135 protein-coding genes, 2 tRNA genes, 1 other RNA gene and 4 pseudogenes (1 of these 142 only partly in view) are annotated in these 172,199 nt (G+C 61.4%); 60 read left to right on the top strand and 82 right to left on the bottom strand.

Annotated features, from left to right (window positions below; genetic code table 11):
* Positions 1 to 249: 249 nt before the first annotated feature.
* From msrQ to mrcB, 9 genes are all read right to left on the bottom strand, one after another.
* The gene (msrQ, locus tag AC58X1_RS23190; protein WP_101322122.1) at positions 250 to 861 is read right to left on the bottom strand and encodes a protein-methionine-sulfoxide reductase heme-binding subunit MsrQ; all 612 of its coding nucleotides are present in this window, start codon (positions 859 to 861) and stop codon (positions 250 to 252) included.
* Positions 861 to 1,874 (bottom strand): protein-methionine-sulfoxide reductase catalytic subunit MsrP, encoded by a 1,014-nt coding sequence (gene msrP / locus AC58X1_RS23185; RefSeq protein WP_101322123.1) that lies wholly within the window; start codon positions 1,872 to 1,874, stop codon positions 861 to 863. The genes msrQ and msrP overlap by 1 nt, the downstream gene beginning before the upstream one ends.
* Before the next feature lie 77 nt (positions 1,875 to 1,951).
* Positions 1,952 to 2,803 carry a CDP-diacylglycerol--serine O-phosphatidyltransferase gene (pssA, locus tag AC58X1_RS23180; RefSeq protein ID WP_101322124.1) on the bottom strand — a complete coding sequence of 284 codons (852 nt, stop codon included), beginning with the start codon at positions 2,801 to 2,803 and terminating at the stop codon, positions 1,952 to 1,954.
* Between the two features lie 144 nt (positions 2,804 to 2,947).
* Positions 2,948 to 3,964 (bottom strand): ketol-acid reductoisomerase, encoded by a 1,017-nt coding sequence (gene ilvC / locus AC58X1_RS23175; RefSeq protein ID WP_101322125.1) that lies wholly within the window; start codon positions 3,962 to 3,964, stop codon positions 2,948 to 2,950.
* Between the two features lie 53 nt (positions 3,965 to 4,017).
* Positions 4,018 to 4,509, bottom strand: coding sequence for an acetolactate synthase small subunit (gene ilvN, locus AC58X1_RS23170; RefSeq protein ID WP_101322126.1), 492 nt, complete (start codon positions 4,507 to 4,509; stop codon positions 4,018 to 4,020).
* A gap of 1 nt (position 4,510) precedes the next feature.
* Positions 4,511 to 6,235 (bottom strand): acetolactate synthase 3 large subunit, encoded by a 1,725-nt coding sequence (locus AC58X1_RS23165; protein WP_101323108.1) that lies wholly within the window; start codon positions 6,233 to 6,235, stop codon positions 4,511 to 4,513.
* A 407-nt stretch (positions 6,236 to 6,642) separates the two neighbouring features.
* Positions 6,643 to 6,975 (bottom strand): YqcC family protein, encoded by a 333-nt coding sequence (locus tag AC58X1_RS23160; RefSeq protein ID WP_497429526.1) that lies wholly within the window; start codon positions 6,973 to 6,975, stop codon positions 6,643 to 6,645.
* Complete coding sequence (locus tag AC58X1_RS23155) at positions 6,975 to 7,730, bottom strand: tetratricopeptide repeat protein (protein ID WP_497429525.1); 756 nt, start codon at positions 7,728 to 7,730, stop codon at positions 6,975 to 6,977. Before AC58X1_RS23155 ends, AC58X1_RS23160 begins: the two co-directional genes overlap by 1 nt.
* Before the next feature lie 60 nt (positions 7,731 to 7,790).
* Positions 7,791 to 10,112 carry a penicillin-binding protein 1B gene (gene mrcB / locus AC58X1_RS23150; protein ID WP_181108634.1) on the bottom strand — a complete coding sequence of 774 codons (2,322 nt, stop codon included), beginning with the start codon at positions 10,110 to 10,112 and terminating at the stop codon, positions 7,791 to 7,793.
* Positions 10,113 to 10,220: 108 nt separating this feature from the next.
* Here mrcB and AC58X1_RS23145 point away from each other — a divergent pair, with 108 nt between their 5' ends.
* Positions 10,221 to 11,783 (top strand): bifunctional aminoglycoside phosphotransferase/ATP-binding protein, encoded by a 1,563-nt coding sequence (locus tag AC58X1_RS23145; RefSeq protein ID WP_497429524.1) that lies wholly within the window; start codon positions 10,221 to 10,223, stop codon positions 11,781 to 11,783.
* A gap of 154 nt (positions 11,784 to 11,937) precedes the next feature.
* On the top strand, positions 11,938 to 12,216 hold the full coding sequence (locus AC58X1_RS23140) for a TfoX/Sxy family protein (RefSeq protein WP_101322131.1): 279 nt from the start codon (positions 11,938 to 11,940) through the stop codon (positions 12,214 to 12,216).
* Positions 12,217 to 12,421: 205 nt separating this feature from the next.
* Here AC58X1_RS23140 and AC58X1_RS23135 read toward each other — a convergent pair whose 3' ends face one another.
* Genes AC58X1_RS23135 through AC58X1_RS23120 form a run of 4 tightly spaced genes read right to left on the bottom strand, consistent with a single transcriptional unit; the run spans position 12,422 to position 16,009 of the window.
* Positions 12,422 to 13,315 carry a ChaN family lipoprotein gene (locus tag AC58X1_RS23135; RefSeq protein ID WP_101322132.1) on the bottom strand — a complete coding sequence of 298 codons (894 nt, stop codon included), beginning with the start codon at positions 13,313 to 13,315 and terminating at the stop codon, positions 12,422 to 12,424.
* Positions 13,316 to 13,326: 11 nt separating this feature from the next.
* Entirely contained in the window at positions 13,327 to 14,094 is a 768-nt protein-coding gene (locus AC58X1_RS23130) for a heme ABC transporter ATP-binding protein (RefSeq protein ID WP_497429523.1), read from the bottom strand.
* The gene (locus AC58X1_RS23125; RefSeq protein ID WP_181108667.1) at positions 14,094 to 15,077 is read right to left on the bottom strand and encodes a FecCD family ABC transporter permease; all 984 of its coding nucleotides are present in this window, start codon (positions 15,075 to 15,077) and stop codon (positions 14,094 to 14,096) included. Before AC58X1_RS23125 ends, AC58X1_RS23130 begins: the two co-directional genes overlap by 1 nt.
* A 50-nt stretch (positions 15,078 to 15,127) precedes the next feature.
* A complete protein-coding gene (locus tag AC58X1_RS23120; protein ID WP_150571331.1) occupies positions 15,128 to 16,009 on the bottom strand; it encodes a heme/hemin ABC transporter substrate-binding protein in 882 nt (293 codons plus the stop codon).
* Positions 16,010 to 16,170: 161 nt separating this feature from the next.
* On the opposite strand from AC58X1_RS23120, the gene AC58X1_RS23115 reads away from it, so the two are divergent.
* On the top strand, positions 16,171 to 16,488 hold the full coding sequence (locus AC58X1_RS23115) for a Rieske (2Fe-2S) protein (protein WP_150571330.1): 318 nt from the start codon (positions 16,171 to 16,173) through the stop codon (positions 16,486 to 16,488).
* Here AC58X1_RS23115 and sfsA read toward each other — a convergent pair.
* Entirely contained in the window at positions 16,478 to 17,191 is a 714-nt protein-coding gene (sfsA, locus tag AC58X1_RS23110; protein WP_150571329.1) for a DNA/RNA nuclease SfsA, read from the bottom strand. The genes AC58X1_RS23115 and sfsA overlap by 11 nt on opposite strands.
* Entirely contained in the window at positions 17,191 to 18,363 is a 1,173-nt protein-coding gene (locus tag AC58X1_RS23105; RefSeq protein ID WP_150571328.1) for a pyridoxal phosphate-dependent aminotransferase, read from the bottom strand. The genes sfsA and AC58X1_RS23105 overlap by 1 nt, the downstream gene beginning before the upstream one ends.
* Before the next feature lie 214 nt (positions 18,364 to 18,577).
* On the opposite strand from AC58X1_RS23105, the gene dksA reads away from it, so the two are divergent.
* The 13 genes from dksA to AC58X1_RS23040 all read left to right on the top strand — a co-directional run bounded on the left by dksA (position 18,578) and on the right by AC58X1_RS23040 (position 37,177).
* Entirely contained in the window at positions 18,578 to 19,024 is a 447-nt protein-coding gene (gene dksA / locus AC58X1_RS23100; protein ID WP_101322139.1) for an RNA polymerase-binding protein DksA, read from the top strand.
* Positions 19,025 to 19,088: 64 nt separating this feature from the next.
* Positions 19,089 to 19,976 carry a tRNA glutamyl-Q(34) synthetase GluQRS gene (gene gluQRS / locus AC58X1_RS23095; RefSeq protein ID WP_150571327.1) on the top strand — a complete coding sequence of 296 codons (888 nt, stop codon included), beginning with the start codon at positions 19,089 to 19,091 and terminating at the stop codon, positions 19,974 to 19,976.
* 171 nt (positions 19,977 to 20,147) lie between these two features.
* Positions 20,148 to 20,324: a hypothetical protein gene (locus AC58X1_RS23090; RefSeq protein WP_003250005.1), complete on the top strand. Its 177-nt coding sequence runs from the start codon at positions 20,148 to 20,150 to the stop codon at positions 20,322 to 20,324.
* The gene (locus AC58X1_RS23085) at positions 20,308 to 23,283 is read left to right on the top strand and encodes a sensor histidine kinase (protein ID WP_497429522.1); all 2,976 of its coding nucleotides are present in this window, start codon (positions 20,308 to 20,310) and stop codon (positions 23,281 to 23,283) included. The genes AC58X1_RS23090 and AC58X1_RS23085 overlap by 17 nt, the downstream gene beginning before the upstream one ends.
* 4 nt (positions 23,284 to 23,287) lie before the next feature.
* A complete protein-coding gene (locus tag AC58X1_RS23080; RefSeq protein WP_101322142.1) occupies positions 23,288 to 24,739 on the top strand; it encodes a sigma-54-dependent transcriptional regulator in 1,452 nt (483 codons plus the stop codon).
* 752 nt (positions 24,740 to 25,491) lie between these two features.
* Positions 25,492 to 26,880: a polynucleotide adenylyltransferase PcnB gene (locus AC58X1_RS23075; RefSeq protein WP_497429521.1), complete on the top strand. Its 1,389-nt coding sequence runs from the start codon at positions 25,492 to 25,494 to the stop codon at positions 26,878 to 26,880.
* A 2-nt stretch (positions 26,881 to 26,882) separates the two neighbouring features.
* Positions 26,883 to 27,362, top strand: a complete 480-nt coding sequence (folK, locus tag AC58X1_RS23070; RefSeq protein WP_188036676.1) for a 2-amino-4-hydroxy-6-hydroxymethyldihydropteridine diphosphokinase — start codon at positions 26,883 to 26,885, stop codon at positions 27,360 to 27,362.
* Between the two features lie 244 nt (positions 27,363 to 27,606).
* On the top strand, positions 27,607 to 28,407 hold the full coding sequence (gene panB, locus AC58X1_RS23065) for a 3-methyl-2-oxobutanoate hydroxymethyltransferase (RefSeq protein ID WP_497429520.1): 801 nt from the start codon (positions 27,607 to 27,609) through the stop codon (positions 28,405 to 28,407).
* Positions 28,404 to 29,267, top strand: coding sequence for a pantoate--beta-alanine ligase (panC, locus tag AC58X1_RS23060; protein WP_497429519.1), 864 nt, complete (start codon positions 28,404 to 28,406; stop codon positions 29,265 to 29,267). Before panB ends, panC begins: the two co-directional genes overlap by 4 nt.
* Positions 29,268 to 29,418: 151 nt before the next feature.
* Complete coding sequence (pgi, locus tag AC58X1_RS23055) at positions 29,419 to 31,083, top strand: glucose-6-phosphate isomerase (RefSeq protein ID WP_150571325.1); 1,665 nt, start codon at positions 29,419 to 29,421, stop codon at positions 31,081 to 31,083.
* Positions 31,084 to 31,314: 231 nt separating this feature from the next.
* Positions 31,315 to 33,249 (top strand): acetate--CoA ligase, encoded by a 1,935-nt coding sequence (gene acs, locus AC58X1_RS23050; RefSeq protein ID WP_497429518.1) that lies wholly within the window; start codon positions 31,315 to 31,317, stop codon positions 33,247 to 33,249.
* Positions 33,250 to 33,292: 43 nt separating this feature from the next.
* Complete coding sequence (locus AC58X1_RS23045) at positions 33,293 to 34,162, top strand: oxygenase MpaB family protein (RefSeq protein ID WP_497429532.1); 870 nt, start codon at positions 33,293 to 33,295, stop codon at positions 34,160 to 34,162.
* A gap of 78 nt (positions 34,163 to 34,240) precedes the next feature.
* The gene (locus tag AC58X1_RS23040) at positions 34,241 to 37,177 is read left to right on the top strand and encodes a DUF748 domain-containing protein (RefSeq protein ID WP_497429517.1); all 2,937 of its coding nucleotides are present in this window, start codon (positions 34,241 to 34,243) and stop codon (positions 37,175 to 37,177) included.
* A 95-nt stretch (positions 37,178 to 37,272) separates the two neighbouring features.
* On the opposite strand, the gene AC58X1_RS23035 is transcribed toward AC58X1_RS23040, so the two are convergent.
* The 16 genes from AC58X1_RS23035 to rlmE all read right to left on the bottom strand — a co-directional run bounded on the left by AC58X1_RS23035 (position 37,273) and on the right by rlmE (position 53,460).
* Positions 37,273 to 37,623 (bottom strand): BON domain-containing protein, encoded by a 351-nt coding sequence (locus tag AC58X1_RS23035; RefSeq protein ID WP_101322150.1) that lies wholly within the window; start codon positions 37,621 to 37,623, stop codon positions 37,273 to 37,275.
* Positions 37,624 to 38,107: 484 nt separating this feature from the next.
* On the bottom strand, positions 38,108 to 40,213 hold the full coding sequence (gene pnp, locus AC58X1_RS23030) for a polyribonucleotide nucleotidyltransferase (protein ID WP_101322151.1): 2,106 nt from the start codon (positions 40,211 to 40,213) through the stop codon (positions 38,108 to 38,110).
* A gap of 247 nt (positions 40,214 to 40,460) precedes the next feature.
* Entirely contained in the window at positions 40,461 to 40,730 is a 270-nt protein-coding gene (rpsO, locus tag AC58X1_RS23025) for a 30S ribosomal protein S15 (protein WP_101322152.1), read from the bottom strand.
* 147 nt (positions 40,731 to 40,877) lie between these two features.
* Positions 40,878 to 41,795: a tRNA pseudouridine(55) synthase TruB gene (gene truB, locus AC58X1_RS23020; RefSeq protein ID WP_101322153.1), complete on the bottom strand. Its 918-nt coding sequence runs from the start codon at positions 41,793 to 41,795 to the stop codon at positions 40,878 to 40,880.
* Between the two features lie 3 nt (positions 41,796 to 41,798).
* On the bottom strand, positions 41,799 to 42,200 hold the full coding sequence (gene rbfA, locus AC58X1_RS23015) for a 30S ribosome-binding factor RbfA (RefSeq protein WP_101322154.1): 402 nt from the start codon (positions 42,198 to 42,200) through the stop codon (positions 41,799 to 41,801).
* Positions 42,201 to 42,317: 117 nt separating this feature from the next.
* Positions 42,318 to 44,843, bottom strand: a complete 2,526-nt coding sequence (gene infB, locus AC58X1_RS23010) for a translation initiation factor IF-2 (protein ID WP_101322155.1) — start codon at positions 44,841 to 44,843, stop codon at positions 42,318 to 42,320.
* Between the two features lie 27 nt (positions 44,844 to 44,870).
* Positions 44,871 to 46,352 (bottom strand): transcription termination factor NusA, encoded by a 1,482-nt coding sequence (nusA, locus tag AC58X1_RS23005; protein WP_101322156.1) that lies wholly within the window; start codon positions 46,350 to 46,352, stop codon positions 44,871 to 44,873.
* 59 nt (positions 46,353 to 46,411) lie between these two features.
* Complete coding sequence (gene rimP, locus AC58X1_RS23000) at positions 46,412 to 46,870, bottom strand: ribosome maturation factor RimP (RefSeq protein ID WP_150571338.1); 459 nt, start codon at positions 46,868 to 46,870, stop codon at positions 46,412 to 46,414.
* 130 nt (positions 46,871 to 47,000) lie between these two features.
* Positions 47,001 to 47,077 (bottom strand) — tRNA-Met (locus AC58X1_RS22995).
* A gap of 98 nt (positions 47,078 to 47,175) precedes the next feature.
* Positions 47,176 to 47,261, bottom strand: a tRNA-Leu gene (locus AC58X1_RS22990).
* Positions 47,262 to 47,282: 21 nt separating this feature from the next.
* A complete protein-coding gene (gene secG, locus AC58X1_RS22985) occupies positions 47,283 to 47,675 on the bottom strand; it encodes a preprotein translocase subunit SecG (RefSeq protein WP_101322157.1) in 393 nt (130 codons plus the stop codon).
* 4 nt (positions 47,676 to 47,679) lie between these two features.
* The gene (tpiA, locus tag AC58X1_RS22980; RefSeq protein ID WP_101322158.1) at positions 47,680 to 48,435 is read right to left on the bottom strand and encodes a triose-phosphate isomerase; all 756 of its coding nucleotides are present in this window, start codon (positions 48,433 to 48,435) and stop codon (positions 47,680 to 47,682) included.
* A 66-nt stretch (positions 48,436 to 48,501) separates the two neighbouring features.
* A complete protein-coding gene (gene glmM, locus AC58X1_RS22975; protein WP_101322159.1) occupies positions 48,502 to 49,842 on the bottom strand; it encodes a phosphoglucosamine mutase in 1,341 nt (446 codons plus the stop codon).
* A 16-nt stretch (positions 49,843 to 49,858) separates the two neighbouring features.
* Entirely contained in the window at positions 49,859 to 50,710 is an 852-nt protein-coding gene (folP, locus tag AC58X1_RS22970) for a dihydropteroate synthase (protein WP_497429516.1), read from the bottom strand.
* An 8-nt stretch (positions 50,711 to 50,718) separates the two neighbouring features.
* Complete coding sequence (ftsH, locus tag AC58X1_RS22965; protein WP_150572261.1) at positions 50,719 to 52,629, bottom strand: ATP-dependent zinc metalloprotease FtsH; 1,911 nt, start codon at positions 52,627 to 52,629, stop codon at positions 50,719 to 50,721.
* A gap of 204 nt (positions 52,630 to 52,833) precedes the next feature.
* Positions 52,834 to 53,460 carry a 23S rRNA (uridine(2552)-2'-O)-methyltransferase RlmE gene (gene rlmE / locus AC58X1_RS22960; RefSeq protein WP_101322162.1) on the bottom strand — a complete coding sequence of 209 codons (627 nt, stop codon included), beginning with the start codon at positions 53,458 to 53,460 and terminating at the stop codon, positions 52,834 to 52,836.
* 102 nt (positions 53,461 to 53,562) lie between these two features.
* Between rlmE and yhbY the strand changes: the two genes are divergently transcribed.
* Positions 53,563 to 53,871 (top strand): ribosome assembly RNA-binding protein YhbY, encoded by a 309-nt coding sequence (yhbY, locus tag AC58X1_RS22955; protein ID WP_101322163.1) that lies wholly within the window; start codon positions 53,563 to 53,565, stop codon positions 53,869 to 53,871.
* 12 nt (positions 53,872 to 53,883) lie between these two features.
* Here yhbY and AC58X1_RS22950 read toward each other — a convergent pair whose 3' ends face one another.
* From AC58X1_RS22950 to grpE, 8 genes are all read right to left on the bottom strand, one after another.
* On the bottom strand, positions 53,884 to 54,333 hold the full coding sequence (locus AC58X1_RS22950; protein WP_101322164.1) for an MFS transporter: 450 nt from the start codon (positions 54,331 to 54,333) through the stop codon (positions 53,884 to 53,886).
* Complete coding sequence (gene greA, locus AC58X1_RS22945) at positions 54,311 to 54,793, bottom strand: transcription elongation factor GreA (RefSeq protein ID WP_178080796.1); 483 nt, start codon at positions 54,791 to 54,793, stop codon at positions 54,311 to 54,313. Before greA ends, AC58X1_RS22950 begins: the two co-directional genes overlap by 23 nt.
* Positions 54,790 to 58,011: a carbamoyl-phosphate synthase large subunit gene (carB, locus tag AC58X1_RS22940; protein ID WP_188036681.1), complete on the bottom strand. Its 3,222-nt coding sequence runs from the start codon at positions 58,009 to 58,011 to the stop codon at positions 54,790 to 54,792. The genes greA and carB overlap by 4 nt, the downstream gene beginning before the upstream one ends.
* Before the next feature lie 109 nt (positions 58,012 to 58,120).
* On the bottom strand, positions 58,121 to 59,257 hold the full coding sequence (carA, locus tag AC58X1_RS22935) for a glutamine-hydrolyzing carbamoyl-phosphate synthase small subunit (protein ID WP_101322166.1): 1,137 nt from the start codon (positions 59,255 to 59,257) through the stop codon (positions 58,121 to 58,123).
* A gap of 299 nt (positions 59,258 to 59,556) precedes the next feature.
* Positions 59,557 to 60,363: a 4-hydroxy-tetrahydrodipicolinate reductase gene (gene dapB / locus AC58X1_RS22930; protein WP_150571317.1), complete on the bottom strand. Its 807-nt coding sequence runs from the start codon at positions 60,361 to 60,363 to the stop codon at positions 59,557 to 59,559.
* Between the two features lie 13 nt (positions 60,364 to 60,376).
* Entirely contained in the window at positions 60,377 to 61,501 is a 1,125-nt protein-coding gene (gene dnaJ / locus AC58X1_RS22925; protein ID WP_101322168.1) for a molecular chaperone DnaJ, read from the bottom strand.
* 213 nt (positions 61,502 to 61,714) lie between these two features.
* Positions 61,715 to 63,643, bottom strand: coding sequence for a molecular chaperone DnaK (gene dnaK, locus AC58X1_RS22920; RefSeq protein ID WP_101322169.1), 1,929 nt, complete (start codon positions 63,641 to 63,643; stop codon positions 61,715 to 61,717).
* 100 nt (positions 63,644 to 63,743) lie between these two features.
* The gene (grpE, locus tag AC58X1_RS22915; protein ID WP_103438610.1) at positions 63,744 to 64,298 is read right to left on the bottom strand and encodes a nucleotide exchange factor GrpE; all 555 of its coding nucleotides are present in this window, start codon (positions 64,296 to 64,298) and stop codon (positions 63,744 to 63,746) included.
* A 193-nt stretch (positions 64,299 to 64,491) separates the two neighbouring features.
* Here grpE and recN point away from each other — a divergent pair, with 193 nt between their 5' ends.
* Entirely contained in the window at positions 64,492 to 66,162 is a 1,671-nt protein-coding gene (gene recN / locus AC58X1_RS22910) for a DNA repair protein RecN (protein WP_220632555.1), read from the top strand.
* Between the two features lie 175 nt (positions 66,163 to 66,337).
* Here recN and fur read toward each other — a convergent pair whose 3' ends face one another.
* Positions 66,338 to 66,742 (bottom strand): ferric iron uptake transcriptional regulator, encoded by a 405-nt coding sequence (gene fur / locus AC58X1_RS22905; RefSeq protein WP_101322172.1) that lies wholly within the window; start codon positions 66,740 to 66,742, stop codon positions 66,338 to 66,340.
* A gap of 97 nt (positions 66,743 to 66,839) precedes the next feature.
* Between fur and AC58X1_RS22900 the strand changes: the two genes are divergently transcribed.
* Positions 66,840 to 67,370, top strand: a complete 531-nt coding sequence (locus AC58X1_RS22900; protein WP_101322173.1) for an outer membrane protein assembly factor BamE — start codon at positions 66,840 to 66,842, stop codon at positions 67,368 to 67,370.
* Positions 67,371 to 67,439: 69 nt separating this feature from the next.
* Here the strand turns inward: AC58X1_RS22900 and AC58X1_RS22895 are convergent, their stop codons facing one another.
* Positions 67,440 to 67,874 (bottom strand): type II toxin-antitoxin system RatA family toxin, encoded by a 435-nt coding sequence (locus AC58X1_RS22895; RefSeq protein ID WP_101323113.1) that lies wholly within the window; start codon positions 67,872 to 67,874, stop codon positions 67,440 to 67,442.
* Positions 67,875 to 68,037: 163 nt separating this feature from the next.
* Here AC58X1_RS22895 and smpB point away from each other — a divergent pair, with 163 nt between their 5' ends.
* Positions 68,038 to 68,520, top strand: a complete 483-nt coding sequence (smpB, locus tag AC58X1_RS22890; RefSeq protein ID WP_101322174.1) for an SsrA-binding protein SmpB — start codon at positions 68,038 to 68,040, stop codon at positions 68,518 to 68,520.
* A gap of 160 nt (positions 68,521 to 68,680) precedes the next feature.
* Here smpB and AC58X1_RS22885 read toward each other — a convergent pair whose 3' ends face one another.
* Positions 68,681 to 69,448, bottom strand: coding sequence for an FCD domain-containing protein (locus AC58X1_RS22885; RefSeq protein WP_188036683.1), 768 nt, complete (start codon positions 69,446 to 69,448; stop codon positions 68,681 to 68,683).
* A gap of 456 nt (positions 69,449 to 69,904) precedes the next feature.
* Between AC58X1_RS22885 and AC58X1_RS22880 the strand changes: the two genes are divergently transcribed.
* The 9 genes and pseudogenes from AC58X1_RS22880 to AC58X1_RS22840 all read left to right on the top strand — a co-directional run.
* Positions 69,905 to 71,575 (top strand): lactate permease LctP family transporter, encoded by a 1,671-nt coding sequence (locus tag AC58X1_RS22880; RefSeq protein ID WP_150571223.1) that lies wholly within the window; start codon positions 69,905 to 69,907, stop codon positions 71,573 to 71,575.
* Between the two features lie 69 nt (positions 71,576 to 71,644).
* Positions 71,645 to 72,790 carry an FMN-dependent L-lactate dehydrogenase LldD gene (gene lldD / locus AC58X1_RS22875; RefSeq protein WP_101322177.1) on the top strand — a complete coding sequence of 382 codons (1,146 nt, stop codon included), beginning with the start codon at positions 71,645 to 71,647 and terminating at the stop codon, positions 72,788 to 72,790.
* A 75-nt stretch (positions 72,791 to 72,865) separates the two neighbouring features.
* On the top strand, positions 72,866 to 75,676 hold the full coding sequence (locus tag AC58X1_RS22870) for an FAD-binding and (Fe-S)-binding domain-containing protein (RefSeq protein WP_497429515.1): 2,811 nt from the start codon (positions 72,866 to 72,868) through the stop codon (positions 75,674 to 75,676).
* A 352-nt stretch (positions 75,677 to 76,028) separates the two neighbouring features.
* The gene (locus AC58X1_RS22865) at positions 76,029 to 76,301 is read left to right on the top strand and encodes a hypothetical protein (protein WP_312388469.1); all 273 of its coding nucleotides are present in this window, start codon (positions 76,029 to 76,031) and stop codon (positions 76,299 to 76,301) included.
* The gene (locus AC58X1_RS22860; RefSeq protein ID WP_497429514.1) at positions 76,298 to 76,558 is read left to right on the top strand and encodes a DUF3077 domain-containing protein; all 261 of its coding nucleotides are present in this window, start codon (positions 76,298 to 76,300) and stop codon (positions 76,556 to 76,558) included. Before AC58X1_RS22865 ends, AC58X1_RS22860 begins: the two co-directional genes overlap by 4 nt.
* Positions 76,559 to 76,663: 105 nt before the next feature.
* The gene (locus tag AC58X1_RS22855) at positions 76,664 to 76,957 is read left to right on the top strand and encodes a PA2433 domain-containing protein (protein WP_101322181.1); all 294 of its coding nucleotides are present in this window, start codon (positions 76,664 to 76,666) and stop codon (positions 76,955 to 76,957) included.
* A gap of 107 nt (positions 76,958 to 77,064) precedes the next feature.
* Positions 77,065 to 77,456: a transfer-messenger RNA gene (gene ssrA, locus AC58X1_RS22850) on the top strand.
* Between the two features lie 204 nt (positions 77,457 to 77,660).
* Positions 77,661 to 79,355: a GmrSD restriction endonuclease domain-containing protein gene (locus AC58X1_RS22845; protein ID WP_497429513.1), complete on the top strand. Its 1,695-nt coding sequence runs from the start codon at positions 77,661 to 77,663 to the stop codon at positions 79,353 to 79,355.
* Between the two features lie 175 nt (positions 79,356 to 79,530).
* Positions 79,531 to 79,697 (top strand): annotated as a pseudogene (locus AC58X1_RS22840) (transposase domain-containing protein); the annotation flags it as partial.
* Positions 79,698 to 79,875: 178 nt separating this feature from the next.
* On the opposite strand, the gene AC58X1_RS22835 reads toward AC58X1_RS22840, so the two are convergent.
* The 10 genes from AC58X1_RS22835 to zorA1 form a co-directional block, all read right to left on the bottom strand.
* Positions 79,876 to 80,709: an ATP F0F1 synthase synthase gene (locus AC58X1_RS22835; protein WP_497429512.1), complete on the bottom strand. Its 834-nt coding sequence runs from the start codon at positions 80,707 to 80,709 to the stop codon at positions 79,876 to 79,878.
* A 1-nt stretch (position 80,710) separates the two neighbouring features.
* Positions 80,711 to 81,265, bottom strand: a complete 555-nt coding sequence (locus tag AC58X1_RS22830) for a KwaA family protein (protein ID WP_497429511.1) — start codon at positions 81,263 to 81,265, stop codon at positions 80,711 to 80,713.
* A 639-nt stretch (positions 81,266 to 81,904) separates the two neighbouring features.
* Complete coding sequence (locus AC58X1_RS22825; RefSeq protein WP_497429510.1) at positions 81,905 to 82,816, bottom strand: restriction endonuclease; 912 nt, start codon at positions 82,814 to 82,816, stop codon at positions 81,905 to 81,907.
* A gap of 28 nt (positions 82,817 to 82,844) precedes the next feature.
* A complete protein-coding gene (locus tag AC58X1_RS22820; protein ID WP_497429509.1) occupies positions 82,845 to 86,045 on the bottom strand; it encodes a type I restriction endonuclease subunit R in 3,201 nt (1,066 codons plus the stop codon).
* Positions 86,045 to 87,316 (bottom strand): restriction endonuclease subunit S, encoded by a 1,272-nt coding sequence (locus AC58X1_RS22815; protein WP_497429508.1) that lies wholly within the window; start codon positions 87,314 to 87,316, stop codon positions 86,045 to 86,047. The genes AC58X1_RS22820 and AC58X1_RS22815 overlap by 1 nt, the downstream gene beginning before the upstream one ends.
* Positions 87,313 to 89,289, bottom strand: a complete 1,977-nt coding sequence (locus tag AC58X1_RS22810; RefSeq protein ID WP_497429507.1) for a type I restriction-modification system subunit M — start codon at positions 89,287 to 89,289, stop codon at positions 87,313 to 87,315. Before AC58X1_RS22810 ends, AC58X1_RS22815 begins: the two co-directional genes overlap by 4 nt.
* 254 nt (positions 89,290 to 89,543) lie before the next feature.
* Positions 89,544 to 92,792, bottom strand: a complete 3,249-nt coding sequence (zorD, locus tag AC58X1_RS22805; RefSeq protein WP_497429506.1) for a type I Zorya anti-phage system protein ZorD — start codon at positions 92,790 to 92,792, stop codon at positions 89,544 to 89,546.
* Entirely contained in the window at positions 92,792 to 94,417 is a 1,626-nt protein-coding gene (gene zorC, locus AC58X1_RS22800; RefSeq protein ID WP_497429505.1) for a type I Zorya anti-phage system protein ZorC, read from the bottom strand. The genes zorD and zorC overlap by 1 nt, the downstream gene beginning before the upstream one ends.
* The gene (zorB1, locus tag AC58X1_RS22795) at positions 94,414 to 95,157 is read right to left on the bottom strand and encodes a type I Zorya anti-phage system protein ZorB1 (protein WP_110639689.1); all 744 of its coding nucleotides are present in this window, start codon (positions 95,155 to 95,157) and stop codon (positions 94,414 to 94,416) included. The genes zorC and zorB1 overlap by 4 nt, the downstream gene beginning before the upstream one ends.
* 13 nt (positions 95,158 to 95,170) lie before the next feature.
* Positions 95,171 to 97,363 (bottom strand): type I Zorya anti-phage system protein ZorA1, encoded by a 2,193-nt coding sequence (gene zorA1 / locus AC58X1_RS22790; RefSeq protein ID WP_497429504.1) that lies wholly within the window; start codon positions 97,361 to 97,363, stop codon positions 95,171 to 95,173.
* Positions 97,364 to 98,527: 1,164 nt separating this feature from the next.
* Here zorA1 and AC58X1_RS22785 point away from each other — a divergent pair.
* The 3 genes from AC58X1_RS22785 to AC58X1_RS22775 all read left to right on the top strand — a co-directional run bounded on the left by AC58X1_RS22785 (position 98,528) and on the right by AC58X1_RS22775 (position 102,686).
* A complete protein-coding gene (locus AC58X1_RS22785) occupies positions 98,528 to 100,852 on the top strand; it encodes an AAA family ATPase (protein WP_497429503.1) in 2,325 nt (774 codons plus the stop codon).
* A complete protein-coding gene (locus tag AC58X1_RS22780) occupies positions 100,845 to 101,639 on the top strand; it encodes an HNH endonuclease (protein WP_497429502.1) in 795 nt (264 codons plus the stop codon). Before AC58X1_RS22785 ends, AC58X1_RS22780 begins: the two co-directional genes overlap by 8 nt.
* A 234-nt stretch (positions 101,640 to 101,873) precedes the next feature.
* Positions 101,874 to 102,686 (top strand): HNH endonuclease, encoded by an 813-nt coding sequence (locus AC58X1_RS22775; RefSeq protein ID WP_497429501.1) that lies wholly within the window; start codon positions 101,874 to 101,876, stop codon positions 102,684 to 102,686.
* A gap of 83 nt (positions 102,687 to 102,769) precedes the next feature.
* Here AC58X1_RS22775 and AC58X1_RS22770 read toward each other — a convergent pair.
* Positions 102,770 to 103,475 (bottom strand): annotated as a pseudogene (locus AC58X1_RS22770) (cupin domain-containing protein); the annotation flags it as partial.
* Positions 103,476 to 103,728: 253 nt separating this feature from the next.
* Here AC58X1_RS22770 and AC58X1_RS22765 point away from each other — a divergent pair.
* Positions 103,729 to 105,360, top strand: coding sequence for a methyl-accepting chemotaxis protein (locus AC58X1_RS22765; RefSeq protein ID WP_497429500.1), 1,632 nt, complete (start codon positions 103,729 to 103,731; stop codon positions 105,358 to 105,360).
* Positions 105,361 to 105,609: 249 nt separating this feature from the next.
* Here the strand turns inward: AC58X1_RS22765 and AC58X1_RS22760 are convergent, their stop codons facing one another.
* Entirely contained in the window at positions 105,610 to 106,551 is a 942-nt protein-coding gene (locus AC58X1_RS22760; protein WP_497429499.1) for an AraC-like ligand-binding domain-containing protein, read from the bottom strand.
* 684 nt (positions 106,552 to 107,235) lie between these two features.
* Here AC58X1_RS22760 and oxdA point away from each other — a divergent pair.
* The 10 genes and pseudogenes from oxdA to AC58X1_RS22710 all read left to right on the top strand — a co-directional run bounded on the left by oxdA (position 107,236) and on the right by AC58X1_RS22710 (position 117,125).
* Positions 107,236 to 108,294 carry an aliphatic aldoxime dehydratase gene (gene oxdA / locus AC58X1_RS22755; protein WP_497429498.1) on the top strand — a complete coding sequence of 353 codons (1,059 nt, stop codon included), beginning with the start codon at positions 107,236 to 107,238 and terminating at the stop codon, positions 108,292 to 108,294.
* A gap of 92 nt (positions 108,295 to 108,386) precedes the next feature.
* Complete coding sequence (locus tag AC58X1_RS22750; RefSeq protein WP_497429497.1) at positions 108,387 to 109,253, top strand: transporter; 867 nt, start codon at positions 108,387 to 108,389, stop codon at positions 109,251 to 109,253.
* A 36-nt stretch (positions 109,254 to 109,289) separates the two neighbouring features.
* The gene (locus tag AC58X1_RS22745; protein ID WP_150571254.1) at positions 109,290 to 109,814 is read left to right on the top strand and encodes a group I truncated hemoglobin; all 525 of its coding nucleotides are present in this window, start codon (positions 109,290 to 109,292) and stop codon (positions 109,812 to 109,814) included.
* A gap of 188 nt (positions 109,815 to 110,002) precedes the next feature.
* Positions 110,003 to 111,517 carry an amidase gene (locus tag AC58X1_RS22740; protein WP_220632591.1) on the top strand — a complete coding sequence of 505 codons (1,515 nt, stop codon included), beginning with the start codon at positions 110,003 to 110,005 and terminating at the stop codon, positions 111,515 to 111,517.
* A gap of 72 nt (positions 111,518 to 111,589) precedes the next feature.
* Complete coding sequence (gene nthA, locus AC58X1_RS22735; RefSeq protein ID WP_181088917.1) at positions 111,590 to 112,171, top strand: nitrile hydratase subunit alpha; 582 nt, start codon at positions 111,590 to 111,592, stop codon at positions 112,169 to 112,171.
* Positions 112,172 to 112,210: 39 nt separating this feature from the next.
* Positions 112,211 to 112,873 carry a nitrile hydratase subunit beta gene (gene nthB / locus AC58X1_RS22730; RefSeq protein ID WP_101322202.1) on the top strand — a complete coding sequence of 221 codons (663 nt, stop codon included), beginning with the start codon at positions 112,211 to 112,213 and terminating at the stop codon, positions 112,871 to 112,873.
* On the top strand, positions 112,870 to 114,126 hold the full coding sequence (locus tag AC58X1_RS22725) for a GTP-binding protein (protein WP_497429496.1): 1,257 nt from the start codon (positions 112,870 to 112,872) through the stop codon (positions 114,124 to 114,126). Before nthB ends, AC58X1_RS22725 begins: the two co-directional genes overlap by 4 nt.
* 13 nt (positions 114,127 to 114,139) lie before the next feature.
* Positions 114,140 to 115,138: pseudogene (locus AC58X1_RS22720) on the top strand (PAS domain-containing protein); the annotation flags it as partial.
* A pseudogene (locus AC58X1_RS22715) lies at positions 115,133 to 115,423 on the top strand (methyl-accepting chemotaxis protein); the annotation flags it as partial. The pseudogenes AC58X1_RS22720 and AC58X1_RS22715, both read left to right, overlap by 6 nt.
* Before the next feature lie 61 nt (positions 115,424 to 115,484).
* Positions 115,485 to 117,125 carry an AMP-binding protein gene (locus AC58X1_RS22710; protein ID WP_497429495.1) on the top strand — a complete coding sequence of 547 codons (1,641 nt, stop codon included), beginning with the start codon at positions 115,485 to 115,487 and terminating at the stop codon, positions 117,123 to 117,125.
* A 155-nt stretch (positions 117,126 to 117,280) separates the two neighbouring features.
* Here the strand turns inward: AC58X1_RS22710 and dctA are convergent, their stop codons facing one another.
* Both dctA and AC58X1_RS22700 read right to left on the bottom strand, forming a co-directional pair.
* Positions 117,281 to 118,588, bottom strand: a complete 1,308-nt coding sequence (dctA, locus tag AC58X1_RS22705; RefSeq protein ID WP_497429494.1) for a C4-dicarboxylate transporter DctA — start codon at positions 118,586 to 118,588, stop codon at positions 117,281 to 117,283.
* Positions 118,589 to 118,690: 102 nt separating this feature from the next.
* Positions 118,691 to 119,860, bottom strand: coding sequence for a mandelate racemase/muconate lactonizing enzyme family protein (locus tag AC58X1_RS22700; RefSeq protein WP_101322207.1), 1,170 nt, complete (start codon positions 119,858 to 119,860; stop codon positions 118,691 to 118,693).
* Between the two features lie 100 nt (positions 119,861 to 119,960).
* Between AC58X1_RS22700 and AC58X1_RS22695 the strand changes: the two genes are divergently transcribed.
* Together AC58X1_RS22695 and cysC are read left to right on the top strand one after the other, a co-directional pair.
* A complete protein-coding gene (locus AC58X1_RS22695; protein WP_101322208.1) occupies positions 119,961 to 120,848 on the top strand; it encodes a LysR family transcriptional regulator in 888 nt (295 codons plus the stop codon).
* 105 nt (positions 120,849 to 120,953) lie between these two features.
* On the top strand, positions 120,954 to 121,532 hold the full coding sequence (cysC, locus tag AC58X1_RS22690) for an adenylyl-sulfate kinase (protein ID WP_497429493.1): 579 nt from the start codon (positions 120,954 to 120,956) through the stop codon (positions 121,530 to 121,532).
* 42 nt (positions 121,533 to 121,574) lie between these two features.
* Here the strand turns inward: cysC and AC58X1_RS22685 are convergent, their stop codons facing one another.
* From AC58X1_RS22685 to AC58X1_RS22630, 12 genes are all read right to left on the bottom strand, one after another.
* Positions 121,575 to 123,071 carry a TolC family protein gene (locus AC58X1_RS22685; RefSeq protein WP_497429492.1) on the bottom strand — a complete coding sequence of 499 codons (1,497 nt, stop codon included), beginning with the start codon at positions 123,069 to 123,071 and terminating at the stop codon, positions 121,575 to 121,577.
* 52 nt (positions 123,072 to 123,123) lie between these two features.
* Complete coding sequence (locus AC58X1_RS22680) at positions 123,124 to 131,028, bottom strand: Ig-like domain-containing protein (protein WP_497429491.1); 7,905 nt, start codon at positions 131,026 to 131,028, stop codon at positions 123,124 to 123,126.
* A gap of 127 nt (positions 131,029 to 131,155) precedes the next feature.
* Entirely contained in the window at positions 131,156 to 131,740 is a 585-nt protein-coding gene (locus tag AC58X1_RS22675; RefSeq protein ID WP_101322212.1) for a phage tail protein, read from the bottom strand.
* 60 nt (positions 131,741 to 131,800) lie between these two features.
* Positions 131,801 to 132,289: a GNAT family N-acetyltransferase gene (locus AC58X1_RS22670; protein WP_150573883.1), complete on the bottom strand. Its 489-nt coding sequence runs from the start codon at positions 132,287 to 132,289 to the stop codon at positions 131,801 to 131,803.
* Positions 132,290 to 132,462: 173 nt separating this feature from the next.
* Positions 132,463 to 133,446: a sulfotransferase family protein gene (locus AC58X1_RS22665; protein WP_312389328.1), complete on the bottom strand. Its 984-nt coding sequence runs from the start codon at positions 133,444 to 133,446 to the stop codon at positions 132,463 to 132,465.
* A complete protein-coding gene (locus tag AC58X1_RS22660) occupies positions 133,434 to 134,234 on the bottom strand; it encodes an aspartyl/asparaginyl beta-hydroxylase domain-containing protein (protein WP_497429490.1) in 801 nt (266 codons plus the stop codon). Before AC58X1_RS22660 ends, AC58X1_RS22665 begins: the two co-directional genes overlap by 13 nt.
* Before the next feature lie 27 nt (positions 134,235 to 134,261).
* On the bottom strand, positions 134,262 to 136,358 hold the full coding sequence (locus AC58X1_RS22655; RefSeq protein WP_497429489.1) for a site-2 protease family protein: 2,097 nt from the start codon (positions 136,356 to 136,358) through the stop codon (positions 134,262 to 134,264).
* Positions 136,355 to 137,668: an efflux RND transporter periplasmic adaptor subunit gene (locus tag AC58X1_RS22650; protein ID WP_497429488.1), complete on the bottom strand. Its 1,314-nt coding sequence runs from the start codon at positions 137,666 to 137,668 to the stop codon at positions 136,355 to 136,357. The genes AC58X1_RS22655 and AC58X1_RS22650 overlap by 4 nt, the downstream gene beginning before the upstream one ends.
* Complete coding sequence (locus AC58X1_RS22645; protein WP_150571271.1) at positions 137,665 to 138,447, bottom strand: efflux RND transporter periplasmic adaptor subunit; 783 nt, start codon at positions 138,445 to 138,447, stop codon at positions 137,665 to 137,667. Before AC58X1_RS22645 ends, AC58X1_RS22650 begins: the two co-directional genes overlap by 4 nt.
* Before the next feature lie 353 nt (positions 138,448 to 138,800).
* Positions 138,801 to 140,198 (bottom strand): GABA permease, encoded by a 1,398-nt coding sequence (gene gabP / locus AC58X1_RS22640; RefSeq protein ID WP_101322219.1) that lies wholly within the window; start codon positions 140,196 to 140,198, stop codon positions 138,801 to 138,803.
* A 494-nt stretch (positions 140,199 to 140,692) separates the two neighbouring features.
* Positions 140,693 to 142,060 (bottom strand): glucarate dehydratase, encoded by a 1,368-nt coding sequence (gene gudD / locus AC58X1_RS22635; protein WP_497429531.1) that lies wholly within the window; start codon positions 142,058 to 142,060, stop codon positions 140,693 to 140,695.
* Positions 142,061 to 142,084: 24 nt separating this feature from the next.
* Complete coding sequence (locus AC58X1_RS22630; RefSeq protein WP_101322220.1) at positions 142,085 to 143,434, bottom strand: MFS transporter; 1,350 nt, start codon at positions 143,432 to 143,434, stop codon at positions 142,085 to 142,087.
* Positions 143,435 to 143,760: 326 nt separating this feature from the next.
* Between AC58X1_RS22630 and AC58X1_RS22625 the strand changes: the two genes are divergently transcribed.
* Positions 143,761 to 144,474: a FadR/GntR family transcriptional regulator gene (locus tag AC58X1_RS22625; protein ID WP_497429487.1), complete on the top strand. Its 714-nt coding sequence runs from the start codon at positions 143,761 to 143,763 to the stop codon at positions 144,472 to 144,474.
* 122 nt (positions 144,475 to 144,596) lie between these two features.
* On the opposite strand, the gene AC58X1_RS22620 is transcribed toward AC58X1_RS22625, so the two are convergent.
* The 4 genes from AC58X1_RS22620 to AC58X1_RS22605 all read right to left on the bottom strand — a co-directional run bounded on the left by AC58X1_RS22620 (position 144,597) and on the right by AC58X1_RS22605 (position 147,770).
* Positions 144,597 to 145,607 (bottom strand): zinc-dependent alcohol dehydrogenase family protein, encoded by a 1,011-nt coding sequence (locus AC58X1_RS22620; protein WP_150571272.1) that lies wholly within the window; start codon positions 145,605 to 145,607, stop codon positions 144,597 to 144,599.
* A 40-nt stretch (positions 145,608 to 145,647) separates the two neighbouring features.
* Entirely contained in the window at positions 145,648 to 146,238 is a 591-nt protein-coding gene (locus tag AC58X1_RS22615; protein WP_150571273.1) for an HAD family hydrolase, read from the bottom strand.
* Complete coding sequence (gene tesB, locus AC58X1_RS22610) at positions 146,235 to 147,104, bottom strand: acyl-CoA thioesterase II (protein ID WP_101322224.1); 870 nt, start codon at positions 147,102 to 147,104, stop codon at positions 146,235 to 146,237. The genes AC58X1_RS22615 and tesB overlap by 4 nt, the downstream gene beginning before the upstream one ends.
* A 96-nt stretch (positions 147,105 to 147,200) precedes the next feature.
* Positions 147,201 to 147,770 (bottom strand): GNAT family N-acetyltransferase, encoded by a 570-nt coding sequence (locus AC58X1_RS22605; RefSeq protein WP_497429486.1) that lies wholly within the window; start codon positions 147,768 to 147,770, stop codon positions 147,201 to 147,203.
* Positions 147,771 to 147,896: 126 nt separating this feature from the next.
* Between AC58X1_RS22605 and AC58X1_RS22600 the strand changes: the two genes are divergently transcribed.
* Together AC58X1_RS22600 and AC58X1_RS22595 are read left to right on the top strand one after the other, a co-directional pair.
* Positions 147,897 to 148,811 carry a histone deacetylase family protein gene (locus tag AC58X1_RS22600; RefSeq protein ID WP_150571274.1) on the top strand — a complete coding sequence of 305 codons (915 nt, stop codon included), beginning with the start codon at positions 147,897 to 147,899 and terminating at the stop codon, positions 148,809 to 148,811.
* A 152-nt stretch (positions 148,812 to 148,963) separates the two neighbouring features.
* Positions 148,964 to 150,202, top strand: coding sequence for a TIGR03862 family flavoprotein (locus AC58X1_RS22595; RefSeq protein ID WP_497429485.1), 1,239 nt, complete (start codon positions 148,964 to 148,966; stop codon positions 150,200 to 150,202).
* Positions 150,203 to 150,248: 46 nt separating this feature from the next.
* Here AC58X1_RS22595 and rhlE1 read toward each other — a convergent pair whose 3' ends face one another.
* The 3 genes from rhlE1 to AC58X1_RS22580 all read right to left on the bottom strand — a co-directional run bounded on the left by rhlE1 (position 150,249) and on the right by AC58X1_RS22580 (position 153,074).
* Complete coding sequence (gene rhlE1 / locus AC58X1_RS22590; RefSeq protein WP_103435085.1) at positions 150,249 to 151,580, bottom strand: RNA helicase RhlE1; 1,332 nt, start codon at positions 151,578 to 151,580, stop codon at positions 150,249 to 150,251.
* Between the two features lie 210 nt (positions 151,581 to 151,790).
* Positions 151,791 to 152,270 carry a LabA-like NYN domain-containing protein gene (locus AC58X1_RS22585; RefSeq protein WP_101322228.1) on the bottom strand — a complete coding sequence of 160 codons (480 nt, stop codon included), beginning with the start codon at positions 152,268 to 152,270 and terminating at the stop codon, positions 151,791 to 151,793.
* A 54-nt stretch (positions 152,271 to 152,324) separates the two neighbouring features.
* The gene (locus AC58X1_RS22580; RefSeq protein ID WP_497429484.1) at positions 152,325 to 153,074 is read right to left on the bottom strand and encodes a DUF2076 domain-containing protein; all 750 of its coding nucleotides are present in this window, start codon (positions 153,072 to 153,074) and stop codon (positions 152,325 to 152,327) included.
* Positions 153,075 to 153,227: 153 nt separating this feature from the next.
* On the opposite strand from AC58X1_RS22580, the gene AC58X1_RS22575 reads away from it, so the two are divergent.
* The 3 genes from AC58X1_RS22575 (at position 153,228) to AC58X1_RS22565 (ending at position 155,668) form a co-directional block, all read left to right on the top strand.
* The gene (locus tag AC58X1_RS22575; RefSeq protein WP_101322230.1) at positions 153,228 to 153,884 is read left to right on the top strand and encodes a YciC family protein; all 657 of its coding nucleotides are present in this window, start codon (positions 153,228 to 153,230) and stop codon (positions 153,882 to 153,884) included.
* A gap of 65 nt (positions 153,885 to 153,949) precedes the next feature.
* Positions 153,950 to 155,047 carry an endonuclease/exonuclease/phosphatase family protein gene (locus tag AC58X1_RS22570; protein WP_497429483.1) on the top strand — a complete coding sequence of 366 codons (1,098 nt, stop codon included), beginning with the start codon at positions 153,950 to 153,952 and terminating at the stop codon, positions 155,045 to 155,047.
* A 108-nt stretch (positions 155,048 to 155,155) separates the two neighbouring features.
* Positions 155,156 to 155,668, top strand: coding sequence for a hypothetical protein (locus tag AC58X1_RS22565; RefSeq protein WP_497429482.1), 513 nt, complete (start codon positions 155,156 to 155,158; stop codon positions 155,666 to 155,668).
* 10 nt (positions 155,669 to 155,678) lie between these two features.
* On the opposite strand, the gene hrpB is transcribed toward AC58X1_RS22565, so the two are convergent.
* Positions 155,679 to 158,207: an ATP-dependent helicase HrpB gene (gene hrpB, locus AC58X1_RS22560; protein ID WP_497429481.1), complete on the bottom strand. Its 2,529-nt coding sequence runs from the start codon at positions 158,205 to 158,207 to the stop codon at positions 155,679 to 155,681.
* A gap of 116 nt (positions 158,208 to 158,323) precedes the next feature.
* Between hrpB and pmcY the strand changes: the two genes are divergently transcribed.
* Both pmcY and AC58X1_RS22550 read left to right on the top strand, forming a co-directional pair.
* Positions 158,324 to 158,743, top strand: a complete 420-nt coding sequence (gene pmcY, locus AC58X1_RS22555) for a periplasmic Zn2+ metallochaperone PmcY (protein ID WP_101322234.1) — start codon at positions 158,324 to 158,326, stop codon at positions 158,741 to 158,743.
* Positions 158,744 to 158,765: 22 nt separating this feature from the next.
* Positions 158,766 to 159,635 carry a cation diffusion facilitator family transporter gene (locus AC58X1_RS22550; RefSeq protein WP_101322235.1) on the top strand — a complete coding sequence of 290 codons (870 nt, stop codon included), beginning with the start codon at positions 158,766 to 158,768 and terminating at the stop codon, positions 159,633 to 159,635.
* A 167-nt stretch (positions 159,636 to 159,802) separates the two neighbouring features.
* Here the strand turns inward: AC58X1_RS22550 and AC58X1_RS22545 are convergent, their stop codons facing one another.
* The gene (locus AC58X1_RS22545) at positions 159,803 to 160,627 is read right to left on the bottom strand and encodes a DUF6515 family protein (protein WP_497429480.1); all 825 of its coding nucleotides are present in this window, start codon (positions 160,625 to 160,627) and stop codon (positions 159,803 to 159,805) included.
* 390 nt (positions 160,628 to 161,017) lie between these two features.
* On the opposite strand from AC58X1_RS22545, the gene AC58X1_RS22540 reads away from it, so the two are divergent.
* Together AC58X1_RS22540 and AC58X1_RS22535 are read left to right on the top strand one after the other, a co-directional pair.
* Positions 161,018 to 161,494, top strand: a complete 477-nt coding sequence (locus AC58X1_RS22540; RefSeq protein WP_101322237.1) for an Lrp/AsnC family transcriptional regulator — start codon at positions 161,018 to 161,020, stop codon at positions 161,492 to 161,494.
* 55 nt (positions 161,495 to 161,549) lie between these two features.
* Positions 161,550 to 161,753, top strand: coding sequence for a DUF2788 domain-containing protein (locus AC58X1_RS22535; protein WP_101322238.1), 204 nt, complete (start codon positions 161,550 to 161,552; stop codon positions 161,751 to 161,753).
* Positions 161,754 to 161,771: 18 nt separating this feature from the next.
* Here the strand turns inward: AC58X1_RS22535 and AC58X1_RS22530 are convergent, their stop codons facing one another.
* The 4 genes from AC58X1_RS22530 to AC58X1_RS22515 all read right to left on the bottom strand — a co-directional run bounded on the left by AC58X1_RS22530 (position 161,772) and on the right by AC58X1_RS22515 (position 167,703).
* Complete coding sequence (locus AC58X1_RS22530; RefSeq protein ID WP_101322239.1) at positions 161,772 to 162,404, bottom strand: pseudouridine synthase; 633 nt, start codon at positions 162,402 to 162,404, stop codon at positions 161,772 to 161,774.
* A gap of 6 nt (positions 162,405 to 162,410) precedes the next feature.
* Positions 162,411 to 163,898 (bottom strand): AMP nucleosidase, encoded by a 1,488-nt coding sequence (amn, locus tag AC58X1_RS22525; RefSeq protein WP_178080798.1) that lies wholly within the window; start codon positions 163,896 to 163,898, stop codon positions 162,411 to 162,413.
* Positions 163,899 to 163,956: 58 nt separating this feature from the next.
* Positions 163,957 to 165,609, bottom strand: coding sequence for an acyl-CoA dehydrogenase family protein (locus tag AC58X1_RS22520; RefSeq protein ID WP_497429479.1), 1,653 nt, complete (start codon positions 165,607 to 165,609; stop codon positions 163,957 to 163,959).
* Between the two features lie 114 nt (positions 165,610 to 165,723).
* Positions 165,724 to 167,703: a sensor histidine kinase gene (locus AC58X1_RS22515; protein WP_312391784.1), complete on the bottom strand. Its 1,980-nt coding sequence runs from the start codon at positions 167,701 to 167,703 to the stop codon at positions 165,724 to 165,726.
* Positions 167,704 to 167,967: 264 nt separating this feature from the next.
* Between AC58X1_RS22515 and AC58X1_RS22510 the strand changes: the two genes are divergently transcribed.
* The 4 genes from AC58X1_RS22510 to AC58X1_RS22495 all read left to right on the top strand — a co-directional run bounded on the left by AC58X1_RS22510 (position 167,968) and on the right by AC58X1_RS22495 (position 171,429).
* Positions 167,968 to 168,765 (top strand): hydroxymethylpyrimidine/phosphomethylpyrimidine kinase, encoded by a 798-nt coding sequence (locus tag AC58X1_RS22510; RefSeq protein WP_497429478.1) that lies wholly within the window; start codon positions 167,968 to 167,970, stop codon positions 168,763 to 168,765.
* 21 nt (positions 168,766 to 168,786) lie between these two features.
* Positions 168,787 to 169,410: a thiamine phosphate synthase gene (gene thiE, locus AC58X1_RS22505; RefSeq protein ID WP_150570967.1), complete on the top strand. Its 624-nt coding sequence runs from the start codon at positions 168,787 to 168,789 to the stop codon at positions 169,408 to 169,410.
* Between the two features lie 15 nt (positions 169,411 to 169,425).
* Positions 169,426 to 170,709 (top strand): glutamate-1-semialdehyde 2,1-aminomutase, encoded by a 1,284-nt coding sequence (hemL, locus tag AC58X1_RS22500; protein WP_101322245.1) that lies wholly within the window; start codon positions 169,426 to 169,428, stop codon positions 170,707 to 170,709.
* 162 nt (positions 170,710 to 170,871) lie between these two features.
* Positions 170,872 to 171,429, top strand: a complete 558-nt coding sequence (locus tag AC58X1_RS22495) for a tetratricopeptide repeat protein (RefSeq protein WP_101322246.1) — start codon at positions 170,872 to 170,874, stop codon at positions 171,427 to 171,429.
* Positions 171,430 to 171,432: 3 nt separating this feature from the next.
* Here the strand turns inward: AC58X1_RS22495 and AC58X1_RS22490 are convergent, their stop codons facing one another.
* On the bottom strand, positions 171,433 to 171,759 hold the full coding sequence (locus tag AC58X1_RS22490) for a DUF1820 family protein (protein ID WP_101322247.1): 327 nt from the start codon (positions 171,757 to 171,759) through the stop codon (positions 171,433 to 171,435).
* Positions 171,760 to 171,967: 208 nt separating this feature from the next.
* Here AC58X1_RS22490 and AC58X1_RS22485 point away from each other — a divergent pair, with 208 nt between their 5' ends.
* A protein-coding gene (locus AC58X1_RS22485) for a PhoH family protein (protein ID WP_101322248.1) crosses the window boundary here: on the top strand, positions 171,968 to 172,199 show its 5' portion. It continues 761 nt past the right edge of the window; only the first 232 of its 993 coding nucleotides appear in the window; its start codon is at positions 171,968 to 171,970; its stop codon lies off the right edge, out of view.

Below are 172,199 nucleotides of genomic sequence, written 5' to 3'. Positions count from 1 at the left end.
CTTGACTCGCTTGCGATCTCTCGTAGCGGGAGGCGAATTCTACAGCGTTACAACCTGCTGTCAACTGCCTTTTTCACCGCTGGCGATCTTTCGATCGAAGCCCTTGCAGCATCTCTGAAACTTCTAACTCATTGAATCTCAAGGAGTTTTCCGCTCCAACTACGCTGGAAGTGGGGCGCATTATAAGCGCTTACAGAACCCCGTCAACCGTTAATTTCAGCTTTGTGCAATATCACTGGAATAAGTCTCTCACACCGCCCTGCCCCGCCTGCCGATCAACCGCGGAACGCGCCGCGCCACCAGCGGAACCCGCAGCAGCAACAGCAATGCGCCGATCGAGGCGTAGATCGCCCACTCCTTAAGATCCGAACGCACGATCCACAGGAAATGCAGCAAACCCAGCCCAAGAATCACGTACACCAGCTTGTGCAGCTTCTTCCAACGCGCACCCAGGCGCCGCTGACTGTAACGATTGGAAGTCAGCGCCAAGGCCAGCAAGCCGAGGAAGGCCAGCGCACCGACAATGATGTACGGCCGCTTGCGCAACTCAACGCCGAACTGCCCCCAGTCCAGGCCGAGGATGAACACCATGTAGGTGATCATGTGCAGCACTATATAAGCAAAGCTCCACAGCCCCAGTTGCCGGCGGATCACGATCCACCCCGACCAGCCCGTAAGCCGCTGCAGTGGCGTCATGCTCAAGGTGATCAACAGGAAGATCAGCGCCCCCAGGCCCAACCGGTCCATGATGATCTTGCCCAGGTCCGGGCCAAGCTGGTTGGTCGCCGCCTCATACAGCCACCAGCTGGGGAACAGGCAGCCCAGCACAAAGATGCCCAGGCGCAACCAGGGATAGCGCATCAGTAGTTCTTCCGCAGATCAAGGTCGCTGTACAACGACGCGACTTCATCGCCATAGCCGTTGAACATCAAGGTGTCGCGCACGTTCGGGCTGAACAGGCCACTCGGCAGCCGCCGCTCACGGGCCTGAGTCCAGCGTGGATGATCGACCGTCGGGTTGACGTTGGCATAGAAGCCATACTCGGTCGGCGCCAGGCGCTCCCAGGTGGTTTGCGGCTGCTCCGCCACCAGGCTGATGCGCACGATCGACTTGATGCTTTTGAAGCCGTACTTCCACGGCACGATCAGCCGCAGTGGCGCACCATTCTGGTTAGGCAGTTCACGTCCATACATGCCCACCGCAAGAATCGCCAATGGGTTCATCGCCTCGTCCAGGCGCAGGCCTTCCACGTAGGGCCAGTCGATCAAGGCAAACGATGAGCGCTGGCCGGGCATTACCTTTGGGTCCTGCAGGGTTTCGAAACGCAGGTAGCGCGCCTTCGAAGTCGGCTCGACCTGCTTGAGCACCTGCGCCAGGCTAAAGCCCAACCACGGGATCACCATCGACCAGGCCTCGACGCAGCGCAGCCGATAGATGCGCTCTTCCAGCTGATAGGGTTTGACGAAGTCTTCCAGCGCATAGCGCCCTGGCTTGGCCACCTCGCCATCCACCACCAGGCTCCACGGCTCGGTTTTCAGGCTGCCGGCATTCGCGGCTGGATCACCCTTGTCGGTGCCGAATTCATAGAAGTTGTTGTAGTGGGTGGCGTCCTTGAACGGCGTGATCGCCTCGTTCTCGACCGTCACCGCGCCCCACCGGGTAGCGCCGAGCTTGTCCTTGAACCAGCCCGGCGCGGCGCCAGGCTCAACATCGGCATAGCGCGAAGGCTCGGCGCCAAGCGCAACGCCAGGCAATGCGGCCACGGCGGCACCCGCCAGGGAAGCACCCAGCATGGTACGGCGAGAAAGGTAGATACCTTCAGGGGTGATCTCCGACGCTTTGCAGTCGGATGGACGAGCGATCTTGATGAGCATAACGGCTCCACAGTACGGGCAACTGATGTACCCGTAAGACTATGGAGCCGGAAGGTTATTCCGTCATTAAATCAACTTCAGTTTTTTTGCCGACGTACCCGCAGCAGATACTGCACCGGGCCCGACACGGCATAACCGAGGAAGATCAACAGCAGAATGCGCGGCGGGTCGCTGAATACCACGGCAAACACCAGCACCACTGCAAGGATCGCCACGAACGGCACCCGCCCACGCAGGTCGAGTTCCTTGAAGCTGTTGTACTTGACGTTGCTGACCATCAGCATGCCCGCAGCCGCCACCAGCAGCGCCACCAGGAACGACAGCTTCGAGCCCTGAATGCCGAAATCGCTGAAGGCCCATACGGTACCCGCCACCACGCCTGCCGCAGCCGGGCTGGCCAGGCCGATGAAGTAACGTTTGTCAGCAGTGCCGACCTGGGTGTTGAAGCGTGCCAGACGCAGGGCAGCACCAGCGACATAGATGAAAGCAACCATCCAGCCGACCTTGCCCATGTCACCCAGTGCCCAGCCGAATGCCAGCAGCGCCGGCGCCACGCCGAAGGCGACCATGTCCGACAGCGAGTCGTATTCAGCGCCGAATGCGCTCTGGGTGTTGGTCATGCGTGCTACCCGGCCATCCAGGCCGTCGAGCACCATGGCCACGAAAATGGCAATAGCGGCAAAGGCGAAGTACTTGCTCGCCTCGCGCGGGTCACCTGCGCTCATGGCGCTCTGCGCGCTGATCGAGCTGATGATCGAGTAGAAGCCGGCGAACAGGTTGGCCGTGGTGAATAGGTTGGGCAGCAGGTAGATACCGCGATGACGGACCTTGCGCCCTTCGGCGTCATGCCCTTCTTCAACGTGCTCATCTACAGGTAGCAGGCTTTCGGCGTCGGAGGGCGTGTTCGGCTCTTCGGGACGTTCGCTCATGAAAATTACCTTGATTGGAAAATGTTCGATACAGGCTTGCGAAGCACAAACTGACGGCAAGCCACTGGTCGCTTTATACCAGAAGCGCGCCGCTTAAACGAAAAAACGCGGCCTAAGCCGCGTTTTTCATCTCATCGCAAAGACTCAGTTCTTGGTCTTGTCGACGATTTTGTTGGCCGAGATCCAAGGCATCATGGAACGCAGCTGCTCACCGATCACTTCAATACCGTGGGCGGCGTTGTTACGACGCTTGGCGGTCATCGATGGGTAGTTGGTAGCACCTTCGGAGATGAACATCTTGGCGTACTCGCCGTCCTGGATGCGCTTCAGAGCGTTGCGCATGGCCTGACGCGATTCGGCGTTGATGACCTCAGGGCCAGTCACGTACTCACCGTATTCGGCGTTGTTGGAGATCGAGTAGTTCATGTTGGCGATACCGCCTTCGTACATGAGGTCAACGATCAGTTTCAGTTCGTGCAGGCACTCGAAGTAGGCCATTTCTGGCGCGTAGCCAGCTTCAACCAGGGTTTCGAAACCGGCTTTGACCAGCTCGACGGTACCGCCACACAGAACAGCCTGCTCGCCGAACAGGTCGGTTTCAGTCTCGTCCTTGAAGGTGGTTTCGATGATGCCGGTACGGCCGCCGCCGACGCCTGCAGCGTACGACAGTGCAACGTTCTTGGCGTTGCCCGAGGCGTCCTGGTAGATAGCGATCAGGTCAGGGATGCCGCCGCCTTTGACGAACTCGGAACGCACGGTGTGGCCTGGGGCCTTCGGCGCGATCATGATCACGTCGAGGTCAGCACGTGGCACGACCTGGTTGTAGTGGATCGCGAAGCCGTGGGAGAAGGCCAGGGTGGCGCCTTTCTTGATGTTCGGCTCGATTTCGGTCTTGTACAGAGTGCCCTGGAATTCGTCCGGGGTCAGGATCATGACCAGGTCGGCAGCAGCGACAGCTGAAGCCACGTCAGCCACTTTCAGGCCGTGAGCTTCTGCCTTGGCAACGGTAGCCGAGCCTTTACGCAGACCGACAGTTACGTCTACACCGGAGTCTTTCAGGTTGCATGCCTGAGCGTGGCCTTGCGAACCGTAGCCGATGATGGCGACTTTCTTACCCTGGATGATGGAAAGGTCGCAGTCTTTGTCGTAGAAAACTTTCATGAAATACCCCTGTTAGATCTCGGCCCCTGCGGAGCCATCGCTATTTGTTTAAGTTAGACGCTGAGCACTTTGTCGCCACGGGCAATGCCGGTAACGCCGCTGCGCACGGTTTCGAGAATCGATGCAGTGCCGATCGCCTGGATGAAGCTGTCCAGCTTGTCGCTGGTGCCGCTCAGTTGCACGGTATACACACTGGCGGTGACGTCGACGATCTGCCCACGGAAAATATCCGTGGTGCGTTTGATCTCGGCGCGCTGGGCGCCGGTTGCCTTGACCTTGACCAGCATCAATTCGCGCTCGATGTGCGCGCTCTCCGACAGGTCGACCAGCTTCACCACTTCTACCAGCTTGTTCAGGTTCTTGGTGATCTGCTCGATCACCTCGTCATGACCAACGGTAGTCAGGGTCAGGCGCGAGAGGGTTGGGTCCTCGGTCGGCGCCACGGTCAGGCTTTCAATGTTGTAGTTGCGTTGGGAAAACAGGCCGACCACGCGAGACAAGGCACCGGGTTCGTTTTCCAGCAGCAGGGAAATGATGTGCCGCATATCAGGTACGCTCCGTCTTGCTCAGCCACATGTCGCGCATCGAGCCGTCTTTGATCTGCATCGGGTAGACGTGCTCGGTGCGGTCAATCGCGATATCGATGAACACCAGCCGGTCTTTCATGGCGAACGCTTCTTCCAGCTTGGGCTTGAGGTCCTTGAGGCTGGTGATGCGGATACCGACGTGGCCATAGGCTTCGACCAGTTTGACGAAGTCCGGCAGCGATTCGACATACGAATGCGAGTGACGGCCGTTGTAGGCCATGTCCTGCCACTGGCGAACCATGCCCAGCACACCGTTGTTCATGTTGACGATCTTCACCGGCAGGCCGTACTGCATGCAGGTAGACAGCTCCTGGATGTTCATCTGGATGCTGCCTTCGCCGGTCACACAGGCCACGTCCTGATCGGGGAAGTTGAGCTTGATGCCCATCGCCGCCGGGAAGCCGAAGCCCATGGTGCCCAGGCCACCGGAGTTGATCCAGCGGTTCGGCTTGTTGAAGCGGTAATACTGCGAAGCGAACATCTGGTGCTGGCCGACATCGGAGGTGATGTAAGCATCGCCATTGGTCACTTCACACAGGGTTTCGATCACGGTCTGCGGCTTGATCACGCTGCCGTCGCCCTTGTCGTAAGGGAACAGGCCGCGGTCGCCACGCCATTCGTCGATCTGCTTCCACCAGGCATCCAGCGCGGCCTTTTCAGGCTGCTGACCGATTTCCTTGAAGATCGCCAGCATCTCGCTGAGCACGCTGTCGACTGGACCTACGATCGGCACGTCAGCCTTGATCGTTTTCGAGATGGACGCCGGGTCGATGTCGATGTGGATGATCTTGGCATTCGGGCAGAACTTGGCCGGGCCGTTGATCACACGGTCATCGAAACGCGCGCCGACAGCCAGGATCACGTCGGCATGGTGCATCGCCTGGTTGGCGGTGAAGCTGCCATGCATACCGAGCATGCCGAGGAACTGGCGGTCGGTACCGGGGAAGCCACCCAAGCCCATCAGGGTGTTGGTAACCGGCAGGTTCAGCGACTTGGCGATCTCGGTCAGGGTCTCGGAGCCACCACCGAGGATCACACCACCCCCGGAGTAGACGATCGGACGCTTGGCGGCGAGGATCATCTCGGCTGCCTTGCGGATCTGCCCCGAGTGACCACGTACGGCCGGGCTATAGGAACGCAGCTTGACCTTCTTCGGATAGACGTACTCGAACTTCTCGGCCGGGTTGGTCATATCTTTTGGAATGTCGACCACGACCGGGCCAGGACGACCGGATTGCGCCAGGTAGAAGGCCTTTTTCATGACTTCGGGGATTTCCGAGGCATGCTTGATCATGAAGCTGTGCTTCACGATCGGCCGGGAAATACCGATCATGTCGGTTTCCTGGAAGGCGTCGGTGCCGACCATGGTGCTAGGCACCTGGCCCGACAGGATCACCATCGGAATCGAGTCCATGTACGCGGTGGCAATACCGGTGATGGCATTGGTTGCACCCGGGCCGGAAGTCACCAGCACTACGCCAGCCTTGCCGGTGGCACGGGCATAGCCGTCAGCCATGTGGGTTGCAGCCTGCTCGTGACGAACCAGGATGTGCTCGACTTCCGGCTCTTTGAACAGCGCGTCGTATACATGAAGGAGAGCACCGCCAGGGTACCCGTAGATGTGCTTAACGCCTTCGTCACGCAAGAAGCGGACGACCATCTCAGCGCCAGATAAAAGCTCCACGTTGTTCACCTCTAAAACGCCAGAATACCGTCCCTGATGGACGGGTCTTAATAGGTTTACTGCCAAGCAGAGCACGAGCGAACGTCAGCACTGACTGAGCAAGTATTGGGAGCGCCCCAGAGTGTTGCGGGGTTTTCCCACCCAGCGCGAGGTAACGCGTTGCGGGGTGTTACAAGTCGGCGCGGGTATGCGCCTCATGATCTGCTTAGCGGGTCTGCTTCTGGCAGTCCCTCTAAAGCGGAACCTGATTCTTGTGATTCGCCGAGGTTATGTCAAGAAAAATTATTGCCAATTTTTCCTCGAGATGAATTTGTTCCACCACGAATACAGTTCACAGCAGCAGAAAACCAAACAAAAACAAAAAAAAGAGCCGCAATCTGCGGCTCTAGTCTGAAAAAGAGCAGAAATCAGGCGGATGTGCCGATCAATTGGTCAAATTCAGCCAATAGTCGGCGCAGCTCGCGACTTTGATCCGGGCGATCACTGAAAACCGTTTCAGCCATGACCAGAATGCCCGAGGCGTTCGGCAGCGGCTGGGCGTGTTCGAGGATGAACGCCATGCGTGGCAGGAAAATCCACTGCAGCCACTGCTCAAAGCTCATCACATCGACCGCAAACGGCGTGACACTGGCCAGTGCTTCGGCACTGGGTGCCTGCTCGCTCCACCAGCCCTGACTGCGCAACTCGTGCTCGATCAGCAGCAAATGGTCGGCGATGTCGAGAATGCGTTGCTCGACCATTACAGATTGACCCGGGCTTTCTGCCGAGCCAGAGCGGCACCGGCGCTGTCACCCTGCTTCTCACGGGCCTGGGCAATGGTGTTCCACAGCTCCGCTTGTAAGCTTGGGCGACCATTGGCGTAGGTCAGCGCGCGGCGTGCGAGTTGCTCGGCCTGGGCCGAATCACCCTGGGCCAGGCGCACCTGGGCCAGGCGGAACAGCACCTGCGGCTCGCGCGGGGCAATGCGCTGGGCGCGCTCAAGGCTCGACGAAGCGCCATTGAGGTCGCCACCGCCTTGTTGCTGCTGGGCCGTGGTCAACAGCGCCAGCACCGGGCCATCGAGCTGTTCGTCAGCCGACAGGCCGCCAGCTGGCGCGCTGCGCGGGATACCGGTAGGCGCACTGGTCGCCGTCGGGGTGCTGTTCATCGAGGCGATGTCGAACGGCTCGTCGGCAATCGGGTTGGGGTTGGTGGTAATCGGCGCGGTATCGATCGGCGCGCTGCTGATCGGCGCCGCGTTGCCAGCCGGGAAGGTCTGGATCGACGAAGCACCGGCGCCTTGCGGGATCATCACGGTCACGCCGGAGTCCTCAGGCAGCGACTGCGCCTGGCTGGTGCCATTGGCGGTAACCGGCGTGCGCTGGTTGGCGGTGACCCGCTCGCTGTTGGATACCCGGGTGCTCGAGTCGACCACCGGAATGTTGCCGCGTGGAACGCTGGCGCAGCCATGGAGCATGGCCAGCGCGGTCAAGGCAGGAAGCCACCACTTGTTCACTTGTTACCCTCTCTAAATGCGGCTACGGGCCAGTGGGTCATCCCCGCCGGCCCGCAGTGCTCAATTCATCCAACCCTTGACCCAATCCATGACCGAGTCGGCCGGTTGCTGTTCACCACCGCAGGCAGCGCCAGCGGCCGGTTCGCTGCCGCGAATATACGGCATCTGCACTGCTCCCGGACAGCTGCTGTCCGAGCCCTGCCCGCTGTATGGGTCGATCCAGGCCTGGACGATGTTGTCCGGCTGCGGCATGTCCAGTGGCAACGGGTCGGCCTTGCGCATGAAGCTGGTCCAGACCTGCAACGCACCGGTGGCGCCGGTGAACGGTGTCTTGCCGTTGTCGTCGCGGCCGAGCCAGACCACCGCCAGCAGATCCTGGCTGAAACCGGAGAACCAGCTGTCGCGCGAATCGTTACTGGTGCCGGTCTTGCCGGCCAGCGTCAGCGAGCTTGGCAGGACACTGTAGACCGAACGCCCGGTACCTTCACGCATGACCCGCTGCATGGCGTTCTGGACCAGATAAATGGCACCTGGGTCGAAGCTCTGCTGGATCTGGAACGGGTAGCGCTTGAGCGGCTCGCCTTCGGCGGTGAGCACACTGCGAATGCCGCGCATCGGCGTGTTGAAGCCACCGTTGGCGATGGTTTGGTACATGGTCGCGACCTGCATCGGCGACATCCCGCCAGCGCCGAGCAACATCGACGGGAACGCCGGCCAGTCGACATTGACGCCGAGCCGACCGATGGTCTTGAGCACGTTCGGCACGCCGACTTCCAGGCCTAGCTTGGCGGTCGACAGGTTGTACGAGTTGGCCAGGCCTTGATACAGGTAGATAGTGCCATGCGCACGGCGGTCGTAGTTCTGTGGACGCCAGACCTGGCCATCCGCCCCCTTGACCGAGAACGGCTCGTCTTGCAGCCAACTGGTCAGGGTGTACTTGCTCGGTTTTTCCAGTGCACTGAGGTAAACCGCCGGCTTCACCAGCGAGCCGATCGGGCGCACTGCATCGATGGCGCGGTTGAAGCCGGCAAAGCCGGACTGGCGGCTGCCGATCAGGGCCTGGACTTCGCCGGTTTCCGGATTGGTCACGACCATCGCCGACTCGACCGCATCCGAGCCCTTGCGCCCGGCCAGACGCTTGAACGTCTCGCTCATGGCAGTCTCGGCCTTCATCTGCAGGATCGGGTCGAAGCTGGTGAAGATGCGCAGGCCTTCTTCGGTCAAGTCTTCGTCACGGTAGTCCTGGCGCAGCTGACGCTTGACCAGATCAAGGAAGGCCGGGAACGAGCTATCGGCGAGGCTGCCGCGCTTGGTCACGCCCAGTGGCATTTTCTTCGCCGCGTCGACTACTTCCTGGCTGGCCACACCCTGCTCGGCCAACAGGTCGAGGACCAGGTTACGGCGCACCAGCGCACGCTCAGGCGAGCGCCGCGGGTTGTAGTAGGACGGCCCCTTGACCATGCCCACCAGCAAGGCGATCTGGTGCAGCTTGAGCTCTTGCAGCGGCTGGCTGAAGAAGAACTGGCTGGCCAGACCGAAGCCATGCACGGCACGTTGGCCATCCTGACCGACAAAGACCTCGTTGAGGTAAGCCTCGAGAATCTCGCGCTTGTCGTAATGCATTTCGAGCAATACGGCCATCATCGCTTCGGTCAGCTTGCGCGTCAGGCTGCGCTCGCTGGTCAGGTAGAAGTTTTTCACCAGCTGTTGAGTCAGGGTACTACCGCCCTGGCGCATGGCGCCGGACGAAGTGTTGACCCAGATCGCCCGGGCGATGCCCTTGGGTGACACACCAAAGTGGCTGTAGAAGTCGCGGTCTTCGGTGGCAACCAGGGTTTCCAGCAGGTACGGAGGCACCTGATCGATCTTGATCAGGATGCGATCTTCGAGGTTTTTCGGGTAGATGCCGCCGATCATCAGCGGCTCGAGCCGGACCACATCTAGCTTGCTGCCATTGGCGCCAGTCATGCCGGCCACATAATCGCCCGAGAAGCGCACACGCACGAACTGCGCAGGTTCCAGGCCTTCATAGAATTGGAAGCCGCGGGTGTTGAGGTCGACATTGTTGCCGTTGACCGACGCCGCGCCTGGGCCATTGGCCGCGGTTTCACGGCGGTAGCCAAGGGCGTCGAGTTCGGTGAGGAAGTCGTCCTTGCTCAGCTTCTGGCCGACGAACAGCTCCAGCGGCCGGGCATACACTTTGGCCGGGATGGTCCAGCGCTTGCCGGAGAACTTCTCCTGGACGATGGCATCGAGGTAGATAGCAAAGCCGGCGAGCAGCACCAGGCCGACCAGGCTCAGTTTGAGAGCCCAGCCCAGCCAGACGCGCGAGCGACCAGGCGAGCGTTTTTGCGCAGTACGGGAATTTCGGGATCGAGTCATGGCGGCGGATTATACGCACTTTAGTCAAGGCAGGCCCGGCGGTATGCAGGGACGGCACCATTGACCATAATGGCGCATTCGAATTCCCTTATCCCGGAAGGATTGCCCGTGAGCCAAGCCCTCATCAGTGCCCTGCAGAACCCCGCCCTTTACCCGCACCCGGTCAGCGGCTTCCAGCTTATCGAGACGCACATCTCCTGGGTCCTGCTCACCGGTGAGTACGCCTACAAGATCAAGAAACCGATGAACTTCGGTTTTCTCGACTTCACCGGCCTCGACCAGCGTGAACACTTTTGTAACGAAGAACTGCGCCTGAACCAGCGCCTGACCGACGACCTGTACCTGGACGTGCTGCCGATCACCGGCAGCGCCGAGGCGCCGCAACTGGGCGGCGAAGGTGCACCGATCGAGTTCGCCCTGCGCATGCGCCAGTTCCCCCAGAGCAACATGCTCAGCACGCTGCAGGCCAACGGTGAACTGACCGCCAGCCACATCGACCAGATGGCGCGGCAGATTGCCGAGTTCCACCAGCAGACGCCAAAGGTCGCCGCCGAGCAGCCATTCGGCACCCCGGACAGCGTGATGGCACCGGTCGAACAGAACTTCGAGCAGATTCGCCCGTTCCTCAGCGACAAGGCCGACCTGCAGCAGCTAGACAACCTGCAAGCCTGGGCCCGCAGCAGCTTCGACCGCCTGCATGGCCTGTTCGAGGCGCGCAAGCGTGACGGCTTCATCCGCGAATGCCACGGTGACATCCACCTGGGCAATGCCACGGTGATCGACGGCAAGGTGGTGATCTTCGACTGCATCGAGTTCAACGAGCCATTCCGCATGACCGATGTCTGGGCTGACACCGGCTTCCTTGCCATGGACCTCGAAGACCGTGGCCTGAAGTGTCTGGCGCGGCGCTTCGTCAGCCAGTACCTGGAACTGACCGGCGACTACCAGGGCCTGGAGCTGCTCAACTTCTACAAGGCCTACCGCGCCCTGGTGCGGGCCAAGGTCGCCCTGTTCAGCATGCCGGCCGACGCAGATGGCGTGCAGCGCGCCACCACCCTGCGCACCTACCGCAACTACGCCAACCTGGCGGAAAGCTACAGCGCCATCCCTTCACGCTTGCTGGCGATCACCCATGGCGTTTCGGCAGTAGGCAAAAGCCACGTGTCGATGCGCCTGGTCGAAGCACTGGGGGCGATCCGCGTGCGCTCCGATGTCGAGCGCAAGCGCCTGTTCGGTGAACAACTGGCTCAGGCTGCCGGCCAACTGCAAGGCGGCATTTACGCCGAAGATGCCAGCGCCGCTACCTATAAGCGTCTGCATCAACTGGCCGACGTGATTCTGCGCGCGGGCTTCCCGGTGGTGCTCGACGCCACCTACCTCAAGCGCGAACAGCGCCAGGCCGCCGCCAGCGTCGCCAACCAGACCGGGGTGCCATTGCTGATCCTCGATTGCCACGCGCCGGATGCGGTCATAGAAAGCTGGCTGGCACAGCGTCAGGCTGAGCAGCTTGACCCTTCCGACGCCACCCTTGAAGTGGTCAAGGCTCAGCAGGCCAGCCGCGACCCGCTGGACGAGCAGGAGCTGCGCGACAGCACCCGCGTCGACACCCAGCAGGGCGCCGCCATGGATGCCGTGATCGAGCAGATTCGTCAGCGCCTGCCCGGCCTGTAACATCTCCAAAGCGCGGGGCAGCAATTGCCCTGTGCTGCCCTGCCCGCCGCGCACGGCGGGCTTTGCGGGCGAATTCGCCAACCCCCGCTACACTCCTGTCTGACCTGCTCACGATTTTCGATATGCCCCCGTTCAGCCATCGCAAGGAGGCTCGATGAACGATGAGTTGCAGCACCTGAAAAACCTCGGCAAGACCTCTGCGCAGTGGTTGCATGCGGTCGGCATCCACAGTGCATCCGACTTGCGCAGGCTCGGCGCGGTCGGCGCTTATCAAGCAGTGAAGAGTAGAGGCTTTCGCGCGTCCAAGGTCCTGCTGTATGCAATCGAGGGGGCGTTGCTCGACATGCATTGGAATGATTTGCCGGCCGAACGCAAGGAAGCACTGAATCAACAGCTGGACGCAAAATGCACGCTGCAGAAAAATCTTAAATAAATTGCAGCGAAGGGATTGATGTAGAAATGAGAATCGTTATGATTATCACAACTGGTCGCGAGACTGGTTGGGTAATTTGAAAGACCTTGGTTCGGACTCTCAGATTATCTCCTCATCAGGCTAATCACGGTTATTGACCCGGCTTTTTGCCGGGTCTTTTTTTGCCTGCGATTTGGGCTCAAGCGCCGCCGCTGGCCGCGGATGATCAGTGCTGGCTGCGCAACTGGGCGCAGTAGTCCTGCTCTGGCAGCGCCGCCGTAAACCAGACATAGTCGGCCATGCCCGGCTGCACTTCGCTGCCGACTTCGGCCAGCAACAAGACTTTGCTCGCGCCCTTGGCGCCGAGATCAGCCAAATGCAGCGGCACGCCGAGGTCGTTGCGCACGTGGGCACTGCCGGCGAACAGTAACGCCGGTTGCGCTGCCGCCAGCAACCGCTCGGCGATACGCCGGTCGCGTTGCTGCTGCACCGCGAGCATTGCCGGCAACTGGCTTTCAGGCAGCAGCCCGCAGTGCCCCTCACGCACTTGCTTGAGCAGTTCGGCTTTGACAGCAGGCGCACTCGAGCGCTGGCCACTCAGCGCAGCAGGCTGCCGATAGGCCTGGCGCATTTCGCTGGTGGACAGATTGGCCGCCAGCAGCGGCGTCGACTGCTGCAACGCCTGGCGCACGATCGGGCCGTACAGCGCCCAGTCCCAGCCGTCCTGCCAGGCCAGGGCTTTGGCCAGGTCGGCCGGCAGTTGCGCGGCGCCAGCCACCGCGTCGACCCGCGCCTGCTGCTCGGGCTGGAGCATTTCCAACAGCAGGCTGCCTTGCGCTCGGCGCGCCTGCAGCGCCTTTAGCAGCCATAGCTGCAGCGCGTGGTGATCAGGGTTGTCGTGCTTCTCTCCAACCAGCACCCGCGGCGCCTGCGCCAACTCATCCAGCAGTTGCTCAGGGCTGAGCAGGCGGCCACTGGCGAGTTCGCGAATCTGCCCCAATTGCGCACTGGTGCGGCCCTCGCTGGCTTGCCAGACGGGCAGCGGCGGCAGGCTGGCCTGTCGCGCCTGACAGCCGCCAAATACAACCAGCAAACCAAGCAACAACAGGCGACAGATCATGGGCAAGCTCCTTAGCGCATGATGATCAGCGGGTGGCCGCGTTCAGGATGATCCTGCACCAGCACATCGATGCCGAACACCGCCTTCAGCGCCTCTGGCGTCAGGACCTCGCGCGGGCTGGCCAGGGCGTGGCAACGGCCGTGCTCGAGCAGCATCAGCTGGTCACAGTAGCGCGCGGCCAGGTTCAGGTCATGCAGGATTACCAGTACCGCCGCGCCGCGGTCGGCAAAGCTGCGCACGGCCTGCAAGGTGGTGTGCTGGTGCAGCGGGTCGAGCATCGAGGTGGGTTCATCGAGCAGCAGCGTCGCGCCCGCCTCGCCTGGCCATAATTGCGCCAGCACCCGCGCCAGGTGCACACGCTGGCGCTCACCGCCCGACAACGCCAGGTAACTGCGCGCAAGCAGATGCTGGGCATCTGCGGCGTGCAGCGCGGCTTCGATGATCTCGCGGTCACGCTGCTGGCCGCTGGCATGGGGCAAGCGGCCAAGACCGACCACTTCTTCAACGCGAAAGGCAAAGCCAAGGCTGGACACCTGCGGCAGCACCGCCAATTGCCGTGCCCGCGCCTGCCCGGCCAATTCGGCCAGGCCCCGCCCGCCAAGACGCACCTGGCCCTGACTGGGGATCAGTTCACCGCACAGCGCGCCGAGCAGGCTGCTCTTGCCAGCGCCATTGGGGCCCAGCACACCAAGGATCTGCCCAGGCTTCAGGCTCAGGCTTATATCGTGCAGCACTTCGGTGCTACCACGCTGCAAGTGCAGGCCTTTGGCTTCGAGCATCAGTGGCGCCCCTTGAGCAGCAACAGCAAGAAGAACGGCGCCCCAATGAACGCAGTAACGATGCCGATCGGCAGCTCGGCGGGCGCCAGCGCCAGCCGGGCGACCAGGTCAGCGAACAGTAGCAGCGAGCCGCCGGCAAGCAATGAGGCTGGCAGCAGCACCCGGTGATCCGGCCCGGCCAGCAGCCGCACCAAGTGCGGCACCACCAGCCCGATAAAGCCGATCAGGCCGGCGGCGGCCACTGCTGCGCCTACGCCCAAGGCGGTGCAGAACACCAGCTCGCGCTTCAGCGACTCGACCTCGACGCCCAGATGCCGAGCCTCCGACTCGCCCAACAGCAAGGCATTGAGTGCCTGCGCCCGCCTGGGCAGCCACAGCGCCACGGCGAGGGTCACCACCAGCAACGGCCACAGCCGGGCATAGCTGGCGCCGTTGAGGCTGCCCAGGTTCCAGAAGGTCAAGGTGCGCAGGGTGGCGTCATCGGCCAGGTAGGTGAACAAGCCCACTGCCGAGCCGGCCAGGGCAGTCAGCGCGATACCGGCCAGCAGCATCGTGGCGACATTGGTTTGACCGTCACGCCGGCCCAGCCGGTAGACCAGCGCGGTGACTCCAAGGCCACCGGCAAAGGCACATACCGACAGCAGATACGGCGCAAACCACTCCGGGATACCGCCCAGCCAACTGCCGCCGACAATCGCAATAGCGGCGCCGAGCGCAGCACCGCTAGCCACGCCGACCAGCCCTGGGTCCGCCAGCGGGTTGCGAAACAGGCCTTGCATGGCCACTCCGGACAACGCCAGCACGGCGCCCACCGCCAGCCCGAGCAAGGTCCGCGGCAGGCGGATCTGCCCCAGGATCAGCTCGGCCTGCTCCAGCCCATCAGCGGCAATCGGCACGCCGAGCAGGCGCAAGCCGGCGCGCAGGGTATCCAGCAATGGCAGGCTGACCGGCCCCAGCGCCAGCGACAGCCATACTGCGAGCAGGCAGAGCAGGCTCAGGCCGATGAACAAGGTGCGCGGCTGAACCCTCTGTTTCATGGGGCGAAGCTGGCCTTGGCCTGTGGATAGAACTCACCCGCCAGCTGCTGCAGAGTCGCCGGCAGACGCGGGCCGAGGCCGCCCACCAACAGGGTTGGGTCCAGCGACACCAGGCGCTTCTCGCGCACCGCGCGCGAGCTGGCTAGGCCTGGATTTTCCTTGAGCAGCGCTTGCACCGCCTGCTCACCACTCAAGCTGCGGTCGGCAATCACCACCACGTCGGGGTCGAGCGCTGCCAGTGCTTCGACCGAGAAGTTCTTGTAGCCCTGATGCTCGGCCAGGTTACGCCCGCCGGCCTGGCCCAGCAGCCAGTCCCCTGCCGTACCCGCGCCGGCGATCAATGGCTTGGCACCGGCATGGCCGACCAGCAGCAACACACCGGGCGCTTTCTGCGCAGCCTGCGCCTGTTTGACCTTGGTCTGTACGGCGTCCAGCTCATGATGGAACTGTCCAGCGAGCAGCCCGGCGCGGCCGTCTTCGCCAAGCAGACGGCCCAGTTTCTCAAGGTTGGCATCCAGTGCCGCCAGCTCAGGCTTGCTCGAGAACACCTCCACCCGCACCCCGGCCTGGCGAATCTGCGCCAGCACCGGCGGCGGGCCCATTTCGTCGGTGCCGACCAGCAGATCAGGACGCAGGCTGAGGATGCCCTCGGCCGACAATTGGCGCTGATAGCCGATGCTCGGCAGCGCAGTCAGTGCCTCGGGATGCTGACTGGTGGTATCGACGCCGACCAGCCGCTGCTCACCACCCAGCGCGCTGATCCACTCACTCAAGGCACCGCCGGCACTGACCCAGCGCTGCGGTAGTTCGGCAGCCGCCGTCTGAGTGGACATAACAAGTGCAGCGCACAGGGCAAGCAGAGCAGCAGGACGGCGCATAAGCGGATTCCTTTACAGAAGACAGGCCGTGCGCCTTGTGGCACACGACAGAACTGCGCACCATAGTCGGCCAACGCAACAGCGCACAGTTTGATAATTATTCTCATTGAGCGTCAAGCGCTGCCTTGTGCCAACCTTTTACCGCAGGACGATTTCCCGCGATGCAGCTTCTATGTGCTTCCGAGCAACTTGCTGAAGGCCACAGCCGTGCATTCAACGTAGCAGGGCAGGCGCTGTTTGCCGTGCGTCGCCACGGCCAGGTGTTTGTCTATCGCAACCGCTGCCCGCACAAGGGCATCCCGTTGAACTGGGCAGACGACACGTTTCTGGATGCCAGTGCCAGCCTGATCCACTGCGCCCAGCATGGGGCGCTGTTTCTGATCGAGAGTGGCGAGTGCGTGGCCGGCCCGTGCGAGGGCGAGCAGCTGCACGCCCTGGCCTGCCATGAAGACAGCCAGGGCATCTGGCTCAGCGCGTGAGCAACACCGGCAGCGGGCGGTCGATGCGAATCTGCTGGGCATCCAGGCAGGTGCCGTAGGCGATCACCTCGACGCCTTCGGCAACAGCTGAGCGCAACGCCGTGGCGTAGGCGGCATCGATTTCTTCGGCAGGCCGCACCGCTTCGATCCCGCTGAGATTGACGCAATACAGCTGCACCGCACGAATCCCCTGGCGGGCCAGTGCCGCCAGCTCGCGCAGATGCTTGGCACCGCGCTGGGTGACGGCATCGGGAAACGCCGCCACTGCGCTGTCCGGGTAGCCGAGGGTGACACTCTTGACCTCGACATAGGCAGGCCCACTGGCAAACTCCAGACGAAAATCAATCCGGCTGCGCTCGCTGCCATAGGCCACCTCGCGCTTGAGTGCGGTAAACCCGGCCAGCTCGCTGATCACCCCGGCGTGCAAAGCCTCTTCAACCAGTGCGTTGGCCCGCCCGGTATTGATGCAGGCCAGCCGGCCCTGTGGCGTCTCGCTGATTTCCCAGGTGCCGGGCAGCTTGCGCTTGGGGTCGTTGGAGCGACTGAACCAGACCTGCCCGCCTTCGCGCATGCAGTTGAGCATCGAACCGGTATTGGGGCAGTGAATGGTCAGCAGCTCGCCGTTGGCCAGTTCGATATCGGCCAGAAAGCGCTTGTAGCGGCGCAGCAGGCGGCCCTGTTCCAGTTGAGGAAACTGCGCCATCAGCCTTGCCAACTACGCAGGCCGCGGGCCAGCCGCTCAACCGCCTGTTCCAGCCGCGGCAAGCTCTGGGTATAGGCGAAGCGCACGTGGTGCCCAGCCTGATGGCGGCCGAAGTCCAGGCCTGGAGTAAACGCCAGATGCTCGGTTTCGAGGAAGTGCCGGCAGAAGGCGAAGGCGTCGCCACCGAACTTGCTGATGTCGGCATATAGATAGAAGGCGCCTTGCGGCTCGACGGCGATGCCGAAGCCAAGGTTGCGCAACGCCGGCAGCAAATAGTCGCGGCGCTTGGCAAATTCGCCACGGCGCTGTTCGAGAATGGCCAGGGTGTCATCCTCGAAACAGGCCAGCGCGGCGTGCTGGGCCATGCTTGGGGCGCTGATGTAGAGGTTTTGCGCAAGCTTCTCCAGATCGGCCACCGCCTGCGGCGGCGCGACCAGCCAGCCCAGGCGCCAGCCGGTCATGCCGAAATATTTGGAAAAACTGTTCAGCACAAAGGCGTCATCGGCCACTTCGAGCACACTCGGCGCATCCATACCGTAGGTCAGGCCGTGATAGATCTCGTCCACCACCAGATGGCCATCACGGGCGCGTATCGCTTGCGCCAGGCCGGCCAGTTCATCGCGGTCGAGCACGGTACCGGTGGGGTTGGCCGGCGAGGCCACCAGCGCACCGACGCTGTCCTGGTTCCAGTGCTGCGCGACCAACTCGGCGGTCAGCTGATAATTGACCTCTGGCCCGACCGGCACCAACTGCGCGGCGCCCTCGACCAGCCGCAGGAAATGCCGATTGCACGGGTAGCCCGGGTCTGCCAGCAGCCAGTGTTTGCCGGGGTCGACCAGCAAGCTGCTGGCCAACAGCAGCGCGCCCGAGCCGCCTGGCGTGATCAGGATGCGCTGCGGGTCGATGTCCAGTCCGTAGCGCTTGCCATAAAAGGCAGAGATCGCTTCGCGCAGTGCGGGTAGCCCGCGCGCGGCGGTGTAACGGGTATGCCCCGCCGCCAGCGCAGCCTGGCCGGCAGCCACGATCGGCGCGGCGGTGGTGAAATCCGGCTCGCCGATTTCCAGATGGATCACGTCATGGCCGGCGGCCTGCAGCTCGTTGGCGCGGGCCAACAGGGCCATGACATGGAAAGGTTCGATGGCGCGGCTGCGCGCGCTGTAGGACTGAGCCATTGTGGGCCTTCTATGAAATGCATCTAGACTGGTGAATCAAGCGTCAACATGCCACTGAACGCGTAGCGCGGGCCGCTGTCAACAGTGAGATCGGCCGGGGTAGCGCACCCCCGATCTATCTGGTAAGTTCGGCGGCTCGCAGTCGCAGGGCCGGCGGTCGCCGGAGATGGAGCATCCTGCGCATTGGATCAGATGAGTGAGAGGCGGTCTATTCATGTCCACCCTAGAAAAGCAAAAAGCCAGTCAGAACCTTTATGGGGTTGAGCCCTATCAGGAGAGCAAGGGTGAAGAGTACATGGGTGAACCCATGCGCAAGCACTTCACCAAGATCCTGAGTGCTTGGAAGCAAGAGTTGATGATCGGCGTCGACAAGACCGTTGACCATATGAAAGAAGAGGCGGCCAACTTTGCCGACCCAGCGGACCGTGCCTCGCAAGAGGAAGAGTTCGCCCTTGAACTGCGCGCCCGCGATCGCGAGCGCAAGCTGATCAAGAAGATCGACAAGACCCTGCAATTGATTGTCGACGAGGAATACGGCTGGTGCGAAGCCTGTGGCATCGAGATCGGCCTGCGCCGTCTGGAAGCTCGCCCTACCGCTGACCTGTGCTTCGATTGCAAGGAAGTGGCAGAGAAGAAAGAAAAGCAGGTCGGCAAAGCCTGATCGTGCTTTTCATCGAACGGGGCGCTCAGGCGCCCCGTTTTTCATTGTGAAGATGACGTAAACCATGACTGCCTCCCCCTACGTCGGGCGCTTCGCCCCTACCCCCAGTGGTTTCCTGCACTTCGGCTCGCTGGTGGCCGCCCTGGCCTCGTGGCTGGACGCCCGCGCCGTCAATGGCCGCTGGCTGCTGCGCATGGAAGACACCGACCCGCCGCGCGAGATGCCCGGCGCCCGCGATGCGATCCTGCGCACCCTCGAAGGCTACGGCCTGCACTGGGACGGCCAGGTGGTGTACCAGAGCCAGCGCCATGCTGCCTATGCCGACGTGGTCGAGCACCTGTTCCGTCAGGGGCTGGCTTACGCCTGCACCTGCTCGCGCAAACAACTTGAGGGCAGCAACGGCATCTACCCTGGCACTTGCCGCAACGCCGGTCACGCCCGCGAGGGCGCGGCGATCCGCTTGCGCGTGCCGGAGCTGAGCTATCGCTTCGATGATCGTGTGCAAGGGCCGTTCGCCCAGCACCTGGGCCGCGAAGTCGGCGACTTCATCATTCAACGCCGCGATGGTTTGTATGCCTACCAGCTGGCGGTGGTGCTGGACGATGCCTGGCAAGGCGTTACCGATATCGTGCGCGGCGCCGACTTACTCGACAACACCCCGCGTCAGCTGTACCTGCAAGAACTGCTGGGTTTTTCCCAGCCGCGCTACCTGCACATCCCGTTGCTGATCCAGCCCGACGGGCACAAGTTGGGTAAATCGTACCGCTCGCCACCGCTGGCACCTGAGCAGGCCACCCCCCTCCTGCTGCGCGCGCTGCGTGCACTGGGCCAAGCGACCGAGCCTGCGCTTGAGCAGGCCAGCCCGGCTGAGGTGCTGGAGATCGCGCGCCAGCGTTGGCGCCCTGAGGCCATCGCCCGCCAGCTGACCCTGGCCGAGGCTGATCTGCGCTAGTTGCCGGTCCCGCGCCGTGGGCTCGCTGCAGCCCTTGGCGCGCGGTAAAAATCGAGCAAATTCAATTTCTTGCCCACAGCCGTAGAATCCCGCTAGCATCGGCCCGGCCATTGGCGCCGATTTGCGCCAATAATAAGTGCAAATCCGCAGCGCCCACTCATCGAGGCCCGCATGTACATCTATCGCTTGGTCCTGCTGCTGGTGGTCGGGATCTACCTGTTCTCGCCGGCCATCATGGACTGGTGGATCGAGCCCACCGGCGCCTGGTACCGCCCGTACCTGCTGTGGCTGATCCTGATCGTCGTCACCTTCATCCTGCAGAGCCAACGAGATGCCGATGAGCTTTAGCCTGACCCAGATGATCCTGATCAGCGCCGGGTACCTGCTGGTACTGTTCGGCGTGGCCTGGATCAGCGAGCGCGGGCTGATCCCGCGTTCGGTCATCCGTCACCCGCTGACCTATACCTTGTCGCTCGGCGTCTACGCCAGCGCCTGGGCCTTCTACGGCTCGGTCGGCCTGGCCTATCAGTATGGCTATGGCTTTCTTGCCTGTTACCTGGGCGTGTCGGGGGCGTTTCTGCTGGCGCCGGTGCTGCTCTATCCGATCCTGAAGATCACCCGCACCTACCAGTTGTCATCCCTGGCCGACCTGCTCGCGTTTCGCTTTCGCAGCACCTGGGCCGGCGCGCTGACCACCATCTTCATGTTGATTGGCGTGCTGCCGCTGCTGGCCCTGCAGATCCAGGCGGTGGCCGACTCGATCAATATCCTCACCGGCGAGCCGGTCAAGGCCCGGGTCGCGTTCGCCTTTTGTGCGCTGATCACCCTGTTCACCATCTTCTTCGGCTCGCGCCATATCGCCACACGCGAGAAACACGAAGGGCTGGTGTTCGCCATCGCCTTCGAGTCGGTGATCAAGCTGATCGCCCTCGGCGGGGTCGGCCTGTATGCGCTGTATGGTGTGTTCGGCGGCCCACACGGCCTGGAAGTGTGGCTGCTGCAAAACCAGACCGCCCTCGCCGCGCTGCACACGCCACTGCAGGAGGGCCCATGGCGCACGTTGCTGCTGGTGTTCTTCGCCTCGGCGATCGTCATGCCGCACATGTACCACATGGCCTTTACCGAAAACCTCAGCCCGCGCGCACTGGTCAGCGCCAGCTGGGGCCTGCCGTTGTTCCTGCTGCTGATGAGCCTGGCCGTGCCGCTGATCCTGTGGGCAGGGCTGCGCCTGGGCGCGAGCACCAACCCCGAGTATTTCACCCTTGGCCTGGGCATTGCCGCCAATAATGAGGCACTGGCACTGCTGGCTTACGTCGGCGGTTTGTCGGCTTCCAGCGGGCTGATCATCGTCACCACCCTGGCGCTGTCGGGCATGGCCCTCAACCACCTGGTGCTACCGCTGTATCAGCCACCAGCCGAAGGCAATATCTATCGCTGGCTGAAGTGGACCCGGCGCGCGCTGATCGTCGCCATCATCACCGCCGGCTTCGTCTTCTACCTGACCCAGAACAACCACCAGAGTCTGGCCAACCTCGGCATCGTTGCCTTTGTCGCCACCTTGCAGTTCCTCCCCGGCGTGCTTTCGGTGCTGTACTGGCCGACCGCCAACCGCCGTGGCTTCATCGCCGGCCTGCTGGCGGGCATGCTGGTGTGGATGGTGACCATGCTGTTGCCGCTGCTGGGCAACCTGCAGGGCTTCTATATCCCGCTGCTGGACATGATCTATGTGCTCGACGACACCAGCTGGCACATGGCGGCGATTGCGTCGCTGGCCGCCAACGTCTTGCTGTTCACGCTGATCTCGCTGTTCACCAACGCCAGCAGTGAAGAAGTCAGCGCCGCTGAAGCCTGTGCGGTCGACAACGTGCGCCGGCCACAGCGGCGTGAACTGTACGCCGCTTCGCCGCAGGAGTTCGCCACCCAGCTGGCCAAACCGCTGGGCGCCAAGGCTGCGCAAAAAGAAGTCGAGCAAGCCCTGCGCGACTTGTACCTGCCGTTCGACGAACGCCGCCCTTACGCCCTGCGCCGTCTGCGCGATCGCATCGAGGCCAACCTGTCCGGCCTGATGGGCCCAAGCGTTGCGCAGGACATGGTCGAAACCTTCTTGCCGTACAAATCCGGCAACGAAAATTACGTAACCGAAGATATCCACTTCATCGAAAGCCGTCTTGAGGATTACCACTCGCGCCTGACCGGCCTGGCCGCCGAGCTCGATGCGCTGCGCCGTTACCACCGCCAGACCTTGCAGGAGCTGCCCATGGGCGTCTGCTCGCTGGCCAAGGATCAAGAGATCCTGATGTGGAACAAGGCCATGGAAGAGCTGACCGGGATTGCCGCCAAGCACGTGGTCGGCTCGCGCCTGGTCACCATCGCCGAGCCCTGGCGCGGGCTGCTGCAGGGCTTTATCGACCTGCCCGACGAGCACCTGCACAAGCAGCGCCTGGGCCTCGACGGCCAGACCCGCTGGCTCAACCTGCACAAAGCCGCCATCGACGAGCCTTTGGCACCGGGCAACAGCGGCCTGGTGCTGCTGGTCGAGGACCTCACCGATACCCAGGCGCTGGAAGACAAACTGGTGCATTCCGAGCGCCTGGCCAGCATTGGCCGCCTTGCCGCCGGGGTCGCCCACGAGATCGGCAACCCGATCACCGGCATCGCCTGCCTGGCGCAGAACCTGCGCGAAGAGCGTGAGGACGATGGCGAGATCACCGAGCTGTCCAGCCAGATCATCGAGCAGACCAAACGCGTCTCGCGCATCGTCCAGTCATTGATGAGCTTCGCCCATGCCGGCGGCAGCCACCAGAACAACGAAGAGCCGGTGTGCCTGGCCGAGGTCGCCCAGGATGCGATCGGCCTGCTGGCCCTCAACCGGCGCAATTTCGAGGTGCAGTTCTTCAACCTGTGCGACCCGGATCACTGGGCCGAGGGTGACCCACAGCGCCTCGCCCAGGTGCTCATCAACCTGCTGTCCAACGCCCGTGATGCCTCGCCCGCCGGCAGTGCCGTGCGCGTGCGCAGTGAAGTCAGCGAGCACACCGTCGACCTGGTGGTCGAGGACGAGGGCAGCGGCATTCCGAAAAACATCATGGACCGCCTGTTCGAACCGTTCTTCACCACCAAGGACCCTGGCGAGGGAACCGGACTGGGGCTTGCACTGGTCTATTCCATCGTGGAAGAGCATTATGGGCAAATCACCATCGACAGCCCCGCCGATATCGAACGGCAGCGTGGCACCCGGATCCGCGTGACCCTGCCCCGGCATGTCGTAGCGACGTCCCCTGAAATTCGCGACCGTCGAGAGAATTGAATCAATGCCGCATATTCTGATCGTCGAAGACGAAACCATCATCCGCTCGGCCTTGCGTCGTCTGCTTGAACGCAACCAGTACCAGGTCAGCGAAGCGGGCTCGGTGCAGGAAGCCCAGGAACGCTTCAGCATTGCCACATTTGACCTGATCGTCAGCGACCTGCGCCTGCCTGGCGCCCCCGGTACCGAGCTGATCAAGCTAGGCCAGGGCATCCCGGTGCTGATCATGACCAGCTACGCCAGCCTGCGCTCGGCGGTCGACTCGATGAAAATGGGCGCGGTCGATTACATCGCCAAGCCGTTCGACCACGACGAGATGCTGCAGGCAGTTGCGCGCATTCTGCGTGATCGCCAGAACGCCCCGGCGGCCGCCACCAGCAGCCTCGAGCCGCGCAGCAACGGCAAACCGGCTGTTGCCGACAAGGGCAGCCACAATGCTGCCAACGGCGAGATCGGCATCATTGGCACCTGCGCGCCGATGCAGGACCTCTACAGCAAGATCCGCAAAGTGGCACCGACCGACTCCAATGTGTTGATCCAGGGTGAGTCGGGTACCGGCAAAGAGCTGGTCGCACGCGCACTGCACAATCTGTCGCGACGGGCCAAGGCGCCGATGATTTCGGTCAACTGCGCAGCCATCCCTGAAACCTTGATCGAGTCGGAACTGTTCGGCCACGAAAAAGGCGCGTTCACCGGCGCCAGCGCCGGCCGTGCCGGTTTGGTCGAAGCGGCTGACGGCGGCACGCTGTTCCTCGATGAAATCGGCGAGCTGCCACTCGAAGCCCAGGCGCGCCTGTTGCGCGTGCTGCAGGAAGGCGAGATCCGCCGGGTTGGCGCGGTGCAATCGCAAAAGGTCGACGTGCGCCTGATCGCTGCGACCCACCGTGACCTGAAAAATCTGGCCAAGGTCGGCCAATTCCGCGAAGACCTTTATTACCGCCTGCACGTGATCGCCCTCAAGCTGCCGGCCTTGCGCGAGCGCGGCAGTGACGTCAACGAAATCGCCAGCGCCTTCCTCGCCCGCCAGAGCGCACGCATCGGTCGCGATGACCTGCACTTCTCCAGCGAGGCCGAGCAGGCGATTCGTCATTACAGCTGGCCGGGTAACGTGCGCGAGTTGGAAAACGCGGTCGAGCGCTCGGTGATCCTCAGCGAGAGCCCGGAAATTTCCGCCGAGCTGCTGGGCATCGACATCGAGCTGAGTGACCTGGACGACGATGACCTGCTTGACGGCATGTCCGCCCTGGGCAGCGTCAGTGCCGGTAACGCCAGCCACGAGCCGACCGAGGATCTGTCGCTGGAAGACTACTTCCAGCACTTCGTGCTTGAGCATCAGGACCACATGACCGAGACCGAACTGGCGCGCAAGCTTGGCGTCAGCCGTAAATGCCTGTGGGAGCGGCGCCAGCGCCTGGGCATCCCACGGCGCAAGAGCAACGCCACCAGCGACAACTGATCGGCGCCCAATAACGGGGCAAGCCGTCTACCACGGGGTTACCGTGGCAGAGGGCTTGCCCCGTTTGCGTTTGTGCAGGTAACACGCCAGCGCGCCTGCAAAAATCTGTTACCCATCCCCGCCTGCCGTAACAGCCACCGAGGCGTACGGTAACGAAATTTCTACATCTGCTCCGCTCTCGACCTGAGCAAAACCCGGAAAACCCCCGTATTTGCTGGGTTTTCAAAAGTTGGCACGGCACCTGCTATATCTTTGGTACAAGAACAATAACAAGCATTGCAACTCAGAATAAGAACAAGACGAAACGGCTCACGCACAATAAAAACAAGACGGCGGAGGCGCAGCTAACTGATTCTTTTGGAGAGGAGTTGTGTTTGGGGCTTGCCCCACGACCAGGCAGAGAACAACAAAAACTGCACTAAAGCAGCGCCTACACTGGTTGGATCGACAGATCAGCATCACCTCAGCGGCCAAAGCAATCCGTTTGCTCTTTACCCCCGGTTTGGGGGTCGTCCACAAGTTTCGCGCTTTGTGGGCAGGGCACTCAACAAAAACAAGAAGCCCAGCAGAAAAACAATAAGAGCACGCAACGACTTCTTGGGGAGCTTAGGCTCCCCTTGTCGTTTCCGCCTCCCGCGCAAGCACCCGTGGCATACCGCCTACACCATCCCCGAAGTAAATGCTAGAATCCCCGCCCATCATGCGGCCATTCTCTATCCCTTGGCCGAACATTCCTTCAAACAGTGCATCCCATGCTGAAGAAGTTGTTCCAGTCGTTCCGTCCTCCCGTTAGTGGTCAACACCACAGGCGCACCACGCCTGAAGTGATCAACAAGAGCCAGCACTCGCTGCAGCGCAGCCAGTTCAGCCGCCATGCGGTGGGCATTGTCGATCGCCTGCAGGCTGCCGGATACCAGGCTTACCTGGTTGGCGGCTGTGTGCGTGACATGCTCCTGGGCATCACGCCCAAAGACTTCGATGTCGCCACCAGCGCCACGCCTGAACAGGTCCGTGCCGAGTTTCGCAATGCGCGAATCATTGGCCGCCGCTTCAAGCTGGTTCACGTGCATTTCGGCCGTGAAATCATCGAAGTGGCCACTTTCCGTGCCCACCACAGCGATGAAGGCGAGGGCGACAGCCACCGTTCGTCGCATAATGCCAGCGGTCGTATTTTGCGCGACAACGTCTACGGCACCCTCGAAGACGACGCCCAGCGCCGCGACTTCACGGTCAATGCGCTGTACTATGACCCGGTCAGCGAGCGCATCCTCGACTACGCCAACGGCATGCCCGATGTGCGTAACCGCCTGCTGCGCCTGATTGGCGACCCGGTCCATCGTTACCAGGAAGACCCGGTGCGCATGCTGCGCGCGGTGCGCTTTGCGGCCAAGCTCAACTTCGGCATCGAAAAGCACACGGTGCAGCCGATCCGCGAGCTGGCACCGATGCTGCGCGATATCCCGCCAGCACGGCTGTTCGAGGAATGCCTCAAGCTGTTCCTCTCCGGCCACGGCGCCATCGCCTTCGAAATGCTGGTCGACCTGCATCTATTTGAACCGTTGTTCCCAGGCAGCAGCCACGCCCTGGAAGAGCGCCCAAGCTACACCCACACGCTGATCAGCAACGCCTTGATGAACACCGACCTGCGCGTCAAGCAGGGCAAACCGGTAACGCCGGCGTTCCTCTTCGCGGCCATGCTCTGGCCGGCCCTACCGGGCCGTGCACTGTACCTGCAGAGCCAAGGCGTACCGCCGATCCCGGCAATGAACCAGGCCGCCCACGACCTGATCGCCGAACAGTGCCAGCGCATTGCAATCCCCAAGCGCTTCACCCTGCCGATCCGCGAGATCTGGGACATGCAGGAGCGCCTGCCACGGCGCAGCGGCAAACGCGCCGACATGCTCCTGGACAACCCGCGCTTCCGCGCTGGCTACGACTTCCTGCTGCTGCGCGAGAGCGCCGGCGAGGAAACCGAAGAGCTGGGCCAGTGGTGGACCGACTACCAGGACGCCAACGACAGCGAACGCCGGGCCATGATCGCCGAGCTGGGCAGCCGTGATGACGGCAGCGGCGCCGCGCCACGCAAACGCAAGCGCAGCGGTACCAAGCGCAAGCGCAGTGCTGACGAAGCGTTCGACTAAGCATGAGCGTGCGCGTGTACATCGGCCTGGGCAGCAACCTGGCCGAACCTGCCGAGCAACTGCGCAGCGCCCTCGATGCCTTGGACAAGGCCGAGGGCACGCGCCTGGCAGCGGTTTCCGGCTTCTACGCCAGCGACTCGCTGCTGCCCGGCCAGCCGCGCTACACCAATGCCGTAGCCGCGCTCGACACCACGCTCGAGCCGCTGCAGCTGCTCGATGCGCTGCAGGCGATCGAGAACGATCAAGGGCGCGTGCGTCAGGAACGCTGGGGCCCACGCACCCTCGACCTGGATGTGCTGCTGTTTGGCCAACAGGTGCTCGACAGCCCGCGCCTGACCGTGCCGCACTACCACATGCACGCGCGCCCGTTCGTGCTCTACCCGCTGGCTGAGCTGGTGCCTGCCGACTTCGTCCTCGCCGATGGTCGCAGCCTTGCGCAAATGCTCGCCGCCTGCCCGTTCAGCGGCCTCGAACGCCTGTAATTCGGGCGATCTTGACGGCGGTAACGCCAGTAACACCCTTGCCGTAACAATGCGGTAACAGGGTGATTGACTTCCCTCCCCTCGCTCACGACTATAGGCATCCCGTGGCCTCGACGCGCCACACTTAACCTATTTGGGCCCGGGCGGGTCTGAACATCACGAACGATGATGTGCCGCTCCGCATCGCACCTGCGCAAGGTTGTACCCAGGTCGATTGCACAGCGCCTGAACGAGGACTTTCTACATGCCTGAAGTAACCCTGACCACCCTGCATGGCCTCAAGGCCAAGGGTGAGAAAATCGCCATGCTGACCTGCTATGACGCCACCTTCGCCAAGGCTGCCAGCCAGGCCGGGGTCGACGTGTTGCTGGTGGGTGACTCGCTGGGAATGGTCCTGCAAGGGCATGACAGCACGCTGCCGGTGACCACTGCAGAAATGGCCTACCACACGACCTGCGTCAAACGCGGCAACGACGGCGCACTGATCCTCGCCGATCTGCCGTTCATGGCCCACGCCACGCCTGAGCAGGCCTTCGCCAACTGCGCCAGCCTGATGCAGGCCGGCGCGCACATGATCAAGCTCGAAGGCGCGGCCTGGCTGAGCGAGACCATTCGCCTGCTGGCCGAACGTGGCGTGCCGGTGTGCGCCCACATGGGCCTGACCCCGCAGACGGTCAACGTGCTCGGCGGTTACAAGGTGCAGGGTCGGCAGGAAGCCCAGGCGCGGCAGATGCGCGCCGACGCGATTGCTCTGGAGCAAGCCGGTGCGGCCATGCTACTGCTCGAATGCGTGCCCAGCGAGCTGGCTGCGGAGATCACCCAGGCCGTGGCCATTCCGGTGATCGGCATCGGTGCCGGTAACGCCACCGACGGCCAGGTGCTGGTGCTGCACGACATGCTCGGCCTGTCGCTGACCGGGCGCATGCCCAAGTTCGTCAAGAACTTCATGCTCGGCCAGGCCGATATCCAAGGCGCCCTGAGTGCTTACGTGGCGGCGGTCAAAGACGTCAGCTTCCCGGCTGCAGAACACGGGTTCAGCGCATGAATACCGTCAAGAGCGTCCGTGAACTGCGCGCAGCCGTGGCCCGCGCCCGCAGCGAAGGCAAGCGCATCGCCTTTGTCCCGACCATGGGCAACCTGCACAGCGGCCACGTCGCCCTGGTGACCAAAGCCACCCAGCGCGCCGACTTCGTCGTGGCGAGCATCTTCGTCAACCCGCTGCAGTTTGGCGCCGGCGAGGACCTCGACAGCTACCCGCGCACCCTTGCCGCTGACCAGGAGCGCCTGCTCGAGGCAGGCTGTCATTTGCTGTTCGCGCCGACCGTGGATGAAATGTACCCCGACGGCACCACAGTGCAGACCCGGGTCAGCGTGCCGCAACTGTCCGAAGGCCTGTGTGGCGCCAGCCGCCCGGGGCATTTCGAAGGCGTGGCCACGGTCGTCAGCAAGCTGTTCAATATGGTCCAGCCCGACCTGGCCGTGTTCGGCGAAAAGGACTACCAGCAACTGGCGGTGATCCGCACCATGGTGCGCGACCTGAACATGCCGATCCATATCATCGGCGAGCCAACCGTACGCGCCGATGATGGCCTGGCGCTGTCCTCGCGCAACGGCTACCTGACGCCCGAGCAACGCGCTGCAGCGCCGGCGCTGTACCGCGAGCTGAGCGTGATGGCCGACGCCATCCGCCATGGCCAGCGCGACTTTGCCGAGCTGATCGTGGCCGGTCAGGCCCAACTGCTGGCGGCAGGCTTTCGCCCGGACTATCTGGAAGTGCGCCACGCACTGACCCTGCGCCCGGCCATGGCCGATGACCGCGACGTGGTGGTAATTGCCGCAGCGTACCTGGGCACCACACGCCTGATCGACAACTTGTACCTGCATCTGGACGAGCCCACCGCCTGATTGCAACCCGGGGCCGCCACGCGGCCCCAAATTATCCCCGCCTGACCCCATTCCCCCCGCGCCAGCCATGCCTATAATGATCAACTGCCTGCAACTGCCAGCGGCTGCCAGTTGTCCAAGGCCAGATCATGCATCAAGGAAACCCTTCGCAATGGCGTATTACCGTACCCCCCATGATGTGACGACGCTGCCAGCCTGGCAGGCGCTGCAACAACACCGCGACGCCATGCAGGATTTCAGCATGCGCGACGCCTTCGCGGCCAATCCGCAACGCTTCGATCAGTTCTCCCTGAGCAGCTGCGGGCTGTTTCTCGATTACTCGAAAAACCTGATCAACGATGAGACCCGCAAGCTGCTGGTCAACCTGGCCACCGACGTCGACCTGGCAGCAGCCATCAAGTCGATGTTCAGCGGCGAGATCATCAACGCCTCCGAAGGCCGCCCGGTACTGCACACCGCCCTGCGCCGCCCGGTTGGCGACAAACTCAGCGTCAACGGCGTCAACGTGATGCCCGAAGTGCACAAGGTACTCAACCAGATCACCGAGCTGGTCGGCCGCATTCATGACGGGCTGTGGCGCGGCTACAGCGAAAAACCGATCACCGACGTGGTCAACATCGGCATCGGCGGCTCGTTCCTCGGCCCTGAGTTGGTTTCCGAAGCCTTGCTGCCGTACGCCCAGCGCGGCGTGCGCTGCCACTACCTGGCCAATATCGACGGCAGCGAATTCCACGAGCTGTCGGCCAAGCTTGCGGCCGAGACGACCCTGTTCATCGTATCGTCGAAGTCGTTCAACACCCTCGAAACCCTGAAGAACGCCATGGCCGCCCGCACCTGGTACCTGGCCCAGGGTGGCTCCGAAGCCGAGCTGTACCGTCACTTCATCGCGGTCTCGAGCAACAAGGCCGCAGCCGTCGCGTTCGGTATCCGCGAAGAAAACATCTTCCCGATGTGGGACTGGGTTGGCGGGCGTTACTCACTGTGGTCGGCGATTGGTTTGCCAATTGCGCTGGCCATCGGCACGGCCAACTTCAAGGAGCTGCTGTCGGGCGCCTACACCATGGACCAGCACTTCCAGACCGCGCCGTTCGAGCAGAACATGCCGGTGCTGCTGGCCCTGCTTGGCGTCTGGTACGGCAACTTCTGGGATGCGCGCAGCCACGCGATCCTGCCGTACGACCATTACCTGCGCAACATCACCAAGCACCTGCAGCAGTTGGACATGGAGTCCAACGGCAAGAGCGTGCTGCAGGATGGCAGCCCGGCGCCAACCGCGACCGGCCCGGTGATCTGGGGCGGCGTTGGCTGCAACGGCCAGCATGCCTATCACCAGTTGCTGCACCAGGGCACCCAACTGATCCCGGCCGACTTTATCGTGCCGGTGGTGAGCTTCAACCCGGTGGCCGACCATCACCAGTGGCTGTACGCCAACTGCCTGTCGCAGAGCCAGGCACTGATGCTCGGCAAGACCCGCGAAGAAGCCGAGGCCGAGCTGCGTGGCAAGGGCCTGAACGAAGCCGACGTGGCCAAGCTGGCGCCGCACAAGGTTATCCCTGGCAACCGCCCGAGCAACACCCTGGTGGTCGAGCGGATCAGCCCGCGTCGCCTCGGCGCGCTGGTGGCGATGTATGAGCACAAGGTGTTCGTGCAGAGCGTGATCTGGGGCATCAATGCCTTTGACCAATGGGGCGTCGAGCTGGGCAAAGAGCTCGGCAAAGGCGTGTACCAACGCCTGGTCGGCGCTCAGGAAGAAGCCGCTGAAGACGGCTCCACCCAAGGCCTGATCAATTACTTCCGCGGTCGTCACCGCGGCTGATCAAGCCCTGCTGCAAGCCCCGGCGCGGGGCCAGCTTGCCCTCTGCAGTAGCGTTCGATTGAGCGGTACTGCAGGGGGCAAGCTGGCCCCGCGCTTTGCATTGCGCCGGCAACCCCGGAGGAACACCCGCGCCGACTACACTGTCCATCGAATAGCCGTTGCACTTCATCCTGCCTTGCGCGACGCGGTGAGGTGCAGTCCCTTGCCACGACAAGAGCAGGACCACCCGCCATGTTCGATCTCAGCAAGTACCCCACCGCCCTCGCCGTCAGCCAGGCCGCCGAGCTCAGCGCCGACGACTATCAACGCCTCTATCGACAGTCGATCGATGACCCGGACAGCTTCTGGGCCGAGCAAGCCAAGCGGCTGGACTGGATCAAGCCCTGGAGCAGCGTGCAACAGGCCGACCTTGCCAGCGGCGATGCCAAATGGTTCGCCGGCGGCAAGCTCAACGTCAGCTACAACTGCATCGACCGCCACCTGGCCAAACGGGGTGAGCAGACCGCGCTGCTCTGGGAAGGCGACGACCCCAAGGATTCGCAGGCCATTAGCTACCGCGAGCTGCACCGCCAGGTCTGCCGCCTGGCCAACGCACTGAAGGCGCGCGGGGTGAGCAAGGGCGATCGGGTGTGCATCTACATGCCGATGATCCCTGAGGCGGCTTACGCCATGCTTGCCTGCAGCCGCATCGGCGCGATCCACTCGGTGGTATTTGGTGGCTTCTCGCCCGACGCCCTGCGCGACCGCATCCTGGATGCCGACTGCCGCACGGTGATTACCGCTGATGAAGGCGTGCGGGGCGGCAAACGTGTACCGCTCAAGCAGAACGTCGACAAGGCCCTGGCCAGCTGCCCGGCCGTCAACAGCGTATTCGTGGTGCGCCGCACCGGTGGTGAAGTGGCCTGGGACAACCAGCGCGACCTCTGGTACCACACCGCCACCGAGCTTGCCGGTGACGACTCCCCACCCGAGCCGATGGATGCCGAAGACCCGCTGTTCATCCTGTATACCTCCGGCAGCACCGGCAAACCCAAAGGCGTGCTGCACACCACCGGCGGCTATCTGCTGCAGGCCGCGATGACCTTCAAGGTGGTATTCGATTACCGCGACGGCGAAGTGTTCTGGTGCACCGCCGATGTCGGCTGGGTCACCGGCCACAGCTATATCGTCTATGGCCCGCTGGCCAACGGGGCGATCTCGCTGATGTTCGAAGGCGTGCCCAACTACCCCGACAGCTCGCGTTTCTGGCAGGTCATCGACAAGCATCAGGTGAATATCTTCTACACCGCTCCTACCGCCCTGCGCGCCCTGATGCGCGAAGGCCCAGGCCCCCTACAGGACACCTCGCGGGAAAGCCTGCGCCTGCTCGGCAGTGTCGGCGAGCCGATCAACCCGGAAGCCTGGGAGTGGTACTTTCATCAGGTTGGCAAAGAACGCTGCCCGATCGTCGACACCTGGTGGCAGACCGAAACCGGCGGCATCATGCTCAGCCCGCTGCCGGGCAATGGGCAGATCAAACCGGGTTGCGCCACCCAGCCGATGTTTGGCGTGCAACCGGTACTACTCGATGACAAAGGCGCAGTGATCGACGGGCCAGGTTCGGGCCTGCTGGCAATCAAAGCCAGCTGGCCGGCGCAGATCCGCAGCGTCTACGGCGACCAGCAACGCATGGTCGACACCTACTTCAAGCCCTTCGCCGGCTACTATTTCACCGGCGACGGCGCCCGCCGCGACGCCGATGGCGACTACTGGATCACCGGGCGAGTCGATGATGTGATCAACGTCTCCGGCCACCGGATCGGTACGGCAGAAGTGGAAAGCGCGCTGGTGCTGCACGACGGCATCGCCGAGGCGGCCGTGGTCGGCTATCCGCACGACCTCAAGGGCCAGGGTATCTATGCCTTCGTCACGCCGATGAATGGCGTGAGCGCAGACGACGCCCTCAAGGCTGAACTGCTGGCGTTGGTCAGCAAGGAGATCGGCAGCTTCGCCAAACCGGAGATGATCCAGTGGGCACCGGCCCTGCCCAAGACCCGCTCGGGCAAGATCATGCGGCGTATACTGCGCAAGATCGCCTGCAACGAGCTGGACTCGCTGGGTGACACCTCGACCCTGGCCGATGCCAGCGTCGTGCAGGGCTTGATCGATACTCGCCTCAACCAATAGCTAGAGGTAGCCCATGGCGGGCTGCCGCGCATTGCAGGTCGCCATGGAAGCCTTACGCCGTCGTATCGAAACCCAGGTCATGAGCCTGACTGGCCTGGCCCTCGGCCAGCTTGACCTGGAGTCACCCAAAGGTGACCCCGGCCTGTTTGGCCCCGACAGCGTCAGCTGGCAGGTGCACGGCGATTTCCCGAGCATGCTGGTCGGCGGTATCAGTGCCTTGATGCTGCAACTGCTGCACCCGCTGGCCCTGGCCGGGGTGTGGGATCACTCCAACTTTCGCGAAGACCTGCTCGGGCGCCTGCGCCGCACCAGCCAATTCATCTCCGGCACCACCTTTGGCTCGACCCGCGACGCCAACTGGTTGATCGACAAGGTACGCACCATCCACCTCAAAGTCGTCGGCACCGCCGCCGATGGCCGGCCTTATGCCGCCAGTGACCCGGACCTGCTGACCTGGGTGCACGTTGCCGAGGTCAGCAGCTTCATGGCCGCCCACCTGCGTTACCGCAACCCGCATCTGGCGCAGGCTGATCAGGACGCGTACTACAACGAAATCGCCCTGATCGCCGAGCGCCTCGGCGCGCGCGACGTGCCACGCTCCTGTGCGCAAATCGAGGCCTACCTGCAACGCATGCGTCCGCAGTTGCGCTGCGATGCGCGCAGTCTGGAGGTGATCGATATCCTGCTCAAGGCACCGGCGCCAAGCCGCCTGGCAGCCCCCGTGGGCAAGCTGATGCTGCGGGCGGGCATCGAACTGTTACCAGGCTGGGGCCGGGATATGCTTGAGCTGCAACAAGGGCCACTGAGCCGGCGCTTGATCCGGGTAGGTATCGAGCGCACCGCGCCAGTCCTGCGCTGGGCCATGCGCGACAGCTCGGCGCACCGCGCGCGGCGGCGAATGGGCATCGAATAAGGTCATTCGGCTGATTCTGCGGAACCGATTTAACGTGCCATACTCCAAGCACTCCCGCTCGGACAGACGATGCTGCACATGCCCAAAGGATTGACTCGCGCCCTCGGCGCCATGCTGGCCCTCGTGGCCTTGTACAGCCTGCTCGGCTTCTTCATCCTTCCAGGCATTGGCCTACGCATTGCCAATCAACAGCTGGCCCAATACGCGACGGTGCCGGCGCAGCTGCAACGTATCGAATTCAACCCGTTCAGCCTCGAGCTGACCCTGTGGGGTTTGCAGGTCGGCGAGCCGGGCAAAGAGCAACTGGGTTTTGAGCGTTTGTACGCCAACCTGTCGCTGGACAGCCTGTGGAGCGGCGCCCTGCACCTGGATGCAGTGGAGCTGGACAAACCGCGCAACGAAATCCTCTTCGGCAAAAACGGCAGCCTCAACCTGACTCAGCTGTTCAAACTGCCGCCCAGCGAAGCCAAGCCAGACGAGCCAGCCAGCGACCCGTTCCCGCTGCGTATCGGCAGCATCAAGCTCACGGAAGGCTACCTGCACTTCCAGGACCTGCGCCCGAGCGAGCCGATCGAGTTTCTCTACGACTCGATGAATTTCGAGCTAAAGAACCTCAGCACCCTCCCCGACGACAGCGCCGACATGACCTTGGTCGCCATCGGCCCCGCCGGTGGGCGGATCGACTGGAAAGGCACACTCGGCCTGGCGCCGATCAGCTCGCAAGGCACCCTGAAAATCACCGACGGCAACATGAAGGCGTTCTGGCCTTACGTGCGTGACGCGGTGCCGCTGGTGCTGGAAGAAGGCGTGATCAGCCTCGATACCCACTACACGCTCAACCTGTCGAAACAGACCGAGCTGCTGCTCGACAACACTCAGGTACGCATCGCGCCGTTCGCCATCAAGGCACCGGACGGCAGGCAACTGGCGCGGCTGGCCAATCTCGAAGTCAGCGAAACCTCGATCGATCTGGCCAAGCAACTGGTCACCGTAGGCAAGATCCGCAGCAGCAAGCTGGAGACCTGGGCCGCCTTGGAACAGGACGGCCAGCTCGACTGGCAGACGCTGTTCGCCAGCCAGCCAGCCAAAGCCACCCCCAAGGAGAAAGCCGAACCTGCCGCGGCCGAGCCGACAGCGCAGGAAAAAGCAGCCGCCGCGCCGAGTAAGCCGTGGCAAGTATTGCTCAAGGACGTTCAAGCGCGCGATTACATGATTCACCTGGCAGACCGCAGCCAGAAAGAACCGGTCACCCTGGATGTCGGCCCGCTCAACCTCGACATGCAGGGCTATGACAGCCTCAACAAGTCGCCGTTTACCCTCAAACTGGATACCACCGTCGGCAAGCAAGGCAAATTGCAAGCCTCCGGCCAGGTCAACCTGGCGCCGGTCACCGCCAAGCTCGATGTCAGCACCCGCGACATCGACCTGCGCATCGCCCAGGCCTACATCAGCCCGTTCATTCAGCTTGAACTGCGCAGCGGCATGCTCGCCAGCGAGCTCAAGGTCGATCTGCAAAATACGGCGCCGCTGGCCTTTACCGTCACCGGTACCGCCACCGTCAACCAGTTGCATACCCTCGACACGATCAAGGACCGCGACTTCGTCAAATGGCAGCAGCTCGACCTCAATGGGTTGTCATACGTGCACGGCGATGCGCTGACCATCGACCAAGTCAAGCTGCTGCAGCCATATGCGCGTTTCATCATCAACGAAGACCGCACCACCAACGTTGATGACCTGCTGATTCCGCAGCCAGCCGGCGCTACCAAAAGCACCGCAGAAAAACCGGTGACTCCCAGCAACAGCAAGCCACTGGGCATTCGTATCGGCAAGATCGACATCAACGACGGCTCGGCCAACTTTGCCGACCTGACCCTGACGCCAAACTTCGCCACAGCCGTGCAGCAGCTCAATGGCCAGGTCGGCACCATCGACAACCGCCAGCCAGCGCCGGCCAAGGTCGATATCAAGGGCAAGGTCGACCGCTATGCACCGGTCACCATCAAGGGCGCGCTCAACCCGTTCAACCCGATGGCCAGCCTGGACATCGCCACCAGCTTCAAACGCGTCGAGCTGACCACACTGACGCCCTACTCCGGCAAGTTTGCCGGCTTTCGCATTCGCAAGGGCCGGCTCAACCTGGACGTGCACTACCTGATCACCAATGGCCAGCTCAAGGCAGAAAACAAGCTGGTGATCGAGCAACTGCAACTGGGTGAGAAGGTCGACAGCCCCGACGCCGTCGACCTGCCGATCCGCCTGGCGGTGGCGCTGCTCAAGGACACCGACGGCACCATCTCGATCGAGCTGCCGGTGACCGGCGACCTCAACAACCCGCAGTTCAGCGTCATGCCGATCGTTTGGCAAACCCTGCGCAATCTGGTCCTGCGTGCCGCCCAGGCGCCGTTCAAGTTCATTGGCGGGCTGGTCTCCGGCGGCAGCTCGCAGGACCTGGGTACGGTCGCGTTCAGCGCCGGCTCCAGCGACCTCAGCGGCGATGCCCAAGCGGCCCTGGACAAACTGGCGACCGCGCTCAACGAACGCCCTGAATTGCGCCTGGAGATCGAAGGCACCAGCGCCCAGACCAGCGATGGCCCGTTGATCGCCGAGCAGCGCCTGGAGCGTGAGTATCAGTCGATCTGGTACAAGATCCTGCAGCGCCGCGGCGACAAGGTGCCGGCCAATGCGTCGATGCTGGTGGTGGATGCTGACGACAAGCCGGCGATGCTCGAAGGTATCTACCGCACCCGCCTGAAACAACAGCCGCCTGCTGAATGGCAGCAGCTGGGGCGTGAAGAGCGTAGCGCCAAGCTGCGTGAGGCGGTGATCAAGTCCTGGGCCGAGAGCGCTGCGCTGCTGCGCCAGCTGGGCCAAGCGCGGGCCGGTAATATCAAGGATTACCTGGTCGACAAAGGCAAGTTGGCGGATGACCGGGTGTACTTCATCGATACCACGCTGGGCCAGGCCGAATCGGATGGGCGCGTGATCACGCCGATGCACCTGGATGCTGAATAAGCGTCTGCATTGAGCGCAACAACGAAAAAGCCCCGGCATGTGCCGGGGCTTTTCGTTATGCGTTGGCTAGATCCATCTGGCCTGCGCAGCAATCCTTATTCGGCTTTCAGACCAGCAGCCGAGACGTCTTTAACGCCTTTGATAGCCTTGGTGATTGCTACTGCACGCTCTTTTTGCGAATCGGTGACTTTCACATCGGACGACAGCGAAACTACGCCTTGATTGGTTTCGACTTTGATATCGCCGCCTGGGATGCCTTTCTCGGTCAGCAGATCAGCTTTGACCTTGGTGGTGATCCAGGTATCGGAGCCATCTTGCTTGGCGCTGTCGACAGTGTTGGCAGCCAGCATAACTGGAGCCTGAACGGCTTGCTGAGCGAAAGCAGCGTTAGCCATGGTCAGAGTCAGAGCGGTAGCAGTAGCGGCAGCAATAGCGAACTTCTTCATACGGGTCACTCCTGTTGTCGAAAGGTCTGCGCCGAGTCAGTTGGCGTCAGATGAATAGACTATTGCAGGGGCTGTGCCAACTTTTCAAAGGCCATAAAACCAATATAAATCAGTAACTTATCAATTTTCAGAAATCCACTCTCTCGTGCATTTTGCAAGCCGGAGCAAAATCCTGCATGCAAGATGCATGTACCCCAGAGTTTTCGCTATCTCGAAATGGGCGCGGAAGATGTAGGAGCGGCCTTGTGTCGCGAAAGGGCTGCGCAGCGCCCCCGGCAATTCTGCGGCGTTGCCTAAATTGTAGGGCCGCTACGCAGCCCTTTCGCGACACAAGGCCGCTCCTACACGGGGCAGTGTTTGACAAATAAAAAGGGCCGCTGTGTGACCCATCGCGACCCAAGATCGCAATAGGCCGCACAGCGGCCCCTATGCGCTGAACATCAGCGCAACCCCGAAGGGTTTATTTCATACCACTACAGCTGGCTTAAACGCCGGAAGCCTTGGCTGCCGCAACGTCTTTGATCGACAGCTTGATACGGCCGCGGTTGTCCACGTCCAGTACCAGTACTTCAACCTCTTCGCCTTCTTTCAGCACGTCGGTGACCTTCTCTACGCGCTCATTGCTGAGCATCGAGATGTGCACCAGGCCGTCTTTGCCAGGCAGGATGTTGACGAATGCGCCGAAGTCGACGATGCGTTCAACCTTGCCGACGTAGATCTTGCCGATCTCGGCCTCGGCAGTGATACCCAGGACGCGCTGGCGAGCTGCTTCAGCGGCTTCTTTGGTTTCGCCGAAGATCTTGATCGAGCCGTCGTCTTCGATATCGATCGAAGCCTTGGTCTCTTCACAGATACCACGGATGGTCGCGCCGCCTTTACCGATAACGTCACGGATCTTGTCGGTGTCGATCTTCATGGCGATCATGGTCGGCGCGTTGGCCGACAGCTCGGTACGCGAAGTACCAATGATCTGGTTCATCTGGCCGAGGATGTTCAGGCGCGCTTCCAGGGCCTGGCCCAGGGCGATTTCCATGATCTCTTCGGTGATGCCGTTGATCTTGATGTCCATCTGCAGCGCGGTAACACCTTTGGCGGTACCGGCTACCTTGAAGTCCATGTCGCCGAGATGGTCTTCGTCACCGAGGATGTCGGTGAGGATGGCGAACTTGTCGCCTTCCTTGACCAGGCCCATGGCGATACCGGCAACTGGCGCCTTCATCGGCACACCAGCGTCCATCAGGGCCAGGGAAGCACCGCAGACCGACGCCATCGAGCTCGAACCGTTCGACTCGGTGATTTCCGATACCACACGGATGGTGTACGGGAACACGTCAGCAGCAGGCAGCATGGCCTGAACCGAACGACGCGCCAGACGGCCGTGACCGATTTCGCGACGGCCAGCACCACCCATACGACCACACTCACCTACCGAGAACGGTGGGAAGTTGTAGTGCAGCATGAACGGGTCTTTCTTCTCGCCTTCGAGGGTGTCGAGCAGCTGAGCATCACGCGCAGTACCCAGGGTCGCAACGACCAGGGCCTGGGTTTCGCCACGGGTGAACAGTGCCGAACCGTGGGTCTTCGGCAGAACGCCGACTTCGATGTTCAGCGGGCGTACAGTCTTGGTGTCGCGACCGTCGATACGTGGCTTGCCGTTGACGATGTTTTCGCGCACGGTGCGGTATTCGATTTCGCCAAAGATTTCTTTGACCACGGAAGCCGAAGGCTGGCCTTCTTCACCGGAGAACTTGGCGATCGCCTGATCACGCAGCTCGCCCAGACGCGCATAGCGGTCGGCCTTGACGGTGATGGTGTAGCCCTGCGAGATGCCTTCGCCGAATTCAGCGCGGATGGCGTTGAACAGCTCGGTGTTGGCAACGGCTGGTTTCCAGTCCCAGGTCGGCTTGGCAGCTTCGGCAGCCAGCTCTTTGACAGCCTGGATGACCGACTGGAATTCGTCGTGGGCGAACAGTACGGCGCCCAGCATCTGGTCTTCGGTCAGCTCTTTGGCTTCCGATTCAACCATCAGCACAGCGCTGTCGGTACCGGCTACGACCATGTCCAGGCTCGAGGCAGCCAGTTGCTCGTAGGTTGGGTTCAGCAGGTAGCCGGTGCTTTCATGGAAGGCAACACGGGCGGCGCCGATCGGGCCTTCGAACGGGATGCCGGAGATTGCCAGGGCAGCCGAAGTACCGATCATCGCAGCGATGTCCGGATCGGTTTTCTTGCTGGTCGACACGACGGTGCAGACAACCTGCACTTCGTTCATGAAGCCTTCTGGGAACAGCGGACGGATCGGACGGTCGATCAGGCGCGAGGTCAGCGTCTCTTTCTCGGAAGGACGGCCTTCACGCTTGAAGAAACCACCAGGGATCTTGCCAGCGGCGTAGGTTTTTTCCTGGTAGTGCACGGACAGCGGGAAGAAGCCTTTGCTTGGGTCTGCGTGCTTGGCACCGACCACGGTCACCAGCACGGTGACATCGTTATCGACGGTGACCAGGACTGCGCCGGTGGCCTGACGGGCAATGCGGCCCGTTTCGAGGGTAACGGTCGATTGACCGAACTGGAATTTCTTGATTACCGGGTTCACGGTTTCCTACCTTTTCAATGGCTCTGGGGGAACTGGTTTCTTGCGAATTCTTGGGCAGAACGGGGAATCGGCCCCATTGACCGTCCAGATACAACTCGAGGCTGGGAGCCTGGTTGCCGGGCGGATAAACCGCTCGGCAACACCAGGCTGCCAACCTCGAAGATACGCATGACGAGCCCGTCGGCAACGCTGAAGCAGCGCTGCCAAAGCTTGCGACCCGCCACGCCCACCACTAGCCAGGCCGCTATTAGCGACGCAGGCCCAGACGACCGATCAGGGTGCTGTAACGGGTGGTGTCTTTGCCCTTCAGGTAGTCCAGCAGCTTACGACGCTGGTTAACCATACGGATCAGGCCACGACGCGAGTGGTGGTCTTTACCGTTGATCTTGAAGTGACCTTGCAGTTTGTTGATGTTGGCAGTCAGCAGTGCAACCTGCACTTCTGGGCTACCGGTGTCGCCGACGGCTTGCTGGTAGTCGGTAACGATTTGTGCTTTTTCTTCAACGCTGAGGGCCATTTGGCATCTCCAGTTAAACGGATCCCGCAAGCGGGGTCCAATAGGCCAGGGACGAACCCTGTATTAATAAAAGAGCTGTGACCGTGCCTACTGACAGCCACCCTCGTGTCTTGCGCTGTCGGCTCATGCCGGCAACGCAAGTATCGGTCATTCCGACCGAATCAAGCGACGTGGCGCAACGCGCCCGTCTTCGCTCACTTCACCGATACCGATGAAGCGACCATTGTGATCCTGCACCCGGACCATGCCGAATTGCGGCGCATCCGGTGCACGTACTGCCTGGCCATGCAGCCAGTAGAACGAGCTGTGCTCTGACAACTGCACCACAGGCCAGTCGAGCAGACCGCTGTCGGACGGCATCAGGAAGCGATCGAGCGCTTCGTTGCCACCGTCGGCGTGGGCTTGCTCGAGCTCTTCGAGCGTCACTGTCTGTGCCAGCTCGAAGGGCCCAGCCTGGGTCCGACGCAGCTCGGCAACATAAGCGCCACAGCCCAACACTTCACCGATATCCTCCACCAGGGTGCGGATATAGGTGCCTTTGGTGCAATTTACCGTCAGACGCGCACGGGTGCCTTCGCACTCGAGCAACTCCAAGCGGTTAATAGTAACAGAACGCGCCTCGCGCTCCACTACCTCTCCCGCACGGGCCAGTTTGTACAAGGGCTGGCCATCACGCTTGAGGGCCGAGTACATCGGCGGTATCTGGCTGATCGGGCCGCGAAATTGAGGCAGGGCTGCCTCGATGTCGGCGCGACCAACGGTCACCTCACGGGTCTGCAGGACCTCACCTTCGGCGTCTGCCGTGGTGGTGGTCTGCCCCATCTGCATGACGGTTTCGTAGCCCTTGTCGGAATCGAGCAGGTACTGCGAAAACTTGGTCGCTTCGCCAAAGCACAGCGGCAGCACGCCACTGGCCAGTGGGTCGAGGCTGCCGGTGTGACCGGCCTTCTCGGCATTGAGCAACCAGCGGACCTTTTGCAACGCTGCGTTGGAGGTAAACCCCAACGGTTTGTCGAGCAGGATGATGCCGCTGACGTCGCGGCGGATTCGTTTGACCTGGGCCACCGATTACTCCTTGGTGTCCGGCTCGACGGGATCCTGGTGCTGGCGGTCTTCTGCCACGGCACGCTCGATCAGTGCCGACAGGTGAACCCCGCGGCTGACGCTCTCATCGTAATGGAAGTGCAGTTGCGGCACGCTGCGCAGCTGCATCGAGCGGCCCAGGTGCAGACGCAGGAAGCTCGCAGCGTTGTTCAACGCTTTGACCGACTGCTTGACCGCATCAGGTTCCTCTTCCTGGCCCATGACGGTGATGAACACCTTGGCATGGCCCACGTCGCGGCTGACGTCGACGGCGGTGATGGTCACCAGGCCGACGCGTGGATCTTTCACTTCACGGCGGATCAGCTCGGCAAGCTCGCGCTGCATCTGATCGCCAATGCGTTGGGTACGGCTGTATTCTTTTGCCATTCGTTGCTACCTGTAACTTAAAGCGGCAAACGCCCGGCCAGGCGTGAAGCCTGACCGGGCGCTACCTGCAGAGGCGTTGCCAACCGCCCTGGGGCGGGGCATCTGCCAGCTCGACCCTTACAGGGTACGAGCCACCTGGACTTTCTCGAAGACTTCGATCTTGTCGCCGACCTTGACGTCGTTGTAGCTCTTGACGCCAATACCGCACTCCATGCCGGCACGAACTTCGGCAGCGTCGTCCTTGAAGCGACGCAGCGATTCCAGCTCGCCTTCGAAGATCACAACGTCTTCGCGCAGAACGCGGATCGGACGGTTGCGGTACACGGTACCTTCGATGACCATACAGCCAGCGACGGCGCCGAACTTCGGCGAACGGAACACATCACGTACTTCTGCAACGCCCAGGATGTTCTCGCGAACATCACTGCCGAGCATGCCGGTCAGGGCTTTCTTGACGTCTTCGATGATGTCGTAGATCACGTTGTAGTAACGCATATCCAGACCTTCCTGCTCGACGATCTTGCGCGCGCCGGCATCGGCCCGCACGTTGAAGCCGAACAGCACCGCGTTGGACGCCAGGGCCAGGTTGGCATCGCTCTCGGTGATACCACCGACACCGCCACCAATCACACGGACCTGCACCTCGTCGTTGCCCAGACCGCCGAGCGAACCCTGCAGTGCTTCCAGGGAGCCACGAACATCGGTCTTGAGGACGATGTTGAGGGTCTTCTTCTCTTCCTGACCCATGGTCTCGAAGATGTTTTCCAGCTTGCCGGCGTGAGCACGGGCCAGCTTGACCTCGCGGTATTTGCCTTGACGGAACAGGGCAACTTCGCGGGCTTTCTTCTCGTCGCCAACTACCGACAGCTCGTCACCAGCTTCCGGAGTGCCATCGAGGCCGAGGATCTCGACCGGGATCGATGGGCCGGCTTCTTTGACTGGCTTGCCGTTCTCGTCAAGCATGGCACGCACGCGGCCATAGTTGGAGCCGACCAGGACCATGTCGCCCTGACGCAGCGTACCGTCCTGAACCAGGATGGTAGCGACCGGGCCGCGGCCCTTGTCCAGACGCGATTCAACAACCACACCACGACCAGGCGCGGTTGGGGTAGCCGACAGCTCGAGGATCTCGGCCTGCAACAGAACGGCTTCAAGCAGCTCGTCGACGCCGGTACCCATCTTCGCCGAAACCTTGACGAATGGAGTATCGCCACCCCAGTCCTCGGAGGTCACGCCTTCTACCGACAGTTCGTTACGAATGCGGTCGAGGTCAGCGCCTGGCTTGTCGATCTTGTTCACTGCAACAACCAGTGGCACGCCAGCGGCTTTCGCATGCTGAACAGCTTCACGGGTCTGCGGCATCACGCCGTCGTCCGCCGCCACCACCAGGATGACGATGTCGGTCGCCTTGGCACCACGGGCACGCATCTGAGTAAACGCGGCGTGACCAGGGGTGTCGAGGAAGGTGACCATGCCACGGTCGGTTTCGACGTGGTAGGCACCGATGTGCTGGGTGATACCACCGGCTTCGCCAGCAGCAACCTTGGCACGACGGATGTAGTCGAGCAGCGAGGTTTTACCGTGGTCGACGTGGCCCATTACGGTCACGACCGGAGCACGCGAGGTGACTTCACCTTCGAACTTCAGCGATTCGGCCAGGGAATCTTCCAGCGCGGTGTCGCTGACCAGCGTGACCTTGTGGCCCAGCTCTTCAGCTACCAGCTGTGCAGTTTCCTGGTCGAGGACCTGGTTGATGGTGACCGGAGTACCCATCTTGAACATGAACTTGACCACTTCAGCGCCTTTGACGGACATCTGGTTGGCCAGCTCGGAGACGGTGATGGTCTCGCCGATGCTCACGGCACGGATAACCGGGCCGGTAGGGCTCTGGAAGCCATGCTGATTGCGCTTCTTCAGTTTGCCCTTGCCACGGCCACCGCGACGGAAGCCATCGCTTTCTTCTTCGGTGGTACGCGGAGCAGCACGCGGAGTCGGGGTCTTTTCTTTCTCTTTGACCTTGACCTTGACCGACACGCGCGGCGCTTCGCCACGGCCGCGACGGTCTTCGTTGCGAGCACGGTCTTCGGTGCGGCGCACTTCTTCTTTCTTGCGCTCGGCGGCGCGAACCGCTGCTTCCTCGGTCAGAGGCTCTTGCGGCGCAGCTGCCGGGGCCGGTGCAGCGGCTGCAGGAGCAGCGGCGGCAACAGGCTCAGGCTTGCTCGCAACAGCACCCTGCGGGGCGTCACGCTCGGCGATACGCTGACGCGAATCGATGTTGGCTTTTTCGCGTGCGGCGTTTTCAGCCACGCGACGCTCTTCCAGCTCACGCGCCTGCTCAGCCTGGATTTCTTCCGGGCTGCGCTGAACGAAAACTTTCTTCTTGCGTACTTCTACGCTGATGCTCTTGCTACCGGCTACACGCAGGGTGCTAGTGGTTTTGCGCTGCAAGGTAATCTTGCGCGGCTCTTCCGCTTTAGCCTTGTGGCTGCTCTTCAGATGAGTCAGCAAAGCCTGCTTCTCATTGTCGGTCACTACCTGACCGGCGTCGGTGTGCGGCAAACCCGCCTCACGCATCTGCTGCAGCAGGCGCTCAACCGGTGCAGCGACCTCTTGGGCCAATTCTTTCACCGTGACTTGCGTCATGCACTTCTCTCCTCAGGCCGCGCCTAATTACTCGAACCAGTGGGCTCGGGCGGCCATGATCAACTTGCCGGCACGCTCTTGGTCGATGCCGTCGATGTCGAGCAGGTCGTCAATCGACTGCTCGGCCAGGTCTTCGCGGGTAACCACGCCGCGCACCGCCAGTTCAACCGCCAGGTCATTGTCCATACCCTCAAGAGAGAGCAGGTCTTCGGCCGGATGGGCGTCTGCCAGTTTTTCCTCGGTAGCGATGGCTTTGGTCAACAGGCGGTCCTTGGCACGAGCGCGAAGCTCGTTGACGATATCCTCGTCAAAGCCATCGATGTTGAGCATTTCTTCCAACGGTACGTAGGCAATTTCTTCCAGGCTGGTGAAGCCTTCGTCGACCAGCACCTGGGCCAGTTCTTCATCGACTTCCAGCTCGTCGACAAAGTTGCGCAGGATGTCGCCAGTCTCGGCTTGCTGCTTGGCCTGGATGTCCTTCTCGGTCATCACGTTCAGGGTCCAGCCGGTAAGCTGGCTTGCCAGACGAACGTTCTGACCACCACGACCGATGGCCTGGGCCAGGTTGTCCTCGCCAACAGCGATGTCCATGGCGTGGGCATCTTCATCGACGATGATCGCCGCGACTTCAGCCGGCGACATGGCGTTGATGACGAACTGCGCTGGGTTCTCGTCCCAAAGGACGATATCCACACGCTCACCGCCCAACTCGCCGGACACCGCCTGCACACGCGAACCGCGCATGCCGATACAGGCACCTTGCGGGTCGATGCGCTTGTCCTTGGAGCGAACGGCGATCTTGGCGCGCGAACCCGGGTCACGGGAAGCGGCCATGACCTCGATGAGGCCTTCGGCAATTTCCGGCACTTCGATAGTGAACAGTTCGATCAGCATCTGTGGCGCAGTGCGCGACAGGATCAGCTGCGGACCGCGGTTCTCGGTGCGGATTTCCTTCAACAGTGCGCGCAAGCGCACACCGACACGGAAGGTCTCGCGTGGAATGATGTCTTCACGAGCCAGCAATGCTTCGGCATTGTTGCCCAGGTCGACGATAACGTTGTCGCGGGTGACCTTCTTGACGGTGCCGGAGATGATCTCGCCCACGCGTTCGCGGTAAGCGTCGACCACCTGGGCGCGCTCGGCCTCGCGGACTTTCTGCACGATGACCTGCTTGGCGGTCTGAGCGGCGATACGACCGAACTCGATCGAGTCGATCTTCTCCTCGATCACGTCACCAACCTTGGCTTCAGGGTGGGTCTCGTGAATCTTGTCCAGCCAGGTTTCGATCGCCGGATCATCAAGATCCTGCTCATCGACCACGGTCCAGCGACGGAAGGTCTCGTAGTTACCGGTGTGGCGATTGATTTCCACACGCAGGTCGACTTCGTCTTCAAAACGTTTTTTGGTTGCAGTGGCCAGAGCCACTTCCAGCGCTTCGAAGATCACGCCCGGTGGGACGCCCTTCTCGTTGGATACCGATTCAACAACCAGCAGTACTTCTTTGCTCATCGTACGCCTCGCCTTGCGCAAGCCATTGGGTCCGGTCTAGTCACCGGGCCCGGCACGTCTCAGTCAAAACTGGGAATAATATTGGCCTTTTCGATCGAGTCGATCGGTAGCAGGAACTCTTGATCATCGACCTGGACGATCACATCCTGTTCCTCCACGCCGCGGAGAAGGCCCTGGAAGTTGCGACGACCCTCGAAGGGTGAACGCAGCTTGATCTTCACTTGTTCGCCGGCATGCGAGGCATACTGTTCAAGCGTGAACAGTGGGCGTTCCATGCCAGGAGAGGACACCTCGAGGGTATATTCGGAAGTGATTGGGTCTTCGACATCGAGAACGCCGCTGACCTGACGACTGACAATTGCGCAGTCATCCACCAGCACGCCGCCTTCCTTGTCGATATAGACACGCAAGACCGAATGCTTGCCCTGGGCGATGAATTCCACCCCCCAGCATTGATAGCCCAGACCCTCGACAACCGGGGCCAACAAGGCCTGCAACTGTTCTAGCTTGCTCGACACCTGAACCCCCTCGTGCATGCTGTGCAAATAAAAAATGGGCGAAGCGCCCATCCCTGAAAGCGCCGTTGGACAACGACGCCAAAACTGTTCGGCTAGCAAAAAGCCCCTGAAAAGGGGCTCCGCTCAAAACTGGTTGCGGGGGCTGGATTTGAACCAACGACCTTCGGGTTATGAGCCCGACGAGCTACCAAGCTGCTCCACCCCGCGACAAAGCTGGGGCGAAAGTATAAGACTGAACCCCTGGCGGGGTCAATTAGACTTCCACCGACAAGAAAGCCCGCTAAAGCGGGCTCTCTTGCTTCAATTGGTACCGAGAAGGGGACTCGAACCCCTACACCCTATGGGCACAACCACCTCAAGGTTGCGTGTCTACCAATTCCACCACCTCGGCAATACTACAATTTGAAACCCGTTACTTCTGCTCTTCGGTTGGAGGAACTACATCACCCGCTGGGGCAGTGTTGCTCTTCTGTTCCTGGAGCACCGGTACATCATCATTAACTGCCGGCTTAGGCTGCTGAACTTCCAACACTGCTGGATTTGGCAAACCTGCTTGAGTCAGCTCGTGAGCCTTCTCCTTTGCGAAGTATCCTAACCCAAGTGCAGTTAAAAAGAAAGTGGCAGCGAGTACAGCAGTGAATTTACTTAGGAAGGTTGCCGAGCCCTGGCTTCCGAACACAGTGTTTGAGGCCCCTGCGCCGAAAGATGCTCCTGCTTCTGCACCCTTACCTTGTTGCAACAAGACCAACGCTACCAACGACAGCGCAGCCAACAGATGAAAAACAACTACGACGGTTTCAATCATTTGATCAGTGTCCTGCGGCGCGACAAATTGCACCGAATTCGTCTGCGTTCAGGGAAGCTCCACCAATGAGCCCCCCATCGATGTCCGGCATGCCGAACAGTTCGGCCGCATTGGCCGCTTTCACGCTACCGCCGTAGAGAAGTCGCATATTATCAGCAACTTCCGCGTCCAGCACCTGCAATTGAGCGCGGATGGCAGCGTGCACATCCTGAGCTTGTTGCGGCGTGGCCGTCAAACCTGTGCCAATCGCCCAAACAGGCTCATAAGCAATTACCGCATTGGCCAAAGCCTTAACACCGCACGCGTCGATGATACTGCTTAGTTGACGCCCAACAACTTCAAGCGTCTTGCCCGCTTCACGTTCTTCGAGGGTTTCCCCTACACAGAGCACTGGCGTTAAACCACCAGCCTGTGCCGCTGCAAACTTGCGATTGAGCACTTCATCTGTTTCGCCAATGATCTGACGACGCTCCGAGTGACCAATCAACACCAACTTGCAACCGACTTCAGCCCACTGACTCGGTGCAACTTCGCCGGTCAGCGCGCCTTGCTCAGGCTGTATAGCAGAATTCTGTGCACCTACGGTAATCCCTTTACCCTGCAGGCCGTTAATCACCTCAGTGACAAACAGCGCGGGTGGAAATACCGCAACTTCGACACCGGCTGGCAGGGACAAATTGCCCAGGCCTTCGGTCAGCTCAGCGACGCTAGCGCGGGTACCATGCATCTTCCAGTTACCAGCTACCATGGGGCGACGCATGCTTTACCTCGTCGGTCAAAGTGGGCGCAGATCTTACCCAACCAGATCTGCGCTGGCAAGAGCCTTTCAAGCACAAACTTCAGCAACCACCTTGGCCAAGGCTTCGGCATGGCCGCGGACCTGACTTTCGTCGTCACCTTCGACCATCACCCGCACCAGCGGCTCGGTGCCGGACTTGCGCAGTAACACACGGCCACGACCGGCCATCGCCTCGGTCGCCTTGGCACTGGCTTCGATCACTGCCGGGTGCTCCAGTGGGTCGGCCTGGCCAGCGGCAAAGCGCACGTTGATCAACACCTGTGGGCACTTGCGCAGGGCCTGACGGGTTTGCGCCAGGTTCTCGCCGCGGCGCTTGAGCGCCATCAGTACCTGCAGCGCTGCAATGATCGCGTCGCCAGTGCTGGTGTGGTTGCAGCACACCACGTGACCGGAGTTTTCCCCGCCGATCAGCCAGTCGCGCTCGGTCAGCTCGGCCATCACGTAACGGTCACCGACCTTGGCCCGCACGAACGGGATGTCCAGGTCCTTGAGGGCCAGCTCCAGGCCGAGGTTGCTCATCAGGGTACCGACCACCCCGCCCTGCAGCTTGTTACGCTCCTGCAGGTCTCTGGCGATGATGAACAGCAACTCGTCGCCATCGACGATGGCCCCGGTGTGGTCGACCATCAGCACGCGGTCGCCGTCACCATCGAAGGCAATGCCCAGATCGGCATGACCGACCAGCACCGCCGCCTGCAGCGACTCAATGTGCGTCGAGCCGCAGTTGAGGTTGATGTTGAGCCCGTTCGGCTCGGCATGCAGCACGGTGACATCCGCCCCCAGCTCACGGAACACGCTTGGCGCGACTTTGTAGGTGGCACCGTGCGCGCAGTCGATGACCAGCTTGAGGCCTTCGAAACTGGTGCTGCTGGGCACGCTGCTCTTACAGAATTCGATGTAGCGACCGGCAGCGTCGTTGATGCGCGAAACCTTGCCCAGCTTGCTCGACTCGACTACCTGCATCGGCTGATCGAGCAGCTCTTCGATCATCAGCTCAACTTCGTCAGGCAGCTTGGTGCCCTGGCCGGAGAAGAACTTGATGCCGTTGTCGTCGTGCGGATTGTGCGAAGCACTGATGACGATCCCCGCCTCGGCGTGGAAGGTGCGGGTCAGGTAGGCGATGGCCGGAGTCGGCATCGGCCCGAGCAGCATCACATCGGCGCCGGCCGCAGACAACCCGGCCTCCAGCGCAGACTCGAACATGTAACCGGAAATCCGCGTGTCCTTGCCCACCAGCACGCGGCAGGCGCCCTGCTTGCGGAAGGCCATGCCGGCCGCCCAGCCAAGCTTGAGCATGAAGTCAGGAGTAATCGGAGCGACGCCAACGCGACCGCGGATACCATCGGTACCAAAGTATTTTTTGCTCATAGGAACTCCAATGTTCTTATTCGGCGTTTTGCACGGCAGCGATCATGCGCACCACGTCGACGGTCTCAGCCACATCATGCACACGCAGGATGCTTGCACCCTTGGTCATGGCCAGCGCGGCCAGGGCCAGGCTGCCATACAAGCGCTCACCGACCGGGCGATTCAAGGCCAGGCCGATCATGCTCTTGCGCGAGACACCGACCAGTAACGGCCGCCCCAGGCGATAGAGCGCTTCCATGTGCTTGAACAGGCTGAGGTTGTGATCCAGCGTCTTGGCGAAACCGAAACCGGGGTCGAGCACGATGCGCTCGGCACTGATTCCAGCCGCGGCACAGGCGGCCATACGCTGCTCAAGGTAACGCGTCACGTCGACGGTCACGTCGTCGTAATGCGGGTTGTTCTGCATGTTGTCTGGGTCGCCGCGCATGTGCATCAGACACACCGGCAGGCCGGTCGCGGCGGCGGCATCGAGGGCCCCGTCACGCTCCAGCGCGCGCACATCGTTGATCAGCCCGGCACCAAGCCTGGCTGACTCACGCATCACTGCGGGCGTTGAGGTATCGACCGAGATCACCACATCGAGGCGGCTGCTGATTGCCTCGACCATGGGCGCAACGCGCTCGAGCTCTTCGGTAACCGATACCGCACGGGCACCCGGACGAGTCGACTCGCCACCGATGTCGATCAGGCTTGCGCCGGCGGCGACCATGGCCTCTGCATGACGCAGGGCCTCGTCGCGCTGACTGAAGCGACCGCCATCGGAGAACGAATCAGGGGTGACATTGAGGATACCCATGACATGGGTATGCGAAAAATCAAGAACCCGGTTGCCGCAAGGCAACCGGGTCGGGTACAGCTGTGAGGTCATGATAAACCTTAGATTTGAGCCGCTGGACCGCCGATCGGCGACTCCGGACGATCATCCTGGGAGGCCGACGTACCCGATGGACCGGTATCGTTGTTATCCCAATCACGAGGTTCACGCGGAGTACGGCCATTCATGATGTCGTCGATCTGATCGGCATCGATGGTTTCGTACTTCATCAAGGCCTCGGCCATGGCGTCGAGCTTGTCGCGATTGTCGGTGAGGATCTGCTTGGCCGTGGCGTAGCAGTGGTCGATGATGCTGCGCACTTCAGAGTCGATCAGCTTGGCGGTTTCGCCGGAAACGCTGGTCTGCTGCGCACCAGCGCTGCGCCCAAGGAACACCTCGCCGTCTTCTTCGGCGTACATCAGCGGGCCGAGCTTTTCCGACAGGCCCCACTTGGTAACCATGTTACGAGCGATCTGGCTGGCGCGCATGATGTCGTTGGAAGCACCGGTGGTGACGCCATCGAAGCCCAGGGTCATCTCCTCGGCGATACGGCCGCCGTACAGCGAGCAGATCTGGCTGATCAGGGCACGCTTGGACAGGCTGTAACGGTCTTCCTCAGGGAGGAACATGGTCACACCCAGGGCACGGCCACGCGGAATGATCGAGACCTTGTAGACCGGGTCATGCTCAGGCACGACGCGACCAACGATGGCGTGACCGGCTTCGTGGAAGGCCGTGTTGCGCTTCTCTTTCTCGGACATGACCATGGTTTTGCGCTCGGCGCCCATCATGATCTTGTCTTTGGCCAGCTCGAATTCTTTCATCTCGATGACGCGCTTGCTCGAACGTGCGGCAAACAGCGCGGCTTCGTTGACCAGGTTGGCCAGGTCGGCACCGGAGAAGCCTGGAGTACCACGGGCGATCACACCGGCATTGACGTTGTCGCCAATCGGCGCTTTGCGCATGTGCACCTTGAGGATCTGCTCACGGCCACGGATGTCCGGCAGACCCACCACAACCTGACGGTCGAAACGACCAGGACGCAGCAGCGCCGGGTCAAGCACGTCAGGGCGGTTGGTTGCAGCAATGACGATGATGCCGTCGTTGCCTTCAAAGCCGTCCATCTCGACCAGCAACTGGTTGAGGGTCTGCTCACGCTCGTCGTGACCACCACCCATGCCGGCGCCACGGTGGCGACCGACGGCATCGATTTCGTCGATGAAGATGATGCACGGCGCGTGTTTTTTAGCTTGCTCGAACATGTCGCGAACGCGGCTTGCACCGACACCCACGAACATTTCGACAAAGTCGGAACCGGAAATGGTGAAGAACGGCACCTTGGCTTCGCCGGCAATGGCCTTGGCCAGCAGGGTTTTACCGGTACCTGGTGGGCCTACCATCAGCACGCCACGCGGGATACGGCCGCCCAGGCGCTGGAACTTGCCCGGATCGCGCAGGAACTCGACCAGCTCGCCGACTTCTTCCTTGGCCTCGTCGCAACCGGCGACGTCAGCCAAGGTGGTTTTGACCTGATCTTCCGACAGCAGCCGCGCCTTGCTCTTGCCAAAGCTCATCGGCCCGCCCTTGCCACCGGCACCGCCCTGCATCTGGCGCATGAAGAACATGAACACCGCGATGATCACCAGGATCGGGAAGCTGGCAACCAGCAGTTGAGTCCAGATGCTTTGCTGCTCAGGCTGCTTGCCTTCAACAACCACGTTGTTGTTGACCAGGTCACCGATCAGGCCGTTGTCGGCGATGGCCGGACGCACGGTCTTGAAGGTGTCGCCGTCAGAGCGTTTGCCGGTAATGATGGCGCCGTCGACGGTGACGCGCTCGACCTTACCGTCCTTGACCTGCTGAATGAAGTCAGAATAGTTGAGGGTTTGCGGCTCGTTCGGGCTGGAGAAGTTGTTCATCACCGTCACAAGGACAGCAGCGATGATCAACCACAGGATCAGATTCTTTGCCATGTCGTTCAATTAGCTACCCTCTGAGGCCGGCGCAACGACGCAGCCGTGCCTCGCATGATATTCATCGCCCTAACTTACTACATTACCTGCGCAACCGCAGGCACCGTCTGTAACCCTTTGTGAAACCAGACTACACGAAGTTCGGACGATCCTGACGCAGCGGCTGATTGGATTTACCTATCGGCAGCTGCTCAAGCCGCTATCTCACGCCCCTTTGAAGCCTTTAGCCACCATGTATTGCTCACGGGAGCGATCTCGGGACGAGCTCGGCTTGCGCATCTGTACCTTGTCGAATTTGCGACGCACGTCTTTGAGGAACACATCAAAACCTTCACCCTGGAAGATCTTGATCACGAAATCTCCGCCTGGGCGCAACACCCGAGTGCTCAGATCAAGCGCCAATTCGCAGAGGAACATGGCTTTGGGCATGTCTACCTCAGGCGTACCACTCATGTTGGGGGCCATATCGGAAATCACAAGGTCCACATGCGAATCACCTACCGCGGCAAGAATGCTCTGCAGTACCGAATCCTCGGTAAAATCGCCGTGAATGAAGGTGACATCCGGGATCGAATCCATCTCGAGAATGTCGGACGCGATCAGGCGGCCCTTGCCACCAATCAGACGACTGGTCACCTGCGACCAGCCACCTGGCGCTGCGCCGAGGTCGATCACGCTCATGCCAGGACGGATCAAACGGTCCTTTTCCTGGATCTCCAGCAGTTTGTAGCTCGCACGCGAGCGGTAGCCGTCCTTCTGCGCCTGTTTGACGAAAGGATCGTTGAAATGCTCTGTCAGCCAGTTCTGGCTGCTTTTGGAACGCTGTACCAAGGGGCACCTCGATGAATAGCTTCGTGATTGACTGGGCGCAGCCACGGGCGCTCGGGTAAAATGGCTTCCAATTTTACAGAATCAGACGAAAAGGGTCAGATTATGCCGCTCAACAACGAGCAGAAGAAGCAGTACAAGTCTATTGGTCACGACCTCAAGCCGGTCCTGATTGTCGCCGGCAACGGTCTTAATGAAGGCGTGATCGCCGAACTGGATCGTGCTCTGGCTGACCATGAGCTGATTAAAGTCGAAATTCGCTCGGAAGATCGCGAAGAACGCAAAGCCGCGATCGCCGGGCTGTGCAAGGCTGGCCGTGCTGAACTGGTGCAGACCATCGGCAAAAAAGCGCTGATCTACCGCAAGAACCCACAGCCAAACAAGCAACTCTCGAACATCCACCGCAACAAGTGACGGTGGCTCCGCTCAGCGGCGCGCCTGGCGCGCCCTGACCGGGACGGGCTGGGCTACCAGCACGATGCCGGAAAAGCCCAATACCAAAAAGCAGAACATCTGCCAGCGCTCACCTACGGATATACCGTAGCGTAGCGTGTAATAGCTGACGCAGGCAGCAAAGCCGAGCAACAACATCTGCCCGCGAAACTGCCGCCACCAGGCCGGCAGGCCATCGACCCTCGCCAGCACCGCCAGCTGCACCATCAAACCCAACCAGGCCACGCCGACCAACCAACGGTCGATCTGCGTTGCGACGTCCTGCACCAGCAACGGCGCAAGCCCGGTGACCTTGAGTGCGGGCACCAGCCCTACATGGAATACCCACAGGCCGCCGACCCAGAAAACCTGGGACAGCTGCCAGAGAATCCCCTCGAGGGAAGGCGCCCGCAGGCGCCGATCAGATGTGTTTGACTTCGACAATCTCGTACTCGACCGTGCCGCTAGGCGTCTTGATCACGACAGTATCGCCTTCTTCCTTGGCGATGATGGCGCGAGCGATAGGTGCACCGACCGAGAGCTTGCCGAGTTTCACGTTGGCTTCATCTTCACCAACGATCTGATACGTCACGCGCTCGTCGGTTTCGGTGTTGGCCAGCTCGACGGTGGTGCCGAAAATGACCTTGCCCGTATGCGGGATGGTCGTCACGTCGATCACCACGGCGTTTTGCAGGCGGCCTTCGATGTCGCGGATACGCGCCTCGACCATGCCCTGCTCCTCACGGGCGGCATGGTACTCGGCGTTTTCCTTGAGGTCGCCCAGCTCGCGCGCTTCACCAATCGCTTGGCTCAGGCGCGGACGCTCGGTCTTGCTCAGAAACAGATGCTCTTCTTCCAGGGCGCGAGCGCCCTGGACGGTCATCGGGTATTTGGTAATGCTCATGCTTTGAGTCCTGCATGCAGATCCTGCAAGCGCCGCACGGTCTTTTCAGGGCCGAACTTCAGCGCTTCACAGATGGCTTCACCGGCCGCAATGGTAGTGGTGCAGTAAATCTTGTGCTGCAGCGCATTGCGACGAATCGAGTAGGAATCGGCGATCGACTGGCGGCCTTCGGTGGTGTTGATGATCAGCGACACTTCGTCGTTCTTGATCATGTCGACCACGTGCGGGCGACCTTCGGTCACTTTGTTCACGCGACGTACTTTCAGGCCGGCGGCTTCGATGAGCTTGGCGGTGCCGACGGTGGCAACCAGCTCAAAGCCGAGGTTGATCAGGTCGCGGGCAACGCCAGCCACTTGTGGCTTGTCGTCGTCACGTACGCTGATGAACGCAGTGCCGCCGGTTGGCAGTACTTCGCTGGCACCCATCTGGGCCTTGGCGAAGGCTTCACCGAAGCTGTCGCCGACACCCATGACTTCACCGGTGGATTTCATCTCAGGGCCGAGGATCGGGTCAACCCCTGGGAACTTGGCGAACGGGAACACGGCTTCCTTGACGCTGTAGAAGTTAGGAATGATTTCCTTGGTGAAGCCGATTTCCTTGAGGGTCTTGCCGGCCATGACGCGGGCGGCAATCATCGCCAGCGAGGTGCCGATGCACTTGGACACGAACGGTACGGTACGCGAGGCGCGCGGGTTGACTTCGATCACGTAGATCTTGTCGCCCTGCAGGGCCAGCTGCACGTTCATCAGGCCAACCACGCCCAGTTCCAGTGCCATCTTCTTGACCTGCTCGCGCACTTCGTCCTGCACATGAGCCGGCAGCGAGTACGGTGGCAGCGAGCACGCCGAGTCACCGGAGTGAACGCCGGCCTGTTCGATGTGCTGCATGATCGCGCCGATGACCACGTCGGTGCCGTCGCAGACCGCATCCACGTCCATCTCGATGGCGCAGTTGAGGAAGTGGTCGAGCAGCACCGGGCTGTCGTTGGACACTTGCACCGCTTCACGCAGGTAGCGCTTGAGCTCGTCCAGTTCGTAGACGATTTCCATGGCGCGGCCGCCGAGCACGTACGAAGGACGTACCACCAGCGGGTAACCGATCACGCCGGCAGCGCGGATCGCTTCTTCTTCGCTGCGCACGGTGGCATTAGGCGGCTGCAGCAGGTTCAGGCGCTGCACCATCTGCTGGAAGCGCTCACGGTCTTCGGCGCGGTCGATGGCGTCAGGGCTGGTACCGATGATCGGCACGCCGGCTTCTTCCAGGGCGCGAGCCAGTTTCAGCGGAGTCTGGCCACCGTAGTGGACGATCACGCCTTTTGGCTTCTCGACGCGGCACACTTCCAGCACGTCTTCCAGCGTCAGCGGCTCGAAGTACAGGCGGTCGGAGGTGTCGTAGTCGGTGGAGACGGTTTCCGGGTTGCAGTTGACCATGATGGTCTCGTACCCGTCTTCACGCAGCGCCAGGGCTGCGTGTACGCAGCAGTAGTCGAACTCGATGCCTTGGCCGATACGGTTCGGGCCGCCACCGAGGATCATGATCTTGTCGCGGGTCGACGGGTTGGCCTCGCACTCTTCCTCGTAGGTCGAGTACAGGTAGGCGGTGTCGGTGGCGAACTCGGCGGCGCAGGTGTCAACGCGCTTGTACACCGGGAACACTTCCAGCTTGTGGCGGTGGCGACGCAGGGTCTTGTCGGTAACACCCAGCAGTACAGCCAGGCGCTGGTCGGAGAAGCCCTTGCGCTTGAGGCGCAGCATCAGGTCTTTGTCGATGGCCGACAGGGCCAGGGTCTTGACCTTCTCTTCGTCCTTGATCAGGTCTTCCATCTGCACCAGGAACCAGTGGTCGATACCGGTCAGGGCGAAGATTTCGTCGCAGGTCATGCCCGAGCGCATGGCGTCGGCGACGTACCAGATACGCTCGGCGCCTGGCACGGTCAGCTCGCGCTTGAGGATGCTGGCGGCTTCAGGGCTGCTCAGGTCGACTTTCGGGTCGAGGCCGCACGCGCCGACTTCCAGGCCGCGCAGGGCTTTCTGCAGGGATTCCTGGAAGGTCCGGCCGATGGCCATGACTTCACCGACCGACTTCATCTGCGTGGTCAGGCGGGCGTCGGCTTTCGGGAATTTCTCGAAGGCAAAGCGCGGCAGCTTGGTCACGACGTAGTCGATCGACGGCTCGAACGACGCTGGGGTACGGCCGCCAGTGATGTCGTTGGTCAGCTCGTCGAGGGTGTAACCGACAGCCAGCTTGGCGGCGATCTTGGCGATCGGGAAGCCGGTGGCTTTCGAGGCCAGCGCCGAGGAACGGGAAACCCGTGGGTTCATCTCGATCACGACCATACGGCCGGTGTCCGGGCAGATACCGAACTGAACGTTGGAACCGCCGGTTTCAACACCAATTTCACGCAGCACCGCCAGCGAGGCGTTGCGCATGATCTGGTATTCCTTGTCGGTCAAGGTCTGTGCTGGCGCCACGGTGATCGAGTCACCGGTGTGCACGCCCATCGGATCGAAGTTTTCGATCGAGCAAACAATGATGCAGTTGTCCTTTTTGTCGCGGACAACTTCCATCTCGTACTCTTTCCAGCCGATCAGCGATTCGTCGATCAGCAGCTCTTTGGTCGGCGACAGGTCGAGGCCGCGAGCGCAGATTTCTTCGAACTCTTCACGGTTGTAGGCGATGCCGCCGCCAGTGCCGCCCATGGTGAACGACGGGCGAATGATGCACGGGAAGCCGAGCTTCTCGAGCACTGCGTTGGCTTCGTCCATGCTGTGGGCGATACCCGAACGCGGGCACTCAAGGCCGATGGCCTTCATGGCCTTGTCGAAGCGCGAGCGGTCTTCAGCCTTGTCGATGGTGTCGGCGTTGGCACCGATCATCTCTACGCCGAACTTTTCCAGAACGCCTTCGCGCTCCAGATCCAGGGCGCAGTTCAGAGCGGTCTGGCCGCCCATGGTTGGCAGCAGCGCGTCCGGACGCTCGGTCTCGATGATCTTGGCAACGGTCTGCCACTTGATCGGCTCGATGTAGGTGGCGTCGGCCATGGCCGGGTCGGTCATGATGGTGGCTGGGTTGGAGTTCACCAGGATGACGCGATAGCCTTCCTCGCGCAGCGCTTTACACGCCTGGGCGCCGGAGTAGTCGAATTCGCAGGCCTGGCCGATAACGATCGGGCCAGCGCCGAGAATCAGGATGCTTTTAATGTCTGTACGTTTTGGCATTGGGTGCTCACTCAAATCCGCGGGTCAGTCGGCAAGCCGGCTTGAACATGCTCAGGTCAGGCGCTGCCGGACGCAGCCAAGGCTGGTCCGGGGCCTGGATGGCGAATGCTCAGCGGCGCTTGGCCATGGCATCGATGAAACGATCGAACAGCGGCGCGACGTCAGTCGGGCCTGGGCTTGCCTCAGGGTGACCCTGGAAGCTGAAGGCGCTCTTGTCGGTGCGCTCGATGCCCTGCAGGGTACCGTCGAACAGCGACTTGTGGATCGCCCGCACGTTGCCTGGCAGGGTCGCTTCGTCAACAGCAAAACCGTGGTTCTGGCTGGTGATCATGACAACGCCGGTGTCGAGGTCTTGCACTGGGTGGTTGGCACCGTGGTGGCCGTGACCCATTTTCACCGTCTTGGCGCCGGAGGCCAGGGCCAGCAGCTGGTGGCCGAGGCAGATGCCGAACACCGGAATCTCGGTCTCGAGCACTTCCTTGATCGCCTGGATGGCGTAGTCGCATGGCTCAGGATCGCCTGGGCCGTTGGACAGGAACACGCCGTCCGGATTGAGCGCGAGGACTTCGCTGGCCGGCGTTTGCGCAGGCACCACGGTCACCCGGCAGCCACGCGCAACCAGCATGCGCAGGATGTTCAGCTTGACGCCGTAGTCGAAGGCGACCACGTGGTAAGGCAGGTCGGCAGCGGCGATTTCGGCATGGTCGTTGGTTTTCAGGTCCCACACGCTGGAGCGCCACTCGTAACGCGCCTTGGTGGAAACTTCTTTGGCCAGGTCCATGCCCTTCAGGCCCGGGAAGCCGCGGGCAGCTGCGATGGCGGCTTCTTCGCTGATGTTGTCACCGGCCAGGATGCAGCCGTTCTGAGCGCCCTTCTCACGCAGGATGCGGGTCAGGCGACGGGTGTCGATGCCAGCGATGGCAACCACGTTGTGCTCTTTCAGATACTCGGACAGCGACTGGGTCTTGCGCCAGTTGCTGGCAACCAGCGGCAGGTCACGGATGACCAGGCCAGCCGACCAGACGCGGTCGGATTCTGCGTCGCCCGGGTTGGTGCCGGTGTTACCGATGTGCGGGTAAGTCAGGGTAACGATTTGCTGGGCGTAGGAAGGGTCTGTAAGGATTTCCTGGTAGCCGGTCATAGCGGTGTTGAACACCACCTCTCCAACAGTCTGGCCGTCGGCACCGATGGCTTCACCGCGAAAAATGCTGCCATCAGCAAGGGCGAGTATGGCTGGCTTAGTCAAGAAGACCTCCCGTAAATAAAGCCTGAAAGGGCGATCGCAGGTTGCAAAAAAGCGGAGTGACGTATGGACACGTCACCCCGCTTCATGTGCTGAATATCTCTGCGCGCTTTTAGTGAACACACTAAAGCTGTAGCTTACAGAAATTGATGATTTTGGTCTACCGCGCATGTGTCGAAAATGCACACCAATGCGACAGGCACTTTAATTCCGAGTTGGATCCTTCGCGAGTAAACCCGCTGCCACAGGGATCGCTGTGGCAGCGGGTTTACCCGCGAAGCAGACGCCGCCGACCTTACTGATCAGTGCAGTTCGAGCACATCCTGCATGTCGTACAAACCTGGCTCACGCCCGTCCAGCCACAACGCTGCACGCACCGCGCCCTTGGCGAAGGTCATGCGGCTCGAGGCCTTGTGGGTGATCTCGACGCGCTCGCCATCAGCGGCAAACAGCACCGTGTGATCACCCACGATGTCACCCGCCCGCACAGTAGCAAAACCAATGGTCTTGCGATCACGCGCGCCGGTCTGGCCTTCACGGCCATACACCGCCACTTCCTGCAGATCACGACCCAGCGCCTGAGCAACCACTTCACCCATGCGCAGCGCGGTACCCGACGGTGCATCGACCTTGTGCCGGTGATGCGCTTCGCTGATCTCGATGTCGACCTCGTCACCCATCACCCGGGCAGCGATGTCGAGCAGCTTCAGGCACAGGTTGACGCCAACACTGAAGTTGGCGGCAAACACGATCGGGATGTCTTTACCGGCTTCGGCCAGCAGCAGTTTCTCTTCTGCCGAGAACCCGGTAGTGCCAATGACCATGGCCTTGCCCGCCTTGCGGCAGAACGCCAGGTTTTTCAGGGTCACCGACGGGTGTGTGAAGTCGATCAGCACGTCGAACTCATCAGCGACCTTGGCCAGGTCACCCGAAATGGTCACGCCGATCCGGCCCAGGGCCGCCAATTCGCCTGCGTCAGCGCCGACCAGCGAGCTGTCGGGCTTGTCGATGGCGGCCGTGAGGCCGGCGCTTGGCGCCTGTTGCTGCACAGCCTCGACGAGGATCTTGCCCATCCGCCCTGCTGCACCCATTACCGCAATACGTCGCATAGCCTGTTCCTTGTCAGAGATCGCCGAAGAAGCGCTTCACACCCTCGAACCAACCGTTGGCCTTGGGCGAATGGGAGCTGTCACCTTCGAGCGAGTCACGCAGCTCTTCGAGCAGCTCACGCTGACGACGGCTGAGGTTGACCGGGGTTTCCACCGCGACCCGGCACAGCAGGTCACCAGCACCACCGCCACGCACCGGAGCGACGCCCTTGCCACGCAAGCGGAACTGCTTGCCGGTCTGGGTGCCTTCAGGGATCCTCAGTTTGACCCGACCATCCAGAGTCGGCACTTCCAGCTCGCCACCCAGGGCGGCATCGGTGTAGCTGATCGGTACTTCGCAGTACAGATGCTTGCCGTCACGCTGGAAGATCGCGTGCTCACGCACGTTGATCACCACATACAGGTCGCCAGTCGGGCCGCCATGGGCACCCGCCTCGCCTTCGCCGGACAGGCGAATGCGGTCGCCGGTATCGACCCCAGCCGGGACCTTGACCGACAGCGTCTTGTACTCTTCGACACGGCCTTCGCCGTGGCACGAACCGCACGGGTCGGTGATGATCTTGCCCTGGCCATGGCAGCGCGGGCAGGTCTGCTGCACCGAGAAGAAGCCCTGCTGCATGCGCACCTGGCCGATACCGCCGCAGGTCGGGCAGGTCGACGGGGTCGAGCCCTTCTTCGCGCCACTGCCGTCGCACGGCTCGCAGTTGACCAGCGTCGGTACACGGATGTTGACCGTTGTGCCGCGCACGGCTTCTTCCAGGTTCAGCTCGAGGGTGTAGCGCAGGTCGCTGCCGCGTGCGGCGCCACCACGACCACCACCCCGGCTGCCGCCGAAGAAGTCGCTGAACACATCACCAAAGATGTCAGAGAAGTTGGCGCCACCGAAGCCTGCACCGCCGCCGCCCATGCTTGGGTCGACACCAGCGTGACCGTATTGGTCGAACGCTGCGCGCTTGCTCGCATCAGACAGCACTTCGTAGGCCTCGTTGGCCTCCTTGAACATGTCTTCGGATTCTTTGTCGCCCGGGTTACGGTCCGGGTGGTACTTCATCGCCAGTCGGCGGTAGGCCTTTTTGAGGTCACCTTCACTGGCGCCGCGCTCGACCCCCAGGACCTCATAATAATCACGCTTGGACATAGGTCATTTGCACTCTTGTGGGCGTTCGGCAAAGCTCTGCGCGTTCCGCGCCGTGCCGCCAGCACCTGCCGCTACACATGACTCATGCGCCCTGACAGATGCTGTAAAAATTCTCGTATTCCAGACACACCAACGCGGGAGCAAGCCCCCGCGCGGCGACATCCTACCAGCTCAACACCAAGCGGCGCTGAGCTGGCCGACAACTAGCAGGGATTACTGCTTGTTGTTGTCTTTCACTTCTTCGAACTCGGCGTCAACCACGTCATCGTGCTTGGCTTCCGGCTCGGCTTGCTGCTGGGCGCCGCCCTGAGGCTGTTCAGCCGACTGCTCGGCGTACATCTTCTGAGCAACTGGTGCGGAGACCTTGGACAGCTCTTCGACCTTGGCGTCGATGGCAGCTTTGTCGTCGCCTTTGACAGCGGCTTCCAGAGCAACCACGGCAGCTTCGATCGCGGTTTTTTCTTCCGCGGTCACTTTGTCACCGGCATCGGCGACCATTTTGCGAGTCGAGTGGACCAGCGCGTCACCCTGGTTACGGGCAGCGGCCAGCTCTTCGAACTTGCGGTCTTCCTCGGCGTTGGCCTCGGCGTCACGCACCATGCGCTCGATCTCTTCGTCGGACAGACCGGAGTTGGCCTTGATCACGATCGACTGAGTCTTGCCGGTAGCCTTGTCTTTCGCGCCGACGTGCAGGATGCCGTTGGCGTCGATGTCGAAGGTCACTTCGATCTGTGGCACGCCACGTGGTGCTGGTGGAATGTCGGCCAGGTCGAATTTACCCAGCGACTTGTTCTGACCAGCCTGCTTACGCTCACCTTGCAGCACGTGAATGGTCACGGCGTTCTGGTTGTCGTCGGCAGTCGAGAACACCTGCGACTTTTTGGTCGGGATGGTGGTGTTCTTCTCGATCAGCGCAGTCATCACGCCGCCCATGGTTTCGATACCCAGGGTCAGCGGGCTGACGTCCAGCAGCAGTACGTCTTTGACGTCGCCGGCCAGTACCGCGCCCTGGATAGCAGCGCCCATGGCAACGGCTTCGTCCGGGTTGACGTCTTTACGTGCTTCTTTACCGAAGAAATCGGTAACCAGCTTCTGTACCAGCGGCATACGGGTCTGGCCGCCGACCAGGATCACGTCGTTGATCGCGCCAACGTCGATACCGGCGTCTTTCAGAGCGATGCGGCAAGGCTCGATGGTGCGCTGCACCAGGTCTTCAACCAGCGATTCCAGCTTGGCGCGGGAGATCTTCACGTTCAAGTGCTTAGGACCGGTCGCATCTGCAGTGATGTACGGCAGGTTGACGTCGGTCTGCTGGCTCGAGGACAGCTCGATCTTGGCTTTTTCAGCGGCTTCTTTCAGGCGCTGCATCGCCAGCGGGTCACCTTTGAGGTTCATGCCGCTTTCTTTCTTGAACTCGTCGACGAGGTAGTCGATCAAGCGAATGTCGAAGTCTTCACCACCGAGGAAGGTGTCACCGTTGGTGGCCAGTACTTCGAACTGGTGCTCGCCGTCGACTTCGGCAATTTCGATAACCGAAACGTCGAAGGTACCGCCGCCCAGGTCATAAACGATCACGGTGTGATCGCCCTTGGCCTTGTCCATACCGTAAGCCAGCGCAGCTGCGGTTGGTTCGTTGATGATACGTTTTACGTCCAGACCTGCGATGCGGCCGGCGTCTTTGGTGGCCTGACGCTGGCTGTCGTTGAAGTAGGCCGGTACGGTGATGACCGCTTCGGTAACTGGCTCGCCCAGGTAGTCTTCGGCGGTTTTCTTCATCTTTTTCAAGATTTCAGCCGAGATTTGTGGCGGTGCCATTTTCTGGCCGTTTACTTCAACCCAGGCGTCGTTGTTGTCAGCCTTGACGATCTTGTACGGGACCATCTGAATGTCTTTCTGCACGACTTCTTCGTCGAAGCGGCGACCGATCAGACGCTTTACCGCGTACAGGGTGTTGTGCGGGTTGGTGACTGCCTGGCGCTTGGCCGACTGACCGACGAGGATTTCGCCGTCGTTGGCGTAAGCGATGATCGAAGGGGTAGTACGCGCGCCTTCGGCGTTCTCGATAACCTTGACGTTACCGTTTTCCAGGATGGAGACGCACGAGTTGGTGGTCCCCAGGTCGATACCGATGATTTTGCCCATGTTAACTCTCCCGAAACTGAATTAGCTGGCAGCGGCTACATTGGCCAACTGCGGTAATACTTGAATGCTTGACACTAAGATGGGGTCACCCAAACAGATTTCAAGCCTGTTCGTTGATCGAAGGTTGCGCTGCCGCAGGCGCCTTGCTGACCACCACCATGGCGGGGCGCAGCAGACGGCCGTTGAGCATGTAGCCCTTCTGGAACACCTTGAGCACGCTGTTCGGCTCGACATCGGCGCTCTCTTGCATGGCCATCGCCTGGTGATGTTCGGCGTTGAACGGTTCACCGTGCGGGTCAATGGCTTCGAGGTTGTAGCGCTTAAGGGTGTCGCTGAACATCTTCAGGGTGAGCTCGATACCATCGCGCATTGGCTTGATGGTTTCGTCGTCGGCGCTGGACAGTTCCAGGCCGCGCTCGAGGCTGTCGATTACCGGCAGCAGGTCGCTGGCAAACTTCTCCAGGGCGAACTTGTGCGCTTTCTCGACATCCTGTTCGGCACGACGACGCACGTTCTGCAGGTCGGCAACGGCGCGCAGGGATTGATCCTTGGCCGCGGCCAGCTGCTCCTCGAGCACCTGAACACGGGTACCGAGATCCTCAGAACCTGCTTCTTCGGTGTTTGGGGTGTTTTCGTCCAGCTGTTCGTCAGCCATTGGGTATCTCCTCCGCAATTTCTGTTGTGCGAGCCTTGCTCGCTCCGTTGACGGCTATATGGGGTCGGAAAAATCAGCTTCAAGGGCTGAGGCGGTTTTCCATGAGCGCGAAAGCAATCTACCAATGGATATTGTCAGGCAGGCAAAAAGCACTGTATAAATATCCAGACCTGACCTTTCGGGAGCCGCCCTCATGCTGGTGCACCTGTCCATCCACAACTACGCCATCGTCGAACACCTGGACCTCGAGCTGTCTCGCGGCATGAGTGTGATTACCGGTGAAACCGGCGCGGGCAAATCGATCATGCTCGACGCCCTCGGCCTGGCCCTGGGCGATCGCGCCGACAGCGGCGTGGTCCGCCCCGGCGCCGACAAGGCCGACATCCTCGCCACCTTCGACCTGGTCGACATTCCCGAGGCCAGCGTCTGGCTCAAGGAGCGCGACCTCGATGGCGAAGGCCTGTGCATCCTGCGCCGGGTGATCACCGCCGAAGGCCGCAGCCGTGGCTATATAAATGGCACGCCCTGCCCGCTCGGCGACCTCAAGGCCCTCGGCGAACTGTTGATCGACATCCACAGCCAGCATGAGCACCAGTCGCTACTGAAAACCGACACTCACCGCCGCCTGGTCGACGAATACGCCGGTGCCAGCGACCTCTCCCGTCAGGTGCAACTGGCAGCACAGCGCTGGCGGCAGACCCGCCAGGAGCTGGAGCGGCTGTCCAACTCCGGCGACGAACAACGCGCCCGGCAACAGCTGCTGAGCTATCAGCTGGAAGAACTGGACAACCTCGCCCTCGGCGAAAACGAGCTGGAGCAACTGGAGCAGGAGCACAAGAGCCTGACCAACGCCGAAGCCCTGTTCGGCATCTGCCGCCAGGTCATCGATCAATGCAGCGAGAGCGACTCGGGCAATGTGCTCAATGCCCTGACCGCCAGCCTCAACCGCCTCAGCGCGGTGACCGGCGGGCCGAAGGCGCTGGACGAAGCGGCGACCATGATTGCCAGTGCGCAGATCCAGGTCGAAGAAGCGGTCGGCGAGCTCAATCGCTTCCTCGACAACTTCGACGCCGACCCGATGCGCCTGCAAGCGCTGGAAGAGCGCCTCGATACTATTTATACGCTGGCGCGCAAACACCGCGTGCACCCGACCGAACTGCCGCACCTGCAACAGCGTTTGATGGAAGAGCTTGAAGGCCTCAACGCCAGTGACGAGTCACTTGAGCGCCTGGGTGAAGAGCTGGCCGCCTATGCCCAGCACTATCAAACCAAGGCCCAGGAACTCAGCGCCCTGCGCAAACAGGCGGCTGCGCAACTGGCCACAGCAGTCGAGCAGGAAGTGCAGCGCCTCGGTATGCCGGGTGGGCGTTTCTGTATCGAGCTGAACCCGTTTGAAAGTGCCGAGCCTTCGCCGCATGGCCTGGAGCAGATCGAACTGCTGGTCAGTGCCAACCCAGGGCAGCCGCTTAAAGGTTTGGCCAAGGTAGCCTCCGGTGGTGAGCTGTCGCGGATCAGCCTGGCGATTCAGGTGATCACTGCGCAGACCTCGCGGATTCCGACTTTGGTGTTCGACGAAGTGGACGTCGGTATCGGCGGGCCCACTGCGGAAATTGTCGGCCAGTTGCTGCGCCGACTTGGCGAACGCGGGCAAGTGCTGACCGTGACCCACCTGCCGCAGGTGGCGGCGCAAGGGCATCATCATTTGTTTGTGCACAAGGTGCGTGACAGCGAAACCACGCACACGGCGGTGGCCAGTCTCGGCAAGCGTGAGCGGGTTGAGGAAGTGGCGCGGATGTTGGGCGGGATCGACCTGACCAAAGAATCGCTGGCGCATGCGCGCAAGATGGTCGTTACCAGCAAATAAGTGATTGGGGCCGCTGCGCGACCCTTTCGCGACACAAGGCCGCTCCTACAGATGACCGCGTGCTTTCTGTAGGAGCGGCCTTGTGTCGCGAAAGGGCCGCAAAGCGGCCCCAAAAACACAACTGGCGGGCACGACCTCGAAAGATCGCCCCGCCAGCCGTCAACGATCTAAATCGTTACCGCTTCTTACGCACATAAAGAACCAGATTATGGTCCACGAGCTCAAAGCCATGCTCGGCCACGATCTCTTTCTGGCGCTTTTCGATTTCCGAATCGAAGAACTCGATGACTTCGCTGGTCTCCACGTTGACCATATGGTCGTGGTGGCCGCCATCAGCCAGCTCAAACACCGCGTGGCCGCCGTCGAAGTTATGACGAACCACCAGGCCCGCTGCTTCGAACTGGGTCAAAACCCGGTAAACAGTGGCCAGACCGACGTCCTCGCCAGCCTCCATCAGCGCCTTGTAGACATCCTCGGCACTCATGTGTCGCTGCTCGGTAGAATCGAGCATCTGAAGGATCTTAACTCGAGGCAGTGTCACCTTGAGACCAGCTTTACGTAGTTCGCTATTTTCAACCATGGTCAGCTTTCTCGCCGATGCTGCTTCGCAGCTTCTCTTAATACGGGTATGATCGGGGTTTACGTTGTCCAGCCAAGATAGTGGAAGTCGCCCACCGATGCAAAAGTCCAAGCTCTTGCTAACCAGCCTCACCCTAGTGGGACTGCTCGCACTCGCCGGTTGCTCGTTTCCCGGGGTTTACAAAATCGACATCCAGCAGGGCAATGTCGTCACGCAGGACATGATAGACCAATTACGCCCGGGAATGACCCGTCGGCAAGTAAGGTTTATCATGGGCAACCCGCTGATTCAGGATACTTTCAACACCAACCGTTGGGATTATCTCTACAGCTTGCAGCCTGGTGGCGGTAAACGTCAGCAAGAGCGCATGAGCATCTTCTTCAATGAAGGTGATCAGCTGGTCAGTCTGTCCGGTGACTTCATGCCTGGCGTCAGCCGAGATCAAGAGATCCTCGGTGGCAGCGGTGATACTACCGTCAGCCCGGACGCTCAGCCTGGCCAACCCACCCAGCCAGAAGAAAAACCAGCTCGTCGCGGCTCGACCGAAGAATCGATCCAACGCGAAATCGACACCATCGAAGCCACACCGGTGCCGACCCCAGCTCCGCTGGATACCAATCCGCAGTAAGCAGATTGGCTCCAAGAAAAAGCCCGAACCTAGGTTCGGGCTTTTTTGTGCCTGCGCTTTGCCAAATCGTCAGCCGTTGAGCTGCTTGGCTCGCTGGCAGAAGGCATCAACCAGAGTATTCGCGGCCTGGTTGAACAGCGGCCCGAGGGTGGCGCGCACGATCGGCCCGGCATAATCAAACGACAGGTCGAGGCTGATCTTGCATGCCTTGTCACCCAGCGGCTTGAACACCCACACGCCGTGCAACTGGCTGAACGGGCCTTCTTCAAGGTTCATCTCGATCGACTGCCCCGGCACCAGCACATTGCGCGTAACAAAGTGCTGGCTAAGCCCGCCTTTGGCCACTTCCAGCTTGGCGCGCATGCTCGTCTCGCTGCTCTCGAGCACAGTCGAGGCCGAGCACCACGGCAGAAATTCTGGGTAGCTGGCGACGTCGTTGACAAGGTCATACAGCGCCTGGGCAGGGTACGGCAGCAGGGCAGAGCGTTGAATATGGGTAGTCATCCAGGCATCGATTCCAAGGCTGGGCGGCAGCACTTCGCAGCTCACCGAAAACAGGTTCTGTGGGTTACACAGTGTGTCCATTGTCCGGGATTCATCCGGCAGGCTCAAGCGCACCGAAAACCCCGTAGCCGACAACGCCATGACTGCCTATAATGCGGCCCCTATGGCTAAGCAAAAGAAACATCCGACCGGGACCATCGCGCAGAACAAGAAAGCGCGTCACGATTACTTCATCGAACACAAGTTCGAGGCCGGGCTGGTCCTGTCCGGTTGGGAAGTAAAAAGCCTGCGGGCCGGTAAGGCACACCTGACTGACAGCTACGTGCTGCTCAAGGACGGTGAAGCCTGGCTGTTCGGTTGCCACATTGCGCCGCTGACTGCCGCCAGCACCCACGTCATCGCTGACCCGATCCGCACCCGTAAACTGCTGCTGAACAAGCGCGAGCTTGAGCGCGTGCACGCTGCCGTGGCGCAGAAGGGCTACACCTGTGTGGCCTTGTCGCTGTACTGGAGCAAGCACCTGATCAAGTGCGAAATCGCCTTGGGCAAGGGCAAGAAGGAATTCGACAAGCGCGACACCGAGCGCGAACGCGATTCCAACCGCGAGATGCAGCGGGCTGTGCGCAACAAAGGCAAGGAAGACTGATTCCTCGTTGATTTGTGGTGCCTGCTTTTGGGGCTGCTTTGCAGCCCTTCGCGGGCAAGCCCGCTCCCACAGGGCACTAAGCTGCACTCAGATACCTGTGGGAGCGGGCTTGCCCGCGAAGGGCCGCAAAGCGGCCCCAGCAATTCCAAGCCGACCCCCATCACCGCCCACTCCGCCGCTCCGCCCGCGCCACCCGATGCGCCTCCTCCTGCGCCTCTTCGAGCACCTCCTGCACATACAGGATATGCCGGCTCGACACCTCCCGCGCCTCCTCAGCCCTACCCTCAACAATCGCCTGATACAGCTCGCGGTGCTGCCCAATCAACATATCCCGCGTCTCGCTACGCTGCTGATACATCCCGCCAATGTTGGTCACCACATTGCGCTTGAGCAAATCAAACAAGCCACGAATGGTGTGCAGCAACACCGCGTTATGGCTCGCCTCGGCAATCGCCAGATGGAACCGCGCATCCGCCGCGCCCTCCTCCGCCCGGCTCACCTCGGCCTTGCGTGAATAACAATCCTGCAGCTCATCGAACGCCGCCTTGAGCCGCTCACGGTCAGGTTCGGTCGCCCGCTGCGCCGCATAAAACGCACACGACGCCTCCAGCGTATGGCGAAACTCGAGCAAGTCCCGCTGCGCCTCCGGGCTGTGTTCAAGCAGCTGCAGCAGCGGGTCACTGAAGGTTGCCCCCAGCGACGCCGCCACATAATTGCCGCCACCCTGGCGACTCACCAGCAGCCCCTTGGCCACCAGCTTCTGGATCGCCTCGCGCAGCGATGGCCGCGACACGCCGAACTGCTCGGCCAGGGCGCGCTCGGCCGGCAGGCGCTGACCCGAGGTCAAGGTACCTTCAAGGATCATCCCTTCCAGGCGCTCGACAATGTCGTCGGACAGGCGCCGTTGGCGAACCTGATCAAAAACCATCACTTACTCTCCACAAACCCTCGCACACACAGCGAGGCCTACTATTTTGGCCTATCCAGGCTGCGCTCACACGTATCAGTTGCGTAATAAAAGCTGGGTATTCGTATGCCGCGCTGGCTTTGGTGCAAGCGAGCATCGCTGGGGGCGCTACGCACCCCTTTCGCGACACAAGGCCGCTCCTACAGTTGACCGCGCTGTCTTGGCGTTGCGCGGTCGGCGTAGGAGCGGCCTTGTGTCGCGAAAGGGCTGCAAAGCAGCCCTAGCACCCTCAAGACAAACGCAACGCCCAAAACACCCCAACCCCAAGCCGTTCATCGACATTCCACCAAAGTACAAGCCGAGACAAATTGACACAGGCCCAGCTGCGCTTTTAACCTAGCATCCGCACATTGTAAATTGGTCTTACCAATTACCCAGTGCCAGTGCTGACCAACAACAATTAGGGGCCAACCCATCATGCAAACCTGGCAACAAATCTATAGCCCATTGGGCAGTCTTGGCCTGTCCGCGCTGGCGGCAGTGATCCCGATCGTATTCTTCTTCCTCGCCCTGGCCGTATTCCGCCTCAAAGGCCATGTGGCCGGCAGCATCACCCTCGGCCTGTCGATCTTGGTCGCCATCTTTGCCTTCAACATGCCGGTCGACATGGCCCTGGCAGCTGCCGGTTATGGCTTCCTCTACGGCCTGTGGCCAATCGCCTGGATCATCGTTGCCGCGGTGTTCCTGTACAAACTGACGGTCAAGAGCGGCCAGTTCGAAGTGATCCGCAGCTCGGTGCTGTCGATCACCGACGACCAACGCCTGCAAGTGCTGCTGATCGGCTTCTGCTTCGGCGCCTTCCTTGAAGGTGCCGCCGGCTTCGGCGCACCCGTGGCAATCACTGCTGCCCTGCTGGTCGGCCTGGGCTTCAACCCCCTCTACGCCGCTGGCCTGTGCCTGATCGCCAACACCGCGCCAGTCGCCTTCGGCGCGCTCGGCATCCCGATCATCGTCGCCGGCCAGGTGACCGGCATCGACGCCTTCCACATCGGCGCCATGACCGGCCGCCAGCTGCCGCTGCTGTCGCTGTTCGTGCCGTTCTGGCTGGTGTTCATGATGGACGGCCTGCGCGGCGTCAAGGAAACCTGGCCTGCCGCCCTGGTCGCCGGCCTGAGCTTCGCCGTGACCCAGTACTTCACCTCCAACTACATTGGCCCAGAACTGCCCGACATCACCTCGGCGCTGGCCAGCCTGATCTCGCTGACCCTGTTCCTCAAAGTCTGGCAGCCAAAACGCTCGATGGCCGTGGCCCAGGGCAGCGTCGGCGCCGCCGTGGTGCAGTCCAGCGGCAGCCAGCCAACCCCGTACAGCTTCGGTGAAATCTTCAAGGCCTGGTCGCCGTTCCTGATCCTCACTGTGCTGGTAACGATCTGGACCCTCAAGCCATTCAAGGCCGCGTTCGCCCCCGGCGGCGCGATGTACAACTTCGTCTTCAACTTCGCCATCCCGCACCTCGACCAGCTGGTAATCAAGACCGCGCCGATCGTTGCAGCCCCAACCGCCATGCCAGCGGTGTTCAAGCTCGACCCAATCTCCGCCACCGGCACCGCGATCTTCCTCTCGGCACTGATCTCGATGTGGGTCCTGAAGATCAACTTCAAAACTGGTATTACCACTTTCAAAGAAGTGCTGTGGGAGCTGCGCTGGCCAATCCTGTCGATCGGCATGGTGCTGGCGTTCGCCTTCGTCACCAACTACTCCGGCATGTCCTCGACCATGGCCCTGGTATTGGCCGGCACTGGCGCGGCGTTCCCGTTCTTCTCGCCGTTCCTCGGTTGGCTGGGCGTGTTCCTGACCGGCTCGGACACCTCGTCCAATGCCCTGTTCAGCTCGCTGCAAGCCACCACCGCGCACCAGATCGGCGTCAGCGACACCCTGCTGGTAGCGGCCAACACCAGCGGCGGCGTGACCGGCAAGATGATCTCGCCACAATCGATCGCCGTGGCCTGCGCCGCGACCGGCCTGGTTGGCAAGGAATCGGACCTGTTCCGCTTCACCGTCAAGCACAGCCTGTTCTTCGCCACCATCGTCGGCGTGATCACCCTGGTGCAAGCCTACTGGCTCACCGGCATGCTGGTTCACCACTAAAGTGACAGGGGCCGGGCGCACTCGACTGCGCCCGGCAGCCACCCCTCACCACCTTTGCAGCGAGCATCCATGATCATTTCTGCCTCCACCGATTACCGCGTCGCGGCCCAGCGCAAGCTGCCACCGTTCCTGTTCCACTACGCCGACGGTGGCGCCTACGCCGAATACACCCTGCGCCGCAACGTCGACGACCTGGCCAGCATTGCCCTGCGCCAACGCGTGCTCAACAACATGTCCGAACTCAACCTGCAGACGCAGCTGTTCGGCGAAACCCTGAGCATGCCGGTCGCCCTCGCCCCGGTCGGCCTGACCGGCATGTACGCCCGCCGCGGCGAAGTTCAGGCCGCCCGCGCCGCCGCCGCGCACGGCATCCCCTTCACCATGTCGACCGTCTCGGTATGCCCGATCGAAGAAGTCGCCCCGGCGATCGACCGGCCGATGTGGTTCCAGCTGTATGTATTGAAAGACCGCGGCTTCATGCGCAACGCCCTCGAGCGCGCCAAGGCCGCCGGCGTTAAAACCCTGATCTTCACCGTCGACATGCCCGTCCCCGGCGCGCGCTACCGCGATGCCCACTCCGGCATGAGCGGCGCCAACGGCCCGATGCGCCGCGTGCTGCAAGCCATGACCCACCCACAGTGGGCCTGGGACGTCGGCGTGATGGGCCGCCCGCACGACCTGGGCAACATCTCCACCTACCGCGGCAACCCCACCGGCCTGGCCGACTATATAGGCTGGCTGGGCAACAACTTCGACCCGTCGATCTCGTGGAAGGACCTCGAGTGGATCCGCGAATTCTGGGACGGCCCGATGATCATCAAAGGCATCCTCGACCCGGACGACGCCCGTGATGCGGTCAAGTTCGGCGCCGACGGCATCGTCGTCTCCAACCACGGCGGCCGCCAGCTCGACGGCGTACTCTCCAGCGCGCGCGCCCTGCCGGCGATTGCCGATGCGGTCAAAGGCGACATCAAGATCCTCGCCGACTCCGGCATCCGCAGCGGCCTCGACGTGGTGCGCATGATCGCCCTCGGCGCCGACAGCGTGCTGATCGGCCGCGCCTTCCTCTGGGCGCTGGCCACCCACGGCGAAGCCGGGGTGAAAAACCTGCTGGCCCTGTTCGAAAAAGAAATGCGCGTAGCCATGGTGCTGACCGGCGCCAAGTCGATCAGCGAAATCAGCCGCGACTCGCTGGTCCGCGAACTGGGCGCCTGACGCGCCCTACCCCACACAGCCTGATTGCCCGGGGCACGTTGCGCCACAGATGCGACGGCCCCGCGAGGAGATTGCATGAGCCTGCCTGCCGCGTTCCTCAGAGATGCCGAGCGCCTGATCCCCGCCAACCGCCGCTTCAGCGACCCGACCTCGACCCTGGCCTTTGGCACCGACGCCAGCTTTTACCGGCTGATCCCCCAGCTGGTAGTGCGCGTCGAATCAGAAGACGAAGTGGTCGGCCTGCTGCAACTGGCCCAGCGCGAACGCGTGCCGGTGACCTTCCGCGCCGCCGGCACCAGCCTGTCTGGCCAGGCCCTCAGCGACTCGGTGTTGATCGTGCTCGGCGACAGCTGGAACGGCAAGGAAATCCGCCGCCAGGGCGAGCAGATCCGCCTGCAACCCGGCGTCATCGGCGCCCAGGCCAACGCCTGGCTGGCCCCGTTCGGGCGCAAGATCGGCCCCGACCCGGCCTCGATCAACGCCTGCAAGATCGGCGGCATCGTCGCCAACAACGCCAGCGGCATGTGCTGCGGCACCGCGCAAAACACCTACCACACCCTCGCCGGCCTGCGCCTGGTGCTGGCCGACGGCACCCGCCTCGACAGTGAAGACCCCGCCAGCGTCGCCGCCTTCGAGCAAAGCCACGCTACATTGCTAGCCGAGCTGGCCCGACTCGGCAAGGAGACCCGCGCCGACTCTGAACTGGCTGCGCGAATTCGCCACAAGTACCGCCTGAAAAACACCACCGGCCTGTCGCTCAATGCCCTGATCGACTACGACCAGCCGCTCGACATTCTCCAACACCTGCTGGTCGGCTCCGAAGGCACCCTCGGCTTTATCAGCGCCGTGACCTACGACACCGTGCTTGACCACCCGCACAAAGCCTCGGCGCTGATCGTCTTCCCCACCGTAGAAAGCTGCTGCAAGGCCGTGACCGTGCTCAAGAGCCAGCCGGTGTCCGCCGTCGAACTGCTCGACCGCCGCAGCCTGCGCTCCGTGCAGAGCAAACCCGGCATGCCGGTGTGGGTCCGCGCCCTGTCCGACAACGCCTGCGCCCTGCTGATCGAGTCCCGCGCCGCCAGCCAGACGCTGCTGCACGAGCAACTCGGGCTGATCATGGCGTCGATTGCCGAGTTCCCGCTGGAGCAGAAGGTCGACTTCAGCGAAGACCCGACCGTGTACAACCTGCTGTGGAAAATCCGCAAAGACACCTTCCCCGCCGTCGGCGCCGTGCGTCAGACCGGGACTACAGTGATCATCGAAGACGTCACCTTCCCGGTTGAAGTCCTGGCCGAAGGCGTCAACCGCCTGATCCAGCTGTTCGACAAACACGGCTACGCCGAGGCGATCATTTTCGGCCACGCTCTGGAAGGCAACCTGCACTTCGTCTTCACCCAAGGCTTCAACAACGCCGCCGAAGTCGCCCGCTACCAGGCCTTCATGGACGACGTCGCGCAACTGGTCGCCGTCGAATTCGGCGGCTCGCTCAAGGCCGAGCACGGCACCGGCCGCAACATGGCGCCCTTCGTAGAGCTGGAATGGGGCAAAGACGCCTACCAACTGATGTGGCAACTCAAGCGCCTGCTCGACCCCAACGGCATCCTCAACCCCGACGTGGTGCTCAGCGAAGATCCGGACATCCACCTGAAAAACCTCAAACCGCTGCCCGCCGCCGATGAAATCGTCGACAAGTGCATCGAGTGCGGTTTCTGCGAACCGGTGTGCCCGTCCAAAGGCCTGACCCTCAGCCCCCGCCAGCGCATCGTCATGTGGCGCGACATCCAGGCGAAAAAGCGCGCCGGCGAAGACGTGCGCGAGCTGCTGCGCGACTTCCAGTACCAGGGCATCGACACCTGCGCCGCCACCGGCCTGTGCGCCCAGCGCTGCCCGGTCGGCATCAACACCGGCGAGCTGGTGAAAAAGCTGCGTGGCCAAGCCGCCGACCACGGCAAAACCGCCGACTGGCTGGCCGAACACTTCCAGGCCACCCTGCGCGGCGCCCGCTTCACCCTCGCCGCCGCCAACGGCGCCCGCAAACTGCTCGGCGCACCCCGCCTCGCACGTCTCAGCGCCTCATTAAGTAAAGCCAGCAACGGCCGCCTGCCGCAGTGGACCAGCGCCATGCCGCAGCCGCTGCGCGCCATCGACTTCGGCCCGGCCAGCAACGACGCCCGCCCCCGCGTGGTGTACCTCGCTGCCTGCGTGTCGCGGGTGATGGGCCCGGCCTACGCCGACCGCGAACAAAGCTCGCTGCTGGACAAAACCCAACGCCTGCTGGAAAAAGCCGGTTACCAGGTGGTATTCCCGGAAAACGCCGACAGCCTCTGCTGCGGCCAGCCATTTGCGTCAAAAGGTTACGCCGAGCAGGCCGAACACAAACGCCAGGAGCTGATCAACGCCCTGCTGTTGGCCAGCCGCGGCGGCATCGATCCGGTGTACTGCGACACCAGCCCGTGCACCTTGCGCCTGGTGCAGGACCTGGGCGAAACCCGCCTCGACCTGTACGACCCGGTGCGCTTCATTCGCACCTTCCTGGTCGACCGGCTGGAGTTCACCCCGCAGGAAGAGCCGGTGGCCGTGCACGTCACCTGCAGCACCCAGCACCTCGGTGAAAGCCAGGCGCTGATTGACCTGGCGCGGCGTTGCAGCAAGCAGGTGGTGATCCCCGAGGGGATTCATTGCTGTGGGTTTGCCGGCGACAAGGGCTTTACCACGCCGGAGCTGAACAACCATGCGCTGCGCAGTTTGAAGGATGCGGTGCAGTACTGCAGCGAGGGGATTTCGACCAGCCGTACGTGTGAAATCGGGCTGTCGAGCAATAGCGGGATCGACTATCACGGGTTGGTTTATCTGGTGGATCGGGTGACTCGGGCGCGGGTGATCTGAATTTGGGTTTGGCGGTGTCCGGTTGCGGGTTTCCGTAGGACATTTCCGAACCTGAAACCAAATGCTTCTGGATTGGGGTCTTGGGAATTATCCTACGGGCGCTGACGCCGTTTCGCTGTTGTTGATCTTGGCCATCAGGGCTAATTTCCTCGGGTCGCCATTTTCAGGCGACAAGGGTGTGAGAGCCCGGGATGGTCGGTAGCACTGCAATGGCAGCCGCAATGCGGGCAGGCTTCGGTCTGGCCGGATTTTACCGATCTTTGCCGGTCTCTCACCCCGCATTCGGCTGCCACCCAATTCTGTGAGAGGAATCTACTTGGCAGCTCCTGATGACCTAGATCGGTAAGGTGCCATGAAAAAATTAGTTCCAGATCCGCCCCGCTTCAAAATGCTCAACAACCCCTTCTTCTCGCTTCACAACGACCTGCCCACGCCCGACGCGCTCGCTCATTCCAGCGAACTGCTACGCGGTGTAATCGAGACCATCGACGAGCACTGCCGCCATCACGCCGGCGAGCCCGGCCTGAACATGCTCAACAACGCCGCCCACGCCGCCGAAACCGCCCGCGCCCTGGTCGAACACGTCATGCGCCGCGCCACCGTTGAAGAAGGAGCGCCGCAATGACCCACGACCTCGACAGCTGGACCACCGTCGGCACCGAAACCTGCCACGACCTCTACCGCATCAAGCCCGGCGTGCACGTCGAGCGCGCCTTCCAGGAACTGTCCGCGCTACTGAGCATGGTCCGCCACCTCACCCAGCACGCCGACAAAAACGACGACCCCGTCGCCCTCGAAGCCGCCCGCTACCTGAGCGCTCTAGCCCGCGCCCTCGGCACCGACATCGAAAGTGGCAAAGCCCTACGCGACGCGATCCAATAACGACAGCCATGTCAGCAGGCCAGCATTTGCATTGAACCCTCGCGGAAACCGCGCAGTCCATCTTTACAGGCCCGCCTTCCAGAGGCCTTCCAGAAGGAGACACCCATGAAAGGTACTGCGCTTTCCGCTCTCTTCGCGGCTGCCACACTGCTGGCCTCGCCAGCGTTTGCTGCCGACGACCTCTGCGCGATCAACCTGCAGAAAATCGACGACAGCATGGCCACCGCCGGCGCCACCTCCGAAGGCCTCGACAAAACCCTGACCGAGCACGTCGACAAAGCCAAGGCCGCCCAGGCCAGCGGCGACACCAAAGAATGCATCACCATCACCAGCAAAGTGCTCCAGCGCCTTGAAAAAACCGACAAAGGCAGCGGCACCGCTGGCGGCAGCGGGACCTAAGCAGCAGGCAGCAAACGGACGACGGCACCCGCAGTCGACGTCGTCCGCATAAAGGCGTATACTCCGCCTTGCGTGCTGAAAAGCACGCTCAGCTCTAGAGCTGAGTTGGGGCCGATTAGGATTCGACGCCGGTCGCGAAACTCTAGGTGCATGCCGAGTTGGTAACAGAACTCGTAAATCCACTGTTGCAACTTTCTATAGTTGCCAATGACGAAAACTACGAGGGTTACGCTCTCGCTGCGTAAGCAGCTGAGCCCGCTCTCCTGGTAGCTTCGGCTCCAGCAATCACTAGGGGATGCCTGTAAACCCGAAGTGATTGTCATACAGAACAGGATCGTCGTGTAGCACGTTGGGGGCAAAGCGACTAAAACTTACCCAACTCGTCCAAAGCACCCTGCCACTCGGGCGGCTGCGGATTAACTTAGTTGAGATGGCTACGCATGTAGTACCGACAGCGGAGTACTGGCGGACGGGGGTTCAAATCCCCCCGGCTCCACCAAAATTCCAACGAAAGAAGACGCCCTAGGGCGTCTTTTTTTGTGGGTGGGGTTTGGCGAAACCAACACATCGAGCGCTTTCGATTGCAGCAGATGCCGTTGAGCTCCTGCCTTATCTCCATGCGAAATTTTGTACTCATGCATGCAAAAAATCTCGACTCAAGCGATGATGAGGCAAAACGCCACCAACTATAAGGATATACCCCTTGGAAGCCTCGTCCACCACTCGCAGCATGTTGGCCAACAACCGCATCGTGGTGCCCGCATACCAACGCGCTTACGCCTGGGACACGCCAGCCGACGGTTCGAGCCGCGCCAGTCAGACGCAGGTTTTCCTTTCTGACCTAGAAGCCTATCGCAACAGTAATTCCCGCAGCCCTTATTACTTCGGCCATTTCTTGTTTGAGCAGACGCACGGAGAGTACAGGGTCATTGACGGCCAGCAGCGCCTGACCACGATCACGCTGTTTCTGGCGGCCTTGTTCGCTTGCCTGCAAGCAAAGCGCGCACTGACCGAAGATGAGCAGGACAGCTATAAAGACATGATCAAACGGGAAAGTCAGATCCGCTTCAAGACGGTTGCTTACGACAACCAGACCTTCGTTGACTATGTGATCAATCAGACGAGAACGGCCGCCCCTGCTTCGCTGACCACATCCGCCCAACGACTCATCAATGCATTCGACTTCTTCAAAAAGAAGCTGAGCGCTCAGTCTGAAGCCTATTTGACCGACATGCTGCGGATTGTTTCCCATGCCTCGTGCAGTACGCACCCGGTGCGAGACGAGGCTGAAGCCATCCAGATGTTCATCTTCCAGAACAACCGCGGCAAGCGCCCGTCCAACCTGGAGGTGGTGAAGGCGCAATTCATGTATGCCATTCATCTTCATGGCGAAGACCAGCAAGCGAAAGACAGCCTGATCGAAGAAATTCAGAATCGCTTCGAGACCATCTACAAATCGATCTCGAAGATTGAATACCGGATCAATGAAGACGACGTGCTGCAGTACACCCTGCGCGTTCATTTTAATTCGCTGTGGGAAACCGGTGCGCTGGACCGGATTGACAAGATGCTTACCGCAGAGGCGCCTCTTGAGTTCGTGAAGGACTTCACCAATTCATTGGCTATCAGCTTCGAGCATTTATCAGTTTTCTTCGGCGATGACGAGAGAAAGAGTTTTGCGATCCACTCACTGGTGACTTTGGGCGGGATCGCGACCGTATTGCCATTTATTCTCAAAGCTTATCGGTTTGGCCTGGCTTTATTAGAAATAAACCATCTTTGTATAGCCTTTGAGAGTCTGATGATTCGACATCGCTTGATTGGCACCCGCGCGGAGATCAATTCCCGCATCAACAATGCTTACGAGGCATTTACTAGCGACGCGCCGTCGATAGCTCCGATTCTTGGACTCATCGACTACCTCAAAACTACAAAAGAATGGTGGTGGGCCTATTGGAACAACGAAAAGTTGGCAGCGGCGCTAGAGATTTCGATCAGTCACCCAACCGCCAAGCACCTGTTATGGAAATACGAGGTGCACCTAGAAGGACTGGGTCAACGCGGCTACAAGCCGCAGCGCTACAGCGAGATAAAGCTTCCTGAGCTGGAACATATTGCTCCTTGCACCGAGCCATCAGTCCGCCCACATGGTTACGGTACCTACGACGAAACCTTCAAAAGCGAATATCTCAACTGCCTAGGCAATTACCTGCTGGTGTCGAAATCACACAATTGTGCAATGGGAAACTTCCCGTTCTCACATAAACTGGCAACCTATCAGCACAATGCTCAACAGCGGGAAATAGAGAAATTTGCCAGCATGGGCAGTATCTGGGATCAAGACGCTATTCAAGTCCGTCACGATAAAATCGTCGCCGCGCTGATGACAGTACTTTAATTTGATTGTGCTCCAGCCATGGTCAAAAACTACAGCGTTCTTACGCCTAGAAGCGCCATGACGCCTTACAAGTTCGAAAAATGACAAATGCCGCCTACCGATTTTCCTTGTACGCCATCCATAAGCCCCACCTGCCCTACAGTGGGTTAACGGTTTACGTTCATGGAGCGCTTACGCTACTGCCAGTGCGCAGATCTACAGTTTGGTCGAGACCACCAAGCTCAACGGCCAAGAACCCTCTACGTGGCTGCGCCACGTACTGAACGGTTGCCGCATGCGCAGTCTGTGGCGGACTACGAAACACTGCTGCCGTGGAACTGTTCGCCAGAGATGCCACAGTAAGCCGCTGTCCAAGTGTTTGGTAGGTGGATTTATGGATCGCATTCAGTGATGACGCAAGGTCCGCATGGATCATAGTTGGACAACCCAGCTATTGCGTTGTCCGTAAAATATGATTACCCAGAAGACCGCTTTTCCGCCCTATTGACAGATAGAATTAGATATCTATTGCGTCCTTGAGCTATCCGATCGACTGAACAGAGTTGGCAAGCCGCTTTTCCTGGCCGAACTGCGTCGTATAGAATCGTTGCTCAATTCCATAAATCAAAAGTTTTAGAGAGTCGTCATCGGAAATTTCGAAACTGCTAGAAATCTTGTCATATTTAACTTTATCACCGCAATAACCATCAATGTAGGCCAACATGCCAACTTTGTCCTGAGGCGGTAGCGCAGCAAGCGTCGCCATGGCTAGGGCAATCCTTTTTCTATTCGGCTTGGAAACGCTGTCTGCGCTGAAATTATTTGCTAGAGCGATAAATTTATTCTCTAGAAATTTTTCCACCTCTGCTTGTGTTGCCTCGCGATACAGCTCATCAATTTCTGGAAAAATACTAGATATAGTGGCAAGATTTCGGAAAACTAAGGTATCAGATTTCTTTACATAAATTGCATCAGGAATGTCGTTCACGACGAGCCTATTTTCACCGTCCTCAACGACAGCCACATCTCCAAAAGTAATCATTTTTCGCCTTAAAAACAGCGAAGGTGTGACTTTTTGAAAAAAGAAATCATCGCCTTGCACGCTGCAAATATAGGCAATATCTGAAAAACGATTTTTCTCAAGGTCATTATAATCTTTTGAGTCAAAAGGTTTTATCAGGAATGGCAAGCAGTATTTTTGCTCCGAGAATTTTTCTATTTTAAACCAAGAATCCTCATCTAGATTATGATCAGGCATATACAGTACGCACGCAGCGAGCTTGGGAACCACTCCATTAAATAGTTTCTTATCTGAAAGCAATTTAAAAACCGGATTAGCCCTCAGCTTTTTAACTTTAACCAAAACGCAGTCCATCTTACCTCTCCCTTTCAATGAACGTATAGTCGTTGATCCTGCGCGCCGACTGAATCACCACATCCACCGGCAACTTATATCTTTTCCCGCTAATAAGGAATATCGAAGCACCACCTCGGGTAGTGACATTATAAAACTCAAAGCCATACAGCAAAAAAAGCGGATTAAAGTACAGCGCCTGAGACCTAAATGTAAAAACAAACAGCATCCCATACACCACAATCAGCGTATCCCAGTTACCCACACTTAACGCAACAAAAAAGTAACCTAAATAACTTGGCAAAAAACTGTTGTTCGCATGAGAAATCTCTACAATGTCACCAGAGCAAAAGCTATCTTTACCCAATTTAGAGCTTAACTTAATACTCAGCCATGTCAGCATAACAGGCACAGCAATATAAATCAGATAGGAGACGAATGGACTTATATCTTTCATCCACGTCAGGCTTGGAAATAGACAATAGAGCGTATACGACTTCTGTACTAAAAAAACAATCAACAGCAATGACGTAGCGCTGATAGTCAGAAGAAGGCGAAATAGAAAATTTAGGTTCATCGTGACCATTCCATGGCTTATCCGGAAGACTATACACATCCAGCGCAAAAAAGTGATAGCTAAATGCCATAACCTATGTTTTTTTTCTGAGACCATCCACTCTACAAGCTATAACGTAAGGGATCCACCATCCCCACAGTCCAAGCGCCTGTGGATCAGGATACGTTAGGCGGTGTACGAATCCCGAGAAACCCAATCGGCGCCAGTCGGAAGCTGAAATTCTGTAGAGTTTTCGGCCATCTACAGAAAGGAATTCTGTTATAGCAAAGCGTACGAACTCTTGGATGAGGCCTAGAATGGTCGCCGATCTCTTTACTGAAACCCATGGTCGGAGGCGGCCCCGCCTGAGCGACTGCCTGATGTTCGATGGCGTGCTCTGGGTACACTGCTCGGGCGCCGCGTGGCGAGATACTGCGGAACGCTTCCGCCCATAGTCTAAGTTGTATCAACGGTTGGGGGTTTGCGAAACCATGGCGCATTCGATGGCCTGAAAGATCATTCCGACGCCAGCAGGTATTACTATCGACTGACAGCGTCATTGATCTTGAAGCGCAGGGGTGCCATCAAGTGCTTTAAGTATGTTAGCGGGGTCTAAATCAGCATTAGCTGCCGGAATTTTTGTAATTATAACGTTACAATTCACTCCTCAGCGAAATAATCGCTATCCAACTGCTTTACCTCATACACCTGCTTAATGCTCACACCCAGGTTGTTCTCCACCATCAAGCGCGAAAGCTCAACACCGTCGATCAGGACAACTTTGATATCCAGCCCCAGCGCTGCCATGCGGGCACCATCGGAGAACTCCGAGGTGGTGATAAACACCCCCTTACGAGCCCGCTGGCGTGTCAAAGCCCCAATAAACTTGTCGATTTCCGGTCGGTGCACAGTGTTAGTCCAGCGCTTAGCCTGCAGATAAATCACGTCGAGGCCGAGCTTGTCTTCCTTGATGATCCCGTCGATACCATCATCATTGGTCGCCTGGGTTGCTTTGCCGGCCTCCTTGCGCGAGCCGCCGTAGCCCATGGCGATCATAAGATCGACCACCAACTGCTCAAAAAAGCTGGGTGTAGCCGCCCGAACTTGCACTAACAGCTCATCTGCCAGTGACTGCACCAATGCTTGGTGCGCCTCTGCCAACTGCTCGTCAGGCGTAGTTTCGGCAACAGCAGCATCTAGCAAGGCGGGCACTTCAAGCTCTTGCGGTTTGGCGGTATGGAAGTCAGCGAACTCAGGGAACTGCTTCAACCAACTAACCGTGATGCGCTCCGGGCCATCGGCCAAAGTAGTGAGGCCGCGCGGCGTAATCTGCACCATCCCCTTGGTTGGAATACACAACAGCCCCGCCTTATTCAGATAGGTACGTGCCCAGCCCACGCGGTTGTTGATAACTGTCTGGTGGCCAGAGGGCAGCCGCTCCTTGCGCTCCTCCTCGGTCAGTTGAAACCGCTCGGCCACCTGCTCGCGCACCTCATTGAGAGGCATCGGCATACCATTTTGCACAGTGGCCAGCACAGGCCGCATCACGCTTTGAAAATCAGGAATTGCCATCGTTGCATCCTATCCTTACACGCGGTGTTCAAGCACCGTGCAAGCCGCTCTGATCAAATCCAGCCGCTGTCTTCAGCATCTTCAAAATCACCAGCGCAAACGCCCGACTCTTCGTCTCGTTATCCAGTACCTCCAGCGAGAGTTTCTCGTGTTCGGTCATGGCGTCCAGCACGGTGTCCAACACGCGTTTGGGGAACAGGCCGTGCATCACTTGATCCACCGAGTGGTTGTTCACCTGGGCCATCACATCTTCCTGGCGGCTGATGCGCTGGGCGATGCCGGTAAGGAACTGCAGTTGGTCGTCATCACTCACCTCGGCTCCGAAGATAACGTTCAGCGCCTCGATGATTTCCGATAAACGCTTCTTCTCCGGATCATGGGGCTTGCCGCTGCCCACATCACTACTAGGTTTGAGGGTGTATTCGCCGGTTTCCTCGTTCAGGCGCAGCTGATGCTCGGCGCGCTTGCTCAGACGGTAGTGGCTCAGTTGCAGCTCGCCTACATCCACGTCGTCTTGTTGTAGGCGATCCACGCGCAACAGCGGGTGCAGGTGTTTGGCGTACACGCAGAGCTGCTCCAGTTCACGGTCCTCGTAGGGCACAATCTGCGAGAGGAACTCGTACAGGCGCACAAAGCTCTGCAGTTTTTTACGGAACAGGTCGAGTTGATCGATTTGCTCGCCGGCCTCTTTCAGCGCGTGCTCGGCTTTTTTCAGGCCGCTACTGTCGCCGTTAGCCTCGGCCGTGCGTTTGAAGTCCAGCGCCTGCTGGCGTGACTCCACCGAGAAGGCGTAGCGCTTGGCAAAGCGCTCCTTGGCCGGTGTGCAGTAGTAGCTGAGCCTGCTGGCCGCCGCCTTGGGGTCGAAGAAGGCCATGGCGAACGCCTCGACCTCCTGCCAGTGATAGATTCCCTCGGCATCCAACTTCTTCTGCAGGTCATAGATGATCTGCGGATCAGTCACATCGGTCAGCTCGGCCTTGGTGTAGTACGGCAAGAAAGCGTCGAGAATGTCCTGCGGCTCGTTGAAGAAGTCGAGGATGAAGGTTTGCTTGCTGTCGCCGAAGGTGCGGTTCAGCCGCGACAAAGTTTGCACGCAGTCTACGCCTTGCAGCTTCTTGTCCACGTACATGGCGCACAGCTTGGGCTGATCGAAGCCGGTCTGGTACTTGTTGGCCGCGATCATCACGTTGAAGTCCTGAGTGTCGAACGCCTGTGCCAGGTCGCGGCCATTCAGGCCGGCGTTAAGCAGGCTGCTGCTTTCCGTCACCTCTTCGGGGATCAGCTCATCCGCTAACACGCTGCCGGAGAACGCCACCAGCGGGTGCACATCGCTGTACCCCATCTGCTGTACATAAGTCCTCACCGCCAGTTGGTAACGCACCGCTTCCTGACGGCTGCTGGTGACGACCATGGCTTTGGCCTGGCCACCCAGCAGACCACGGATATTGGCGCGGAAGTGCTCGACGATCACCTCGACCTTCTGGCTGATGTTGTACGGGTGCAAACGCACCCAACGCGCCAGCTTGATGCGCGCCTTCTTGCTGTCCACCTCGTCATCTTCACCATCCGGGTGGGCGATCTTCCAAGCGGTGCTGTAGGTGGTGTAGTTACGCAGCACGTCGAGGATAAAACCTTCCTCGATGGCCTGACGCATGGAGTACAGGTGAAACGCCTCCGGCTTGTTGCTGGCACTGGCCGGCAGCGTTGGGTCGGCCGGGCGACCGAACAGCTCCAGGGTCTTGGCCTTGGGCGTAGCGGTGAAGGCGTAGTAGCTGATGCGCTCGTTCGGTTGGCGCGCCTGCAGGGCGGCGTCGAGCAGCTCTCCGGCGCTGATTTCTTCGGCATCCAGTGCGTCACTGCCGAGAATCTGTTTCAGCTTGCTGGCCGATGAGCCGGTTTGCGAGGAATGCGCCTCGTCGGCGATCACCGCATAGCGCCCGCTAGCTAGCTTGGGGTACTTGTCCAGGGCATCGAATAGCGCCGGGAAAGTCTGAATGGTGACGATGATAATGCGCGTCTGCTCCGCCAGCGCCTCGGCCAGTTGTTCCGACTTGCTCTGGTTACCGACATCACGGCTGATCGGCTTGACCACGCCCTGCGCGTGCTCGAACTGGTAGATGGTGTTCTGCAGTTGACTATCCAGCACGGTGCGGTCGGTGACCACAATCACCGAGTTAAACAACCGCTGGCCGGCATCGTCGTACAACGAGGCCAGTTGATGCGCAGTCCAGGCGATGGAGTTGGACTTGCCCGAGCCGGCGCTATGCTGGATCAGGTAACGCTTACCCGGCCCTTCGGCGCGGGTGGTGTTGATCAGCGTATTGACCACTTCCCACTGGTGGTAACGCGGGAAGATCATCGTCTCCTTGGTAACCGGCGTGCCGTCGAAGCCTTCGCTGGTTTTCTTCTCCAAGTGCAAAAAGCGCCCCAGCACCTTGAGCCAGGAATCCGGCTGCAATAGTCGTTGCCACAGGTAGCCAGTGGCGTATTGGCTGTCGTCTTCAGGCATTGGGTTGCCCGCGCCGCCTTCCTCAGTGCCGAGGTTGAACGGCAGGAAGAAGGTGTCTTTACCTGCCAGCTTGGTGGTCATCGCCACTTCGTTTTGGCCCACGGCAAAATGCACCAGCGCGCCCCGTTTGAAGGTCAATAGCGGCTCGGGCTTGCGCGTCAGCGGGTCTTTTACCGGTCGGTCATAGCGATACTGGCGCTTGGCGTTTTCCACCGACTGCTTGAACTCGCTTTTCAGCTCCAGCGTGGCGGTGGGGATGCCGTTAACGAACAACACCAGATCCAGCCGTGGGTTATAGCTCTGCCCGCTACTACCGGCCTCACGCGCATGCGGCGAGTAAGACACCTCCGGCACCACGCGCAGGCGGTTGCACTGGTAGCGCTTGAGGGTATCCGGGTTCATTCCGTGGTCGGGCTGGAAGCTACACAGCTCGACTTTTACCGCCGGCAGCTTAAAGCCGTGGCGCAGAACATCCAGGGTGCCGCTCTGCTCCAGCTCGCGTACCAGCTTCTGTACTAGCACATCGTCTGGGTTATTCGGGTTGGCCTTGGCGAACTTGTCCCAACGCTCCGGCCAGGCGTCCTTGAAGTAGCCCAGCACATCCTCGGTATACAACGCCGTGCGCCGGTCATAGCCACTGGCGGTGCCGACCAACCAGCCTTGGGCGGCCACGGCATCGATAATGTCCTGCTGGAATTGCGCTTCCTTGCTGTCCGCCATTACACGGCCTCTTGTGCTAATTCGGGGGTGGATGCACTGGCCGGTGGCTGCCAGCCGCGTACATCGATTTTGCCGGTGACAACAGCGGAGATTAGGGCGGAGCGGCGTTCCGAGAAAAAATTACTTGCCTGCTCACAACACAACATCAACTCATTAATTCTTGTTAGCTGGTTTTCCAGATAGGTAACAATTTCCAATTGCTCTGCTTTTCCAGGGAGAAAAACTTCAATCTGTTCAAATTTCTCAGGCTCTATCCGCCACTGGCTAGGACGAATGCCGTTAGAAATTGAAAGATAAACCTTCGGCATATGACTAGCGCGAAGCAGGTAGTGTAAGAATTTTGGTACTTCCTCATGAGAGGGGCTGTAGACAACATAGTCCGGACTGGTTATCCCCTGGTGTTCGGATACACCAAGCGAGCCCTGCCAGGCCTTCATTTTATTTAAAACCAAATCACCGGCCATGACCAATTGGTACAGCGACAAATCATCAGGGGTTTTATTGTTATTGTCATCGCGCGAGCTTTTCTTAACAACGCCATAATCGCGATAAACAGACAGGACCTCCATATCCGTGTACCCCTGCCGCTTGCTCTGCGTAAAAAGCCGCTTCACTTTTCGGCTACGCCAATGCTCCGGCACCTCGCCCAACCACTCCACTCCGGAGTCTTTCGTCGGCACCGCGGGATCGAGGCCTTTGGTGACGGCGTGGGAGATCACGGCATGGCGCTTTTCCTTTAGCAGCTCGATAAGACGTTGCTGCTCTTCGATCAGCGCGTCGATGCGGGCGGTTTCGTGGTCGAGGAAGCGGGCGATTTGGGTTTGTTCAAAATTAGATGGAATTGCTGCGGGATGATTTAATAAATCTCCTTGCGTCATACTCGGTAGAGCAGTGCTCGTCGAGTAAAACTCAAAGGGTATTGTAAGAGCGTAGTAGTAAAGAAATTTCGCAGAAGTCCCCTTGGCGACCTCCGTGTAGAACATCGTATCCACGGTCCAAAATCGACCATTTATATAGAGAGGCTTATCAATAGTACCTTTCCGACCCAGCAGGACGGACTCACCATCATGCAGATACTGACTGGCTTTGGAGAACATGCCCCCAGAGCCAATGACCGGATACTCACCGTCAGAGCTTTCAACGTCCTTGTAGTCTTTGCCATTACGTATCCAAGCCAGATTTTTCAGTGAGCCTCTGATCCAGTGCCCCGGCATCTCTCCCAACCATTCGACGTCAGAATCCTTGTATTCCGGGTATTTCTGAAACGTCATGCCGACAGCCTCTCGATCATCTGCTTGATGCGGTCGGTGCAGGCTTTCAGGTCGCTATCGATCTCGGCCAGCGGACGCGGTGGCTGGAACACATAAAAGTGGCGGTTAAAGGGAATCTCGAAGCCGACAATGCCGACCTCGCCGTCCAGCGCATCGGTTTTGCTTTCGTCGATCCAGGCATCCGGCACATGGGGGATGACTTCGCGTTGGAAGTAGTCGTACACCGATTCGCCCAATGGCACGTTCTCATTGTCACGCAGGCCCGCATCGGCTTCCGGCTGGCCCTTGGTCATGCAGATATCAGCCTCGGGGTCGCGCTCGCTTAAGGCGCTCATCAGAGCTTTGAGTTCCGGCGCGCTAAGGCTGACGCTGTGCGCGGTGAGGGCTTTTTTCAGCAGCTTGCCGAACTGCTCGCGGTTGCGGTGCAACACGCTGGCATCCATCGCTTGCAGAGAGGCCAGCATCTGCTGCTGGGCAGAGCTGTCGAGTTTCTGCAGGGCTTTTTCATCCAGCACTTTCGCGATGCGTTCGGCGCTGGTCTGGAAGTTCAGGCGCAGCGGGCGCTCGACGGTGATGCGGCGGTAGCCGAAGGCGTCGATGGGGAAGATCTTGCTCTGCGCGCTTTGCTCGAAGCTACCATATAGGCGCACCAACTCGCTGATTTGATCTTCGGTGATGAACTGGCGCTTGCTGCCCAGCGACTTGCGCATTTTGGCGTAGTGCTGGCTGCCGTCGATCAACTGCACCTTGCCCTGGCGCGCAGCGGCTTTGTGGTTACTGAGTATCCACACATAGGTGGCGATGCCGGTGTTGTAGAACATGTCGGTGGGCAACGCGACGATGGCTTCGACCAAATCGTTCTGCAGCAGGTAGCGGCGTATCTCCGACTCACCCGAACCCGCGCCGCCGGTAAACAGCGGCGAGCCGTTGAGGATGATGCCGATGCGCGAGCCACCGTCGCGCGGGTCACGCATCTTGCTTACCAGGTGCAGGAGGAACAGCAGCGAACCGTCGGACACGCGCGGCAGGCCCGGGCCGAAGCGGCCGTCGAAGCCTTTATGGTTGTGCTCGTCGGTGATCTGCTTTTGCACCTTCTTCCATTCCACGCCGAACGGCGGGTTGCTGAGCATAAAGTCGAAGCGTTTGTCGGCCAACTGGTCGTTGGACAGGGTGTTGCCGAGCTTGATGCTGGCCACGTCCTGGCCCTTGATCAGCATGTCAGCCTTGCAGATAGCGTAGGACTCGGGATTGAGCTCCTGGCCATGCAGCGACACGCTGACCTTCTCGCTGATGGACTGGATGTACTCATCCCCCTCCGACAGAAAGCCGCCGGTGCCGGCGGTTGGGTCATAAATGGTGACGATGCTGTTGGGCGCGAGCTTGTGGTCCTGATCGGTGATCACCAGCGAGGTGGTGAGGTGCACGATATCGCGCGGGGTGAAGTGCTCCCCAGCGGTTTCATTTGAGCTTTCCGCGAATTTGCGAATCAGCTCTTCAAAGATGATGCCCATGCCGAAGTTGCTGATGAACTCGGGGCTCAGATCAGTGGCGGCAAAGCGCTGCGTAACCTGATAAAGCAGGTTGGCGGTTTCCAGTTGCTGAACAAAGTCTTCAAAGTGGAAGTGCTCGAAGATCTCGCGGGCATCCTTACTGAACGCCTGTACGTAGCTCATCAGGTCGGCGGCGGTCTGGGTGTCGGACAGCGTGCCGAGGGTCAACGAGGAAGAGTTGAAGAACTGCTGGCCAGCGGCGCGCAGCATGTACATTTCACGTACGGTGTCCGGGCGGCCTTCCTGGGCGTAGGACTCGCGAATCACGGCATCTTTGGTCGGCGCTAGCACACACTCCATCCGCCGCAGTAGGGTGAATGGCAGGATTATGCGCCCGTACTGGGACTGCTTGAAATCACCACGCAGTAAGTCGGCAATCGACCAGAGGAAGGCGGCCGTCTGGGAATGATTTTCCGTGTTCACTCAATAATTCCTTGGAATACACAGGCAAAAGGGTGAGTTTAACCTTTCGAGCCGACTGAATCTCACAGCCCGAGGGCTAATGGGCGCCCTGGATGCCGCGCACATTAAATCCTCAGAACGTCCAATGCCAACACTTGACGTGCGAACAGGTAAACAATCCACTCAGTTACCACTGACGCAGCCGCCCTAGATCGCAGGTTCTTGCGGATTGGCACGTTTCGGAGATGAGCGCGCCTGTACCCAAAGTTGATATATCAATGCGTGTTCAGCACGGCCTCAAAATCAGAAGCCTGCAGCTCCGAGGTCCCACTCAACATATCTCGCGCCAACGCTCGCCGCTTACTCAGCAGCTCATCCAGTGTCGCCTCAAACGTCGGCATCGCCGCATCTCGAACCGTCGGATAGTACACATACACATCCTTCTGCTGCCCAATCCGATAGGCGCGATCGGTCGCCTGATCTTCCTTGGCCGGGTTCCAGCAGCGCGTGAAGTGAATGACGTGGTTGGCAGCCTGCACATTCACCCCGAATCCAACGGCGATGGTGGACAGGATGATGACGGCGAAACCTGGCAGCTCCTGGAATTGATCGATCAGCCTCTGCCGGCTTTTGGCGCTCTGACTGCTGGTACTGGTATCGCCATTGATGACCGTCGCCCGAAAGCCGAAATGCTGCTGAATCGCGTGCTGTAGTTCCCGCTGAATATCTCGCAACTCGGTAAAGACGATGACCTTGTCGCCGTTGCCGGCCCGTTTGATCGACTCGAGCGTCTGCATCAGCCACTGAAGCTTCGGCGAGTTGTCGCGCAACCGCGTGTCTGGCTGAACGCTGTAAGGATGGGCACAAATCAGCTTGAGCTTGTGCAGTAACCCCAGCATGCCAGAGGTCTTCTGATCGAGCTGCTCTTCGATCTGCCGCTTCTGGCTGTATGCGGATACTTCGGACAGATACAGGTTACGCTGCAGCGTATGCATGCCAAGTGAACGGCATGCTGCGTCTTCGATTTTGGCCGGCAGGTCCTTGGCGATGTCCTGTTTGGTCCGCCGCAACGTCTGCGGTTCGATAAGCCCACGCAGGCGCTCCAGCGCATCCGTATCACGCTCCAGTGCGGCTTCGATGGGGCGCTGATAGTCGCGACCGAACTGGTTCAGGCCGCCCAGGAATCCTGGCTGAATGAAGTCGAACAGGCACCAGAGATCGATCAGGGTGTTCTCGACCGGCGTACCGGTACACGCCACTCGGAACCGTGCGGGAATGGCTTTGATCGCCTGAGTCACCAGTGCCGCCGGGTTCTTCAGCTTCTGAGCTTCGTCACACACGACGATGGACCATTGCTGGCGCGCCAGGGAAAACTCCTGATCGCGCAATGTCTCGTATGTCGTCAGGACGATTCGGGCATCACGCATCCAACCTGGGCGCAGCAGGTTCTTGATGCCTTTGGCTTTCAAGTCTGCAGGGATTTCATCTTTCTTAAACTTCACCGCACTCAAGGCTGAGCCATACAGCTTCAATACGGGCAGGGCGTCAGCAAAGAAGAATCGGTGAAGCTCTCGCTCCCAGTTATCGAGCAACGAAACCGGAGCGACGATCAGTGTTGGCTGATCTTTTGGATACTGCTCTAAGTACCAGACCAGGAAGGTGAGCAGTTGGATCGTTTTCCCAAGCCCCATGTCATCAGCGAGCAAGCAACCCGATACGTCCGTGGGGGACAAGCGGAACAAATGCTGCAACCACGCCACACCTTGAAGCTGATGCTCACGCAGGACGACTTCAGGCTTGAGCAAGCTAGGCAACTCTGGCGTTGCGTCCGAAGCGGCGCGCAAGGCTGCTTGACGCACCTGAACGTAGGTCGGCTCATCAATGTTGTGGCCGATTTGCAGCACGGCGCGGGCTACTTTCTCCCGTTGCTCAACCTGGCTAGTCTCGTCAGGCGCAATCTTCTTCGACCAAGCATCAAACAGTTGTTCGGCAGCGGCAATCGGGAGTGGTATTTCGGACTCTGGCAAGCAGACCGTTTCATCACCGGCTGCGCGAGCTTCGTCCAACCGTTGCTCAAATGCTTCAAATTGAGCTCGGTCGGAAGGATCCCAACGCCCAAGGATTTCTGCGTCGATACCCAGCGCAGCCACATCCTTCGGCAACCAGTTCTCGGTCGCCTCTTTGACCAGGAAAGGCGAAGTAATTCTTTCCGCTTCCCCAATGCCCGTCACACGGTCGCCGTAGAGGGAAAGATCCAGGACCGAGTCAAACTCGATACCGGCCGCCTCGTTTTGCCACCGTTGAAGCAAGTCATTGATGCCTGCCAACTGGCGCAAATCAAAATCGCTGAGCTCCAGCTCATAGCCCTGCCAAAAGCCTGCAGGCATGCCGGCGGCCAACTTCAGCTGCAGTTCATGCACAAGCGGTGCAAATTCATGGGCGGCTTTGAACTCAATTTCAATAGGCGCTTGCGGGTTTGGAGAAATCGGTTCGAGCGTTAGTGTTACCTGCTCGATACGTTGGCCCGCTTCATCCAGTTTGGGTTCCAGATGGAAGCGATGAAAAAAAATGCCGGCCTCGGCGAGCTCGTCCTCATAGGCTTGGGCATCCAGCACGTGTGCGGCACTTTCGCCGATTGTGCTGTAAGGGTTACGGACGAATGAAAGGGCATCGTCACCAGCAACTCGACGCCCGGGCAACGAACGCACGTAGTCCAGTACCGATTTGACTTCAGGCTCAATCAGAACATGAGTCAGCGAGCCATCGTCACCTGTTACCCGGTATCGATCCTGAACCTGCTTGGCACCGTCAAAGCTCTCAAGCCAGTTGGCCGGCTGGCCTTCGAAGCTCGGATGCAACTCGATAACAGGGGTGTCGCCTAACGTCGACTTTCGTGGGTTGAGCCGCAGCTTTTCGGGTTTGATAACGACGGTCTTATCCAGGAAGCCATCCATACCAGCGCCAGCCTTGCGCGCCAGCTTTCTGATGCTGGCCCAGCCGATCTGGTTGGTTACTTCACCGGGCTCATTTTGTTGTGCCAGATAAAGCTGTCGTACAGCACCGGTCAGTTTCCAGGATGCCTGAGGCAGAAGCTCTGTGGCTCCTTGATATTGAACAATGGCCCCCGTTCGTTGCACCTGCACATTGGCATTGGACTGCGGATCGCGCCAGCCACTGATAGAGACCTTGAAATCGTCGGAGGCAAGGCTGCCCTGGCTGCTCAATTGAGGGATGAGAGATGTCTGGGGCGGCAAATCTAATAGCGGCAGACTTGTTACGTGCTCGGGCTCATCCAGCAGCCGGTAGAGCTCATCCCACGTCAGCAGCCAGCGATCGCTCAGCTGGTAGACGAACTCCTCTTCCTCCAGCTGATCAAGATAACTGGCCAGCGACCAGAACTCGGTATTCTCCGCCAAGCTCAGGGGATAACAGATACCCTGCTCCTCAATGGAAAAAAACGGCTCAGTCTTTTCTGCTACCGAATTCGACTGCAGGCCAATGCCTTTGAGGAAACGCTTGAGCATTACTGTCTCCAGAACCGGAGTGGCTGGTTATTGACGGGCCTGAAGCCCAGGCGCTGCAGTGCAGTTACGGCGGCCGGCTCATGATCATCAAGCTGGACCTGAAATGCACCGCCGCGCTCGCGCTGATCATAGACTTTGTGTTTGACCGACTTCAGAGCGTCACGGACCTGCTCTTCGAAAGGTAACGGTTTAGCTGAGCCTGCAGCTCCGGTCTGACTCTGCACACGAATACCCAGCCGACCTAGAGTGCCATCGAACTTACTCAGCCAGCCCTCAACGCGATCTGGGCGGTTTGGTGTAGGGACATGGGGCATCCACTCCACCGCACGATGGCGCTGCTTAATCTCGGTAGTTAATTCAAGGTGGGTTTTTTCTGGATTAAACGGCGATTGGTCTGCTTGGTACACATAGCAGGCACCCTTTCCCGAAAATTCCACGAAAAAGTAGTTTCCGATCTGCATGACTACAGCATTGTTATGACCAGCTGCGCCTATTAACCGGCCAAGGCGCCCTTTGTTCTTCTCACGGAAATGAGCAAAGTCTCGACCCTCGTTACTCCATGCATCCGAGCCCATGATGATTCTGGTGTAGCTCATCTGATTGGCAAACCGCAGCCAGTAGAAAAGGCGTGACTGGTCGACGTCATCATCGCCCTTCAGCAGGTTGAAGAAGTGCTCAAGATCCTCCTTCGCAAACCAGGCTACGACCATCGCACAGACATCCTCTGCAACGTAACGAAGCCAGCTGTTTTGTCTGGAGCGGATCTGCGGACTACCCCAATTGTCGAGCGCAAGCTGTTTAAGCAGCGACGATGGCTTCTCCCGATAAGCTGCCGAGTGGTAACGCGACAGGCATGCGCTCAAAATGTCGTTCATGTACCGCGGGTGCTGCCGGCCGATGTCGACCAGGTCGGCCAAACGCTGAGAGAACTCGGCGTCATCCAGCATGAAAATGCGAGAAATCAGCACGGTAAAGATCCTGCGCCACAGCCAGCTGTTATCCGGGATCTGCGCAATCGTCTGCAATGCCGAAAGGTCGCTAATCTCGCCCTTGAACATCTGGTCACCCAGCGTGGCACCTGCCTGCTCGGAAAAGAGTTCCTGATGTTGCTGAACGATCTGCACCCATTCCTTCACTCGCTTCTGCTGGTCTCTGACGCATTCGAAACCGAGCTGAACGTCTTCGCGCAGCAGGCACCAATTGGCGTTCTGCGCAGGCGTAGCGGCGTCGTAGCCAAAGTAACTGAAGCACAGCGCCAACCAATCCCGGCGGCTCAGTCTTCGCTTTTCGATACGCTGATGAACTTCTTCGTGCACCCGGGCATAAAGCTGGTCATCGTCCAGTATCGGCCCGACGCACTCACTCTTGTCGGAAAGGCCGGCGAATACCAAGCGCCATTCCGAGGCGTTGAGTGGTAGTACATTGCGAAACTTGCTTATCGCAGCACGGCGCTTTTCTTCGGGTGGCGGCAAGGCCTTTTCAGCGCGCTCGAATCGCTCGTAAAGATCGACTCCCGCAGCAGCAAGACGGGGGAATCGCTCCAACGGTTCCGGGGCCTGCACCGTGCGATGAGCTGACAGGCTTTGGCTAATGGCGGCGGAAAGCCTCGCGATCGAACTGGTCATCGGTTCATCGCCAACTGGCATTTTTCCACATCAGTATTAGTGAACACCGGCACATCAGGCTTGAGATTGCCCTCCTTCTCCTTCAAGCCAAAAAACTGCATGCGCAACTCCACTCGCCTGCTTTCTTCTTTGGTGTCCTTTGCATTGTTGAAGGACACGCCACCCGCCAGAAACATCGATCTAATTTGCTGCTGATGCTCCGGCGACAATCCGACCTGGAGCGGGCTGCGACTATCGAGCAGGCTGCACATCACCCATTCCGAACGCTGCAGTGACAGGTGCAGGTTATAAAGGTAGGAACCGTCGGTATCGGTAGACCCCTCGATCACGACCTGCTTGAACCACTTGCGCCCCTCTTCACTGTTGGCCGCGTCCAGAATCATCGGCACGACTTCCTGAAGTGCCGATTGGCCATCATTGCTCAGCGCGTACTGGTTATGCCCAAAGCGGCCAGCATCGCCGAAACTGATCCGGTTATCCTTGCAGTCCACGACGATGGTCTTGCTGGCAGTCTTCGCCTTGAGGCTCAGGTGCTCGCAAATCTGACTGATGTCCTTGCTACGCTGCTTCTCTCCCTGCTCCGCCTGATTGATCCGCTGCGTCACAGAACTCAAAGCCGCCACCATGACCACGAGAAACAGAATCATCATCGCGGTCATCAAATCAGCGAAGGAAATCCAGAAAGGCTTCTCTCCCTCGTCCTTTGAACGGGCAGCCGAAGGCATTTGCTTACCAAACATCGACTAGCCTCCGTTACCGCCTGATACGTTCCATGATGTCGCCGAAATCTTCGAGGCTTTCCTTGACCCCTTCCACACCGCCAGCGAGGCTCTTGACTGCTTTATCGAGCTCGGTGTCGAGGCTACCCAGGGTTTGTCTCAACGTCCGGTCCATACCTTCACCGAATTCCTTGAAGCCGTTACCCAGCACACCGCTGATGTTTTCGAGGTATTCATATACTTCACGGTTGAGCGCCTGCATCCGCTCGCTTTGAACCTTCAGGTCCTGGAGATATTGGCTGCGCCCGCTGGCTTCCCCTTGCGCACTGGCAACTACCCCTTCGATGACAGCGAGCGTTTTCGCGAGCGCTTCCCGATTGTTCCGGTAGTCCGCGACAACGGTATTCAGCTCTCGCGAAGCCTGTGCAAGTTCAGCCCCTGCGCCCTGGACTGTACCCATCAACCCTGCAGTCGATTCACTGGCTCGCACAACGCTTTGCCCGGCAGTTTCAAATCGCTCAGCCGCCGCCCGCATCTTGTCCGCACCTAGCTGCATGCTGTGCAGATGCTGCTCTGTCTGGGCGCTCAACGCATTGACAGTGTCCTGGGCAGATTTCTGTTGCTCGGAAACCGTCTGCAGCAATGCCTTGACCTGCTCGTCGAGGCCACCCACCAGGTCGCGGGTACCCTGGTGCAGGTCTGCTTGGGCAGCGCGGGTGGATTGATCCATCTGCTGCTGGCCCTGTTCAAGTTGCTTGAAGACTGCCGAGAGCTGCTCACCCAGCACCTCAACGGAGCCTGCAATCTTGGCCATGGTTTCCTGTTGGCCTTGGCCGATGCTCTGCTTGATCGACTCGACAAAAGCCTGGAGATTCTCAGCCATTGCCTGTTGGCGAGCCTCGCTTTGAGCAAACAGCTTCTCCAGTTGCTCGGCCATTCGAGCGCTAGCCCCCTCCCCTTCGTTGCCGATACGGGCAACCGAAGCCTGCAGATTGGCGAGCATCTCGTTCATCCCCGCTTGCATGGCGTTTTGTCCGGCCTGCATATCGGCCAGTAGCTGGGCAATCATGGTCGAACTGTTTTGATTCGAGGACTCGCTAGCCCAACGCATATCCTGGATCAGCGTCGAGAAGCCCTGCTGCATCGACTGCATGGCGGCAACCGACTGGCCCATCAACTCATGCAGGCCATTGAACTGCTGGCCGAACGTACCTTCCAGCTTGTTCATAAACGCCACCAGAACATCCTGAAGCAGGTTCTGTACCTGCCCGGACTGATCGCCACTGGCGGCCTGCACGGCCCCCGCGATGGCTTCAAGCGGCGACTTGAGGCTATTTTCAATTGCGCCGCTCACCTGGTCGGCCAGCAGCTGCCCCGAGTCACGGTAGGTCGTCGACAAGGTATCTGCCAATTTGAGGCTTTCACGGACCTGGGTATCAACCAGGTTCTGTAGCATTTCCCGCAGATCGGTTACCAGGCTGTCCTTCAACTGACGGGTTTGCACCGAGCTTTCAGCACTTGATCGCACCAGCTCGGCCAGGTATTCCTCGCCGACACCGCTGTCAAAAAGCCCGTCGATGGTTTCATTAAATGCCTCAAGCAGCTTGTAGCATTGTCCCAAGCGCCACTTTTCAGTAAGCGTGACGGCGATAGAGGCCATGATTGAAATGAAGGAGCCGATGAAAGCGAACAGCACGTCTTTCAACAGCTTATCGACGCTGGCGTTAACCTGTTCAGGCGTGCTCGGGTCAAAGTGCTGAAGACCTAGCATCAGGCCGAAGAAGGTTCCGACGATCCCGATACCGGTCAAGATACCCGGTAGGTGCTTATAGAACTCGGTCCCCAGCGGGGTATCAACCACACTTTGCGGTGAGAAGAAGTGTGCAGCACCGGCAGTGGCTCGCGATCGGACAAGAACCTGTTCGCCCTCCTTGAGCTCGAACTGATCGTGCAGCGTTTCAGCATACTCACGCCAGGAATGCTCCAATCTGCCGCCACTGAACAGACGTTCAAGCTCAGAGCGCCGAAGAGGTGGAGCGAGAGTTTTCACGTTCTGCAAGCTAACAGTCAAACGTTTCAGCTGGGCGCTAAGCTTGAATGACCTACAGAAGTAACGGACGAAATACCAAGCGCAAAGAATGAAAACGAGGCCAACAACCATTTTGGGTGCGATCAGCTGCTCAGAGCTTGCTGCACCCCATAGGTGCAACAACGTCGAAAAATCCATACCTTCCGCCTTCAATTAAGCATTCTTGATGTTCAGCATGACCGCATTACCGACACTGATGCGTCAAAGACCAATCCAGTTGGATCAATGACAGCACCTTGCCAAGCGCGCGCTTCGGGGTGCCACAAACTCGGAATGGGCGGGCGCACCACGTGCTCCCTAGAACCTTCCGTGGACAAATAGTGGGAGATAATGTCCTTATGCCAGCACCTTAACTTGAGCCGTAACTGTCGTAAAGCTGAAAGCTCAACCCCTATATTCGGCATCCTGAATCGAAGCGATTTCCCATCTACCCGCTTAGCTTGAGAGCAGCCCTCTAGGTACATCTGATCGGGGGTGAAAACCTCAGGCAAGTGCAGTGCAAGCTGATGGCGGGCTATGCCTTCAGTTCGATGCGCCGCGTCGGTGTCGAGCCCGGCCGACGATCGGATCAGGAGCTCGCGCAGGTCAGTCGAAGCAGGCTGACGCTTCGACCAGGTCGACCGCGATTTGGGCGAAGGTCGACTTACAGTCGTCACTGTTCTTTGTTGGCAAGCTGGGAATAGGTTTCTCAGTATTCCAGTTGGTATTCCAGGCTAAAATGCAAACATAAATTAAGCCTATTAATCAATAAATTAATCAGTCGATTCAACTTTCCCCGGCACATCGGCTCGACCAACGCATTAGCTCAAGTGTGATTTACCGAAGCGTCGTTGGCATCTAGCAGCCCCAAAGGATTATGGAGCATCGCCTTGCTGGGTGTCATAAACACACGCCAATTCTGAAAGCGCCAACTGTCGGGTTTCAGTACCTGCACGATATTCAGAGCACTCACCAGCCCGCCGCTGAAACACAGACCTTTTACCGATTCCAGGACCTGAGCCGGCGTGAGCCCCAGCCTGAAAGATTACCGATGAAGATGCGTGATGAGTTGACACGCGTGGGCCGGCTCCAAAATCACTTCCTCTGGATCTAATCCTGAGAGAAATCCGTGCCTTAGCACATTTCAAGATCGCTTCAAGCTATTAGAGATTCGGGGCTGAGAGCTTATCAATATTCCGAATCGCTTGAGTTCAGGTCAACACAAGCGCTTGATGCCATTGAGCCACCAAGGCACAATACCTGCCATTGTTTGACCTAGTAACGCTACCCCTGCCGCGTTGCCAAATAGCCTGGAATTTGAAAATGTATTATGACTATCGGGATTTGGCCGCAGCGGCGACGCTGAAGAAAATTCGCAAACAAGTCACGAAGGTAGCACTTGAGGATGAAACATTTCATCTAGCCTGCGCACCCGTAATTTCGTATTTTGTTCAAAATCCAGAAGCGCTATTGCGATTTGACGATGATATAGATCAACATATCGATGATATTATCGACTTCTCAAGAGACGCCCACTTGCGAACCAGCGACATGATGGTTAAAGCCATTTATCCTGCAGTAGCAAAAACTCTAGTAAATTTACAGCTTGATGAGGCCAAGTACTTGGCCAACTACGTCTGGGACATACTCACTGGCATCCAAGGAAAGATTGATTACCGCCACTGCAAGATCGTTGCAGGGTTTGCAGGTCAGCTTTTCTCACACCTTCACAGTGACGTCGTGGATGTCTGCCCCAACACTGCAGAGCTTTCGCTAGGAGTGCTCGGACCAGCACCACGAAAATCGTTTCCGATGTCTGCTGACATTGCCCAACAGCATAGAGCAATGCTTGAGCTAAAGCTCAAGACTAACAACATTCGACCTGTTTTTATTGATGGGCTTGGTGAGTTTCATATCCATGGCTCACGGGCAGGCTGCCTGATCGACTCACCGTCACAGGACGCCTCGTCAACTGCCCATCTGGACACACTGCGAAGCGCGACTTCAGAAGACATTTACCTGCAGCTCTCTCAGGTGCTAGGCAAACAAGGAAAGTTCATTCTCACTCGCACCAACGCAGGGGCAACCTCGGTCCAAGCTAATCAGAAATGGGAAAGACTCCAAGACCACGAGCAGATTGAAAGCGTCGTTGCCTTCGACAGTTACTACCAGGGCAAAGCCAGGAAATTCGTAATTGTCGTCATCGACAACACCCGTGGCGCCGTCGACAACACCGTGTATATCAACGTCACCGCGAACCCTGCGCTGGCCTCACTAGATGCCATTGAGCGCACTATCCTCGCGGCAAGCATTTATCTTATGTCATTGGGAGTGCCTGTCGCCCCTGAAAAATGCACACCAAGAGTTGCGACTATCCTCAACAGCCAGTTCAAAACTGGTTACCGTGACGTCGACGGGTTGTGCAAGCGGGTACTGCGCCATGAGCAGACGTTGCGAAACACCTTCCGCGTTAGTCAGCATGTCGATTTTGGGGCGGCAGAGAACAACCGCATAGATGTGAATGGCGATGAGATCGTCGCTTTGATCGACGCGGAAAGACCACACAGCATCTACGTGATCGGCAATAACGGCGCCGGTAAAAGCCTGCTGCTGAGTGATATCGCTAACAAGCTGTTGAAAAAAAAATCCCGTATTGTCGGAATTACTCTTTCGCAGTCCAATCGCTTTCCCAAGGTTACCGACAAAAATCGAGAGTACTACCAGACCTGTGGCAGTAGCTATCTGAGCGCGCGCTCAAAAATCAGAAAATCTGAAATCATCCTCGCTGCGCTAGAAACTATCTACCGCGATCAAGTAAAAATAGACGCCTTGATCGAATGCCTGGGGCTACTAAAATTCAGGGCGCAGATGTACCTGGCGCCCCGCGCTCACTCCAAAAGTAAACAGATGGCGCATGAACGCGACACGATGATCGCTTTGAGTGTTGACGCGACAGAAAACACCATAGAGCTGGATCAGATCCACCTGGAGATTTATACCCTGGCGCTGAGCAAGAACACAGACGACAGCGAGGTCAAAGACAACCGCTACCTGCTGTTCACAGAACTGAGCTCAGGCGAGCAAAATATTTTGTTGCTGCTTGCCCACATCATCGAGACAGCGCGAGAAGACAAACATACCATCGTGCTACTAGATGAACCCGAAGTCAGCTTGCATGTGGGCTGGCAACAGACACTTCCGAATATATTCAACGTTCTTGCAGAACGGCTTTCGCTAAGCTTTGTCACTGCAACACATGCGCCGGTGTTGATTACCAACGCGCCGAAAAAAGACACGCCCTGCTACGTACTCAAGGCGGGCAAATTAACTTCGATTGCGCCTGAGCGCCGCCACTCGGTAGAAACCATTCTAATGGCTGGCTTCAACACGTATACACCGCATAACCGCGAAGTTTACGAGCGCTGTGCGCAGCTTGTTTCCACGGTGATAAAACTACAAAACAATGAGAGCACACCGCCAGACTTCGACTTTAAAAGTGCCCTCGAACAACTGGACACATTGAAAAGCACCATGAACAGCTCTGACATAGACAAGCTGGACAGTCGCTTCCAGCGCGACCTAGAGCTGATCAACACCGCTTATTCCGCTATTTCCTCGGTCCAGCAAGAGGCAGCAAGCAATGGTTAGCGTGCCAACTGAAGCGGCGCTACAAGTTGTGCTTGAAGACTATCTCGCTCAGTGTCACGGCGACCCCGTACACGTGGCGGCGACCCAAGCTTACTTGAAAAGTATGACTAGGAAAGCTTTACGACAATACAGAAGGCGGCCCATAAGAAATATTAAAAAAGAAATAGACTTATGGAATGAGCTCTACGAATTCTCATGCAGTAAAACCCCTGAAATTTCTGGGAAGCTGATAAGGGAGCAACTGCGCATGCTCCTTGAAAAGGAGCAAAATTATCAGTGCTGCTATTGCCGTCGACCTTTGCTAAATGCAAAACAAATAGAGCACGTGCTACCTCGCTCAAAATGTGTACAGCACACCTTCAATTTATTCAACCTAGTCATATGCTGCATCGATTGCAACAGAAGAAAAAGCAATAATATCTGGTCCGTTAAGGAAGGTGAATTCACTAGCGAGCAACAATATCCGGCACCGGAGGCATTCGACGATCTCTACCACCCGCGTTTTCATAATTACAATGAACACATCAAATTTATTCGCCTGCAGTCCAACCACCATAACATTTCAATCTATAAGGGCCTCACTGGTCAGGGCAAAAACCTGTGCGCAAATATCCTCACGCACCTCTCGAAAAAAGAAGTTTTTGTAAACGGCAACCCTGACCTCAAGGAATACATCACTACAATCACTCAACACGCAGCTGACATGAACACTCAAGCCGACAAGGCCATTCGCGTTTTTCAGGCGGCTTTTGCCTGTGCGACCGAAGAGCTGCTTTGCGACCTTTGATCACCTTTGCACTGACCTCAAGCACTGCCGATCACATGTCCACGCGTGCGTTTGACCACACTTTAGGCGCCAATGGCGACTGCAAATTAATGCACCCCCTTGAAATATCGAGGTCAAGTACGCGCAGGGCAAGCGGCTAGGGGACTGTCAGATTTCGTGTGCCTCGCTCCGATAATCCTGTAGGAAATTTCCTCTTTTTTGATAGGCTTCCGCCATCACCTTAGAGGAAGGCAAATGCCCGTCGTCATCGTAGAAAACGACACATCGCAGTGGGACGACCAGACAGGCACCGTCTACCACTTCCCCAAGCGCTACCAGAAATGGCTAGCTCAGGGCACCGAGGTGATGTACTACAAAGGCCGCATACGGGACAAAGCCTTCGCATCTGCCCGCCTCAGCAACGCGCCGCACTATTTCGCTAAGGCGCGTGTTAGCAAGATATATCCGGACAAGAAGAGTACCAAGGGTGACCTATATGCCCTGATCGACAGCTACATTCCATTCGAACATCCCATCCACACAAAAGTCGATGGCGACTACTTAGAGACCATCGCCCCCCCGCGCATCCGCCCGAAAAATTACTGGCGGGCCGCAGTCCGTCCCATTTCCAGGTCCGACTACGACGCGATTTTGAGCCACGCCACGCTTCTGCCTCCGCCGGTCGACGAGACCGCTGAGCCGAACGGTGAAGGCGATCCATTTATGTTCAAGTCAGCCAACGAAGGCAGTAAGTCGACCTACTTTGGTACTCGATATGAGCGTCGAAAAGACCTGAGAGTGAAAGCAATCGCCATCCACGGCCTTGAATGCAAAGCCTGCGGATTCGACTTCGAAAGGGCTTACGGCGAACACGCAAAGGGCTTCATTCATGTCCACCATGTGGTGCCGATTTCGGACTTTGGCGGTGAGAAAGCCGTTAATCCTGAAACCGACCTTGTCACTCTCTGCGCTAATTGCCACGCAATGGTCCATCGCAAACGAGATTTGACGCTAAGCATCGATGAACTCAAGGCGATGCTACGTGTGCGCTGGGTAAGTGCGCAGTAGAGCATCCAACGCCGGGTTTGCCGTGCCCTCCCCCTGCTTGCCTCCCCCAAAAACTCTCACCCACCACTCTTCGGCAACAACGTATGCGGCGCCACCGCAATCGTCTCAATCGACAACTCCGGCTCAGTCAAATGCCGCTGAATGTAATTCATGATCCGCCCATACAGATCCAGCTCTTGATGGGTGGTCTTCAGCTCCTGCAGCTCCAGGCTGAGCACCAGCAAATCAATGATGGTGTTGGAGTAGCGCCGGGAGATGCCTTCATCCTGCAGCAGCGCGACTGAGCTGGCCGCCTGGCCAATCATCTGCCGCAGGGGAATCACGCCGGGGCGGGCTTCGTCCAGCACCAGTGCGGTGAAGTCGCCGATGCGCGGCAGGCGTTGCGCGAGCAGTGGCCGGGGGATGCGGATCAGTGGTTTTTGGACCACCGAGGCTGAAGCGGAACGGTTGGGTTGCGTCGTAAAGAAACAAATTGCCGGCGCTGAGGCTGGCTTTGCGGGTGTGTTGTTCGATTTCGCCGTAGCCGCCGTGGGTGAATCCGAGCCAGATGTCTTCGGCGGGGTCGCTGCGCAGGTGCTGCTCGGAGCGCACCCAGTGGTGCAGCGGCGGCGACAGCGTGGTGATGTCCAGGGGGCCAATTCCGTTGACCTGCAGCGCACCGTCAAAATCGCTCTGCGACGAGGGTTTGCTGTCTGCCGACAGGCAATGATGGCAGACCACTTCTCGCCAGTAATCAAAGCGGCGAGCGGGTGATACGGCAAGGGTGGTGTAGTGGTTGGTCTCAGCCATGATGGCGCTCACCTTGACGCAACAACTTGAGAGAACGGGGCACTGTTACCGTTTGTGGGGCAGGCAATATGAATCGCCCCGGAGGTCCTATGGACGAGGCAAATCCGATGCGAAAAATTGTACAAAGAACTTTCTCTGTACAACACACTCATACGGATTGATATCAAAACGTCACTATGCAACCGCTTCCCGCATTCCCATGCGTGTCAGCCCGCGTAGCACCCCCGCCAGGCCTTGAAAGGTAACACCCGCAATGTTCGACAATTTCAGCATTTCAAAAAAGCTGTACACCGGTTTCGGTCTGGTCCTGATCATAATTGCAGTCCTGGTGCTTTCTGCCTTACGCGGCTTCGACCAGGTCAGCAGCAGCGTCAAACGCAACATCCACAGCTACGACGTGCTCAACAGTTCACACACCATCCTGAACAGCCTCGTCGACATCGAAACCGCCATGCGCGGCTTTGCTCTGACTGGGCAAGACAGCTTTCTTGAGCCGATGCTGAAAGGTGAGGAGGCCTTCGCCAACTCGCTTGCGCAGGTCAAAAAAGCGACTCAGGACAACCCAGAGCAACAATCACGGCTGGATCGCCTGCAAGCGGTTTACCAGCAGTGGCTGCAGCAGGACATGCAGAGCGCCATCACCCTACGCCGAGAAATCAACGCTGATCGCGCATCGCTGACCACCCTCATCAGCCAAATCAGTTCAGGGCAAGCCAAAGCCAAGATGGATGCAATGCGCGCAGTCATCACCGAGTTTCAAGATGCAGAAAAAGCGCTGCAAGAAGAACGCAGCACCCTCATGGACGACTCCAAATCCACGGCTTTTACCATTCTGGTAGTGGGAGGGTTGGCCGCAGCGATCCTGGCAATACTGATCGCAACGCTGCTCACCAAGACCATTACCGGACGCTTGAGCCAAGCGGTCACCCTCGCCCGCAACATCGCTGATGGGCGCTTGGACAACAAGATAGAAGTTGCAGGCAACGACGAAGTGAGCACGCTTCAACAAGCCTTCCAGGCCATGCAAGACCGCCTACGCGCCATGATTCGCGAGATTGGCATCAGCGCGGAACAACTGGTGAGTGCAGCCGACAATATCTCGACCGCATCCCTGCAGCTGTCGACCTCAGTTCAAGAGCAATCACACTCGGCGTCGTCAATGGCTGCCACCGTTGAGGAACTGACGGTGAGCATAAATCACGTTTCCGACAACGCTGTCGAAGCGCATGCCCAGTCCAGCGAGTCAGGCCGCCAGTCCAGTGAAGGCGGCAGCGTTATTCAAGAAACCCTGGAGCGCATGAACCTGATCGCACAAACCGTAGAGGCCTCAGCATCGCAAATCAGCGACCTCGACAATCATGCTGAGCAAATCAGCAGCATCGTCAGTGTGATCAAAAGCATTGCGGACCAGACCAACCTGCTTGCACTAAATGCCGCGATTGAAGCCGCTCGAGCGGGCGAGCAGGGTCGCGGGTTTGCTGTCGTCGCCGACGAAGTCCGCTTGTTGGCACAGCGCACCGGCAACTCGACCCAAGAGATCACCGAGATGGTGAAAAGGATTCAACTGGGTACCCGTGATGCTGTGCAACAGATGGAGGTCGGTGTTACCCAGGTGAAAGGCGGCGTCGATATGGCGCAACGAGCGGGCGATGCGATCGTCGGCATTCGTCAGTCTTCGGGTGACGTGGTTCGCATGGTTGATCAGATCTCTCTGGCCCTGCGTGAACAGACTGCAGCCAGCCAGGACGTGGCTCGCAATGTTGAACGGATTGCGCAGATGTCACAGCAGAATAGCCAGGCGGTGGAGCAGACCACCGAAACTGCTGGCACGTTGCAGCAGTTGGCGCAGGGCCTGCACAGGCAGGTGAGTGTGTTTAGGCTTTGAGTAATTAAGAGTATGTGCGTCTGAGGAGATAGCTTCGAACCTAGCTGGGCATGGCATGGCTACATTATTCCCGCCCTGCCCTGTTGGTGCTGTGCATCGCGGTGTAGCTGGGGGAAAATCCCCCGGCTCATGTGACGATCGCAAACGGGAGATTACTTTGAGCATCGATGAGCTCAAGGCAATGCTGCGCGGCCATTGGGTAAATACGATATAGACGCTGCTACTTAGCGCCAACCGCAATCTTCCGGCTCAGGCGCCATTGCGCCGCAACAAAGTATGCGGCGCCACCCCAAACGCCTTCCGAAACGCATGACTAAAATGCGAAAAATCCGAAAACCCAAACTCCAGCGCCGCCTGCGAAACACTCCTAACCTGCCCACACTCAATAGCCGCCCGGCTAGCATTCAGCCTTTCCTTCCAAATCTCCGCCACCGGCGACTTCTGATGCCGAGCAAACGCCCGTGTCACCGTCCGCGTGGACACATGATGCGCCACCGCAATCGTCTCGATCGACAACTCCGGCTCAGTCAAATGCCGTTGTATGTAGTTCATGATCCGCCCATACAGATCCAGCTCTTGATGGGTGGTCTTGAGGTCTTGCAGCTCCAGGCTGAGCACCAGCAAATCAATGATGGTGTTGGAGTAGCGCCGGGAGATGCCTTCGTCCTGCAGCAGCGCGACTGAGCTGGCCGCCTGGCCGATCATCTGCCGCAGGGGGATCACGCCGGGCCGGGCTTCGTCGAGCACCAGTGCGGTGAAGTCGCCGATGCGCGGCAGGCGTTGGGCGAGCAGTGGCCGGGGGATGCGGATCAGGTGGTTTTCGGTACCACCGAGGCTGAAGCGAAACGGTTGGGTTGCGTCGTAAAGAAACAAATTGCCGGCGCTGAGGCTGGCTTTGCGGGTGTGCTGTTCGATTTCGCCGTAGCCGCCGTGGGTGAATCCGAGCCAGATGTCTTCGGCGGGGTCGCTGCGCAAATGCTGCTCGGAGCGCACCCAGTGGTGCAGCGGCGACGACAGGGTGGTGATGTCCAGGGGGCCAATTCCGTTGACCTGCAGCGCACCTTCGAAATCGCTCTGCGACGAGGGTTTGCTGTCTGCCGATAGGCAATGGTGGCAGACCACTTCTCGCCAGTAATCAAAGCGGCGAGCGGGTGAAACGGCAAGGGTTGTGTAGTGGTTGGTCTCAGCCATGATGGCGCTCACCTTGATGCAACAACGGGAGAAAACGGGGCACTGTTACCGCCGGTGGTACAGGCAATAAACACGCCAGCGGGTTGTGGTGACGCGAGCGTGTCTACTGCGGGATTGCGCAAACGTGTGGCTGTTAACAGCGTCAACTTCTCTCCCCATTTCAGGGCAAAAGTCCTGTTTTTTGTGGTGCGCCGCACCCTCTTGGTTCGTGCTCAAGCGGGTGTTTCGGTGCTGTCTTTTCCAACCAAACGGTTGTCCTTGCGAACAAAGCGGGGCTGGTGAGTCCTGCCTAACTTTGACCTTACGGCAAATCAGCAAACCGTGCCGATGAGGTGAGCCCATGCAATTCGAACAACAACAACAGCAGGTGGCAGATGAGTTGAGGTGGCTGCATATGCGTGACCTGGCGCCTGAGGAGTTTTTGTCTTGGGCACTTGAGTGGGGGGGATGTGCGGTGCGGGCTCGGTTGGGGAGGGGCTTGCTTAATGCCATCGCTTTGAAAGCGAAAAATTGGGTCTGGTTTGCGTGGGTTGGGGGCTGCTTTGCAGCCCTTTCGCGACACAAGGCCGCTCCTACACGAACCGCGTCCAACGGGGCTGCTGTTCGGAGGAGTGCGGAGAGTTTGAAAGCAATGACCCTGAATACTGAGCGTGTGCCTGAAATTAAAATAATGAGGAGCCTGTGATGGAGTCTGCAATCGACAAACACCTCAAGTGCCCGCGCACGTTGTCGCGCCGGGTGCCTGATGATTACCAGCCGCCTTTCCCGATGTGGGTGGGCCGTGCTGATGAGCAGTTGACTCAGGTGGTGATGGCTTACCTGGGCGTGCAATACAAAGGTGACGGCCAGCGTGAGCAGGCCTTGCAGGCGATGCGTGACATCGTTGCCAGCTTCAGCCTGGCCGACGGCCCGCTGACCCACGACTTGACCCACCACATCGACAGCAGCGGCTACGACAACCTGATGATCGTCGGCTACTGGAAGGACGCCGGCGCTTATTGCCGCTGGGTGCGTTCGGCCGAGGTGGAGGGCTGGTGGAGTTCGCCGCAGCGCTTGAATGATGGCCTGGGTTATTACCGCGAAATCTCCGCGCCGCGGGCGGAGCAGTTCGAGACGTTGTATGCGTTTCAGAGCGACTTGCCGGGCGTTGGCGCGGTGATGGACAACACCAGTGGCGAGATCGAAGAGCACGGTTACTGGGGCTCGATGCGCGACCGTTTCCCGGTGTCGCAAACCGATTGGATGAACCCTAACGGCGAGCTGCGGGTGGTGTCTGGCGACCCGGCCAAGGGCGGTCGGGTGGTGGTGGTCGGCCATGACAATATCGCTTTGATTCGCTCGGGCCAGGACTGGGCCGCGGCGGAGGCGGCGGAGCGTTCGTTGTACCTGGATGAGATCTTGCCGACCTTGCAGGACGGCATGGACTTCTTGCGCGATAACGGCCAACCGTTGGGCTGTTACAGCAATCGGTTCGTGCGCAATATCGATGCGAACGGCAACTTCCTCGACATGAGTTACAACATCGGCCACTGGCGCTCGGTGGAAAAACTCGAGCGCTGGGCGGAATCACACCCGACTCACTTACGCATCTTCGTGACCTTCTTCCGGGTGGCGGCGGGGCTGCAGAAGTTGCGCCTGTACCACGAAGTGTCGGTGTCGGATGCGAGCAGCCAGGTGTTCGAATACATCAACTGCCACCCGCACACGGGCATGTTGCGTGACGCGCAAGTAAACACCAACTAACAACGAACTCCACGTTTAGCCCTGCACCTGCCGTTGTTACGGCAGCGGGGCTCTTTTTGCCCGAATTTGGGCTCACAATAAGGACTTGGTCCATGAAACAGCTCCGTTACCTGATGCTCGCGGCGGCCGCGCCGTGCCTGTCTGCCCAAGCGGTTGAAGTTGCGCCGGGGGATTATGAAGTGCTGCCGGTGGGTGCAACCATTGGTGTGGTCTATTACCAGCACTCCACCACCGACAGTCTTTACGCCCAGGGGCACAAGGCCAGCTCGGACTTCAACTTGACCTCCAATGTCGGCATCTTGCGTTTGCTGCATGTGTACAAATTGACCGACCGGCTGACCATCGAGCCGCAGTTTCTGTTGCCGTTCGGCCATGTCTCCAGCGGCGGTGACGCTTCGGCCCTGGGCAGCGCCAGCGGTATCGGTGACCTGACCCTGACCGCGCCGCTCAAGTACCGCCTCAACGAATCCAACGACACGGTCGGCGCCACGGTTTATCTGGTCGCACCGACGGGCAACTACGACCGCAAAGACGGGCTCAACCTGGGCGAGAACCGCTGGAAGGTCGACTTGCAGGCGGCGTACATCAAGCACTTCGGTGAGAAGTGGGCAGTTGACTTGGTGGGTGATGCGATCTGGTACGGCGACAACGACGACTTCGGCGCCAACTCGGTCCGGCGTGAACAGGATACGTCCTACGCCGCGCAGTTGATGGGGCGCTACATCATCGACCCGGGCACGTCACTCGCCCTTGGTTTTGGCCACACCTGGGGCGGCGAAAACAAAGTTGATGGCACTTCCCAGGATGACCGCGGCGAGACCACCAACTTCCGCGTCACCGCGACCAAGTTCTTTACCGCTCAGGACCAACTGCAGATGCAACTGGGGCGTGACCTCGCGGTAGAAAACGGCCCGAAAGAAAACTTCCGCCTGAACCTCAGGTACGCACGGGTCTTTTAACCGTCTGCCGATCCTCAGCTGAAATGGAGCATTCACATGACTGACCAGAACGCCTCTACCGAACAACAACCTTCGCTGTACACCCGCCTGGGCGGCTACGACGTGATCTACCAGTTCGCCGGCGCGGTATTGCGCAAGACCATGGGCCACCCGGCCATTGGCCATATCTGGGCGCATATGTCCGAGTCGACCTTTCAGAAAGAGCACATCAACTTTGTCGACTTCCTCTCCCAGCACTGGGGTGGCAGCGCCAAGTACCGCGGCCGCGACATGGTTACCGCACACCGCGGCATGGGCCTGACCGAGGTGCACTGGCAAGCCACGCTGGATTGCCTGGAGGAGTGCTACAACGACTACGACCTGGCGCCGGAGCTGCGCAAGGAGGTCAACGATTTTCTGGTCAAGTTCAAACCTGCGGTGATCGGCAGCCCGTCCTACCGCGACGTGGTGCTGGCCAACCCTGAGATGGACCCAGCCAAGGGCATGAAGAGCGTCGGCGTGGTCTGGCCCGCACGTGGCGAAGCGGCGGCACAGGCCGCGGTGCCCAAGCTCGAGTCGTAACACCGCTCGGCCACCTAGATGAGGCTCAGCACCTGGCGCAGGCAGTCCTTCTCAACCAAGCGACTGTCCTGCTCAACCAAGTGCCGGCCGCGCGCTGGCGCTAGCTTAGTAGCAGGCCCAGCCGCGGCGGGCCTCTCGCACAGCCATTTGCCAGGCCCTGAGGCCTGGCATCGGAAACAGGACACACCATGGCCATCACCCGCCCGACGCTCGAACAACTGCAGGCCCTCGCCGCGCGCCTGCATCTGCAGCTGACACCCGAGCAAGCCAGCGAATACCTGGCGCTCATGCAGCCCAGCCTGGACGCCTACGACCTGGTCGACGAGCTGCCCGACTTCACCCCGCTGGTGCGCTACGAGCGCACAGCCGGCTATCGCCCGTCCAGCCGCGAAAACCCGCTGAACGCCTGGTACTACCGCACCGAGGTGATGGGCGCCAGCTCCGGCAAGCTGCTCGGTAAAACCGTTGCCCTGAAAGACAACATCTCCCTGGCCGGCGTGCCGATGATGAACGGCGCCGCGCCGCTGGCCGGCCATGTACCGGCGTTCGATGCCACCGTGGTCACCCGTTTGCTCGACGCCGGGGTGACCATCCTCGGCAAGGCCACCTGCGAGCACTACTGCCTGTCCGGCGCCAGCCACACTTCGGACCCGGCGCCGGTGCACAACCCTCTGCGCCCGGGCTTCAGTAGCGGTGGCTCGTCGTCGGGCAGTGCGGCGCTGGTGGCGGCCGGCGAAGTCGACCTGGCGGTGGGCGGCGACCAAGGCGGTTCGGCGCGTATTCCTGCGGCGTGGTGCGGCATTTATGGCCTGAAGCCGACTTTCGGCCTGGTGCCGTACACCGGGGTGATGGCGGTCGAGGCGACATTCGACCATGTCGGCCCGATGACCAGCAATGTGCGTGACAACGCGCTGATGCTGGAAGTGATGGCCGGCGCCGATGGGCTCGATCCCCGCCAGGGCACGCCTGAAGTCGACGCTTACAGCCACTACCTTGATCGTGGCGTGCGCGGCTTGCGCATCGGCATCCTCAAGCAAGGCTTCGAGCTGGCCAACCTCGACCCGCGGGTTGCCAAATCGGTGCGCAGCGCCATCACTCAGTTCGAAGCGTTGGGCGCGGTCGTCGAGGAAGTCTCGGTGCCCGAGCACACCCTGGCCGGCACATTGTGGGGCCCGATCGGCTGCGAAGGCCTGACCATGCAGATGATGCACGGCAACGGTGCGGGGTTTAACTGGAAGGGGCTGTACGACGTCGGCCTGCTCGACAAACAGGTCGGCTGGCGCACCCAGGCCAACGCCCTCTCGCCGTCGCTCAAGCTGTGCATGCTGGTCGGCCAGTTTGGCCTTGACCACTACCACGGTCGTTACTACGCCAAGGCGCAGAACATCGCCCGCTTCGCCCGTGCCGGTTACGACAAGGCGCTGGAGCAATACGACCTGCTGGTGATGCCGACCGTGCCGATCATCGCCCAGCCGCTGCCAGCGGCGGATTGCTCGATCACCGAGAACGTCTCGCGGGCATTGGAAATGCTAGGTAATACCGCCGCCCAGGACATCACCGGCCACCCGGCCATGTCCATCCCCTGCGGTTTGGTCGACGGCTTGCCCGTTGGGCTGATGCTGGTTGGCAAGCATTACGCCGAGGGCACTATTTACCAGGCGGCGGCGGCATTCGAAGGCGCGGTGGACTGGCGCACGCTGTAGCGCAAGCGACCAGCGCCACAGCCCCGAACAACAATTAGATCAACAACCGTGTTGAACGAGAGGAGTAATCCCATGACGGCAACCTCAACCCCGGGTGAGCGGGCGCGGGCACTGTACGCAGTGCTGAAGAACAAAGACCTGATCCCCGAAGGCTACATCGAGCAGCTGACCCAGCTGATGGAACACGGCTGGAGCCCGGACAACGGCGCGCGCATCGTCGCCAAGGCCTGGGTCGATCCGGCCTTCCGCGAGCTGCTGCTCAAGGATGGCACTGCCGCCTGCGCGCAGTTCGGTTTCACCGGGCCGCAGGGCGAATACATCGTCGCCCTGGAAGACACCCCGCAGCTTAAAAACGTGATCGTCTGCAGCCTGTGCTCCTGCACCAACTGGCCGGTGCTGGGCCTGCCGCCCGAGTGGTACAAGGGCTTCGAGTTCCGTGCGCGGCTGGTACGCGAGGGGCGCACGGTATTGCGCGAGCTGGGCACCGAGTTGCCGGAAGACGTGGTGATCAAGGTCTGGGACACCAGCGCCGAAAGCCGTTACCTGGTGCTGCCACAGCGACCAGCGGGCTCCGAGCACATGAGCGAAGAGCAGCTGCGCCAACTGGTGACCAAGGACGTGCTGATTGGCGTCGCCCTGCCGCGTGTCGGCTGAGCAACGCGCCCAACCCCCAACCCTTGCGGAGTGTTCAAAATGGATGGCTTTCACGATCTCGGCGGTTTCCAGGGCTTTGGCAAAGTGCCCCACCGCATCAACAGCCTCAGCTACAAGCAGGTGTTCAAGCAGGACTGGGAGCATCTGGCCTACAGCCTGATGTTCATTGGCGCCGACCACATGGGCAAGTTCAGCGTCGACGAAATCCGCCACGCCGTGGAGCGTATCGATGTGCGCCAGCATGTCGGCACCGAGTACTACGAGCGCTATGTCATCGCCACCGCCACCCTGCTGGTCGAGACCGGCGTCATCACTCAGGCCGAACTGGATGAGGCCCTCGGCTCGCACTTCAAGCTGGCCAACCCGGCCCATGCCCAAGGCCGCGAAGCGATCACCGGGCGCCCGCCGTTCGAAGTCGGCGACCGAGTCATCGTGCGTGATGAATACGTCGCCGGGCATGTGCGCATGCCGGCCTATGTCCGTGGCAAGCAAGGCGTGGTGCTGCACCGCACCACTGCGCAGTGGCCGTTCCCGGATGCGATTGGCCACGGCGACCGCAGCGCGGCGCATCAACCGACCTACCACGTCGAGTTCCGGGTAAAGGACCTGTGGGGCGACGCCGCCGACGATGGCCTGGTGGTGGTCGACCTGTTCGAAAGCTACCTGGACAAAGTCGACAGCCCGCGAGCGGTGCACGCATGACTGCCGGCGCCCAGGCAGGCCGACTGCCGGTGACGGTCCTTTCCGGCTTCCTCGGCGCAGGCAAGACCACCCTGCTCAACCATATCCTGCGCAATCGCCAGGGTTTGAAAGTGGCGGTGATCGTCAACGACATGAGCGAAGTCAACATCGACGCCGCCGAGGTGCAGCGTGATGTAACGCTGCACCGTGGCCAGGACGAGTTGATCGAGATGAGCAACGGCTGCATCTGCTGCACCCTGCGCGCCGACCTGCTCGAGCATATCAGCGCGTTGGCGCGCCAGCAGCGTTTCGATTATCTGCTGATCGAGTCGACCGGCATTTCCGAGCCGATGCCGGTGGCCGAGACCTTTGCCTTTCTCGACACCGAGGGTTTCAGCCTCAGTGAACTGGCGCGGCTGGATACCTTGGTAACCGTGGTCGATGCCAGCCAGTTTCAGGCCCTGCTCGACTCACCGGCAACCGTCGAGCGGGCCGACGCCACTGCGCCGCGGCGCCCGTTGGCTGACCTGCTGATCGAGCAGGTCGAGTACGCCAACGTGATTCTGGTGAACAAGTGCGACCTGATCGACGACACGCAATACCAGACGCTGCGGGCGGTGCTGGCCGGGCTCAACCCCGGCGCGCAGATCCTGCCAATGGTCGCTGGCAATGTTGAACTGTCCACCATCCTCGGCACCCAGCTGTTCGATCTGCCCAGCCTGGCCGCGGCGCCCGGTTGGATGAAGCAGATGGACGCCGACGACACTCCCGCCGCCGAGTCGGACACCTACGGCGTGACCTCATGGGTCTATCGCGAGCGTGCCCCGTTTCACCCGCAACGCTTGCTCGAATTTCTCTCCCGCCCCTGGAGCAATGGCCGCCTGCTGCGCAGCAAAGGCTATTTCTGGCTGGCCAGCCGCCACCGCGAAATCGGCCTGCTGGTGCACAGCGGCAAGCAGTTCCAGTGGGACTACGTCGGCCACTGGTGGAACTTCATCGACCCCTCGCAGTGGCCGCAGGACAAGTACCGCCTGCAAGGGATCATGGCCAAGTGGGACAGCATCGTCGGCGATTGCCGGCAGGAGCTGGTGTTCATTGGCCAGGACCTGGACACCGCAACGTTGCAACGCGAGCTCGACCACTGCCTGTTGAGCGCAGACGAAATCGCTACCGGCCCGTCGGCCTGGCCAGCACTGCCCTGGGCGAACGCCTTCGACAGCCTTGCCTTGTCGACCAGCCAGACGCCGCCATTACCGGCTGCTGCCGCTATCTAGTTGGAGATGTAGCATGCTGTTTTTCAATCGCACCAGCCGCTGGGTACTGGCCCCACTCGCCGACCGCCTCGACCAGCCCGATCAGCCGAGTACGCCGCTGTCGTCGCGCAACCCGCTGCTGCGGCGCATCCTTACCGGCGTCGAGCAGTTGCTGCAGGAGCGGCGCACGCTCAAGGAGCAGACTCGCGAACTTGCCGCGCAGGTGAGCCAACTGCAACAGCGCCTGGCTGAGCGCGACGAACAGGCGCAGCAGTTGCAAGCGCGCTGGACGCTGGTCACCGAAGGCGCCGATGAGTTGTTCTGGCAACTGCATTTGCCTGCCTCAGGCACGCCTGCGCCAGACTGCGCGATGGAGTGGACGGGCTCGGCCGCGATCCATGCACCGCATCTGCCTGAGCTGGGCCAGTGGCACGAACAGCTGCATCCGGCTGATCGCCACGCCCATCAGCAAGCCCTCGCCCGGCACCTCGCCGACCGCAGCGGGCGCACACCGTTTGCGCTGGACCTGCGCATGAAATTCACCGCCGGCGGCGACTATCGCTGGTGCCGGCTCAGCGGCAGTTCGCTGCGTGACGCCAACGGCGTTGCCATCGCCACGGCGGGCACCCTGCGGGACATCCACGAGCAACAGTTGCACATCCAAGAGCTTGAGCTGGCCGCCGAACGTTTCGACATTTCCCGCGAAATGCTCCACGACGGCCTGTGGGATATCGAAGTCGTCGCCGGCGACCCGGCCAACCCGAGCAACACCATCTGGTGGTCGTCGCAGATGCGTCGGCTGCTCGGTTGCAGCACCGTCGAAGAATTCCCCAACACCCTGGAAAGCTGGACCTCCCGCCTGCACCCCGACGACAGCGCCCGCGCCATCGCGGCGTTTGTCGCCCATGTCGACGATCGCAGCGGCAACACCCCGTTCGATGTCGAGTATCGCCTGCGCCACCAAAGCGGCGCCTACCGCTGGTTCCGCGGCCGCGGGCAAACCCGCCGTTCTGCGGATGGCGCGCCGTTGCGGGTAGTTGGGGCTATAACTGATATCCATGCCCGCCATGAAGAAAGCACCATCCGCGAGGCGCAGGCGCAACAACACCAGGTGATGCAGGAGACCCTCGGCAAACTGACCCACATCGTCGCCACCATCCAGGGCATCGCCAGCCAGACCAACCTGCTGGCCTTGAACGCCGCCATCGAAGCGGCCCGCGCAGGCGAAGCCGGGCGTGGCTTTGCGGTGGTGGCCGACGAGGTGCGCAAGCTGGCCACGCGCACCAGTCAGGCAACGCAACAAGCAGCGCAGATGATCGACAGCTAACCCAGCGCCAGCGCGGCGTTAAAGATTCCAAACAATAACAATCAGGTACTTTATGCGCGATTACGACTCAGCAGTGACCTCCTTCAATTACCACCAGCTGGCCGCGCAAGACCTGCACGGCGAGCTGGCCGCGATGAACGCCTGCATCGAATGCTGCGACCGCCACGCCTACAGTGACGCGGTGGCGTTGTACTGCGAAACCCGCGATGGCCGTGCTACCCAGCACACCTTCAGCGAGCTGCAGATTCAGGCCTCGCAATTCGGTAACTTCCTGCGCAGCCAGGGCGTCAAGCCCGGCGACCGCGTCGCCGGGCTGATGCCGCGCACCGCTGAGCTGTTGATTGCCATCCTCGGCACCTGGCGCATCGGCGCGGTCTATCAGCCGTTGTTCACCGCGTTCGGCCCCAAGGCCATCGAACAACGCCTGAGCTGCTCGAAGGCGCGCTGGCTGCTCACCGACCCGCACAACCGCTCCAAGCTCGACGAGATCGCCGACTGCCCGAACATCATCGTGGTTGGCGCCGACCGGCTGGACCTCGACGACTTCGATTTCTGGGACGTGCTTTCCCAGCATTCTGCTGACTGCCCGCCGGCGCTGCTCGACGGCAATGCACCGTTTCTGCTGATGTGCACCTCCGGCACCACCGGCCCGGCCAAACCGCTGGAAGTGCCCCTGCGCGCCATCCTCGCGTTCAAGAGCTATATGCGCGATGCCATCGAGCTGCGCGACGACGACCGCTTCTGGAACCTCGCCGACCCCGGCTGGGCCTATGGCCTGTACTACGCCGTCACCGGCCCGCTCGCCTGCGGCCAGGCCACGCTGTTCTACGACGGCCCGTTCTCGGTCGAAAGCACCAGCCGCCTGATCAACAAATACGCGATCAGCAACCTCGCCGGCTCACCCACCGCGTACCGCTTGCTGATCGCCGCGGGTGCTGAATTCTCCGATGCCATACGCGGCAAACTGCGCGCCGTCAGCAGTGCCGGCGAGCCGCTCAATCCGCAGGTGATCCGCTGGTTTGCCGAAGAGCTTGGTGTGGTGATTCACGACCACTACGGCCAGACCGAAGTCGGCATGGTGCTGTGCAACCACCACGGCCTCAGCCACCCGGTCCGCGAGGGCTCAGCCGGTTACGCCGTGCCGGGTTGTCGCATCGTGGTGCTGGATGAACAGCGCCGCGAGCTGCCACCCGGTCAGCCCGGCGTGCTCGCAGTCGACCGCAAGCGCTCGCCGCTGTGCTGGTTCGACGGCTATTACGGCATGCCGACCAAGGCCTTTGTCGACCACTATTACCTGAGCGGCGATATCGTCGAGTTGAATGCCGACGGCAGCATCAGCTTTGTCGGCCGCAACGACGACGTGATCACCACCTCCGGTTATCGCGTCGGCCCGTTCGATGTCGAGAGCGCGCTGATCGAACACCCGGCGGTGGTTGAAGCCGCCGTGATCGGCAAACCCGACCCGCAGCGTACCGAGTTGATCAAGGCGTTTGTGGTGCTGCACAGCGGTCATGTTCCTAGCCCTGAGCTTGCCGAAGTGCTGCGCCTGCACGTGCGCAACCGCCTGGCTGCGCATGCCTATCCACGTGAGATCGACTTCGTCGAGCAACTACCGAAGACCCCGAGCGGCAAGTTGCAGCGGTTTATTCTGCGTAATCAGGAAATCGCCAAGCAGCAGACCGTCAAGAGCTGAACTCCAGGTATAAAGCGGTCGGCGTAGGAGCGGCCTTGTGTCGCGAAAGGCCAGCGCAGCTGGCCCGGCGATGTTGGCGGCGAAGCTGAAGGTTTGGGGCCGCTACGCGACCCTTTCGCGACACAAGGCCGCTCCTACACACACACGCGTGCGGCTTACTTCTGCGCCAGCAGGGCTTTCCTCGCCGCCTTCTCTTCCTTCATCGCAGCAATCTCGCGCTCACACGCTGCCACATCAAACGAGTTGTCCCACTTCGCAATCGCAATCGTGCCAATCCCATTGCCAATCAGGTTGGTCACCGCCCGCGCCTCGTTCAGGAAGCGGTCAATCCCAAGCAGCAACACCAGCCCCACCAACGGTATCGAATGAATCGTGGTCAACGTCGCCGCCAGCGTCACAAAGCCTGCCCCCGCCACCCCGGCCGAGCCTTTCGAGGTCAGCAGAAACACCCCAAGCAAGATCATCTGATCCATGAACGTCAGCGGCGTATTGGTCGCCTGGGCGATGAAGATCGCCGCCATGGTCAGATAGATGCAAGTGCCGTCAGCATTGAAGGTATACCCGGTCGGCAACACCATCCCCACCACCGACTTCTTGCAGCCAAGCTTCTCCAGCTTGACCATCATCCGCGGCAGCACGGCTTCGGTTGAGCAGGTGCCGAGGGTGATAAGGATCTCGTCCTTGAAGTAACGCAAGAACATCATCAGCGGCATGCCCGACCATCTGGCAACGGCCCCGAGCACCACCACGATGAAGATCAGCGTGGTGATGTACAGCGCGACCAGCAACTGCCCAAGCGAGAGCAAGGTGCCAATGCCGTACTTGCCGATGGTGAACGCCATGCCGGCACCGACGCCGAGCGGGGCCAGGCGCATGACCATGGCGACGATCTTGAACAGGCCCTGCAGGAACAGGTCGATGGTGTTGATCAGCGGCTTGCTGGTTTCGCCCATCTGCACCAGCGCCACACCCATCAATACCGAGAGCAGAATGACCTGCAGCATCACCCCATTGGAGAACGCGCCAACAAAAGTACCGGGGATGATATTGAGGAAGAAATCAACGGTACCACCCTGTTCGCTGGCAGCCTGGCTGTACTTACTGATGGCACTGCCATCGAGGCCGGCGGCATTGATGTTCATGCCTTCGCCGGGTTTGACCAGGTTGACCACGATCAGGCCAACGACCAGGGCGATGGTCGAGAGGATCTCAAAGTAGATCAGCGCCTTGACGCCGATGCGGCCGACTTCCTTGATGCTGCCCATCTTGGCGATGCCGACTACCACCGTGCCGAAGATGATCGGCGCCAGCAGCATCTTGATCAGTTTGATGAAGCCGTCGGCAAACGGCTGCAGCTTGGCGCCGATGTCGGGCACGAAGTAACCGATGGCGGCGCCGATGACGATGCCGATCAGCACTTGCACGTAGAGCTGGCTGTACCAGCGGGACTTGGACGTTTCCACGAATGCACCTCATTTTATTGTTGTGATGGGCGTGTGGCGTGGCGTCGGCGGGCGACGCCGGCGGCTGCGGTCTCTGTCGCGAGACCGCAGCGCGGGGGTGGCTCAGCCCTCGCCCAGTTCGCGCATGACGGCGTACAGCGCGGACTTGGCTTCAAAGCCCACGCCGGGGATATCCGGCAGGCCGACATAGCCGTTTTCAACCTGGATGCCATCGGCAAAGCCGCCGAATGGCTGGAACACGTCGGGGTAGGATTCGTTGCCGCCCAAGTGCAGGCCGGCGGCGATGTTCAGCGACATCTGGTGGCCGCCGTGGGGGACCACGCGGCGCGATGACCAGCCCAGGTCTTCCATCACTTTGAGGGTGCGCATGTACTCGACCAGGCCATACGACAGCGCGCAGTCGAACTGCAGGTAGTCGCGGTCGGGGCGCATGCCGCCGTGGCGCAGCAGGTTGCGTGCGTCCTGGTGCGAGAACAGGTTTTCGCCAGTGGCCATCGGCAGTTCGTAGTGGTTGGCGAGTTCGGCTTGCAGGGCGTAGTCGAGCGGGTCACCGACTTCCTCGTACCAGAACAGGTTGTACTTCTTGATCGCCTCGGCATAGGCGATACCGGTCTGCAGGTCAAAGCGGCCGTTGGCGTCGACCGCCAGGCGCTGGCCATCGCCGACCACTTCGAGCACGGCTTCGATACGGCGGATGTCTTCGTCCAGCGGCACGGCGCCGATCTTCATCTTGACCACGTCGTAGCCGCGGTCGAGGTAGCTCTGCATTTCGGCTTTGAGCTTGGTCTGGTCTTTGCCGGGGTAGTAGTAGCCGCCGGCCGCGTAGACCCACACCTTGTCGTCGGCGACGCCGTTGCGGTAGCGGTCAGCCAGCAGGCGGTACAGCGGTTTGCCTTCGATCTTGGCGACGGCATCCCACACGGCCATGTCGATGGTGCCTACAGCAACCGAGCGCTCGCCGTGGCCGCCAGGCTTTTCGTTGGTCATCAGGGTTTTCCAGATGGCGAACGGGTCGAGGTTGTTGTTCTCGTGGTCGATCAAGGTCTCCGGGTCGGCTTCGGTGATGCGCGCGAGGAAGCGATCGCGCATCAGCGCGCCCTGGCCGTAGCGGCCGTTGGAGTTGAAGCCGTAGCCGATCACTGGTTTGCCATCGCGGATCACATCGGTGACCACGGCGACCACCGAGCAGGTCATTTTCGAGAAGTCGATGTAGGCGTTGGCGATGGGCGAGGCAATCGAAACGGTTTTTTCACGAATGTCGACGATGCGCATGGCGGGGTTCCTGTTGTTGTTTGTGGCCCCACGTTAGGCGTTGCGAGGGTACCCGCCCAATGCTATTAATGCCGGACCCTATGCACAGGAGGCATGGCCCTTGGAACTGGTTTGGCTGGAGGATCTTTCCGCGTTGGCGGAGTACGGCAGCTTCGTCCGCGCCGCCGAAGCACGCCACGTTACCCAGCCGGCGTTCAGCCGTCGGGTGCGGGCGCTGGAGAACTGGATGGGCGTGCAACTGTTCATCCGCACCCCTCAGGGCGCGACCCTGACCGACGCCGGCCGGCAGATCCTGCCTAGCGCCCAGGACGCCGCCCGGCGCCTGTACCGCATGCGCACCGAGGCCCAGGAAGTGGCCGGCATGGCCGCCAAGTCGCTGCATTTTGCGGCCACCCATTCGCTGTCGTTCACGTTCTTTCCGAAGTGGCTGCGCAGTGCTGAAAACGGCGCGCCGATCGAAGCGGTGCAGCTGCATTCGGACAGCATGGCGGTGTGCGAGCAGATGCTGATCCATGGCCAGGTGCAGTTCATGCTCTGCCACCGCCATCCCGATGTACCGCCGCTGCTGGCACCGGACCAGTTCGTCAGCAAGAAGGTCGGCGAGGATGTGCTGGTGCCGCTGGCGAGTGCCTCGGCCAACTTTGGCACCTCACCTGAGGCGCTGCCTTATCTGGCTTACACCCATGAGTCGGGCCTGGGGCGCATCGTTGCCCATCGCTTGCGCGGCAAGGAGGAATACCTGCACCTGAAGCCGCTGTTCAGCAGCCACCTGGCGGCGGTGCTGATGTCGATGGCGCTGGAGAGCAAGGGCGTGGCCTGGCTGCCGCGCAGTTTGACCGAGCAGGAAGTTACCGATGGCCGCCTGGTGCGGGCGCTGGATGAGAGCTGGGATATTCCGCTGGAGATTCACCTGACCCGGCCAACCGGGCCGATCAGTCAGTCGGCGCAGGAGTTCTGGGGGAAGCTGGCAGATCAGGCTGGGGCTTGAATGGCCTCATGATCCCGCAGTGCATGCGGGTGCTGCCTCAGCGAGCAATTGCTCTGCCACCGCCAACTGAGCAATAGTCCAGTAAACTCAGCATGCTCACCGGGAATGGAATCCAGCCAAGTGCAAACTGTCGCCACACCCCCTGCTGCTACCCCCCGCGGCCGCCCCGGCGCGGTGATCTGGCTAACCGGCCTCTCCGGCGCCGGCAAGTCATCCCTGGCCACCGCCCTCGCCGATCAACTGACCGCTCGCGGCTACGGTTGTTACGTTCTCGACGGCGACGCCCTGCGCACTGGCCTTAATGCCGACCTGGGCTTCTCCCCCGCCGATCGCAGCGAAAACGTGCGCCGTGCCGGTGAGGTGGCGGCGTTGTTCGCGGATGCGGGGCTGATCTGCATCGCAGCGTTCATCTCACCCTACCGAGCAGATCGGGCGGCGGCGCGGCGGGCGTGCAAGGCGGGCTTTCATGAGGTGTATCTGAGCGCGGATCTGCAAGCGTGCGAGGGGCGTGACCCGAAGGGTTTGTATCGGCGGGCGCGGGCGGGCGAGCTGCCGGCGTTTACCGGGATCGATGCGCCGTATGAAGCGCCCGAGCAGCCGCAGTTGCAGTTGCAGACGGGCGCACAAACGCTTGGCCATTCGGCCGACCGCTTGCTAGCTTACGTGCTTGAAGCTTTGGTTTGAGGCTGGCTGCAACCCTGCGCGGGCAGGGTTGCAGGCCGGGCCTTACAGGCCGGGGGTGATGTCGCCTTGCTGCCAGCGGCTTTCATTGCTGCTGAGGGCCTGGGCGATGTCGGTCAGCGAGTCCGAGCGCAGTTTGGTTGGCAATGGGTCGAGGCCGGCGCTGGCGAAGACCTGGCCGTAGCTGTTGCGCAGCTCGGCGTAGGCGAGGTCGCGGCGCAGGTCGGCTTGCAGGGCATTCAGCTCGCCCTGGATCAGCTCCAGTTCACCGATGCCTTGGGCCTGATGGCGGTTGCGCAGTTGCTCGACGATCTGCCCATCCAGCGACACCAGTTGTTGGCTGGTGGCGAACTGGCGGCGAGCTTCGTTGTAGTTGGCGTTGGCCACGTAAAGCTGGGCGAGCACGGCCATCGACATGGCCTGACGGCGGGCTTCGACCACTTGTTCGCCGGCCTTGGCGACGTTGATCGCGGCGGGCGCGGAGATCACGTTGAACAGGTTCCAGGTGATCTTGACGCCGTAGTCGGCCCAGCTCTGATTGCTCAGGAAGCTGTTGCTGTCGTAGTGGCCGCCGGCCGAGAACTCGAGGCCGGGGAGCATGCGCAGCATCGACTTGCGCACTTCGGCGGCGCTGATGCGCGCCTGGTAGTCCTGCTCGCGCAATTCAGGGCGCGAGGCCAGGGCTTGCTGTTCGAGGGTGGCGAGGTCGACCTTGAGCTCGGGCACGCTGTAGTCGTTGCTGGCGGCCAGGGTCAGTTTGCTGCCGGGCGCCAGGTTGATCAGAGCACCGAGCTCGGTCTTGGCCAGCGACAGCGCGCGGCGCTGTTCTTCGAGCTGGCGGGTGGCTTCGATCAAGGCGCGCTGATAGTTGAGCGTGGCGATCTGATCGCCCAGGCGCTGTTCGCCCAATTGCTGGCTGTTGGCCTTGGCCTGGTCGACGCGCGCCATCAGCGCGTCGATCTGGGCCAGCAGGCGTTCGGCGGCAACGGCACGCCAGTACGCCGAGCGCACATCCTGAATGATGGTCTGGACCACCTTGCGCCGGCGCTCCTGCACGATCAGACGCTGGTCGCCCTGCTGCTTGGCGTTGACGTAGCTGACGCCAAAGTCGAGCACGTTCCAGACCATGGTCAGGTCCGCCACATCGCGGTCGCGGTCCTGTGAGGTGGACGGTTCCAGGGACTGGGTATTGGTGAGAATACTCTGGCTGCTGGAGGCGCTGACATTGCTGCGCCCGGCGTAGCCTGCCGACATGGCCATGCGTGGCAGCATGTCGAAGGTGGCGAGGTCGACCTGGCGCTGGGCCAGGGCTTCTTCCATGATTTTCAGGCGCGCTTCAAGGTTGTACTTGACCGCACGCGCCATGGCTTCGTGCAGGGTCAACGGGCCTTGCAGGGCCTCCTGATTCTTGAACATCTTGGCCAGATCGGATTTGGCCCGCTGCTCGCTGACGCCCGGCTCGATCGGCTGGGTCTTGACTGCGCAGCCGGTCACCGCCAACGCTAGAACACTTACCGCAAAAAACCTCGATGCTTTGCTCATCCCTGTCCGCCCCCTGGTACGGCACATATGAATCCTATGACTGCTTGCCCGCTCACACCTGAGGTACGCGTGCGTTGATCTGCCCCAGCGCCTGCGCCAGTTCCCTGGTCGGGCGTTGTTGATTGTCGGTGATGCCTTGTAACTGTTGGCCCAGGCTTGGTGCGGAGGTCATGCCCCTGCCCGCCCCGCCTTCGCCGCCCTGGCGCCACGGCTTGCCGCCGCTGAGTTCGTACTGGCCGCCGTCGTCGGGCATGGTCTTGCTGAAGATGCTGGCCAGGCTGCTGCTGCCGAACGCGTTGCCGTCGCTGCCGGCCAGGCCGAATACACCGCCAGTGGCCGGCGCGCCGCTGCTGCTGCTGGCGAATACCTGCGCCAGGTAGCTGGGCGCCAGCGCGCCGTTGTGGATAAAGATACTGCCCAGCGTGGCTACGCCGTTGCCCAGGGTCGGCACCTCGAACAGCGGTGCTGGCAGCAGCGGCGAGCGTGCGTCCATCGACGTCGCCAGCGGCACCTGCGGCACCAGCAATGGCTGCGCAGGTGCCAGCGGGCTGACCCCGGCGTTGGCGCGGAACTCGGGGTCGCCGTCGTTGGCGACCATGCTCTGGCCCTGGCTGCTGAAGCCGCCGCTGATCGGGTTGCCGGCGTTATCGGTAATCGTGCCGGCCGTGCCGTTGAGCGCCAGCGCCAGGCTGCCGGAGCCGCCCGTGCCGATAACATTGACCTGCCAGGTACGCGCATCGATCTGCACCAGCGACTGCAGGCTGCCGCTGGCGTTGCCGGTGGTGAGCAGGCTGAAGTCGGACAGTTGCACGCCGTTGACGGCTTCGCTGAAGGTCACGGTAAAGCTCATGCTGCCCGGCGCCGAAGGCGCGGCGACGATCGACTCGACCTGCGGCGCATCGGTATCGACGGTCACGCCGCTGCTGTCGGCGACATTGTTCAGGGCCAGTTGCATGGCGTTGCCGGCGGCATCGCGCAGGCTGCCGCCGTTGCTCGACAAGCCGACCACCTGAATGCCGTTGGCGTCGTTGTCGCCGGCTTGCACGGTGTACTGGAACACCAGCGTCGAGCTACCCGAGCCGGCGACATAGTTGGCGAATACGGTGCGCCCGCCGATATCCAGCGCCAGCTGCGGCGTGCCGTTGACCAGCACGGTTTCGCTGGTGTTGACCACGAACGACAGGTTGTCGCCGGCGCTGTAGGTAACCCCGACCGGGACCGTCACGCCAGTGGTGACTGGCGCCACACGGTCGACGTTGTAACCCCCGCCGGTGATGCCGCCGCTGAGGGCGTTGCCGGCCTGATCGGCAATGCCGCTGGCAGCGCCGTTGAGGTTCAAGCTCAGGTTGCCGCTGCCGCTGATGCCACTGACGGTGACCACATAGGTGTTCGCATCCAGGCGTTGCAGACTGCTCAACTTGCCGCTGGCGCTGCCGGTCGCGAGCAGGGCGAAGTCGGCCAGGTCGACGCCGTTGACCGCCTCGCTGAAGGTCACGGTGAAGCGCACGCTGTCGGGGGTGTTCGGTGAGCTGTCGACGCTGCTGACGGCTACGGTCGGCGCGCGGCTGTCGACCGCAAAGGCATTCGAAACGCTGCTGCCAACGCCGCTGTTGCCAGCCTGATCGGTCACGCCGGCGTTGTTCAGGCTGACCAGGTTGCTGGCGGCCTCGACGCCTGCGGTGGGGGTCAAGGTTGCGGTCCAGGTAATCCCGCCGTCGCTGCTGGACAAGTTGGTAAGTGCGCCATTGGTGACGCTGAAGTCAGCCAGCGTCAACCCGCTTACGGGCTCGTTGAAGGTGATCGTGACCAGGCTGCTCTCACCACCGGTCAGCGCGCCGTCGGCGACCACTATGGTTGCGTTGGGGCGCACGGTGTCAATGCTGAACGCCGGCGAAGCGCTGCTGCCGGTCCCGCTGTTGCCTGCCAGGTCGGTGTAGCGGCTGTTGTCCAGGCTGATCAGGTTGCCGGCTTGCTCGACATTACTGGCGGGAGTGAACGTCGCCGTCCAGGTCACGCCGCCATCGCTGCTGGAAAGGTTGCTCAGTTGGCCATTGCTGACGCTGAAATCATCCAGCGTCAAACCGGTCACCGCTTCGCTGAAGGTGATGGTCACCTGCGAGGTCTGCCCTGCCGTCAGTACCGAGTCGGAAAGGACGATGGTCGAGGTCGGGCGCTGGGTATCGACGGCGAAGGCATTCGAGTCGGTACTGCCGATGCCGCTGTTACCGGCCTGGTCGGTGACCCCAGCGTTGTTCAGAACAACGACGTTGCTGGTGTTGGCGATGTTGCTGGTCGGGGTCAGGGTGGCAGTCCAGGTAACCCCGCCATCGCTGCTGCTCAAATTGCTCAGCAGGCCAACGGTGACGTTGAGGTCGGCGGAGGTAAAGCCGCTCACCGCTTCGCTGAAGGTGATGGTGACGGTCGACGTTTCGCCGATGCTCAAGGCGTTGTCCGCGACTACGATAGTGGCGGTCGGGCGTTGGGTGTCGATGGCGAAATTGTTCGAGTCGGTGCTGCCGATGCCGGTATTACCGGACGCCCCCATCACACCGGTGTTGTCGAGGGTAATCAGGTTGGTACTGTCATCGACGTTGCTCGATGGCGTGAACGTGGCTGTCCAGGTAATACCTCCATCACTGCTGCTGACAGTGCTGAGCGTACCGTTGGCAATGCTCAAGTCGGCATTGGTGAAGCCGCTCACCGCCTCGCTGAAGGTGATTGTGACCAGGCTGGTTTCGCCGACTGCCAAGGCCGTGTCGGCAACCACGATGGTTGCGGTCGGCAGCACGGTGTTGACGGTGTAGTTAGGCGAATTGGTCGTGCCAGTACCGCTGTTGCCGGCCAGATCGGTGATGCCGCTGTTGTTCAGGGTGATCAGGTTGGTGCCGTCCTGTACCTGCAGCGTCGGCGTGAACAACGCCGTCCAGGTGATGCCGCCGTCGATGCTGGTTACATCGCTGAGGGTGCCGTTGGCCACGCTCAGGTCATCGTTGCTGAAGCCGTTCACGGCCTCGCTGAAGGTGAAGGTCACCAACGTGCTCTCGCCAGCGCTCAGGGCCGTGTCGGCCATGCTGATCACCGCAGTCGGGCGCTGGGTATCGACAGCGAAGGCGTTCGACTCGGTCGTGCCTCTGCCGTTGTTGCCGGCCAGGTCGGCGACGCCAGTGTTGTCCAGAACAATCACATTGCTGGTGTTGGAGATGTTGCTGTCGGGGGTCAGGGTGCCAGTCCAGGTCACCCCGCCATCGCTGCTGATGAAATTGCTCAGCTGACCAACGCTGACACTCAGATCGGCCCGGGTAAAGCCGGTCACCGCCTCGCTGAAGGTGACGGTGACGGTCGACGTTTCGCCGACGCTCAGGGCGCTGTCAGCGACCACGATAGTCGCAGTCGGGCGGTGGGTGTCGATGGCGAAATTGTTCGAGTCGGTGCTGCCGATGCCGGTGTTACCGGACGCCCCCGTCACACCGCTGTTGTCCAGCGTGATCAGGTTGCTGCTGTCCTCGACATTGCTTGTCGGGGTCAGTATCGCGGTCCAGGTGATGCCGCCATCACTGCTACCGAGCCCGCTCAGGCTGCCGTTGGCAACGCTCAGGTCGGTGAGGGTAAAACCCGCCACCGCCTCGCTGAAGGTGATTGTGACCAGGCTGGTTTCGCCGACCGCCAAGGCCGTGTCGGCAACCACGATGGTGGCCGTCGGCAGCACGGTGTTGACGGTGTAGTTAGGCGAATTGGTCGTGCCAGTACCGCTGTTGCCGGCCAGATCGGTGATACCGCTGTTGTTCAGGGTGATCAGGTTGGTGCCGTCCTGCACCTGCAGCGTCGGCGTGAACAACGCCGTCCAGGTGATGCCGCCGTCGATGCTGGTTACATCGCTGAGGGTGCCGTTGGTCACGCTCAGGTCATCGTTGCTGAAACCGTTCACGGCCTCGCTGAAGGTGAAGGTCACCAACGTGCTTTCGCCAGCGCTCAGCGCGGTATCGGCCATGCTGATCACGGCAGTCGGGCGCTGGGTGTCGACGGCAAAGCTGTTCGACGCGGTAATGCCGATGCCGCTGTTGCCGGCCTGGTCGACGACGGCAGAGTTGCTCAGGTAAATGAAATTGACAGCGCTGGATACGTTGCTGGCTGGGGTCAGAGTTCCGGTCCAGGTGACCCCGCCATCGCTGCTGGTGAAGCTACTCAGCACGCCACCCGTGACAGACAGGTCAGCCTCGGTGAAGTCGATAACCGCCTCACTGAAGGTGACCGTAACGATCGAGGTTTCGCCGATGCCCAAGAGGTTGTCAGCGACCACGACAGTCGCGGTCGGGCGTTGGGTATCGATGGCGAAGCTGTTCGAGTCGGTGATGCCGATACCGGTGTTGCCCGCCTGGTCGCTGACTCCGCTGTTGTCCAGGCTGATCAGGTTACCGGTGCTGGTGATATCTGCGTCGGGGGTGAAGGTCGCCGTCCAGGTAACGCCGCCGTCGCTGCTGCTGACGCTGCTGAGCGAACCGTTGGCGACGCTCAGGTCAACGTTGCTGAAACCAGTGACGGCTTCGCTGAAGGTAATGGTGACCAAGCTGGTTTCACCGGCCCGCAGCGCCGTATCAGCAACCACAATGCTGGCGGTGGGCCGTGCCGTGTCGACGCTGTAGGCCGGCGACGGTGCCGAGCCGGTGCCGGCGTTGCCGCTCAGATCAGCAACCCCCGCCAAGTTGACGTTGACCACATTGGCGACGCTGGTCGAGTCTGCGGTCGGGGTCAACAGCGCGGTCCAGGTGATGCCGCCGTCGCTGCTGCTCAGACCACTCAAGGCGCCGTTGGAGACGCTCAGGTCGGCCAGGGTGAAGCCGCTCACGGCCTCGCTGAAGGTGATGGTCACCACGGCGGTCTGGCCCGCGAGCAAGCTGCTGCTGGAGAGGCTCACGACTGCCGTCGGACGCTCGGTATCGATGGCGTAATTATTTGACTCGGTAGTACCTACGCCGGCATTGCCGGCGGCGTCGGTGACCCCTGCGTTATTCAGGGAAATCAGGTTGCTGCTGTCGGTGGTGGCGCTGCTGGGCGTGAGCGTGGCGGTCCAGGTGATGCCACCGTCGCCGCTGCTGAGGTTGCTCAATACGCCGTTGGCCACCGTGAAGTCGCCAACGGTCAGGCCGCTGACCGCCTCACTGAAGGTGATGCTGACCAGGGTGGTTTCACCGGCCAGCAAGGTGCTGTCGCTGACAACGATGGTTGCGGTTGGCGGCACGGTCTCGCGCACGGCAACCACGACGTTGGCGACGCTTGAGGTCGCGCCGTCACCATCGCTGACGGTCACGCTGAGCGTGCGGCTCGCCTGGCCAATCGCATTGCTGGCATTGCTGTTGTCGTAGGTCAGGTTGCGCACCAGCGCTTCGACCGCAGCGGCGTTGGCATTGGCGTTGAGGCTGACGACCAGATTGCTACCGCCGCTGCCGCCGCTGAGCGTGCCGATCACGGTGCCGCCGTAGCTGACGCTGCTGCCACTGACGCCGATCTGGCCGGCACCGTTGCCTTGGTTGCGAATCGCCAGGCGGTCCTCGCCCGGCGCGGCATTGCCCGAGACCGACACGGTCAACGCACCACCGGCAAAATCGGTCGAGTCGCTGTCGCTCACCGTAGCGTTACCGCCGGCGTCAATCAGCACCGCGCCGCCACCTTGAGTGAAGGCGACACTATCGCCGTTGAGGTTGCCGATCACCGGCGCCGCATTCAGCGGCTGCACCACCACCAGCGCGGTGCGCGCGGTGCTGCCCATGTCATCGTTGACCCGCACGGTCACGCTGCGAGTGCCTGCGGTATAGGCCGGCGTGCTGTTGCTGTACTGCACTGCGGCCAGCACGGCGCGGTACTGGGCCAGCGTGGCGACACCGCTGAGGGCCAGTGTCGAGGTGCCCGAGCCGGTCACGCTGATGCCGTAGCTGGCAGCGGTAGCGAGCTGGCCGGCGCTGAGCAGCAACACTTCGTTGTTGCCATCGAGGCTGCCGCTCAAGCTAAGGCTGGCCCCGCTGACCTGGGTGTCGCCGTCGCTCTGGGTGATGACGATGTTCGGCAGCAGCGGCACCGCGCTGCCGTTGAAATCGACGCTGCTGTCGTTACCGCCTGTAGTGCTGTCGAGGTCGACCAGCGGTGCGCTATCGTACAGCACCTCGTAGGCACCGATATCCACCGCGCCGCCGCGCGGGCGCTCGAAGCCACGCAGGTCGGTGGTGGGGGCGCCCGTACTGGTGCCCTGGTTGATCGCATTGCTGGCGCTGGCCGCCAGGCGCAGGTCGCCATTGGCGGCGTCGACGAAGTTGACGGTCGTGCCAATCAGGTTGGTGGTGTTGGTGTAGGCGGTGCCAGCTTGCAGATTGGCATCGACGCTGTTGACCGTATTGCCGCTGATGATGGTGTTCTGCACGGCGATCAGGCCCGTCGCAGTTCCCGTCCAGCCGAGGCCGGCGCTGCTGATGCCGCCCGCGCCGGTATAGGTAAAGACGTTGTTGGCAATGGTGCTGTTGACGATCTGCACCGTGGCCGAGTTCAGGATCAGGATCCCCCCTGAAGCTACTGTGCCGCCGCCGGCATGGGTACCACTGTTGTTGTAGATCGCAACGTTCTCGAGCACATAACTACCGGTGCCGGCCAGCCGCACCAACGAGCTCATGGCGGTTGCCCCAACGATCGTGCTGCTGTTGTCGTGCAAGGTGCTGTTGCGCAGCGTGATGGCGGTGCCCACCGCCGTGGTGGAGTTGATCACGGTGCCCGAATTGTTCTGGAAGTTCGAGTCTTCAACCGTCAGCGCGCCGCCGTTGGCACGCAGGACGCCGCCGTTGATGTTTCCGGAAAACCCGCGAAAATCCAGATTGCGCACCGTCAGTGCGCCGGAATTAATGGCGAGGCCGGAGGACTCCAGCGCGTCACGCGAGCCATTGTTGTTGACGTCACCACTGAGGATGATGTCGCCGACGCCGTCGCCGTCGACATCACCGTTGATGGTGATCGTGCTGGTCACGGCCAAGGCGGTCGCAGATGACCAGCGAATGGTCTGGCCCTTGAGGTCCTGGTGGAAGACGATAATGTCACTGCCGCTGCCGGCCGCTGAGCCATCCACCGAGACATCGCCGTTGGCGGCCTGGATGGCCTCGGCGAGCGAGACCTTGCCGTTGACCACAGTCGACGAAGCATCGGTGTCGGTGACGGTGATGGTTGCCAGCGAGGTAGTAAACGCCGACAGGTCGCCGCGCTGTACGCCAACCCCGCTGGCGACTGCGCCAGCGACGGTTTCCAGCTGCCAATCCTCACCGGCACGGTTGCCGGTGGAATCATTCGAGGCGCCGACATCGGCGCCGGTCAGGCGCGACACTTCGTTGACGAACTGCTGGCCATCGGCGCCTGCGCCGGTATTGCAGGCGAAGAAGCGCACATCACCGCCTTCGGCCAGGCTGGCACCGATGCGCGCCAGGTCGGCCGCATGGGCGTCTAGCTGATTGGTCCAGATCGCATCGCCGGCCAGGTAGATATAGCCCGCGTCGCCATGGCTGATGATATCGATCGAGGCAATGTCCTTGCGCCCGTCGAGGTAGTCGGCGATCTGCTTGAGGCCGTCCTTGCTGTTGTCCAGCACCACCACTTCGACGCCTTCGGGCAGGCCGGCGATCAGCTTCTGGTAATCGCTGACCGCCGAGTCGATGAACACCACTTCATGGCCGCCGGCGACATCCGCCGATGCGGTGGCCGGCGCTGCTGTGGCAGGTGCGGGGTCATGCTCGCTGGCGGCATCCTGGCTGCTGGCCGGGTCGTGCCCCGCGGCAGCGGCTGCGGCTTCGACGGCCAGCGCCGCCTGGTCGGCAACCACCGGCACCGAGGCGTCGAACATCATGCGCGGTTCGAGGGCCTGAATCAGGCTCGGCGAACTCACGGAAACGGTAGGTGGGGTGGTGCGCGTGCCGCGTTTCCAGAATGCCATGATGTCCTCGCTCAGCCTTGTGCTGGTGTTTCCAGCCGGCCTCCTGACGAAAACCGGCAATGTCCTTGGGAAGTTAAGGGCGCCTGCCGCAGCACCCTTGCTGCGGCAGGCGCCGTACCAGCCGGGCTTAGTTGCGCGACGGGAAAATACCTTCGGTCGCAATGATCATGCTCACGCCCAGATAAGGGTCGCGCAAGCTGACCGGGATCGAAGCGCCGCCAATCGTGGCCACCCCGGACAGTGGCGCCTGGAACGGTGCGAGCGTGGTCGTGGCGGCGCTTTCGCTGTAGATACTCACATTCACACCACTACCGTCGGCATCCACCGATTTGGCCAGCACACGGTTCGTCGCAGGCAGGTTGCTGTCAGCGTCACCGTTGGATACCGGCACAGCAACTGTGGCCCTCACCGCTGCCAGGTTGACTGCCATCGGCGGGAAGTTGTTCGCGGTGAGGCTCACCGATTCGCTGCCCGCTTTTTCGCCGATGTCGACGCCAGCCAAGCCAGGGCCTTGGCCGGTGCCGATCGGCGAACGACCGCGCAAGTCGGGCAAGCCGAAGGTGTTTACACCGTCGCCACCGTAAGCGGTGCCCAATAGAGAGAACAACGCCGTGTACTGCCGAATTGGCAGCAGTTGCCCCTGGCAGAATGCCCAGCCACGTGGCGCGAAATTGCCGGCAAACATTCTGACTTCACCAAGAAACGGATCCATTTACTGCGCTCCTTTGACTGCATGGGAAACCCGGGCCAGATGGCCCGCAAAAATGATTACTTACGCTGCGCTGAGCAAAGGTTGGCGCTGCATGTGCAGATACAAGCCGTCATCCGCGCTCGCTTGAAAACCGTGACGCAGGTACAGACGCTGTGCCGGATTGCCGGCCAGCACTTGCAGGCTGACGAGCAAGCCGCTGGCATCGGCGCGGGCCAGCCATTGGCCGAGCAGCCGGGTACCGATGCCCTGCCCTTGCCAGGCCGGCAGCAAACTGATGTCGATGATGTGCAGCTGGGCTGCGCTCCAGTGCAGATAAGCGCGGCCGACAGGTTCACCAGCCGCCTCGATGATCATCTGCTGGGCGTCGCCATAGTGGCTTTGGTAGTGCTGCAGCTGAGCCGCGAATTGCTGGGCAACAAAGGCCTCGACCGCAGCCGCTGGCCAGCCCAGCTGGGCCATTTCAGCCGAGCGGGTGTGCGCGTACAGAGCACTCAGGAACGCCAGGTCGGCGTCCACACACGGACGAAGAGAAACCTCGGGCGATGACATGGCGGGATTGCTTCCGTGCAATGTTTCCCCAAGCCGGGGCGCGCTTCCATGATGGACTGTCAGACAATATGGGCGGCAGCGTAGCCGAACTGCCAGCCCGCCTGCTAGCGCAGAAGAAGCCAAATGCCACTATTTTATCAAACGCCTGTATGAGGCCTTTTTGACACCTTGCTTCAGCTGCGCTGCAAGCGAATGGATTCCAAGGAAATATACGCATCAGCCGCCCAGCGAGTGACCGCCTGACGTACCTCGGGGCTGGCGTCATCCCGCTTGCGCTGGCTGTCCGCAGTGAAGGCCATGTGAGGCTGCTTGGCATCGAATGCGGCAGTCTGCTGCAACTGCGCGTGGTCCTCGGCAGTGACCGCGAACAGCGGCGCGAGTCGCCCCCAACAGGCGTGCGGCAGCTCGTTGTAGTTGACCGCGACCGCACCGTGGCGCTGGCACAGCTCAAGGCCCGCGCACAGCACTTCGGCGATCATCCGGCAGGTGTACTGCAGCGGGTCCAAGCCTGCTGCGTCCGGCAGCAGTTGATCCAGCGCGGTCACGCCGAGCAGGCCTGGCACCCGCTGCATGCCGGCCTGACGCATCTGCGAAACGACGATTTCCAAGGGGTCGCGGTAGAGAAAAATCCGTGGTGTGTCTGGGTACAACGTGCACAGTTGCGCGCCCTCGAACACGTTCCAGGCATCCAGTTTGATCAGCAACTGCTGCTCGTCACCGCGGCGGCGCTGGCCATAGGCAGACAACAACGCCGACAGCGCGCGCGGCTGCCAGGCGCTGGCGTCGGCATCCACAAGATGCGCGCGCAGCAGGTTGTCCAGCGGTGGCGGCTCTGACAGCACGATGTTGCGCTCAAGCCCCGCCAGCAGTTGTGCGATCAGCGTCGAGCCACACCGCGAGGCATGAAACACCAGCGCGCTGGGACTGATGCCCGGGCTGCGCTGCTGCCAGTCGAGCAACGCCTGGAGGCCGGTTTCGCGGCGAAACGCCTGGTTGAACGGCAGGCGCAGCGCGGCATCGACGTCGTCACGCAAAAACGGCCTGGTCAGGCGCTGCTGGCCAAACCAGCACCAGTCGACCCGCCACTCGCCGGCGCGCTGCCAACTGCGGATCGGCAGCCAGCCGGTAAAATCCAGTTCGGGGTTCACACTCGCCATTGGTCGTTCCATGCTTGTTTGCCTTGGCGCATCGCGCTGCGCACGTCTGCCTCGGCGAAATACAGGCCCGCTGCGGCGCCCATCTGCCGGGTTTGTTCGATGAATGCCTGCGGCTCGGTCAGCGCCTGCAGGCTCGCGGCCAGCTCGGGCTGCGCCGCCAGCAGCAGGCGGAACTGAGCAAAGGCTTGCCCGGCGCGACTCGCCTGCAACTGCGGAGTTTGCTCAAGGCCTTGCTCGATCAGGCTGAGCAAGGCTGGCGTTGGCTCGCAGTCGAGGACCAGATTGATCCGCTCGGCCTCGCTGCTGTTATCCACCCGATGCGGCCGCGAAAGGTCAAGGAACCAGCATTCGCCGGGCTGCATCGGCACCTGCTGGTCATCGAGCAAAAACTCCACCCCGGCCGGGCTGAGTAACGGTACATGCAGGCGCAGGCAGCCGTCGGGGCGGCCAAGGTCAGGGTCGCGGTGCTCATGAATCCGCGCGCCCGGCCCCAGGCGCAGCAACCGCGCCGCGCGCAAATCACTGCCCAGGCTTTCGCGCAGGCTATGCCAGGCGGGCTCGTGCTGCCAGGTCTGCTGCTGCACCGGCGCACCGGCACCGGGCGCCAGCGGCAGGTGCGCATCGGCGGCGGCGATCAGGTCGATGCCACTCCAGTCACCCTGGTGATAAGCGGTGTTGAAGTGGCCTCGCCAGAGGCCACTGTCGACTTGCGCCAGGGCCTGCAACAGCGCCGCCAGATCTACCGCCAGCGGCAACCGCGAACACAGGGGCAGCGGGACTTCAGGCATGGTCACTCCTTACCGTTGAGCACAACTCTAGAAACCGCTTTCGCGCACACCCAGCGCTGCCAGGCGTCGCCACAGACCACCGAGCAACGACTCGCCAGCACCCTCCAGCACCACCACGCCGCGCCGTGGCTGGTCGACTTCCGCTATGTCACTCAGCGGGCTCAGGCGCACGCCATATTGGGCCTGGACCGGCTCGGCGCGGTGCTGAGTGTCGCGGCGTACGGCAATCGGGCCGTGATGATCGGAGGTGAGCGCTTCAAGCTCGACATAGCTAACGCCGGTGGCGTCGATTGTGTCCAGACGCACCTCGATAGCCGCCCGCGCCGGATCATCGGCAATGAAGCGCCCGGTGCTGCCAGGCGCGACCCGCCACAGCGAGGCTTCGGCCAGATAACCCCGCAAGCGCACGCCAGGCTCGACGATTCGGCCGAGGGTCTGGCTCGGGCTGAGCCACAGCCCGGGCGTCAACTCAGGCGGCAGGTCGCGCATTACCCCCGCTTGCGGCGCGCGGATCTGCAGGCGCTCGCGCTGAGCCGCCAGGCCGCGGTACTCGGCGACCGCCTCGGCCAGTTGCTGCTCCAGAATGCCCGCATCACCTGCGGTTTCGCTGCGGCTGGCCTGACGCCGTGACAGCAACTGCAGAATCTCGATTTCCCGGCGTACGATCACCTGCCGTGAATCCAGATCGGGCGACTCCAGTTCCAGCAGCAACTGGCCTTGGCTGACTACCTGGCCATCCTGCACATGCAGCGCGGTCAGGCGGGCGGCGACCGGCGCGTGCAATGCCGAAGTTCGTGAGGCTTCCAGCACTGCCGGCACTTCGACTGCGGTGCGCCACGGCAGCAACAACACCGCCAGCACGGCCAGCAAACCGGCGCCTAACCAGAACAACTTGTGCGGGGTCGCCTGAGCGCGCCGCTGCCACCAGTGGCGCAGCTCTTTGTACACCGGCAGGCCGATGAACCAGACCAGCTCCACCGCCATCAGAAATATCCCCAGCACCTTGAAGAACAGGTGATAGACCGCCAGGGCGATACCAAAAAACAGCACTGCGCGCCAGATCCACGAGCAGTAGCCCCACACCAGCAAACGTCGGCGCATCAACGTCGGCCACGGCTCCGGCGCAGGGTCGCCGTAGCCGAACAGCGTCTCGCGCAGCTGCCAGCGGCACAACGCAAACGAGCGGTTCTGCAGGTTCTCCACGCCCCACAGGTCGCTGACCAGAAAATATCCATCAAAGCGCATGAATGGGTTCAGGTTGATCAGCAAAGTCGTCACCCAGGTTGCGGTGGCCAGCATGAATGCCGCCGTGCGCGCCGGCCCGTCCGGCAGCAACGACCAGGCCAGCAGGGCCAACACTGCAAGCACCAGTTCGGCAAACACGCCACCGGCATCGATCAGCAAGCGCGAGCGACGGTCACTGACCCGCCAGGCATCGCTGACATCGGTGTAGAACATCGGCAGCAACACCATGAACGCCAGCCCCATGCTCTGCACTCGACAGCCCGCGCGCTTGGCCATGAACGCATGGCCAAATTCATGCAGCAGCTTGGCGAACGTCAACGCCACGCCAAACGCCAACACCCCGCCGAAGCTGAACAGGTGCGGAAAGGTCGCGATAAATCGCGACCAGTCACGCATCACCAGAAACAGGCCGAAGATGAACAGCAGCGGCAGGCAATAGCGCAGGATCCAGCCACCATTACGCTCAAGCACTGGCCAGGCACGATTGAGGAAAGCATCCGGACGCCACAGCGGGATGCGGAAAAACAGGTACTGGTGCATCACCCGGGTACCCAGGCTCTGCCGGCTACCGGCGGCCTTGAGGCCATAGCTGGCGCGCTGGCGCGGGTCGAGTGCAGCGATCAGGTCGTGCTGGCCAAGAAATGTCAGCAGCTCTTCCAACAAGCCTTCCTGCAGGGGGATCCCTGGCTCGGCATTGGCAGCTGCCAACACCCGCTGCGGATCACCCAGCGCCCAGTGCCGCAGCAACCGCACCGCCGGGCTGCCCAACTTGAAATAACGCCCGCGCAGCGGGTCGGCCAGGGTCCATTGCGGCGCGCCATCGAACGCCGGGGCGGCCGCTGACAGCTGCAGGTCTGCACGCAGCGCCGGCAGCATCAAACACCCAGCCCTTGGCGCAGCGCGGCCAGCGGTTTACGCAGCAGGTAATACACCAGCGGCGCCCGCGCGCCATAAAGCTTGGCCGTGCCGCGCAGGCCAATGCGCGGCGGGCTGTCGGCAAAACTGGCATCCAGCCGATAGGCCAGTTGTCCGGCGGCGGTCAACTGCGCTTCATAGGCCGCACGTTCCAGGCTGGCGACGTGACGCTGCAACGGGTCACTGTCGAGAAACAGCGCCACTTCAGCGCCGGGCTGCAACGCGATGGCATCGCCCACCGGCAGCTCCATACGAAGCTGCGCCTGATTGGGGTCGGCAATCTGCATCAGCCGTTCACCGGTCTGCACCGGCTTGCCAGTCCAGCGCTCGGCATCGGCAAATACCGCGATGCCGGCGCGTTCGGCGCGAATCTCGCTGCGCGCCAGCAGTTGCCGGGCATAGTCGAGCTCGGCGCGTTTCTGCTCTACCCGCGCGGCGAGCAGATCGAGGCGGGCATTGGACTGCGCATCGGAGAACGCACGCTGGGTGCTGGCCTTGAGTTCAGCCTCGGCCACGTCCAGCGAGCGCTCGGCGACATCGGCCTGGGCCTTGAGGGTGGTAGCGTCGAGCCGCGCCAACAGCTCGCCCGCCTCCACCCGCTGGTTGGGTTTGACCAGGATCTCGGCCACCACCCCATCCAGCGGCGCGGCCACCACACGGCCGCCCAACGGCACCACTTCAGCGGGGGCCAGCACGGCCTGGCGCACCGGTACCAGTAGCACCAGCAAAGCTGCGCCAAGCACCATGGCAATGCGCCGCCGTGGCCAGCGCAGCCGCCACGGCCTGCCCGGGCGCAACGCCAACCAGGCATGCGCGTATGTCTCGGCCAGTTGCCCGAGCAAGGTCAGCTCGGCCTCGCTGAACGGCTGCTCGCGGGCCAGCCAGAGGCCACCGAAGGTTTCCCCCTGGCGATCGTTCAGCGGTAACCAGCACGCGTGGGCGGCTGACAGCGCCTGCCACTCACCGACCGTCTGCTCGTCCAGCTCAGCCGGATCAACCGGCCCGGCCTCGGCGCCACGGCTGTGCAAGCTGGCGGCGGCGCGCTCGACGAACGCCACGAACGGCGCGTTGGCCTCGACCACGCTGATGCCGGTCAGCGCCTGCACCTTGCCCGCGATCAACAGCGCGGCATGGCGAAAACCAAACAAGGCCTGGCCATCGTTGACCATGGTGAAGCCCAGCTGCTCGGCCGTGGCCGCCTGCCGGGCCTGGCGCTGCAAGCCGAGAAATACAGCGAACGCGCGCTCGACAGCGCCGCCCGCCGCCGCGGTCATTGCAGCTCCGCGAAGTGCGCCGAACCGCTCATGCCCGCCAGCAACCCGGGGGCCTGTTGCGGCAATGTGCCGATCAGCAGCAAGGTCTGGCTGCCTTCATCGATGCGCGCGCCAACCCGCTTGACCTGAGCCTGCAGCGGCTGGCCGGTTTCATCGGGGACGAACTCAAAGGCTTGCCCAGGCTTGAGCCGGCCGAGCCAGCGCGACGGCACCAGCAACTGAATTTCCAGCGAGCGGTTGTCGACCACTTCCAGTAGCGGCGTGCCGCTGGCGACGCTTTCGTGCGGCTGGGCGCGGCGCTGCACTACCCGGCCATCGAACGGCGCGGTGATCACGCAGCGTTTGACCTGCACCTGGTAGACCTGCGCCTCGGCCTGCGCCTGCGCTTGCTTGGCTTCGGCCAACGACACGGCAAACTGGCCGACCGACTTCAGCGCGGCCAGTTGCTTGTTGTGATTGAGTTCTTCGCGGGCGGCGCGCACGGCGGCCTGAGCGGCATTGAGCTGGGCTTGATAGGCGCTGCAATCGAAGCGCGCCAGCACACTGCCCTTCTGGAACGCTTCACCGTCGCCGTAAGGCATCTCGACGATGCGCCCGGCCAGTTCGCTCGACAGCACCGCCTGGTCGCGCGCCCTGAGCACGCCGCGGGCGCTGGCCGGTGCCGCTTGCGCAGTGGCCTGGGGCGCGTCAAGCAGCGGATCTTTTGCAGGTTCGCTGGCTAGCGCCGGCACCAGATACAACATACCCATAACCACGGCCAATCCAGCAGCACGACGCATGTTGCGCACTCCATTGCGAACTCAGTGCGCGGAGTGTACGAAAAAAGTGATGGCACGGATACATCACGGCCATCGACTCTTTACGCCTGTTATCAGGGCAACTGCGATGAAGATGATCACCAGCCAGGTCAGGTCCGGGGGCAATCGCCGCATGAGTTCTGGGGGCAAGCTGAGGGCACTGACAAAGCCGCTCCAGACCGCGCACAGCAATGCCATGCACGGATCCCTGTAGGAGCGGCCTTGTGTCGCGAAAGGGTCGCGTAGCGGCCCCAAATTTTCCGCTTCGCCGCCAACATCGCCGGGCCAGCTGCGCTGGCCTTTCCGACCGGTCCGGCGCTCCGGCAAGGCCGCTCCTACAGGGGCAGCGCCTTGGCTGCGGCGGTGCGGGCGTGGCCGCGGGTAGTGATGATGCCAAGGAACGAGATGGCAATTGCCAGGCCCAGGGTTGCCGACACTTCAGCGCGATGCTCGGGGGTGTACATCATCACGCTCAAGGCCGCGGCGATGAAGATGATCACCAGCCAGGTCAGGTACGGGAACAGCCACATGCGGAACTTGAGCTCGGTGTTCTCCCGCTCCAGGCGGCGGCGCATGCGCAACTGCGAGATGGCGATCACCATGTACACCAACAGCGCAATCGCCCCAGAGCTGGCCAGCAGAAACTCGAACACACCGGCCGGAGCGAAATAGTTGAGGATCGCAATCGCCGCGCCGATCAAGGTGCTGCCGAACACAGCGGCACGCGGCACGCCGACCTTCGAGGTGTTTTTCAGCAGAGCCGGGGCGTCACCGCGTTTGGCCAGCGAATACATCATCCGTGAGGCGATGTAGATCGACGAGTTCATGCAGCTGGCCACGGCGACCAGCACCACGAAGTCGACCATGAACGCAGCGTTGGGGATGTTCATGATTTCCAGGGCGCGCTGGTACGAGCCTACCACCGCCAGTTGCGGGTCATTCCACGGCACGATCGAGATGATCACGAAGATCGACAGGATATAGAAGGTGCTGATCCGCCAGATCACCGAGCGGGTGGCCTTGGCGATGTTGCGCGACGGGTCGCTGGACTCGGAGGCGGCGATGGTTACGGCCTCGGTGCCGATAAAGCTGAACATCACGGTGATGAACGCGCCGATCACGGCCGACCAGCCTTTTGGTGCGAAGCCGCCGTACTCGTCGACCAGCGTGCTGAGGCCGCTGACTTCGCGATTGGGCAGCCAGCCCAGCAGCGCCGCAAAGCCCAGCCCGATAAAGCCAAGAATGGCCACAACCTTGAGGATGGCAAACCAGAACTCGAACTCGCCGTACTTGGCCACGCTGAACAGGTTGGTGCCGGCCAGCAGAATGATCGAGGCCAGGGCAAAGATCCAACTGTCCACCTGTGGGAACCAGGCGTTGAGCACATGCCCGGCGGCAAGGGCTTCGATGGGGATCACCAGGACCCAGAACCACCAGTACAGCCAGCCGATGGTGTAGCCGGCCCAGCGACCGATGGCCTGGTCGGCGTAGGTTGAAAACGAACCGGTGTCGGGGTGCGCGACGGCCATTTCGCCGAGCATGCGCATCACCAGCACCACCAGGGTACCGGCAACGAAATAAGAAATGATGGTGGCTGGGCCGGCTGCCGCAATGGCATGCCCGGAGCCGACGAAGAGCCCCGCTCCGATAATGCCGGCGATGGACAGCATCGTGACGTGACGGGGTTTGAACCCTTGCGCGAGGTTACTTCCAGCAGATCCCACGGTGTTCATTGATCTTGTTCTCTTTTTGCTGACACAAGGAAGGACGGGCAGGCGTAGGCGAAAATAATCTCCTTCGAATACAAGGGGGTAGGCACATTTCTTGTGCTCTTGGCGGGACGTTTTACACGCTTTGCAGAGCAGCGCGCCAGCTCGAATGCACATCCATTTAACCGGGCCAGAGCGGCTGGAAATTATGCGAGACCGCCTTGCAGGTGCGCGATCACGACAGCGGATATCGAATCGCGGCAAATGTCGTGAATGGCATATCTGATTGCGCCATGGCGCGCTGGAGGGGTAGCAACGGACAGGGTTTTCTGTCGGGTACAGCCGTGGATTGCCGATGATGCGCGGTCTGTGTAGGAGCGGCCTTGTGTCGCGAAAGGCCCGCAAAGCGGGCCCGGCGATATCGGCGGCGAAGCTCAGATCTGGGCCCGCTACGCAGGCCTTTCGCGACACAAGGCCGCTCCTACACAGACCGCGTCGCTCGAATGCTACACGGTCTTCTAGCGCACCAGGCAAGGCCGCTTGTTATCGAATTTCCACCCCGGGATCAGGTACTGCATCGCCACCCCATCATCCCGGGCACCCAAACCCATGTTGCGATAGCACTCATGCGCCTTGGCCAACTGATCTTCATCCAGCTCCACCCCCAACCCCGGCCTTGCCGGCACACGCACATGGCCATCGATAATCCGCAGCGGCTCACGGGTCAAACGCTGGCCGTCCTGCCAGATCCAATGCGTGTCGATCGCCGTGATCTCGCCCGGCGCCGCGGCCGCCACCTGGGTGAACATCGCCAGGGAAATATCAAAGTGGTTGTTCGAATGCGAACCCCAGGTCAAGCCCCAGTCATGGCACATCTGCGCGACGCGCACCGAGCCTTGCATGGTCCAGAAGTGCGGATCGGCCAGCGGGATATCCACCGACTGCAGCTGGATCGCATGGCCCATCTGCCGCCAGTCGGTGGCGATCATGTTGGTCGCGGTCGGCAGCCCGGTGGCGCGGCGGAACTCGGCCATCACCTCACGCCCGGAGTAACCGTTTTCGGCACCGCAAGGGTCTTCGGCGTAGGCCAGCACATGGTGCTGGTCACGGCACAGGGCAATCGCTTCCTTGAGTGACCAGGCGCCGTTGGGGTCGAGGGTGATGCGCGCTTGCGGGAAGCGTTCGGCCAGGGCGGTAACCGCTTCGATCTCGTCCTCACCCCGCAGCACGCCGCCCTTGAGCTTGAAGTCGCTGAAGCCGTAACGGACCTTGGCGGCCTCGGCCAGGCGCACGATCGCTTCTGGGGTCATGGCTTTTTCGTGCCGCACGCGCAGCCAGTCGTCATCGGCATCGTGTTCGTTACGGTAGGCCAGATCGGTCTGCTGGCGGTCGCCGATGTAGAACAGGTAGCCGAGCATCTTCACCGCATCGCGCTGCTGGCCTTCACCGAGCAAGGCGGCGATGGGCACGCCGAGGTGCTGGCCGAGCAGGTCGAGCAGCGCTGACTCGATGGCCGTCACCGCGTGTACGGTAATGCGCAGGTCGAAGGTTTGCAGGCCGCGGCCGCCGACGTCGCGCCCGGCAAAGGTCTGGCGCATGGCGTTGAGCACGCGCTGGTAATGGCCGATGGGCTGGCCGACTACCAGGCTGCGGGCGTCTTCGAGGGTCTGGCGGATGGTCTCGCCACCAGGTACTTCGCCCACGCCGGTGTTGCCGGCGCTGTCGCGCAGCACGACGATATTGCGCGTGAAGTACGGGCCATGGGCGCCGCTGAGGTTGAGCAGCATGCTGTCGTGGCCGGCTACCGGCACCACGCGCAAATCGGTGACCACGGGGGTGCCATTGTGAGCCTGGGTGGCGTTCAAGGTGTCTGCTGGGTTATGCATAGTCATTATTGTTGTCCTGCCGGGTCAGTGGGTCTGGCTCAGGGCCGACTGCGGTTTGAGGTCATTGGGCGTGTTGGCCTTGGGGCCGGTGCGCACGAAGAACACCACGATCGCCGCCAGTACCGAGGTCACCGCCAGGCCATACAGGCCGCCCTGGATCGAGCCGGTGTGCTGCTCAAGCAAGCCGAAGGTGGTTGGCGCGACAAAGCCGCCGAGGTTGCCGACCGAGTTGATCAAGGCGATCACCGCCGCGGCGATGCGCGCATCCAGGTAGCCCTGCGGGATCGGCCAGAACAGCGCCGAAGCCGACTTGAAGCCGATGGCGGCAAAGCACACCGCGACAAAGGCGAACACAGGGCCACCGGTGGTGGACATGAACATGCCGATGGCGGCGATGATCAGCGCCGCGGCGACCCACGCTTGCTGGAACTTCCAGCGGGCAGAACCGGCGGCGAAGGCATACATGGCGATGATCGAGATCAGCCACGGGATCGAGTTGAAGAAGCCGACCTGGATGTCGGACAGATCACCCATGCGCTTGATGATGCTCGGCAGCCAGAAGGTCGCGGCGTAAATGGTCAGCTGGATGCAGAAGTAGATGCCGCAAAACAGCAGAATCTGCCGGTCCTTGAGCAGGCGCCAGGCCGAGGTCTTGACCACCCCGCTCGCCTCGCGCTCACGCTGCTCGCGGTCGATGGTCTCGACCAGCGCGTCCTGCTCGGCACGGCTCAGCCACTTGGCGTCGTGGGGTTTGGAGTCGAGCCAGAACCACACCACAAAGGTCAGGCACACCGAGGCCATGCCTTCGATGAACAGCATCCATTGCCAGCCGTGCATGCCGAAGCCCTGAATCTGCATGAGCATGCCGGCCAACGGCCCGGAGATCAGTGAGGCGACCGCCGAACCACTGAGGAAGATCGCAATCGCCTTGCCACGCTCAGCCGCAGGCAACCAGCGGGTGAAGTAATAGATCACCCCCGGGAAGAACCCCGCCTCGGCCACGCCAAGCAAAAAGCGCAGCACATAGAACTGGGTTTCGGTCTGGACGAAGGCCATGGCAGTTGCCACCAGGCCCCAGGTGAACATGATCCGGGTCAGCCACACACGGGCGCCGACGCGCTGCAGAAGCATGTTCGACGGCACCTCGAACAAGGCGTAGCCGATAAAGAACAGCCCGGCGCCAAAGCCGTAGGCGGCGGCGCTGATGCCGAGGTCGCTCTCCAGGTGCGGGCGGACGAAGCCGATATTGACGCGGTCCAGGTAATTGACGATGAACATGATGACGAACAGCGGCAGGACGTGGCGTTTGACCTTGGCCACGGCGCTGGTCAACACGTCGTCACGCCGTGCGGACGGAGCGAGGGTGTCGTTCACTGCAGAATCTCCCACTAATTGTTTTTGTGCGGGTCGATGGCGGTCACAGCGGCGGACAGCGCGCTTGGTTGTCTGACATGCCAGTGGAGGCCAGAATAGGCCTCACGCAGTTGTACGACAAGATGCTGAACGGTCAGCAAAAAGCGAAATACAAGCTTATAAAGTGAATAAAATCGGCAAAAATAATGAATACGGTTTAAACAACGACAGCACCTGCCTGATTTGTGCCGATGAAAATAATTTGAAATTTCAACTTGTCAGACAAGCTCTGATGCTAATCTCGCCGCGAGCCCCTGGCACTTGTCTGAACCGTTGCGGAGCCGCCCATGACCGCCCCCGAAGCCATCGATCCCCCGCGTAAACGTGGCCACAGCCGCGCCCATGATCTGGTCTCGAGCCTGACCCAGCAGATTCTGCTCGGCACCTTCAAGCCCGGCGACAAGCTGCCCTCGGAAAACACCCTGGTACGCGAGCACGCCGTCAGCCGCACCGTGGTGCGCGAGGCGTTATCCAAGTTGCAGGCTTCCGGCCTGGTCGAGCCGCGCCATGGCATTGGCACTTTCGTTATCGAACGCCAGGCACAAAGCGGCCTGCGCGTCGGCGCCGAAAGCGCAGCCAGCGTGCGTGATCTGCTGGAGTTACGGATTGGTCTGGAAGGCCAGGCTGCGGCATTGGCCGCACTGCGCCGGACTGACAGCCAGTTGCAGCGTATGCGCCAGGCGCTGGATGACCATCAGGACCTCGCCGCCGCCGGCGATAGTTGCATCGAACCCGACCGGCGCTTTCACCTGCTGATTGCCGAGGCCACCTGCAACCTGTATTTCAGCGAGACCATGGCGCAACTGGGCAGCGGCTTGATCCCGCGCAACCGCATGGCCGCCGATGAGCGCTCAGGCGCCAAGCTGGCCCGGCATGCCTACCTGGCCAACCTGGAACATGAGGCGATCCTCAATGCCATCCGCCGGCAGGACCCGGATGCGGCGCGGGCAGCGATCTGCCTGCACCTGTCCAACAGCCGCGACCGCTTGCTGCCCGAGTGAAGAGTCGGGGACGCCGGGGGCGCTTCGCGCCCCTTTCGCGACACAAGGCCGCTCCTACAGGTGACCGCGTAAGTCGTTGGTACGCGGTAGTCTGTAGGAGCGGCCTTGAGCCCCCAACGTCCTCAAAACGTCAGGCAGATCTTGCCGAAGTGGCGATTGCTTTCCTGATGCTGGAACGCCTCGACGATCTGTTCCAGCTCGAAGTGCTTATCGACCACCGGCCGCAAGCCATTGGCGTCGATAGCGCGAACCATCGCCTGCTGCTGCGCGCGGCTGCCGACCAGCACGCCTTGCAGACGAATCTGCCGCACCAGCGCCTGCACCAATGGCAACTCCCCAGCGACGCCGGTAAGAATCCCGATCAGCGAGATATGCCCGCCAATCCGCGCCGCGATCATCGACTGCTCAAGGGTGGCCGGGCCGCCGACTTCAATCACATGATCGACGCCGCGATTGTCGGTCAGCTTGCGCACCTGCTCGCCCCAGGCCGGGGTGCTGCGGTAGTTGATCACATGATCGGCGCCCAGCGCCTTGAGCCGCTCCAGCTTGGCATCGCTGGATGAGGTGGCGATCACCGTAGCGCCGGCCAGCTTGGCGAACTGCAGAGCAAAAATAGACACACCACCTGTGCCCTGCACCAGCACGCTATCGCCGGGTTTCAGCTGATCATCGGCCATCAGTGCACGCCAGGCAGTCAGCCCTGCCGTGGTCAGGGTTGCGGCCTCGGCATGGCTATAGCCGCTCGGCGCACGGGTGAACGAGGTCGCGCGCGCAGTAACCTGCTGGCGCGCATAGCCATCGATACCATCGCCAGGCACGCTGGCAAAACCCTCGACCAGCGGCTGGCCGTCGAGCCAGTCGGGGAAGAACGTGCTGACCACCGCATCGCCGACCTTGAACTCGGTGACGCCCGCGCCCACCGCCGTCACTTGCCCAGCGCCATCGGCCATCGGAATGCGCCGCTCGCTCGGCCCCCACATGCCGCTGACCACGGCAAAGTCATGGTAGTTGAGCGAGCTGGCGTGCAGGCGCACGCTGATCTCGCCGGCCTGCGGCGCGGCAGCCTCGCAGGTGCCGATCTGGACGTTGGCGTAACCGCCGCCGGGCTGAACGTAGATGGCCTTGCTGGTCATGACAGCTGTTCCTCTGTGAGTGGTTGGGGGGCTGTGCAGCTTAGCCGAGCATCGCCTGCAGCTGGCGGCAGTCGGCGGCGTGCCAGTCGGTCAGCTCTGGCCAGGGGTTGTCCGGCAGGTTGACCAGTACCGTGCGTGCGCCCGCGGTGCGGCCACATTCCAGGTCGATGCGGTAGTCGCCGACCATCACCAGCTCGCTGGGGTCGACGTCCCAGGCCTGGGCGATTTTCAGCAGGCCGTCGGGGCTTGGCTTGGGCGCGGCTTCATCGCGGCCGAGCACCAGCTCCTTGGCAAAGCAATCGGCCAGGCCGATGGCCTCGAGGGTGACGTGGGCCAGCTCGCGGGCATTGCGGGTGAGGATCGCCAACTGGCAACCACGCCCGGCCAGCTCGCGCACCAGCTCGACCGCGCCCGTTGCGGCAGTCGACGCCACGGCCAGGTCACGCTCGTGTTCGAGCAACCAGGCGTGTTTGGCTTCGGCTTCGGCAGCAGGCAAGGCGGCCAGGTGGGTAAGAATATCGTTCTCGGGCGGAATGCCCAGCGCTACCCGGATGGCGGCAAAATCATGCACCGCCACGGTCAGCGTGCCGTCCATGTCGAACACCCAGTTGCGTACTGTCGAGAGGCTCATGACCAGTCCTTGCGATGGCGAATCAGGCCTTCCTGAGCCGACGAGGCAACCAGTTGCCCGGCGCGGTTGTAGATGCTGCCGCGGCAGAAGCCACGGGCGTTACCGGCCCACGGGCTGTCGGTGGCATACAGCAGCCAGTCATCGGCGCGTAGGTCACGGTGGAACCACAGCGAGTGGTCGAGGCTGGCAATCTGCATGTCCTTCTGCCACACCGACTTGGCATGCGGCAGCAGCGCGGTGGTCAGCAGGCCAAAGTCGGAGGCGTAGGCGAGCAGGTATTTGTGCAGCGCGGGCACGTCCGGCAGGCTGCCGCTGGTACGGAACCAGGCGTATTTGACCGGGTCGCCGGGCTTGGGGTTGAACGGGTCGCGCTCGGTTACCGGGCGCACTTCGATCGGCCGATCACACAGCACCTTGTCGCGGATGCGCTCGGGCAGTTGCTCGGCCATGGCGCTGGCCAGTTCGACTTCGCTGGGGAGGTTTTCCGGGCCGACCACATCGGGCATCTGCGCCTGGTGCTCGAAGCTTTCTTCGTCGTACTGGAACGAGGCGCTGCAGGTAAAGATGGTGTGGCCTTTCTGGATCGCAGTCACCCGACGGGTGCTGAAGCTGCCACCGTCACGCACGCGATCAACCGAATACACCACCGGCAGGCTGGCATCGCCCGGGCGCAAGAAATAGCCATGCAGCGAATGCACATGGCGGGCGTCTTCGACTGTCTGGCTGGCAGCCGACAGCGCCTGGCCGAGCACCTGGCCGCCGTACAACTGGCGAAAGCCCAGGTCCTGGCTGCGGCCACGGAACAGGTTTTCCTCGATCGCTTCAAGGCTCAACAGGTCGACCAGGTCGTCCAACACGTGGCTCATGGGGGTGTTCTCCTAACTAGGCAGCACGGCGCTACAGCATTTTTGAAAGACAAGATGATACAGAATTTGTCATCAGCGCTACGCATGCAGCGCCATTCAGCCGTGCAGGGTGTCCTGCCAGTGGGCGCGATCGATGCGGTACAGCACATGCCGGCGCAGCGGGTCATCGGCGGCAAGCTTGGGGTGGTCGAAGCTGCCGTCGAGGTCCTGCTGCATGCCGATGGCCTGCATGACCTTCTGCGACGCCAGGTTGCTCTCGCTGGTGAACGACACCACCTGCTCCAGACGCAGCTGGGCGAAGGCGCAGCGCAGGCAGGTCCAGGCCGCTTCGCTGGCAAAACCCAGGCCCCAGTGCCGGCGGGCCAGGCGCCAGCCGATTTCCACCGCCGGGGTAAACGGCGCGTCGAAGTTGACGTTGAGCAGGCCGGTCATGCCGATGAACGCGCCGGTGTCCTTGCGCTCCAGCGCCCACAGGCCGTAGCCGTATTCATTGAAGTGACCGCGCACCCGGCCGATCAACGCAGCCGCCTCGACCCGGCTCAACGGCGCCGGGAAGTAACGCATTACCTGGGGGTCAGCAGACATCGCGGCAAACTCGGCGAGGTCTTCGTCGTGCCACTGGCGCAAGATCAGGCGGGCGCTCTCAAGTTTGGGGATCAGCGTCATCAGCCAGCTCCGAAAAGGTCGTATCGCATCTTACAGGGTAGGCCCAGCAACGCGGCGGCGCCCGGCAATAGCCCAACGGCCACCGGAGCTGGCACTATCCACACACATCTCTAGTGCGATCCCATCATGCCGTTGCCGCTGATCTACCACGACGACTACAGCCCGGAGTTTCCCGCCGAGCACCGCTTCCCGATGGACAAGTTTCGCCTGCTGCGCGACCACCTGATCGACAGCGGCCTGACCCGCGACGAAGATTTGCTGCGCCCCGATATCTGCCCCAACGACATCCTCGCGCTGGCCCACGACCGCAGCTATATCGAGCGCTACATGAGCGGCGAGTTGTCCCGCGAGGACCAGCGCCGGCTTGGCCTACCCTGGAGCGAAGCGCTCGCCCGGCGCACCGTGCGGGCGGTCGGTGGCTCGCTGTTGAGCGCCGAGATGGCCCTGCGCGACGGCGTCGCCTGCCACCTCGCCGGCGGTACTCATCATGCCCACTACGACCACCCGGCAGGCTTTTGCATCTTCAATGACCTGGCGGTGATCAGCCGTTATCTGCTGGAGGCCGGGCGCGTGCACCGCGTGCTGATCTTCGACTGCGACGTGCATCAAGGCGACGGCACCGCACGCATGCTGCAAGACACGCCGGAGGCGATCACCGTGTCGCTGCACTGCGAGCAGAACTTCCCCGCGCGCAAGGCGCAGAGCGATTGGGACATCCCGCTGCCGCGGGGCATGGGCGACGCCGAATACCTGCAGGTGGTGGATGACGCGCTCAACTATTTGCTGCCGCTGTACCAGCCCGATCTGGTGCTGTACGACGCCGGAGTGGATGTGCACAAGGATGACGCGCTGGGTTACCTGCAACTGACCGACGAAGGCCTGGCGGCGCGCGATGAAAAGGTCCTGCGGCATTGCCTGGGGCGGGATATCCCGGTGGTCGGGGTGATTGGTGGCGGCTACAGCAAGGACCGCCTGGCCTTGGCCAAGCGCCATGGCATCCTTCATCACACTGCAGCGCGTGTCATCAGTTGTTCACAATGACTGTGGAACCGCCTGTGGATAACCTGCTGGCAACCCGCTGCAGGCCTCTAGCTGTATGGCCTGCAAAGCACTGATCATTTTTTGACCAGTGCTTGCGAAAGCGTGCTTGGGGTAGAATGCCGGCTCTTTTCCACAGCCCGTTGCCGCCGACCATGTCTGATCTTGACCCTGCTCGCCCTCCTCTGGTTGCCGTTATCGGTGCCGGCCCTGCCGGGCTGATGGCCGCCGAAGCCCTGGCGGCGTCGGGCGCAGCGGTGCAGGTGTTCGACGCCATGCCGTCGGTGGGGCGCAAGTTTCTCCTGGCGGGCGTTGGCGGGATGAACATCACCCATTCCGAGCCCTACCCCGCGTTTGTCGGGCGCTACGCCGAGCGCAGCCGCGAGATCGACGCGCTGTTACGCGACTTTGATGCCGACGCGCTGCGCCAGTGGATACATGATCTCGGCATCGAGACCTTTGTCGGCACCTCAGGGCGGGTGTTCCCCACCGATATGAAAGCCGCGCCGTTGCTGCGCGCCTGGCTCAAGCGCCTGCGCGACAGCGGCGTAGTTATCCACACCCGCCATCGTTGGTTGGGCTGGAATGCCGAGGGCGCGCTGCGGATAGCTTATCCACAGGGCGAACTGAGCGTACAGGCTGATGCCGTGGTGCTGGCGCTGGGTGGCGGCAGTTGGGCACGGCTCGGCTCTGACGGCGCCTGGCTGCCATTGCTGGCAGAGCGGGCTGTGGATATCTCGCCATTGCAGCCGAGCAACTGTGGTTTTGAAGTAGCAGGCTGGAGCGAACTGCTGGTGAGCAAGTTTGCCGGGGCGCCGCTGAAGAACATCGCTCTGGCCATGCCCGGCAGCCCGCCGCGCAAGGGCGAATTCATCCTCACCGCCCAAGGCGTCGAAGGCAGCCTGGTGTATGCCTGGTCGGCGCCGGTACGGGAGGCGATCAACCGCGAGGGCCGCGCTACCCTGCTGCTCGATCTGCTACCAGACAAGCCTGTGGACAAAATCGCCCAGGCCCTGGCCAAGCCACGTGGCTCGCGCTCGATGGCCAAGCATCTGCACAGTCAGTTGGGCATCGATGGCGTGAAGGCGAGGTTGTTGCGCGAGCTGACCGATCAGGCCACGTTTGCTGACCCGCAGGCACTGGCGGCGGCGATCAAGGCGCTGCCGATCGAGCTGGTACGCACGCGGCCGCTGGACGAGGCCATCAGCAGTGCCGGTGGGGTGCGTTTTACCGGGCTGGATGAGGGCTTGATGCTGCGTCAGCTACCGGGGGTGTTCTGCGCTGGCGAGATGCTCGACTGGGAGGCGCCGACCGGCGGCTATCTGCTCACGGCGTGCTTTGCCAGTGGCTTGCGTGCGGGCAAGGCTGCGGCCGAGTGGCTCAACGCCCGCTGATGGCGAGTCGAGCCGAACGCAGGGTCTGCGCTCGGCTCTGATCAGCCTACGGCTTGCGCTTGCGCGGGCCACCGTTGAAGCTCGGCACCTTGCGCACGGCTTTCACCGCTGGCTTGGCGTCGGCCGAATCAGTGCTGTCCATCCATTTGCCCAGACCACGCTTGGCGCTGTTTTCCTTGGGCTTCTTGGGCTTTTTCGGTTTCTTGATCACTTGCCCGCTGGCGTCGGTCAGCGGCACCCGGTGCTCGGGGATAAAGTCCGGTTCTTCGTGGCGCGGCAGGGTCTGGCGGATCAGCGTTTCAATCGCCGAGAGCATCTGCACTTCATCGGCGCACACCAGCGAAATTGCCTCGCCTTTGTTGCCGGCCCGGCCGGTACGGCCAATCCGGTGCACGTAGTCTTCGGCGACGATTGGCATGTCGAGGTTGACCACCAGCGGCAGGTCGTCGATGTCCAGGCCACGGGCGGCCACGTCGGTAGCCACCAGCACCTGAATCTCGCGGGCCTTGAAGGTATCCAGCGCGCGCTGGCGAGTCGCTTGCGGGCGATCGCCGTGGATGCCGTCGGCCACGACGCCTTCGGCGAGCAGACGCTCGACCAGTTGATCGACACCGTTACGGGTCTTGGCAAACACCAACACCTGCTTCCAGCGCTGCTTGCGCAGCAGGTAGCAGAACAGGTCGGCCTTGCGCTTCTTGTCGACCGGCACCAGCCACTGTTTGACGGTATTGGCAGCGGCGTTGCGCGGGCTCACTTCGATGCTCAGCGGGTCGTTCAGGGCGAGGCCTGCGAGCATGCGGATCTGCTCGGAGAAGGTCGCCGAAAACAGCAGGGTCTGGCGCTTGCGCGGCAGTGCGGCGTACACCGATTGCAGTTCCTCGGCAAAGCCCAGGTCGAGCATGCGGTCGGCTTCGTCGAGCACCAGCATCTGCACCTGGCCGAACTTGACCGCTTTTTGCCGGAACAGGTCGAGCAGTCGGCCTGGGGTCGCCACCAGCAGATCGACACCACGGCGCAGGCGCATCATCTGCGGGTTGATGCTGACCCCGCCGTACACGGCGTAGGTCGAGACCGGCAGGTTTTCGGCGTATTGCTGGACGTTGGCATGGACCTGCTCGGCCAGCTCGCGGGTCGGCACCAGGATCAGCGCGCGGATCGAATTGCTGGCGACCTTCTCACCTTCCAGCGCCAGCCGCTGCAACACCGGCAGGGCAAAGCCTGCGGTCTTGCCGGTGCCGGTCTGGGCGGCGGCCATCAGGTCGCGGCCAGCCAGCACGGCGGGGATGGCCTGGGCCTGCACGGGCGTCGGGGTGGAGTAGTCGCGCTGCTGCAAGGTGCGCAGCAGCGGTTCGATCAGGCCGAGTTGGGCGAAATTCATTTCAATACCGTCAGGGGGGTTCAGCGAAGGCGGCAGTTTAACCTGCGAACACCGCTGCCTGACAGATCGAACACGATCCCCGTAGGAGCGGCCTTGTGTCGCGAAAGGGCTGCGCAGCGGCCCCGACTATTTGTGATGCGGCATAAATCCTGGGGCCGCTACGCGACCCCTTCGCGACACAAGGCCGCTCCCACAGGGGACCGCGTACGATCAGTGGCGCAACAACAGATGCCCCTCGATCGGCACATAACGGCTGGCCGCGCGTATCAACGACAGTGCCGTCAACCCAGGCGTGCCATACACCACTGCTTCTACCCCATGACGCTGAATCGCCCGCTCCAGCAGCAGATCGAAATCACCATCGCCAGACGCCAGCACCACCTGGTCCACCCGGCTGGCCGCTTCGATCACATCCAGGGTAATGCCGACATCCCAATCGCCCTTGGCCGAGCCATCGCTGCGCTGGATATACGGCTTGAGGCGCACCTCGAAACCGAGGTTGCGCAGAATCTGCTGAAACTGCTGTTGCTTGCTGTCGCCGCGATCAATTGCATAGGCCACCGCTTCGACAATGGTGCCTTCGCGACTCACTTCGGCCCACAGCGCTGCATAGTTGAAGTGGCAGCCGTGGGCCTGGCGGACGGTGTAGTAGAGGTTCTGCACGTCGGCGAACAGCGCGATTTTTTTCATCCAGGCCTCGGCTGAGCGGGCAGGCGCCCGCAAAGCTGAGCAGTATGCCAGCTGTCAGACGAAGCTGTCGTCGTCGCTGAAGAAGCCGCCATCGTCACTGCCGTAGTCAGTGTCGGCGTAGCCGCCCTGGTCAGCGCCGTAGCCACCGTTGTCGGCCACCTGCTGCTGCGCGCCCTGGTCCTGCCAGCCGCCGCTGTCACTGGCCGGCGCCGGTTCTTCCTTGATCACCTCGACCACTTCGTCTGGCTGCGAGTTGTGGTGGAACATGCTGCTGATGCCCTGCGCCAGCAGCACGCCACCGGCAACTCCGGCTGCCGTCTGCATAGCCCCACCGAGAAAACTCGATGCACCCGAGCGGGCCGGCGCGGCATTGAACGCCGATTGCTGCTGCGGTTGCTGGGCTGGTGCTGGCGCGTTGTACGCAGCAGGCGCAGGGTCACGCCAGCCACCGCCAGACGTTGCTGGTGCTGGGCGCTGCGGTTGCGGATCAGGGCTGCGGCTACCAGCACCAAAGATGCTCGACAGGAAGCCACCGCTGTTGGTGTTGCTGCTGCGGGTCGCATCGACCTGGGCGCGGGCCTGCTTCAGCTCGGCCTCCAGCTGCTTGTTCTTTTCATCCAGCTGCTTGAGCGCAGCCTCCTGCACCAGGATCGCCTGGGCCATGTAGTACGGCGCCGCAGGTTGCGTGCGCAGGTGCGCTTCGATGCAGGCCTGGGCCTGGGCATCGCGCGGCTGGTTGGGGTCTTCGGCTTGCTTGATACGGCCAAACAGGCCATCGATCAGCGATTGTTCTTCGGTATTCATGCTTACCTCACGCGCTGGGCGGGACATCGGATGCGTCAAAGATGGGGGGTGGCGGCGCGGGATTCAATCGGCGCACGGGTGAAACTTTTTTCAGCAAGGGCCGGAGTGGGCTAAAGTTACGCCCCTGCTATTACTGCCATGCGATGTTGACTGATGAATCCGCTGAGCGTTCTGCGCGACTCCCTGTACTTTTTCCGCCGCCACCTGGCGAGCATCGTCCAGCTCTGCCTGCCGTTGATCGTGCTCGAGGCACTGGCCACCCAACTGCTCTATCGCCAGCTCGGCGACAGCGCCTCGCCGGTCTACGGCATGCTTGTCAGCCTGCTGCTGTACCCGCTGTACAGTGCGGCGCTGATCCTCTACCTGGACACCCGCAGCCAAGACCAGCACATCGCCAAGCGCGATTTGTTCGCCCGCGCCGTGCAGCTGTGGCCGCCGCTGGCCTTGCTGATCATGATCAGCACCTTGTTGATCATGGCCGGCCTGGCACTGTTCGTGTTCCCCGGCATCTGGATCATGATCAACCTGGTGTTTGCCGAGTACCTGCTGGTGCTGCGCGGCATGCCTTTGATGCAGGCCATGCGCGAAAGCGCGCGGATGACTACCGGCCATTTCATGCGCATTCTGGTCTGCGTGTTCGTTTCGCTGGCACCGGCATGGTTGCTCGACGGCCTGTTGCTGATGGCCTTCCCCGACCCCGCCGGCGGCGTGCAATTGGCCATGGACAGCCTCAGTGGGCTGCTGCAGTTGTTCAGCAGCGTGGTGCTGTTCCGCATCTTCATGCTGCTTGAGGCCAATGCTGGCGCCTGAGCCACGCTGACACGGCGCCACCACCTTGGGTATGCTGGCGCCATTCGCACCGACAAGCCGAGCCGATGATCCGACTACTGCGCAACGTCCTGTTGTTGATTTTCCTGGCGCTGGCCTTGCTTTGGTTGCTGGCCAACCATCTGGGCTGGCAACCTGCCCCGCGTGAAGCGCTGCCAGTCGCCTGTCAGAACCCGGCGCCACTCTTGCAAGCCGGCCAGCCGCTGAAGGTGATGAGCTGGAACGTGCAGCACCTGGCCGGCAAGCGCTATGTGTTCTGGAGCGACCAGGGCCAAGGCAGCGATACCCGCGCCACCGCGGAAGACCTGGCGTTCACCCTCGATGAGGTTGCGCGGGTGATCCGTGCCGAGCAGCCTGATGTGGTACTGCTGCAGGAGCTGGACAAAGACGCCAAGGCCAGCGATTACCAGGACCAGCTCGGCCTGCTCCACGAGCGTCTGGCCGACCTCTACCCGTGCAGCGTGCAGAGCTATCAGTGGCAGGCTGGCTTTGTCCCCGACCGGCATATCTTCGGCAGCGTGGGCCGCACCCTGGCTACCCTCAGTCGCTACTCGATCGCCAAGGCCGAGCGCCTGCAACTGCCCAATGACGTGAGCGGCCCGCTGAGCCGGCTGCTCGAGCAGCAACCGGCGTTGCAGGTCAGCTATCTGCCGTTGAGCGACGGCAGCCGGCTGGCGGTGCTCAACACCCAGCTGTCGCCCTACCGCGCCGGCAGCGACCTGCAAAGGCGGCAGATGAACCACGTCAGCAAGGTCGTCGACCGCCTCGAAAGCCAGGGTACGCCGTGGCTGCTCGGCGGCGACTTCAAGCAGTTGCCGCTAGGCCAGTATCGCCGCCTGCCGCCTGCCCAGCGCGGCAGCTACGCCCCGGACAGCGACCTGCACCTGCTCTGGGACAAGTACCCGATGATCCCCAGCAATGCTGAAGCCAGCGGCGCCGAGCGGGCACTGTGGCTGACCCACTTCCCCAACGACCCGGCCCTCAGCGGGCCCGATCGCAGTGTCGACTTCGTCTTCCATAGCCCGCGCCTGCTGCGCTTGCAGGCCTATGTGCTGGGCAACGGCACCGAGCAGATATCCGATCACCTGCCCGTACGCGCCGACCTCGCCATGCCTGGGCCGCAGCGCCCGGCACGGGGTGAATGAGCACAGCCAGGAAAGGCTTCAGCCTCCGTTGAGCTGAGCTCGCAACCTAAGGTGTAACGCCGCCCGGAACCGTGCGGCCCATACCCTAGGCACTGCGAGGCACACTCCATGAACCCAAGCATCATCGATACATACGCCAATTCATTTCGCGCCAGGCTGTATCTGCATGAAGAGGGTCAAAATACGCCACTGCGGCTGAGCCAGCCGAACGATAAGTTCTCTTGGGGAGTGAGCCCAGAAAACGACTGGCTGCAAACGGGGGGCAATGAACCTTCATTGATCATCTCCTTCGACTACCACTCGATGGAAGACAACCGCTTGCACTATCACTTGCACATCTCTGGCCGGAGCAAGCAAGGCTCCGGCCCGCAGGTACCGCGCAGACTGGGAGTCAGCACGAACGGCTATCTGGGCTTCTACTGGATCGCAGAGGTGACCGATTACTGGAAAATTGAACCCCTGCAAGAGACCGACGAAGGCCTGCTGTGTCATCTGCGCGACCACCTCGGACACAGAGTCGGTACCTTGGAAGACACTCCCCATCACCAACCTGGCCGGTTCAACTACCTGAATGTCAGCGAAAGTGAGATCGCCACCTTCCTCCTGCAAAAAACCAGCTAGCCCTCACGGCTCAGGTCCCTCGCGGTTTGACCCGCGCGGTGGCCTGCGCGATCAGCGGATCATCAGGCCAGTAGTGCTTGGGATAACGGCCTTTAAGGTCTTTCTTCACCTCGGCATAAGTCATGCGCCAAAAGTTGGCCAGGTCCTGGGTCACCTGCACTGGCCGGCGTGCCGGCGACAGCAGGTGCAGCTTGACCTGCTGGCGGCCCTGGGCGATGCGTGGGGTGTCGGCCAGACCGAACAGCTCTTGCAGGCGCACCGCCAGAATCGGCGGCGTCTCGCTGTAGTCCAGGCGGATGCTCGAGCCGGAGGGCACATCCAGATGCTGCGGCGCCCACTCTTCCAGCCGCTGCGGCAGCGGCCAGGGCAGCAGATTGCGCAGGATCGACGACAGATCCAGCTGGGCGAAATGGCTGAGCCGCGAGACTTTGCCCAGATATGGCTGTAACCAAGCTTCGAGGCTGTCGAGCAGGGCCTGGTCAGACAGATCGGGCCAGTCGCTGGCGCCGTTCTGCGCCATATCCAGCTGGCGCAGCAGAGCCACCCGCGCTTGCCACTGGCGCAGCTCCGGGGTCCACGGCAACAAGGCCAGACTCTTGCGTCGGACCAGCCCGAGCAGCGCCTGCGCGCGGGCTTCATCGTTGAGCCCCGGCAGGGCTTCACGGCTCAGCACCAGCTCACCGACCTTGCGCTGGCGCTCGGCGCGCAGGACCTGCTCGCGCTCATCCCAGTCGAGCAGGTCGAGGGTTTGCACCTGTTCGGCGAGCACGCCGTCGAACAACTCAGGGTCGAACTCGACAGCCAGATAGATCCGTTCTTCACGCTGGCCCTGGCGGCTGCCGAGGTCGGCAATTACCAGCCACGGGCACTTCATCAGCCCATCGACCTCGGCAAACAACGCTGCGCGACCATTGGCCAGACGGTACTCGGCACTGCCTTCACGGCGCTGTTGGGCAACCCGGTCTGGATACGCCAGCGCCAGCAGTGCACCGAGCCAGCGTGGATGCTGCGGGTCGACGACCGGCGTCTGCACGCTGCCACGCAGCAGACCGCGGTATTGGCGCGCCAACTGGCGGGCACGCTGCACGCCGCCTTGCGCACCGCGCACTGCTTTGCTCTGGCCGCTGAGCAGTGCCAGCCGGCTGTGCAGATCAGCGCCGCCACCGCGCTGGATGTCACGCTCGCCCAGCAGCGCGGCGACGTCACAGGCCATTTCGCTCAGGCCCAGTTGCTGACCGCGCAGCAACAGATGGGCGATCCGTGGATGCGCGGGCAGTTCGGCCATGGCCTGGCCATGACTACTCAGGTTGCTGCGGCTGGCCGGTTTGAAGCCGCCAAGCCGGGCCAGCAGGTCTTGTGACTGGGCGTAGGCAGCGGCAGGCGGCTGGTCGAGCCAGCTCAACTGGTCCGGGCTCACGCCCCAGCGCGCCAGTTGCAGCGCCAGCCCGGCCAGGTCGGCCTGGAGAATTTCTGCGGTGCCGTGGGCGGCCAATTGTTCATGCTGCGCTTCGGACCACAGCCGGTAGCACACGCCCGGCTCCAGCCGCCCTGCCCGCCCGGCGCGCTGGGTGGCGCTGGCGCGGGAGATGCGTTGAGTGTCGAGGCGGGTCATGCCGCTGCCCGGGTCAAATCGCGGCACCCGCGCCAAGCCGGCGTCGATCACCACCCGCACGCCATCGATGGTCAGGCTGGTTTCGGCAATGTTGGTCGCCAGCACCACCTTGCGCTGGCCCCCGGCAGGCGGCTCGATGGCAGCACGCTGGGCGTTCAGGTCAAGCTCGCCATGCAGCGGGCAGAGGATGATGTCGGAGCGCTCGCCGACGGCTTCCTGCAGGCTTTGATGGACTCGGCGGATCTCGGCCTGGCCGGGCAGAAACACCAACAGGCTGCCGCTTTGATCGGCCAGCGCCTGCAGCACGCAGTCGACCACCCGCGGCTCGACGAACTCACCCGGCTGCATCGGCCGGCCCCACTGGATCGTTACCGGGTGCATGCGGCCCTGGCTGCTGACCACCGGAGCGTCGTCAAGCAGGCGCGCCAAGCGCTCGCCTTCGAGGGTTGCCGACATCAGCAGGATTTTCAGCGCCGGCTCGTCGCGCAGTAGTGCCCGCCCGTTGAGGGTCAGCGCCAGCGCCAGATCGGCGTCCAGTGAGCGCTCGTGAAATTCGTCGAAAATCAGCAGGCCTACACCTTCCAGCGCCGGGTCCGACTGCAGCCGGCGGGTCAGGATGCCTTCAGTGACCACTTCGATGCGGGTGTTCGGCCCGACCTTGCTGTCCAGCCGAATCCGATAGCCGACCGTTTCCCCAACCTGCTCGCCCAGCTCGCTGGCGAGCCGCTCGGCTGCGGCCCGGGCGGCCAGCCGGCGTGGCTCGAGCATGATGATGCGCTGGCCGGCCAGCCACGGCTCCTCGAGCAGGGCCAGCGGCACGCGGGTGGTCTTGCCGGCGCCAGGCGGCGCTTCCAGCACGGCTTCGTGGCGCGCGCTGAGCGCCTGGCGCAGGGCGGGCAGTACGGCATCGATTGGTAATGAAATCATGGTGGTCCTCGAACGAGGCGCCGAGTATAACGGCGAACCGGGCGAGGCCCGATAGGTCATACTATCGGCAGCAGGCCGCTGGCCTGTTTCGTTGCGATTTTCCATCGGAGATTTACATGCGCATTCATTCCCGCGTCATCGGTGGCGCCCTGGTTGCCACCCTGCTGACTCAGCTGACGGCCTGCGGCACGTTGTTCTATCCAGATCGCCGTGGCCAGATCGAAGGCAAGGTCGACCCGGTGATCGTCGCCCTCGATGCCATCGGCATTCTGTTCTACGTGATCCCGGGCTTGATCGCCTTTGGTGTCGACTTTGCCACTGGCGCGATCTACTACCCCGGCGGCACCACCGCCCAGGTCGACCCGGCCAAGCTCAAGCCGGCGGTGAATGCCGATGGCAGCATCGACAACAGCAAGCTGCAGGCTATTCTCGAAAGCGAGCTGGGCCAGCGCCTGCCGCTCAACGACCCGCGCCTGATCCAGCACCGCGGCAGCGTCGAGCAGTTGGCCAGCTACGGCCTGATCCCGGCCGCCTGACACTTCGCAGGATGCTCAACGCATGACGCCCACTGCCGAACAGCAACGCTTGCTCCGCCTGGCCACTCGCGCTTCGCTGGCGGTGGCCTGCATTCTGGTGGTGAGCAAGGCGATTGCCTGGTGGCTAAGCGACTCGGTCAGCCTGCTGGCCGGGCTGACCGACTCGGCGCTGGATGCGGTGGCCTCGCTGCTCAACTTGCTGGCAGTGCACTACGCCCTGCGCCCGGCCGACGACGATCACCGCTTTGGCCATGGCAAGGCGGAAGCGCTGGCCGGCATGGCCCAGGCGTTGTTCATCGGCGCCAGCGCGGTGCTGATCGGGGTGCAGGCGGTGAGTCGTCTGCAGTCACCGCAGCCGCTGGGTGATACGGCGGCCGGTATCGGTGTGATGGTGTTATCGCTGGTGCTGACCGTGGCCCTGCTGGCGCTGCAGCGCAAAGTGATCAAGGCCACCGGCTCGACCGCAGTGCGTGCCGATTCCCTGCATTACCGCTCCGACCTGTTGCTCAACGGCAGCATCCTGCTGGCGTTGCTGCTGGCCGGTTATGGCTGGCCGCAGCTGGACGCGCTGTTCGGCCTGGGCATTGCCTTGTATATCCTCTGGAGTGCAGTGCAGATTGCTCGGGAAAGTACGGCGATCCTGATGGACAAGGAGCTGCCCGGCGATGTGGCCGAGCAGATGCTGGCGCTGGTCACGGCTATCCCCGGGGTGCTCGGCGCGCATGATCTGCGTACGCGCGTGTCCGGCAGCTACTGGTTTGTGCAACTGCACCTTGAGCTGCCCGGCACGCTGTCACTGCATGATGCCCACGAGCTGTGCGTGCAAGCCTCGGCAGTGATCCGCGAGCGCTATCCGCAGGCGGATGTGATGGTGCATGCCGACCCGCTGTGATGTCAGTCAGGACGCCGGGGGGCGCTCTGCGCCCCTTTCGCGACACAAGGCCGCTCCTACAGGGACCGCGTAGCGCCTGGCTTGCGCGGTCAACTGTAGGAGCGGCCTTGTGTCGCGAAAGGGCTGCAAAGCAGCCCCCGACATATTCGAATCAGAAACGAGCGCTATCAGTTGATGCTGTACCCACGCCCACTAAGGCACGCCCCAAGCGAGCGCCGATACAGGTCGGCGACATTTGCCGCCGGCGCATAGCTGGCCTGGGCCGGATCGAAGCCGGACTGCTCGACAGCCCAGCGATGGCACTGATAGCGGTCCTGATCCTGCTGCTGTTGGTTTTGCCCGTAGCTTGGGTAAGCAACCACGTCATAACCACTGTTGGCCTGCAACGGTGGCACAGGCTGGCTGACCGGTGGATTCACCACCATGTACTCGCGACTGTCGGCCAGGTATTGGTAGTAGGTGTCAGCGACCAGAAAGAACAGCGCACCGCCGCGCCAGACTTCTCGCGCATACGGCGGCAGGTAGCCGACGCGCACGCCGTAAGGTGGGCGCACCACTACGTAGCGCGGTCCCTGCGGCTGATACCAGTAGCCACCGGAGTAGAAATAATCGCGGCCGCGATAGGGCACTTTCCAGTGCTGCTCAGGGAAGCGGTCGATCGCCTGCCCGGGGTGGTACTGCGGCCCTGGCCCCCAGCCATTGCCGTGACCATCGGGGCGACCTGACCAGTTGTCACCGGGGCGCTGACCGGGCCCTCCCGCCTGCCAATGGCGATTGTCGGGGCCACGGCGCGGGATGTCCTGGTAATAACCTTGCCGGGGTTGCTCGGTCTGGCGTACTTCATCCCGAGAATTCAATGACGAGCCGGAACTACCGCCGCCATTCGGGTCTTGTGGCCCACGGCCATCGCCAGGCCCTTGCGCCTGCACCGCGGCGCTGATAGCCATTGCCAGCACACCTACCCCTGCCAACTGCCAGCCGCGCGACCTCATGGTATTCCTCTCGACAAGTAAAACCGCAACTGCCGCCAGTTTACCGCGCAGCATGCGTGGGCAGATGAAAATCCAGCCATAAAAAAGGGAGGCCAAGTGGCCTCCCTTTGCAATTGTCGTCCGTGCTCGGCACTTGTGGCGCCGGCTCACCTCACCCCGTCTGGTAGACAGAGCGTAGCCCGGGGGCCGGCTGATCGTGTTGATCGCGGGCCGCGAGCGGCCTCCTGGGCCGGTCGCCGTGGACTTATGTCCGGGCAGTGATTCTGTTGATAAAGATACCGGCCAGAGCCCGGCACAGGATTGCGAAGATTGCTCAGATAAATAGCACTTGCGCAATTTTTAACCCTGGATTGATAATTCGCCGCAATCCGAACAGAAAAGGCCCCTTTCATGAGCAAGCTCGACCGCTACGACCTGAGCATCCTCGCCGAATTGCAGCGCGATGCGCGCATCTCCAACCAGGAACTGGCCGAACGCATCGGCCTGTCGCCCTCGCCGTGCTCGCGTCGGGTCAAGCAACTGGAAGACGACGGCTACATCTCGCGCCAGGTTGCACTGCTGGACCGCAAGAAGCTCGGCTTGAGCCTGACCGCCTATGTTTTGATCGGCATGGACCGGCATACCCCTGAGCGTTTCGAGACGTTTGAAGCCGCCGTGCGCAGCCTGCCGCAGGTGCTCGAGTGCAGCCTGGTGACTGGTATGGACGCCGACTATCAACTCAAAGTGGTGGTGCCGGACATGGACCATTACCAGAAACTGCTACTGGGCAGTCTGACCCGCATCGAAGGCGTTACCAGCGTGCGTTCCAGCTTTGTGCTCAACCAGGTTCTGGCCAGCACCGAGCTGCCATTGACCCACCTGCGTTAACAGCTGAGGGGCCCGGGCGTATACTCCGCCGCTTGAGCCTGCCTGGAGCGCACAGATGGATCCTGAAAAATTCGAAGAATGGATGATGATCATCCTGGTGACCATTCTCATCGGTTTCATGGGATTCATCGTCTGGGACCTGGCGAAAAAATCCAAGGCAGGCCGCTTCGGCACGCTGATCCTGTTCTTCGTGCTCGGCCTGGGCGTGCTCGCGTTCATCATCAAGAGCGTGGTGGTGGGAATGATCGAGGGCGTCTGACGCACACGCCCTGCTCATCTACAGCTTGGGCGGTGCGTCGCGCCAGCAGCCCTGATCCAACCCGTCCAACGTCCAGTCGCCGATCTTCACCCGCACCAGACGCAAAGTCGGCAAGCCGACCGCAGCGGTCATGCGCCGCACCTGACGGTTGCGCCCTTCACGAATCACCAGCTCCAGCCAGGCCGTCGGCACGCTCTTGCGAAAGCGCACTGGCGGCTCGCGTGGCCACAACTGCGGCTCGGCCAACAGCCGCGCCTCGGCTGGCAAGGTCATGCCGTCATTGAGCTCGACGCCCTGGCGCAAGCGCTGCAACTGCTCCTCGCTGGGCTCACCTTCAACCTGGACCCAATAGGTCTTGGCCAGCTTGTGCTTGGGGTCGGCAATCCGTGCTTGCAGGCGACCGTCGTTGGTCAGCAACAGCAAGCCTTCGCTGTCGCGGTCCAGGCGCCCGGCGGGATAGATCCCGGGGATATCGATGAAATCCTTGAGGGTGGCGCGGCCGTCGCCGTCACTGAACTGGGTCAGTACGTCGAACGGCTTGTTGAACAGCACCAGGCGCGGCTCGGCCGGTGGCGCCTTGGCCGGCCGGCGGGGGCCGGCAGGCCGCGGCGCTGGGGTGCGGCGCGGCTTGGAACGGGGTGGCAGGGGCATGGATCCTCAGCGGAACGGCGGCTCATCGAAGCTGCGCAGTTTACGCGAGTGCAACGAATTGAGCTCGGTACGCAGCAGATCCAGCGCGGCGATGCCGATTTTCAAGTGCTGGCTGACCGCGCGGTTGTAGAACGCATTGGCCGAACCTGGCAGCTTGATCTCGCTGTGCAGGGGTTTGTCCGACACGCAGAGCAAGGTCCCGTAAGGCACCCGCAGGCGATAACCCTGGGCGGCGATGGTGCCGCTTTCCATGTCGACCGCCACCGCTCGCGAAAGGTTGATCAGCGGCCGTTCCTGGGCCCAGCGCAGCTCCCAGTTGCGGTCGTCGTAGGTCAGCACGGTGCCGGTGCGCAGGCGTTTTTTCAGCTCGTCGCCGCGCTCGCCGGTGACTTGCGCCGCTGCTTCCTGCAACGCCATCTGCACCTCGGCCAGGGCCGGGATAGGAATGTTCGGCGGCACCACTCGATCGAGAATGCCGTCGCGGCGCATGTAGGCGTGGGCCAGCACGTAATCGCCGATGGTCTGCGACTGACGCAGGCCGCCACAGTGGCCGATCATCAGCCAGCAATGCGGGCGCAGCACGGCCAGGTGGTCGGTGATGTTCTTGGCGTTTGACGGGCCGACGCCGATGTTGACCAGGGTCACACCGTCGCCATCGGCGGCGATCAGGTGATAGGCCGGCATCTGGAAGCGGTGCCAGACCACGCTGGCCACCAGCGCCTGGGTCTCGCCTTCGTTCAGGCCTTTTTCGATGACCACGTTGCCGGGCAAGACCATGCGCACAAAGCGCGGGTCGTCACGCAGCTGCTCAAGGCCATGGGCAATGAACTGGTCAACGTAGCGGTGGTAGTTGGTCAGCAGGATCCATGGCTGCACATGGCGCCAGTCGCTACCGGTGTAGTGCACCAGGCGGCGCAGCGAGAAGTCCACGCGGGCGGCGTCGAACAGCGCCAGCGGCAGATTGTCGGCATTGCTCCAGTCCCACAGGCCGTCGGCGATATCGTCGGTGGCAGCCGACAGGTCGGTGCTGGGGAACACCCGCGCCAGGGCGGCGGCGGTAATGCCGGTGCCGGCCAGTTCATCGCCCTGCTCGACCACGTACGGGTAGGGGATGTTCTGCTCGCTGACGCCGACTTCCACGGTCACCGTGTAGTCGTGCATCAGGGGCCGCAACTGGTCGAGCAGGTAACTGCGGAAGGCTTCAGGCTGGGTCACGGTGACGCTGTAGGTGCCAGCGACCTGGACCTTGCCATAGGCACGGGTGGTGGCCGCGACTTCGCCGTTGCTGTAGTAGGTCAGGCGCAAGGCTGGGTAGCGGTACAGGGCGCGCTCTTCGGCGTCCGGTTCGGTGCGGTCCTTGAGGTAACGCTTGAGGGCCTGACTGAGGGCACCGGTGGCCTGTTCATGCAGGGCCGCCAGACGGTCGACGGCCTGTTCGGGGGTATCAACGACTACAAACGCTTGGCTCACGCTGGGCTTCCTGTTTTCTGTCATGCGTGCAGCCATCTTGCCTTGCTTCGGTAGCAAATACACCCCTGCGGATGCATTAGCCTCAGCACGGCCACGGCGGCGTCGCCCGCGCGACCAGCGCCTGCACGTCGACACCGCGCGGCAAGGCGCCGTAGACCCTGCCCGAGCCGCCCAGGCGGCTGGCGATGAAGCCATCGCTGACCTGCGCATTGCCCACTTCGAGGAGTAGTTTGGCCTGCACCGCCAGGGCAATGTCTTCGCTCAGCTGGCGGGCGCGGTACTGGATGTCACTGGTGTCGGCCAAGGCGCTCTTGAGCCTGGCAATATGCGCCGCCAGCCGCGGTTCGCCGTGGCCATCGCCCAGCTCGGCGAACAACGCGTCCTGAATACCGGGCTCCTTGCTCAGTGCACGCAGCACATCCAGACACTGCACATTGCCCGAGCCCTCCCAGGTCGAGTTGACCGGCGCCTCGCGGTACAACCGCGGCAGGATACTGTCTTCAACGTAGCCCGCGCCGCCCATGCATTCCGCCGCTTCGTTGATCATCGCCGGGGCGCGCTTGCAGATCCAGTATTTGCCTACCGCAGTCATCAACCGGGCGAAATGCGCCTGCTGCGGATCTTCGAGCTGGTCCAATGCCTGGCCCATGCGCAGGCTCAGCGCCAGCGCGGCCTCGCTTTCCAGGGCGAGGTCGGCGAGGACGTTCTGCATCAAGGGTTGCTCAGCGAGCAGGCGCCCACTGACCTGGCGATGGGCGCAGTGGTGTGCGGCCTGGGTCAGCGCCTGGCGCATCAGCGCGCTGGAGCCAACCATGCAGTCGAAGCGGGTCATCGCCACCATTTCGATGATGGTCGGCACGCCGCGGCCCTCTTCGCCGATCATCCACGCCAGGGCGCCGCGCAATTCGATTTCGCTGGAAGCATTGGAGCAGTTGCCCAGTTTATTTTTCAGGCGCTGGATATAGAACTGGTTGCGGCTGTCGTCGGGGCGATGGCGCGGCAGCAAAAAGCAGCTCAAGCCTTTGTCGGTCTGCGCCAGGGTCAGAAACGCATCGCACATCGGCGCCGAGCAGAACCACTTGTGCCCGACCAGCTCGTACGCCTGGCCGGGGCCACCGGCGCCGACCGGATAGGCCCGCGTGGTGTTGGCGCGCACGTCGGTGCCGCCCTGCTTTTCGGTCATGGCCATGCCGAGGGTGACACCGGCCTTGTGCCGGTCGCCGACATTGCGCGGGTCGTAGTCGCGGGCCAGCAGCTTGGGCAGCCAGTACTCGGCAAGCTCCGGCTGCACACGCAGCGCAGGCACCGCGGCAAAGGTCATGGTCAGTGGGCAGCCGGTGCCAGCTTCAGCTTGCGAGTGCAGATAGGTCAGCCCGGCGCGGGCAACATGCGCACCAGGCTGCGGCGCGGCCCAGGGCAAGGATGGCAAGCCATGCTCGACAGCAGTGCGCATCAACTGGTGATAGGCCGGATGAAATTCGACCAGGTCGATGCGATGGCCATAGCGGTCGTGGCTGTGGAACTCGGGCTTGTGCGCGTTGGCCAGAAACCCCGCCGCCATCAGCGGCCCACCGGCCAGCGCGCCATAGCTGTCCAGCTGCGCCTGCGCCCAGCCCGCGCCAAAGCGCTGTGACCATTGCTGCAACGGCAGATCGAGCCGGTACAGGTTGGCGCCATCCAATGAAGGCGGCTGGTTGCTGACCTGGTGAGTCTCGGCGTACTGGTGCAGGTTCATGGGCGCGCTCCTGGTGCCGTGCTGGCCTTGGACTGCCAGTGAAGCACCGTTGCGCGGTCAGTCAAAGTGACGAATCGGCCTATCGCGGCGGCGCTTTACGACAACGCCGTGCACTCAGAACCTGGCAACGCGGCCCGGCGGCGCCTGTACCTGGGCCGCGCTCAGGTTCAGGGTCAGTTCGAAACGGCTGCCCAGTCCGCGGGTCGACTCATGCGACAGGCTCGCTTCAAGCAAATCGCCCAACTGCCGGCAGATCGACAGGCCGATGCCCAGCCCGCCATAGCGCCGGGTCATCGAGCCATCGACCTGGAAGAAGCGCTGATAAAGCGTGGCCTGATCAAGGTCATCAAAACCAATGCCGCTGTCACTGACGATAAACGACAGCGCCAGGCTGTGCGGGCCAACCCGGCGGCCACGGACCTTGATCATCACCCCACCCTGCTCGGTGAACTTCAAGCCGTTGTCGACCAGGCAACGCAGGCAGCGCATCAGCTTTGGCGCATCGCCGACCAGCTCGTCGGGCAGGTCGGCCGGGATATCCAAACTCAGGTACAGGCCTTTGCTCAAGGCCAGCCCGGCAAAGCTGGCGCGCAGTTCCTGCAACTCGCGGCGCAGGTTGAACGGCAAGGGATGCGCACGCAGCCGGCCCGCCTGCAGTTCGCTCAGGATGAGGATGTCGTCGACCATCACCATCATGTCTTGGGCGGAGCGTGTGGCGGTGTGTTGGTACTGGCTGAGTTCGCTGTCCATCGGCAGGGTCTGCATCAGCTGCAGCGAGCCGATCACGCCATTCATCGGGGTGCGCAGCTCGTGGGTCACGGTCGACAGGAACTCGTCCTTCAAACGGTTGCTGCGGGCCAGTTGCTGGTTGAGCTGCTCCAGGGTCTGGCCGGTGTCGCGCAGGGTCTGCGCCTGCTGCTCGCGCAAGCTGTTGATGCGATCGGCCAGAGCCAGCGACAGTAAGGCGACTTCCAGCGCGGAGCCGAGCTGGCTGGCGTACATGGTGATGAACACGTTGGGCAGATAGCCCAGCACCATCAAGGTATTGACCAGCCCGCCGAGCAAAAACGCCGACCAGGCGATGATGAACCAGCGCGCCACCCGCAGCCCGCGCCACCAGGCATACAGCCCGGCGCTGAAGATACTCACGGTGAACAGCAGCGCCAGCACCGTGGCCATGCGCAGAGCCACGCCGTAGCGCAGGGTCACCGCCAGCACCATGACAAGCGCGCCACCGAGCATCAGCACTTGCAGCAGCCGGTCGAAGCCGCGGCTGAGCAGGCCCATCTGCAGGAAGTGGCGGGCAAACTGGCAGCCGAACAAGCCGGCGGCACCGATGAACAGCGGTGTCGCCGCGTTTGCCCACCACGGGCTGTCCGGCCAGAAATACGCCACTCCGGCGCCGTTGACCGACACCTGGTACAAGCCGAACGAGGCTATATAGAGGATGTAATAGAGGTAGCTGACGTCGCGCACACTGATGTAGATGAACAGGTTGTACACCAGCATCACCAGCAACACGCCGTAGATCATCCCCAGCACATACAGGCGGGTAGGCTGATCTTCCATGTAGGCATTCACCGACCATAGCGTCAGCGGCGCCTGAACCGAGCCTTCGCTCTGCAGGCGCAGATACACCGTGGTCGGCTGGCCGGGCTGCAGCGGTAGTTCGAACAGGTAGTTGTTCTGCTGGATCTGCCGGCTGGCATACGGCAGGGCATCACCGGTGCGCTGCGCCAGCTTGAAATGGCCGCGGGCGTCGGCCAGGTATAGCTCGAGGTGATCGAGCGGCGGGTAGGCGAGTTCCAGCAGCCATTGCCGGGCGGCCTGGTTGGCCGGCGCGACGTAGCGCAGATCAAGGCGCAGCCAGAACACCGAGTTGGAATAACCGGCGTTGAGCACGTCTTCTTTATGGGTGACAAAACGCTCGGCAAATTCCGCCGAGCTGACCTCGGCAATGGTCGCACTGGCCGTGCGGTCCTCATACACCTGCATGATTTTGCCTAGCGGCAGATGCCGGGTCGCGTCGTCAAAATCCACAGCTGCGGCGAGCGCGGGCAAGCAGCCCAGCAAGATGATCAGCAAATAGCGCATTACAGCCCCAGCATGGCCCTTTCGGTTGCGTCGCGTTGGCCCCCTTTCCCTTTGAGGCGACGTAATCCGGTAGAGCCCGTTATCGAATTATTTGTGCACTCTAGCATAGCCATCAGTGATGGCGATCAAGTCCGCATGATTTTGACTGAACAGCTCTAGCACGCCATTTACAGGCGAAATAACCGTCCCATCCCGAGCAACGCCCTGCACTATCGACACGCGGGGCGCTTCGCCGAAATAGGTTTGGTGGTAAGCTCGCCGACCATGAATATCTACAGCTCCCGCCCCGTTGTCCTCTGTCTCTCCGGCCACGACCCCAGTGGCGGCGCCGGCCTGCAGGCAGATATCGAAGCCCTGATCGCCCAAGGCTGTCACGCCGCGCCCGCCGTGACCGCTCTGACCGTGCAGGATACCGTCAACGTCTCCGACTTCCGCGTGCTCGATCGCGAGTGGGTGCTGGCCCAGGCCAACGCCGTGCTCAACGACTCGCAGGTGGCGGCGGTGAAGCTGGGCATGCTCGGTTCGATCGAAATGGTCGACACCGTGGCCGAGCTGCTGGCCGCGCACCCGCACCTGCCGCTGGTCTGTGACCCGGTACTGCGCGCTGGCGGCGGTGGTCGGCTGGGCAAGGATGAGGTCGGCTATGCCGTGCGCGAACGGCTGTTGCCGCTGGCGACCATCGCCACGCCCAACCTGCCCGAGGCACGCATTCTCGCCGAGCTGCCCGAAGGCACTGCCGACGAGTGCGCAGCCAAGCTGCTGCCGTTCTGCAAAAACCTGTTGATTACCGGCGGCCACGGTGACGAAGACGCCATTCATAACCGCCTGTACAGCCGCGCTGGCAGCAGCCAGACCTGGCTCTGCCAGCGCTTGCCGGGCAGCTATCACGGTTCCGGTTGCACCTTGGCCAGCGCTCTGGCCGGTCGCCTGGCCCTTGGCGAAGAACTGCAAAGCGCCGTACGCAGCGCCCTCGACTACACCTGGCGGACTCTGCGCGACGCTGAACAACTGGGCCGTGGCCAATTCGTGCCGCGCCGCCTGCCGCTGGATTTCTGTTCCTGAGCTACGCACACGAGGCCTGACATGAAGCTACGCGGTCTGTACGCGATCACCGACAGCCAGCTGCTCGCTGGCCGCTTTGAATCCCATGTAGAAGCGGCGCTGGCCGGCGGTGTGCGCCTGCTGCAGTACCGCGACAAGAGCGACGATGCGGCCAAGCGCCTGCGCGAAGCCGAAGCCTTGAAGGTGCTCTGCGAGCGTTACGGCACCCAACTGATCATCAACGACGACGCCGAGCTGGCCGCGCGCCTGGGCGTCGGCGTGCACCTGGGCCAGACCGACGGCCCGCTGATGCCTGCCAGAGCCTTGCTCGGGCGCAATGCAATCATCGGCTCGACCTGTCACGCTCAACTCGAGCTGGCCGAGCAGGCCGCCCGTGAAGGCGCCAACTATGTCGCTTTCGGCCGCTTTTTCAACTCCGTGACCAAACCCGGCGCGCCGGCTGCCAGCCTGGAGTTGCTGGCCCAGGCCCGCGCCACGGTGAAACTGCCGATCGCCGTGATCGGCGGCGTCACCCTCGACAACGCCCCGGCATTGATCGACCACGGCGCCGACCTGCTGGCCGTCATTCATGGCCTGTTTGCGGCTGACGACGCCCACGAAGTCACCCGCCGGGCCCGCGCGTTCAACGCGCTGTTCGCTTCCTGAATTCGAGAGAAAACCATGTCCCGTTCCGAACTCCTTTTTGCCCAGGCCCAGAAGCACATCCCCGGTGGCGTCAACTCGCCGGTGCGTGCCTTCAAGAGCGTCGGTGGCACGCCGCTGTTCTTCAAGCACGCCCAGGGCGCCTACGTCATCGATGAAGACGACAAGCGCTACGTTGACTATGTCGGCTCGTGGGGGCCGATGATTCTCGGCCACAGCCACCCGGACGTGCTCGACTCGGTGCGCAAGCAACTCGAGCATGGCTTGTCGTACGGCGCGCCGACCGCGATGGAAACCGAGATGGCCGACCTGGTCTGCTCGCTGGTGCCGTCGATGGAGATGGTGCGTATGGTCAGCTCCGGCACCGAAGCGACCATGAGCGCCATTCGCCTGGCTCGTGGCTACACCGGCCGCGACGCTATCATCAAGTTCGAAGGCTGCTACCACGGCCACTCCGACAGCCTGCTGGTCAAGGCCGGCTCCGGCCTGCTGACCCAGGGCGTGCCGAGTTCGGCGGGGGTCCCGGCAGACTTTGCCAAGCACACCCTGACCCTGCCGTTCAACGACCTCGCCGAAGTCGAAAAGACCCTCGCCGAAGTCGGCCAGAGTGTCGCCTGTATCATCGTCGAGCCGGTTGCCGGCAACATGAACTGCGTGCCGCCGGCGCCGGGCTTTCTTGAAGGCCTGCGCGAGCAGTGCGACAAGCATGGCGTGGTGTTGATCTTCGACGAAGTGATGACTGGCTTCCGGGTATCGCTGGGCGGCGCCCAGGGTCATTACGGCATCACCCCGGACCTGTCTACCTTCGGCAAGATCGTCGGTGGCGGCATGCCGGTCGGCTGCTTCGGTGGCAAGCGCGCGATCATGGAATGCATCGCCCCGCTCGGCCCGGTCTACCAGGCCGGTACCCTGTCGGGTAACCCACTGGCCATGGCCGCCGGCCTGACTACCCTCAAGCTGATCAGCCGTCCGGGCTTCCACGATGAGCTGAGCCGCTTCACCAGCAACCTGCTCGACGGCCTGCAACAGCGCGCCGATGCTGCGGGCGTGCCGTTTGTCACTACTCAAGCGGGTGGTATGTTTGGCCTGTACTTCACCGGCGCGGACGATATCGTCACCTTCGACGACGTCATGGCCAGCGACACCGAGCGCTTCAAGCGCTTCTTCCACCTGATGTTGGAAGGCGGTGTGTACCTGGCGCCAAGCGCTTATGAGGCTGGTTTCACCTCGATCGTGCATGGCGATACCGAGCTGAAAATCACTTTGGATGCGGCCGAGCGGGCGTTTGCCAAGCTGAAGTAAATCAGCGCGGCTGAGGGCCTTTTCGCGGCGGTCCGCCGCGAAAAGGCCCCCGCAGACCCACCTTCAACAGAAAATCGAGTAAAACTTTGTAAGGTTGGCGCTGCTTATCCCATAATGTGCCACCAGAGACATCGGACAGCTTGCAGAGGTAAGTCGATCCCCATGAACCGCACCGGCCGCGCCCTGACCCTGGGCTGCCTGTTGCTCCTTCAGCCCCTGCTGGCCTTGGCAGAGGGCGGTAACTCGTTGCTGATTCCAGCGACGGGCCGCTGCACTCTCAACGTTCAGCCAGAGGACCTGCAGAACGCCCTCAAGGCGTGCGAGCACACTGCCGAGTCTGGGGATGCCCAGGCGCAGTACGAGCTGGGCGAGTTCTACTACAGCGGTAACGGCGAGCAAGCCGCACGCGACCTCAACAAAGCCCTCAACTGGTTCCAGCAAGCCTCGTTGCAAGGCCATGCTCAGGCCCAGTATCGGCTTGGCTCGATGTTCTTCCATGGTGAAGGGGTCAAGGCCAACAATGTCCAGGCGTACATTCTGCTGAAGATGGCCGCGGTCAACGGTGCCGAGGATGCCCTCGACCTGGCTGACGAAGTCACCGAGCAGATGCCCCGCGACGAACTCGAGCACGCCACCCAGGTGCTCGGCCAGATCTTCCGCAAATATCTGCTCGAACTGCAGAACGCCGAGGGCCGCAGCCCTTTCGCCCCGCTGCCGTAAGGATTATTTGGTAGGTATTGGCATTGGGAACGGCATCACGTTGCCGGTGATCTTGGCTTCGCTGATCTTCGCCGTACCCAACCGCTCGACTTCATCGATGCGCACGATCGAGTGCATCGGCACGAAGCTGCGGATCACTCCCTCAAACTGGGCCTTGAGCTTTTCTTCGCTCGGATCGACCACCACCTGGGTGCGCTCGCCGAAGACGAACTCTTCGATTTCGAGAAAACCCCAGAGGTCGCTCTGGAAGATCTGCTTGGCATACATTTCAAAGACCTGCCCCTGATTGAGGAAGATCACTTTGTAGATCGCGGGTTCGCTTTTGCTCATGATCGGCGTATAGGCACACTGGTCTGAAAATGGCCCGCATCATAGCAGAGCCCGGCCCACTGCGAGGCCTCACATGGCGCCGACGGCGGGTCAATTGGTCGGCAAAAGCACCTGCACCGACCCTTGATCGTTTCAGTGCTTTCGCCACTGTCAGACAAGGGTTATTCTTGAGTTCACCTCTATAGCCGGCGAGCGGCCTAAAACGACCTTGAACGCACCCATAGAACCCCATCGTTTCATCCTCGAACCCTTCGAGGCCCATCGTTTCGCCAACCTGTGTGGCCAGTTCGACGAGCACCTGCGGCTCATCGAGCAGCGTCTGTCCATCCAGATCCGCAACCGCGGCAACCAGTTCGAACTGGTCGGCGAACCCAAGACCACCTCCGCTGCCGAACAGCTGCTGCGCCGTCTCTATCGTGAGACCAAGGCCACCGAGCTGT

The organism is Pseudomonas sp. PGPR N4 (assembly GCF_059693665.1).
This window is presented reverse-complemented; position numbering and strand designations above follow the sequence as displayed.

What these genes read in the sequence shown, in the direction of transcription:
- msrQ (WP_101322122.1), bottom strand. Translation starts at nt 861, where the DNA reads ATGCGCTATCCCTGGTTGCGCCTGGGCATCTTTGTGCTGGGCTGCCTG.
- msrP (WP_101322123.1), bottom strand. Translation starts at nt 1,874, where the DNA reads ATGCTCATCAAGATCGCTCGTCCATCCGACTGCAAAGCGTCGGAGATC.
- pssA (WP_101322124.1), bottom strand. Translation starts at nt 2,803, where the DNA reads ATGAGCGAACGTCCCGAAGAGCCGAACACGCCCTCCGACGCCGAAAGC.
- ilvC (WP_101322125.1), bottom strand. Translation starts at nt 3,964, where the DNA reads ATGAAAGTTTTCTACGACAAAGACTGCGACCTTTCCATCATCCAGGGT.
- ilvN (WP_101322126.1), bottom strand. Translation starts at nt 4,509, where the DNA reads ATGCGGCACATCATTTCCCTGCTGCTGGAAAACGAACCCGGTGCCTTG.
- AC58X1_RS23160 (WP_497429526.1), bottom strand. Translation starts at nt 6,975, where the DNA reads ATGGTCGAGCAACGCATTCTCGACATCGCCGACCATTTGCTGCTGATC.
- mrcB (WP_181108634.1), bottom strand. Translation starts at nt 10,112, where the DNA reads ATGACTCGATCCCGAAATTCCCGTACTGCGCAAAAACGCTCGCCTGGT.
- AC58X1_RS23140 (WP_101322131.1), top strand. Translation starts at nt 11,938, where the DNA reads ATGAACGATGAGTTGCAGCACCTGAAAAACCTCGGCAAGACCTCTGCG.
- AC58X1_RS23135 (WP_101322132.1), bottom strand. Translation starts at nt 13,315, where the DNA reads ATGATCTGTCGCCTGTTGTTGCTTGGTTTGCTGGTTGTATTTGGCGGC.
- AC58X1_RS23130 (WP_497429523.1), bottom strand. Translation starts at nt 14,094, where the DNA reads ATGCTCGAAGCCAAAGGCCTGCACTTGCAGCGTGGTAGCACCGAAGTG.
- AC58X1_RS23120 (WP_150571331.1), bottom strand. Translation starts at nt 16,009, where the DNA reads ATGCGCCGTCCTGCTGCTCTGCTTGCCCTGTGCGCTGCACTTGTTATG.
- AC58X1_RS23115 (WP_150571330.1), top strand. Translation starts at nt 16,171, where the DNA reads ATGCAGCTTCTATGTGCTTCCGAGCAACTTGCTGAAGGCCACAGCCGT.
- sfsA (WP_150571329.1), bottom strand. Translation starts at nt 17,191, where the DNA reads ATGGCGCAGTTTCCTCAACTGGAACAGGGCCGCCTGCTGCGCCGCTAC.
- AC58X1_RS23105 (WP_150571328.1), bottom strand. Translation starts at nt 18,363, where the DNA reads ATGGCTCAGTCCTACAGCGCGCGCAGCCGCGCCATCGAACCTTTCCAT.
- dksA (WP_101322139.1), top strand. Translation starts at nt 18,578, where the DNA reads ATGTCCACCCTAGAAAAGCAAAAAGCCAGTCAGAACCTTTATGGGGTT.
- gluQRS (WP_150571327.1), top strand. Translation starts at nt 19,089, where the DNA reads ATGACTGCCTCCCCCTACGTCGGGCGCTTCGCCCCTACCCCCAGTGGT.
- AC58X1_RS23090 (WP_003250005.1), top strand. Translation starts at nt 20,148, where the DNA reads ATGTACATCTATCGCTTGGTCCTGCTGCTGGTGGTCGGGATCTACCTG.
- AC58X1_RS23085 (WP_497429522.1), top strand. Translation starts at nt 20,308, where the DNA reads ATGCCGATGAGCTTTAGCCTGACCCAGATGATCCTGATCAGCGCCGGG.
- AC58X1_RS23080 (WP_101322142.1), top strand. Translation starts at nt 23,288, where the DNA reads ATGCCGCATATTCTGATCGTCGAAGACGAAACCATCATCCGCTCGGCC.
- AC58X1_RS23075 (WP_497429521.1), top strand. Translation starts at nt 25,492, where the DNA reads ATGCTGAAGAAGTTGTTCCAGTCGTTCCGTCCTCCCGTTAGTGGTCAA.
- folK (WP_188036676.1), top strand. Translation starts at nt 26,883, where the DNA reads ATGAGCGTGCGCGTGTACATCGGCCTGGGCAGCAACCTGGCCGAACCT.
- panB (WP_497429520.1), top strand. Translation starts at nt 27,607, where the DNA reads ATGCCTGAAGTAACCCTGACCACCCTGCATGGCCTCAAGGCCAAGGGT.
- panC (WP_497429519.1), top strand. Translation starts at nt 28,404, where the DNA reads ATGAATACCGTCAAGAGCGTCCGTGAACTGCGCGCAGCCGTGGCCCGC.
- pgi (WP_150571325.1), top strand. Translation starts at nt 29,419, where the DNA reads ATGGCGTATTACCGTACCCCCCATGATGTGACGACGCTGCCAGCCTGG.
- acs (WP_497429518.1), top strand. Translation starts at nt 31,315, where the DNA reads ATGTTCGATCTCAGCAAGTACCCCACCGCCCTCGCCGTCAGCCAGGCC.
- AC58X1_RS23045 (WP_497429532.1), top strand. Translation starts at nt 33,293, where the DNA reads ATGGAAGCCTTACGCCGTCGTATCGAAACCCAGGTCATGAGCCTGACT.
- AC58X1_RS23040 (WP_497429517.1), top strand. Translation starts at nt 34,241, where the DNA reads ATGCCCAAAGGATTGACTCGCGCCCTCGGCGCCATGCTGGCCCTCGTG.
- AC58X1_RS23035 (WP_101322150.1), bottom strand. Translation starts at nt 37,623, where the DNA reads ATGAAGAAGTTCGCTATTGCTGCCGCTACTGCTACCGCTCTGACTCTG.
- rpsO (WP_101322152.1), bottom strand. Translation starts at nt 40,730, where the DNA reads ATGGCCCTCAGCGTTGAAGAAAAAGCACAAATCGTTACCGACTACCAG.
- rbfA (WP_101322154.1), bottom strand. Translation starts at nt 42,200, where the DNA reads ATGGCAAAAGAATACAGCCGTACCCAACGCATTGGCGATCAGATGCAG.
- infB (WP_101322155.1), bottom strand. Translation starts at nt 44,843, where the DNA reads ATGACGCAAGTCACGGTGAAAGAATTGGCCCAAGAGGTCGCTGCACCG.
- nusA (WP_101322156.1), bottom strand. Translation starts at nt 46,352, where the DNA reads ATGAGCAAAGAAGTACTGCTGGTTGTTGAATCGGTATCCAACGAGAAG.
- secG (WP_101322157.1), bottom strand. Translation starts at nt 47,675, where the DNA reads ATGATTGAAACCGTCGTAGTTGTTTTTCATCTGTTGGCTGCGCTGTCG.
- tpiA (WP_101322158.1), bottom strand. Translation starts at nt 48,435, where the DNA reads ATGCGTCGCCCCATGGTAGCTGGTAACTGGAAGATGCATGGTACCCGC.
- glmM (WP_101322159.1), bottom strand. Translation starts at nt 49,842, where the DNA reads ATGAGCAAAAAATACTTTGGTACCGATGGTATCCGCGGTCGCGTTGGC.
- folP (WP_497429516.1), bottom strand. Translation starts at nt 50,710, where the DNA reads ATGACCTCACAGCTGTACCCGACCCGGTTGCCTTGCGGCAACCGGGTT.
- ftsH (WP_150572261.1), bottom strand. Translation starts at nt 52,629, where the DNA reads ATGGCAAAGAATCTGATCCTGTGGTTGATCATCGCTGCTGTCCTTGTG.
- yhbY (WP_101322163.1), top strand. Translation starts at nt 53,563, where the DNA reads ATGCCGCTCAACAACGAGCAGAAGAAGCAGTACAAGTCTATTGGTCAC.
- greA (WP_178080796.1), bottom strand. Translation starts at nt 54,793, where the DNA reads ATGAGCATTACCAAATACCCGATGACCGTCCAGGGCGCTCGCGCCCTG.
- carB (WP_188036681.1), bottom strand. Translation starts at nt 58,011, where the DNA reads ATGCCAAAACGTACAGACATTAAAAGCATCCTGATTCTCGGCGCTGGC.
- dapB (WP_150571317.1), bottom strand. Translation starts at nt 60,363, where the DNA reads ATGCGACGTATTGCGGTAATGGGTGCAGCAGGGCGGATGGGCAAGATC.
- dnaJ (WP_101322168.1), bottom strand. Translation starts at nt 61,501, where the DNA reads ATGTCCAAGCGTGATTATTATGAGGTCCTGGGGGTCGAGCGCGGCGCC.
- dnaK (WP_101322169.1), bottom strand. Translation starts at nt 63,643, where the DNA reads ATGGGCAAAATCATCGGTATCGACCTGGGGACCACCAACTCGTGCGTC.
- grpE (WP_103438610.1), bottom strand. Translation starts at nt 64,298, where the DNA reads ATGGCTGACGAACAGCTGGACGAAAACACCCCAAACACCGAAGAAGCA.
- recN (WP_220632555.1), top strand. Translation starts at nt 64,492, where the DNA reads ATGCTGGTGCACCTGTCCATCCACAACTACGCCATCGTCGAACACCTG.
- fur (WP_101322172.1), bottom strand. Translation starts at nt 66,742, where the DNA reads ATGGTTGAAAATAGCGAACTACGTAAAGCTGGTCTCAAGGTGACACTG.
- AC58X1_RS22900 (WP_101322173.1), top strand. Translation starts at nt 66,840, where the DNA reads ATGCAAAAGTCCAAGCTCTTGCTAACCAGCCTCACCCTAGTGGGACTG.
- AC58X1_RS22895 (WP_101323113.1), bottom strand. Translation starts at nt 67,874, where the DNA reads ATGACTACCCATATTCAACGCTCTGCCCTGCTGCCGTACCCTGCCCAG.
- smpB (WP_101322174.1), top strand. Translation starts at nt 68,038, where the DNA reads ATGGCTAAGCAAAAGAAACATCCGACCGGGACCATCGCGCAGAACAAG.
- AC58X1_RS22885 (WP_188036683.1), bottom strand. Translation starts at nt 69,448, where the DNA reads ATGGTTTTTGATCAGGTTCGCCAACGGCGCCTGTCCGACGACATTGTC.
- AC58X1_RS22880 (WP_150571223.1), top strand. Translation starts at nt 69,905, where the DNA reads ATGCAAACCTGGCAACAAATCTATAGCCCATTGGGCAGTCTTGGCCTG.
- lldD (WP_101322177.1), top strand. Translation starts at nt 71,645, where the DNA reads ATGATCATTTCTGCCTCCACCGATTACCGCGTCGCGGCCCAGCGCAAG.
- AC58X1_RS22870 (WP_497429515.1), top strand. Translation starts at nt 72,866, where the DNA reads ATGAGCCTGCCTGCCGCGTTCCTCAGAGATGCCGAGCGCCTGATCCCC.
- AC58X1_RS22865 (WP_312388469.1), top strand. Translation starts at nt 76,029, where the DNA reads ATGAAAAAATTAGTTCCAGATCCGCCCCGCTTCAAAATGCTCAACAAC.
- AC58X1_RS22860 (WP_497429514.1), top strand. Translation starts at nt 76,298, where the DNA reads ATGACCCACGACCTCGACAGCTGGACCACCGTCGGCACCGAAACCTGC.
- AC58X1_RS22855 (WP_101322181.1), top strand. Translation starts at nt 76,664, where the DNA reads ATGAAAGGTACTGCGCTTTCCGCTCTCTTCGCGGCTGCCACACTGCTG.
- AC58X1_RS22835 (WP_497429512.1), bottom strand. Translation starts at nt 80,709, where the DNA reads ATGGACTGCGTTTTGGTTAAAGTTAAAAAGCTGAGGGCTAATCCGGTT.
- AC58X1_RS22830 (WP_497429511.1), bottom strand. Translation starts at nt 81,265, where the DNA reads ATGAACCTAAATTTTCTATTTCGCCTTCTTCTGACTATCAGCGCTACG.
- AC58X1_RS22825 (WP_497429510.1), bottom strand. Translation starts at nt 82,816, where the DNA reads ATGGCAATTCCTGATTTTCAAAGCGTGATGCGGCCTGTGCTGGCCACT.
- AC58X1_RS22820 (WP_497429509.1), bottom strand. Translation starts at nt 86,045, where the DNA reads ATGGCGGACAGCAAGGAAGCGCAATTCCAGCAGGACATTATCGATGCC.
- AC58X1_RS22815 (WP_497429508.1), bottom strand. Translation starts at nt 87,316, where the DNA reads ATGACGTTTCAGAAATACCCGGAATACAAGGATTCTGACGTCGAATGG.
- zorD (WP_497429506.1), bottom strand. Translation starts at nt 92,792, where the DNA reads ATGCTCAAGCGTTTCCTCAAAGGCATTGGCCTGCAGTCGAATTCGGTA.
- zorC (WP_497429505.1), bottom strand. Translation starts at nt 94,417, where the DNA reads ATGACCAGTTCGATCGCGAGGCTTTCCGCCGCCATTAGCCAAAGCCTG.
- zorB1 (WP_110639689.1), bottom strand. Translation starts at nt 95,157, where the DNA reads ATGTTTGGTAAGCAAATGCCTTCGGCTGCCCGTTCAAAGGACGAGGGA.
- zorA1 (WP_497429504.1), bottom strand. Translation starts at nt 97,363, where the DNA reads ATGGATTTTTCGACGTTGTTGCACCTATGGGGTGCAGCAAGCTCTGAG.
- AC58X1_RS22785 (WP_497429503.1), top strand. Translation starts at nt 98,528, where the DNA reads ATGTATTATGACTATCGGGATTTGGCCGCAGCGGCGACGCTGAAGAAA.
- AC58X1_RS22780 (WP_497429502.1), top strand. Translation starts at nt 100,845, where the DNA reads ATGGTTAGCGTGCCAACTGAAGCGGCGCTACAAGTTGTGCTTGAAGAC.
- AC58X1_RS22775 (WP_497429501.1), top strand. Translation starts at nt 101,874, where the DNA reads ATGCCCGTCGTCATCGTAGAAAACGACACATCGCAGTGGGACGACCAG.
- AC58X1_RS22765 (WP_497429500.1), top strand. Translation starts at nt 103,729, where the DNA reads ATGTTCGACAATTTCAGCATTTCAAAAAAGCTGTACACCGGTTTCGGT.
- AC58X1_RS22760 (WP_497429499.1), bottom strand. Translation starts at nt 106,551, where the DNA reads ATGGCTGAGACCAACCACTACACAACCCTTGCCGTTTCACCCGCTCGC.
- oxdA (WP_497429498.1), top strand. Translation starts at nt 107,236, where the DNA reads ATGGAGTCTGCAATCGACAAACACCTCAAGTGCCCGCGCACGTTGTCG.
- AC58X1_RS22750 (WP_497429497.1), top strand. Translation starts at nt 108,387, where the DNA reads ATGAAACAGCTCCGTTACCTGATGCTCGCGGCGGCCGCGCCGTGCCTG.
- AC58X1_RS22745 (WP_150571254.1), top strand. Translation starts at nt 109,290, where the DNA reads ATGACTGACCAGAACGCCTCTACCGAACAACAACCTTCGCTGTACACC.
- AC58X1_RS22740 (WP_220632591.1), top strand. Translation starts at nt 110,003, where the DNA reads ATGGCCATCACCCGCCCGACGCTCGAACAACTGCAGGCCCTCGCCGCG.
- nthA (WP_181088917.1), top strand. Translation starts at nt 111,590, where the DNA reads ATGACGGCAACCTCAACCCCGGGTGAGCGGGCGCGGGCACTGTACGCA.
- nthB (WP_101322202.1), top strand. Translation starts at nt 112,211, where the DNA reads ATGGATGGCTTTCACGATCTCGGCGGTTTCCAGGGCTTTGGCAAAGTG.
- AC58X1_RS22725 (WP_497429496.1), top strand. Translation starts at nt 112,870, where the DNA reads ATGACTGCCGGCGCCCAGGCAGGCCGACTGCCGGTGACGGTCCTTTCC.
- AC58X1_RS22710 (WP_497429495.1), top strand. Translation starts at nt 115,485, where the DNA reads ATGCGCGATTACGACTCAGCAGTGACCTCCTTCAATTACCACCAGCTG.
- AC58X1_RS22700 (WP_101322207.1), bottom strand. Translation starts at nt 119,860, where the DNA reads ATGCGCATCGTCGACATTCGTGAAAAAACCGTTTCGATTGCCTCGCCC.
- cysC (WP_497429493.1), top strand. Translation starts at nt 120,954, where the DNA reads ATGGAATCCAGCCAAGTGCAAACTGTCGCCACACCCCCTGCTGCTACC.
- AC58X1_RS22685 (WP_497429492.1), bottom strand. Translation starts at nt 123,071, where the DNA reads ATGAGCAAAGCATCGAGGTTTTTTGCGGTAAGTGTTCTAGCGTTGGCG.
- AC58X1_RS22680 (WP_497429491.1), bottom strand. Translation starts at nt 131,028, where the DNA reads ATGGCATTCTGGAAACGCGGCACGCGCACCACCCCACCTACCGTTTCC.
- AC58X1_RS22675 (WP_101322212.1), bottom strand. Translation starts at nt 131,740, where the DNA reads ATGGATCCGTTTCTTGGTGAAGTCAGAATGTTTGCCGGCAATTTCGCG.
- AC58X1_RS22670 (WP_150573883.1), bottom strand. Translation starts at nt 132,289, where the DNA reads ATGTCATCGCCCGAGGTTTCTCTTCGTCCGTGTGTGGACGCCGACCTG.
- AC58X1_RS22665 (WP_312389328.1), bottom strand. Translation starts at nt 133,446, where the DNA reads ATGGCGAGTGTGAACCCCGAACTGGATTTTACCGGCTGGCTGCCGATC.
- AC58X1_RS22660 (WP_497429490.1), bottom strand. Translation starts at nt 134,234, where the DNA reads ATGCCTGAAGTCCCGCTGCCCCTGTGTTCGCGGTTGCCGCTGGCGGTA.
- AC58X1_RS22650 (WP_497429488.1), bottom strand. Translation starts at nt 137,668, where the DNA reads ATGACCGCGGCGGCGGGCGGCGCTGTCGAGCGCGCGTTCGCTGTATTT.
- AC58X1_RS22645 (WP_150571271.1), bottom strand. Translation starts at nt 138,447, where the DNA reads ATGCGTCGTGCTGCTGGATTGGCCGTGGTTATGGGTATGTTGTATCTG.
- gabP (WP_101322219.1), bottom strand. Translation starts at nt 140,198, where the DNA reads ATGAACACCGTGGGATCTGCTGGAAGTAACCTCGCGCAAGGGTTCAAA.
- gudD (WP_497429531.1), bottom strand. Translation starts at nt 142,060, where the DNA reads ATGCATAACCCAGCAGACACCTTGAACGCCACCCAGGCTCACAATGGC.
- AC58X1_RS22625 (WP_497429487.1), top strand. Translation starts at nt 143,761, where the DNA reads ATGACCGCCCCCGAAGCCATCGATCCCCCGCGTAAACGTGGCCACAGC.
- AC58X1_RS22620 (WP_150571272.1), bottom strand. Translation starts at nt 145,607, where the DNA reads ATGACCAGCAAGGCCATCTACGTTCAGCCCGGCGGCGGTTACGCCAAC.
- AC58X1_RS22615 (WP_150571273.1), bottom strand. Translation starts at nt 146,238, where the DNA reads ATGAGCCTCTCGACAGTACGCAACTGGGTGTTCGACATGGACGGCACG.
- tesB (WP_101322224.1), bottom strand. Translation starts at nt 147,104, where the DNA reads ATGAGCCACGTGTTGGACGACCTGGTCGACCTGTTGAGCCTTGAAGCG.
- AC58X1_RS22605 (WP_497429486.1), bottom strand. Translation starts at nt 147,770, where the DNA reads ATGACGCTGATCCCCAAACTTGAGAGCGCCCGCCTGATCTTGCGCCAG.
- AC58X1_RS22600 (WP_150571274.1), top strand. Translation starts at nt 147,897, where the DNA reads ATGCCGTTGCCGCTGATCTACCACGACGACTACAGCCCGGAGTTTCCC.
- AC58X1_RS22595 (WP_497429485.1), top strand. Translation starts at nt 148,964, where the DNA reads ATGTCTGATCTTGACCCTGCTCGCCCTCCTCTGGTTGCCGTTATCGGT.
- rhlE1 (WP_103435085.1), bottom strand. Translation starts at nt 151,580, where the DNA reads ATGAATTTCGCCCAACTCGGCCTGATCGAACCGCTGCTGCGCACCTTG.
- AC58X1_RS22585 (WP_101322228.1), bottom strand. Translation starts at nt 152,270, where the DNA reads ATGAAAAAAATCGCGCTGTTCGCCGACGTGCAGAACCTCTACTACACC.
- AC58X1_RS22580 (WP_497429484.1), bottom strand. Translation starts at nt 153,074, where the DNA reads ATGAATACCGAAGAACAATCGCTGATCGATGGCCTGTTTGGCCGTATC.
- AC58X1_RS22575 (WP_101322230.1), top strand. Translation starts at nt 153,228, where the DNA reads ATGAATCCGCTGAGCGTTCTGCGCGACTCCCTGTACTTTTTCCGCCGC.
- AC58X1_RS22570 (WP_497429483.1), top strand. Translation starts at nt 153,950, where the DNA reads ATGATCCGACTACTGCGCAACGTCCTGTTGTTGATTTTCCTGGCGCTG.
- AC58X1_RS22565 (WP_497429482.1), top strand. Translation starts at nt 155,156, where the DNA reads ATGAACCCAAGCATCATCGATACATACGCCAATTCATTTCGCGCCAGG.
- hrpB (WP_497429481.1), bottom strand. Translation starts at nt 158,207, where the DNA reads ATGATTTCATTACCAATCGATGCCGTACTGCCCGCCCTGCGCCAGGCG.
- pmcY (WP_101322234.1), top strand. Translation starts at nt 158,324, where the DNA reads ATGCGCATTCATTCCCGCGTCATCGGTGGCGCCCTGGTTGCCACCCTG.
- AC58X1_RS22550 (WP_101322235.1), top strand. Translation starts at nt 158,766, where the DNA reads ATGACGCCCACTGCCGAACAGCAACGCTTGCTCCGCCTGGCCACTCGC.
- AC58X1_RS22545 (WP_497429480.1), bottom strand. Translation starts at nt 160,627, where the DNA reads ATGAGGTCGCGCGGCTGGCAGTTGGCAGGGGTAGGTGTGCTGGCAATG.
- AC58X1_RS22540 (WP_101322237.1), top strand. Translation starts at nt 161,018, where the DNA reads ATGAGCAAGCTCGACCGCTACGACCTGAGCATCCTCGCCGAATTGCAG.
- AC58X1_RS22535 (WP_101322238.1), top strand. Translation starts at nt 161,550, where the DNA reads ATGGATCCTGAAAAATTCGAAGAATGGATGATGATCATCCTGGTGACC.
- AC58X1_RS22530 (WP_101322239.1), bottom strand. Translation starts at nt 162,404, where the DNA reads ATGCCCCTGCCACCCCGTTCCAAGCCGCGCCGCACCCCAGCGCCGCGG.
- amn (WP_178080798.1), bottom strand. Translation starts at nt 163,898, where the DNA reads ATGACAGAAAACAGGAAGCCCAGCGTGAGCCAAGCGTTTGTAGTCGTT.
- AC58X1_RS22520 (WP_497429479.1), bottom strand. Translation starts at nt 165,609, where the DNA reads ATGAACCTGCACCAGTACGCCGAGACTCACCAGGTCAGCAACCAGCCG.
- AC58X1_RS22515 (WP_312391784.1), bottom strand. Translation starts at nt 167,703, where the DNA reads ATGCGCTATTTGCTGATCATCTTGCTGGGCTGCTTGCCCGCGCTCGCC.
- AC58X1_RS22510 (WP_497429478.1), top strand. Translation starts at nt 167,968, where the DNA reads ATGAATATCTACAGCTCCCGCCCCGTTGTCCTCTGTCTCTCCGGCCAC.
- thiE (WP_150570967.1), top strand. Translation starts at nt 168,787, where the DNA reads ATGAAGCTACGCGGTCTGTACGCGATCACCGACAGCCAGCTGCTCGCT.
- hemL (WP_101322245.1), top strand. Translation starts at nt 169,426, where the DNA reads ATGTCCCGTTCCGAACTCCTTTTTGCCCAGGCCCAGAAGCACATCCCC.
- AC58X1_RS22495 (WP_101322246.1), top strand. Translation starts at nt 170,872, where the DNA reads ATGAACCGCACCGGCCGCGCCCTGACCCTGGGCTGCCTGTTGCTCCTT.
- AC58X1_RS22490 (WP_101322247.1), bottom strand. Translation starts at nt 171,759, where the DNA reads ATGAGCAAAAGCGAACCCGCGATCTACAAAGTGATCTTCCTCAATCAG.